At 74.4% G+C, this 227527-nt stretch carries 207 protein-coding genes, 2 tRNA genes and 1 other RNA gene (1 of these 210 running past the window's edge); 102 read left to right on the top strand and 108 right to left on the bottom strand.

Translation table 11 applies throughout. From position 1 onward, the window contains the following. Nucleotides 1-128 precede the first annotated feature (128 nt). Nucleotides 129-425, bottom strand: a complete 297-nt coding sequence (locus G339_RS0112065) for a hypothetical protein (RefSeq protein WP_240489792.1) — start codon at nucleotides 423-425, stop codon at nucleotides 129-131. 366 nt (nucleotides 426-791) lie between these two features. Here G339_RS0112065 and G339_RS0112060 point away from each other — a divergent pair, with 366 nt between their 5' ends. The 5 genes from G339_RS0112060 (at nucleotide 792) to G339_RS0112040 (ending at nucleotide 6527) form a co-directional block, all read left to right on the top strand. After that, a complete protein-coding gene (locus tag G339_RS0112060; RefSeq protein WP_019631338.1) occupies nucleotides 792-2096 on the top strand; it encodes an ABC transporter substrate-binding protein in 1305 nt (434 codons plus the stop codon). A 101-nt stretch (nucleotides 2097-2197) separates the two neighbouring features. Beyond that, nucleotides 2198-3178, top strand: coding sequence for a carbohydrate ABC transporter permease (locus tag G339_RS0112055; protein ID WP_019631337.1), 981 nt, complete (start codon nucleotides 2198-2200; stop codon nucleotides 3176-3178). Then, nucleotides 3175-4047, top strand: a complete 873-nt coding sequence (locus tag G339_RS39805; RefSeq protein WP_019631336.1) for a carbohydrate ABC transporter permease — start codon at nucleotides 3175-3177, stop codon at nucleotides 4045-4047. Before G339_RS0112055 ends, G339_RS39805 begins: the two co-directional genes overlap by 4 nt. Next, entirely contained in the window at nucleotides 4044-5426 is a 1383-nt protein-coding gene (locus G339_RS0112045; protein WP_019631335.1) for a GH1 family beta-glucosidase, read from the top strand. Before G339_RS39805 ends, G339_RS0112045 begins: the two co-directional genes overlap by 4 nt. Nucleotides 5427-5516: 90 nt before the next feature. Continuing rightward, the gene (locus G339_RS0112040; RefSeq protein ID WP_019631334.1) at nucleotides 5517-6527 is read left to right on the top strand and encodes a LacI family DNA-binding transcriptional regulator; all 1011 of its coding nucleotides are present in this window, start codon (nucleotides 5517-5519) and stop codon (nucleotides 6525-6527) included. A 23-nt stretch (nucleotides 6528-6550) separates the two neighbouring features. Here the strand turns inward: G339_RS0112040 and G339_RS38740 are convergent. Next, nucleotides 6551-6623: transfer RNA gene (locus G339_RS38740), tRNA-Met, on the bottom strand. A 448-nt stretch (nucleotides 6624-7071) separates the two neighbouring features. Here G339_RS38740 and G339_RS0112035 point away from each other — a divergent pair. The 8 genes from G339_RS0112035 to G339_RS0112000 all read left to right on the top strand — a co-directional run bounded on the left by G339_RS0112035 (nucleotide 7072) and on the right by G339_RS0112000 (nucleotide 16784). Next, nucleotides 7072-7443: a DurN family substrate-assisted peptide maturase gene (locus G339_RS0112035; RefSeq protein WP_019631333.1), complete on the top strand. Its 372-nt coding sequence runs from the start codon at nucleotides 7072-7074 to the stop codon at nucleotides 7441-7443. Nucleotides 7444-7474: 31 nt separating this feature from the next. Then, nucleotides 7475-7714 carry a cinnamycin family lantibiotic gene (locus G339_RS0112030; RefSeq protein ID WP_019631332.1) on the top strand — a complete coding sequence of 80 codons (240 nt, stop codon included), beginning with the start codon at nucleotides 7475-7477 and terminating at the stop codon, nucleotides 7712-7714. Between the two features lie 141 nt (nucleotides 7715-7855). Then, the gene (locus tag G339_RS0112025; protein ID WP_019631331.1) at nucleotides 7856-11077 is read left to right on the top strand and encodes a type 2 lanthipeptide synthetase LanM family protein; all 3222 of its coding nucleotides are present in this window, start codon (nucleotides 7856-7858) and stop codon (nucleotides 11075-11077) included. A 16-nt stretch (nucleotides 11078-11093) separates the two neighbouring features. Then, nucleotides 11094-12002 carry a Nif11-like leader peptide family natural product precursor gene (locus G339_RS0112020; RefSeq protein ID WP_019631330.1) on the top strand — a complete coding sequence of 303 codons (909 nt, stop codon included), beginning with the start codon at nucleotides 11094-11096 and terminating at the stop codon, nucleotides 12000-12002. After that, entirely contained in the window at nucleotides 11999-13999 is a 2001-nt protein-coding gene (locus G339_RS40375; protein WP_019631329.1) for an ATP-binding cassette domain-containing protein, read from the top strand. The genes G339_RS0112020 and G339_RS40375 overlap by 4 nt, the downstream gene beginning before the upstream one ends. 87 nt (nucleotides 14000-14086) lie before the next feature. Further along, nucleotides 14087-15136 (top strand): glucose 1-dehydrogenase, encoded by a 1050-nt coding sequence (locus G339_RS0112010; protein WP_019631328.1) that lies wholly within the window; start codon nucleotides 14087-14089, stop codon nucleotides 15134-15136. Nucleotides 15137-15472: 336 nt separating this feature from the next. Next, nucleotides 15473-16486, top strand: a complete 1014-nt coding sequence (locus tag G339_RS0112005; RefSeq protein ID WP_026341368.1) for a trypsin-like serine peptidase — start codon at nucleotides 15473-15475, stop codon at nucleotides 16484-16486. Between the two features lie 85 nt (nucleotides 16487-16571). Continuing rightward, nucleotides 16572-16784 carry a hypothetical protein gene (locus G339_RS0112000; RefSeq protein ID WP_019631326.1) on the top strand — a complete coding sequence of 71 codons (213 nt, stop codon included), beginning with the start codon at nucleotides 16572-16574 and terminating at the stop codon, nucleotides 16782-16784. Here G339_RS0112000 and G339_RS40370 read toward each other — a convergent pair. Next, nucleotides 16781-17329 (bottom strand): MmyB family transcriptional regulator, encoded by a 549-nt coding sequence (locus G339_RS40370; RefSeq protein ID WP_019631325.1) that lies wholly within the window; start codon nucleotides 17327-17329, stop codon nucleotides 16781-16783. The genes G339_RS0112000 and G339_RS40370 overlap by 4 nt on opposite strands. Next, entirely contained in the window at nucleotides 17233-17643 is a 411-nt protein-coding gene (locus G339_RS40365) for a helix-turn-helix domain-containing protein (protein ID WP_033322849.1), read from the bottom strand. Before G339_RS40365 ends, G339_RS40370 begins: the two co-directional genes overlap by 97 nt. A gap of 93 nt (nucleotides 17644-17736) precedes the next feature. On the opposite strand from G339_RS40365, the gene G339_RS0111990 reads away from it, so the two are divergent. Further along, nucleotides 17737-18570 (top strand): NAD(P)H-binding protein, encoded by an 834-nt coding sequence (locus tag G339_RS0111990; RefSeq protein ID WP_019631324.1) that lies wholly within the window; start codon nucleotides 17737-17739, stop codon nucleotides 18568-18570. 17 nt (nucleotides 18571-18587) lie between these two features. Here G339_RS0111990 and G339_RS0111985 read toward each other — a convergent pair whose 3' ends face one another. The 6 genes from G339_RS0111985 to G339_RS33370 form a co-directional block, all read right to left on the bottom strand. Continuing rightward, complete coding sequence (locus tag G339_RS0111985) at nucleotides 18588-18929, bottom strand: DUF5713 family protein (protein WP_026341367.1); 342 nt, start codon at nucleotides 18927-18929, stop codon at nucleotides 18588-18590. A 205-nt stretch (nucleotides 18930-19134) separates the two neighbouring features. Next, complete coding sequence (locus G339_RS0111980; protein WP_019631322.1) at nucleotides 19135-19506, bottom strand: DUF4180 domain-containing protein; 372 nt, start codon at nucleotides 19504-19506, stop codon at nucleotides 19135-19137. Beyond that, the gene (locus tag G339_RS0111975) at nucleotides 19499-19927 is read right to left on the bottom strand and encodes a helix-turn-helix domain-containing protein (RefSeq protein ID WP_026341366.1); all 429 of its coding nucleotides are present in this window, start codon (nucleotides 19925-19927) and stop codon (nucleotides 19499-19501) included. The genes G339_RS0111980 and G339_RS0111975 overlap by 8 nt, the downstream gene beginning before the upstream one ends. 191 nt (nucleotides 19928-20118) lie before the next feature. Continuing rightward, nucleotides 20119-20787, bottom strand: coding sequence for an alpha-ketoglutarate-dependent dioxygenase AlkB (locus tag G339_RS0111970; protein WP_205625531.1), 669 nt, complete (start codon nucleotides 20785-20787; stop codon nucleotides 20119-20121). Nucleotides 20788-20872: 85 nt separating this feature from the next. Beyond that, nucleotides 20873-22105, bottom strand: a complete 1233-nt coding sequence (locus G339_RS0111965) for a hypothetical protein (protein ID WP_019631319.1) — start codon at nucleotides 22103-22105, stop codon at nucleotides 20873-20875. A gap of 171 nt (nucleotides 22106-22276) precedes the next feature. After that, entirely contained in the window at nucleotides 22277-22657 is a 381-nt protein-coding gene (locus G339_RS33370) for an SbtR family transcriptional regulator (protein ID WP_019631318.1), read from the bottom strand. Between the two features lie 29 nt (nucleotides 22658-22686). Between G339_RS33370 and G339_RS0111955 the strand changes: the two genes are divergently transcribed. After that, nucleotides 22687-23100, top strand: a complete 414-nt coding sequence (locus tag G339_RS0111955) for an ester cyclase (RefSeq protein ID WP_019631317.1) — start codon at nucleotides 22687-22689, stop codon at nucleotides 23098-23100. Nucleotides 23101-23306: 206 nt separating this feature from the next. Here the strand turns inward: G339_RS0111955 and G339_RS0111950 are convergent, their stop codons facing one another. From G339_RS0111950 to G339_RS0111925, 6 genes are all read right to left on the bottom strand, one after another. Next, on the bottom strand, nucleotides 23307-23990 hold the full coding sequence (locus G339_RS0111950; RefSeq protein ID WP_019631316.1) for a YdcF family protein: 684 nt from the start codon (nucleotides 23988-23990) through the stop codon (nucleotides 23307-23309). Nucleotides 23991-24042: 52 nt separating this feature from the next. After that, on the bottom strand, nucleotides 24043-24891 hold the full coding sequence (locus G339_RS33365) for a GntR family transcriptional regulator (RefSeq protein ID WP_019631315.1): 849 nt from the start codon (nucleotides 24889-24891) through the stop codon (nucleotides 24043-24045). 94 nt (nucleotides 24892-24985) lie between these two features. Continuing rightward, nucleotides 24986-25186: a DUF397 domain-containing protein gene (locus G339_RS33360; protein ID WP_019631314.1), complete on the bottom strand. Its 201-nt coding sequence runs from the start codon at nucleotides 25184-25186 to the stop codon at nucleotides 24986-24988. 117 nt (nucleotides 25187-25303) lie between these two features. Beyond that, nucleotides 25304-25477 (bottom strand): hypothetical protein, encoded by a 174-nt coding sequence (locus tag G339_RS33355; RefSeq protein ID WP_240489791.1) that lies wholly within the window; start codon nucleotides 25475-25477, stop codon nucleotides 25304-25306. A gap of 17 nt (nucleotides 25478-25494) precedes the next feature. Continuing rightward, nucleotides 25495-25965, bottom strand: coding sequence for an NUDIX domain-containing protein (locus G339_RS37665; protein ID WP_084693210.1), 471 nt, complete (start codon nucleotides 25963-25965; stop codon nucleotides 25495-25497). Between the two features lie 20 nt (nucleotides 25966-25985). Beyond that, nucleotides 25986-27206 (bottom strand): helix-turn-helix domain-containing protein, encoded by a 1221-nt coding sequence (locus tag G339_RS0111925; RefSeq protein ID WP_205625530.1) that lies wholly within the window; start codon nucleotides 27204-27206, stop codon nucleotides 25986-25988. Nucleotides 27207-27335: 129 nt separating this feature from the next. On the opposite strand from G339_RS0111925, the gene G339_RS0111920 reads away from it, so the two are divergent. The 5 genes from G339_RS0111920 to G339_RS0111900 all read left to right on the top strand — a co-directional run bounded on the left by G339_RS0111920 (nucleotide 27336) and on the right by G339_RS0111900 (nucleotide 29908). Continuing rightward, nucleotides 27336-27650: a hypothetical protein gene (locus tag G339_RS0111920; protein ID WP_019631310.1), complete on the top strand. Its 315-nt coding sequence runs from the start codon at nucleotides 27336-27338 to the stop codon at nucleotides 27648-27650. A 230-nt stretch (nucleotides 27651-27880) separates the two neighbouring features. Continuing rightward, nucleotides 27881-28156 carry a hypothetical protein gene (locus G339_RS0111915; RefSeq protein ID WP_019631309.1) on the top strand — a complete coding sequence of 92 codons (276 nt, stop codon included), beginning with the start codon at nucleotides 27881-27883 and terminating at the stop codon, nucleotides 28154-28156. After that, complete coding sequence (locus G339_RS40995) at nucleotides 28153-28464, top strand: helix-turn-helix domain-containing protein (protein ID WP_019631308.1); 312 nt, start codon at nucleotides 28153-28155, stop codon at nucleotides 28462-28464. The genes G339_RS0111915 and G339_RS40995 overlap by 4 nt, the downstream gene beginning before the upstream one ends. A 246-nt stretch (nucleotides 28465-28710) precedes the next feature. Next, the gene (locus tag G339_RS0111905; RefSeq protein ID WP_019631307.1) at nucleotides 28711-29565 is read left to right on the top strand and encodes a phosphotransferase family protein; all 855 of its coding nucleotides are present in this window, start codon (nucleotides 28711-28713) and stop codon (nucleotides 29563-29565) included. Between the two features lie 70 nt (nucleotides 29566-29635). Further along, nucleotides 29636-29908: a TFIIB-type zinc ribbon-containing protein gene (locus tag G339_RS0111900; RefSeq protein WP_026341364.1), complete on the top strand. Its 273-nt coding sequence runs from the start codon at nucleotides 29636-29638 to the stop codon at nucleotides 29906-29908. Between the two features lie 45 nt (nucleotides 29909-29953). Here the strand turns inward: G339_RS0111900 and G339_RS0111895 are convergent, their stop codons facing one another. From G339_RS0111895 to G339_RS33345, 3 genes are read right to left on the bottom strand one after another with little or no spacing between them, the layout of a single operon-like run. Then, entirely contained in the window at nucleotides 29954-32494 is a 2541-nt protein-coding gene (locus G339_RS0111895; protein WP_019631305.1) for a polynucleotide kinase-phosphatase, read from the bottom strand. Continuing rightward, nucleotides 32491-34074, bottom strand: coding sequence for a 3' terminal RNA ribose 2'-O-methyltransferase Hen1 (locus tag G339_RS0111890; protein WP_019631304.1), 1584 nt, complete (start codon nucleotides 34072-34074; stop codon nucleotides 32491-32493). The genes G339_RS0111895 and G339_RS0111890 overlap by 4 nt, the downstream gene beginning before the upstream one ends. A 56-nt stretch (nucleotides 34075-34130) precedes the next feature. Then, nucleotides 34131-35144 (bottom strand): DUF3152 domain-containing protein, encoded by a 1014-nt coding sequence (locus tag G339_RS33345; RefSeq protein ID WP_051107817.1) that lies wholly within the window; start codon nucleotides 35142-35144, stop codon nucleotides 34131-34133. 121 nt (nucleotides 35145-35265) lie between these two features. On the opposite strand from G339_RS33345, the gene G339_RS0111880 reads away from it, so the two are divergent. After that, complete coding sequence (locus tag G339_RS0111880) at nucleotides 35266-36099, top strand: TIGR02452 family protein (RefSeq protein ID WP_019631303.1); 834 nt, start codon at nucleotides 35266-35268, stop codon at nucleotides 36097-36099. Here G339_RS0111880 and G339_RS0111875 read toward each other — a convergent pair. Further along, nucleotides 36084-36806: a TetR/AcrR family transcriptional regulator gene (locus G339_RS0111875; protein ID WP_019631302.1), complete on the bottom strand. Its 723-nt coding sequence runs from the start codon at nucleotides 36804-36806 to the stop codon at nucleotides 36084-36086. The two genes, G339_RS0111880 and G339_RS0111875, sit on opposite strands and share 16 nt — an antisense overlap. A 169-nt stretch (nucleotides 36807-36975) precedes the next feature. Here G339_RS0111875 and G339_RS0111870 point away from each other — a divergent pair, with 169 nt between their 5' ends. Beyond that, entirely contained in the window at nucleotides 36976-38721 is a 1746-nt protein-coding gene (locus G339_RS0111870) for an MFS transporter (RefSeq protein WP_019631301.1), read from the top strand. Between the two features lie 45 nt (nucleotides 38722-38766). Here G339_RS0111870 and G339_RS0111865 read toward each other — a convergent pair whose 3' ends face one another. Beyond that, nucleotides 38767-39693, bottom strand: coding sequence for an LLM class F420-dependent oxidoreductase (locus G339_RS0111865; RefSeq protein WP_026341363.1), 927 nt, complete (start codon nucleotides 39691-39693; stop codon nucleotides 38767-38769). A gap of 162 nt (nucleotides 39694-39855) precedes the next feature. On the opposite strand from G339_RS0111865, the gene G339_RS36600 reads away from it, so the two are divergent. The 4 genes from G339_RS36600 to G339_RS0111845 all read left to right on the top strand — a co-directional run bounded on the left by G339_RS36600 (nucleotide 39856) and on the right by G339_RS0111845 (nucleotide 42274). Continuing rightward, nucleotides 39856-40884, top strand: coding sequence for a DUF1906 domain-containing protein (locus G339_RS36600; RefSeq protein ID WP_019631299.1), 1029 nt, complete (start codon nucleotides 39856-39858; stop codon nucleotides 40882-40884). Nucleotides 40885-41034: 150 nt separating this feature from the next. Next, nucleotides 41035-41235: a hypothetical protein gene (locus G339_RS0111855; protein ID WP_157407528.1), complete on the top strand. Its 201-nt coding sequence runs from the start codon at nucleotides 41035-41037 to the stop codon at nucleotides 41233-41235. A gap of 167 nt (nucleotides 41236-41402) precedes the next feature. Next, nucleotides 41403-41558 (top strand): hypothetical protein, encoded by a 156-nt coding sequence (locus G339_RS39385; RefSeq protein WP_019631297.1) that lies wholly within the window; start codon nucleotides 41403-41405, stop codon nucleotides 41556-41558. Continuing rightward, the gene (locus tag G339_RS0111845) at nucleotides 41555-42274 is read left to right on the top strand and encodes a C40 family peptidase (RefSeq protein ID WP_019631296.1); all 720 of its coding nucleotides are present in this window, start codon (nucleotides 41555-41557) and stop codon (nucleotides 42272-42274) included. Before G339_RS39385 ends, G339_RS0111845 begins: the two co-directional genes overlap by 4 nt. Nucleotides 42275-42323: 49 nt before the next feature. Here G339_RS0111845 and G339_RS0111840 read toward each other — a convergent pair whose 3' ends face one another. Continuing rightward, entirely contained in the window at nucleotides 42324-43664 is a 1341-nt protein-coding gene (locus tag G339_RS0111840; RefSeq protein WP_019631295.1) for a class I SAM-dependent RNA methyltransferase, read from the bottom strand. Further along, nucleotides 43657-45705, bottom strand: a complete 2049-nt coding sequence (locus tag G339_RS0111835) for an APC family permease (protein WP_019631294.1) — start codon at nucleotides 45703-45705, stop codon at nucleotides 43657-43659. The genes G339_RS0111840 and G339_RS0111835 overlap by 8 nt, the downstream gene beginning before the upstream one ends. Nucleotides 45706-45884: 179 nt before the next feature. Here G339_RS0111835 and G339_RS0111830 point away from each other — a divergent pair, with 179 nt between their 5' ends. Beyond that, on the top strand, nucleotides 45885-46550 hold the full coding sequence (locus tag G339_RS0111830) for a potassium channel family protein (RefSeq protein WP_026341362.1): 666 nt from the start codon (nucleotides 45885-45887) through the stop codon (nucleotides 46548-46550). After that, entirely contained in the window at nucleotides 46550-47209 is a 660-nt protein-coding gene (locus G339_RS0111825; protein WP_019631292.1) for a potassium channel family protein, read from the top strand. Before G339_RS0111830 ends, G339_RS0111825 begins: the two co-directional genes overlap by 1 nt. Before the next feature lie 357 nt (nucleotides 47210-47566). On the opposite strand, the gene G339_RS38735 is transcribed toward G339_RS0111825, so the two are convergent. The 8 genes from G339_RS38735 to G339_RS0111790 form a co-directional block, all read right to left on the bottom strand. Continuing rightward, the gene (locus G339_RS38735; protein WP_157407526.1) at nucleotides 47567-47743 is read right to left on the bottom strand and encodes a hypothetical protein; all 177 of its coding nucleotides are present in this window, start codon (nucleotides 47741-47743) and stop codon (nucleotides 47567-47569) included. Nucleotides 47744-47984: 241 nt separating this feature from the next. Continuing rightward, nucleotides 47985-48737 carry a DUF3159 domain-containing protein gene (locus G339_RS0111820; protein ID WP_019631291.1) on the bottom strand — a complete coding sequence of 251 codons (753 nt, stop codon included), beginning with the start codon at nucleotides 48735-48737 and terminating at the stop codon, nucleotides 47985-47987. 35 nt (nucleotides 48738-48772) lie between these two features. Continuing rightward, nucleotides 48773-49192, bottom strand: coding sequence for an OB-fold nucleic acid binding domain-containing protein (locus G339_RS0111815; RefSeq protein WP_019631290.1), 420 nt, complete (start codon nucleotides 49190-49192; stop codon nucleotides 48773-48775). A gap of 110 nt (nucleotides 49193-49302) precedes the next feature. Next, nucleotides 49303-50655 carry an ABC transporter permease gene (locus G339_RS0111810; RefSeq protein WP_240489790.1) on the bottom strand — a complete coding sequence of 451 codons (1353 nt, stop codon included), beginning with the start codon at nucleotides 50653-50655 and terminating at the stop codon, nucleotides 49303-49305. Further along, nucleotides 50652-51455, bottom strand: a complete 804-nt coding sequence (locus G339_RS0111805) for an ABC transporter ATP-binding protein (RefSeq protein WP_019631288.1) — start codon at nucleotides 51453-51455, stop codon at nucleotides 50652-50654. Before G339_RS0111805 ends, G339_RS0111810 begins: the two co-directional genes overlap by 4 nt. Nucleotides 51456-51891: 436 nt before the next feature. After that, nucleotides 51892-52710, bottom strand: a complete 819-nt coding sequence (locus G339_RS0111800) for a DUF3710 domain-containing protein (RefSeq protein ID WP_157407524.1) — start codon at nucleotides 52708-52710, stop codon at nucleotides 51892-51894. A 37-nt stretch (nucleotides 52711-52747) separates the two neighbouring features. Further along, nucleotides 52748-53230 carry a dUTP diphosphatase gene (gene dut, locus G339_RS0111795; RefSeq protein ID WP_019631286.1) on the bottom strand — a complete coding sequence of 161 codons (483 nt, stop codon included), beginning with the start codon at nucleotides 53228-53230 and terminating at the stop codon, nucleotides 52748-52750. Between the two features lie 7 nt (nucleotides 53231-53237). Further along, nucleotides 53238-53777, bottom strand: coding sequence for a PaaI family thioesterase (locus G339_RS0111790; RefSeq protein ID WP_019631285.1), 540 nt, complete (start codon nucleotides 53775-53777; stop codon nucleotides 53238-53240). Between the two features lie 127 nt (nucleotides 53778-53904). Between G339_RS0111790 and G339_RS0111785 the strand changes: the two genes are divergently transcribed. Next, nucleotides 53905-55185, top strand: coding sequence for a cytochrome P450 (locus tag G339_RS0111785; protein ID WP_019631284.1), 1281 nt, complete (start codon nucleotides 53905-53907; stop codon nucleotides 55183-55185). A 33-nt stretch (nucleotides 55186-55218) separates the two neighbouring features. Here G339_RS0111785 and G339_RS0111780 read toward each other — a convergent pair whose 3' ends face one another. Both G339_RS0111780 and G339_RS33335 read right to left on the bottom strand, forming a co-directional pair. After that, nucleotides 55219-56124 (bottom strand): metal-dependent hydrolase, encoded by a 906-nt coding sequence (locus tag G339_RS0111780; protein ID WP_019631283.1) that lies wholly within the window; start codon nucleotides 56122-56124, stop codon nucleotides 55219-55221. Then, entirely contained in the window at nucleotides 56121-57074 is a 954-nt protein-coding gene (locus G339_RS33335) for an alpha/beta fold hydrolase (protein WP_019631282.1), read from the bottom strand. The genes G339_RS0111780 and G339_RS33335 overlap by 4 nt, the downstream gene beginning before the upstream one ends. Nucleotides 57075-57149: 75 nt before the next feature. On the opposite strand from G339_RS33335, the gene G339_RS0111770 reads away from it, so the two are divergent. Further along, nucleotides 57150-57815 (top strand): TetR/AcrR family transcriptional regulator, encoded by a 666-nt coding sequence (locus G339_RS0111770; protein WP_019631281.1) that lies wholly within the window; start codon nucleotides 57150-57152, stop codon nucleotides 57813-57815. A gap of 6 nt (nucleotides 57816-57821) precedes the next feature. Here the strand turns inward: G339_RS0111770 and valS are convergent, their stop codons facing one another. Next, nucleotides 57822-60335 (bottom strand): valine--tRNA ligase, encoded by a 2514-nt coding sequence (valS, locus tag G339_RS0111765; RefSeq protein WP_019631280.1) that lies wholly within the window; start codon nucleotides 60333-60335, stop codon nucleotides 57822-57824. A gap of 116 nt (nucleotides 60336-60451) precedes the next feature. Here valS and G339_RS0111760 point away from each other — a divergent pair, with 116 nt between their 5' ends. Together G339_RS0111760 and G339_RS0111755 are read left to right on the top strand one after the other, a co-directional pair. Continuing rightward, the gene (locus G339_RS0111760) at nucleotides 60452-60745 is read left to right on the top strand and encodes a DUF4235 domain-containing protein (RefSeq protein WP_019631279.1); all 294 of its coding nucleotides are present in this window, start codon (nucleotides 60452-60454) and stop codon (nucleotides 60743-60745) included. A gap of 86 nt (nucleotides 60746-60831) precedes the next feature. Beyond that, complete coding sequence (locus G339_RS0111755) at nucleotides 60832-61428, top strand: maleylpyruvate isomerase family mycothiol-dependent enzyme (RefSeq protein ID WP_019631278.1); 597 nt, start codon at nucleotides 60832-60834, stop codon at nucleotides 61426-61428. Nucleotides 61429-61432: 4 nt separating this feature from the next. On the opposite strand, the gene G339_RS33330 is transcribed toward G339_RS0111755, so the two are convergent. Next, on the bottom strand, nucleotides 61433-62359 hold the full coding sequence (locus tag G339_RS33330; RefSeq protein ID WP_019631277.1) for a hypothetical protein: 927 nt from the start codon (nucleotides 62357-62359) through the stop codon (nucleotides 61433-61435). Nucleotides 62360-62371: 12 nt separating this feature from the next. Then, nucleotides 62372-62668, bottom strand: a complete 297-nt coding sequence (locus tag G339_RS0111745) for a DUF4193 domain-containing protein (RefSeq protein WP_019631276.1) — start codon at nucleotides 62666-62668, stop codon at nucleotides 62372-62374. 575 nt (nucleotides 62669-63243) lie between these two features. Between G339_RS0111745 and G339_RS0111735 the strand changes: the two genes are divergently transcribed. Continuing rightward, a complete protein-coding gene (locus G339_RS0111735) occupies nucleotides 63244-64962 on the top strand; it encodes a serine/threonine protein kinase (RefSeq protein WP_019631274.1) in 1719 nt (572 codons plus the stop codon). Between the two features lie 73 nt (nucleotides 64963-65035). Continuing rightward, on the top strand, nucleotides 65036-67843 hold the full coding sequence (locus G339_RS36595; protein ID WP_019631273.1) for an ABC transporter substrate-binding protein: 2808 nt from the start codon (nucleotides 65036-65038) through the stop codon (nucleotides 67841-67843). 9 nt (nucleotides 67844-67852) lie between these two features. Here G339_RS36595 and G339_RS0111720 read toward each other — a convergent pair whose 3' ends face one another. Together G339_RS0111720 and G339_RS0111715 are read right to left on the bottom strand one after the other, a co-directional pair. Beyond that, the gene (locus tag G339_RS0111720) at nucleotides 67853-69133 is read right to left on the bottom strand and encodes a sensor histidine kinase (RefSeq protein WP_019631272.1); all 1281 of its coding nucleotides are present in this window, start codon (nucleotides 69131-69133) and stop codon (nucleotides 67853-67855) included. Next, entirely contained in the window at nucleotides 69130-69783 is a 654-nt protein-coding gene (locus G339_RS0111715) for a response regulator transcription factor (protein WP_019631271.1), read from the bottom strand. The genes G339_RS0111720 and G339_RS0111715 overlap by 4 nt, the downstream gene beginning before the upstream one ends. Nucleotides 69784-69977: 194 nt before the next feature. On the opposite strand from G339_RS0111715, the gene G339_RS39380 reads away from it, so the two are divergent. Next, nucleotides 69978-70139 carry a hypothetical protein gene (locus G339_RS39380; RefSeq protein ID WP_019631270.1) on the top strand — a complete coding sequence of 54 codons (162 nt, stop codon included), beginning with the start codon at nucleotides 69978-69980 and terminating at the stop codon, nucleotides 70137-70139. Between the two features lie 87 nt (nucleotides 70140-70226). Here G339_RS39380 and G339_RS0111705 read toward each other — a convergent pair whose 3' ends face one another. Genes G339_RS0111705 through G339_RS40840 form a run of 3 tightly spaced genes read right to left on the bottom strand, consistent with a single transcriptional unit; the run spans nucleotide 70227 to nucleotide 73268 of the window. Continuing rightward, nucleotides 70227-71036, bottom strand: a complete 810-nt coding sequence (locus tag G339_RS0111705) for an inositol monophosphatase family protein (protein WP_019631269.1) — start codon at nucleotides 71034-71036, stop codon at nucleotides 70227-70229. After that, on the bottom strand, nucleotides 71033-71965 hold the full coding sequence (locus G339_RS0111700; RefSeq protein ID WP_019631268.1) for a ferrochelatase: 933 nt from the start codon (nucleotides 71963-71965) through the stop codon (nucleotides 71033-71035). The genes G339_RS0111705 and G339_RS0111700 overlap by 4 nt, the downstream gene beginning before the upstream one ends. 46 nt (nucleotides 71966-72011) lie before the next feature. Then, complete coding sequence (locus G339_RS40840) at nucleotides 72012-73268, bottom strand: lytic transglycosylase domain-containing protein (RefSeq protein WP_276203764.1); 1257 nt, start codon at nucleotides 73266-73268, stop codon at nucleotides 72012-72014. 159 nt (nucleotides 73269-73427) lie between these two features. Here G339_RS40840 and G339_RS0111690 point away from each other — a divergent pair, with 159 nt between their 5' ends. Further along, entirely contained in the window at nucleotides 73428-74738 is a 1311-nt protein-coding gene (locus tag G339_RS0111690) for a D-arabinono-1,4-lactone oxidase (RefSeq protein ID WP_019631266.1), read from the top strand. Nucleotides 74739-74742: 4 nt separating this feature from the next. On the opposite strand, the gene G339_RS0111685 is transcribed toward G339_RS0111690, so the two are convergent. Then, complete coding sequence (locus G339_RS0111685; RefSeq protein WP_019631265.1) at nucleotides 74743-75669, bottom strand: RodZ family helix-turn-helix domain-containing protein; 927 nt, start codon at nucleotides 75667-75669, stop codon at nucleotides 74743-74745. A gap of 438 nt (nucleotides 75670-76107) precedes the next feature. Between G339_RS0111685 and sepH the strand changes: the two genes are divergently transcribed. Next, on the top strand, nucleotides 76108-77559 hold the full coding sequence (sepH, locus tag G339_RS0111680) for a septation protein SepH (RefSeq protein ID WP_019631264.1): 1452 nt from the start codon (nucleotides 76108-76110) through the stop codon (nucleotides 77557-77559). A gap of 15 nt (nucleotides 77560-77574) precedes the next feature. On the opposite strand, the gene G339_RS0111675 is transcribed toward sepH, so the two are convergent. Then, a complete protein-coding gene (locus tag G339_RS0111675) occupies nucleotides 77575-79074 on the bottom strand; it encodes a PH domain-containing protein (RefSeq protein ID WP_019631263.1) in 1500 nt (499 codons plus the stop codon). Then, nucleotides 79071-79634, bottom strand: coding sequence for a PH domain-containing protein (locus G339_RS0111670; protein ID WP_019631262.1), 564 nt, complete (start codon nucleotides 79632-79634; stop codon nucleotides 79071-79073). The genes G339_RS0111675 and G339_RS0111670 overlap by 4 nt, the downstream gene beginning before the upstream one ends. Before the next feature lie 157 nt (nucleotides 79635-79791). Between G339_RS0111670 and G339_RS33320 the strand changes: the two genes are divergently transcribed. After that, complete coding sequence (locus G339_RS33320) at nucleotides 79792-80769, top strand: daunorubicin resistance protein DrrA family ABC transporter ATP-binding protein (protein WP_019631261.1); 978 nt, start codon at nucleotides 79792-79794, stop codon at nucleotides 80767-80769. Then, complete coding sequence (locus G339_RS0111660; RefSeq protein ID WP_019631260.1) at nucleotides 80766-81605, top strand: ABC transporter permease; 840 nt, start codon at nucleotides 80766-80768, stop codon at nucleotides 81603-81605. Before G339_RS33320 ends, G339_RS0111660 begins: the two co-directional genes overlap by 4 nt. A gap of 8 nt (nucleotides 81606-81613) precedes the next feature. Here G339_RS0111660 and G339_RS33315 read toward each other — a convergent pair whose 3' ends face one another. Together G339_RS33315 and G339_RS0111650 are read right to left on the bottom strand one after the other, a co-directional pair. Beyond that, nucleotides 81614-85078, bottom strand: a complete 3465-nt coding sequence (locus G339_RS33315; RefSeq protein ID WP_019631259.1) for an AfsR/SARP family transcriptional regulator — start codon at nucleotides 85076-85078, stop codon at nucleotides 81614-81616. Nucleotides 85079-85171: 93 nt separating this feature from the next. Beyond that, entirely contained in the window at nucleotides 85172-86533 is a 1362-nt protein-coding gene (locus tag G339_RS0111650) for an NAD(P)/FAD-dependent oxidoreductase (protein WP_026341360.1), read from the bottom strand. Nucleotides 86534-86929: 396 nt separating this feature from the next. On the opposite strand from G339_RS0111650, the gene G339_RS0111645 reads away from it, so the two are divergent. From G339_RS0111645 to G339_RS36120, 3 genes are all read left to right on the top strand, one after another. Next, nucleotides 86930-87511: a YbhB/YbcL family Raf kinase inhibitor-like protein gene (locus G339_RS0111645; protein ID WP_019631257.1), complete on the top strand. Its 582-nt coding sequence runs from the start codon at nucleotides 86930-86932 to the stop codon at nucleotides 87509-87511. A gap of 248 nt (nucleotides 87512-87759) precedes the next feature. After that, nucleotides 87760-89601 carry a hypothetical protein gene (locus G339_RS0111640; RefSeq protein WP_157407520.1) on the top strand — a complete coding sequence of 614 codons (1842 nt, stop codon included), beginning with the start codon at nucleotides 87760-87762 and terminating at the stop codon, nucleotides 89599-89601. A 104-nt stretch (nucleotides 89602-89705) separates the two neighbouring features. Then, nucleotides 89706-90479 carry a carbonic anhydrase gene (locus G339_RS36120; RefSeq protein ID WP_205625528.1) on the top strand — a complete coding sequence of 258 codons (774 nt, stop codon included), beginning with the start codon at nucleotides 89706-89708 and terminating at the stop codon, nucleotides 90477-90479. An 82-nt stretch (nucleotides 90480-90561) separates the two neighbouring features. Here G339_RS36120 and G339_RS0111630 read toward each other — a convergent pair whose 3' ends face one another. The 3 genes from G339_RS0111630 to G339_RS0111620 all read right to left on the bottom strand — a co-directional run bounded on the left by G339_RS0111630 (nucleotide 90562) and on the right by G339_RS0111620 (nucleotide 92147). Then, nucleotides 90562-90774 carry a hypothetical protein gene (locus G339_RS0111630; protein WP_019631255.1) on the bottom strand — a complete coding sequence of 71 codons (213 nt, stop codon included), beginning with the start codon at nucleotides 90772-90774 and terminating at the stop codon, nucleotides 90562-90564. A 173-nt stretch (nucleotides 90775-90947) separates the two neighbouring features. Further along, complete coding sequence (locus G339_RS0111625; protein WP_019631254.1) at nucleotides 90948-91370, bottom strand: hypothetical protein; 423 nt, start codon at nucleotides 91368-91370, stop codon at nucleotides 90948-90950. A 90-nt stretch (nucleotides 91371-91460) separates the two neighbouring features. Next, on the bottom strand, nucleotides 91461-92147 hold the full coding sequence (locus G339_RS0111620; RefSeq protein ID WP_019631253.1) for a carboxymuconolactone decarboxylase family protein: 687 nt from the start codon (nucleotides 92145-92147) through the stop codon (nucleotides 91461-91463). A gap of 74 nt (nucleotides 92148-92221) precedes the next feature. On the opposite strand from G339_RS0111620, the gene G339_RS0111615 reads away from it, so the two are divergent. Beyond that, nucleotides 92222-92842 (top strand): TetR/AcrR family transcriptional regulator, encoded by a 621-nt coding sequence (locus tag G339_RS0111615; protein WP_205625527.1) that lies wholly within the window; start codon nucleotides 92222-92224, stop codon nucleotides 92840-92842. Nucleotides 92843-92848: 6 nt separating this feature from the next. On the opposite strand, the gene rnpB is transcribed toward G339_RS0111615, so the two are convergent. From rnpB to G339_RS0111600, 4 genes are all read right to left on the bottom strand, one after another. Next, nucleotides 92849-93235: RNase P RNA component class A (rnpB, locus tag G339_RS36645), an RNA gene on the bottom strand. A gap of 24 nt (nucleotides 93236-93259) precedes the next feature. Further along, nucleotides 93260-94357, bottom strand: a complete 1098-nt coding sequence (locus tag G339_RS0111610; RefSeq protein ID WP_019631251.1) for a bifunctional RNase H/acid phosphatase — start codon at nucleotides 94355-94357, stop codon at nucleotides 93260-93262. After that, a complete protein-coding gene (locus tag G339_RS0111605) occupies nucleotides 94354-95097 on the bottom strand; it encodes a zinc ribbon domain-containing protein (RefSeq protein ID WP_019631250.1) in 744 nt (247 codons plus the stop codon). Before G339_RS0111605 ends, G339_RS0111610 begins: the two co-directional genes overlap by 4 nt. Further along, nucleotides 95094-95912 (bottom strand): Nif3-like dinuclear metal center hexameric protein, encoded by an 819-nt coding sequence (locus G339_RS0111600; RefSeq protein WP_019631249.1) that lies wholly within the window; start codon nucleotides 95910-95912, stop codon nucleotides 95094-95096. The genes G339_RS0111605 and G339_RS0111600 overlap by 4 nt, the downstream gene beginning before the upstream one ends. 269 nt (nucleotides 95913-96181) lie before the next feature. Here G339_RS0111600 and G339_RS0111595 point away from each other — a divergent pair, with 269 nt between their 5' ends. Beyond that, nucleotides 96182-96535: a DUF6191 domain-containing protein gene (locus G339_RS0111595; RefSeq protein ID WP_019631248.1), complete on the top strand. Its 354-nt coding sequence runs from the start codon at nucleotides 96182-96184 to the stop codon at nucleotides 96533-96535. 43 nt (nucleotides 96536-96578) lie between these two features. Then, the gene (locus G339_RS0111590; RefSeq protein WP_019631247.1) at nucleotides 96579-96959 is read left to right on the top strand and encodes a hypothetical protein; all 381 of its coding nucleotides are present in this window, start codon (nucleotides 96579-96581) and stop codon (nucleotides 96957-96959) included. A gap of 6 nt (nucleotides 96960-96965) precedes the next feature. Here the strand turns inward: G339_RS0111590 and G339_RS36590 are convergent, their stop codons facing one another. The 5 genes from G339_RS36590 to G339_RS33295 form a co-directional block, all read right to left on the bottom strand. Then, complete coding sequence (locus tag G339_RS36590) at nucleotides 96966-97928, bottom strand: hypothetical protein (RefSeq protein ID WP_019631246.1); 963 nt, start codon at nucleotides 97926-97928, stop codon at nucleotides 96966-96968. Continuing rightward, nucleotides 97925-99163, bottom strand: coding sequence for a glycosyltransferase (locus G339_RS0111580; RefSeq protein ID WP_019631245.1), 1239 nt, complete (start codon nucleotides 99161-99163; stop codon nucleotides 97925-97927). The genes G339_RS36590 and G339_RS0111580 overlap by 4 nt, the downstream gene beginning before the upstream one ends. Then, nucleotides 99160-99468 carry a hypothetical protein gene (locus G339_RS33305; protein ID WP_019631244.1) on the bottom strand — a complete coding sequence of 103 codons (309 nt, stop codon included), beginning with the start codon at nucleotides 99466-99468 and terminating at the stop codon, nucleotides 99160-99162. The genes G339_RS0111580 and G339_RS33305 overlap by 4 nt, the downstream gene beginning before the upstream one ends. A 56-nt stretch (nucleotides 99469-99524) precedes the next feature. Next, nucleotides 99525-105713, bottom strand: coding sequence for an SDR family oxidoreductase (locus G339_RS33300; RefSeq protein WP_019631243.1), 6189 nt, complete (start codon nucleotides 105711-105713; stop codon nucleotides 99525-99527). A gap of 513 nt (nucleotides 105714-106226) precedes the next feature. After that, nucleotides 106227-107315: an alpha/beta hydrolase gene (locus tag G339_RS33295; protein WP_019631241.1), complete on the bottom strand. Its 1089-nt coding sequence runs from the start codon at nucleotides 107313-107315 to the stop codon at nucleotides 106227-106229. Nucleotides 107316-107607: 292 nt separating this feature from the next. On the opposite strand from G339_RS33295, the gene G339_RS33290 reads away from it, so the two are divergent. The 3 genes from G339_RS33290 (at nucleotide 107608) to G339_RS0111545 (ending at nucleotide 110933) form a co-directional block, all read left to right on the top strand. After that, complete coding sequence (locus G339_RS33290) at nucleotides 107608-109488, top strand: RelA/SpoT family protein (protein ID WP_084693209.1); 1881 nt, start codon at nucleotides 107608-107610, stop codon at nucleotides 109486-109488. A gap of 56 nt (nucleotides 109489-109544) precedes the next feature. Beyond that, complete coding sequence (locus G339_RS0111550; protein ID WP_019631240.1) at nucleotides 109545-110024, top strand: universal stress protein; 480 nt, start codon at nucleotides 109545-109547, stop codon at nucleotides 110022-110024. Between the two features lie 81 nt (nucleotides 110025-110105). After that, nucleotides 110106-110933 carry a hypothetical protein gene (locus G339_RS0111545; RefSeq protein WP_019631239.1) on the top strand — a complete coding sequence of 276 codons (828 nt, stop codon included), beginning with the start codon at nucleotides 110106-110108 and terminating at the stop codon, nucleotides 110931-110933. An 8-nt stretch (nucleotides 110934-110941) separates the two neighbouring features. On the opposite strand, the gene G339_RS36585 is transcribed toward G339_RS0111545, so the two are convergent. Next, nucleotides 110942-111574: a hypothetical protein gene (locus G339_RS36585; RefSeq protein WP_019631238.1), complete on the bottom strand. Its 633-nt coding sequence runs from the start codon at nucleotides 111572-111574 to the stop codon at nucleotides 110942-110944. A gap of 198 nt (nucleotides 111575-111772) precedes the next feature. Between G339_RS36585 and G339_RS0111535 the strand changes: the two genes are divergently transcribed. Continuing rightward, nucleotides 111773-111961, top strand: coding sequence for a hypothetical protein (locus tag G339_RS0111535; protein ID WP_019631237.1), 189 nt, complete (start codon nucleotides 111773-111775; stop codon nucleotides 111959-111961). Nucleotides 111962-112060: 99 nt separating this feature from the next. On the opposite strand, the gene glnII is transcribed toward G339_RS0111535, so the two are convergent. The 6 genes from glnII to G339_RS33275 all read right to left on the bottom strand — a co-directional run bounded on the left by glnII (nucleotide 112061) and on the right by G339_RS33275 (nucleotide 123327). Then, on the bottom strand, nucleotides 112061-113080 hold the full coding sequence (glnII, locus tag G339_RS0111530; protein WP_019631236.1) for a glutamine synthetase: 1020 nt from the start codon (nucleotides 113078-113080) through the stop codon (nucleotides 112061-112063). Nucleotides 113081-113228: 148 nt separating this feature from the next. Further along, nucleotides 113229-114374: an acyl-CoA dehydrogenase family protein gene (locus G339_RS0111525; protein ID WP_019631235.1), complete on the bottom strand. Its 1146-nt coding sequence runs from the start codon at nucleotides 114372-114374 to the stop codon at nucleotides 113229-113231. A 16-nt stretch (nucleotides 114375-114390) separates the two neighbouring features. Continuing rightward, nucleotides 114391-115170, bottom strand: coding sequence for an ABC transporter permease (locus tag G339_RS33280; RefSeq protein ID WP_019631234.1), 780 nt, complete (start codon nucleotides 115168-115170; stop codon nucleotides 114391-114393). Continuing rightward, nucleotides 115167-116120, bottom strand: a complete 954-nt coding sequence (locus G339_RS0111515; protein ID WP_019631233.1) for an ATP-binding cassette domain-containing protein — start codon at nucleotides 116118-116120, stop codon at nucleotides 115167-115169. Before G339_RS0111515 ends, G339_RS33280 begins: the two co-directional genes overlap by 4 nt. Continuing rightward, on the bottom strand, nucleotides 116117-116320 hold the full coding sequence (locus G339_RS0111510; protein ID WP_019631232.1) for an MbtH family protein: 204 nt from the start codon (nucleotides 116318-116320) through the stop codon (nucleotides 116117-116119). Before G339_RS0111510 ends, G339_RS0111515 begins: the two co-directional genes overlap by 4 nt. A gap of 29 nt (nucleotides 116321-116349) precedes the next feature. Beyond that, nucleotides 116350-123327, bottom strand: coding sequence for an amino acid adenylation domain-containing protein (locus G339_RS33275; RefSeq protein ID WP_019631231.1), 6978 nt, complete (start codon nucleotides 123325-123327; stop codon nucleotides 116350-116352). Between the two features lie 232 nt (nucleotides 123328-123559). Here G339_RS33275 and G339_RS0111500 point away from each other — a divergent pair, with 232 nt between their 5' ends. Continuing rightward, nucleotides 123560-129748 (top strand): non-ribosomal peptide synthetase, encoded by a 6189-nt coding sequence (locus G339_RS0111500; protein WP_019631230.1) that lies wholly within the window; start codon nucleotides 123560-123562, stop codon nucleotides 129746-129748. A 3-nt stretch (nucleotides 129749-129751) separates the two neighbouring features. Here G339_RS0111500 and G339_RS0111495 read toward each other — a convergent pair whose 3' ends face one another. Beyond that, complete coding sequence (locus G339_RS0111495; protein WP_019631229.1) at nucleotides 129752-130399, bottom strand: response regulator transcription factor; 648 nt, start codon at nucleotides 130397-130399, stop codon at nucleotides 129752-129754. Nucleotides 130400-130543: 144 nt separating this feature from the next. Here G339_RS0111495 and G339_RS33270 point away from each other — a divergent pair, with 144 nt between their 5' ends. Both G339_RS33270 and G339_RS0111485 read left to right on the top strand, forming a co-directional pair. Further along, on the top strand, nucleotides 130544-132241 hold the full coding sequence (locus G339_RS33270) for a fatty acyl-AMP ligase (protein ID WP_019631228.1): 1698 nt from the start codon (nucleotides 130544-130546) through the stop codon (nucleotides 132239-132241). 16 nt (nucleotides 132242-132257) lie between these two features. Next, entirely contained in the window at nucleotides 132258-132515 is a 258-nt protein-coding gene (locus G339_RS0111485; RefSeq protein ID WP_019631227.1) for an acyl carrier protein, read from the top strand. Here the strand turns inward: G339_RS0111485 and G339_RS0111480 are convergent. Continuing rightward, complete coding sequence (locus G339_RS0111480; RefSeq protein WP_019631226.1) at nucleotides 132512-133804, bottom strand: sensor histidine kinase; 1293 nt, start codon at nucleotides 133802-133804, stop codon at nucleotides 132512-132514. The genes G339_RS0111485 and G339_RS0111480 overlap by 4 nt on opposite strands. 173 nt (nucleotides 133805-133977) lie before the next feature. Further along, the gene (locus G339_RS0111475; RefSeq protein ID WP_019631225.1) at nucleotides 133978-135186 is read right to left on the bottom strand and encodes an RNA-guided endonuclease InsQ/TnpB family protein; all 1209 of its coding nucleotides are present in this window, start codon (nucleotides 135184-135186) and stop codon (nucleotides 133978-133980) included. Between the two features lie 158 nt (nucleotides 135187-135344). Between G339_RS0111475 and G339_RS0111470 the strand changes: the two genes are divergently transcribed. The 6 genes from G339_RS0111470 (at nucleotide 135345) to G339_RS0111445 (ending at nucleotide 142814) form a co-directional block, all read left to right on the top strand. Then, a complete protein-coding gene (locus G339_RS0111470; protein ID WP_033322836.1) occupies nucleotides 135345-137495 on the top strand; it encodes an MMPL family transporter in 2151 nt (716 codons plus the stop codon). A gap of 199 nt (nucleotides 137496-137694) precedes the next feature. Next, on the top strand, nucleotides 137695-138450 hold the full coding sequence (locus G339_RS0111465) for an AfsR/SARP family transcriptional regulator (RefSeq protein ID WP_019631223.1): 756 nt from the start codon (nucleotides 137695-137697) through the stop codon (nucleotides 138448-138450). 238 nt (nucleotides 138451-138688) lie between these two features. Beyond that, nucleotides 138689-138925: a cell division protein SepF gene (gene sepF, locus G339_RS0111460; protein ID WP_033322944.1), complete on the top strand. Its 237-nt coding sequence runs from the start codon at nucleotides 138689-138691 to the stop codon at nucleotides 138923-138925. 75 nt (nucleotides 138926-139000) lie between these two features. Next, a complete protein-coding gene (locus G339_RS0111455) occupies nucleotides 139001-140230 on the top strand; it encodes an MFS transporter (protein ID WP_019631221.1) in 1230 nt (409 codons plus the stop codon). A 194-nt stretch (nucleotides 140231-140424) separates the two neighbouring features. Continuing rightward, nucleotides 140425-141960, top strand: a complete 1536-nt coding sequence (locus tag G339_RS0111450; protein WP_019631220.1) for a flavin-containing monooxygenase — start codon at nucleotides 140425-140427, stop codon at nucleotides 141958-141960. Beyond that, nucleotides 141957-142814: a metal-dependent hydrolase gene (locus tag G339_RS0111445; protein WP_019631219.1), complete on the top strand. Its 858-nt coding sequence runs from the start codon at nucleotides 141957-141959 to the stop codon at nucleotides 142812-142814. Before G339_RS0111450 ends, G339_RS0111445 begins: the two co-directional genes overlap by 4 nt. A 7-nt stretch (nucleotides 142815-142821) precedes the next feature. On the opposite strand, the gene G339_RS0111440 is transcribed toward G339_RS0111445, so the two are convergent. The 3 genes from G339_RS0111440 to G339_RS0111430 are packed head-to-tail and all read right to left on the bottom strand — an operon-like array spanning nucleotide 142822 to nucleotide 146541. Then, nucleotides 142822-143772 carry a winged helix-turn-helix transcriptional regulator gene (locus G339_RS0111440; RefSeq protein WP_019631218.1) on the bottom strand — a complete coding sequence of 317 codons (951 nt, stop codon included), beginning with the start codon at nucleotides 143770-143772 and terminating at the stop codon, nucleotides 142822-142824. 26 nt (nucleotides 143773-143798) lie between these two features. After that, on the bottom strand, nucleotides 143799-145322 hold the full coding sequence (locus G339_RS0111435; protein ID WP_019631217.1) for a carotenoid oxygenase family protein: 1524 nt from the start codon (nucleotides 145320-145322) through the stop codon (nucleotides 143799-143801). Continuing rightward, entirely contained in the window at nucleotides 145312-146541 is a 1230-nt protein-coding gene (locus G339_RS0111430; protein ID WP_019631216.1) for an acetyl-CoA acetyltransferase, read from the bottom strand. The genes G339_RS0111435 and G339_RS0111430 overlap by 11 nt, the downstream gene beginning before the upstream one ends. 71 nt (nucleotides 146542-146612) lie before the next feature. Here G339_RS0111430 and G339_RS0111425 point away from each other — a divergent pair, with 71 nt between their 5' ends. From G339_RS0111425 to G339_RS0111415, 3 genes are read left to right on the top strand one after another with little or no spacing between them, the layout of a single operon-like run. Next, entirely contained in the window at nucleotides 146613-147800 is a 1188-nt protein-coding gene (locus G339_RS0111425) for an acetyl-CoA C-acyltransferase (protein ID WP_019631215.1), read from the top strand. Between the two features lie 43 nt (nucleotides 147801-147843). Then, nucleotides 147844-148818: an LLM class F420-dependent oxidoreductase gene (locus G339_RS0111420; protein ID WP_019631214.1), complete on the top strand. Its 975-nt coding sequence runs from the start codon at nucleotides 147844-147846 to the stop codon at nucleotides 148816-148818. A 10-nt stretch (nucleotides 148819-148828) separates the two neighbouring features. Beyond that, on the top strand, nucleotides 148829-150496 hold the full coding sequence (locus tag G339_RS0111415; RefSeq protein ID WP_033322833.1) for a class I adenylate-forming enzyme family protein: 1668 nt from the start codon (nucleotides 148829-148831) through the stop codon (nucleotides 150494-150496). A gap of 134 nt (nucleotides 150497-150630) precedes the next feature. Here the strand turns inward: G339_RS0111415 and G339_RS0111410 are convergent, their stop codons facing one another. The 6 genes from G339_RS0111410 to G339_RS0111385 are packed head-to-tail and all read right to left on the bottom strand — an operon-like array spanning nucleotide 150631 to nucleotide 157582. Further along, nucleotides 150631-151515 (bottom strand): alpha/beta fold hydrolase, encoded by an 885-nt coding sequence (locus G339_RS0111410; RefSeq protein WP_019631212.1) that lies wholly within the window; start codon nucleotides 151513-151515, stop codon nucleotides 150631-150633. Beyond that, entirely contained in the window at nucleotides 151512-152231 is a 720-nt protein-coding gene (locus tag G339_RS0111405) for a TetR/AcrR family transcriptional regulator (RefSeq protein WP_019631211.1), read from the bottom strand. Before G339_RS0111405 ends, G339_RS0111410 begins: the two co-directional genes overlap by 4 nt. A gap of 37 nt (nucleotides 152232-152268) precedes the next feature. After that, nucleotides 152269-153990 carry an ABC transporter ATP-binding protein gene (locus tag G339_RS0111400; protein WP_019631210.1) on the bottom strand — a complete coding sequence of 574 codons (1722 nt, stop codon included), beginning with the start codon at nucleotides 153988-153990 and terminating at the stop codon, nucleotides 152269-152271. After that, nucleotides 153987-155732, bottom strand: coding sequence for an ABC transporter ATP-binding protein (locus G339_RS0111395; protein ID WP_019631209.1), 1746 nt, complete (start codon nucleotides 155730-155732; stop codon nucleotides 153987-153989). The genes G339_RS0111400 and G339_RS0111395 overlap by 4 nt, the downstream gene beginning before the upstream one ends. Beyond that, on the bottom strand, nucleotides 155729-156109 hold the full coding sequence (locus tag G339_RS0111390) for a cupin domain-containing protein (protein ID WP_019631208.1): 381 nt from the start codon (nucleotides 156107-156109) through the stop codon (nucleotides 155729-155731). Before G339_RS0111390 ends, G339_RS0111395 begins: the two co-directional genes overlap by 4 nt. A 30-nt stretch (nucleotides 156110-156139) precedes the next feature. Beyond that, nucleotides 156140-157582, bottom strand: a complete 1443-nt coding sequence (locus tag G339_RS0111385) for an MFS transporter (protein ID WP_019631207.1) — start codon at nucleotides 157580-157582, stop codon at nucleotides 156140-156142. Between the two features lie 166 nt (nucleotides 157583-157748). Here G339_RS0111385 and G339_RS0111380 point away from each other — a divergent pair, with 166 nt between their 5' ends. Beyond that, the gene (locus G339_RS0111380; RefSeq protein WP_019631206.1) at nucleotides 157749-158885 is read left to right on the top strand and encodes a sensor histidine kinase; all 1137 of its coding nucleotides are present in this window, start codon (nucleotides 157749-157751) and stop codon (nucleotides 158883-158885) included. Next, complete coding sequence (locus G339_RS0111375) at nucleotides 158882-159541, top strand: response regulator (RefSeq protein ID WP_019631205.1); 660 nt, start codon at nucleotides 158882-158884, stop codon at nucleotides 159539-159541. The genes G339_RS0111380 and G339_RS0111375 overlap by 4 nt, the downstream gene beginning before the upstream one ends. Before the next feature lie 40 nt (nucleotides 159542-159581). Here the strand turns inward: G339_RS0111375 and G339_RS0111370 are convergent, their stop codons facing one another. Together G339_RS0111370 and G339_RS0111365 are read right to left on the bottom strand one after the other, a co-directional pair. Then, nucleotides 159582-161372, bottom strand: a complete 1791-nt coding sequence (locus G339_RS0111370) for a siderophore-interacting protein (protein WP_019631204.1) — start codon at nucleotides 161370-161372, stop codon at nucleotides 159582-159584. Then, nucleotides 161369-162295 (bottom strand): ABC transporter substrate-binding protein, encoded by a 927-nt coding sequence (locus G339_RS0111365; protein ID WP_240489789.1) that lies wholly within the window; start codon nucleotides 162293-162295, stop codon nucleotides 161369-161371. Before G339_RS0111365 ends, G339_RS0111370 begins: the two co-directional genes overlap by 4 nt. 161 nt (nucleotides 162296-162456) lie before the next feature. On the opposite strand from G339_RS0111365, the gene G339_RS0111360 reads away from it, so the two are divergent. The 3 genes from G339_RS0111360 to G339_RS0111350 are packed head-to-tail and all read left to right on the top strand — an operon-like array spanning nucleotide 162457 to nucleotide 165324. Continuing rightward, entirely contained in the window at nucleotides 162457-163473 is a 1017-nt protein-coding gene (locus G339_RS0111360; protein WP_051107816.1) for a FecCD family ABC transporter permease, read from the top strand. Next, nucleotides 163470-164546 (top strand): FecCD family ABC transporter permease, encoded by a 1077-nt coding sequence (locus tag G339_RS0111355; protein WP_019631201.1) that lies wholly within the window; start codon nucleotides 163470-163472, stop codon nucleotides 164544-164546. Before G339_RS0111360 ends, G339_RS0111355 begins: the two co-directional genes overlap by 4 nt. Next, nucleotides 164539-165324 carry an ABC transporter ATP-binding protein gene (locus tag G339_RS0111350; protein ID WP_026341354.1) on the top strand — a complete coding sequence of 262 codons (786 nt, stop codon included), beginning with the start codon at nucleotides 164539-164541 and terminating at the stop codon, nucleotides 165322-165324. The genes G339_RS0111355 and G339_RS0111350 overlap by 8 nt, the downstream gene beginning before the upstream one ends. A 120-nt stretch (nucleotides 165325-165444) precedes the next feature. Here G339_RS0111350 and lepB read toward each other — a convergent pair whose 3' ends face one another. Continuing rightward, entirely contained in the window at nucleotides 165445-166296 is an 852-nt protein-coding gene (gene lepB, locus G339_RS37660) for a signal peptidase I (RefSeq protein WP_084693208.1), read from the bottom strand. Between the two features lie 554 nt (nucleotides 166297-166850). Between lepB and G339_RS0111345 the strand changes: the two genes are divergently transcribed. Beyond that, nucleotides 166851-167417, top strand: a complete 567-nt coding sequence (locus G339_RS0111345; protein ID WP_019631199.1) for a Uma2 family endonuclease — start codon at nucleotides 166851-166853, stop codon at nucleotides 167415-167417. Nucleotides 167418-167569: 152 nt separating this feature from the next. On the opposite strand, the gene G339_RS0111340 is transcribed toward G339_RS0111345, so the two are convergent. The 3 genes from G339_RS0111340 to G339_RS0111330 all read right to left on the bottom strand — a co-directional run bounded on the left by G339_RS0111340 (nucleotide 167570) and on the right by G339_RS0111330 (nucleotide 169053). Further along, entirely contained in the window at nucleotides 167570-168223 is a 654-nt protein-coding gene (locus G339_RS0111340; RefSeq protein ID WP_019631198.1) for an SMI1/KNR4 family protein, read from the bottom strand. A 126-nt stretch (nucleotides 168224-168349) separates the two neighbouring features. Continuing rightward, nucleotides 168350-168422, bottom strand: a tRNA-Val gene (locus G339_RS0111335). A gap of 82 nt (nucleotides 168423-168504) precedes the next feature. Further along, nucleotides 168505-169053 carry a dihydrofolate reductase family protein gene (locus G339_RS0111330; RefSeq protein ID WP_019631197.1) on the bottom strand — a complete coding sequence of 183 codons (549 nt, stop codon included), beginning with the start codon at nucleotides 169051-169053 and terminating at the stop codon, nucleotides 168505-168507. Between the two features lie 222 nt (nucleotides 169054-169275). Here G339_RS0111330 and G339_RS0111325 point away from each other — a divergent pair, with 222 nt between their 5' ends. Beyond that, complete coding sequence (locus G339_RS0111325; protein ID WP_019631196.1) at nucleotides 169276-169800, top strand: TetR/AcrR family transcriptional regulator; 525 nt, start codon at nucleotides 169276-169278, stop codon at nucleotides 169798-169800. Here G339_RS0111325 and G339_RS0111320 read toward each other — a convergent pair. From G339_RS0111320 to G339_RS0111295, 6 genes are all read right to left on the bottom strand, one after another. Then, nucleotides 169778-170329 (bottom strand): carboxymuconolactone decarboxylase family protein, encoded by a 552-nt coding sequence (locus G339_RS0111320; RefSeq protein WP_019631195.1) that lies wholly within the window; start codon nucleotides 170327-170329, stop codon nucleotides 169778-169780. The two genes, G339_RS0111325 and G339_RS0111320, sit on opposite strands and share 23 nt — an antisense overlap. Then, nucleotides 170326-171207 carry an SDR family NAD(P)-dependent oxidoreductase gene (locus G339_RS0111315; RefSeq protein ID WP_019631194.1) on the bottom strand — a complete coding sequence of 294 codons (882 nt, stop codon included), beginning with the start codon at nucleotides 171205-171207 and terminating at the stop codon, nucleotides 170326-170328. The genes G339_RS0111320 and G339_RS0111315 overlap by 4 nt, the downstream gene beginning before the upstream one ends. Nucleotides 171208-171395: 188 nt before the next feature. Beyond that, nucleotides 171396-172295 (bottom strand): proteasome assembly chaperone family protein, encoded by a 900-nt coding sequence (locus G339_RS0111310; protein ID WP_019631193.1) that lies wholly within the window; start codon nucleotides 172293-172295, stop codon nucleotides 171396-171398. A gap of 74 nt (nucleotides 172296-172369) precedes the next feature. Next, a complete protein-coding gene (gene cbbX, locus G339_RS0111305; protein ID WP_019631192.1) occupies nucleotides 172370-173341 on the bottom strand; it encodes a CbbX protein in 972 nt (323 codons plus the stop codon). Then, a complete protein-coding gene (locus tag G339_RS0111300) occupies nucleotides 173338-173760 on the bottom strand; it encodes a ribulose bisphosphate carboxylase small subunit (RefSeq protein ID WP_019631191.1) in 423 nt (140 codons plus the stop codon). Before G339_RS0111300 ends, cbbX begins: the two co-directional genes overlap by 4 nt. Continuing rightward, complete coding sequence (locus G339_RS0111295; protein ID WP_019631190.1) at nucleotides 173760-175193, bottom strand: form I ribulose bisphosphate carboxylase large subunit; 1434 nt, start codon at nucleotides 175191-175193, stop codon at nucleotides 173760-173762. The genes G339_RS0111300 and G339_RS0111295 overlap by 1 nt, the downstream gene beginning before the upstream one ends. A 213-nt stretch (nucleotides 175194-175406) precedes the next feature. On the opposite strand from G339_RS0111295, the gene G339_RS0111290 reads away from it, so the two are divergent. Further along, on the top strand, nucleotides 175407-176273 hold the full coding sequence (locus tag G339_RS0111290; RefSeq protein WP_019631189.1) for a LysR substrate-binding domain-containing protein: 867 nt from the start codon (nucleotides 175407-175409) through the stop codon (nucleotides 176271-176273). Between the two features lie 40 nt (nucleotides 176274-176313). After that, complete coding sequence (locus tag G339_RS0111285) at nucleotides 176314-177489, top strand: saccharopine dehydrogenase family protein (protein WP_019631188.1); 1176 nt, start codon at nucleotides 176314-176316, stop codon at nucleotides 177487-177489. On the opposite strand, the gene G339_RS0111280 is transcribed toward G339_RS0111285, so the two are convergent. Both G339_RS0111280 and G339_RS0111275 read right to left on the bottom strand, forming a co-directional pair. Beyond that, the gene (locus tag G339_RS0111280) at nucleotides 177449-178582 is read right to left on the bottom strand and encodes a sensor histidine kinase (protein ID WP_019631187.1); all 1134 of its coding nucleotides are present in this window, start codon (nucleotides 178580-178582) and stop codon (nucleotides 177449-177451) included. The two genes, G339_RS0111285 and G339_RS0111280, sit on opposite strands and share 41 nt — an antisense overlap. 168 nt (nucleotides 178583-178750) lie before the next feature. Beyond that, nucleotides 178751-179407 carry a response regulator gene (locus G339_RS0111275; RefSeq protein WP_026341351.1) on the bottom strand — a complete coding sequence of 219 codons (657 nt, stop codon included), beginning with the start codon at nucleotides 179405-179407 and terminating at the stop codon, nucleotides 178751-178753. A gap of 181 nt (nucleotides 179408-179588) precedes the next feature. On the opposite strand from G339_RS0111275, the gene G339_RS0111270 reads away from it, so the two are divergent. After that, the gene (locus G339_RS0111270) at nucleotides 179589-180539 is read left to right on the top strand and encodes a phosphoribulokinase (RefSeq protein WP_019631185.1); all 951 of its coding nucleotides are present in this window, start codon (nucleotides 179589-179591) and stop codon (nucleotides 180537-180539) included. A 672-nt stretch (nucleotides 180540-181211) separates the two neighbouring features. Next, nucleotides 181212-182774, top strand: a complete 1563-nt coding sequence (locus tag G339_RS0111265) for a sugar ABC transporter substrate-binding protein (RefSeq protein WP_169514727.1) — start codon at nucleotides 181212-181214, stop codon at nucleotides 182772-182774. Here G339_RS0111265 and G339_RS0111260 read toward each other — a convergent pair. The 4 genes from G339_RS0111260 to G339_RS0111245 form a co-directional block, all read right to left on the bottom strand. Further along, nucleotides 182771-183049, bottom strand: coding sequence for a hypothetical protein (locus G339_RS0111260; protein ID WP_019631183.1), 279 nt, complete (start codon nucleotides 183047-183049; stop codon nucleotides 182771-182773). The two genes, G339_RS0111265 and G339_RS0111260, sit on opposite strands and share 4 nt — an antisense overlap. A gap of 61 nt (nucleotides 183050-183110) precedes the next feature. After that, the gene (locus G339_RS0111255; RefSeq protein WP_019631182.1) at nucleotides 183111-183569 is read right to left on the bottom strand and encodes a peroxiredoxin; all 459 of its coding nucleotides are present in this window, start codon (nucleotides 183567-183569) and stop codon (nucleotides 183111-183113) included. A 299-nt stretch (nucleotides 183570-183868) separates the two neighbouring features. Then, complete coding sequence (locus tag G339_RS0111250) at nucleotides 183869-184294, bottom strand: DUF3052 domain-containing protein (protein ID WP_019631181.1); 426 nt, start codon at nucleotides 184292-184294, stop codon at nucleotides 183869-183871. Between the two features lie 193 nt (nucleotides 184295-184487). Beyond that, the gene (locus G339_RS0111245; protein WP_019631180.1) at nucleotides 184488-184901 is read right to left on the bottom strand and encodes a YjbQ family protein; all 414 of its coding nucleotides are present in this window, start codon (nucleotides 184899-184901) and stop codon (nucleotides 184488-184490) included. 274 nt (nucleotides 184902-185175) lie between these two features. Here G339_RS0111245 and aceE point away from each other — a divergent pair, with 274 nt between their 5' ends. After that, on the top strand, nucleotides 185176-187962 hold the full coding sequence (gene aceE / locus G339_RS0111240) for a pyruvate dehydrogenase (acetyl-transferring), homodimeric type (RefSeq protein WP_026341349.1): 2787 nt from the start codon (nucleotides 185176-185178) through the stop codon (nucleotides 187960-187962). 257 nt (nucleotides 187963-188219) lie between these two features. Here aceE and G339_RS0111235 read toward each other — a convergent pair whose 3' ends face one another. Together G339_RS0111235 and G339_RS0111230 are read right to left on the bottom strand one after the other, a co-directional pair. Next, nucleotides 188220-188597: a VOC family protein gene (locus tag G339_RS0111235; RefSeq protein ID WP_019631178.1), complete on the bottom strand. Its 378-nt coding sequence runs from the start codon at nucleotides 188595-188597 to the stop codon at nucleotides 188220-188222. A 99-nt stretch (nucleotides 188598-188696) separates the two neighbouring features. Further along, nucleotides 188697-189398: a helix-turn-helix transcriptional regulator gene (locus G339_RS0111230; protein WP_019631177.1), complete on the bottom strand. Its 702-nt coding sequence runs from the start codon at nucleotides 189396-189398 to the stop codon at nucleotides 188697-188699. A gap of 122 nt (nucleotides 189399-189520) precedes the next feature. Between G339_RS0111230 and G339_RS0111225 the strand changes: the two genes are divergently transcribed. The 4 genes from G339_RS0111225 to G339_RS0111210 all read left to right on the top strand — a co-directional run bounded on the left by G339_RS0111225 (nucleotide 189521) and on the right by G339_RS0111210 (nucleotide 193783). Continuing rightward, the gene (locus tag G339_RS0111225; protein WP_019631176.1) at nucleotides 189521-190843 is read left to right on the top strand and encodes a sensor histidine kinase; all 1323 of its coding nucleotides are present in this window, start codon (nucleotides 189521-189523) and stop codon (nucleotides 190841-190843) included. Continuing rightward, a complete protein-coding gene (locus tag G339_RS0111220; protein ID WP_019631175.1) occupies nucleotides 190840-191499 on the top strand; it encodes a response regulator in 660 nt (219 codons plus the stop codon). The genes G339_RS0111225 and G339_RS0111220 overlap by 4 nt, the downstream gene beginning before the upstream one ends. A gap of 81 nt (nucleotides 191500-191580) precedes the next feature. Beyond that, nucleotides 191581-192483, top strand: a complete 903-nt coding sequence (locus tag G339_RS33265; RefSeq protein ID WP_205625525.1) for an alpha/beta hydrolase — start codon at nucleotides 191581-191583, stop codon at nucleotides 192481-192483. A 130-nt stretch (nucleotides 192484-192613) separates the two neighbouring features. Continuing rightward, complete coding sequence (locus G339_RS0111210; protein ID WP_019631173.1) at nucleotides 192614-193783, top strand: PucR family transcriptional regulator; 1170 nt, start codon at nucleotides 192614-192616, stop codon at nucleotides 193781-193783. 5 nt (nucleotides 193784-193788) lie between these two features. On the opposite strand, the gene G339_RS0111205 is transcribed toward G339_RS0111210, so the two are convergent. After that, a complete protein-coding gene (locus G339_RS0111205; protein ID WP_026341348.1) occupies nucleotides 193789-194769 on the bottom strand; it encodes a zinc-binding dehydrogenase in 981 nt (326 codons plus the stop codon). Between the two features lie 308 nt (nucleotides 194770-195077). Here G339_RS0111205 and G339_RS0111200 point away from each other — a divergent pair, with 308 nt between their 5' ends. The 14 genes from G339_RS0111200 to G339_RS38715 all read left to right on the top strand — a co-directional run bounded on the left by G339_RS0111200 (nucleotide 195078) and on the right by G339_RS38715 (nucleotide 205253). Then, nucleotides 195078-195944 carry a helix-turn-helix domain-containing protein gene (locus G339_RS0111200; protein WP_019631171.1) on the top strand — a complete coding sequence of 289 codons (867 nt, stop codon included), beginning with the start codon at nucleotides 195078-195080 and terminating at the stop codon, nucleotides 195942-195944. A gap of 13 nt (nucleotides 195945-195957) precedes the next feature. Then, the gene (locus G339_RS0111195; protein WP_019631170.1) at nucleotides 195958-196167 is read left to right on the top strand and encodes a DUF397 domain-containing protein; all 210 of its coding nucleotides are present in this window, start codon (nucleotides 195958-195960) and stop codon (nucleotides 196165-196167) included. Between the two features lie 30 nt (nucleotides 196168-196197). After that, nucleotides 196198-196407 (top strand): DUF397 domain-containing protein, encoded by a 210-nt coding sequence (locus G339_RS0111190; protein WP_019631169.1) that lies wholly within the window; start codon nucleotides 196198-196200, stop codon nucleotides 196405-196407. Nucleotides 196408-196436: 29 nt separating this feature from the next. Then, nucleotides 196437-196646 (top strand): DUF397 domain-containing protein, encoded by a 210-nt coding sequence (locus G339_RS0111185; protein ID WP_019631168.1) that lies wholly within the window; start codon nucleotides 196437-196439, stop codon nucleotides 196644-196646. Between the two features lie 235 nt (nucleotides 196647-196881). Beyond that, nucleotides 196882-197250 carry a hypothetical protein gene (locus G339_RS40345; protein WP_019631167.1) on the top strand — a complete coding sequence of 123 codons (369 nt, stop codon included), beginning with the start codon at nucleotides 196882-196884 and terminating at the stop codon, nucleotides 197248-197250. A gap of 114 nt (nucleotides 197251-197364) precedes the next feature. Beyond that, nucleotides 197365-197793: a hypothetical protein gene (locus G339_RS40340; RefSeq protein WP_026341347.1), complete on the top strand. Its 429-nt coding sequence runs from the start codon at nucleotides 197365-197367 to the stop codon at nucleotides 197791-197793. Then, nucleotides 197790-198206, top strand: a complete 417-nt coding sequence (locus tag G339_RS40335; RefSeq protein ID WP_019631166.1) for an ATP-binding protein — start codon at nucleotides 197790-197792, stop codon at nucleotides 198204-198206. Before G339_RS40340 ends, G339_RS40335 begins: the two co-directional genes overlap by 4 nt. Nucleotides 198207-198298: 92 nt before the next feature. Further along, nucleotides 198299-198727, top strand: a complete 429-nt coding sequence (locus tag G339_RS0111165; RefSeq protein ID WP_019631165.1) for an NUDIX hydrolase — start codon at nucleotides 198299-198301, stop codon at nucleotides 198725-198727. Between the two features lie 306 nt (nucleotides 198728-199033). After that, on the top strand, nucleotides 199034-199969 hold the full coding sequence (locus G339_RS0111160) for an ACP S-malonyltransferase (RefSeq protein ID WP_019631164.1): 936 nt from the start codon (nucleotides 199034-199036) through the stop codon (nucleotides 199967-199969). Then, nucleotides 199966-200931, top strand: a complete 966-nt coding sequence (locus tag G339_RS0111155; protein ID WP_019631163.1) for a beta-ketoacyl-ACP synthase III — start codon at nucleotides 199966-199968, stop codon at nucleotides 200929-200931. The genes G339_RS0111160 and G339_RS0111155 overlap by 4 nt, the downstream gene beginning before the upstream one ends. Nucleotides 200932-200983: 52 nt before the next feature. After that, nucleotides 200984-201247, top strand: coding sequence for an acyl carrier protein (locus tag G339_RS0111150; protein WP_019631162.1), 264 nt, complete (start codon nucleotides 200984-200986; stop codon nucleotides 201245-201247). A gap of 118 nt (nucleotides 201248-201365) precedes the next feature. Continuing rightward, a complete protein-coding gene (locus tag G339_RS0111145; RefSeq protein ID WP_019631161.1) occupies nucleotides 201366-202676 on the top strand; it encodes a beta-ketoacyl-[acyl-carrier-protein] synthase family protein in 1311 nt (436 codons plus the stop codon). A gap of 47 nt (nucleotides 202677-202723) precedes the next feature. Beyond that, on the top strand, nucleotides 202724-204166 hold the full coding sequence (locus G339_RS0111140) for an acyl-CoA carboxylase subunit beta (protein ID WP_019631160.1): 1443 nt from the start codon (nucleotides 202724-202726) through the stop codon (nucleotides 204164-204166). 298 nt (nucleotides 204167-204464) lie between these two features. Continuing rightward, complete coding sequence (locus tag G339_RS38715) at nucleotides 204465-205253, top strand: RICIN domain-containing protein (protein ID WP_169514726.1); 789 nt, start codon at nucleotides 204465-204467, stop codon at nucleotides 205251-205253. On the opposite strand, the gene G339_RS38710 is transcribed toward G339_RS38715, so the two are convergent. Beyond that, entirely contained in the window at nucleotides 205227-205616 is a 390-nt protein-coding gene (locus tag G339_RS38710) for a hypothetical protein (RefSeq protein ID WP_157407510.1), read from the bottom strand. The genes G339_RS38715 and G339_RS38710 overlap by 27 nt on opposite strands. A gap of 375 nt (nucleotides 205617-205991) precedes the next feature. Continuing rightward, the gene (locus G339_RS0111130; RefSeq protein WP_026341345.1) at nucleotides 205992-206486 is read right to left on the bottom strand and encodes a DUF3145 domain-containing protein; all 495 of its coding nucleotides are present in this window, start codon (nucleotides 206484-206486) and stop codon (nucleotides 205992-205994) included. A 419-nt stretch (nucleotides 206487-206905) separates the two neighbouring features. On the opposite strand from G339_RS0111130, the gene G339_RS0111125 reads away from it, so the two are divergent. From G339_RS0111125 to G339_RS0111115, 3 genes are read left to right on the top strand one after another with little or no spacing between them, the layout of a single operon-like run. Beyond that, entirely contained in the window at nucleotides 206906-207466 is a 561-nt protein-coding gene (locus tag G339_RS0111125) for an RNA polymerase sigma factor (protein WP_019631157.1), read from the top strand. Continuing rightward, complete coding sequence (locus G339_RS0111120) at nucleotides 207463-207885, top strand: carboxypeptidase-like regulatory domain-containing protein (protein WP_019631156.1); 423 nt, start codon at nucleotides 207463-207465, stop codon at nucleotides 207883-207885. The genes G339_RS0111125 and G339_RS0111120 overlap by 4 nt, the downstream gene beginning before the upstream one ends. Before the next feature lie 3 nt (nucleotides 207886-207888). Next, nucleotides 207889-210198: a CHAT domain-containing protein gene (locus G339_RS0111115; protein ID WP_019631155.1), complete on the top strand. Its 2310-nt coding sequence runs from the start codon at nucleotides 207889-207891 to the stop codon at nucleotides 210196-210198. A 4-nt stretch (nucleotides 210199-210202) separates the two neighbouring features. Here G339_RS0111115 and G339_RS0111110 read toward each other — a convergent pair whose 3' ends face one another. From G339_RS0111110 to G339_RS0111100, 3 genes are all read right to left on the bottom strand, one after another. Further along, nucleotides 210203-211027, bottom strand: coding sequence for a sulfurtransferase (locus tag G339_RS0111110; RefSeq protein WP_019631154.1), 825 nt, complete (start codon nucleotides 211025-211027; stop codon nucleotides 210203-210205). Nucleotides 211028-211118: 91 nt separating this feature from the next. Then, nucleotides 211119-212249 carry an alkaline phosphatase family protein gene (locus tag G339_RS0111105; RefSeq protein WP_019631153.1) on the bottom strand — a complete coding sequence of 377 codons (1131 nt, stop codon included), beginning with the start codon at nucleotides 212247-212249 and terminating at the stop codon, nucleotides 211119-211121. Then, on the bottom strand, nucleotides 212246-212830 hold the full coding sequence (locus G339_RS0111100; RefSeq protein ID WP_026341344.1) for a DUF5998 family protein: 585 nt from the start codon (nucleotides 212828-212830) through the stop codon (nucleotides 212246-212248). The genes G339_RS0111105 and G339_RS0111100 overlap by 4 nt, the downstream gene beginning before the upstream one ends. A 91-nt stretch (nucleotides 212831-212921) precedes the next feature. On the opposite strand from G339_RS0111100, the gene G339_RS37650 reads away from it, so the two are divergent. Continuing rightward, complete coding sequence (locus G339_RS37650; protein ID WP_084693203.1) at nucleotides 212922-213143, top strand: hypothetical protein; 222 nt, start codon at nucleotides 212922-212924, stop codon at nucleotides 213141-213143. Here G339_RS37650 and G339_RS0111095 read toward each other — a convergent pair. Beyond that, nucleotides 213140-215596, bottom strand: a complete 2457-nt coding sequence (locus G339_RS0111095; RefSeq protein WP_019631151.1) for a bifunctional acetate--CoA ligase family protein/GNAT family N-acetyltransferase — start codon at nucleotides 215594-215596, stop codon at nucleotides 213140-213142. The genes G339_RS37650 and G339_RS0111095 overlap by 4 nt on opposite strands. A 167-nt stretch (nucleotides 215597-215763) precedes the next feature. On the opposite strand from G339_RS0111095, the gene G339_RS0111090 reads away from it, so the two are divergent. Further along, the gene (locus G339_RS0111090; protein ID WP_019631150.1) at nucleotides 215764-216687 is read left to right on the top strand and encodes a carbohydrate kinase family protein; all 924 of its coding nucleotides are present in this window, start codon (nucleotides 215764-215766) and stop codon (nucleotides 216685-216687) included. A 76-nt stretch (nucleotides 216688-216763) separates the two neighbouring features. Here G339_RS0111090 and G339_RS0111085 read toward each other — a convergent pair whose 3' ends face one another. Then, complete coding sequence (locus G339_RS0111085; RefSeq protein ID WP_019631149.1) at nucleotides 216764-218881, bottom strand: RecQ family ATP-dependent DNA helicase; 2118 nt, start codon at nucleotides 218879-218881, stop codon at nucleotides 216764-216766. 146 nt (nucleotides 218882-219027) lie between these two features. On the opposite strand from G339_RS0111085, the gene G339_RS0111080 reads away from it, so the two are divergent. From G339_RS0111080 to G339_RS0111065, 4 genes are all read left to right on the top strand, one after another. Beyond that, a complete protein-coding gene (locus tag G339_RS0111080; RefSeq protein ID WP_019631148.1) occupies nucleotides 219028-220401 on the top strand; it encodes a threonine/serine exporter family protein in 1374 nt (457 codons plus the stop codon). An 86-nt stretch (nucleotides 220402-220487) separates the two neighbouring features. After that, nucleotides 220488-220814: a hypothetical protein gene (locus G339_RS0111075; RefSeq protein WP_019631147.1), complete on the top strand. Its 327-nt coding sequence runs from the start codon at nucleotides 220488-220490 to the stop codon at nucleotides 220812-220814. Continuing rightward, entirely contained in the window at nucleotides 220814-221905 is a 1092-nt protein-coding gene (locus G339_RS0111070; RefSeq protein ID WP_019631146.1) for a DUF6745 domain-containing protein, read from the top strand. Before G339_RS0111075 ends, G339_RS0111070 begins: the two co-directional genes overlap by 1 nt. A gap of 74 nt (nucleotides 221906-221979) precedes the next feature. After that, nucleotides 221980-223092, top strand: coding sequence for an AI-2E family transporter (locus tag G339_RS0111065; protein ID WP_240489788.1), 1113 nt, complete (start codon nucleotides 221980-221982; stop codon nucleotides 223090-223092). Nucleotides 223093-223393: 301 nt separating this feature from the next. Here G339_RS0111065 and G339_RS0111060 read toward each other — a convergent pair whose 3' ends face one another. After that, entirely contained in the window at nucleotides 223394-223810 is a 417-nt protein-coding gene (locus G339_RS0111060) for an ATP-binding protein (RefSeq protein WP_019631144.1), read from the bottom strand. 243 nt (nucleotides 223811-224053) lie between these two features. Here G339_RS0111060 and G339_RS0111055 point away from each other — a divergent pair, with 243 nt between their 5' ends. Continuing rightward, nucleotides 224054-224920 carry a helix-turn-helix domain-containing protein gene (locus G339_RS0111055; protein WP_019631143.1) on the top strand — a complete coding sequence of 289 codons (867 nt, stop codon included), beginning with the start codon at nucleotides 224054-224056 and terminating at the stop codon, nucleotides 224918-224920. Then, on the top strand, nucleotides 224917-225120 hold the full coding sequence (locus G339_RS0111050) for a DUF397 domain-containing protein (RefSeq protein WP_019631142.1): 204 nt from the start codon (nucleotides 224917-224919) through the stop codon (nucleotides 225118-225120). Before G339_RS0111055 ends, G339_RS0111050 begins: the two co-directional genes overlap by 4 nt. A gap of 321 nt (nucleotides 225121-225441) precedes the next feature. On the opposite strand, the gene G339_RS0111040 is transcribed toward G339_RS0111050, so the two are convergent. Next, on the bottom strand, nucleotides 225442-226284 hold the full coding sequence (locus G339_RS0111040) for an STM4011 family radical SAM protein (protein ID WP_019631141.1): 843 nt from the start codon (nucleotides 226282-226284) through the stop codon (nucleotides 225442-225444). Then, nucleotides 226284-227527: the 3' portion of an STM4012 family radical SAM protein gene (locus G339_RS0111035; RefSeq protein ID WP_019631140.1), read on the bottom strand. 31 nt of this gene lie beyond the right edge of the window; the window shows 1244 of its 1275 coding nt (coding positions 32-1275); its start codon lies off the right edge, out of view — the gene reads right to left on this strand; it ends in the stop codon at nucleotides 226284-226286. The genes G339_RS0111040 and G339_RS0111035 overlap by 1 nt, the downstream gene beginning before the upstream one ends.

The raw sequence follows: 227527 nt of genomic DNA, 5'->3' as shown, positions 1-227527 counted from the left end.
GCGCCCAAGACCGCCCGGACCGGCCGACGACCTCACGCACCCCGGTCCGGGCCAGAACCACCCCGGACGCGCGGGGGCCGCGGCGGGGAGAACCCCGCCGCGGCCCCGTGGGACTGCGCGCGGACGCGTCAGTCGGTGTTGGGCAGACCCGGCTTCGGGCCCCACTGCTTGTGGACCTCGTGCCGGTAGATGTGCGCGGACTTCTCGGTCCCGGCCGCGCCGTTGTAGCAGTCGCCCTGCTGGTTCTTGACGGCCAGCAGGTTCGAGATGACCGGGATCAGGTCGCGGCAGAACTGAATGTTGATCAGCTGCTGGTTGGCGGGGTTGTCACCCGCGAGGGCCGGCGTGGCGGTCAGGGCCGTGAGGCCCGCCGTCGCCCCGATGAGACCCGTGACGAACATTCGCTTGAGCACCGATTTCTCCATTCCGCGTATCGTCTCGGGCCGGAGGACCCCCGCCCACCGGCCACTTCGGAGATCGCACCGCATCGTCCCCCACCGGGGCATGCGATTCACGCGGCCTTTTCCCAATCGTTGCCGTCACGCGTCCTCGCCTTTCCTGCTACCGCCCGGAAATCGCCCGACAAATCCACCCAAGAAAGAAATGTCGGCCATTAGGCGGGACGCCGGGAAGTCCATGCGGCGACCACGGGCGTCCGATCCGCCCCGGCCCGTCCGCCCGCGCCGGAGGTAACGGTTGTGTTGCGGCGCATTGACAGTGACGCGCCTCACGGTCTTTCCTTCGTGGGAGCGCTCCCACACCCCCCACCCCCCGAACGAGAGGGGCTCGCGATGCGAGTCAACGGACGGAACGGACCGCGGTTCGCCGCGGCCGCGGCCCTGGCCGCGCTCGTGGCGGCCACCGCGGCCGCCTGCGGCGGCGACGACGGCGGGTCCGACGGCAAGGTCACCCTCACCGTGGACGTCTTCGGCGAGTTCGGCTACGAACAGCTCTACAAGCAGTACGAGGCGTCGCACCCCGGCGTGACGATCAAGCAGCGCAAGGTGTCGGTCCTCGACGACTACAAGCCGCGCCTCCAGCAGTGGATCGCCACCGGCAGCGGCGCGGGCGACGTCGTCGCGCTGGAGGAGGGCATCCTCCCCCTCTACATGCAGCAGCCCGGCAAGTTCGTGAACCTCTTCGACTACAACGGCAGGTCCCTGGAGGGCAACTTCCTGCCGTGGAAGTGGCAGATGGGGGTGACGGCGGACGGCAGGCAGCTCGTCGGCCTCGGCACCGACATCAGCCCGCTCGCGATGTGCTACCGCAAGGACCTGTTCAAGAAGGCCGGGCTGCCGACCGACCGCGCCGAGGTCTCCAAGCTCTGGCCGACGTGGGACGCGTTCCTGCAGACCGGCCAGAAGTTCCAGGGCAAGGTGTCGGGCACCAAGTGGCTGGACGGCCCCACGGCCGTGCTGCGCGCGACCGTCCTCCAGGAGGCGGGCAAGGGCCCCGGCTACAGCTACTTCGACAAGTCCAACAAGCTCGTCTTCGACAGCAACCCCGCGGTGAAGACGGCGTTCGACACCACGCTGAAGTTCGAGCAGAACAAGCTCACCTCGGACTTCCAGGTGTTCACGCCGCCGTGGCAGACGGCGCTCAAGCGCGACACGTTCGCGACCGTCCCGTGCCCCGGCTGGATGCTCGGCGGGCTGGAGGAGTTCTCCGGCGACTACGGCAAGGGCAAGTGGGACATCGCGAGCATCCCGGGCGGCGGCGGCTCGTGGGGCGGCTCCTGGCTGGCCGTGCCGAAGCAGACCAAGCACCCCAAGGAGGCCGCCGAGCTGGCCGAGTTCCTGACCAGCCCGCAGGGCCAGATCGGCGCGTTCAAGGACAAGAACACGTTCCCGTCCTCGCCGCAGGCCGAGCAGGACCCGGCCGTCGCGAACAGCACGAACGCCTACTTCAGCGGCGCGCCCACCGGCCAGATCTTCGGTGACATGGCGGCGGCCGTGAAGCCCGTCTACCTCGGGCCGAAGAACGAGGACGTGCGCGCGGCCGTGGAGAACGTCCTGATCTCCGTCGGCCAGGGCCGCGTCAAGCCCGCCGACGCGTGGGGCAAGGCGATCGAGGCCGCCCAGAAGGCCGCCCGCTAGCCCGTCCGCCCGGCATGGGGGCGCCGGCCGCGCGGCCGGCGCCCCCCGACCCGAAAGGCTCCTGCCATGAGCGACCCGAGCGCGCGGGCGGGGGGCGCGCCGTGAGCCTCCTCTCGCCCGCCGCCGAGCGAACCGCACCGGCCGAGCCGTCCGCCCCCTCCCCCGGCGGCGCGTGGCGCGCCCGGCTCAACCGGTTCGACCTGAAGTTCTCCCCCTACCTGCTCATCTCCCCGTTCTTCCTGATCTTCCTGGTGTTCGGCGCGTTCCCGCTCGTCTACACGCTGTGGGTCGCGCTGCACGACTGGGGGCTGTCGTCGGGGACGCGGGACTGGGCCGGACTCGGCAACTTCGACTACCTGGTCCACGACCCGGACTTCTGGCACGCGGTCGTCAACACGGTCGGCATCTTCGTGCTCTCGACCGTCCCGCAGCTCCTGCTGGCACTCGGCGTCGCGGCGCTGCTGGACCGCCGGATGAAGGCCAGCACGTTCTTCCGCATCGGGATGGTCGCGCCGCTCGTCACCTCGACGGCCGCCGTCGCGATCGTGTTCACCCAGCTCTTCGACCGCGACTTCGGGCTCGTCAACTGGCTGCTCGGCCAGCTCGGCGCGGGCGCGATCGACTGGCAGGTCAGCCGCGGCTGGTCGTGGGCGGCGATCTCCGCGATGGTCGACTGGCGGTGGACGGGCTACAACGCCCTGATCTTCCTCGCCGCGATGCAGGCCATCCCCCGCGACCTGTACGAGGCCGCCGCGATCGACGGCGCGTCCCGCATCCGCCAGTTCTGGCAGATCACCGTGCCGCTGCTGCGGCCGACGATCGTGTTCACCGTCATCATCTCCACGATCGGCGGGCTCCAGCTCTTCACCGAGCCCGTGCTGTTCGGCGTGGGCAGTTCCAACCGGATGGACGGCGGCTCCATGCACCAGTTCCAGACGATCACGATGTATATGTACGACAACGCGTTCGGCCACGACCGGTACGGCTACGGCGCGGCCATCGCGTGGGCGCTGTTCCTGCTGATCATCGTGTTCTCGCTCGTCAACTTCCTGCTGATCCGGCGGGCGGGGGACGCGAAATGACGACGCTCCCCGCGCGGAGGCCGCGCCGCCCCGGCCGGATGCGCACGCTGTGGGACGCGAGCCCGCTCACCTACGTCGCGCTGGTCATCGCGCTGGCGCTGTCGGTCTTCCCGATCTACTGGATGATCGTCGTCGCGACGCGGACGAACGACGTGGTGTCGGACGTCCCGCCGCCGATGATCCCGGGCGGTCACCTCGGCGAGAACGTCAGGCGCCTCTTCGACAACCCCGACGCGTACTTCGCGAAGGGCCTGGTGAACTCCGCGATCGTGTCCGGCTGCGTGACGGTCGCGACGGTGTTCTTCGGCTCGCTCGCCGGGTTCGCGTTCGCCAAGCTCCGCTTCCGGGGCCGCAACGCGCTGCTGCTGACGATCATCGCGACGATGATGGTCCCGGTCCAGATGGGCCTGATCCCGCTCTTCATGATCATGGTGAAGCTGGGGTGGCAGAACCACCTCCAGGCCGTCATCGTCCCGTTCCTGATCACCGGGTTCGGCGTGTTCATGATGCGGCAGTACGCCGACCAGGCCGTCCCGGACGAGCTGATCGAGGCCGCCCGCGTCGACGGCTGCTCCACCTTCGGCATCTACTGGCACGTCGTGCTGCCCGCGCTGCGCCCCGCCGCGGGCGTCCTCGGCCTGCTGACGTTCATGCAGACCTGGAACGACTTCATGTGGCCGCTGGCCGTCCTCAATCCCGACAACCCGACCGTCCAGCTCTCCATCAACAACCTGGCGAACGCGTACTTCAAGGACTACACGCTCATGTTCGCCGGGACCACGGTCGCGGTCCTCCCGCTGCTCGTGGTGTTCGTCCTGTTCGGCCGCCAGATCATCGGCGGCATCATGGAAGGTGCGGTGAAGGCTTGACCTCCGTTTCGTTCCCCGCCGGTTTCCGGTTCGGCGCGGCGACCGCCGCCTACCAGATCGAGGGGGCCGCCGCCGAGGACGGGCGCGGCCCGTCCATCTGGGACGACTTCTGCCGCGTCCCCGGCAAGGTCCTCAACGGCGACACCGGCGACGTGGCCGTCGACCACTACCACCGCTACCGCGAGGACGTCGCGCTGATGCGCGACCTCGGGTTGCACGCGTACCGCTTCTCGGTGTCGTGGCCGCGTGTCCAGCCGACCGGGTCCGGCAAGCCCAACGCGGCCGGGCTCGACTTCTACCGGCGGCTCGCCGACGAGCTGCTGGCGGCGGGCATCGAGCCGTGGCCGACGCTGTACCACTGGGACCTGCCGAGTCCGCTGGAGGACGCGGGCGGCTGGCCGGAGCGCGACACCGCGCTGCGCTTCGCCGAGTACGCGGCCGCCGTCCACGACGCGCTCGGGGACCGCGTCCGGCACTGGACGACGGTGAACGAGCCGTGGTGCGCGGCGTTCCTCGGCTACGCGTCCGGCGAGCACGCGCCGGGCCGCCGCGAGCCCGCCGCCGCGCTCGACGCCGCCCACCACCTGATGCTCGGCCACGGCCTGGCCGTCGCGGCGATGCGGGAGGCGCGGCCGGACAACCGGTTCGGCGCGGCGGTGAACCTGTACGCGGTGTCGGCGGCGACGCCCGACCCGGCCGACCTGGACGCGGCGCGGCGCATCGACGGGATGCAGAACCGGTTCTTCCTGGACCCGCTGCTGCGCGGCCGGTATCCCGACGACGTCCTCGACGACCTCGCCGGGTTCGGGTTCGACCCGGACGCGGAGGACATGGCCGTCATCGCGCAGCCCCTCGACCAGCTCGGCATCAACTACTACACGCGGCACACCGTGTCGGGGCTGCCGGGCGCGGCGACGCAGGCGGCGTCGTCGCCGTTCTCCGCGCACTCGCCGTGGGTGGGCAGCGCGGACGTCCGGTTCGTCCCGGCGGGGCGGCCCGTCACCGACATGGGCTGGGAGATCGACGAGGTCGGGCTGCGCGAGGTGCTGACGCGCGTCCACCGCGACTACCCGGGCGTCCCGCTCTACATCACCGAGAACGGCGCAGGTTACGACGAGGACGCCGGGCCGGACGGGACCGTCCACGACACCGGCCGCGTCCGGTACATCGAGGCGCACCTGCGGGCGTGCCGCGACGCGATCGGCGACGGAGTTCCGCTTGCGGGCTATTTCGTCTGGTCCCTCCTGGATAATTTCGAATGGGCGTGGGGCTACTCCAAGCGCTTCGGGCTCGTCCGCGTCGACTACGCCACCCAGCGGCGCACGCCGAAGGACAGCGCCCGCTGGTACGCCGGCGTGATCGGACGCGGCGGCGTGTGACGCGCGGCGCGGCGCGGACCCGGGGCGGTCCGCGCCGCGCCGGGCGGGCGGTTCCGGGCGGCGGCCCGGCGCGAGGCGAGGGAGGACCGGATGGCGGGCAGGGGCACGCGCCCGACGCTGGAGGAGGTCGCGGCGCGGGCCGGCGTCGGCCGCGGGACGGTGTCGCGGGTCGTCAACGGCTCGCCGCGGGTCAGCGAGCAGGCCCGCGCGGCGGTGCTCAAGGCGATCGAGGAACTGGGCTACGTGCCGAACCGGGCGGCGCGGTCGCTGGTGACGCACCGGACCGACACGGTCGCGCTCGTCGTCGCCGAATCCGACCAGCGGCTGTTCGGCGAGCCCTACTTCGCCGGGATCATCCGGGGCATCAGCACCGCGCTCGGGGACACCGGGCTGCAACTGCTGCTCGCGCTCGCCCGCTCGCCCGGCGAGTACGCGCGGCTCGCGGACTACCTGACCGCGCAGCACGTCGACGGCGTCCTGCTGACGTCGCTGCACGCGGAGGACCCGCTGCCCGCCAAGCTGGAGGCGGGCGGCGTGCCGACCGTCCTCGGCGGGCGGCCGCCCGGCCTGTCGCCGGTCAGCTACGTGGACGTGGACAACCGCAGCGGGGCGCGGCAGGCCGTCGAGCACCTCGTCGCGCACGGCCGCCGCCGGATCGCCACGATCGCCGGGCCGCAGGACATGGGCGTCGGCATCGACCGGCTCGGCGGCTACCGCGACGCGCTCGCGGACGCGGGGCTGCCCGAGCTGATCGCCTACGGGGACTTCAGCGAGGCCAGCGGCATCGCGGCCGCGGAGGAACTCCTCGCGCGCGACCCGGGCCTCGACGCCGTTTTCGCCGCCGACGACCCGATGGCGCTCGGCGCGCTGCGCGTCCTGCGGCGGCTCGGGCGGACCGTCCCCGGCGACGTGGCCGTCGTGGGCTTCGACGACTCGGCCGCAGCGCCCCTCGCGGACCCGCCGCTGACGACCGTCCACCAGTCCCCCGAGGAGATGGGACGGGAGATGGCGCGGCTGCTCGTGGCGCGCATTCGCGGCGAGGACCTGGACGAACCGGTCGTGATACTGCGGCCGCATCTGGTGAAGCGGGAGTCGGCGTAGCCTTCCGCCGTTCCGCCGCCGGGTGACGGGAGCGGGAATCGAACCCGCCTGCAACGGTTTATGAGACCGCCGAACGCACCAGCGTTCCTTCCCGTCGAGAACGCGCCGCCGCCTGCGGTTCCGACTATGCCCGACCTGTCGGCATGTCTCCACTCATTTACGGGCGACCCCGCCCCGGTCGGCCCGACGAAGCGGTGGACGCCCGCGATTCTCGACATGTACGCCATTGCCGACACGTCGCGTTCTGATCATCCGGAATCGCCGGACATACACCAGGCATAAGTTTGTCCGTTATTGCCGAGGACGTAGCAGTTCACGGACGGAAACCAGGCGAAGCAACCCCCAACGCGAAGATCCTTTTTGAATCTGACGCGCTGTTCTTGGTGTCAACTTGACCGATCCTTGGGATTGCGGCCTGCTTCGGCGGATATACCGACAGAGGCCGAGTCGCGGCGCCCCCGCGCGGTCCGGCAGGGCGAAACCGCAGATTCCGAGCGGTCCCGTCAAAACGCACGAGCCTCCTCCCGAAAGGGGACAATTTCGCATGAGGTCCGGCCCCAAACCGCCGAGCGACCTGACGAAGCACCGCAACATCGACACGGTGCGCCAGCTCCAGCACCTGGTTCTGCTCTGCTCGCTCACGCCGCCCGGCACGAAACTCCACGAACTGCTCACGCTCGCGCTGAACACCGATGAGCGCGGCCTTCCCGAACGCGTCAGTCCCGTCCAGGACCTCCACCCCCAGACCACCAAGACGTGGCTCGAGGGGATCTGGAATCCGGAGCTCATCTCGGCCGACGAGATGGAACTGGTCGCGTGGCAGAACAACAAGGCCCACATGGACGTCGCCGTCGACCAGATCCAGCGGATCGAACGGCGGCTGGGAATACGGCTGGCCACGGAGAAGATCTCCTAGCCGGTCATCAGGTAACACACAAGGAGGAAACATGTCCCCGAGCACGATCCTGCGCCAGGCCGCCGCGGACGCCGAGTTCCGGACCGCGCTGCTGACCGACCCGGAGGTCTTCGGCGTCGCCGCGGACGCGGTGCCCGAGTCGGTCGAGCAGCAGGACCAGGAGTCCCTCGGCTTCTGGACGGAGGGCGTCGCCGCCATCGACGCCTACGCCTGCGCGAGCACCTGCAGCGCCGGCCCGTTCACGTTCGTCTGCGACGGCACCACCAAGTGACCGTCCTCTCCTGAGGAGGAGCCAAGGCTCCGGCGTTCCCCCGTGCCCCGGGGCACGGGGGGACGCGCCCACCCGGTGGGCCGGCCCCGCGCCGGCCCGCCGGCCCCCGCCCGCCCCGACCCGCCGCCGAGGAGCCCGCGCGTGAACCAGCTCTACCCCGCGGACATCGCGGCCCGCGCCGCGAACCTGTCCGAGCGGGCGCGGATCGTCGCCGCGCTCGCCCCGCCCCCGGACGCCCCGCACCCCGGCGCCGGGCCGCTCGACCCGTTCGACGCCTGGAAGACCCGGCGGGTCGCCGACCGCCTCGCCGCGCGGTTCCGCGAGGAGGCGCGGCGCGGCGCCGCCCCCGCCCGGCACACCGAGGCCGCGCTGACCGAGACGCTGACCGCCTACCGGCGGCACGAACTGGGCCTGGCCGACCCGGCCGACCCGTTCGGCCGCGCCGTGCGCGACGCGCAGCGCGCGTGGCTGCCCGTCTACACCGCCGCGCTGGACGGGTTCCGGCCCGAGTCGGAGGAGGCGGCGCGCGCGGGCTGGCGGGAGCCGGAGGTGTACTATGGGCGGCTCGCCAAGGCGTGCGAGCCGTTCCTGCTCGAACTCGGCCGCCGTCTGACGGCCGTCCTGGACGCCGCGCCCGGCGCGGGGCCGGTCGTCGACCGCCGCCTCGTCGAGGAGTTCCAGCTCCGCCTGCTCGACCGGTTCGCGCTGGCGCTGGCGTGGGCGGTCGAGGCCGACACGAAGGTGTACTGCCGGCTGCGCGGCATCGACCCGGCGACCGCGACGACCGACGACTACCTGGCCTTCCTGGACAAGACGTTCGCCGACGCCGAGTCCTACCACCGCTTCTACCTGGACTTCCCCGTCCTCGGCCGCTGGCTGGCGCACACCACCGGGCTGCTCGCCGAGCACGGCCGCGACCTGGTCGTCCGGCTGCGCCGCGACGCCGCCGACGTCGGCGCGGCGTTCTTCGGGCAGCCCGTCGCGGCGGTGCGCTCGGCGGGGCTCGGCCGCTCCGACGACCACGCGGGCGCGCGCGGCGTGGTGATGGTCGGCGCGGAGCTGGCCGACGGGACCGAGGCGACGTTCGTCTACAAGCCGCGCTGCGTGCGCGGCGAGGCCGGGCTGCAGCGGCTGCTGGTCCGGCTGCGCGCCGACGGCGTGCTGGACTTCGCCGACCGGGCCGTCCTCCCCCGCGACGGGTACGGCTACGAGGCGCTGATCCCGGCGGGCCGCAACCGGGTCGCGACGCGGGAGGCGGCCCGGCCGGTGTACGCGGAGCTGGGCGGCTACCTGGCGATCTTCTACGTGCTCGGCGGCGGGGACCTGCACTTCGAGAACGTCCTGGTCGCGGACGGGCACGCGTTCGTCTGCGACTGCGAGACCGTCCTCGGCGCGCTGCCCAAGGGGCAGCCGCGCCCGGCCGGGACGCTGATGGACTCGGTGTTCAAGACCGGCCTGATCGAGTGGCCGACCCCGCCGGACGCGGCCGGGGAGATGCGGCTCAGCGGCTACTCCGGCGGCGGCTCGTTCGAGCTGCCGATGCCGGTGCCGCAGCTCGGGGACCGGCGGATGTCGTTCGAGGCGTCGGTCACGCACCGGGCGGGGCTGCGCGTCGACCCGGGCTCGGCGAACCGGGTGTTCGTCGGGGACGGGCTGGCCGCGCCGGAGGAGTACGTCGCGGACGTCAAGGACGGCTTCGACCGGGTGTACCGCTGGTTCCAGGACGATCCGGACGGCACGGCGGCGCAGGTCGCGGAGCTGTTCTCCGGCACGCGCGTCCGGTTCGTCAACTGGAGCACGCAGATCTACACGCAGCTCCTGCTGGCCGCGCGGCACCCCAAGTGCCTGATGGACCCGCTGGAGGTGGACCTGCTGTTCAACACCGTCCGGACGTTCCCCCGCAACTGGGACGTCGAGGGCGTCCTTCCGGCGTGGGAACTGGAGTCGATGTGGCGGCTGGACGTGCCGCTGTTCACGGTCGACGCGGACGGCGACCGGCTCGTCCACGACCACCGCACGCCCGTCCCGGCGACGCTGGAGGCGGGCCCGCTGGAGCACGCGGCGGCGCGCATCCGGGGGCTGACCACGCGCAACCGCGTCCAGCAGGACCAGTACATCGCGGCGGGCCTGGCGGGCGGCGACGTCACCAGCGCGGACTTCGCGGCGACGTGCGTGGAGCAGGCGGCGGCGCTCGGCGAGCGGCTGTGCGCGGCGCTGCGCCCGCAGGACGCGCCCGCGCCGTGGACGTCGTACGTCATCACCGCCGAGGGCCGCACCGAGGTGGACATCGAGGGCGACCTCTACAACGGGTCGGCGGGCATCGCGCTGTTCCTGGCGTACCTGAACGACCTCGACCCGCGCCCGGAGTTCGAGCACGCGGCGCGACGGGCGCTCGACCACGCGCTGGCGTCCCTGGACGGCGAACGCATCGGCGCGTTTCCCGGCACGGGCGGGCTGATCTACACGCTGCTGCACCTGCACGCGCTGTGGGGCGAGTCCGCGCTGCTGGACCGCGCGGTCGCCCTGGCCGACCGGATCGACGGGCTCATCGAGCAAGACCGGCATCTGGACGTCTTCCACGGCGTCGCCGGACTCGTCCCGGTGCTGCTGGCGCTGGCCGACGCGACCGGCGGCCGGGGCGCCCGGCAGGCCCACCGGTGCGCCGCGCGCCTGCTCGCGACCGCGCGCGCCGACGGCGACGTCCTGTCCTGGCCGAACAGCGACCCGGCGGCCTCCCTCGCGGACCTGACCGGCCTGTCGCACGGCAGCGGCGGGATCGGCTGGGCGCTGACCCTGCTCGGGACGCGCGCCGACCGGCCCGAGTACCTGTCGGCGGCGCGGCGCGCGTTCGCCTACGAGGCCCGGCACTTCGACGCCGACGCGCAGGACTGGTACGACCTGCGGACCGTCGCGGGCGGCCCGACGCGCGGCGGCCGCCACTACGCCAACGCGTGGTGCAACGGCGCGTCCGGGATCGGGCTGACGCGGATCGCGAGCTGGTCGCTGCTCGGCGGCGACGACGAGGAGCTGCTGCGCGACGCGACCGTCGCGCTGACCACGACGATGCGCAACTTCCCCCGGCTCGGCAACGACTCGCTGTGCCACGGCCGGACGGGCAACGCCGAGCTGTTCCTGCGCTACGCGCTGCTGCGCGACCAGCCCGCGTTCCGGCTGGAGGCCAACGTGCAGGCGCAGTCCCAGTGGCGCGACCTGGGCGGCGCGCGGCCGGGCCGGGAGGCGGGCTTCTTCCCCGGCCTGATGCTCGGGCTCGCCGGGTTCGGCACGCACTTCCTGCGGCTGGCGCGGCCGGACCGGGTGCCCTCGGTGCTGCTGCTGGACCCGCCGCGGGCGTCCACCAACTGAAGGAGACGGAGTACAGATGTCGGTCGAGTCCTGCGCGGCGTTCCTGCGGGTCGTCAACGACGACGCGCGCCTGCGGCAGCAGTTGAAGGCGCTGACCGGGGTCGCGGAGATGATCCGGCTCGGCGAGGCGCACGGGTTCCGGTTCGACGGCCGGGACCTGGCGACGGCGTCGGCGTCGGTGGTCCCGCCGCCCGCCGCGCCGCCCGCGTCGCGCGCGCCCGAGCCCGAGCCCGAGCCGGCGGCGGAGTTCCTGCACCACGAGTACGACCTGGACGCGCTGGCGGCGGCGCATCCGGGGTTCGCGACGGTGCTCGCGGAGTTCCCCCGGCTGAAGGTCCGCCCGTCCGACGTGGACCTCGCGGCGTTCGACGCGGAGTTCCGCCCCGGCGACCTGCGCTCCACCGAGCTCGCGCCGCGCGGCGAGGAGTACCGGCGGTGGGCGGCGGAGCTGGCGGCGACGGCGCGGCCCGGCGACCGGCGCGACTTCCACCTGGTCAACCTGGACGACCACGTCGGCCACGCCGACTACGACGACTACCTCGACGCCAAGACGCGGGTCGTCGGCGCGCTGGAGGACGTGTTCGGCGCGGAGGTCCGCTTCTCCGGCAGCATGTGGTACCCGCCGTCGTCGTACCGGTTGTGGCACACCAACGAGACGCAGCCGGGCTGGCGGATGTACCTGATCGACCTCGACGACGACTTCGAGGACGCCGAGCACACGTCGTTCTTCCGCTACCAGCACCCGGAGACGGGCGAGCTGGTCACGCTGCGGGAGCGGCGGCGGATGGCCCGGTTCTTCCGGATCGAGCAGCGGCCGGACCGGTTGTTCTGGCACTGCATCGTCAACCCGACGCGGCGGCACCGGTGGAGTTTCGGCTTCGCGGTGCCCGACTCCTGGACGGCCGCGCTGGCGGGGCTCGCGTGACGCTGCCCGCGGACGCTCCTCCGGCGGCCGCCGCGGCGGCGGTCCCGGCGATCCGGGCGGCGGGGCTGCGCAAGCGGTATCCGGGCGTCACGGCGGTGGACGGGGTGGACCTGTGCGTCGCGCCGGGCGAGAGCTTCGGGTTCCTCGGGCCGAACGGGGCGGGCAAGTCCACGACGATCGCGATGCTGACGACGCTGGCCGTGCCCACGGCGGGTCGGGTGGAGATCGCGGGCCACGACACCCGGACCGACCCGGTCGCGGCGCGCCGCAGCATCGGGCTGATCTTCCAGGAGTCGACGCTCGACGGGGAGCTGACCGCCGCCGAGAACCTGCGGTTCCACGCCGACCTGTACGACGTGCCCGTCGAGCGGGTTCCCGCGCGGGTCGCCGAGACGCTGGCGCTCGTCGGGCTGACGGACTGCCGGGACCGGCTCGTCCGGACGCTGTCGGGCGGGATGCGGCGGCGGCTGGAGATCGCGCGGGCGCTGCTGCACCGGCCGCGCGTGCTGTTCATGGACGAGCCGACGATCGGGCTGGACCCGCGCACCCGCGCGGACGTCTGGCGGTACCTGCGGCTGGTCCGCGAGCGCGAGGCCGTCACGCTGTTCCTCACCACGCACTATCTGGACGAGGCCGAGCAGTGCGACCGCGTCGCGATCCTGCACGGCGGCCGCATCGTCGCGCAGGGCAGCCCGGCGGAGCTGAAGTCGGTGCTCGGCGCGGACCGGGTGGAGCTGCGCACCGGCGACGACGCGGCGGCGGCGCGGGTGCTGCGCGAGCGGTTCGGCGCGGCCGTCGCCGAGGGGCCGGGCGGGCTGGCGTTCCGCGCGCCCGACAGCGCGCGGGTGCTGCCGCGCCTGTTCGCGGAGCTGGACGTGCCGGTGTTCGAGGCGCGGGTGACGCCGCCGTCGCTGGACGACGTGTTCCTGCACCACACGGGCCACCGCATCCGCGACGACACCGAGGACGCACCCGCCCCGCCACCGGACACGGGCACGGGCGTCGGCGCGGGCACTGACCTGAGCGCGGGCACCGCCTCACGCGCGGGCGCGGGCGCCGACTCGGGCCCAAGCGCGAACACGGGCACGGGCGCGGACGCTGGCACGGGCGTGCGCACGGGCGCGGACCCGCGCACGGACCCGCGTGCGGGCCTGGGCGCGGACCCGCGTGCGGGTGGTTGCGCGGGGCGGGGCGGGGTTCGGGCGGAGTTGCGGGCGATGCGGATGGTGTGGCGGCGGGAGATGCTGCACTTCGGGCGCGACCGCGCCGGGACGGCGATCTCGCTGCTCCAGCCGCTGCTGTTCCTGTTCATCCTCGGCGTCGGCCTCGCGGGGCTGATGTCGGGCGTCAGCAGCCGCTCGTACCAGCTCTTCCTGTTCTCGGGGGCGCTGGTGACGGCGGCGCAGGGCCCGGCGATCGGCGCGGGCTCGTCGATCCTGTGGGACCGGCAGGCCGGGTTCCTGCGGGAGATGCTGGCCGGTCCCGTCCACCGGGGCACGCTGCTGCTCGGCAAGTGCCTGGGCGGCGCGACGGTCGCGACGTGCCAGGCGGGGGTCCTGCTGGCGGCCGGGTGGCTGATCGGCGTCCCGCACGACGCGGTGCTGACGGTGCTGCTGCTCGGCCAGCTCGCGCTCGCGGCGCTGGCGATGACGGCGCTGTCGATCCTGCTGGCGACGTTCATCCGCCGTCCGCAGACGTTCGGGACGGCGGTGACCGTCCTGGCCGCACCGCTGGTGTTCCTGTCGGGCTCGATGTTCCCGCTCACGGCGATGCCGGGCTGGATGGCGCGCGTCGCGCTGGCGAACCCGCTGACGTACGCGGTGGACGCGATGCGCCGGACGATGGCGGCGCGGCTGCCGGCGACGCCGGCGCCGCTGTTCCACCCGCTGACGTGGGGTTCGTGGCATCCGTCCGTCGTCCTGGAGTGGGCGCTGGTGACGGGTCTGGCGCTGCTCGCGCTGGGGTGGGCGGCGCGCCGCTTCTCCCGCGCCGAGTGACGCCCGGTGTGTGTCGCTGATCACCGAGGGTAGTGACCTGATCGGGGGGATTCGGCCGGTTCCGGCCGTCGGCCTGCGGGAGGGCACGTGAAGGCGATCAGCGTTGTTCCGGGCGATCCGGACTCGGTGGAGGTGCGGGACGTCGCGGAGCCGCGGCCCGGCGCGGACGAGCTGCTGGTCCGGGGCCGCCTGCTCGGCATCTGCGGAACGGACGCCGACATCGTCTCCGGTCCGGGCTACGGCTGGGCCCCGCCGGGCTCGGACCGGCTCGTCATCGGGCACGAGTCGCTGGGCACCGTCCTGCACGCGCCGGACGGCAGCGGGTTCGCGCCGGGCGACCTGGTCGCGGGCGCGGTGCGGCGGCCCGACCCCGAGCCGTGCGTGCCGTGCGCGCACGGCGAGTGGGACTTCTGCAGCAACGGCCGGTACACCGAGCGCGGCATCAAGGAGCTGGACGGGTACGGCGCGCAGTGCTGGACGGTCGAGACCGACTTCGCGGTCAGGCTGGACCCGGCGCTGGGCGACTGCGGCGTCCTGCTGGAGCCGACCTCGGTGGTCGCGAAGGCGTGGGCGCAGGCCGACCGGTTCACCGGCCGCACGTCGGCGCGGCCCCGGACGGCGCTGGTCACGGGCGCGGGCCCGATCGGGCTGCTGGCCGCGCTGCTCGGCGTGCAGCGGGGGCTGGACGTCACCGTCCTGGACGTCAACGACCGGGGCCCGAAGGCCGAGCTGGTCACCGACCTCGGCGCGCGGTTCCACGTCGGGAGCGTCGCGGACCTCGGCCTCTGCCCGGACGTGGTGATCGAATGCACGGGCCACGGCCCGCTGGTCGCGGAGCTGGCGGCGGCGTCGGCGCCGAACGCGGTGATCTGCCTGGCGGGGATCTCGTCGCGGCCGGGTTCGGCCACGGTGGACCTCGACGAGGTCAACAAGGAGATCGTCCTGCGGAACACGCTGCTGTTCGGATCGGTGAGCGCGTCGCCGGGCGACTTCCGGCGGGCCGCCGACGCGCTCGCCCGCGCCGACCGCGACTGGCTGTCGCGGCTCATCACGCGGCGCGTCCCGATGGAGGAGTTCGCGCGCAACGTTCGGAAGGACCCCGACGACGTGAAGGTCGTCGTGGATCTGGAGGCGTGACGCCCGCCGCCGTTCCGCGCGACGAAAACGGAGTCGGGTGCCGCGTTCCACGACGCGGAGACGGGACGAATGGCGGACGCGGCGGTTTTTTCGCTCCAGTAAACACCGGAGTTTATCGAGCGGCCCCGTAGCACGCCACCCCGGAAACGCACAGCGCACCGCCGGGAAATTCTCCGCACAGCGCCCGGCCGCGCACCGTGAAACACGTGCAACCTCGGCTAATGCCACCTGAACCTTACGGTGACCTTATAAGGCCACATAACAGGCATTGCGGTCAGCAACCCGCTCGCGTCTCATTGAGCCCGTCAACGGAGCGTTTCGAGAAGCGAGGTCCGCATGCGGTCCCTACGAACACTCATCGGCGTGACGGCGGCGGCCGCGTTGGTCGCCACGGGAACGGCGACGGCGGCCGGCGCCGCGCCCGCCGCCCCGGCCGCGAAGACGACGGCGGCGACCACCGCCGCCACCCCCAGGCTCACCGGCGGCGCGGCCGTGAACAGCGCGTCCGCCGCCGCGAAGGTCGCCAAGTACTGGACGGCCGCGCGGATGAAGGCCGCCAAGCCGGTGCCCGAGCCGCGCTCCGCGCGCGGGACGCTGTCGGCCAAGGCCGCGCCGACCGGGCCCGCGGGGTCCACGCCGTCCGCCAGGGCCGTCGCGTCGGCGGCGAACAAGCTCGCCGGCGGGAACGCCAAGCTCGCGGCGTCCATCACCGAGTCGGCGGTGGTCGGAAAGGTGTTCTTCCACAAGCCGAGCGGCGGCGACTGGGTGTGCTCGGCGAGCGCGCTCAACAGCGCGTCCAAGCAGCTCGTCATCACCGCGGGCCACTGCGTCCACGAGGGCGCGGGCGGGAACTGGGTGACGAACTGGACGTTCGCCCCGCGTTACCGCAGCGGTTCCCGGCCGTTCGGCACGTTCGCGGCCAAGCAGTTCCGGACGTTCAATTCGTGGATCAGCAGCAGCGACCAGGACCGCGACGTCGCAATGGTGACGACCTGGCCGCTGAATGGCAACAAGGTCGTGAACGTGGTGGGCGGGAACGGCCTCAACTGGAACTGGGGCAAGACCGTCGCGGTGACCATTCTCGGTTACCCGCAGAATGCCAACGGCGGTGAGATCCAGCAGTGGTGCCAGGGCACGACGTACGACGGCGGCGGCAACAAGATCGCCCTCGGCTGCAACTTCAACGGCGGGTCCAGCGGCGGCCCGTGGATCATGAACTTCGACAACAACACGGGCCTCGGCCAGACCGACGGCGTCATGAGCACGATCGACGGGAACGGCGTGAACCGGGCGTCGTACTTCGACGACGCGGTCAAGGCGATGTTCGACGCGCAGGGCAGCGTCACCTGACCGTGCGGTGACCCGCCGCCCGCCGGTCCCGGCCGCCTAGGCTGGACCGGCGGGCTCCCGCCCGTCCGCCGGAAGGGGACCGGACATGAAACGAACCCTCGCCGTCATCGTCGCCGCGGCCGCGGCGGTCGGCTGCGTCGTGGCGGCCCGCGTCGCGCTGGCGTCCGCCGACCGTCCGGGCGGCAAGGAACCCGCGAAGTCGAGCACCAGCCCCGTCCAGCCGCCGAACACCGGCTACTGGACGCCGGAGCGGATGCAGTCCGCGAAACCCGCCCCGATGCCCGACCCGGACGACTAGCCGGTGTTTCCAAGTCCCGGCCCACGGCCCTCGCCTGGCGGCTCCGACCTGACCGGGACTTGGCGAGCGAGGCGGCGCAGCGCCTCGGCGGACGCGGTCCCCGGCTCGGCCGTGTAGATCAGGACGCGGTGCTCCCCGCCGGGCACGGCCAGGATCTCGCAGTCCAGCTCCAGCTCCCCCACGACCGGGTGGACGGTCCGCTTGGTGATGCTGCGCCGCGCCTCGACCTCCCGCCGCTCCCACAGCTCGGCGAACCCGGGGCTGCGGGCGCGCAGCCCGTCCACCAGGTCGCGCAGGCCGGGGTCGGCGGGGTACCGGCCGCTCGCGCGGACGTCCGCGACGACCTGCGCGGCGAGGTCGGGCAGCCGCGCGGCGGCGGGCGACGGGCCGTCGAACAGCAGCCGCAGCCGGTTGCGCCGCGCGGGCGGCAGCTCCGCCGGGTCGCCGATCAGCGCGACGAGCATCGCGTTCCAGGCGACCAGGTCGTAGCGGGCGTCGATGGCGAGGGCGGGGACGTCGTCGAGCCGGTCGAGGAGCCGCCGCACGGTCGCGGGGACGTCGGTCCGGCGGCGGCGCGCTCGGGCGGCGGCGGCGCGCCGAGCCGCAGCAGGTAGTCGCGCTCGTCGGCGGTGAGCCGGAGGGCGCGGCCGAGCGCGGTGAGCACCTGCGCCGACGGGCGGGGGCCCCGGCCCTGTTCGAGCCGGACGTAGTAGTCCACCGAGATCCCGGCGAGCAGCGCGACCTCGGCGCGGCGCAGACCGGGCGTCCGGCGGCGTCCGCCGTCCGCGAAGCCCGCGTCGGCCGGCCGGACGCGCGCGCGGCGGCTCCGCAGGAAACCGCCCAGTTCCGATCCGTCCACGGTTCCATCATGACGCGCGCCGCGGGTGGTACCGGCCGTACCGGTCTCGGCGGTGCCTACCCGGGCGGCGCGGCGGCCCGCGAGGCTCGGCGCATGACGATCCTGATCACCGGGGCGCGCGGCACGGTCGCGCGCTCCCTCGTACGGCAGCTTCACGACGCGGGCCACCGGGTCCGGGCGGGGGGCCGCGTCCCCGCCGAGGTGGACGCCCCCGCCGGGGTGGAGGTCGTCGCGGCGGACCCGACGCGTCCGGGCGACCTCGGGCCGGCGCTGGCGGGCGTCGAGAAGGTCTTCGTGTACGCCGAGCGGTCGGGGCTCGGCGGGTTCCTCGCGGCGGCCGGGGCGGCGGGGGTGCGGCACGTGGTGCTGCTGTCCGCCCTCGGCGCGTCCCCGCACGCCGCCGACGCGATCACGCGCGCGCACGGCGAGGCGGAGCGGGCGGTGCTGGACTCGGGCCTGGAGTGGTCGTTCGTGCGGCCCGGCGGCTTCGCGACGAACCGGCTGATGTGGGCGCCGATGACGAGGGCGGGCGGGCCGGTGCTGGACCCGTTCCCCGAGTCGCAGTCGGCGCTGGTCCACGAGGCGGACGTCGCGGCGGTCGCGCTGGCGGCCCTCACCCTGCCGGGCCAGGCGGGCGCGATCCACAGCGTGACCGGGCCGGAGTCGCAGACGGCGCGGCGGCACGCCGAGCTGATCGGCGAGGCGATCGGCCGCCCGGTCGAGGTCGCGGCGCAGAGCCTGGACGACTACCAGGCGTCGCTGGCGGACCGGCTCCCGCCGGACCTGCTGGAGGCCCGCATCGCGCGCCTCGCGGCGCTCGTCGGCCGCGCGCAGCCGACGACCGACACCGTCCGCACCGTGACGGGCCGCCCCGCGCGGACGTTCGCGCGGTGGGCGGCCGACCACGCGGCCGACTTCACCGGCTGACCGGGGGATCGCCCCGGTCACCAGTCGCGGTCGGCGACGAGTTCCTCCAAATCCGCGTTCGGGAAGCCGTAGGCGGTCGCGACGAACCCGAAGTCGACCGCGATGCAGTCCCGCGCGGCGGTCTCGATCTCGCTGCCCGCCGCCCAGAAGTCCTCCTGGAGTTCGTTGAACTCGGCGGTCGCCGCCGCCGACAGCGCGTAGAGGGCGGGCAGGTCCGCCGGGCGCTCGGCCTCGATGCGCTCGCAGAACCGCAGCAGGATCTGCTTCCCGCGTTCCACGAGGTGGTCCGGGAAATAGGTGTCGCCGAACATCTCCTCAAGGAACCGGTGCTCGGACACCTGCTCGTTCGTGATCGCCACCGCGTGCTCCGTCCTCTCGACGCTCCCGACGCGGCCGATCCTGCACCACCCCGCCGACACTCCGGCGCGGGCGGCGTTCCCATCTCTCAGGGGGCGGTGATGGTCAAGGCGGGGCTGGCGGTGAACGTCGTGTCGACCCGAGGGTCCCGCCGTCGTCGACGAGGCCCTTGCGGGACTTGCCGCCGCTCGGCCTCGGACTCGTCGGTCAGGGCCGCCGCCCCGCCAGGCGCGCGTCGAGCGCGTCCAGGTCCGGGACGAACCAGACGTGGCCGGACCTGTCCGACTCGCGGACGAGCGCGCGCAGCGCCGAACTCGCCGCCAGATGCTCGGAGATGTCGCCGACGACGGCGAGGGTCAGCCGGTAGTTGGCGAACTTCTGCATGATCTCGCCCGCGAAACGGGTGCCGAGCGAGAAGAACCGCTCGTCCAGGCGGGCGGCGGGGACGGCGACGGCCTCGGCGCCCAGGTAGGTCGCGCCGATGAGGTCGAGCGCGTCGTCCATCGTGGCGATCGGCGGGCCGTCCGGGTCGCACACCAGCACGGCGACCCCGGCGCGCGTCTGCACCGCGTCAGCCATCGCGGGCCTCCTCGCCGAACATGGCGTCGATCAGTTGGAGGACGTCGGCCGTCTCGGCGACGCCGCCCAAGATCACGATCTTCATGCGCTGCCTCTCCTCGTCGTGGACGACCTGGACGCGCAGCGGGCGGCCAGGATCGGAGCCGCCGTTGACGGCGGCGAGGACGAGCGTGCTCAGCCGGTCCGCGGTGCGCCGGTCGACGCCGTCGAGCTGCACGATGCTCGACACCTCGGCCGACGCGGCGGTGCTCGCGGGCTCGGGCTTCCCGATCAGCTCGTCCAGATCCGCGCGCGCGATCCGGTACTGCTTCCCGATCCGGACGGCCCTGAGCCGCCCGGACCGGATGTAACCCCGCACCGTGCGCACGTGAAGCCCAAGCAACTCCGCGACGTCCTCAACTGAGTACAGTTTGTTGTCCATCACTCCCTAAGCTACCTGACTCAGGGGTTGATAGGGAATTTTAAGGAACAGGCGTCGCTCGCACGAGCCGCACCACCCGTGGCCGCGCGGACCCCGTCGGCGGCAGACGGGCTCGTGAGGGACGTGTCCGCGTCGGGCCGGGCCGGACTCGCGCGGCCGGCGGCCGGGCGTTCTCGCCGTCAGAACGCGTATCAGACGGGCGGGATCAGGTCGCTTTCGCTGATGGTGTAGGCCAGCGGGGGGTAGACGAAATCTGTTTCGTTGTTCTCGCGGCGCCGGAGTTGGTAGAACTCGCCCTTTTGCTCGTCGTCGGCCAACGTGAGGCGCGCACCCTGCGGAAGGTAAGCGTTTCCGTCGTGGAACTGAACCAGCGTTTTCGACGCCCGGAAGGTCACGCCCAACCATTGGTTGTCCGGCGTCTGGACGGGTGCGTCCAGCACGATCTTGTGCTTGAGCCGCCGGTTCGAGTCAATCGAGAAAGCGACGACGCTGTTGTGGGCGAGGGGAATATCGAACTTCTCGCCGCCGGGTTCTTTCGGCTCGAAGATCAGCTTTCGCGGCGGGTCCGCGTCAGGGTGCCGGTAGCAGGAGAAGACGGCGATGAACGACCCGTCGGCCAGATCGAGGGCCTGGTCGGAGTGGCCGCCCATCTTCCTGTAAGCGTTCGTGTAGCACTCGACCAGGGCGTTGTTGAAGGCGGTCGGAAACGCTGCATGTTCTTGGATCTGGTTCGCCAGCCGTTCGTGTACCGCGCGGAAACGCTGCGCCGGTCTGACGTAACGCGTGGCGGTGCGCACGAGCGGCACGCCGCCCGCGTCATCGACCCTGGCGAGCACGGCACCCTGCCGGCCTTTTCCCACGTCCTCCCATCGAGTGGATGTAAACAGCTCTGCGAAGAGGTTTTCGTCGGTCGGCAGGACGCACGCAAGGATCTCGTCCGAGATCTCAGGGCCTCGGGGCAACGTAGTCCCCCTCGTTCATGCTGAAAAGCAACTCGTCGCCGTAATCAATGAACGACGTGGTCTTGTTCTCCTCGGCGTACAGCCTGCGCAGCCTGTCCATGCCCTCCGGCGTGGGCGGCCCCAGCTTCACCAGGTCGCCGTCCACTTTGAGGAACGTGTCGCCGTGCTTGTGAACGGCCTCGGCACTCGAACAGCGCACCACGTACCCCAAACGGGTCGGGAGCAGTTCGGCATCCAACATCGAGGATCGGATCTCGTGCGTATACAAGCGGTTGGTGGACAGCGGCATGAAGAACACGGAGCCGGGATAAAGGGTCAGCGTGAACTGCGGCGGTAGCGCGACCGCGTCGCGTTCTGCGGTCGGGTCCTTGAGACGGAACCGGAGCTTGGTCAGGCCGCTGACGCCTTTCACACCGTAGTCGAAGGCGTCATCGGCGAGGGGCTGCAGTTTGTCGAGCCGGTCATAGAAGGTGCAGAAGGCCATGATCCCGTTGACCGGCATGTCCTTGGTCTTGTCGGCGTGGGCCGAGATCTTGGCCTTGGCCTGCTTGCGCCCGGTCGTGGCAGGGGTGTTGTGGTAGATCTGCGCAAGGACATGGTTCAGCGGGGCATGGTCGCGGAAGACAAAGGCGGCCTCGCGGTTCAAAGCATCGACGATGCCCGTGTCCGTCGGCCGAAAGCCTTCGGTCGGCCCCGAAAGGTTCGTTGAGCACCGGAGCAGGCGGAAATGCAGTTCGTCACCGTCACGCGCGACGGGCGTCAGATAGATCCCACTGCGATGGGCCGCTCCGGGCTTGGTCGATTCCGTCAGCGACTGGAACGCATGCTCCGCGCGGATGCTCCCGAAGTGATCGGCACCGAGGTCGAAGAAGCGGCGGTAGTAAACCCCGGCGCCGTGGACACGGACGGGAACACGTCCAACATCCACAACAGGCCATGTCCCATCGACGTCTGCACGATAGCCGTCCGACAGTTCCCGGATGATGAACACCCGGGCCGCCCCATGCAGTCGCCGGGCACTGATCTCCGATACATCGCCGCACAGGTAGACGGTCTTCTGAGCAAGGTCGAGCGCCTTGGACTCAAGGGCCTCCGGAGTGACCGCGGACCCGGAGAAGCCACTGATCAACTCATTGTTCTGCAGATCCGCGGGTGCGATCAGAACATTGCTCGCCTCGTCGATGCGGGCTTCCGCCGACGCCGTCCCGTACTTCAAACCGCACCCGCCGTTCACGACGAACGAACCCGCGAGCCCGTCCCCCCATCCATGACCTTCCGGACGATAGAGGACTCAACTCCGGCTCTCCAGCCTTTTGATGCCCGAGTGGCTCGCTGGCGCGACCCGGGGCGCGGGTGCGCGAGGGAGATCGGTGGCGTGCCGACCGCTTCAGCGGTTGCTTACGTCCGGGGTCGCGGGGGTGTCCGTGCCTTGCCTGATCAAAAGGACGAGGCGCTCTGCTTGCGCGGCGCCGGTGGTGGTGAGGGCGATCCCGTTGGCCAGGGCGAGCAGTTCCGATGCGTCGAGGTCGGCGCGGACGGCACCGGCGCTTTGCGCTCGGACCAGCAGCGCGGACGCGGCCGTGCGCATCGAATGGTGCCAGCGGTCGAACAGCGCGGAACGGCGGCCAGTGCGGTCATCGGTGATCGCCAGCGCCAGTTCCCGCTTGGCCGCCACGTGTGCGATGAAATCCCGAAGCCACTCGAAGAGTGCGTCGCCGAGCGGGCCCTCGGCCAGCAGGGACTGGCTCCGGGCGCCGAGCGCGGCCACTTCCTCGGAGTAGACGGCGATGATCTCATATGCCGCAGGGAGCAGAAGGCACCGCTCACCCGGGCCCGGGTGAGGTCCATCGGCGCGTCTTCGAGGGCTATCGAGAGAGCCGATTCGAGGACGCCCTGGAGCTGATCGACCCCGACGTCGTCGACCACCGGGAAGGCGCTCATGTCGATCACCGGGGACGCGACGCCTGGCGACGGAAGTGGGAGCGGGGGCGTGCGGACAGTATGTTCCGGGACGTCTCGTTGACGATCGAGCAGAACGTCGTCTCCGGCGACACCTCCGTCAATCGGTACACGGTGCGGGGCACCCACACCGCATCCGGCCGACGCTACGAGGTTCTCAGCTTGGACATGGTCCGCGTCCGCGACGGCCGGATCATCGAGCACTGGGCCCTGCTCGACACCGACGCGATGCGCGACCAACTCGGCCTGTAAAGCCCGCGTCAACCACCCGGCGGCGGTCAACCGCTCGACCAGCGCCTCAATACGCGCATGACCTCCCCATCAGTCGATCACTTCCCCCGCTTACCATCGCCCTGTCGTCCTTGTTCGGCACGCGGTCGGGGGGCGCTGGAGATCCATCCCCGGCAACGCGGCGAGGCCAGTCCGGCCAACCGGTGCGGGTTCTGTGGTGGGCGGGGTTACCGGCGCGCGTTCAGGGCGGTGGGGAGCAGACGGGTGGTGTAATCGGCGTCGATGAGCCGGTGGTAGGCGGCTTCTACTTGTGCGGGGACTTGTTGGGGAATGGCGTAGCCGAGGGCGGGGTACTCGATGATGCGCTGTAGATCCCCGACGAGCATGTCGATAACCAGGCGGTCATCGCCGATGGATTTCAGGTAGCCGTCGAAGGTCAGAGGTTCGCTCGCGCACAGGGTCTCTACCTCGGACCAGAGTTTGCGAGCTGTGGCGTAGGCGCGGCGTTCCATGTAGGGCTTGGAAATCAGCAGGACAGAGTCCACAGCAACGTTGGCAGCGGCCAGTGCTGTGCGGGAGCGGTCGATGTTCTGGCCGGTGTTGGTGGCGGTGGGTTCGATGATGATGGCGGACTCGGGGACGCCTAGGTCGATCGCGTGTTCGGCGAAGTGGACAGCCTCACCCCTGGGAAAGCGGTCGCGGGTAGTAGGGCTGTTCGCGCCGGTGAAGACCAGGAGAGGGAACAGTCTCTCGTGGTAAAGACGGGCGGCGAACGCGGCGACGCCGAGATCGTGGCTGCCCAGTCCGATACCCGCTGAGACAGGGCGCGCGGTGTGGCCCATCTGGTGGTAGCCCCAGATGAGACGTGCGTCGGCTCGGTGGACGTCGCTGATCGGCGGGCGGCGCGTCACGGGGCTCCTCACAGTGACCGTATTCATTGCTTCGGCGCGAGTTGGCGGGTGGTCAGGTGGGGGGTGGGGCTATTGGGGGGCCGTCTGGGCCGGTTGAGGAATGGGGCCATGCGGCGGTTTTGTCGCGGCGGAGGCGGGAGAGTTCTTCGACGCGGTCGCCGGGGATGACGGTCTGGGTCACGTCCACGGCTTTCTCGTCCAGGGCGCTGTAGCTGGTGCGGACGATTTCCCAGACCGGCAGGTCGGCGGGGATGAGGAGGAGTTTCGTTTCCTGCGGGGTCGGCATGCGGACACGGCGGCGTTCCAGCCATTCGAGCGGGCCGTGGCCGAGCGCCTCGATCGCGTCGATCCATGCGCCGGGACCGGTGCCCTGCGGGTCGCGCACGGCCGGTGCGTCGGCCACGACGCGCGGGTGAATCCACGTCGTGGAGATCTGGAACGCGGGTTCGCCCTCGGGGCCGGTGACGCGGAGTCGGCGGAGGGTCGGCTGGCCCACGGGGACGTTGAGCATGTGCGCGAGGCGTGGATCGTCGATGGGCTGCTCGCTGACGTCCGGCTCGACGTGGTGGGTCCAGCGCTCGTTGCCCATCGCCGCCGGGAAGGAGTAGCCCGCCGCGAACTCCCGGCCGTCGCGGACATGGCGCGTGTTGCGCCGCACGACGTCCGTGCGCATGACGATGCGGCGGTGCTTCGGCCGGACGACGGTCCCGCGTCGCGGCACGGAGACGACGCGCCCCTCCTGGGAGAGCTTGCCGATGGCCCGGGCGACGACGTTGCGGCTGACCTCGTACGCGGCGGCCAGCTTCTCCATCGGCGGAAGCATGTCACCCGCCGTCCACTCACCCTCGTCGATGCGCCGCGAGAGATCGTCGGCGATCGTGCGGTAGCGCGCTGACCCCACGTGCGCAACTCCTCACCGGTTCTGTTGAAGCATGATGGCGTGCCAAGTCAGTCGACGGCGGCTTGCCGGGCGGACGTCGCGGACGGCCACCGGTTTACCGGCGCGCGTCGAGGACGCCGGACTTCGCTTGGGTGAGGAACGCGGGGGCGGCAGCGGCGGGGAAGGCCAGGTGACCCGCGTCCGGGTGCGTGGAGTCGCGGACGCCCAGCGCGCTCGGCAAGGCCGCCGGCTCCGCACAGTCCCCGCCCTTCGTGGCGGTGGAACGGGTTGCCTTCCGCCAGGTCGGACTGGCCATGAAGGATCTCCCTCGCTTGGTCGGGGGTCGGCGCGTGTGAGATCTACCCCGACCAACTCCCGGCAACGCAGCGAGACCCAGTCCGGCCAACCGGTGCGGGTTCTGTGGCGGGCGGGGTTACCGGCGCGCGTTCAGGGCGGTGGGGAGTAGGCGGGTGGTGTAATCGGCGTCGATGAGCCGGTGGTAGGCGGCCTCTACTTCGGCGGGGACTTGTTGGGGGACGGCGTAGCCGAGGGCGGGGTACTCGATGATGCGCTGTAGATCGCCTACGAAGGGCCGGGATTCGCGCACGAGGTTATCGACGTGGATCAATTCATAGGATCACCGTGTTCGAGATAGCGGATGCGGCCGTCCCGCCGCGCCGCGCGTCCGTGAATGACACGGCGAGCGAGGCGTACGATGGTGAGATTTTCAATGTCCTCCACGTCACGGAACTCGTAACTATTGATCTCGGCGGGATCGACCTTGATCGAGGCAACGTGTCCGGGAGAAAGTATTCCACCGTCGAAGACGAAGAGGAGTTTGTCGCCCTCCGCCTGATTAGGGGCCCAGTCCACGACCAGGAGGGGGCCTATGGGAGGCGTGATACCGAGTTCCTCGCGCACCTCGCGGATCGCGGCCTCGGTCGGCGTTTCACCGGTCTCGACGTATCCGCCGGGAATATCTCGATAGTCCTTGTATGATGGGACAACGAGAAGAAGGCGGTCCTGGTCGTCCCAGAAGAGGACGCCAGCCGCAACCCTGGGATGAGAGAATGTTTCAGTTGGGTCAGAGGCCATCCCCCGACTCTAGGAGATGGTCAGAGAATTTTCATCCTTGATGCCAAGGATGCCAACGCGCGGCTCCTCTTACCCGTGGCCGTACCTCTCATCCTCAACACGAGCTGACGGCTCATGACGTGCTGATGGACCTGTTCGGCTGCTTCCCTCTCCGCTCGGAGCAGCATCTCCAGCGCGTCGTCGACTCTGTTGCGGGCGACCTGCGCTCCCGCGACCTCTATCGCATGGCGGACGCGTCGCTCGGGGGGCAGACCCGTCACATCAACCTTCGGGATGAGATCCAGCGCAACCTGAACGTCTCCGAGCGACATCGCCGCAGTAACGCGATGGACATCGACGTTAGTCGGACCAAACGCGGTCCAGAGATGGTTGGCATCACCGCCGAGAGCCCGCGCGGCGGCCCCAGCTTCCGCAAGGTAGGCGTTCGCCGTGGCTCGGTCGCCCGCCCGGGCTGCCGCAACGGCGCCGGGGAGCAGTAGCGTCCCATAGATGGATTGGTCTCGTGCGCTGCCATAGTCGAGAGCGGTCCCGAGAAAGTCTGCAGCGGAGCGTGTCATGGCGGTCGCCTCTGCCGCCCGCCCCTGGGTGTGCAGGGCGTGGATCACCGAACGGAAGAGTGATCCGATGATGGCGGGGTCTCCTGATCTTTCCGCCTGCGCAAGCCCGTACTGAGCCGCGATCCATGCCAGGTCCGCTTCCCCGAGCTTGGTGAGGATCATTGCGCTGGCCTGGTGCGCGAGCGCGGCACATCGCTGGACGGCCCGCTGTTCATCCCCCGTGTGTTCAGATTGCGCCACTCGGCTTTCCGTCAGCAGCGTGGGCAGCTTGCGGAGGACATCGTGATACGCGGACGCCTGATACGCGTTCATCACGTCGGCAACGCTGCGTCGCAGTTGCTCCGCCTGAGGCGGGTGGCCTTCGATCTCGATCGCTGCGAGCAAGGGTGACAGACGTCGGTAGTCCGTCAATGCCGCCCGAATAGTCGCGATCCCTTCCGTCTGGCGATCCGACGAGCCTTGCCGCACCTCGCCAATAAGGTCGAGCGCGGAGACATCGAGCGCGTCCGCCAGCGCACGAATGACCGACAGGCGGTCGAGCGCGGCCCGATCATTCTCGATCTTACTCAACCAGTCCTCGGTGCGGCCCACGAGGCCGGCCAGGACCTCTTGTGACAGCCCGCGCCGGACACGGTGCCATGCGACGCGCTGACCGGGTGTCAACGCATTGATGCCATCGGGCACGATTGCCCCCTTATGCCCTGTTTGATATCCCGGATTATTTTTCCGGGCCGAGCACCCTCGGCAGTTCTAGCCTCCCGTCACACGGGGCGCAACATATCTAGCGCCTGGAACCAAGAAAGGGAACCGAAGATGTCGGACATAGCGGGCATTGAGCGGCCCGTCAATCAGCGGGTCGTCTTCCACGAAGCGCTGGGGATGACGTTGCGGGAGCGGTACTGCGGCGTTTCGACCGAGGTCGCTCGGTTCACGGCTGGGTTGCCGCCGGTCCTGCGCATCCGCTGGCGCGACGTCAGCAAGGATGTCGGGGCCGACCTCACGCATGACGGCTGGACGTTCGTCTGGGGGTTCGATCCGCGCCGCGTCATCGGGCCGGCCGGAGACCCTGTGGGGGCGGCGCGGCTCATCGCCGATGTTCTCGGGGTTCCTGGGCGGGCTGGTCGCTAGTCCCCCATGCGAAGGACGGCCCCGTAGAGAGTTCGTGGCCAGCCAGGTCGCCCGTTGGGATCGCAAGCTTCGCCGCGCCGGGGTCGTTCACCCGAAGGGCTTCTCGTTTTCATTCGGGTCGTTCGCCATTCGAACCAGTACAGGCTGGGACAGGCTGGGACGTCTACTGTCCGAGTTCGCGCCGTGGTGTCTGCGGTGCGCGGCCGTGGATCGTCCGTCGAAGGAGCGTCATGCATGAACCGCCCGTCGTCCGCTGGGTTCCCGAGGGCGATGCCTGGGCGCTGGCCGAGGCCGTGTTCCGTGCGGCGATGCTGCGGCACGGTCTCGCGCCGTTGACCGTGGACGCGGTGCGGGAGCGGGCGCGCCTTCTTTTCCCCACGCTGGCCGCCGCGGCGCGGGATGCCGAACTCCTCCGGGTGGAGCAGGGGCGGGTCCCGCCGCCCGACGACCCGTCCCCCAGGAGGGGACTCCACCCGGAGGCACCTCCCACGACAGGAAGATCATGACGAAGCCACCGGTCGAACCGTTCTACACCACGCAAGAGGTCGCGGGACTGTTCCGCGTCGGACCCAACACCGTCCTGCGCTGGGCCGTGGACGGGCACATCCCCTCGATCCTGCTGCCCGGCGGGCAGCGGCGGTACCGCGTCCGCGACATCGACCCCATGCTCCGGCCACCCGGCGCGCGACGCGACCTTCCGCCCCGGGCACTGGGGGCGCTCGCCGCCGTCGTCCGAACCTACTTCGGCGGCAGCACCGACGCCGCCGCCGAAGCACTCACCCAACTCGCGACACCACCCGACGACCGGCACTGATGCGGGACAGCGCTTCCGGCTGCGCTTCCGACGACGCTTTGGCCCCGCTTCCGGCTGCGCTTCCGGCCGCGCTTCCGACGACGCTTTGGGCCGCGCTTCCGGCCGCGCTTCCGGCGACGCTTCGGGTCGCGCTTTCGGCCACGCTTCGGGCGGCACTTCGGGCGGAACTTCGGGCGGCGCTTCGGGCGGCGCTTCGGGCCGCGCTTCCGGCTGATTCCGCAGTCGGGTTTCCGGAAGAATGGGCGGATGCGGCCGGACGTGGAACAGCTCGCCGAGGTCGGCCGGGCGGCGGGCGGCGGCGGAGAACCCGCCGTCCTGTACGACCGGCACGGGGTGCTCGTCGTGCGCGTCGGGGACGTGGTCGTCAAGTCCCACCAAGAGGACCGGGAGGCCGGGGACGCGCTCGCGCGGCGGCTCGTCGTCGCCGCCGCGCTGCCGGGGATCGCGCTGCCGCCGCTCGCCCCGCCGCGAACGGTCGACGGCACGGCGGTGACCGTGTGGCCGTACGGGGAACCCGTCGCGCCGGAGCGGCCGCCGTGGGCGGACGCCGGTCGGCTGCTCGCCGCGCTGCACCGCGCCGACGTCCCGGACGGCACGCCCCAGCGGGCCAGGCGGGACCGGGTCGAGCGCCTCGTCGCGCGCCTGGGCGACGGCGAGGACGCCGACACGGTCCGCGCCGCGTTCCGCACGCTGAAACCCGAACAGCAGGAAGAGCACACTTCGCTCGTCCACGGCGACTGGCACCTCGGCCAACTCGTCAACCACCAGAACCGGTGGCTGCTCATCGACGTCGAGGACCTGGGCACCGGTGACCCCGCGTGGGATCTGGCGCGCCCGGCCGCGCTGTACCTCGGCGGCGTCCTCGCCCCGGCCGCCTGGAACGAGTTCGTCACCGCCTACCGAGCGGCGGGCGGCCCCGTCGCGGACGGCGACGACGCGACCCTCTGGACGCGTCTGGACGAACCCGCGCGAACCCTGGCGATCCAGATCGCGGCGACATGCGTCCAATCAGCACGGGAGCAACACCGGGAACCGGACACCGCCGAAGCCGCGATGGTCGCCGCCTGCGGCCGCATCGCCGCGATGGCGACGGGCACCTGAAGCGTGCCTTGGTGTTCCGGCTCCCCTAGATTTACCCTCGTTCTGGGGTTATGACGGAAGGACGACACCGATGCACTGTCCCAAGTGCCGTGGTCTGATGCGGACCTACACGCGGAACGGCGTCCACATCGAGCAGTGCGACAACTGCCGGGGGATCTTCCTCGACTACGGGGAGCTGGAGGCGCTGAGCCGGATGGAGGCCGCGCACCACACGCCGCCCCCGCCCGCCGCGCCCGCGTGGGGCGCTCCGGCGCAGGTCCACCACCATCACCACCAGCCGCAGCACTACGGCCACCACGGCCATCACGGCGGCGGCGTGTTCCACATGCTCTTCTCCACCTGAGCCGCGGTCGGCGTCCCGTCGCGCGACGGGACGCCGAGCCGGGCGTCAGAGCCGGGGGTCCACCGGCTCGGACTCCAGCGCCAGCACGCCGAACACGGCCTGGTGCCGCCGCCACAGCGGCTCCCCCTCGGCGAGGCGGCGCAGCGCCTCGACGCCCAGCGCGTGCTCGCGCATCGCCAGCGACCGCTTCCGGCCGAGCGAGCGGCGGCGCAGCACGTCCAAAGTGTCCGGCTCGGTGTAGTCCGGGCCGTAGATGATCCGCAGATACTCGCGGCCCCGGCATTTCAGGCCCGGCTGAACCTTCCGATCCTCGGGGAGCGGGCCGAGCGGCTTGACGACCATGCCCTCTCCCCCGGCCTCGGTCAGCCTCGTCCACCACTGCGTCGCGGCGGCCTCCGACGCGGGGTCCGCGAGGTCCACGACGACGGACTCCGTCCCGGCGATCAGGCCGGACGCGTCGGCGGCGACGAGCCGCGCGGCGATCTCCAGGTGCCAGTCGTGGTCGCGCTCGACGCCGTACGCGACGCCCTCCCCGGCGAGGATCTGGAACGGCGCGAGGCGCACCCCGTCCAGCCCGTCCACCGGTGCGCAGTACCGCGCGTACGCGTCGCGGAACAGGTCCGCGTGGACGGCGCGGCGCGCGGTCCGCTCCGCGAGGCCGCCGACGTCCACGCCGCGCGCGACCGCGCGGGCCAGCAGATCGGCGGCGCGGGGCAGCGCGGCGCGGGCGGCGGCGCCCGTCGCGGCGTACTGGGTGCGGACGAGGTCGAGCGCCTTCGCCGACCACGGCAGCAGCTCGGCGTCCAGGACGAGCCAGGACGTGCCCAGCTCGTCCCACAGCCCGGCCGCGCCGACCGCCGCCCGGACGCGCGCCAGCAGCTCGTCGTTCAGCGCGGCGTCGCGGAAGAACGCGCGGCCGGTGCGGGTGAAGACCGCGCCCGTGCCCCCGTCGTCCACGCCGAAGCGGGCGGCGGCGGACTCGGCGTCGCGGGCGACGACCACGACGGCCCGCGACCCCATGTGCTTCTCCTCGCAGACGACGCGCGCGAGTCCGGCGTCGCGGTAGGCGGCCAGCGCCTCGGCGGGGTGCTCCAGGAAACCGGGCGTCGCGGACGTCTCGGCGGGCGCCATCGTCGGCGGCAGGTACACGAGCCAGCGCGGGTCCACCGCGAAGCGGCTCATCACCTCCAGCGCGGCGAGGGCGTTCTCCTCGCGGACGGTGACGCGGCCCAGCAGGCGGGTCTCGACGCCGTTCACCGACATGACGTCCTCGACGCGGAGGACGCCCGTCTCCCGCTCCGGCCGTGTCGGGGCCAGCGGGCGGACGGGCTCGTACCAGACCTGCCGGGCCGGGCGGTCCACCAGTTCGCGCTCGGGGTAGCGCAGCGCGGTGATCTTCCCGCCGAACACGACACCGGTGTCGAGGCAGATGGTGTTGTTCACCCACTCGGCGGCCGGGACGGGCGTGTGGCCGTACACGACCGTCGCCGCGCCCCGGTACTCGCGCGCCCACGGGTAGCGGACGGGCAGGCCGTACTCGTCGGTCTCGCCCGTCGTGTCGCCGTACAGCGCGAACGAGCGGACGCGGCCGGACGCGCGGCCGTGGTACGCCTCCTTCAGCCCGGCGTGGGCGACGACGAGGCGGCCGCCGTCCAGAACGTAGTGGCTGATCAGGCCGTTCATGAAGGCCAGGGCCGCGGCGCGGAAGTCCTCGTCCTCCCGCGCGAGCTGCTCCAGCGACTCGGCGAGGCCGTGCGTGGCGCGGACCCTGCGGCCGCGCAGCGCCCGGACGAGCTTGGCCTCGTGGTTGCCCGAGACGCACAGGGCGTCCCCGGCGGCGACCATGCCCATGACCAGGCGCAGGACGCCGGGCGTGTCCGGGCCGCGGTCCACCAGGTCGCCGACGAACACGGCGGTGCGGCCGCCCGGGTGGCGCGCGCCGCACGCGCGGCCCGCCGCGTCGCGCTCGATCGCGTAGCCGAGGGCGGTCAGCAGGTCCTCCAGCTCGGCGCGGCAGCCGTGGACGTCCCCGATCACGTCGAACGGGCCGGTCAGCTCGCGGCGGTCGTTCCACGGGCGCTCGCGGACGAGGACGGCGTCGTCGGCCTCCGCGTCGGTGAGGACGTGGACGCGGCGGAACTCCTGGTGCAGCGACCGCAGGCCGCGGCGCAACTCGCGGCGCTGCCTGGGGACGACGTGCGGGCCGAGGTTCCGTTCGGGGCGCGCCTTGTTGCGCTCGACGGCGACGTGCTCGGGGACGTCCAGCACGATCGCGCAGGACAGGACGTCCTGCTCGCGGGCGATCTCCAGCAGCGACGCGCGGCTCCTGGGCTGCACGTTGGTGGCGTCCACGACCGTCAGCAGTCCGCGCCGCAGCCGCGTCCGGACGATGTGGTGCAGCAGGTCGAAGGCGTCGCCGGTCGCGGCCTGGTCGTTCTCGTCGTCGCTGACGGCCGCGCGGCAGAAGTCGGACGAGACGACCTCGGTCGGCTTGAAGTGGCGGCGCGCGAAGTGCGACTTGCCCGAGCCGGACACGCCGACCAGCACGACGAGGCCCGTCGCGGGGATCGTCAGTTCCCTGGTCATCGGGTGAACACTCCCATCTGGGTCGGGGCGCCGACCTCGGGGTCGTCGTCGCCGACGCCGACGTACCGGACGGCGTAGCCGTGCTCGGCCGCGACGCGCCCGCACCACGCGCGGAACTCGGCGCGGGTCCACTCGAAGCGGTGGTCGGCGTGGCGGTGCGCGCCGGGGGCCAGGCCCTCGTAGCGGACGTTGTACTCGGCGTTCGGGGTCGTCACGAGGACGGTCGCGGGGCGGGCGTCGCCGAACACGACGTGCTCGACCGCGCCGAGCCTGGGCGGGTCAATGTGCTCGACGACCTCCATGAGGACGGCGGCGTCGTAGTCGCGGAAGCGCTCGTCGACGTAGGTCAGCGCGCCCTGGAACAGGTCGCGCAGGCGGTGGCTACGGGTGCGGTTCCGGCCGGTGACGCGGCGCCGGGCGATCTCCAGGGCGCGCCACGAGACGTCCGCGCCGCCGACCTCGGTGAAGAAGGGGTCCTTCAGCAGCCTCGCGAGCAGTTGGCCGGAGCCGCAGCCGAGGTCGATGACGCGGCGCGCGTCGGCGCGGCGCAGTTCCTCAAGCACGGCGCGCACCCGCCGCTCCGCGAGCGACGGCGCGGGGCCGTCGGGCTCCCCGCCCGGCGCGCCCGGCGAGGCTTCGGCGGGCACGGGCACGACGGCACGCGCGGGTTCCGCGTCCGGGGCGGGCTCGGCGTTCCCCGCAGCCTCGGCATCCCGCGCGGGCCCGGCGTCGTCGGCCGCGCCGGGCGCGCGCTCGGCGGGGGCGGGGGTCTCCGGGGTTTCCGGGGGATCGTCGGGGAGGTCCGTGCCGTCGAGGACCGCGCCGAGGGCGTCGTCCGGGGCGTCGTCGGCGGCGGCGAGGCGGCCGAGGGCGGCGCGCACCAGGGCGCGGCGGTTCGCCAGGTAGCGACGGGTGATCGCGGCGCGGTCGGGGTGCGCGGCGAGCCAGCCGCCGCCCGCGCGGATCAGCTTGTCCACCTCGTCGGGCGCGAGCCAGTAGTGCTTGGCCTCGTCCAGCACCGGCAGCAGCACGTAGAGCTGGTTGAGCGCGTCCGCGAGGCGGGCCGTGCCCGTCAGCGTCAGCGTGACGTACCGGGAGTCGCCCCACTCGGGGAACCCCGGGTCCAGCGGGATGCGTTCGGCCGACACCGTCCAGCCGAGCGGCGCGAAGTAGCGCTCGGCGCGGTCGGGGCCGCCCCGGCAGGGCAGCGCGGGCAGCGTCAGCTCCAGCGGCAGCGGGACGTCCACCAGGTCGGGCCGCGCGTCGCACCGGCCGCGCATCGCCGTCCGGAACACCCCGGCGAGCGCGGACGCCAGCAGCGAGGACGCCGCGTACGGCCGGTCGTTGACGTACTGGCCGAGGGAGAAGTCGGGCGTGTTCGCGCGGCGCGTCCGGGCCAGCTTCACCGGGTCGACGTCGAGCAGCAGCGCGGCCGTGCAGCGGTCCGGCCCCGCCTCCGGGTAGAAGACGTGCGCGGTGCCGTACGCCTGCGCGAACCGCTGGGCGCGGTCGGGGTGCTTGTGCAGCAGGAACCCGAGGTCGGTCGCGGGCGGCGCGGTCGTCGTGATGGTGAGGAGCACGTCGGCCAGTCTGGCGGACCGCGTTGTCCGTCCAAACCCGTTTTATCCGGACGCCGTCAGGACACCTCGGGGCCGTTCACGAACCGGCCGCGCGCGTCGTACGGCCACGGGTTCGCGCGGCAGCCGTCCAGCCCGAGCACCTGGTCCTGCATGACCGGCGCGGCCCGGCCCTTGCCCGCGCACGTCCGGTGGCCCGCGCCGAGATGGTGGCCGAGCCCGTGGTTGAGCAGGAAGGCGCGGTAGTCGGCGGGCGCGCCCCGGTACGGCGCGGCGGGCGCGAGCCAGCGGCCGAGGTTGACGACGACGAGGCGGCCCGCCGAGCAGTTGACGGACGAGTCCACGGTCAGCCCGTACGCGCCGCACAGCTTCTCGGCGGTCGCCGGGGACGCGAGCCGGACCGCGAAGTCCACGTGCCCGGACGAGACGCGCCGGAACGCGTACTTCCCGCTCGCCGTCCACCCGCGCGGATCGCCGAGGACCCGGTCCACCTCGCGGGCGAACAGCGCCGGGCTGAGGCCCAGCCCGCCCTCGACCTCCACGCGGTAGCGGATGAGCTTGCCGCGCCCGAACGTCGTCCCGGGGACCGCGACGGGCGCGCGCAGGAACTTGCCGGTGCCGCGCCGCGCGTGCGCGACGGGCGCGGACGCCGGGGCGGTGTCGGCGTACCCCGGCACGGACCCGGACGCGGCGGGCGACGCCTTCGGGGCCGCCGACACGGTCCCCTCGACCGGGATGTCGCCGGGCGGCCCGCTGGACATCACGGCCCACGCCACGGCCGCGCCGATGCCGGTCGCGGTGACGAGGGTGAGCGAGCCGACGCCGAGGACCAGGTTGCGGATGCGGCTGCGGCGGGCGACGAGGAACGCCCGGTCCAGGTCGCCGCCCATGCCGAGGGCGCCCTCCACCGCGAACGAGTCCGGCCGCGGGGGCTCGTACTCGGCCTCGTACGGCTCGCCGTCGGGGGGAACGGCGGGCTCGGGCGCCAGGAACGGCTCGAACGGCTCCGGAGCCGACGCGCCGCGCCGGTGCGCGGAGCGCCGCCGGCCGGGGCGGGGGGGATCAGGCTGCATGGCGCTGCCAGCATGCCAGAAACCGTGCGCGGCAATGATCAGATCGCACAACGCGGCATCGGTGGCCGCGGCGGTAAATCCGTGGCTTCGGCGCGCGGCGGCCGGGACAATGCTCGGCACGATGAGCCGACACCCCCGCCGCGCCGTCGCGCGGCAGACCGTGGAAATACTCGACCGCGGCGCGTACGCCGCGCCCTCCGGCCGGACCGTGGACCTCGCCGCGCGCCTCGCGGCGGCGGTGCGCGGGACCGTCCTGTACCGCCCGGCGGACCTGCCCGCGCCGCCCCCGCCGGGCGGCGGCGGGCCGACGCGGATCGAGGTGACCGGCGAGACGACGCTGGCCGCCGCGCACCGCCTGACCGGCGGCTCCGCCGCGCCGCCGCTCGCGCTGAACTTCGCGTCGGCCAAGAACCCGGGCGGCGGGTTCCTCAACGGCGCGCACGCGCAGGAAGAGGGGCTCGCGCGGTCGTCGGGCCTGTACTCGTCGCTGCTCGCCGCGCCGGACTACTACGCGTTCCACCGCGCGCAGGGCGACCTGCTCTACAGCGACCACATGATCTACTCGCCGGACGTGCCGGTGTTCCGCGCCGACGACGGGACGCTGCTGGAGGACCCGTACGACGTCGCGTTCCTCACCTCGGCCGCGCCGAACCGGGGCGCGATCCGTGACGCGGATCACGCCGCGCGCGTCCCGGCGGCGCTGGCCCGCCGCGCGTCGGCCGTCCTCGCGGTCGCGGCGGCGCGCGGACACGGGCGGCTGGTGCTCGGCGCGTGGGGCTGCGGCGTGTTCCGCAACGACCCGGCCGAGGTCGCGGGCGTCTTCGCGGACCTGCTGCGGCCGGGCGGCGCGTTCCACGACCGGTTCGAGCACGTGGTGTTCGCGGTGTGGGACACCGCGGCGGGCGCGCCGCGCCGGGTCGCGTTCGAGCGGGTGTTCGGTCAGGACGGCGCGTAGGAGGCGATGCCGCGCAGGAAGATGTCCAGGCCGAACTCGAACCGCTCGTCGCTGGTGCCGCCGACCAGCTCGTCCACCATGCCGACGAGGGTCGGGTAGCGGTCGGGCGGGAGGGCGTTGAAGTAGGCGCGGATCGGCTCGATCCGGTTCTCGTGGACGGTCCGCTCGGCGTCCGGGCCGGTCGCGCCGCCGCCGAAGATCGCGCCCTCGATGACGTCCGCGTCCACGTACATCGCGAGCGTGTCGACGGCCATCGCCGCGATCCGCTTCGGGATGCCCGCGCCGCGCAGCAGCGCCAGTTGGAACTCCGCGATGCGCAGGACGTTCGGGCCGACCGGGATCGCCCCGAGCGACACCCGGGCCAGGTCGCGGTGCGAGGCCAGGACGCGGCGCGCCTCGAACGCGACCTCGGCGAGCTGCTCGCGCCAGCGCGCCGGGTCGGGCTCGGGGAGCCGGATCTGCGCGGCGGCGCGGTCGTGCATCAGCTCGTACAGCTCGTCCTTGCTGCCGACGTGCGCGTACAGGGAGGCGGGGCCGGTGCCGAGTTCCTGGGCGACGCGGCGCATGGTGACGGCGTCGAGGCCCTCGGCGTCCAAGACGCGCATGCCCGTATCGACGATGACGTCCGCCGACAGCGGGCGGCGCGCGGGCCGGGCGCGGCGCGGGCGATGGCCGGGCGGGGTGGGCATCCCGCTGTCGTCGGACATGGCGACCTCCAATGTCGCGATACATCTTGATTTTCGCGACTCGCGATATATCGTCTTTCTCGGACGCCGCCGCGGGGGCGTCCCCGGACGAACATCGTACTTGACACGAACACCGTTCGTATGTACGAATGATGTTCGCAACTAACGAACACCGTTCCAAGGAGTTCCGATGACCGACGCCGCCGCCGGCGGTCCCCCCGGGTCCGCCGGACTGCCCGAAACGCTCTACCGCTGGCGCTGGGTCGCCCTCATGGTGATCCTCGCGGGCGAGATCATGGACATGCTGGACGCGCTGATCACCACGATCGCGTCGCCGTCCATCCGGTCCGACCTCGGCGGCACCGCCGCCACCATCCAGTGGCTCGCCGCCGGATACACGCTCGCGATGGCCGTGGGCCTGATCACCGGCGGCCGCCTCGGCGACCTGTACGGCCGCAAGCGCATGTTCGTCATCGGCGCGGCCGGGTTCACGGTCGGGTCGCTGCTGTGCGGCGTCGCCGCCTCGCCCGGCATGCTCGTCGGCGCGCGCGTGCTCCAGGGCCTGTTCGGCTCGGTCATGCTGCCGCAGGGCATCGGCATGATCCGCCGGATGTTCGACGAGAAGGAGATGGGCACCGCGTTCGGCCTGTTCGGGCCGATCATGGGGCTGTCCTCGATCGGCGGTCCCGTCCTCGCGGGCTGGCTCGTGGACGCCGACCTGTTCGGCACCGGCTGGCGCATGATCTTCCTGATCAACCTGCCGCTCGGCATCGCCGCCGTCGTCGCGGGGCTGATCTTCCTGCCCGGCGGACGGTCCACCGAGGCCACCCGGCTCGACCTGCTCGGCGCGGTCCTCGCCGGAGGCGGCGCGGCGCTGCTCGTCTACCCGCTCGTCCAGGGCCGCGAACTCGGCTGGCCCGCCTGGACGTTCGCCATGATCGCCGCCGCCGTCGCCGTGTTCGGCGCGTTCGGCTGGTACCAGGCGCGGCGGCAGCGCACCGGCCGCGACCCGCTGATCACGCCCAGCCTGTTCCGCAAGCGCGGGTTCGTCGGCGGGCTCGTCGTCGGGATCGTGTTCTTCTCCGCCATGACGGGCTTCGCGCTGACGATCTCCCTCTACATCCAGATGGGCCTCGGCTACTCGCCGCTCAAGGCGGGCCTCAGCCAGATCCCCTGGTCCCTCGGGATGATCGTCGGGTTCGGCCTCGCGCAGGCCGTCCAGCGCTTCGGGCGGCACGTGCTGCAGGCCGGGACCGTCATCATGGCGGGCGGCGTCGTCGGCGTCGTCGTCACGCTCAAGACCGCCGGGATCGGCGTCACGCCCTGGCAGCTCTCCCCCGCGCTGGTCGTCACCGGCCTCGGCATGGGGCTGCTCATGGCGCCGTTCTTCGGGATCGTCATGGCGAGCGTGGACCAGCACGAGACCGGCTCGGCGGGCGGCACGATGACCGCCGTCCAGCAGCTCGGCAGCTCGCTCGGCGCGGCGGTCCTCGGGACGATCTTCTTCGGGCTGCTCGCCACCGGCGTCGCGACCGCCGCCGCGCACGACTCGGGGAGCGTCAAGGCGCGGCTCGCGGCCGTGTCGGTCGGGTCCGCCGACGCCGGACGCGTGTCCGACGCGCTGCGCGCCTGCGGCCGGGACCGCGCCAGCACCGAGGACGCCGCCGCCGTGCCCGCGTCGTGCGTCCGCCTGGAGCAGGCGACCCGCGCCGCCGCCGGAACCTCGACCGACCCCGCCGCCGTGAGCCGGATCGTCGGGGAGGCGGGCAAGCACTCCGCCGCGCGCGGCTTCTCGGACGCGATGATCACGACGCTGTGGGTCGTCGTCGGGATGCTCGGCCTGACGCTCGTGACGACGTTCCTGCTGCCGATGCACGCGCGGCCCGAGGACGCCGAGGAGGACGCCGCGCCCGCGGCCGTCCCCGCCTCGGCGTGAGCGGAGGGGACCGGTGCGCCGGGCGGGGCGCACCGGTCCGCGCCGCTACAGCCGGTCCAGCACCTCGGTCGCCAGGAGTTCCAGGTGGCCGAGGTCGTCCAGGTCGAGGACCTGGAGGTAGATCGTCTCCGCGCCCGCCTCGGCGAACCTCCCGATCTTGTCGACGAGTTCGGCGGGCGTCCCGGCCAGGCCGTTGACGCGCAGCTCTTCCGGCTCCCGGCCGATCGCGGCGGCGCGGCGGGCGATCTCGGCCTCGTCCCGGCCGCAGCAGACGACCTGGGCGGCGGAGTAGACCATCGGCTTCGTCCGGTCCGCCGCCTCGACGGCCGCGCGGACGCGGCCGAACGCGACCATCGTGTCCTCCAGCGTGTGGAACGGCACGTTGTACTCGTCGGCGTAGGCGGCGGCCAGGCGCGGCGTCCGCTTCGCCCCGAACCCGCCGATCAGGACGGGCGGCCCCGCCGGGCTCGCCGGCTTGGGCAGCGCGGGCGACTCCTCCAGCCGGTAGTGCTTCCCGGCGAAGTCGAACGTCTCGCCCGGCGGCGTCCGCCACAGGCCGGTGCAGATCTGGAGCTGCTCCTCCAGCCGCTCGAACCGCTCGTTCAGGTCGGGGAACGGGATGCCGTAGGCGCGGTGCTCCTGCTCGAACCAGCCGGTGCCGATGCCGAAGTCCACGCGGCCGCCGCTCATCCGGTCCACCTGCGCGACGGCGATGGCGAGCGGTCCCGGGTGGCGGAACGTGGCCGCCGTCATCAGCGTGCCGAGCCGGATGCGGCTGGTCTCGCGGGCGAGCGCGCCGAGCGTCACCCACGCGTCGGACGGTCCGGGGTCGCCGGACACGTCGCCCATCTTCAGATAGTGGTCGGAACGGTAGAAGGCGTCGAAACCCAGGTCCTCGGTCGCCTTGGCGACGGCGAGCAGGGTCTCGTAGCTTGCCCCCTGCTGGGGCTCGGTGAAGATCCGCAGACGCATGATCCACATCCTCGCGGTCCCCGGCGGGGAACGCGAAGCCGATCCTCGGTGACCGGCGAGTCACACAAGCGGGGGTCAAGACTTTACCAACGAAGGGGCTGCGCGACGCTCCGTGACGAGGTTGAATCAGAGCGCAACGGGTCTCCGGCACCGGGAGCAGACATGTCCGTATTCGGCGTGGACTACGCGTGGGGCCGTCCGGGAGTCAAGGCGCTCAAGGACGCCAAGGTCGAGTTCGTCTGCCGCTACCTCTCCCCCGACACGTCCGGCAAGACACTGACCAAGGCCGAGGCCGAGCAGCTCTCCGACGCGGGGTTCTGGCTCGTCGTCGTCTGGGAGAGCACCGCCAGCCGCGCCCTGCAGGGCCGCGACGCGGGCGCGGCCGACGCCAAGGAGGCCGAGCGGCAGGCCGCCGACTGCGGGATGCCGAAGGACCGGCCGATCTACTTCGCCGTCGACTTCGACGCCGGCGCGGGCCAGCAGAAGAAGATCAACGCCTACCTCGACGGCGCCGCGAGCGTCATCGGCCGCGACCGCGTCGGGATCTACGCGGGCTACGGGCCCGTCAAGCGGGCCTTCGACGCCGGGAAGATCGCCTACGGGTGGCAGACGTACGCCTGGTCCGGCGGCAGGTGGGACGGCCGCGCCCAGCTCCAGCAGTACTCCAACGACCACACCATCAACGGCGTCGGCCTCGACTACGACCGCGCCGCCAAGAGCGACTACGGGCAGTGGCGCATCGGCGTCTCACCCGGGAAGGACGACATGCCCGACTACGTCTCGGTCGGCATCACCGCCGCCCAGCAGCTCAAGCCCGGCGCATGGACCACCGTCACCTTCACCAAGGACTACTCCGACGCCGAGCACCAGCACGCCGACGAGGGCGGCCCGAGCATCCTGTGGGGCCCGGCGCGGTACGCGCTGACCGCCGCGTTCACCGTCGAGGGCGTGCCGGAGGGCACCCGCATCCAGGCGCGGGCCATCGAGGTCAAGGCCGACGACACCGACACCTTCGCCGTCGAGGCCACCCACGACTTCGTCTCGACGGGCGAGGAGACGCACCTGGTGTACGCCGCCCCGGCCGACACCGTGGACGACGGGTACCGCGTCCGCCTCCAGCTCAAGCAGTTCGGCGAGCAGGACGCGAAGCTGTCCGCGGCGGGGGCGAAGATCCTGTTCTGGAAGCTTTGACGCGCTCCCGTTGCGTGCGGACCTCTATCCGAGGAGTGACAGTTCCCCGTCCGAAAACGGCCGGGGCGGGGGTTTTCGCGGAACCTGAAAGGGGTCGGGCGGTCGCGGTCGCGGTGGCCGCGGCCGGGCCCGGCCGAAGGGAGGTCCCCCGTGTCCGCTCGGATGGAGAGGAAGGTCAGGGCGGCGTCGCTGGCGACGCTCGCCGCCGCGTTCGCGACCTCGTGGGTCGTCGACAAGGTGCCGGGGCTGTCGGACGTGGCGGTGCCGCTGCAGGCGGTGATCGTCGGCGCGCTGTCGTCGGCGTCCGCCGCCGCCGCGGGCTGGTTCACCAAGCACACGCCCGATCTCTGAGCGCGACCGAATCCGCGCCTGGCCGGCGTCCGGGACGGGCCCGCGCGCCCGGTCGGCCAGGCCGCCGCACCCGTCGCGACGCGACCGCCATCGGCCGGTCAATTGAAGCGGACGCCGCGCACCCCCGAGACTGATCCCGACCGCCCCCCGGGCAGAACGAGGACACGATGACCGACAGCCGAACCGACGAGGCGGAGCTCACCCGCCGCGTCGACCGGAACCCCGAGGCGCACCGCGCCACCGAACCCGACGAGGAGGCCGTGCTCCGCGCCCTCTACGGGCCGCCCGACGAGCGCGGCGTCTACGGGGGTGAGCCGCGGTGAGCGCCGCCGCCATGCTCGCCGAGGCGCGGCGCTGGCTCGGCACCAAGGGCCGCCCGAACGCGCTGACCCGCGCGTACGCCGCGCGCAACGGGGACGAGTACGCCGACACGGCCTGGTGCGACATCGCGATCACCGAGTGGGCGCGCCGCTCCGGGAACGCGTCCGCCGTCCTCCCGGCCGGGGACCGCGCCTACACCGTCTGGCACGCGCAGGACTTCCAGAAGGCCGGGCGCTGGCACACCGGCACCACCGCCGAGGTCGACAAGGCCAAGCCCGGCGACATCGTCTTCTTCGACTGGGGCGCGACGAACTCGATCGACGCCATCGACCACGTCGGGATCGTCGAGAAGAACCTCGGCGGCGGGCGGCTGCAGACCATCGAGGCCAACACCGGCGACGCCTGCCTGCGCCGCGTCCGCGCCTCGTCGGTGATCGCCGGATACGGCCGCCCGAACTACGCGGCGGCCGCCTCGAAGTGGATGGAGGACATGGTGAAGGACCTGCCGCTGCTCAAGAAGGGCGCGACCGGCGAACACGTGCAGACGCTCCGCGCCCTGCTCCTCGCCCGCTCCCACCCCGAGATCGGCCCCGTCGAAGGCAAGTTCGACGACAAGGTCGTGGCCGCCGTCAAGGCCGTCCAGCGCTGGGGCGGCGTCACCGCCGACGGCGAGGTCGGCCCCAAGACCTGGCCCGTACTACTGCGCGTCCACAAGTAAGCAACGCCGAGCGCGGCGACTCGTGGGATGCCATGAGTCGCCGCGTGGGTCAGCCGCGGATCAGGGTGGCCAGGCATTCCACGTGCTGGGTCATGGGGAAGGCGTCGAAGGAGCGGAGGGTTTCGAGGGTCCAGCCGCGGTCGCCGAAGTAGGCCAGGTCGCGGGCGAGGGTCGCCGGGTCGCAGGAGACGTAGGCGATCTTGCGCTTGGCCAGGGCCGCGACCTTCTCGACGACCTCGCGGCCCGCGCCGGAGCGGGGCGGGTCCAGGACGACCAGGTCCGCGCCGCGCACGCGCGCGCCGCCGCGGTGGCCGGTGCCGGACCGCTTGTTCTGCGAGCGGGACGTGCCGTCCGCCCGGCCGAACTCCAGGTCGCCGACGACCTCCTCGACCGCGCCGCGCTCGATCGACACCTGCGGCAGGTCCCGCACGTTGAACCGCGCGTCGCGGGCCGCCTGCGCGTCGGACTCGATGCCGACGACGAGGCCGTCCGCGCCGACGCGCTCGCCGAGGAACGCGGTGAACAGGCCCGCGCCGCAGTACAGGTCCACCACGACGTCGCCCGGCTTGGGCTCCAGCGCGTCCAGGACGGCGTCCGCCAGAAGCTTCGCCGCGCCCGGGTGGACCTGCCAGAACCCGCTGCCCGACACCTGGAACAGCCGGGAGCCGACCTGCTCGCGGACGTACGGGACGGTCGCGCCGGGCTCGGACCGCCCGCGCAGCAGCCGCACGGGCACGTCCAGCCGGGGCACGCGGGCGTTGCGCCGCCCGCGCAGCACGACGAGCCGGTCCCCGGTGCCGGACGAGGCGATGCCCTCGACCGACGCCGCCCCCGGCCACCGCTTGCGCTCGATGCCCATCAGCTCGACGCCGGGGTGCGCGATGAGGCACTCGTCCACCGGCTCGATGTCGTGGGAGCGGCTGCGCCGCAGCCCCACCGCGCCGTCGTCCACGGAGAACTGCACGCGGGTGCGCCAGCCGAGGCCCGGCGGCGGCACGACCTCCGCGTCCTCGGGATAGGGGACCTCCTCGACCACGACGGTCCGGTCGATCCCGGCGACGCGCCGGAGCTGCTCCTCCACCACGGCCGCCTTCAGCGCGCGCTGCGCGGGCAGCGCGGCGTGCTGCCAGTCGCAGCCGCCGCAGCGCCCCGGCCCCGCGAACGGGCAGGGCGGCTCGACGCGGTCGGGCGAGGCGGTCAGGATCTCCTCGGCGTCGGCGCGCAGGAACTTCTTCGTCACGTCCGTGACGCGGGCGCGGACCCGCTCGCCGGGCAGGGCGTGCCGGACGAACACGACGCGGCCCTCGTGCCGGGCCACGCAGAAGCCGCCGTTGGCGACATTGCCCACGTCGAGGTCGAGCAGGTCACCGGGGTGGAGATCGTCAGTCACGGTCCGAAACGATACCGGTGCCGCGGACCGCCCCGTCCCCGTCGCGGGGCGGGCGCGGGGGCCGCCGGGACGCGCCGGGCGCGGCGCCCTCGGCGCGGCCCTTGAGGCGGTCGGACGAGTGGAGCTGCCACGCGACGCTGGTGACCATGACGCCGGGTTGGAACAGCAGCCGCCCCTTGAGCCGCAGTGCGCTCTGGTTGTGCAGGAGCTGCTCCCACCAGTGGCCGACGACGTACTCGGGGATGAACACCGTCACGACGTCGCGGGGGCTGCGCCGCCGCACGCTCTTGACGTACTCCAGGACGGGCCGGGTGACCTCGCGGAACGGGGAGTCGAGGATCTTGAGGGGGACGGAGACGTCCAGCGCGTCCCACTCCTCCTGGAGCCGCCGGGACTCGGCCGCGTCCACCGCGACGGTGACGGCCTCCAGCGTGGACGGCCGGGTGACCTGCGCGTACGCCAGCGCCCGCAGCGTCGGCTTGTGGATCTTGGAGACGAGGACGATCGCGTGGTTGCGCGCGGGCAGCGCCACGTCCTCCCCGGACGGCGCCAGCTCCTGCGCGACCCGGTCGTAGTGGCGGCGGATGCCGCGCATCATCGCGAACAGCACCGGCATCGCGATCACCACGATGTACGCGCCGAGCGCGAACTTGGTGATCAGCACGACGACGAGCACGACACCGGTGAGCGTCGCGCCGAACGCGTTGATGGACCGGGACACGACCATGCGCCGCCGCTGCCGGGCGTCGCTCTCGTCGCGCAGCAGCCGGTTCCAGTGCCGGACCATCCCGATCTGGCTGACGGTGAACGACACGAACACGCCGACGGTGTAGAGCGGGATCAGCTTGCTCACCGACGCGTCGTAGGCGTAGATCAGCAGCCCGGCCGCCGCCGCGAGGATGATGATGCCGTTGCTGAACGCGAGCCGGTCGCCGCGCGTGTGGAGCTGGCGCGGCAGGTACCGGTTCTGCGCGAGGACGGACCCGAGCACCGGGAACCCGTTGAACGCGGTGTTCGCGGCGAGGAACAGGATCAGCGCCGTCATCACGGTGACCAGCGCGAACCCGGGCGTGAAGTTGCTGAAGACGGTGTGCGCGACCTGCGCGATCACCGGATCGGCGTCGGTGATCTCCTTGCCGGTCTTCGGGTCGACCAGTTCGCTCCCGGCGGCCGGGTCGGCGAACTTGGCGCTGGTGGCGTAGGCGAGCGCGGTGACGCCGCCGAACAGCGTCGTGCCGACCGCGCCCAGCATCAGCAGCGTCTTGGCGGCGTTCTCGCCCTTGGGCTTGCGGAACGCGGGGACGCCGTTGCTGATCGACTCGACGCCCGTCAGCGCCGCGCAACCGGACGAGAACGCCCGCAGCAGCAGGAAGATCAGCGCGAACCCGCTGGCGTGCATCTCGTCGCCGTGGACCTGGTAGTGCGCCGTCTCGGCCTCCAGGTCCGCGCCGAACGCGAACCGCGCCGCGCCCCACAGCAGCATCCCCGCGACGGCGAACATGAACAGGTAGGTCGGGACGGCGAACGCCAGGCCCGCCTCTTTCAGCCCGCGCAGATTCGCGATCGTCACCAGGGCCACGATCACGATCGCGACCAGGACCTCGTGCGGCTGCAGGAACTTCAGCAGCGCGCCCAGGTTCTCGACGCCGGACGACACCGACACCGCGACCGTCATCACGTAGTCGACGAGCAGCGCCGACGCGACGATCAGCCCCCAGTTGTCCCCGAGGTTGGTCGTCGCGACCTCGAAGTCGCCGCCGCCGCTCTGGTACGCCCGGACGTTCTGCCGGTACGACGCGACCACGGTGAGCAGGATCACCACCACCGCCGCCGCGATCCACGGCGTGTAGTGGTACATCACCAGCCCGCCCGCCGCGAGCGCCAGCATGATCTCCTGCGGCGCGTACGCCACCGACGACAGCGCGTCGCTCGCGAAGATCGGCAGCGCGATGCGTTTGCGCAGCAACTGCTCGTGCTGGCTGGCGCTGCTCAGCGCCCGGCCCAGCAGGAGTCGCTTCGCGAAGTCCGGAACGGTCGGCACGGAAGGAGACTCTAGCCGCTGACCACGACGATTCCCCGGCGGCCCCGACCCGCCGCCGCACGCCTGTTCCGCCTCCCGGCCGGGTAGTACTCGCCTGGGCTGATGTGTAGCTTGGCAGGCTGCAAGAAATCGGGAACGACGTGCAGCGGCGATCAGCACGTACCGGGGAAGGGATGACCGTGCATATCGTGATCATGGGGTGCGGGCGCGTCGGGTCGACGCTCGCCCACATCCTGGAGGACAAGGGTCATTCGGTGGCCGTCATCGACCAGAATCCCGAGGCGTTCCGCAAGCTGCGCGCCGGGTTCCGGGGCCGCCGGGTCACCGGGTTCGGCTTCGACCGCGACGTCATCGCCGAGGCCGGGATCGAGAAGGCGTCGGCGTTCGTGGCCGTGAGCAGCGGCGACAACTCCAACATCATCTCCGCCCGGGTCGCGCGGGAGACGTTCGGCGTCGACAACGTCGTCGCCCGCATCTACGACCCGCGCCGCGCCGAGGTGTACCAGCGGCTCGGCATCCCCACCGTCGCCACTGTCCGCTGGACGGCCGACCAGATCCTGCGGCGCCTGCTCCCCGAGGGCGCCGAGCCGCTGTGGCGCGACCCGACCGGCGAGGTCGTCCTCGCCGAGGTCGAGACCGGCACCCGGTGGGTCGGCGAGCAGGTCGCCGAGCTGGAGGACGCGGCCGGGACGCGGGTCGCGTTCCTCACCCGGATGGGCGACGCGCTCGTCCCCAAGGGCTCGACGGTCATCCAGGACGGCGACATCGTCCACGTCGTCGCGCACGCCGGCGAGCTGGAACGGATCAACGCGGCCGTCGCCGCGCGGACGGAGGGTGGCGCCTGATGCGCATCGCTATCGCCGGGGCGGGCGCGGTCGGCCGCTCCATCGCGCAGGAGCTGCTGGAGAACGGCCACGAGGTCCTGCTCATCGACAAGAGCCCGAAGGCCATCAAGGTCGAAATGGTGCCGCGCGCCGAATGGCTCCTGGCCGACGCGTGCGAGATCTCCTCGCTGGACGACGCCGCGCTGGAACGCTGCCAGGTGGTCGTCGCGTCCACCGGCGACGACAAGGCGAACCTGGTCGTGTCGCTGCTCGCCAAGACCGAGTACGGCGTCCCGCGCGTCGTCGCGCGCATCAACCACCCGAAGAACGAGTGGCTGTTCAACGAGTCGTGGGGCGTGGACGTCGCCGTCTCCACGCCGCGCCTGCTGTCCGCGCTGGTGGAAGAGGCCGTCAGCGTCGGCGACCTGGTACGGCTCATGACGTTCCGGCAGGGCGAGGCCAACCTCGTCGAACTGACGCTGCCCGACGACGCCCCGCTCGGCGGGGAACGCGTCGGTTCCGTGCGCTGGCCGCGCGACACGGCGCTGGTTGCGATCCTGCGGGAAGGACGGGTGCTCGTCCCCACGCCGGACGACACCCTGGAGGCGGGGGACGAACTGATGTTCGTCGCCAGCCAGGACGTCGAGGACGAGCTGGCTGAGTTGCTGAGCGCTCGTTGAGCGCGCGTCCGGGCCAAGCCGCTCGCCTGGCGGCTCGCGGCTTACCCGGCCTGTGCGAGTGCGGCATCGCTTCGCGATCTGCCGCCCCGGGAGGCTCGCCTTCGGCTTCGCCTCCCGGGGCGGCAGTTAACGCACTCGCGCTGTGGTTGCGGTGCGCTGTGGTGAGGTGCGCTGTGGTTGAAGCGTGTTCTCGTTTCGGCGCGCCCGGTTTCGGTGTGCTCTGGTGCTCGGCGCTCTGGTTTCGGGGCGCTCTGGTCTCGCGGCGCTCTGGTTTCGGAGCGCGCTGGTGCTGGGGTGTTCTGGTTTCGGTGCGCTCTGGGTCGGTGGCGGGCTCGCTGGGGTTGTGCGGTTGCGGGTTCAGGTCGGCGGTAGGGCGCGGGTCGGGCGGGTTCTGCGGCGGAAGCGGCGGAAGCGGCGGGTGGGGCGCGGGGCGGGCTGTTCGGCGGGGCGGGCGGTGCCGCACAGGTCGCAGTAGCCGTCCAGGAGGTCGCCGGTGCAGTCGGGAGCGGGGCAGCGCAGGGCGGAGGTCGTCATCGGACCCGCTTTCGGTGTGGAGGGACGTCGCGCGGGCGACGCGGGGGAAACCGGAGGAACGCCGTCCCTCTTCAGGGCGGGAACCCGCGGCGGGCCCGGCAGGGGAAGACCGCCTGCGCGCGGCGCCTCAGGCCATACCTCATGGGGGCTCCCGGTCGACACGTCCGTCACGACGCCGACCAGGCTTCCCGGCACACCGGAACTGACTGTACCGCGCCGTCGCGGCCGGGGGAAGCGGCGCTCAGGTCGCCGCGTCCTCCTCGGGACCGACCGCGGGCTCGGCGGCGGACCCGGCGGCGGGCTCGGCCGCCGGGGCGGCGAACGGCGTGCGGCCCCGCGCGAGCAGCGCGACCATCAGCGCCAGCGACGCCACCTGCAGCGGCCACCCCATCGCGATCTTGGCGATGCCCAGCGGGCCGCTCTGGTCCCCCGCCGACAGCCAGATCGGGTACTGGACGACCACCCGCAGCAGGCACGGCGCCATGAGCAGCCACGTCAGCCGCGAGCAGAGCCGCACGATGCCAGGATCGGACCGCCAGGCCGTCGGGTCGCCGGTGACGGACCCGATGATGAACCCGACGAGCGGCCACCGTACGACGATGGACAGCAGCATCCCGGCCGCGTAGGCGGCGTTGTAGATGATGCCGGGCAGGAACGCGTCCTCGGCGTTGCCCGAGCGCAGCGCGAAGAACGCGGCGACGGCGATGCCGACCAGGCTGTTCAGCACGAACTGCGGGCTGGACCGCTGGACGAGCCGGAGCGCCAGCAGCAGCACCGACGCGCCGACGCCCACGATGACGGCGGTCTTGACCTCCTTGGTCACCAGGTAGGCGACCGTGAAGCCGATCGTCGGGACGGCGGCCTCGACCATGCCGCGCACCCCGCCGAGCGCCTTGGTGAGCTGCGCGCGGACGGCCGCCTCGACGGTGTCGTGGGCGCGTTCCTCGGCCGCCCGGCCGGACGCCTCCGCCACGCGCACCCGCTCGTCCTCCACGCCGTCTCCCCCGTCGGTGTCGGGCCCCGGCGGGCTCACGAACCGCCGCGCAGCTCGTACCGGGGATTGAACATGACCTTGCGGCCGTCCTGGACGCTGACCAGGCCCTCGGCGCGCAGCCGGCGGCCGGGGTCGATCCCGGCGATCCGGCGGCGGCCCAGCCAGACGAGGCTGATCACGTCGGTGCCGTCGTACAGCTCGGCCTCCAGCGCGGGCGCGCCGCCGCGCGGGCGCAGCGTCACGGTACGCAGCGTACCGGCCACGCAGTGCCGGGAGCGCTCACCGCACGCCGTGATGGGCGTCGCGCCCTCGCGGCCGGTGGTCTCCTGCAGCTCGGCGGCCTCCAGCTCGGCGTCGCTGGAGGCCATCCGGCGCAGGAAGCGGCGGAGTCCGCGCGGGGCCGGGCGCAGTTCGCCCCGCTCCCGGGGCGCGGTCTCGGCCGGTACGTCGTCCATGAAGGGAACTTTAAGGCATCGGGGAGCAAGTGGAACCGTCCGGCGGGCCGCGTTTCCGCACGGCGAACGCCGGGCCGGACCGTCCCCCGTGCGACGGTCCGGCCCGGCCGTCAGGCGGCGGCGGCGCGGACGGCGGGCGTCCGCAGCGCGCGGCGGGCGGCCAGGACGGCGGTGCCGCCGGTGAGCGCCAGGGCGAGCGCGGCGACCGCGACGAAGATCAGCGGGCCGCCGGACGGCGTCGCCGAGTCGATCCGCACGACCGCGTACGGCACCGAGGTGAACAGGGACGCGACGGTCCCGGCGGCGGTGCCGAGCGCCGCGAGCAGCCCGGCCTCCACCGCGACCGCCCCGACGACCTGGCCGGGCGTGGCCCCGGCGAGCCGCTGCCGCCCGAACTCGCCGCGCCGGTCGACGGTCGCGGCGACGAGCGTGTTGACGAGCAGGATCGCCGCGAACAGGACGATCATCGCGATGACCGTGAGGTTCAGCAGTTCGACGGCCTTCTGGTCGGCGTCGGGGACCAGGCCGCGCATGGCGGCGTTCTCGGTGGCCTGGAGGTGCAGCGTCCCGATCGCGATGCCGGTGAACAGCACGATCGGCATGAGGGCGGCCGCGAGCCGCCGCGTCCGCCGCGTCAGGGCCGCCAGGACCAGGTCGCCGGTCGCGCCGAGCCGGCCGAGGGGCCGGGCGAGGAGCCGCGCGGCGCCGCGCAGCAGGGCGGGGCCGAGCAGCGCGAGGGCGAGGGCGGCGAGGATGTCGGCCTGCCCGGATGTCGCCATCGCGTCGAAGCCCTGGTCCTTCATGACGGTGACGGTCGTGACCGCCTCCCCCGCGGCCGCGGCGAGCAGGACGGCGGCGGCGATGATCCGGCCGCGGCCGGTGCGGGCCGGTTCGGCGGAGAACGCCTCGGCGGGCGTGCCGCGCACCGCGCGCCGCGCCGTCACCGCGCCCGCGGCCAGCGCCGACAGCAGCGTGACGCCGAGGCCGATGGACACCGCCCACGGCCCGAACGCGTACCCGAGGTCGCCGGGGACCTGGTGGCCGTGGCGCAGCAGCGCCAGCAGGCCGTAGCCGAGGACGGCGCCGAGCGGGATCGCCGCGACGCCGCCCGCCGCGCAGACCAGCACGCCCTCGGTGACGATCATGCGGGCGAGCTGGCCGGGCGTCGCCCCGGCGCTGCGCAGCAGGGCGGTCTCCTCGGCACGCTGCCGGACCGACAGCGTCAGGGCGGACGCGACGGCGACGACGACCAGCAGCAGGCCCCAGCCGCCGACGACGGACGCCATCGTCGTCAGCGTCGAGCGGGCCTGGCCCGTCGCGTCCCCGGCGGCGGCGACGTCGAGCAGCGACCCGAAGGCCATCAGGACGGCCGCGCCGGACAGCACGGCCAGGAACACGGCGGCGGACGCTCCGGCGCGGCGGCGCAGGGACGCGGCGGCGACGGCGGCCATCGGGGCGCTCACGCGGCGCTCCCCGCGGCCTCGCGGCGGGCGGCGACGACGTCGGCGAGGCGCGTCATCCGCTCCGCGACGGCCTCGGCGGTGGGGGCGCGCAGCTCGCCGGCCAGCGCGCCGTCCGCCAGGAACAGGACGTTGTCGGCGCAGGCCGCGGCGACCGGGTCGTGGGTGACCATGACGACCGTCCGGCCGTGGGCCCGGACGCCCTCCCGCAGCAGCGCCAGCACCTCGCGGGCGCTGCGCAGGTCGAGCGCGCCCGTCGGCTCGTCGGCGAAGACGACGGCGGGCTCGGCCAGCAGCGCGCGGGCGATGGCGGCGCGCTGCCGCTGCCCGCCCGACAGCTCGGCGGGCAGCCGGTGCAGCCGGTCGCCGAGGCCGACGCGGGTCAGCATCCTGGTCGCGGCGGCCGTGTCGACGCGGCGGCGGGCCAGCTTCAGCGGCAGGACCGCGTTCTGCAGCACCGTCAGCGTCGGCAGCAGGTTGAAGTCCTGGAAGACGAAGCCGACGCGGCCGCGCCGGAACCTCGTCAGCTCGGCCTCCGAGCGCCCGGCCAGTTCCGCGCCGCCCACGAACACCCGGCCCTCGGTGGGCCGGTCGAGCCCCGCCGCGCACTGCAGCAGCGTGCTCTTCCCCGAGCCGGACGGCCCCATCACCGCCGCGAACGACCCGGCGGGCAGGACGAGCGACACGCCGCGCAGGGCGCGGACCCGGTTGCCCTCCGTCCCGTACGTCCTGCCGACCGCCTCCAGCCGCAGGGCGTCGGCCCCGCCCTGCGGTCCCGCTTTCCGCGCTTCCCGACCGAACATCGCGTTCCTCCTGGTCCGCCGCGTTCCGTGGACCCGGAACGCTCACGACCACGAAGCTACGGACGGCGAGGGCCGCCCCCGAGGGGACCAGACCGCCTCTGAAGGTAGGGAAAAGCCCCCTAAAACGGTGCGGCTGGTGGCCGCCGCGCGGAGCGCGGCGGCCACCAGCCGCACCGGTAAACAGGCCCGCCCAACGCACGAACCCAGCCAACAGGCGAACGCGCGGGCAACCGGGCCGCACAGCGGCCGCGCGGCCCGGCGAACGGCCGAACGCGCGGCGCCGGGCAGCGCGGCGATGCGGGCGCACCGAGCGGCAGCACGGCCGCTGCGGGCGGTCGAAGGTGCGGGGCGGCCGGGCGGGGCGCGCGGCGGGGGTGGAAGTGGGTGGGGACGGCGACGGCCCGCCGCTTGTCGCGGCGGGCCGTCGGGGGTCGGGTCAGCGGACCTCGGTGATCTCCGGGCCGCGCTCGAACGGGTCGAACGTCTGCTCGGCGCCGTCCCCGCCCTCCTCGTTCGCCTCGCTGAACTCCTGCGGGATGCGCAGTTCGAGCAGGTCGCGGGGCGGCATCGGGGCGTCGCCGCGCGTCACGACGACGCCGCGCAGCACGTCCTCCAGCACCTGCCACTGCTCCTCGTTCTCGATCGCGGCGCCCTGCACCACGGCCTGGAGGAACCAGCGCGGGCCGTCGACGCCGAGGAAGCGGATGACCTGCGGCGCCCAGCCCTGGTCGATGAACTCCTGCGGGATCTGGGAGCGCACCTCCTCGGGCATCTCCGCCAGGACCTCCTCGGTCAGCGCGGCGGGGACCATCGCCAGCAGCTCGGGGCCGAACGGTCCCTCGCCCTCCTGCGTCTGGCCCTGCGCCTGCTCCTGGATGTCGCCCGCGGTTTCGCGCCGCACGTCGTCCCAGATCCCGGAGCGCTTCGGGGCGGCGAAGACCTGGAGTTGCATGGCGCTCTCGCCGTACTGGACCAGCACCGCGACGGGACGGCCGTTGACGGGGTTGCCCTCGTCGTCCACCTCGGTCGCCTCGAAGTTCACCTGGAAACCGAGCCCCTGCGCGACCGGGATCTGCATCGAGCCGAAGTCGAGGCGCTGCATCTCCGGGTAGGAGTCCTCGGAGTCCCACGGCCCGCCCTCGGCGGGCGCGGACTCGGCGGCGGTCTCGTCGACGGCCTCGTCGGCGGGCCGAGCCTGCTCCTCGGCCTCCCCGGTCACCTGCTCGTCGGCCTGCCGGCGACGTCCAAAAGCCACGACTCACGCTCCTTATCGACTATGCCCGCTGCGGGGCTCACTGTGGGCCGGCCGCGCTCTCCCGGGCAAAACCCCCGGTGGAGCCGAAACCGCCCGCCCCCCGGTCGCTGCCGGGCAGGTCGGCGACCTCGTGGAAGACCGCGTGCGCGACGCGCTGCACGACCAGCTGCGCGATCCGGTCGCCGCGCCGCAGTCGGACGGTGTCGCGCAGGTCGGTGTTCAGCAGGGTCACCCTGATCTCACCTCGGTAGCCCGCATCGACGGTACCGGGTGCGTTGACGATGGTCACCCCCAACCGGGCCCCCAAACCCGAACGCGGGTGGACGAACGCGGCGTAGCCGTCGGGCAGGGCGATCGACACGCCCGTGGGGACGCTCGCGCGCTCGCCGGGCGGCAGTTCGACGTCCTCGGCGGCGTACAGGTCCGCGCCCGCGTCGCCCGGATGGGCGTACTCGGGCACGGGCAGGCCCGCGTCCAGGCGCTTGATCAGCACGTCGACCTTCTCGCTCACGGCGTTCACCTCGTCGTCAGGGGTTGACCTCGGGGTCCGGGCCGCCCGCGCCGTCGCCGTGCCGGGCGAAGTGCTCGACCGGGACCTCGACGAACAGCGCGGCGCCGCGCACGGCGACGGGGCCGTCCGCGGCGTCCATCCTGGCCTCGGCCTCCAGGTACGCCTTGCGGCCGACGACGCCGGTGCAGCGGGTGCGCAGGTGGAGCGTGGTGCCCACCGGCACGGGCCGGACGTAGTCGGTCTCCAGGCGGCCGGTGACGTACGGCTTGCGGAGCAGCCAGACGACCATACCGAGCGCCTCGTCGATCGCGGTCGCCAAAACGCCGCCGTGGGCGAGGCCGGGCGCGCCCTGGTGCTCGGGGCCGACGGTGAACTTCGCCTCGACGCTGAGCCCGTCGCGGCTGACGGCCGCCAGGTGCAGGCCGGTCGGGTGGTCGGGTCCGCAGCCGAAGCAGCGCGCGTAGTGCGGGCCGAGGGGTTCGCCGACGGGCGCGTCGGGGTGCGGCGCGGGGACCGGTGCGCCGGGCGGCGGGACGGTGAGGTTGGAACGGTTCACGTGGGGATTTTACCCGGCGGGCCCGGACCGTCAGCCGGGCGTGTCAGGCCGGCGGGCGCGGGACGCGGGGATTGACGGCGGCGGCGGGGCTGGGTTGCATGGGTGCGGGTTGAGGAGGCGGTGCCCGATGGCGGCGACGGTGGACGCCGGGGTTGATCTGTCGGACCTGGAGTTCTGGGCGCGGCCCAGGCGCGAGCGGGAGGCGGCGTTCGCGGCGCTGCGCGAGCGCGATTCGCCCGCGTTCTTCCAGGAGCTGAAGATGCCGTTCGTGAAGACGGGCGCGGGCTACTACGCGCTCGTCCGGCACGCGGACGTCGTGGAGGCCAGCAGGCGGCCGGAGGTCTTCAGCAGCGAGCCGAGCGTCACGGGCGTCGCGGACCTGCCGCGCTACTTCGCCCGCTACTTCGGCTCGATGATCAACATGGACGATCCCCGGCACGCCGAGATCCGCCGGATCGTGTCGCGGGCGTTCACCCCGCGCGTCCTCGCCAAGCTGGAGGAGGACCTGGCGGCCGCCGCGACGGAGATCGTGGACGACCTGCTGCGCGACGGCCCCGGCGACTTCGTGGGCCGTGTCGCCGCCCGCCTCCCGCTCCAGGTCATCTGCGACATGATGGGCATCCCGCCGATGTGGCGGCCCCGCGTGTACGAGGCGACGAACGCGATCCTCGGCATCGGCGACCCGGACTACACGGGCGGCCGCGAGTTCGCGGCCAGCGGCGTGACCCGCACGGGCGTCCTGTTCGGGCTGGCGACGGCGATGGCGGCCGGGTACGAGCTGAACCACATGGCGATGAAGCTCGCCCGGCGGCGGCGCGTGCGGCCCGGCGACGACCTGATCTCCGCGCTCGTCGCCGCCGAGATCGACGGCGAGTCGCTGACGGACCAGGAGATCGGCTCGTTCTTCATCCTGCTCGTCGTCGCGGGCAACGAGACGACCCGCAACGCGATGACCCACGGCCTGCGGCTGCTGACCCGCAACCCGGAGCAGCGCGAGCTGCTGATGGCGGACTTCGACGGGCGGATCGGCGGAGCGGTCGAGGAGATCGTCCGGATCGCGACGCCGGTGATCCAGTTCCGCCGGACCCTGACCCGCGACCACGAGATGAACGGCCACCGATACCGCGCGGGCGACAAGGTGCTGCTGTTCTACAACTCGGCGAACCGCGACGCGGCCGTGTTCGACGACCCGGACGCGTTCGACATCACGCGGTCCCCCAACCCGCACGTCGGGTTCGGCGGGCCGGGGCCGCACTTCTGCCTGGGCGCGAACCTGGCCCGCCGGGAGATCACGGTGATGTTCCGCGAGCTGTTCACCCGCATCCCCGAGATTCGGTCGGACGGCCCGGCGGACTGGCTGTACTCCAACTTCATCAACGGCATCAAGCGCCAGGACTGCGCCTTCTAGCGGTCAGCGGCCCGGACTGGGGACGCGACCGGCTCACTCGTCGCCGGAACGGCCGGGTTCGGCCCGCGCGACCGCCCGCGCCGCCGGAGAGACCGCCAGGTACTCCGCCGCCCGCCGCGTCGAGCACTCCCCCGACGGGTGGAAGTCGCGCCGCAGGTACCGCCGCGCCGCCGCCACCATGAACCGGTTGCTCGGCAGCAGCCCCTTGCGCACGGCCCGCCGGTAGTCGCGCGGACGCGGCCTGACGCCCGCCAGCGTCGGGTCCTTCGCGCACAGGTACGCCGCGCCGAAGTACACCGCGAGCGGCATCGCGATCACCCCGGCGAAGAACGCCACGAACCGCCGCCAGTACGCGCCCGACACGTGCTGGTAGACGTCGAACGCCACCGACCGGTGCTCGACCTCCTCCGCGCCGTGCCAGCGCAGCAGGTCGAGCATGACCGGGTCCGCGCCCGCGTCGTCCAGCGCGCGGGCGTCCAGAATCCACTGGCCGAGGACGGCCGTGTAGTGCTCGATGCCCGCGATGATCCCGATCCGCAGGTTCAGCCACGCGCGCCGGGGCACCACCGGCAGTGGCGGCCGGTCCCCGAGCAGCCGCCGGAACACCCACTCGATCTTCGCGGTGAGCGGCCGCGGGTCGAGCCCCTGGTCGCGCATCTGCCGGTCGAGGACGCCCTGGTGGGAGTAGGCGTGGACGGCCTCCTGCCCCATGAAGCCCTTCACCTCGCCGTGCAGCACCGGGTCGTCCGCGACGAGCGGCAGCGCCTGCTTGTAGACGCGCACGAACCACCGCTCGCCCGCCGGGAGCAGCAGGTGCAGGACGTTGATGAAGTGCGTCGCGACGGGCTCGCCGGGAATCCAGTGCAGCGGCGTCGCCGACCAGTCGAACCGGACGCGGCGCGGCGTGATCACCGGGTGGCGCTCGTCGGGGGCGGTCATCGGGCCACCGCCTCGGTGCGCGTGGGAGAGGGCACCCGCGCGGCGGCGAGCCCGGCCGGTTCCGGCCCGCCCTCGACGTGCCGGACGAACTCCGCCACCCAGTCCGCGACCCGCTCGGGCTCGGCCAGCACCGCGCCCCAGTGGCCCGCGTCCAGCTCGCGCCGCCACAGCCGGTCCGCGTACGGCGCGAGCGCGAGCGACTGGCGCGGGGAGACGAACCGGTCCCGCGTCGGCGCGATGACCTGCACCGGGACGTTCGTCGTACACGTCCAGCCGGGCCGCAGGAACCGCACCGCGTTGGCCTTGTAGAGCTTCACGCCGGACAGCGCGTCCTTGCGGAACCCGGGCCGGTCCGGGCGCGAGACCCCCTCCGTCCGCTCGACCAGAACGGGGAACAGCCGTGTTCCCCCGAGTCGCCAGACGAGTTGCGCGACACCGGGCACCGCCCCGACGATCAGGTACCAGGAACGGGCGAACTGCCCGGCCAGGTCCCGGACGTGGCGCGGCGTGGGCCGCCGCAGCCGGTCGCGCACCCACTGCCCGAAGTGCTCGATGCAGGGCCCGGAGATGGAGGTGAACGAGGCGACGCGCCCCGTCAGCGCGCCGCCGGTCAGCGCGCCCCAGCCCTGCACCGACCCCCAGTCGTGCCCGACGAGGTGGACGGGCCGGTCCGGGGAGACGGCGTCGGCCACGGCGCGCAGGTCCGCGGCCAGGTGCTCCATCGCGTACTCGCGCGTCCGGCGCGGCCGGGTCGAGCCGCCCGCGCCCCGCACGTCGTAGGTGACGACGCGGAACCGCTCCGCGAGCCGGGCCGCGACGGGCGTCCAGACGTCCTGGTCGTCGGGGTAGCCGTGGACGAGGACGATCGTGGGCGCGCCGGGCGCCCCGGCGCCGTCGTACTCACGTATCGCCAGTTTGACGGACTGGTTTTTGATCCTACGCGTCTTCACCCGCGCCTCCCGGCCCAATTAGACTTCAAATCTAATATGAGAACGGCTTGAACGAAAGTCAAGAGAGAGGACCCGATGACGGCCCAGGCGAGCCAGGACGAGACCTCACCCGGACGCGGCGGGCGCGGCGGCCGCGGCGAGGCCCGGCGCTCGGCGATCCTGGAGGCGGCGGCGAGCCTGTTCGCCGACCGCCCCTACGACGTGCTGTCCATCGACGAGATCGCGGACGCCGCCGGAGTCGCCAAGGGCCTGATCTACTACTACTTCGGCAGCAAGCGCGGCCTGTTCCTGGCCGTGATCGAGAACGCCGCGTCCGCGCTGGACGAGCTGGCCGGGGAGTACGACGACCTGTCCCCCACCGAGCGGCTGATGCGCACCCTCGACGGCTACCTGTGGTGGGCCGACGCGCACCGCTCGGCGTTCCAGACGATCCTCAGCGGCGGCATCGGCGTGGACGACGAGGTCAGCGCGTTCTACCGGCGCGTCCGCGCCCGCCTGGCCGCCGCGCTCAGCCAGGGCCTCATCGGCTCCACCGAGCCCCGGCCCGCGCTGCGCGTCGCCATCGACGGGTGGATGTCGTTCGTCGAGGGCGCGACCGTCGCGTGGCTGGAACGCGGCGACATCGAGCGCGACGCCGTCCGCGACCTGTCGGTCCGGGTGCTCGGCGGCGTCCTCCAGGCCGTGGGCGCGACCGACCCCGACTGCGACAAGCCCGCCGGGACCGCCGCCCCGGCGGACTGACGCGGCTCAGGCCAGCTCCACCTCGACCGCGTCCTCACCCGCGGCGTCCAGCACCAGGTCCGCGACACGGCCCGCCGCCGCCAGGTCCGCCGCCGCGACCAGCGCCGCGCGCGGCCCGCGCACCACCGCCCGCGCCACGTCCGCGCGCATCGACGCCCGCGCCTCGGACTTGGCCCGCCGGACCTCGCCCAGCGCCGCGCCCGTCGCGGCCAGCACCGCCGGGTCGCCGCCGCCGGGCAGCTCCGCGGCGGCCGGCCACGGCGCCCGGTGGACCGACCCGGCCCGCCACCACGACCACACCTCCTCGGCCACGAACGGCAGGACGGGCGCGAACAGCCGCAGCAGCACCGACAGCGCCGTCCGCAGCGCGGCCCGCGCCGACTCCGCCGCCGGGCCCTCGCCGTACGCGCGGGCCTTCACCAGCTCCAGGTAGTCGTCGCAGAACTCCCAGAAGAACCGCTCGGTGCGCTCCAGCGCCCGCGCCTGGTCGTAGGCGTCGAACGCGCGCGTGGCGTCCTCGACGACGCCCGCGAGCGCCGCCAGCATCGCCCGGTCCAGCGGCTCGGACACCGCGTCCGGGTCGGCCGCGCCGAACCCCAGCACGAACTTCGACGCGTTGAGGATCTTGATGGCCAGGCGGCGGCCCACCTTGATCTGCCCGGTGTCGAACGCGGTGTCCGCGCCCGGCCGCGCGCTCGCCGCCCAGTACCGGACGGCGTCGGAGCCGTACTCCTTCAGCAGGTCCACGGGCGTGACGACGTTGCCCTTGGACTTGGACATCTTCTTGCGGTCCGGGTCGAGAATCCATCCGGAGATCGCGGTGTCCCGCCACGGGAGCACGCCGTGCTCGGCGTCGGCGCGCACGACCGTCGAGAACAGCCAGGTCCGGATGATCTCGTGGGCCTGCGGGCGCAGGTCGAACGGGAACACGCGGGCGAACAGGTCGGGGTCGCGCTCCCAGCCGCCCGCGATCTGCGGCGTCAGCGACGACGTCGCCCAGGTGTCCATGACGTCCGGGTCGCCGATGAAACCGCCCGGCTTGCCGCGCTGGTCCTCGTCGTACCCGGGCGGCGCGTCCGACGACGGGTCCACCGGCAGCACCGCCTCCGCCGGGACGATCGGCGCGTCGTACCGCGCCTCGCCGCCGCCGTCCAGCGGGTACCAGACCGGCACCGGCACGCCGAAGAACCGCTGCCGCGACACCAGCCAGTCGCCGTTCAGGCCCGCGACCCAGTTCTCGTACCGCGCCCGCATGTACTCCGGATGCCACCGCAGCTCCCGGCCGCGCTCCAGCATCCGGTCGCGCAGCGCCGCGTCCCGGCCGCCGTTGCGCAGGTACCACTGCCGCGTGGTGACGATCTCCAGCGGGCGCGAGCCCTTCTCGTAGAACTTCACCGGGCGGACGACCTTGCGCGGCTCCCCGTCCAGGTCCCCGGACTCGGTCAGCAGCTCCACGATCCGCTGCTTGGCCGAGAAGACGGTCTTGCCCGCCAGCTCCGCGTACGGCCCCGCCGGGACGCCCTGCGGCGGCTCGGCCGCCAGCCGCCCGTCCCAGCCGATGACCGCGCGGGTCGGCAGGTCCAGCTCCCGCCACCACACCACGTCGGTGAGGTCGCCGAACGTGCAGACCATGACGATCCCCGAGCCCTTGTCGGGCTCCGCGAGCCGGTGCGGCAGGACGGGCACCTCGACGTCGAACAGCGGCGTGCGGACCGTCGTGCCGAACAGCTCGGCGTACCGCTCGTCGTCGGGGTGCGCGACGAGCGCGACGCACGCGGGCAGCAGCTCCGGCCGCGTCGTCTCCACGTACACCGGGCGGGACTCGGCGCGGAACCGCAGCCGGTGGAACGCGCCCGGCTCGTCGCGGTCCTCCAGCTCGGCCTGCGCGACGGCCGTGCGGAACGTGACGTCCCACAGCGTCGGGGCCTCGGCCAGGTACGCCTCGCCGCGCGCCAGGTTCCGCAGGAACGCGCGCTGCGACGCCGCCCGCGCGGGCGCGCCGATCGTCGTGTAGAGGTGGTCCCAGTCGACGGACAGGCCGACGCGCCGCCACATCTCCTCGAACGCGCGCTCGTCCACCTCGGTGAGCCGTTCGCACAGCTCGATGAAGTTGCGCCGCGACACCGGGACCTGCCTTTTGGCATCGGGCTTGGCGGGCGGCTCGAACGCGGGGTCGTACGGCAGCGACGGATCGCAGCGCACCCCGAAGTGGTTCTGGACGCGGCGCTCGGTCGGCAGCCCGTTGTCGTCCCAGCCCATCGGGTAGAACACCGCGCGCCCGCGCATCCGGTGGTAGCGCGCGACCGCGTCGGTGTGGGTATAGGAGAACACGTGCCCGACGTGCAGCGACCCGGAGACGGTCGGCGGCGGCGTGTCGACGGAGTAGACCTCCGAGCGCGGGCGCGTCCGGTCGAACCGGTACGTGCCCGCCTCGTCCCAGCCGCGTACCCACTTGTCCTCCAGGCCGTCGAGCGCGGGCTTGGCGGGGACGTTCGGCTGCGGGGTCGTCATGCGGCCCATCGTATTGACCGGGCGCCCGCCGCACGGGGCGGAATGCGGGACACGCCGGGCATCGGGTTCCGGACGGCCCGTTCCGGTAGCGTCGGGACCGAGGCAAGACGACTGGGAGGACGATGATGGCGGACAAGGGCGACATCGGCTGGCGGCTGGTGGCCGGGGCCGCGGCGTTCGCGGGCGGGTTCGTCGCCAAGAAGGCGATCGGCGTCGCCTGGAAGAAGGGCACCGGCAAGGAGCCGCCGGTCAACCCCGAGTCGCCGGACGTGGCGCTGAGCGAGGCCGTCGGCTGGGTCGTGGTCGTCGGCATCGGCGTCGAGGTCGCGCGGCTGCTGGCCACCCGCGCCGCGGCGCGGCAGTGGGCCAAGGGCACCGGCGAGCTGCCGGCGCAGCTCATCGCCGACGCCGCGAGCTGACCCGTATTGGACGGGGGGTCAACCGCCGCCCGTCCGGACGGCGCGCGTATCGTGGTCGCTCCCGCCCCCCGAAGGGATCGACCGCGATGCGCCCGCTGGACAACGTCACGTTCCCGTTCGAGCACGCGCTGCGCGCCGAGCGGCACCGCCTGCTGGAGACGGTCGCGGCGCTGAGCGACGAGGAGTTCGACCACGGCGCGACGCTGTGCGCGGGCTGGTCGCCGCGCGACGTCCTCGGCCACGTCGTCGGGCTCGACTACCTCACCACCTACCTGCCGTACGGCGCGCGGATCAACGCCGCCAACGAGGCGCAGGCCGTCCGCGCCCGGCGGATCTCGCGCGGCCGCCTGCTGGAGTGGGCGCGGCACTGGGCCGAGCGGCCCGCCACCACGAGCCGGATCGGGGCGGCGCTGCTGCTCGGCGACCTCGGCGTCCACCACCAGGACATCCTGCGCGGCCTCGGCCGGACGCGCGCGGTGCCGGGGGACGTGGCGACCGCGATCTTCCGGGAGGGCCTGCAGCTCAGCCTGTGGATGAACCGGCGGGTGCTGCGGCACCGGCTCGTCCCGACGGACGGGCACCGGCCGGTGGGGCGCGGGCCGGAGGTGCGGGGGACGCGGGAGGCGCTGGGCCTGTGGCTCACCGGGCGGGACTCGGTGGCGGGGGAACTGGAGTTCGCCTGAGCGGCTAGCGCTCGTCGGCGGGCGGGAGGCGCAGGACGCGGGCGCCCGTGCCACCACTCGGGCCGTCCTCGGCGGTGGCGACCGGGCCGGGCGCGCGGCGCAGGTCCGCGCGGACGTCGGCGGCGAGCCTGCGGGTGGACGCGCGGTTCAGCGCGGCCCCGGCGGCGGCGCCGGTGAGGAACGGGCCCACGGTCGTCATGCTGCGGCCGAACGTCCCCAGCAGGCGCTTGCGGAGCGCGGCCTTGGCGGCGGTGCCGAGCGCGCCGGTCAGCGAACCGGCCTCCAGCGGGTCGATGCCGCGCCGCCGCGCCCAGGACGTCAGGTAGGACGCGGCCCGGACCGTTCCCGAACCCGCCACGGGGACGCCGTACACCTCGTGCAGCTCCGCGATCATCTTCACCTCGATCGCCGCGACGACCAGCGTCTCGGCGGCGAGCTGCGCGGGCGCGGTCAGCAGCAGCGGGGGCGCGGTGAACTGCACCGCCGCCAGCGCCCCGCCCGCCGCGCCCACGGCGGTCGTGGCGTGCCCGGCGACCCGCGCGACGCTGTCGGCCAGGGCCTCGCCCGCCAGGCCGCGGTGGTGCGCCCGGAGCGTGTCGAGGTCGCGGACGGGGATGTGCGGCCCGGCCGCGACCAGCAGGTCGGTCAGCCAGCGGCCGCGGGCCATGCCGGCGACCCCGGCGCGGCGCGCGCTCTCGCCGACGAGCCGGACCAGGCGCGCCAGCAGCCGGCCGCGGGTCTCGCGGTCCATGCCGTCCGCCTCGACCAGCCGGCCGACGAGTTCGCCGATCTCGGCGGCCTCCGCGAGCTCGGCGGAACCGCCGTCCGCCGGTTCCACCGCGCCGCGCGGGGCCTCAGCGTCCGCCGGGCCGTCCGCGCCGTCCGTGCCCGCCGCGCCTTCCGCGTCGTGCCGCCCTATGTCGTCCGCCATGCGCGTCGCCCGTCAGGCGGCGCACTCGCGGCAGACCAGCCGGCCGTTCTTCTCGCTGGCGAGCTGGCTGCGGTGGTGGACGAGGAAGCACCGCGTGCAGGTGAACTCGTCCGCCTGGCGCGGCACGACCCGGAAGGTCAGCTCCTCGTTGGACAGGTCGGCGCCGGGAAGCTCGGCGACCTCGCCGGCGTCCAGGTCCTCGTCGATGATGCTCGCGGCCTTGTCGGCGCGCCGGGCCTGCAGCTCCTGGAGGCTGTCCTCGTTGATGTCGTCGTCTGTCTTGCGTGGGCTGTCGTAGTCGGTCGCCATTGGCGTCTCCATCCCCCTCGATGCTTTATGCGCCCCGTCGCGCGGATCTAACGCACGAGAGGCCCTTCTTGTGCCCGATCCGGGCGGGAAATTCTGTCACGTGTAGTGAACTGCGACACACGAGGCGCGACCACCTCCACGCGTTGACGTGCATCGTCGGCTACGCCGCCAATCTGTGGTTTACGTCACCTTTGTGCAGGTTGTCACGGTGTGGAACAGGCCGTGACACCCGCCCGGGCAACCCACGGCGGCCGGGATCATATCGGTACCCAGCGCCCGGTGCGCGCCAACCTCGGCGCGCCGCGCCCGCCGTCGCGCGGCCCCGCCGCCCCGCAGGTCGGTCGGCACGTCGGCCGGCGGGTCGGTCCGCACCCCCGCGACCCCCTTCCGGACGGTCCCCGGACGATCGGACCGAACCAAGAGCTTCGGTGAAACGTCCGAACTAACGCGATATCGTGCCCGCCTGAGGTCGAGGACAACCCCCCGGACGAGCCCGGCTGTTCCGGGGCGGCCACGGCCGGGGACCGGCCGCGACCGACGGGCGGGCACATCTCACCGCGTGTGGAGGAACTCAGATGCCGGATGCCGCTCCCCTGGAGCCGGGCGACCCCCGCGCGCTCGGCCAGTACGAGGTCGTCGGGCGGCTGGGCGCGGGCGGCCAGGGCGCCGTCTACCTCGGCCGCGTCCGCGGCGGCGGCGCGTACGTCGCCATCAAGCTGCTGCACGCGCAGATGGCGACCGACCCCGCCGCGCGCGCCCGGTTCACCCGCGAGGTGGCCGCCGCGCAGAAGGTGGAGCCGTTCTGCACCGCGCGCGTGCTGGAGGCCGACGTCCAGGGCGACCAGCCCTACGTCGTCAGCGAGTTCATCGACGGGCCGTCGCTGCACGACGTCATCGCGCGGGGCGGGCCGTTCGGCCGCGCCGAGCTGGAGCGGCTGGCGATCGGCACGGTCACCGCGCTCGCGGCGATCCACGAGGCCGGGATCGTCCACCGCGACTTCAAGCCGAACAACGTCATGCTCGCCGCCGACGGCCCCCGCGTCGTCGACTTCGGCATCGCGCGGACGGTGAACTCGCAGGAGAGCGCGGTCACCGCGACCGGCATGGTCGTCGGCACGCCCGGCTACCTCGCGCCCGAGCAGCTCACCGGCGCGCCGCTCACGCCCGCGGTGGACATCTTCGCCTGGGGCGCGACGATGGTGTTCGCCGCGACCGGGCAGTCGCCGTTCGAGGCCGAGACGCTGCCGGTCATCATCAACAAGATCCTCAACGACGAGCCGGACCTGTCGGCGCTGCCGCCCGGCCACGTCCGCGACCTGGTGGCCCGCTGCCTGTCCAAGGACGCGGGGCTGCGGCCGCCCGCCGCGCAGCTCCTGCTGAACCTCCTCGACGGCGCGGGGGCCGCCCCCGCCGGGCAGCACGCCGACCCCGAGGAGCTGATGAACCAGGGGACGCGGATCGCCTCGCAGCTCCCCGCGCCGCCGCCCGTCCGGCGGCACACGCCGCCGCCGCAGGCGATCACGCCGCCGCCCATGCCGATGCACCAGGCCGGTCCCGGCCAGGCCGGAATGGGACAGGGCGGTATGGGACAGCCCGCAATGGGCGGTCACGGGCAGCAGCAGGTGCCGCCGTCGATCACACCGCCGCCGATGCCGATGTACCAGCCGGGTCCGCCCGGCCCGGCCACGCCGCCGCCGATCGGCCCGGCGACGCCCGGCCCGATGCCCGGCCCGATGACGCCCGGACCCATGACGCCCGGCCCGTACGGGCCGCCGCCCCGGCAGTCGTCGGGGACGAACCCGGGCGTGTTCATCGGGATCGGCTGCGGCGTCGTGGCGATCATCGCGATCATCGTCGTCGTGGTGATCATCATCGTCGCCAGCAACAGCAAGGACGACCCGGACCCGATCATCACCTACTCCCCGCCGACGCCGTCCTCCTCCTCGCTGTTCGGCGGCGGCATCATCGGGACGTACAAGGGCACCGGCCACCAGGGCAGCGACGACTTCACCCCGGCGTTCTACCTGCTCGGCAAGGGCGGCACCGCGACGTACACCTACCCCGACACGCACCCCACCTGCTACACCAAGCTCACCCTCATGCCGGAGGAGAGCAGCAGCACGCGGTACGTGTACCGGGAGACGTCCCTGCTCGCCGACAAGACGCAGTGCGCGGACGGGTACGTCTCGTTCCTGCCGACCTCGTCGTCGCTGTCGGTGATGCGCTGGGAGTGGCGGAACGACACCCCGACCGCGGGCGCCGCGGGGGCGTACGGCACCGTGAGCAAGCAGTAGGCCACGCCGGGGCGGCCGCGCCGCGGCCGCCCGCGCCCGCCCCCCGCCCGCTCTCCCGTCCGGAGGTCCGTCCATGCCGGAGACCGCTCCGCTCCGCCCCGGCGACCCCGAGCGGATCGGTCCCTACCGGCTGACCGGCCTGCTCGGCGAGGGCGGCCAAGGCTCGGTCTTCCTCGCCGAGGACGAGCCCGGCCGCCCGGTCGCGGTCAAGCTCCTGCACGCCCGGTTCAGCGGCGACCCCAAGGCCCGGTCCCGGTTCGCCGCCGAGCTGGCCGTCGCGCGCCGCGTCGCGCCGTTCTGCACGGCGCGCGTCATCGACGCCGACACCGAGGGCGACCGGCCCTACATCGTCAGCGAGTACATCGACGGGCCGTCGCTGCTGGAGGTCCTGCGGATGCGCGGGCCCCGCTCGGGCACCGAGCTGGACCGGCTGGCGATCGGGACGATGACGGCGCTCACCGCGATCCACGAGGCGGGGATCGTCCACCGCGACTTCAAGCCCGGCAACATCCTGCTGGCCCCGGACGGCCCCCGCGTCATCGACTTCGGCATCGCGCGGGCCCTGGACGCGACCGGCACGATGTCCAGCACCGCCGTCGGCACGCCCGCCTACATGGCCCCCGAGCAGATCTCCGGCGCGCCGGTCGGGCCGGAGGCCGACGTCTTCGCGTGGGGCGCGACGATGGTGTACGCGGCGTCGGGACGGCCCGCGTTCGGGCAGGACTCGATCCCGGCCGTCATGCACCGCATCCTCAACCTGCCGCCCGACCTCGGCCTGATGACCGGGCCGCTGCGGGAGATCGCCGCGGACTGCCTGGCCAAGGACCCGGCGCGGCGGCCCGCCGCGCACCAGGTGCTGCTGCGGCTGCTCGGCCTGGCGGGCAGCGCGCCCGCGCCGGGCGGGCGGCCCGCGGACATGCTGGGGCAGGGCGCGGCCGCGGCGGCGACGGGGACGTTCGGGCACGCGCCCGCGGGCGCGCCCGCGCCGCCCGCGCCGCCCGCGCCGCCCGTCCCGCCTTCGACGCAGCCGTCCACGCCGCCGCCGTTCGCGTCGCCGTCCACCCCACCGTCGTCCACGCAGCCGTCCACCCCCCAGCCGTCCACCCCGCAGCCGTTCGCGCCGCCGGGCGGCTCCCCCGGCCGCCCCGGCGACCCGCCCGCGACGCCGCCGCCCTGGAACGCGCCCGCTCCCCCGCCCTGGCCCGGCGCGACGCTGCCCGCCGGCGGACGGCCCCGGCGGCGGCCCACCGCGCTGCTCGTCGGCGGCGGCGTCACGGCCGTCGTCGCGCTCGCCCTCACCGGCGGGCTGCTGGCCGCCCTGAACCTCAAGGACCCCGCCAAGCCGACGCCGACCCCCCAGCGCGTCGGCGGGAACCTGGTGATGGCGGCCGCCGCACCGCTCGACTCCGGCGGCTCGATCGACCCCGCCGCCGACTACGGCGGCAGCACCGAGCGGCTGCTCACCAAGCAGCTCTTCACCGGCCTCACCGAGGTCGGGCCGGACGGGAAGCTCGTGAACCGCCTCGCGACGTCCCTGGTCCCGACGAACGAGTGCCGCCACTGGACGATCACCGTCAGGTCCGGCACGACGTTCAGCAACGGCGAGCCGGTCGACGCCGAGTCGTTCGCGCGCGGCTGGGCGCGCACCGCGTCCAACCGCAACAGCAACGCCCTGTACGTGATGACCGAGATCAAGGGCTACGACCAGGTCTCGTCCGGATCGGCGGCGACGCTGTCGGGCGTCACGGCGAGCGGGTCCACGCTCCAGGTGGACCTCGCGGACCCCGACTGCGACTTCCCGACGCGGCTCGCGCACCCCGCGTTCGTCCCCGCGCCGAAGACCGCCAAGAAGGCGGGCGACGCGACGTACCGGATGAACCCGATCGGCAACGGCCCCTTCAAGATCGGGACGTACGCGCGCGGCTCGACCATCACGCTCGTCCGCAACCCGTCCTGGGCGTTCGGCTCGACGAAGCTGGACACGGTCACGATCAAGCTCAGCGCCGACCCGTCCCCGGCGGGCGTCGCCGGAGTCGCGGCGGGCGAGTTCGGGTTCGCCCCGCTCACCTCGGTGACCGCCGCGCAGGCGCGGACGTCGTCCGGCACCGAGGTCGTGAAGCGGACGGTCCCCGGCGAGCGGCTGCTGCTCCCGATCCTCCGGAGCGGCCCGCTGCGCGACGCCAAGGCGCGGATCGCCGTCTCCTGGGCGCTGGACCGCACCGCCGTCGCGAACAACTACGGCCCCGGCTACACGCCCGCGACCGGCATCGTGCCCGCCGCGCTCCCGGCGTACGCGAGCGCGAACGCGTGCCCGTCCTGCGCCCGGCGCGACGAGGCCACCGCCCGGGACCTCGCGCGCGAGGCGGGCATGAACCCCGGCACGTCCGTCGACCTCTACACGCTGGGCAACACGTCGCAGCTCAAGTTCGCGACCATCCTCCAGAGCTCGCTCCAGCAGGCGCTCGGCTGGAAGGTCAACATCCGCAACTACCCGGACTACAGCAAGCTCCAGGGCGCGGTCCAGGCGAAGAACGCGCAGGGGCTCATCCTCACCGGCTGGTACCCCGACGTCCCGACCGGCGCGAACATGCTCGCGCCGCTCGTCGGCGGCCCGGAGGTCGCGCCGGGCGGCACCGGCATCGGCGACTACGGGAGCTGGCACGACGACCAGGTGGACACCCTGCTCAAGCAGATCGCCGCGACGACGGACGCCGCCAAGCGCGTCGAGTACACCCGGCAGGCCGAGAAGATCGCGCTGGACGACATGGCCGTGATCCCGGTCGTCAACATCGGGACCGCCGCCGTGCGGTCCACCCGCTACACGGGCCTGGACCTCGACCTGGACGGCGACCCGACCCTCGCGACCGCCGCGCCGAAGTAGCCGCGCCGGTCAGGCGGCGGGCTGCGCCAGCGGGAGGCGGATCGTGATGATCAGGCCGCCGCCCGCGCGGGACGTCGCGTACACCGTCCCCCGGTGCGCGAGCACCACCGAGCGGACGATCGACAGCCCGAGGCCCGCGCCCTTCGCCGACTCGACCCGGTCGGCGTTGAGCCGCCGGAACGGCTCGAACAGCCGCTCCACCTCGTACGCCGGGACGGTCGGCCCGGTGTTCTCCACCTGCACGGTCGCGTAGCCGTCCAGGACGCCCGTGCGAATCCAGACCTCGCCGCCGTCGTCGTTGTGCTTGATGCCGTTGTCCACCAGGTTCGACACCAGGTGCTCCAGCAGCACCGGGTCGCCGAGCGCCGTCCCGGACGCCAGCTCGCGGTGCGTCACCACGTCGTTGTCGTGCTCGCGGCGGGCCGCGTTCTCCAGGACGGTCGTGGCGACCTCGGCCAGGTCCACCGGGGTGCGGGTCGTCAGCTCCCGCTCGCTGCGGGCCAGCAGCAGCAGGCCCTCGATCAGGCGCTCGTGGCGGGCGTTGGTCGCCAGCAGGGTCCGGCCGACGGTCCGCAGGTCGTCGGAGACCTCCTCGTCGCCGAGGGCGACCTCCAGCAGCGTCCGGTTGATCGCCAGCGGCGTCCGCAGCTCGTGGGAGGCGTTGGCGACGAACCGGCGCTGGGAGTCGAACGCCTGGCCGAGCCGCTCCAGCATCGCGTCGAAGGTGTCGGCCAGTTCCTTGATCTCGTCGTCGGGGCCCTCCAGCGCGATCCGCTCGTGCAGGGTGCTCTCCGACAGCCGCCGGGCCGTCGCCGTCACCCGCTGGAGCGGGCTGAGCGCCCGGTCCGCGACGAAGTAGCCGAGGATCAGCGCCAGGATGCCGACGCCCGCCAGCGCGATCAGCGACCGGACGACGAGCCGCTGCATCGTCTGCTCCACGAACGCGTGCTGCCACGCCGCCGCCTCGGCGTCGGAGATCCCGAACCCGATCACCTTGATGTTGCCGAGGATGTTGGCGACCAGCACCGACATGACGAACAGCAGCAGCGCGCCCGCCATGAAGAACAGCAGGCCGTACAGGGCCGTCAGCCGCAGCCGCACGCTCAGCCGGCCGGGCAGGTTCCGGACGCCGCCCGCGCGCAGCGTCCCGGTGCTCTGCGCGGGGCGCGGGAACTGCTGCGGGCCGGGGCCGGGCCAGCGGACGGCCCCCGGGACGGGCTGGGAGCCCGTGTGGGAGCCCGGGTCGGTGCGCGTCGTGCCGGGCTCGGCGTGCTCGTTCCCGTCCGTCACAGCCGGTACCCCACGCCCGGGACGGTCTCGATGACCGCCGGTTCCCCCAGCTTCTTGCGCAGCGTCATCATCGTCACCCGCACCACGTTGGTGAACGGGTCGATGTGCTCGTCCCACGCCTTCTCCAGCAGGTGCTCGGAGCTGACGACCGCGCCGTCCGCGCCGAGCAGCACCTCCAGCACCGCGAACTCCTTGCGGGTCAGCTCCACCGGGCGGCCGTCGCGGGCCACCTCGCGGCGCGCCGGGTCCAGCCGGACGCCCGCGCGCTCCAGCACCGGCGGGCGCGGCGCGGCGGCGCGGCGGCCGAGCGCCCGCACCCGCGCGATCAGCTCCTTGAACGCGAACGGCTTGGCCAGGTAGTCGTCGGCGCCGATGGTGAGGCCCTCGACGCGGTCGTCCAGCTCGCCCGCCGCCGTCAGCATGATGATCCGGGCGGGGCTGCGCTCCCCGACGAGGCGGCGGCACACCTCGTCGCCGTGGACCTTGGGCAGGTCGCGGTCGAGCACGATCACGTCGTAGGCGTTGACGGTCGCGCGCTCCAGCGCGGCGGCGCCGTCGTAGGCGACGTCCACCGCCAGCGCGTCCCGGCGCAGCCCCGTGGCGATGGCGTCCGCGAGCACCCGCTCGTCCTCGACGACCAGAACACGCACCTGTCGGTCCCCTTCCCGGCCGCACGGGCCCCTGGCGTACACCCCAGGTATCCCACGGCTCGCGTAAGACGTCCGTAAGCCGTTCACCTGCGGTTCCGGCGGGGTTGCCCCGCGCCGGGCAAAATCACTCCACGAACAGGTTTACCCGAACCAGACCGCTGGGTAGAGAAGGCCGTGATTCCGGGAGGAGGCTTATGGGCGAACTGACTCATGCGATCCAGCAGCGGCTCGACGCCGCCTACGCGTCGTTGCGCACCGCGCGCGCCGACGGCGACGCCTACCTGGCCGACATCCGCCAGGAAGAGATCAACGAACTGCGCCGGATCGCGGCCGCCAACGACATCACCCTCGACTGACGGCGGCGGTGCCCCGTCGCCGCCGCGTCCCCGGCGGTGTCTCTTCGGAGCCCGGTGCGGCGTGCCGCACCGGGCTCCGGCATGTCCTCAGTCGTGCGCGGGGTCCAGGGGCGCGAGCAGGGCGTGCAGGGCCTCGAAGGTGCCCGGACCGGCCGCCATCGCGAACTCCGGGCTGGTCGGCGCGCCGTTCAGGCCCTCGACGCGGCCGCCCGCCTCGGTGACGATCAGCGCGCCCGCCGCGACGTCCCACGCCTGCACGCCGCGCTCGTAGTAGGCGTCCACCCGGCCCGCCGCCAGCGCGCACAGGTCGTTGCAGGCCGAGCCGCCCCGGCGGATGTCGCGGACGTGCGGGACGACGCCGGTGAGCACCCGCGCCTGGTGGGCGCGGCGCGCCGCCGAATAGCCGAACCCCGTCGCGACCAGCGCGGACGCCAGCGGAACGTCGGCGTTGACGTGCAACCGCCGCCGCCCCGCCGCGCTCTCCAGGAACGCGCCGCCGCCGAGCGTCGCGGTGAACAGCTCGCCCCGGCGCGGCAGCACGACCGCGCCCGCGACGGCGGTCCCGTCCCGCTCGGCGGCGATGCTCACCGCCCAGTCCGGCAGGTCGTAGAGGTAGTTGACGGTCCCGTCGATCGGGTCGATCACCCAGCGGACGCCGCTCGCGCCCGCGCTCTCGCCGCCCTCCTCGCCGAGGAACGCGTCGTCGGGCCGCTCGGCGCGAATCCGCTCGATGATCAGCTTCTCGGCGGCGCGGTCCATCTGCGTGACGACGTCGGTCGGGCTGCTCTTGGTCTGGACGACGTCGGGCCCGGCGGCGGGCCGGTCCTCCACGAGCATCCGGCCCGCCGCGCGGGCGGTGCGGACGGCGAGGTCCAGCAGTTCTTCGGGGGTGCTCATCGGGCGTCTCCCGTGATCTCGGCGAGGAGTGTCCGGGGCAGCGCCGCGAACCGGGGGTCGGCGCCGGGCGTCGCCGCCCGGGCCAGGGTGAGGCCGAGCCGCCCGGCGAGCGCGGCGGCCTCGACGTCGAGGTCGTACCTGACCTCCATGTGGTCGGACACGAACCCGATCGGCACGACGACGGCGGCCCGGTGCCCGGCGGCGGCCAGCTTCTCCAGGTGCTCCCCGATGTCGGGTTCGAGCCACGGCTGCGCCGGGGGGCCGCTGCGGCTCTGGTACACCAGCTCCCACGGGCGGCCGGGCGCGGCGCGCTCCGCGACGCGGGCGGACGCGGCGGCGAGTTCGGCGGCGTAGGTCTCCCGGCCCGGCTGGGCCAGCGGGACGCTGTGCGCGGTGAACGCGAGCGGGGCGTCGCCACGGAGGTCGTCGGGCAGTCCGGCGAGCGCCGCGCGGACGCCGTCCGCGATCGGGTCCAGGAAGCCGGGCCGGTCCCAGTAGACGGGCAGCTTGTCGATCTCGGGCGCGCCGGGGACCTGCTCGCGGGCGCGCGCGATGTCCTCCAGGTACTGGTCGCACGCCGAGTAGCCGCTGTAGGCGGACGTGACGAACGCGGCCGCGCGGCGCACCCCGTCGTCCCGCATCCGCCGGACCGCGTCCGCGAGGTAGGGGTCCCAGTTGCGGTTCCCCCAGTACACCGGCAGTTCCGGGCCGTGCGCGGCGAGGTCGGCGGCGACGGCGGCGCGCAGGTCGCGGCAGAACCCGTTGATCGGGCTCACCCCGCCGAACAGCATGTAGTGCTCGCCGACCTCCGCCAGCCGCTCGCGGGGCACGTTGCGGCCCCGCGTGACGTTCTCCAGGAACGGGATCACGTCGCCAGGCCCCTCGGGACCGCCGAACGACACCAGGAGCAGCGCGTCGTATGACGTCATACGCCCATCCAAGCAGCCCCGCGCGCGGGGTCGGGCCGGGGGTTGATCAGGAGTAGCGGGCGGCGTACGCCTGGGCGAGGTTGAGCACCTTCTGTACGTACCAGTCGGCGTGGTTGTAGTGCCAGATCGCGTTGTAGAGGCTCTTGCCGCCGCGTCCCGCGCCGTTGGCGCACAGGTACTTGGCCGCGCCGGGGATGGCGTCGTAGGGGTTCATGATGTCGGCCTTGCCATCGTTGTCGCCGTCGACGCCGTAGACCTTCCACGTGGCGGGCATGAACTGCATCGGGCCGTACGCGCCCGCGCTGGACCGGCCCGCGTTGCGGCCGTGGTCGCTCTCGACCTGGCCGATCGCGGCGAGGACCGTCCAGGACAGGCCGGGGCAGGTCGTCGCGGCGCGCTTGTAGAGGTCGAGGTAGCTGCCGGAGCGCTGCCCGCCGCCGGTCGGCTGGTACTTCTTCTCGTGCAGGTTGACGGCGCTGACGCCGGAGCCGAGCAGCCGCTTCACCGCGCGCGTCAGCTTCGCCGGGTCGACGCCGGGCGCGTTGACGAGCACCGCGACGTTGCGGACGAGCCCCATGTCCTCGCCGGTCTTGCGGCTGACGAGCATGTCGATGCCGGGCAGGCCGAGGTCGCCCGAGCCGCCCATCGTGATGTTGGGGACCGTCCGGCCGACGACCGGGTACGGGAAGCCCTGGCTGAGCCGCAGTTCGCCGGCGGCGGCGGACGACGTCACGAACCGGTTCCCCGCGAGAGCGGTCCAGAGCTGGGTGTTCTGCGCGGTTCCGGGCGGCGTCCAGGAGCGGAACGCCGACGGGTCCACGGCGAACGTGTTGACCGCGCGGCCCTGGAGCTGGATGGCCCCGCCCGCGACGGCGATGACGTCGCCGACCCGCTTGACCTTCCGCAGCGCGTCGATCTTGGCCTGCGGGATGGGGTCGCCGCCGGACACCGCGAGCACGTCCGGCGGGACGACGCGGCGCAGCGGCGCGACCTGGCCGTCGTCGGTGATCGTCGTGACGGGCCGCCCCCCGGCCTGCGGCGGGTCGCTGTGCCCGCCGCCGCCCGCGTCGCCGCCGTCGGCCGACACGGCCGCGTAGACGCCGCCGCCGACGCCCGCGGCCGCCAGCACCGCCACCGCGCCGACGACCCACGCGGGCCGGACGCGGCGGCCGGTCCGCCGCCGGGCGGCGGCGGGCGTGTGGACGCGGACCTTCTTCTCGCCCCGGCGGGGGCGGCGCGGGCCCGCGGGGGCGTCGTCCGGGCTCGGGGCGTCCGGTTCGCGCGGCGGTGAGGAAGAGGACACGACCAAAATCCCAACAGGAGTCGCTGAGGCGAGTGACATGAGAGTAACCGGCGCGATCATCCCTTGTGTCCGGCCGCCCCCGCCGACGCCGGAGACGGGTTCCGAGAAAAAGTAAACATGAACTTTCCTCACGTACATCCGGACGAGTAGCATCGCCCCATGTCCCCCGTGAGCACTCACCAGTGGCAGAACTGGGCGGGTAACCAGCACGCGACCCCGCGCCGCGTCACGACGCCGCGGACCACCGCCGAGGTCGCCGAGGCGGTCCGCGCGGCGGCCGACGACGGCCTCACCGTCCGCATGACCGGCACCGGTCACTCCTTCACCGGCGCGGCCGTCGCCGAGGGCGTGCTGCTGCGGCCCCAGGGGCTGACGGCCGTCCGCTCCGTGGACACCGCCCGCGGCCTGGTCACCGTCGAGGCGGGGCTGCCGCTGCACCGCCTGAACGCCGTCCTCGCCGAACACGGCCTGGCCCTCGCCAACATGGGCGACATCCAGGAGCAGACGGTCGCGGGCGCGCTCCAGACCGCCACGCACGGCACCGGCCGCGACGTCGCCGGGCTGGCCTCGCAGATCCACGCGCTCGAACTCGTCCTCGCGGACGGCACCGTCACGACGTGCTCGCGCGAGGAGCGCCCCGAGCTGTTCGACGCGGCCCGCGCGGGGCTCGGCGCGCTCGGCGTCGTCACGGCGATCACCTGGCGGACCGTCCCGGCGTTCCTGCTGCGCGCCGAGGAGGCGCCGATGCGGTGGGACGAGGTGCTGGGCCGCATCGACGAGTTCGACGCCGCCAACGAGCACTTCGAGTTCTACTGGTTCCCCCACACCGAGGGATGCAGCACCAAGCGCAACAACCGCGCGGACGGCCCCGCCGAGCCGCTGTCGGCCGTCAAGTACTGGCTGGACGACCAGTTCCTGTCCAACACCGTCTTCGGCGCGATCAACCGCGTCACCCACCTCGCGCCCGCCGCGGCGCCGGTGATCAACCGGATCTCCGCGAAGGCGCTCGGCGCGCGGACGTACACCGACACGTCGTACAAGGTGTTCACCAGCCCCCGGACCGTCCGGTTCAAGGAGCAGGAGTACGCGATCCCGCGCGAGCACCTGGTCCCGGCGCTGAAGGAGCTGCGGGCGCTGTTCGACCGGCGGGACTGGCGGATCAGCTTCCCCATCGAGGTCCGGATGCTGCCCGCCGAGGACGCCTGGCTGTCGATGGCCTACGGGCGGCCCACCGCGTTCATCGCCGTCCACGTGTACCACCGCGACCCGCACGACGCGTACTTCCGGGGCGTCGAGGAGCTGCTGACCGCCCTCGGCGGGCGGCCGCACTGGGGCAAGATGCACACCCGCGACGCGGCCTACCTCGGCACCGTCTACCCGAAGTTCGGGGACTTCCTGGCGCTGCGCGACGAGCTGGACCCCGAGCGCCGGTTCGCGAACCCGTACACGCGGCAGGTCTTCGGGGACTGACCGGTCACTCGTCGGGGGTGGCCGCGCCGCCGTCCTGCCGGCCGCCGGTCTCGGCGGGCGAGGACGGCGTCTGGCTCGGCGGGGTGCTGCTCGGCGGCGTCGTCGTCGGGCGCTCGCTCGGTGGGGTCGTCGTCGGCTGCTCGGACGGCGCGGTCGTGCCGGGCGTCGGGGACGCGGGCGGGGTCGTGGACGGGGTCTCGCCCGGCGCGTCGGTCGCGGGCGCGGTCGGGTGCTGGGCGGGCTTGTCGGCCGTCCCGCCGCCGAACACGCGCACGACCGTCGGCCCCTGGCCGCCGCCCCGGCCGATGCCGGCGCCCGCCGCGACCTCGTACAGGCTGATCGCGCCGAGCACCAGGACGAACACGGCGGCGGAGGACGCGGCGAGCTTGCCCCAGTGGCGGCGCGCCCACGCGCCGGTGTCGCCGAGGGCGGTGCGCCAGGACGCGCGGCGCGCGGCGTCGCCCGCCTCGGCGGCGAGGTCGCCCGCGACCGCCGCGGAGCCGTCCAGCCGGGTCGCGCCGGGGTCGCCGCCGAACGGGAGTGGGGTGTCGATCCGGGTCGCGCCCGGGTCCAGGAGCGTGGCGTTCGGGTCCAGGTTGATCGTGTTCGGGTCGTCCGCCCGGCGCGGCGTGTGCGCGGGAGCGCCCGCCCGGACGGGACTCGCGGACGTCGCCTCGGCCGCCGCGCGCTCCACCTCGTCGCGGGAGACCGCCGACGACATCAGGTGCGCCCGCTCCCGGATCTGCTCCTTGCCCTGGTCCAGGTAGTGCTTGGCGACGATGCCGCCCGCGGTGGACGCGACGCTCATGAACGCCGCGCCGCCGATGGTCCCGTAGACGCCGAGGTACGACGCCCCGACCGCGGCCCCCAGCGTGGCCACCCCGCTCGCGATGAGCTGGGTGGTGCTGAGCTCCGGCAGCTTGCGCGGCATGGACGGACTCCCCCATTCTGGTTGACTCACACGACCCCGTCATTTGGAACTAACGGGACGAACGGGCTGTTCCATGCCCGGGCGTGACCTTGACAACCCGGAAGAGCTGGAGTCCGCTCCACGGTTCCGGCAGAGTGGTGGAAAGGTTCCGACAAGAAAGGGGTCGCGCGCCGCCGATGGGGCTCCGGCCCCGGCAAGCTTGGCCGGGCGTCCCCTTCTGCCTGTTGGAAGAGGACTTCGAGAGCGGCGATGTTCGGACATGCCGGGTACGGTGCTGGCAGCAGGCGTGTCCGGAAGTAGAGACTCGGGAATCCGGGGGAAGGGCACGCATGCGCCCTCGGTGGGGGCCGGGCGGTCCGGCCGGTGCGAGCACGGGCTCGCGGCGGCGGGCCCGGCGGGCGCCCTCCGTGCCGTCAGGACAGGGCAGGAAGGACACGCATGCAGGAGCTGCGCCTCGTCGCGGTCAGCGAGGACGGTACGTACCTCGTCCTGGCCACCGCGGGCCGAGGCACCCGGTTCACCCTGCCCGTCGACGACCGTCTGCGCGCGGCGGTCCGGGGGCACTTCTCCCGCCTCGGCCAGTTCGAGATCGAAGTGGAGAGTCCCTTGCGACCCAAGGAGATCCAGGCGCGGATCAGGTCCGGCGAGACCGCCGAGGAGATCGCCGAGTCCGCGGGCATCCCGGTCGAGCGCATCCGCTGGTTCGAGGGGCCGGTCCTGCAGGAGCGCGAGTACATGGCGCAGCAGGCGCAGCGCGTCGCCGTCCGGCGGCCCGGCGACTCCGCGCCCGGCCCGGCGCTCGGCGAGACCGTCGAGGAGCGGCTGGCGCGCGGCGGCGTCGACCTCGACGAGGCCGAGTGGGACTCCTGGAAGTGCGAGGACAGCACCTGGCGCGTCCGGCTGTCGTTCTTCGAGGGCGGGCGGCCGCACGCCGCCGAGTGGGTGTTCGACCCGCGGCGGCGGCACGTGTCGCCGCTGGACGAGGTCGCGGCGCGGCTCACCGCCGTCGAGTGGGACGACGACTCCGGCGACACCGTCACGCCGCTGGTGCCGCGCCGGCCCACGATGACGGTCGTGTCGGACGCGCGGGGGCTGCCGGAGTTCCGCGTCGAGGCCCGTGGCGAGACCCGTGTCGAGACCCGCGGTGAGCCGCGTGTCGAGGCACCGGCCGAGGTGGACGCCGGGGAGGCCGGGGAGTTCATCGTGGACCACGGGCGGATGGTGGACGCGCGGCCCGCGTTCCGCGAGCTGCCCGAGGCGGCCGAGGACGAGGCCGACGCCGAGGCCGACGCCGACGCCGACGAGGCGCCGGACGAGATCAGCGCCGAGGACGCGCCGGAGCCCGAGGCCGCGCCGCCCGTCGAGGACGCGGCGGACGAGGCCGAGGACGCCGAGGAGACGGCCGCCGAGCCCGCCGCCGAGGCGCCCGAGCCCGAGCCCGAGGCCGCGCCCGAGCCCGAACCTGAGCCTGAGCCCGAGGCGGCCGTCGAGCCGGAGCCCGCGCCCGAGGCTGAGGCTGAGGCTGAGGCTGAGGAAGAACCGGAGCCCGAGCCGAAGCCCGCGCCCAAGCCCGCGCCCCGGCGCGCGCCCGCCGCCGGGACCGTGCCCGCCCCGGCACCCGCGCCGGAACCCGTGCGCGCGGAGCCGTCGCTGCCCGAGGAGCCGCCGCGGGTGCCCGCCCCGGCGCGTCCGCAGCACGCCCGGCCCGCGCAGAAGAAGAAGCCGACCACCCGGCCGTCGATGCCCGCCGCGTCCGACAAGCCGGTCGCCGCGGCCGCCGCCGACACCCCGGCGCAGCGCGCCGCGCGGGGCCGCCGCAAGTCCAAGGGCAAGCGCGCGTCCGTCCCGTCCTGGGACGAGATCATGTTCGGCGCGCGCCGCCCCGAGTAGCGGCCCGAGCGACCGTCAGCCCCCGCGCCCGGCGGCGCGGGGCACCGGCTCCAGGAACGGCTCCACCCACGCGGGCGTGATGCCCGCCGCGAACGCGACGGCGTCCGGCGCGGCCATGTCCAGGCCCGCGTAGCCGCCCTCGCCCGCGCCCACCGCGGCGTCCAGCGTGGCCAGGCCGACGCGCCGCTGCAGCAGCGACTGCCGGACCCGCCAGCCGACGACCGCGCCCCGGTCCACGACGACCTGGCGGCGCAGCAGCGACCCCGACCGCAGCGTGAAGCGGTGCGCGTCGGCGGCGTGGCCGAGCTGCCGGTACCGGTCCAGCCCGAGCGGCACCGCGAGGACGGTCAGCACCGCGCACAGCACCGCGACCCGCCCCTGCCCGACCGCCGCCGCGACCGCCCCGACCGCCAGCGGCGGCGCGGCGGCCCGCACGATCCGGCGGACCCGCGCGGCGGGCGGGTGCGGGACGAGCGGCCCCGGCACCGGCCCGACGACCGCCGCCGCGACGGCCGCCGCGTACGCGCGGGGCGCGGCGGGCAGCAGCCGCCCCCGGTGCGCGGCGTCCCCGAGCCCGGTGACCAGGGCCCCGACGCGGGCGACGCGCGCGGCGCGCTCGAACGGGTTGTCGGTCAGCTCGACGCCCCGGACGCGGCGGCGCTCCAGCGCGACGCTGCGGCGCGTGACGAGGCCGCGTTCGGCGACCAGCGACCCGTCCCGCTCGGTGACGGTGAAGTCCCAGTTGAACAGCGTGAAGACGATCACCGACCCGATCGGCATCGCGAGCAGCAGCGCGACCGCGGCGGCGACGACGGCGGCGCTCGGCAGCCCGGCGACGTCGTGGCCGAGCCGGGCGACGCGGTCGCGGGTGACGAGCCCGAGGTCGTCCCCGAGGTTGTAGAGGAACCCCAGGACGCTGCCCGCGAGCGCGAACGGCGTGAACAGGTACGCGCCGCTGAGCGGGGCGTACAGGAACCAGCGGCGGCGCATCCGGGCGAGGACGGCGCGGGCGGGCGGCGCGGCGGCGGCGTCCACGGGCGCGCGCGCCAGCAGGACGCGGCGGAGCCGGTCGGCCTCGCGGCGGGACACGGCGTTCAGCTCGCCCTCGCCGCCGTCCGCGCCCGCGTCGATGCGGACGACGGCCAGCCCGAGCAGCCGGTGCCCGAGCGTCGCGCTGACGTCCACGCCGCGCACCCGGTCGCGCGGGATGCTGGTGACCGTCCGCCCGATCAGCGCGCGCCGCAGCTCGACGCGCTCCTCCCCGACGCTGTAGGTGAACGTCGCCCACGTCGTGACGTGGAAGACCAGCCCGAACGCCAGGCCGACGAGCGTGAAGTAGAACGCCGTGGACAGGCCGCCGACGAGCAGCCCGGCGGCCCCCGCGCCGAGCAGCGCCAGCAGCTCGCGGGTGGCCCCGACGACGAACGTCAGCGGGTGCAGCCGCTGCCGCGCGGGCGGCGGGGCCGCGCCGGGCTCGCGCTCCCCCGGCGGCCGGCCGTCCGCCCGGACCGTCATGTGGCGTCGTCGCGCAGGTCGTGGGCGCGGCGCGCGAGATCCTCGGCGAGCCGGGTGGCGACGCCGACCGGCAGCCCGGTCAGCTCCGAGGACCCGGTGTGGGACGCGGTGTTGATCTCGACGGTCGCCAGCCCGAGCAGCCGTTCGAGCCAGCCCTGCCCGGCGTCGACCGTCTGGATGCGGCCGACCGGGACCAGCAGCCACTCGCGGTCGAACCAGCCGGTGCGCGTGTAGACGACGTCGGCGCTGACCTCCCACCGGTGGACGCGGTACCGCCAGACGGGCGCGACGCCCACCGCGAGGACCCCGGCCGCGCCGACCGCGACCGGCAGCCAGCCCGCGTGCGCGGCCACCGCGCCGGGCGCGCCCGTCCAGCCCGCCGACCCGGCCCACGCCGCGACGCCGAGCGCCAGCCCGAACGCCGGGCCGAAGACCAGCAGGTACTCGATGGCCCAGTGGGCGATGGCGCGGCGGGAGACCCGGTGCGCGGGCGCGCGCAGCCGCGCCGCCGGGCGCGCGTCCCCGCCGTCGCCTGCCGGGGCGCCCCGAACCGCCGTCACGCCGACGAGTCTACGTCGCCCGCCCCCGGACGCCCCGGCGCGCCGCGTCCGTCCTGCCAGCGGGCTGCCAGCGGGCTGCGAGGAGACTGTCAGTGGCGGCGTGGAAACTGATCGCCACGCGCGGCGAAGGGGCCGCGCGGCGATGTGAGGAGGACGGATGCCCTACGCGATCCGGGCCGAGGGCCTGGAGAAGCGCTTCGGCGAGACGCTGGCGCTGGACGGCGTCTCGCTCGCCGCCGAGCCGGGGACGGTGCTCGGCGTCCTCGGCCCCAACGGCGCCGGCAAGACGACGACCACCAGAATCCTCGCGACGCTGACCGCGCCCACGGCGGGCCGCGCGGAGGTCGGCGGGTACGACGTCGTCGCCGAGGCGCACCGGGTGCGGCGGCTCGTCGGGCTGACCGGCCAGTACGCCGGGGTCGACGAGATGCTGACCGGGTTCGAGAACCTGCTGCTGCTCGGCCGGCTCGTCGGGATGCCCCGGCGCGCCGCGCGGGCGCGGGCCGCCGAACTGCTCGACCGGTTCCGGCTCACCGAGGCCGGGGAGCGCGCCGCCAAGACGTACTCGGGCGGGATGCGCCGCCGCCTCGACCTGGCCGCGAGCCTGGTCGCGCGGCCCCGCGTGCTGTTCCTGGACGAGCCCACCACCGGCCTGGACCCGCGCAGCCGCGGCGACCTGTGGGACGTCGTCCGGGAGCTGACCGGCGACGGTGTCACGGTGCTGCTCACCACCCAGTACCTGGAGGAGGCGGACCAGCTCGCGGACGACCTCGTCGTCATCGACCGGGGCCGCGTCATCGCCGACGGGCCGCCCGAGCAGTTGAAGGCGCAGGTCGGCGGCCAGGTGCTGGAGGTCGCGCCGGTGCGCGCGGCCGACCGCGAGGCCGTGGCGCGGATCGTCGGGGAGCTGGCGGGGGCCGCGCCGGAGGTCGGGGAGGCGCTGGTGTCCGCGCCCGTCTCCGACCCGGCCGTGCTGACCGCCGTCGTCCGCCGCCTGGACGACGCGGGGATCACCGTGGGCGAGATGTCGCTGCGCAAGGCCAGCCTGGACGAGGTGTTCCTCGCCCTGACCGGCCACCGCGCCGAGGAGACCGCCGCGACCGACGAGCAGGAGACCGAGGAGGTTCCGGCATGACGACCGCGACCGCACCCGCGCCCGCGACCGCGCCCAACCGGGTCGCGCCCGGCGAGGCGCTGCGCCAGACCATGACGCTGACCTGGCGGAACCTCGTCCAGATCAAGCACAACCCGATGGAGCTGGTCGACCTCAGCATCCAGCCGATCATGTTCGTGCTGCTGTTCGCGTACGTGTTCGGGCCCGCGATGGCGGGCAGCGTCACGGCGTACATGCCGATCCTGATCCCCGGCATCATCGTCCAGAACGCCCTGTTCGCCTCGCTGTCGATCGGGATGGGGCTCAACACCGACGTCGGCAAGGGCGTCTTCGACCGGTTCCGCAGCCTGCCGATCGCGCGGAGCGCGCCGCTGGCCGGGCGGATCATCGCGGACACCGTGAAGCAGGCGTGGTCGATGGCCGTGCTGCTCGCCATCGGGATCGCGCTGGGGTTCCGGGTGGAGACGTCGTGGCTGAACCTCGTCCCCGCGTTCCTGATGCTGCTGGCGTTCGCGGTGCTGTTCTCCTGGGCGTCGGTGTTCATCGGGCTGGCCGTGGACTCGCCGGAGAAGGTGCAGATCTTCGGGTTCACCACGATCTTCCCGGTGACGTTCCTGTCCAACGCGTTCATCCCCGTCTCGGACCGGTACCCGCACTGGCTGCGCGTGGTCATGGACAACAACCCGGTGTCCAAGCTGGTGGACGCGCTGCGCGGGCTGCTCGTCGGCCACCCGCCGGGCGACCCGTCCGGGTCGCTGCCGGTCGGCGGCCCGGCGCTGACCGCGCTGGTGTGGGGGCTGGTCATCGCGGCGGTGTTCGTGCCGCTGTCGCTGCGGATGTTCCGCCGGACCGCGTGACGCCGGGATCAGCCGCGCGGGGCCGCGTCGGGGCGCGGCAGGCCGAACAGGTCCAGGACGTCGGCCAGCGTCCGGGTCGCGCCCCGGGCGCGGGCGGCGGCGAACGCGTCCGGGCCGAGCGCGGCCCGGACCGCCGTCTCCACGGCCGTGACGTCGGCCAGCGCCAGGTCCGGCGCGCCGCGCAGCGCCTCGGCCGCGCCGAGCAGGTCCGCCGCGCGCTCGGGATCGCCGTCGTGCAGCGCCAGCGCGGCCTGCCCGCCGAGGACGTGCGCGATCACCGGGTGGTCCAGCGACGACGCGGCCGCGCGGATCGCGTCGTCGAAGCGGCGGCGTGCCGCGTCGGCCGCGCCCGACGCCAGGTCCAGATGGCCGCGCGTCGTCTGCACCAGCGCGCGGAACTGCGGCGGGCCCGGCAGCTCGCCCGCCAGTTCCTCGGCGCGCGCCAGCCGGGCGCGGGCCTCGTCCGGCCGCCCGAGGCGCAGCGCCAGCTCGCCCAGCCGGTACGTCAGGATCGCGACGCTCTCCGTCGAGCCCTCGCGCTCCGCCCGCCGGTGCGCGGTGCGCAGGACGTCCGCCGCGCGGTCCCGCCGCCCCGACAGGAACAGCGCGTTCGCCAGCTTCGCGCGCGAGTGCGGGTTCCAGCCCTGGCCCTCGCCGAGCGCGTCCTGCAGCGCCAGCGTCTCCTCCAGGACGCGGACGGCGGCGGCGTGCGCGCCCCGGCGGCCCAGCAGCTCCGCGCGGGAGTCGAGCGCGAACGCCAGCCCCCACCGGTCGCCCGACTCGCGGAACGCCCGCTCCGAGCGCGCGAAGTGCTCCTCGAGCGATTCGGTGCGGCCGAAGTTGTGGCCGAGCTGCCCCTCCACGAAGTGCGCGACGCCGCGCACCCACGGATCGGGGTCGTCCTGGAGGGCGCGCAGCGACGCCATCGGCTCGCGCCGGACGTTCAGCGCGGACTCGTCCCACCCGTCCGCGAGCAGGTCGCAGATCACGGCGGCGACCCGCAGCACCGGGTGCGCGGGCCGCCCCGCCGCGTTCCCGGCGGTGATCGCGTGCGCCTCGCGGAGCAGGCCGACGCCCTCCCACGCGTGCTCCCCGTCGATCCGGACGATCGCCGCGTAGGCCAGGGCGCGGGCCGTCGTCTCGTCGCGGGGGACGTCCGGCAGGGCCGTCGCCTGCGCGGTGTGCTCGCGGCTCTCGTCGATCCGGCCGCGCATGAACCAGTACCAGCCGAGCGCGGCGCAGAAGCGCAGGGCGCGCGGGGCGTCCCCGGCGGCGATCGTGCGGCGCAGCGCGGCGTTCAGGTTGTCGTGGTCGGCGCTGAGGCGGTCCAGCCAGACCAGTTGCTCGGCGCGGGTGAGGTGCGGCGCGGCGTCCTCGGCGAGGGCGAGGAAGAAGTCGGCGTGGGCGCGGCGGACGGCGTCGGCCTCGCCGGATTCGGCGAGGCGGTCCAGGCCGTAGGCGCGGATCGTCTCCAGCATGCCGTAGCGGGGTGCGCCGGACGCGGTGTCGACGGTGAGCAGGGACTTGTCGACCAGGGCCGTCAGGACGTCCAGGACGTCCGCGCCGTCCAGTTCGCCGCCCGCGCCGACGTGCTCGGCGGCCTCCGGCGTCGCGCCGCCGTGGAAGACCGCGAGCCGCCGCCACAGCGCGCGCTCCGGGCCGGTCAGCAGGTCCCAGCTCCAGTCCACGACCGCGCGCAGCGTCCGGTGGCGGGGCAGCGCGGTGCGGCTGCCCGCGCGCAGCAGGCGGAACCGGTCGTCGAGGCGGTCCGCGACCTGCGCCGGGGTGAGCGCCCGCAGCCGGGCGGCGGCCAGCTCGATCGCCAGCGGGACGCCGTCCAGCGCCCGGCAGATCCGCCGGACGTCCGCCGCGTTCGCGCTCGTGACGGCGAACCCGGGCGCGACGGCGGCGGCGCGCTCGGCGAGCAGCCGGACCGCCGGGTACGCGAGCGCCGCGCCCGCGCCCGCGCTCGTGTCCGCGTCCGCGCTCGGGTCCGCAGCCACGTCCGCGCCCGGGTCCGTGTTCGCGCCGGGGTTCGCGCCCGGGTTCGCCGGGCCGGGCGGGACGGCCAGCGGGCCGACCGGCCACAGCGCCTCGCCCGTGATGCCCAGCGGTTCCCGGCTCGTCGCGAGGACGCTTACGCCAGGGCACTCGGCCAGGACGCGGTCGGCCAGCCGCGCCGCCGCGTCCAGCAGGTGCTCGCAGTTGTCGAGGACGAGCAGCAGCCGCCGGCCCGCCAGCGCGCGGACGACGCGGTCCAGCGGATCGGCCGCCCCGCCCGGTCCGGCGGCGGGCGGCGCGGGCAGCGGCTCGCGCGCCAGCCCGTGGGAGACGGTCTCGCGCAGCCGCAGCGCGGCGGCGACGGCGGCGGGCACCTCGGCGGCGTCCGCGACGGGCGCGAGCTCCACGCTCCAGACGCCGTGCGGGAACGCCCCGCCCGCCGCCGCCCGCGCGCCCGCCTCCAGCGACAGCCGCGTCTTCCCCGCGCCGCCCGGCCCGGTGAGCGTGACGAGCCGCCCGGCCGCCAGCAGTGCCGCGACCCGCTCCAGATCCACGTCCCGCCCGACGAAACTGGTCAACGGCGCCCGCAGATTCCCCCACCGACCAGCACCGGCGTCCACCGCCCCGCCCGACCCGCCATCGGCGTCCGCCGCCCCGCCCCATGCGGCGCCGCCCTCCCACGGCCCGGGCCGCGCGGTGTGGGTTTCGTTTGGCGGGGTGGGGGCGCTCTGGCCGGAGGCGGCGTTGAGGGTCGGGTCCTGGCGCAGCAGCGCGGCGTGCAGGGACGCCAGCTCCGGGGACGGGTCCACGCCCAGTTCGTCGGCCAGGGTGCGGCGCAGCGCCGCGTACTCGGCCAGCGCCTCGGCCTGGCGGCCCGCGCCGTACAGGGCGCGGATCAGCCGGGCGCGCAGCGGCTCCCGGAGCGGTTCGGCGGCGGCGAGCGCCTGCAGTTCGGGAATCAGCTCGGCGTGCCGGCCGAGGTCGAGGTCGGCGTCCGCGCGCTCGTCCAGCGCGGCCCGGCGCAGGCCCTCCAGCCGCGCGGCGCGAGCGTCGGCGGCGGGACGGCCGAGCGCGTCCGCCAGCGCGGGGCCGCGCCACAGCGCGAGCGCGGCGCGCAGTCCGGCGGCGCGGTCGGCGGCGGACGGGGCGCGGCGCGCGGCGGCGAGCCGGGCCTGGAAGACGTGCGCGTCCACCGCGTCCGGCGGCACCGCGAGCCGGTACCCGGCAGGCCCGGACGGGATGAGATCGCGGCCGATCGCTGCGCGCAGCCGCGAGACGAGGGACTGCAGCGCGGCGGGCGCCGCGGCCGGGACGTCGTCCCCCCACAGCGCGTCCACCAGCGCGGACGCCGCGACGGGCCGTCCGGCGTCCAGCGCGAGCAGCGCCGCGAGCGCCCGCAGCCGCGCCCCGCCGACCGCGACGGGGCGGCCGTCCGCCGTGACCTCCAGCGGCCCCAGGATCGCGATCCGCACCGGTCGATTCTCCCCCATCGCGGACCCCCGGACGCCGGAACGCCCCGGCGGCCGCACGGCCACCGGAGCGTTCCGGTTCTCCAGGAAGGACGGTCAGGCCGCCTTCTCCTTCGGCTTGGCGTCCGCCATCGCCGCCAGCTCGAACTCGGCGCGCGGCTGCTCGATGCTGCCGAGCGACACGGTCTCGCGCTTGAAGAACAGCGCGAGCGTCCAGTCGGCGAGGACGCGGACCTTCCGGTTGAAGGTCGGGACGCGCGACACGTGGTACGTGCGGTGCATGATCCAGGCCGGGAAGCCCTTGACCTTGAACCCGTAGGTGTTCGCGACGCCCTTGTGCAGGCCGAGGCCCGCGACCGAGCCCACGCTGTTGTGGACGTACGGCTTGAGCGACTTGCCGCGCAGCGCCCGGACGAGGTTGTCGGCCAGCACCTTCGACTGCCGGACGGCGTGCTGCGCGTTCGGGGCGCAGAACATGCCGTCCTGGGTGAGGTCGGGCACGGCGGCGTTGTCCCCGGCGGTGAAGGCGCGGACGACGCCCTCGACCGTCAGGTACTCGGTGGCCTTGACCTGGCCGCGCTCGTTGAGCGGCAGGTCGGAGTTCTTCACCACCGGCGACGCCTTGACGCCCGCCGTCCAGACCAGGGTGCCCGCCGGGAAGCTGCTGCCGTCCGAGCACTCGATCACGCCGCCGACGGCCGACTGCAGGAACGTCTTGAGCTTGACGTCGATGCCGCGGCCGCGGAGCTGCTCGGCGGTCCAGCGGCCCATGTCGGGGCCGACCTCGGGCAGGATGCGGTCGGCGGCCTCGACGAGGACGAACCGCAGGTCCTGCGGGGTGACCTTGCGCATGTACTTGACGGCGCCGCGGGCCATGTCCTCCAGCTCGGCGAGCGCCTCGACGCCCGCGAAGCCGCCGCCGACGAACACGAAGGTGAGCGCCTTGCGGCGGATCTCCTCGTCGTCGGTGGACTCGGCGATCTCGAGCTGCGCGAGGACGTGGTTGCGCAGGTGGATGGCCTCGCCGATGGTCTTGAAGCCGATGCCGTTCTCGGCCAGCCCGGGGATCGGGAGGGTGCGGGACACCGACCCGGCGGCCATGACCAGGTAGTCGTAGGAGATCCGCTCCGGAGGCCCGGCGAGCGGCTGCACGATGGCCCATCGCTCGTCGTGGTTCAGCTCGGTCACGCGGGCGTTGCGGACGGTGCAGCGGGGCAGCACGCGGCGCAGCGGCGCGACGACGTGGCGCGGGGAGACGTTCCCCGCGGCGGCCTCGGGGAGGAACGGCTGGTACGTCATGTACGAGTTGGGGTCGACGACCGTGATCGAGACGTCGCCCCGCTTCAGCTCGCGGCGCAGCTTCTTCTGCAGCCGCAGAGCGGTGTACATGCCCACATAGCCGCCACCCACGATGAGGATGTGGGGAGCGCCAGGGGTTCCCTCGGCGGTCCTGGCCATTGCGGCCTCCTATGTCACGGTCGGCTTGTGAAGACATTCACAAGCTAGCCGATGGCACGGACCAAACGCCAACCGGCCGCCACGAAAGAAGCCAAAATCTTTCCGTTCGGTAAAACTGGACCGATGCTGCGCCGTGAACTTCGCCACTCTTTTCCCTAGAACCGGGCATCTGGCAGCAAAACACGCATGATTAACGTCACACGACGAATCCGGGAGGCGGCCGCCGACGCGCGGGCAACTCGCGCGCAAGTCCCGTCCCACCCCGCCGCACACTCTATGGTTGGGGCGGACGAGGAAGGGGGCGGCGCCGGCGCCGTTCCGCCGCCGCGAACGGGCGGCCCGGGCGACCGGGCGGACCGCCCGCCCCGGCGGGCGAACACGCGGGAGCGAAGCACCATGAGCATTGACCGACGCCCGGCCCTGGCCGCGGCGGGCGCGCTCGCGCTCGCCGCCGCGCTGAGCGGCTGCGGGACGATCGGCCGCCCGGAGAACTCCAGCGTCGAGCTGGGCGACGGCTTCACCGTCACCAGCCCCGCGTTCCGCGATGGCGGCGACTTGCCCACGCGCTTCGCCTGCGCGACGTACTCTGGCTCCGACTCCCTCGGCAAGACCCCGCCGCTGCGGTGGTCCGGGGCGCCGACCGGCACCCGCTCGTTCGCCATCGTGATGGACGACCCGGACGCCAGCGACGGCGCGTACGTCCACTGGGTGTACGCGGGCATCGACGGCAACCGGCAGGAACTCGTCGAGGGCACCCATGTCGACAAGACGGTGGAGGGGCTCAACACCGGCAAGAAGGTGGGCTACGCGCCGCCGTGCCCGCCGAAGGGCGAGCGGCACCGGTACCGGTTCACCATCTACGCCCTGAACTCTCCCGCGCCGTTCGCGAACGGGGCGCAGCTCAAGGACTCGCTGCCCGCCATCGCCGAGCACACCATCGCCCGGGGCAGGATCACCGGGAACCTCGGCGGCAGGTAGGCGCGTTCAGATGAGGCCGCCCCGCGCGCGATCCCCTCGGGGGACGGGAGCCGACAGCCAGCGCCGCCCGGCCGCACCGGCCGTGCGGAACACGCCAGATGAGGGTAGATGTGCGCGAAGGGTGTGACAACGGTCATAGCGGTCGGCCAGAATCGTTCTAGGTCCGCGGGAAACCGGCTGCTTGCGACAACGACGGACGCGGCCTCCCGGGCCGTGGCCGGGATTCTCGCCGGACATTGGGTGGTGGCATGACTTCTTACATCGTGGTCTTCGGCCTGATCGTGGTCGTCGTCCTGGTCGTGGTCCTGGTGGCGCTCGGGCTCCGCGCCAGCCGGGCCGGGCAGGACGACGACGACTGGGACGAGGAACCGCAGCAGCAGGGCCGCGGCCGCCGCGGCGCTCCCCCCGCCGCCCACGACCCGCAGCCCGACGACGGCTACGGGTACGAGGACGACTCCTACGGGCCGGGCGCGCCGCAGGCCGACGCCCCCGACCACGACCGCCGCGTCGCGGGCGGCGCGCCGCTGGCCGCCCCGCCGTCCGCCGCGCCGCCGCCCCCGCCGCAGGGCGGGAGCGACGAGATGGCCGACGACGACTACTGGGCGACGATCACCTTCGACAAGCCCAAGTTCCCGTGGCAGCACGGCGACCAGGGCGAGCGGCAGGGCGCCGACCAAGGCGCCGACCCGCTGCACGCGGGCGCGCCGCAGGCCGCCGAGCCGCCCGGTCTGACCCAGCCCGTCACGCCGGACCTGCTCCAGGGCGGCGGGACCGGTCCGCAGCAGAACCCGGCCGCGCCGCAGCCCGGCGCGTTCGCGCCCGCCGCGTTCGGGGCCGACCCGACCGCCACCGCGGGCGACCCGATCCCGGTGGAGCCGCCCGCGCAGCCGTCGTACGAGCCGTCCTCCTACGACCAGCCGTCCTACGACCAGCCGTCCTACGAGCAGCCGTCGTACGAGCAGCCCGCCGCCGCGTTCGACGCGCCCGGCTACGGGCGGTCCGACCAGCCCTCCTATCCGGAGCAGCCGCCGTTCGGCGAGCAGCCGTCGTATCCGGAGCCGCAGCCGTCCTACGGCTCGGCGGACCAGTCCCCCTACGGCGGCGACCCGCTGGGCGGGCTCTCCTCGACGCCGCCCGCGTCCCCCGGCCTGCCGTTCGACCCGCCGCCGGGCGACCCGCGCAAGGGCGACCCGCGCACGTCCGACCCGCTCGGGCTGCCGCTCGGCCGGACCGAGGAGCCCGCGGCCGGGGGCTGGGACTCCGGGCCGCTCGGCACGCCGCCCGTCCCGCCGATGACGCCGCCGCCCGTACCGCCGCCCGTGTCACCACCCGTGTCACCACCCGCGCCGCCCGCGTCCCCGGTGCCGCAGCCCGCCGCGTCGTCGGACGGCGACCTCGGCGGCAAGCTGCCGACCGTGGACGAGCTGCTGCAGCGCATCCAGTCCGACCGGCAGCGGTCCGCGCCGCCCGCCGCGCCCGAGCCGCAGAGCACCTACGGCGGCGGCCTGCCCGACGCGCTGGGCGGCGACCCGCTGAGCACGGGGCCGTCGTACGGCGGCTCGTCGTGGCAGTCGCAGAACCCGGCGCCGTCCTACGAGCCGGAACCGTCGGGGTCGTCCGGCGGGTACGCCTCGTCGGGCTCGTCGGGCTCGTCGGGCGGGTACACGTCGTCGGGCTCCGGCCTCGGCGGTTACGGCGGGTCGAACACCGACGGCTACCCCAGCTCCCCGTACGGCGACCCGCCGCGCTACGACGACCCGCTCGGCGGCGGCTCGTACGGCTCGTCGTCCTACGGGGGCGGGAACCCGGGCTCGACGGGCGAGCAGCCCGCCGAACCGGCCCGCTACGGCGACTACGGCACCGGCGGGCAGAGCGCGCCCGCCTTCGACCCGAACGCCACGCAGGCGTACGGCGGGAACTACTTCGGGACGCCGCCCGCCCAGGAGCAGCGCCCCGACCAGCGGCCGGACCAGCGGCCCGACTACCCGCCCGCGCCGGAGGGCGGCCAGTACGGCTCGTCCTACCCGCCGGGCAAGGACCCGCGCGCGCCGCAGGACGACTGGGAGAACCACCGCGACTACCGGCGCTGACGACCGCGCCCGCAGGGAAGGGTCACCGCACCGCGCGGTGACCCTTCGCCGTCCCGGGAGGGGCCGGTCTCCCGGCGGTTTCCCGCGCTTGGTAAGAAAGAACGGTGACAGGTGATATGTCCACGCCGCGCAAGTCCTCCCCGACCGGCCGCTGGTGGGCGCCGTGGGCCAACCGCAGCCGCGGGCTCCCCGACGACCTCGACGCGCCCGGGGTGTCGCCCAGCGCGCTGCTGCTGAACGGCATCCGCGACTACCACGGCAGCACCGTGCCGCTCGTCCAGCCGATCATGACCGAGCTGGCGTTCGAGCAGAAACCCCAGCACCTCTTCATCACCTGCGTCGACTCCCGCGTCGTGCCGAACATCATCACGTCCAGCGGGCCCGGCGACCTGTTCATCAACCGGAACGTCGGCAACCTCATCCCCCGGTACGGTTCGCGGACGCCGGACGACTCCGTCGCGGCGACCGTCGAGTACGCGACGAACGTCCTCGGCATCCGCACCATCACCGTCTGCGGACACTCCAACTGCGGTGCGATGGCCGCGCTGCTCGCGGGCGGCACGGAGGTCGAGCACCTGACGGCGCTGACGCGCTGGATGCGGCACGCCCACCACAGCCTCGCCCGATTCCTGGACAACGGCCCCGACGACCGGCCGCCGATGACGCGGCTCTGCCAGATCAACGTGCAGCAGCAGCTCGACAACCTGCTCACCTACCCGTGGCTGCGGGAGATGGTGGACGGGGGCGACGTCGAACTCGTCGGGCTCTATCTGGACCTGGAGTCCGCGCAGGTCAGCGTGCTGGACCGGGAGACTCAGCGGTTCTCGGCCGTCGAGAGCGCGCCGCCCGGGACGGCGGAGACGGCCGCCGCCCCCTGACCACCGCAACCTGACCACCGCACCCTGACCACCGGGCCGTGAGCGAACCGGGCGCTCCCTCGCGGAGCGCCCGGCCGCGCGGTCACCGGCGGACGAGCTCCCCGGTGTCGTCGGTGTCGCCGACGCCGCCCCGCACGTACATCCCGGTCAGGCGCCGGGCTCGGCGCGCCTGCGCCGAGGACGCCGGACGGTCCAGCGCGTCGGTCCGGCTGGCGCGGGCGAAGTCCAGCAGCCAGACGGCCAGGGTCATCAGGGTCACCACAGCGAGCACACCCGCCACGATCAGGACGTCCACCGGCGCTCCTCTCCCGCGGGGCCTGCGTCCCGCCGCCGTCGCCGGTCCCCTGCTGCGACCGGTCGTACCACGACGGTAGGCGCGCCCCGGCCAGAAGTTTGTGGCCGATGACCCGTTTCCCGAAGATTTTCCGCGCCGCTTCCGCCCCGTGCCGAATGATCAGCGCCCGGCGATCAGCGACGGCGGCCCAGCCCCTCCATGACGAGCCCGAGCCCGACCCCGAGCAGCCAGGTGTCCTTGGCGATCGGGATGCCCTGCTCGGTCGGCCGCAGGCTGCCCTCCCGCCGCATCCCCGGCGTCTTCAGGTACAGCCCGACGAGCCCGCCCGCGAACGCGGTGAGCGCCGCCCCCGCGACGACGGACGGCACGAACGGCAGCACCAGCGCCGCGCCGAGCGCGATCTCCGCCTGCGACAGCCGCTTGGTGAACTCCTGCGGGTCCATGTCCTTGAGGAACGGGTACGTCCCGGACGCCATGCCGTGGATGCCGCTCGCGGCCTCCTCGGGCGCCTTGGACTTGGTGAGCCCCGAGTTGAGGATGAACGCCCCCGTCGCGAGCCGGACGGGCAGTTGGTGCAGCAGTAGGCGCTTGCCCATGTTCCCCACCTTTCGCTGAAGTTAGCGGCAACGACCGTGATTCCCCACCGCTGCCGCTCCAACCACGCCGTTGACCAGGGCGGACGGGTGTCAGACCCCGACCGCCCGCTCGGCGAGCAGGCCGTCCAGGACGTGCAGCGCCCGCCACGCCCGCGTCATGCCGAACCGCGCCGTGTACCGGACGACCCCGCGCACCTCGTCGGGCGTCGCGCCCGCGCCGAGCGCGCGGGTGACGTGGAGGCTGAAGCTCTCGGCGAGCGTCTGGTAGAGGACGTCCACGGTGATCGTCGCGAACGCGCGCTCGCGGACGCTGAGCTGGCTCATGCCGGCGCGCATCCGCGACTGGAGGTCCATGTAGTCGGCGAACGGCGCGTCGAGCGCGCGGACGCGGGCGCGGGCCGCCTTGGGGATGGGGCTGCCGGCGCCGTCCGCGTTCACTTCGTGGGCGCGGCCGGTCGAGCCGGGCAGGCCGAGGTCGTGTTCGACGGCGGCGAGCCGGTCGAGCGCGGCCAGCGCCGCCGGGTAGCCGCTGTCGTAGGCGATGAAGCGGAGCAGTTCGCGCAGGTCGTCGGCCGTGAGGCCGTGGTCGCGGGCGGCCCCGACGTGCGCGGTGAAGGACGGGCCGAACGTCTGACCGCACACGTCCGCGACGAGGCAGAGCAGCAGCCGCTCGCGGACGGACGGGCCGTGCTCGGCCAGCAGCCGGTCGGTGGCCGCGCTCATCTCGGCGAAGACCGCGTCGCGCTCGCGCGCCGCGGCGGTGAAGGGGGATTCCATGAGGGCATCTCCTTAACTGAACAGCTGTAGCGCTACGAACGTAGCGCAACAGTTGCCCGGCTACAATGGCGATCATGGAGACGTCCCCTCCCCCGACCGGCGGCGCGCGCAGCCGCAACCGGCGCGGCCAGGGCGAACGGCTGCGCGCGGAGATCGTGGACGCCGCGCTCGCGCTGCTCGACGAACTGGCCGACGACCAGGCGCTGTCGATGCGGGCCGTCGCGCGGCACGTGGGGATCGCCGCCACGTCGGTGTACCTGCACTTCGCGGACCGCGACGCGCTCGTCCTCGCCGCGCTCGAACGCTGCCAGCACGACCTGCTGCGCGCCGCCGAGGCCGCCGAGGACGACGCGGGCGACGACCCGGTCGCCCGGCTCCGCGCCCGGACGATGCTCCAGGGCACGTGGGCGTACGAGCACGCGGGCCTCTACAAGGTGCTGCACGAGAGCGCCGTCAACCGGAGCTCGGAGATCCCGTTCCGCCGCAGGCTCGGCGACGGGACGACGCTCGCCGTCCGGCGCTGCATGGACGCGGGCCGCGCGCCCGCCGGGGACGCCGCCGAGGTCGCCCTGGACCTGCGCAGCGCCGTCCACGGCGCGGTCTCGCTGCGGCTGAACATCCCCGACCACCCGTGGCCGCCGCTGGCGGAGCAGGTGGACCGGTTCCTGACGCGCCTCGTCGGCGTGGAGCTCTGAGGGCGGCGGACGAGTCGGCCTGTAAGCCGGGTTCTGTGCCCGCCCCGGAGGGCGGGTGACGGCCATCCATCTCGGACCGCCGTTGCCGGCGGCCTCCAGCGGTCTACCCGCAGGCTCGGGCGGGCCGCCCTCGAACGCCTGCGCGGAGAGTTCGCACTCCCCTTCTTGACCTTGCTCCGGGTGGGGTTTACCGAGCCGCCCACGTCACCGTGGGCGCTGGTGAGCTCTTACCTCACCGTTTCACCCTTACCGCCGGCGGACCGGCGGCGGTCTGTTTTCTGTGGCACTGTCCCGCGGGTCGCCCCGGGTCGGCGTTACCGACCACCCTGCCCTGTGGAGCCCGGACTTTCCTCGACGGGGATCGCTCCCCGACGCGGCCGTCCGGCCGGCTCGTCCGCCGTGCCGCAAGGATAGCGCTCAGCGCAGGTGGTGGGTGTCGTTGAACGCGTGGAGCGACGCCGGTCCGTCGTCGTACCAGCGGACCGACGACAGCGACGCCACGTCCAGGTGCATCCGGTACACCGCCTCGACCGGCGCGCCCAGCGCCCGCCGGACCAGCAGCTTGATCGGCGTCACGTGCGACACGACCAGCACCCGCCGGTGCCGGTACCGCACCATCAGCTTGTCCAGCGCGGTGTCCACGCGCCGGGCGACGTGCGCGAAGCTCTCGCCGCCGGGCGGCGCGACGCCGGGGTCGGCCAGCCACGCGGCGAGCGCGTCGGCGTCCCGCTCCCCGACCTCGCGGAACGTCAGGCCCTCCCACGCGCCGAAGTCGGTCTCGCGGAACCCGTCCTCGACCCGGACGTCCGCGCCCGTCGCGGCGGCGACCGCCTCGGCCGTCGCGCGGCAGCGGGCCAGCGGGGACGTGACGATCGCGTCGATCCGCCGGTCCTTCAGCGCGAGCGCGGCGGCGCGGGCCTGCGCCAGGCCGTTCTCGGTGAGCGGGACGTCGCCCGTCCCGGCGAACCGCTTCTCCACCGACAGCGGCGTCTCGCCGTGCCGCAGCAGCAGCGTCGTCGTGGGCTCGGTCGTGGCGGGCGACCAGCCCGGCGCGGCGGCGGGCGCGGGCTCGCGTTCGGCGCGCTCCCACTCCTCGCCGCGCGCGGCCGCGTCCATCGCCTCGTTGGCGAGCCGGTCGGCGGCGGCGTTGCGGTTCCGCGGAATCCACGAGTACGTCACCGAGCCGAGCGTCCCGGCGATCTCGCGGGCCTCCAGCGCCAGCGGCACCATGTCCGGGTGCTTGATCTTCCAGCGGCCCGACATCTGCTCCACGACGAGCTTGGAGTCCATCCGGACCTCGACGCGCGCCGCCGGGTCCAGCTCGGCGGCGAGCCGCAGCCCCTCGATCAGCCCCCGGTACTCCGCGACGTTGTTGGTCGCGCGGCCGATCGACCGGGCGTGCTCGGCCAGCACCTCGCCGGTGAGCGCGTCGCGGACCAGCGAGCCGTACCCGGCGGGCCCCGGGTTGCCCCGCGACCCGCCGTCCGCCTCGACGACGAGTTTCCGTCCGGTCACAGGCCCGACTCTGCGGTGCGGACGAGGATGCGCCGGCACTCCTCGCAGCGGACGACCTCGTCGTCGGCGGCCGCGCGGATGCGGTTCAGGTCCACGGTGTTCAGCGCCAGGTGGCAGCCCTGGCACGCGCCCCGGTACAGCACCGCCGCGCCGACGCCGCCGAACTGGCCGCGCAGCTTCTCGTAGAGGGCGAGCAGGTCGTCCGGGACGTCCCCGGCGACGCCCGCGCGGGCCGTCGTCGTCATCCCGGCCTCGGCGTCGATCCCCTGCCGGGCCTCGTCGCGGCGGGTCCGCAGCGCGGCCAGCTCCTCCTCGGCCTTGGCCAGGTCGGCGCGGAGCGCGCCGACGCGGCCGTCGGCCTCCTCGCGGCGCTCCATGACCTCCAGCACGACCTCCTCCAGGTCGGACTGGCGGCGGGCCAGCGACTCGATCTCGGTCTGCAGGCCGCTGAGGTCCTTGGCGGACGTCACCTGCCCCGAGTCCAGCCGCTTGCGGTCGCGCTCGGCGCGGGCGCGGACCTGGTCGACGTCCTGCTCGGCCTTGCGCTGCTCGCGGTCCAGGTCGCCGACCTCGGTCTCGGCCGCGACGATCGCGTCGCGCAGCTCGGCGAGCCGCGCCTCCAGCCGCTCGATCTCGGCCAGCTCCGGCAGCGAGCGGCGCCGGTGCGCCAGCCGGTCCAGCGAGCTGTCCAGCTCCTGGAGGTCGATCAAACGCTTCTGCGCGTCCGGTGCGGCTTTCACTTCACTCCTTCGTCGTGGAGGGTCCACGCGTCGGTGACGAGCGTGGACACCCGGGTCTCCAGTGTGCCGGGGCCGAGCAGCGCGCCGAGCCGCCGCGCGGCGTCGGCCAGCCAGGGGTGCTCGGTCGCCCAGTGCGCGGCGTCCACCAGGGCGGGGCCGCCCTGTTCGGCGAACTCGGTCGCGGGGTGGTGGCGCAGGTCGGCGGTGAGGTACACGTCGGCGCCGGACGCGCGGGCGGCCGCCAGCAGCGAGTCGCCCGCGCCGCCGCACACCGCGACGGTGCGGACGGTCCGTTCCGGGTCTCCGGCGGCGCGCACGCCCCACGCCGTGGCGGGCAGGCCGCGCGCGGCGCGGGCGGTGAACTCCGCGAGCGTGACGGGCTCGGGCAGGTCGCCCACCCGGCCGAGGCCGCGCCGGGGGTCGTCGGCGGCCGGGGCGAGCGGCCGCAGGTCGCCGGTGACGCCGACCGCGCGGGCGAGCGCGTCGGACACGCCGGGGTCGGCGACGTCGGCGTTGGTGTGCGCGGTGAACAGCGCGACGCCGTTGCCGATCAGGGTGTGGACGGCCCGGCCCTTCGGCGTGGTCGCCGCGACGCCCGTGACGCCGCGCAGCAGCAGCGGGTGGTGCGCGACGATGAGGTCCGCGTTCCAGGCGACGGCCTCGTCCACGACGGCGGCGAGCGGGTCGACGGCGAACAGCACCCGGCGGACCTCCTGGCCGGGGTCGCCGGTGACGGGGCCGACCGCGTCCCACGGCTCGGCCCAGGCGGGCGGGTACAGCTCGTCGAGGGCCGCGATGACGTCGGAGAGGCGCACGTCGGCAGGCTACCGCCCGCGGGCGGTCCGGCGGGGCCGCCGGGCGCGGACGCCGGTTCCCGGTTCGCACGTGTAGCGACCGGGCCGGGTGGGAACGCTCCTCTTTTGGTGCCGTGACCGTTCTGTCGGACGGTGGCGCGCACCCGGTCCAGGGAGGCGGTACGTGCGACGGCCCCACCGGCTATCGTGTTGGGCTCACGGAGTCCCAGGTGAACGCGCCTTTCCGGCCTACCGGGATCAAACAGCAGGCCCATCGCGTTGGAGTGTGTGTGAAGTCACCCTTTCGCCGCCGCAGGCGCGTCAAGGGACGTGCGACCGTCCGGCGCACGCCGCAGGAGCAGGAGATCGTCGACTGGCCCACCGAGGGCACCGGCCGATCGTCGCTGATGGGCGCGATCCGCGGGGACGGCGAGACCGGCGCCGGGTTCGGCGGCGGGATGTTCGAGGACCTCGCCTCGGCGTTCGAGGGCTCCCGGAAGGTCAAGGTGGAGGAGCAGGAGGCGGCCAAGCTGCGCCGCCACGACGACCTCCAGCAGGCCGGCGGGGGCCGCGACGACCTCGACTCCGGGCGCATCCGCATCCGGCGGGACTCGCCGGGCGACGGGGCCGACGACCGCGCCTGACCCGCACTCGAACACACTTTCGAACAACGGGTATCGTGGCGGGGTGAGCACCTACGTTCCGCCCGGCTGGCCCGACGGGGTCCATCCGCCGGGCTCCGAGCGCTTCGAGGAGACGGCGCTGGCCTGGCTGCAGGACCTCGTCCCGCCGGACTACCGCCGGTACGGGGTGCTGCGCCGCTACCCCGTCGCGCTCGCGCGGATGGCGCGCCAGCACGTCGGCGCGGCCGTCGCGGCGGCCCGCGAGGGGTTCCGCACCGCGCGCGTCGAACTCGGCGGCGCGGTCCCGCCGCACGGCGTGGACGCGGTCCTGGACGCCTACCGGGCGGAGGGGACGCGGCTCGTCGCGCTGCTGGCGGCGGTCGAACTGGTGGAGAGCGCCCTGCGCGACGGCGCGGCGGGCCGCGCGTTCACGCCCCGGCTCTGACGCTGCTCAGGGGCCGCCCACGCCGGACGGCGTCGCCACCCGGAAACCCTCGTCGCCGATGCCCAGCCGGGCCCTGATCGCGGCCTCGACGTCCGGGACGTCCGGCGCGGCGACCAGCGCGACGACGCAGCGGCCCAGCGCCCGGCCGCCCAGCGCGCCGCCGTCGCGGGCGGCGGCCAGCGCCTCGTCGGCGGGCGACGCCCCGGGGACGTGCGCCTCGGTGAGCAGCGGTCCCAGCTCCGCGAGGTTCCCCGTCCGCAGCGTCGCGACGGCCCGGTCCAGCAGGCCCGGCGGCGCGGCCGCGCGGACCGGCGGCGGCGCGCCCGGCCCGAGGTCCGCGACCAGCAGCCGCAGCCCGGCCGTCGCCAGGTCGCACGGCAGATGGCGGACCTCCCCACCCGCGACGAGCACCGCGTGCGCCTCCCGCGCCCGCAGCGACGCCGTGTAGGACGCGCTCGGCGCGGGGGCCGCCCCGGCGGGCGGCCCGAACACGTCCCCGAGCGCGAGCGAGACCGCGCAGCGCACCGCGCCGCCGTCCACCAGGTCCGTCTCCTCCGGCAACTCCCGGTGCAGCACGAGCCGGACGGCGGGCGCGGGCACCGCGTGCCCGACCAGCGCCGCGACCGCCGGGGCCGCCCACGCCGGGACCGGCCCGGCCGCCGCCAGGCCCCACGCCGGGGCGGCGAACGGGTCGGCGGGCCGGTCCGCCGCGCGCACGTCCACCCGGCCGTCGCCGGACGGGCCCGCCGCGACGACGACGCCCCACGGCAGCGCCAGCGCGAGCGCCGTCCCGTCCGCGCCGTCGAACAGGCTGACGCCGCCGTGGACGCGCCGGACCGTGTCGGGCTCGCGCCCGTGGACGCGGCCGAACACCTCGCCGGTCCGCCGGACCTCCGGGGGGACGTCCGCCCGCACCGGTTCCGCGACCGCGGCGGGTTCCGGCAGCGGATCGGGGCCGTCGCCCGTCACGCCAGCTTCTCCAGCCGGTCGGCGGCCGTCGCCGCGCCGCCCGCCGCGCGGAACGACGCCGCGACGCGCTCGGCGGCGGCCCGGTAGGCGTCGTCGGCCAGCACGTCGGCCAGGACGGCGCGCAGCTCGTCCGGCGTCGTCCGGCCGAACCGGACGCGGCGGCCCGCGCCCGCCGCCTCGACCTGCCGCGCGACGACCGGCTGGTCGTCGCGGACCGGCGCGACGACCTGCGGCAGCCCGTGCGCCAGCGCCTCGCAGACGGTGGTGTGGCCGCCGTGCGACACGACGGCCGCGACGCGGTCGAGCAGGGCGCGCTGCGGCACCTCGGGGCGGACGATCACGTTCGGCGGCGGGTCGGGCAGCATCCCGTCCGGGGCGACGAGCACCGCCTGCACGTCCAGGCCCGCGACGGCCTCGGCGGCGGCGCGCAGGAACCGCTCCCCCACCGGCGTCCCCAGCGTGCCGAGGGTGACGAGCACGACGGGCCGCCCGTCCAGCAGGTCCAGCGGGAAGTCGCCGCGCGGCGCCCGGCCGAGGGCCGGGCCGGTGAACGCGACGTGGTCGGGGAAGAACGACACGTCGCCGAGCAGCGCGCCCGTCGAGTAGACGATGACGAGGTGGTCGGAGAACCGCAGGTCGATGAGGTCTTCGATGCCGTTGTCGAGCTGGAACGCGCCGACCTGGTCGCGGACCCACTCCTCGACCAGCGGCAGGCCCGCCAGCGGCCGGGCGAACTCGGCGGACGTCGCCGCCGACGTCGCCCACGGCAGCCCGCGCCGCCGCGCGACGACGGGCGCGGCGAGGATCTGCTGGTCGCTGACGACCACGTCGGGCCGGAACCGGTCCACGGCGTTCTCGACGCCCGGCAGCATCGCGTGGCCCAGCGGGACCAGCAGCCGCTCCCACAGGAACCGCAGCGCGGCCGGGCCGCGCAGCCCGAGGCCCTCGCTGCGCGCGGCGGCGAACCGGCCGGAGAACGCGGGGTCCTCGGCGTGAAAGATCCGCGAGCCGCCCTTCAGCAGCGGCTCCAGCGAGTCCTTGTGGCCCGTCCACGCGACGCGGTGGCCGCGCGCGGCGAGCTCGGCGGCGACGGCCCGCGCGGGCGCGACGTTGCCGGGGACCGGCGGGACGGCGAACAGGAACCGGCGGCGCACCGGCTCCTCCTCCGGCGGCGGGGCGGGCGCGGTGCCCAGCATCTCGCCCAGCGACGGGACCTGGACGCGGCGGCCCCTCACGACGCCGCCCCCCGGCGGGCGTCGACGTCGGCGGCGACGTCGCCGACGGTCAGCGCCAGCAGCCCGTCCAGGTCCTGCTCGGCGAGCAGGCCGGGGAGGTCGGCGGCGGGGCCGAACTCCGCGCGCAGGCGGTCGGCGAACGCGTCGACCTCGGCGTCCTCCAGGTCGAGGTCGCCGTACAGGAGCGTGTCCGGCCGCAGGTCGGCGGGCGGGGCGGCCGGGGCGACGACGGCGGCGAGCAGTGCGGCGACCGCCTCGAACGTTCCGCCGCCCGGCGCGGGCGCCGGTCCGGTGGTGCCGGTCATGTGATGTCCTCCCGTGGTGAGCGGATAGGGGTCGGATGCGGCCGCCCGGCGGCGCGTCAGCGGCCGCGCGCGCCGAACACGACGCGCGGCTCGGCGCCGTGCGCGAGTTCGCGCAGCAGGTCGCGGGCGGCGGCGGCCGGGTCGGGCGGCGTCCCGTCCGGGTGCGGGGCCCACCCGGCGGTGAGGACGCGGCAGCCCAGCGCCTTCGTCCAGACGGGCGCGAACGCGCCGCACGCGTCGTGCGCGGCCGCGCCCGCCGTGCCGCCCGCGCCGCCGAGGACGGCGAAGAACCGCAGTCCCTGCGGGGCCGCCGCCGCGAGCGCCGCCGCGCCGACGGCCTGCGCCCGGTAGGCGCGGTCGAACTCGGCCGGGGACGTGTCGCGGACGGACCGGCCGGCCGCGAGGCCCGCGCCGTGGACGACGCCGTCGAGGCGGCCGTGCCGCGCCCGGACGGCTTCCACCAGCGCGCGGACGGCGGCGGCGTCGGCGACGTCCACCCGGTGGCGGCCCTCGCCCGGCGCCTGGTCGGGGCCGGCGAGTTCCACGCGGCAGCCGGTGGCTGCGACCAGGTCGCGGGCGACGCGGGCGGTGAGGTCGTGCGCCGCGCCGGTCAGCAGGACGACCGAGTCGGCGTCGAGGCCGAGCGGGGCGTGCGGCTCGGCGGGCAGGTCGGCGGGGACGGTGTCGAGGGTGCGGCGGACCGCGCCCGCGTAGGCGACCGCCGCCGGGCCGTCCGCGTCCAGGAGTTCGGCGAGCAGCAGCGCGGCGAGGGCGGCCGGGGACTCCTTGGCGTCGACGTCCACGGCGCGGACGAGCGCGGCGGGGTGCTCGGCGGCCAGCGCGCGGGCGAGGCCGGGCAGGCCCGCGCCGGGCAGCGCGTCGCCGACCGCGCCCGCGAGCAGCACGCGGCGCGCGCCCCCGGCCAGCGCGGCGCGGACGCCGCAGTACGCGGCGGGCAGCACCGGGCCCGCGCCGGGGCGCAGCGCGGCGAGCTGGACGAGCACGTCGCGCGGGATCTTGGCCGCGCCGTCGTCGCGCGCGGAGACGGTGACGCGCGCGCCCCGGCGCTCCAGCAGGTCGGCGAGCGCGAGCGCGATCCCGCCGCCGTCGTCCACGACGACGACGTCCGCGCCCGCGAGCCGGTCGTCGCCCGCCCCGGGCACGGCGGCGGGCGGCACGACGACGGACCGAACGACGTGGCGGACGACCGGCCCGACGACGGGCCGGAAACACCCGTCCACCGCCGACGCCCGCCCGGCGGCCTCCGCGCCCGCCGCACCCGGCTGTCCGGGGACGCACACGCTCTTGGGCTCCACATGCCGCGCCACGGCCGCCTCGGGCGGACACGCGTCCGCTGGCGCGGCGCGCGGCACGGGCTCCGGCCTGGACGCGGGAACACGCGGACCTTCCGGTCCCGCATCGAGCAGCGCACGTTCCACCTGCGGCTCGCACGCGCTCTCCGACGTCGCGGGCTCCGCCTGCGATGCGGCGGCGCGCAGTCCTTCCGTGTCGCACGACGCGGGCCGGGACTCCGCCCGGGGCACAGCGGCGCGCAGTCCTTCCGTGTCGCGCGGCGCGGACTGGGACTCCGCCTGCGGCGCGGCGGCGCGCTGTCCTTCCGCGTCATGCGGCGCGGGCTGGGGCTGGGGCTGTGCCTGCGGCACGGCGGCGCGCGTTTCTTCCGCGTCGTACGACGCGGACCGGGACTCGACCTGCGGTGCGGGAGCGCGCAGTCCTCCGGCGTCATGCGGCGCGGGTCCGGGCTCCGCCTGCGGCACAGCGGCGCGCGGTCCTTCCGCGCCGGGCGGCGCGGACCGGGACTCCACCTGCGGTGCGGGAGCGCGCAGTCCTCCCACGTTATGCGGCGCGGGCCGGGGCTCTCCCTGGGGCACAGCGGCGCGCAGTCCCTCCGCGTCGCACGACGCGGGCGGGGACTCTGCCTGGGGCACAGCAGCGCGCGGTGCTTCCGCGTCGTGCGACGCGGGCCGGGGCTCCGCCTGCGGCACAGCGGCGCGCGGTCCTTCCGCGTCATGCGGCGCGGGCTGGGGCTGTGCGTGCGGTGTGGAGGCGAGAACGCGCGGGGCCGCCGGTTGCGCGTCGGGCGGCGCGGGCCGGAGTTCCGCCTGCGGCGTGGGCGTGGGGACGCGCGGCTCTGCCGGCTCCGCGTCGCGAGGCGCGGGTGCGGGCTGCGACGCTCGCGTGTCTGCCGGGTCTGCGCTGGGCGGTGTGTGCGCGGGTTCTGCTTGTGGCGAGGGCTCGGCTTTCTGTGTGGGTGCGTCTTCCGAGCCTGCGCTGTGTGGTGCGGGTTCGGGGCTTGCGGCGGGGACGTGCGGGGCCGGGGTTCGCGGGTGGGCGGCCAGGAGGCCGAGGATCACGTCGCGTTGGGCGGCGAGGAGTTCGCGGCCGGTGCGGAGGTATTCCAGGACCGCCTGGCCCGTGTCGATGGGCGGGTGGTCGGGTGCGGGCGGGGTCGGGGTGTCGGCCGCCGAGGCGGGGGCAGGGACGGGTGTTTCGTTGGGGGATGTCTCATCGCGGGTGGTGTCGTCGCTCGCTGAGTCATCGTGCGGCGTCTCATCGGGCGCCGTCTCGTCCAGGACGGTCGCGTCGCGGCCCGCGAAGAGGGCGGACGCGTCGACCGGGACGCCCGCCGCCGCGAGCTCGGCGAGGGCGGGCAGGAGCCCCGCGAGGCCGGGTGCATCGGAAGCGTCGCAGGCCACGGCGGTGTGCGGGCGGTCGCCGAGGATCTGGCCGACGTAGCCGGTGAGGTCCCGGCCGGGCCCGGCCTCCACGAAGATCCGCGCGCCCGCCGCGTACATGGCCTCGACCTGCTCCACGAAGCGGACGGGCGCCGCGACCTGCCCGGCGAGCGCCGCCGCCAGCTCGCCCGGGTCGGCGGGGCACGGCGCGGCGGTCGTGTTGGACCAGACGGGGAACGCGGGCGAGCGCAGGTCGCGAGCCCCGAGCGCGCGGCGCAGCGGCATCGCCGCCCCGGCGACCAGCGGGCTGTGCAGCGCGCACGGCGCGGGCAGCCGGTCCACGCGGACGCCCCGCTCGGCGAGCCGGGCCGCCGCGCGGTCCAGCGCGGGCGTCGAACCGGACAGCACGACGCGGCGGGGGGCGTCGTGCCGGGCGACGACGACCTCCGACAGGCCGTCCAGCGCCGCCCGGACGTCCTCCAGCGGCGCGGCGACGGCCGCCATCGCGCCCGGGTCGTCCGTCCCGGGCCCGCCGCGCGCGGCGGCGAGCAGCGCGGCCGACCGCGCCGCGCCGAGCGCGGCGAGGTCGTCGTCCCCGAACACCCCGGCCGCGCACAGCGCCACGAGTTCGCCGTGCCCGTGCCCGGCGGCGAGATCCGGCCGGACGCCCAACTCGGTCAGCAGCCGATGAACGGCCAACCCGGCGACCCCGGGCACCGCGCCCGCGTACTCCTCACCGGACGCGGACCCCCCGCCTCCCCCGTCGGCGGCCACGGAGCCGGACGCGGCGTGCCGTGCGGACGCGGCTCGGCGCTCGGCCGCGACGCTTTGCTCGGACGCGGCGGTCTGCGCGGACGCGGTGTTCGGGGCCGGGGCGGGTGCGCGCAGGAGGCGGCGGAGGCGCGGGAAGGCCAGGAACAGGTCGGTGAGCGGGCGGGCGGGGTTCTCGTCGCCGTCCGGGTAGAGGAACGCGACGTCGCCGCGCGGCGTGTCGGCGGCGGGGAACACGCCGGGCGCGGCGCGTCCGGCGCGCGCGGCGGCGAGCTTGGCGCGCAGGTCGGCGGGGCCGGTGGCGACGAGCGCGCAGCGCAGCGGGCCGGTGTCGGCGGCGCAGGTGCGGGCGAGGTCGCGGAGCCGGACGTCCGGGCGGCGGGCGAGGGCGGCGAGCCGGTCCAGCGCGGCGTCGGCGTCCGCGCCGCGCACGAGGAACAGTTCGGCGGGCCACGCGGCGAGGCCCGACACCGGGTCGGGCGCGCCGTCGTACCCGGTGAGGACGGCCCGGTACCGCGTCCCGGCCCCGGAGGCGGCCGCGCGGGCGGTCCGCTCGCCGGGCGGCGCGAGCCACGGCCGCGCGCCGGACGCGCCGGGCAGCACGCCCGCGTGCAGCGCGAACACGGCCGCGACGAGTCCGCCGAGGCCGTCGAATCCCGAGTGCGCGGGCTCGTCGCCGGATTCCGCCGCGGCGACGAGGGCGTACACGCGGTCGCCGTCGCGTTCGGCGTCCGCGCGGCGCTTGAGGACGAGGCACGCGCCGCCCGGCCCGTCCGCGCCGCCGCAGACGACGAGGTCGGCGGTCCCGGCGGCGAGGTCGCGGCGGGCGGCGGCCAGGGCGGCGAGCGCCGAGGCGTCCCCGGCGGCGACGGACCACGCCGCGCCGCCGAAGCCGAGCGACGCGGCGACCGGCGCGGCGTCGGCGGCGCCGAGCACGACGGCGGCGCGCGAGCGGTCGAAGGGCCGGTCGGCGTATCCGGCGTCCGCCAGCGCGCGGGCCGCGATCTCCGGCAGGCCCGGCGGCGAACCCGGCACGGGCGCGGCCGACGGCGCGACGGTCCGCGCCCAGAACTCCGCCGCGTCCGGCGCGTCCGGGAACGCGCAGCCGACGCCGACGACCGCGACCTCCGGCGGCGCGTCCGGCGGCGCGGCGGCCGGGACGCGGCCGAGGGCGGCGACGCGGTCCGCCAGGAACCGGGCCGCCCCCTCGGTGACATTCCGGTGCAGATCGGCGACGCGTTCGGGGAGCGAGCGGCCGTCGCCGGGCCGGGTGTCCGCCCACGCGGCGTCCACCAGCACGCGCACGTCCGCGCCGCGTTCGGCGAGCGGCCCGGCGAGCGCGGCGACCATCGCGGCGGACCGCTCGTCCGGGACGCCGCCCGCGAACAGCACCGACAGCGGCTCGTCCGGCCGGTCGGCGGCGAACGCCAGCAGCCGCCCGACCTGCGCGTCCCACAGCGGGAGGCACGCCCGGCCGCCGCGCGCGGCGCGCTCGGCGCCCTCGAACGCGAACCGGCGGACGCCCGCCGCGAGGAACCCGTCCAGCAGCGCGGGCTCGGGCGCGTGCAGGTACGCGCGGACGCCCGCGTCCTCCAGCGCCGCCGCCTCCCCGGGCCGCCCGCCGCCGAGCAGCGCGAACGGGGGCCGGACGGCGGCGACGGCGGCCAGGTGCGCGGCGCGCGCCTCCGGCGGGACGGGCCCGGGCAGCTCGACGCCCCAGGGCAGCCCGCCGACCCGCCGGGCGGTCTCGGCGAGGACGGCGTCGTCGCGGACCGTCTCCGGCAGCACGACGAACGGCAGCCCGCCCGCGCGCGCCACGGCCGCCGCGCCGCGCGGGAATCCGAGCGGCACCCGGTACGCGACCCGCGGCGCGGCGTCCGGCGCGGCCGGGACGCGGGCCGCCGCGCGCAGGTGCTCCCCGATCGCGCGCCGGACGGCCTGGACGACGCCGCCCGCCGTCCGGTGCCGGGCCGCGAGCGGCGCGGCCAGGTAGCCGTCCTGCCCGACCGGCAGCGGCGCGACCGCCAGGCCCGCCGGGCCGAGCCGGGCGGTGATCCCGGCGAGGTCCAGGCAGGACAGGTCGACGTCCGGCAGGTCGGGCCGCGCGTAGATCCGGTGGCCCTCGACGACGCGGGTCTCACCGCCGTCCATCGCGGCGAGCGCCGCCGCGACGTCGGCGGGCAGCTCCATCTCGCGGACCAGGGCGAACTGGACGTCCAGGACGACGCCCGCCGCGCCGCCCGCCACGGCCGCGGCCGCCGCGTGCGGGCCCATCCCGCCCGCCGCGAACACCGGGAAGTCGGCGGGGAGTTCGTCGAGGAGCCGCCGCAGCAGGGTGAACGACGTGCGGTCGCCGACGCGGCCGCCCGCCTCCGCGCCGCGCGCGACGAGGCCGTCCACCGCCGGGACGAGCGCCAGCGCGGCCGCCGCCTCGCCCGGGTCGACGACCTCCACGAGCGTCCGGCGGCCCCGCGCGTACCCGGCGACGTCCAGCGGCGCGCCGGGCCGCAGCGCCGCCGCGTCCACCAGGACGGTGCGGACGGCGTCCGGCAGGTCGTCCGGCCGCACCGGGCAGCCCGCCGGGACCCGCACGCCGAACGGCCCGCGCCACCACCGCGCCACCTCGCCGAGCGCCGCGAGCGCGGCCGCCCGGTCCACGCCCAGGTCCAGCACGCCCAGCCCGCCCGCCCGCGCCACCGCGACCGCCACGCGCGGCGCGGGCCGGCCGAACGGGCCGATGCCGATGATCTCGCCGGTGAACTCCGTCTCGGCCGCCATCGCCGCCCCTCCGCCCTCGGCGCCCCCTCACAACGCTGCGCAAGACTACGTTCAGTCACCGAGCGGAAACCGCCCCGACACGCCGTGTCCGACGGCACGGGCGTGAACGCGGCACCACCCGCCCGGTCAGGGCGGACACCACGGGGGGGCATCCCGCGCGCGCCGCCGCGACGTCCCGGCGGCGCACGCGTTGCGCCTCAGCGCCCGGCCGTGAGGAGCAGAAGCGACGTCGACCGCCCCACGCGCAGACCCCACGGCGCGAGGCTGGAGCCGACGCACGACCCGCCCGCGCGCACGACCACCAAGAGGGCGCAAGGCGCAAACCCCAGGTGGCGCACGGCCTGCCCCGCGCGCACGGCCACCAGCAGATCACAGGCGGCGACCCAAAGGCGGCGCACGGCCTGACCGCACACACGGCCAGGAGATCGCGGGACGCGAACCCGCAGACGACGCACGACCCGCCCGCGCGCGGCCGCGAGCCGCCAGGCGAGCGGCCGGGCGCTGGAGGTTCTTTTAGCTCACCGCCCTCGTGCGGTTGCCGTGGCGGAGGGTGCCCTGGTCGAGCCAGCGGTCGAGGTGGGCCCAGGTGGTGCGGCGGGCGGAGCGGCCGGTGAGGACGCCGAGGTGGCCGCCGGAGGCGATGGCGAAGCGGACCTCGGGCGCGTTGACGAGGAGCCGGGTGAGCGGGTGGACGGACGCGACGGGGGCCACCGCGTCGCCGCTGCCCGCGACGGCGAGGACGGGCACGCGCACCCCGTCGAGGGCGACCGCGCGGCCCTGGATTTCGACGCCCTCGCCGGTGAGGGCGTTGTCGCGCAGCAGCCGCCGGTAAATCTGGTCGGCGGTCCGCCCCGGATAGGCCAGCATCGAATTCGTGAAATGGTCGACCGCTTCGACCTGCGCCAAGAACTCGGCGTTGTCAATGTTGGTCAGCATCTTGTAAGGGCGCAGCACGTACTTGTCGATCCCGACGAGCTGGTACGCGCGTTTCACGACCGGCTGGGGGATGCCGCCGAACAGCGCGTTCACGACCCCGGTGGGCGCTCCCCCGGCGATGCGGGCGAGGGGCCGCAGCGGGGGGACGAAGCGGACGGCGGAGGTGTCCACGGGCGTCGCGACGGCGGCGATCGAGGCGATCGGCAGCGACGGGTCGGCGGCGGCCGCCAGGAGCGCGAAGATCCCGCCCAGGCACCAGCCGACGAGTTGGACGGGCTGCCCGCCCGCGTCGGCGCTGACGGTCCGGATCGCGGCGGGCAGCACCTCCCCGACCCACTCGTCGAAGCCCAGGTCGCGGTCGTCGCGGTCGATCGGCCCGTAGTCCAGGAGGTAGCTGAGCCGGCCCGCGCCGACGAGGTGCTCGGCGAGGCTGCAGCCGCGGCGCAGGTCGTAGCAGCGGGCGGGCGCGGCGAGCGGCGGGACGAGGAGCACCGGCGGTCCGGCCGGCACGACCCCCCGGGGCGGCCGGTACCGGTAGACCGATCGTTTCGGCCCGTCGTCGACCAGGGCGGCCGGCATCGGGCGGAGGTCGGCCAGGCGGCCGTAGAGGACCTTGTGGGCGACGTTGGCGGCGGCGGTGCGCAGGGTCCGGGGGGAGTGAATCATTTCGGTATTATCCGTCTCCATTCGGCGACCGGACGCGGGGACGGTTGACCAAACCCGGTCGGCCGGACCCTTGGAACATTCCTACCCTGGTCACGGGGCCCGAGAAATCACCGGCCCGTGAAGGGCGTGTTAATTAGTCTTGACATCGGCGCGCCGGGCCGACCCGCGCGCGCCTCGTCCGCCGACCCGGCGGTCATTCACCCGGACCCCTGCGCCGCGGCGGCCACGTCCCGCATACTGACGGTGACAGTCCGTGGCGACGGTGCCGCGGAGCGGCGGTCAGGCGGGTGCGATGACGATCCTCGATCCGGCGGCGGAACCCGGGCACCGACCAGAACACGACCACGAGTCCCGCCAGGGGCCGCACGGCCGCCCCGCGGGGCGCGGCACCGGACCGGGCCGCGCGCCCGTCCCGCCCCCGGCCCCCGCCCCCGAGACCCCCGACCCCGCCGACCCCGCGCCGCTGCTGGCCGCGCACCGCGCCGCCCGGCCCGGCGCCGACCTGGCCCGACTCGCCCGCGCGCACGCCGTCGCCGAGCGGATGCACCGCGGCCAGCTCCGCCGGTCCGGCGAGCCGTTCATCACCCACCCGCTGGCCGTCGCCGCGATCCTCGCGGACCTCGGCCTGGACACCACCACGCTCGTCGCGGCGCTGCTGCACGACACCGTCGAGGACACCCCGTACACGCTCGCCGAGCTGCGCGACGAGTTCGGCGACGAGGTCGCGGTGCTGGTGGACGGCGTCACCAAGCTCGACGGCCGCCGCTGGGGCGAGCGCGCCGAGGCCGAGACGTACCGCAAGATCGTCCTGGCGGCGGCGGCCGACCTGCGGGTCCTGGTCATCAAGCTCGCCGACCGGCTGCACAACCTGCGCACCCTCGGCCACCAGCCGCCGCACAAGCGCGCCCGGATCGCGCGCGCGTCGCGGGAGCTGTACGTGCCGTTCGCCGAGCGGCTCGGCATCCACGTCTTCCGCCGGGAGATGGACGACCTGGCGTTCGCCGCCGCCGACCCGGCCGCGCACGCCGCGACGGACCGGGCAGTCCGGGCGGCGCTGCGGGACGCGGGCGCGGTGTTCGGCCCGGCGCTGGCGCGCGTCCGGTCGGCGCTGGCCGGGCACGGCGTGCGGGGCCGGGTGACCGTGCGGCACTCGCACCTGTACGCCGTCCACCAGGCGTCGGGCGGCGACCTGGCGGGGCTGCGGCCGTGCCAGGCGGCGCGGCTGCTGCTCGTCGTGGACGGCGGCGTGCCGGACTGCTACATCGCGCTCGGCGCGGTCCACGCGGCGCTGCACCCGATCCCCGGGCAGGTCCGCGACCACATCGCGACGCCGAAGGACAACCTGTACCGGTCGCTGCACAGCCGGGTGATCACCCCGGACGGCGACGCGGTCGAGGTGATCATCCGGAACCGGGCGATGCACCCGGTGGCCGAGCACGGGATCATCGCGCACATCCGCGCCGCGCCCGCCGTCGCGGACGCCGTCGCGGGCCGCCGCGACCTGGAGTGGCTGGGGCGGCTGCTGGCCTGGCAGGCGGGCGTCCCGTCCGAGCGGTTCCTGGAGGGGCTGCGGGCCGGGCTGACGGACGGCAACGTCGCGGTGTTCGCGCCGTGCGGGCAGATCGTGACGCTGCCCGCGGGCGCGACCGTCCTGGACTTCGCGTACGCGCTCGGGCCCGCGACCGGGGACCACTGCATCGGCGCGCTGGTCAACGGCCGCCAGGTGCCGCTGGCGGCGGAGGTCCGGACGGGCCGGGTGGTGCGGGTGCTCACCGACCCGTCCGCCGCGCCGTCGCCGGAGTGGCTGGACTTCGCGGTGACGGCGTCGGCGCGGGTGCGGGCGCGCAGCTTCGCCGAGCGGCGCGGCGGGCCGGAGGCGGCGGGGCGGGGGCTGCTGGCGCGCGCGCTGGCGGCGCGGCCGGGCCGTCCCGCGCGGCGGCGCGAGGCGCGGGCCCCGGCGGCGCGGGCCGACGTCCGGACCGATCCGTACGACGATCCGCGCGCCGACCTGTGGGGCGAGCCGTGGGCGGACCTGGCCGCGCTGGAGGCGCGCGGCGACGCGCTCGCCGTCGCCCGCGCGCTCGGGCACGCCGAGCCGGGGCCGCTGTACCGGGCGCTGGGGGACGGGTCGCTGCCGCTGTCGGCGGTCGTCGAGCGGTTCCCGGCGCGCTGATTCGGAACCGCTCCCCCGCCTTCCGCGTCCGATTCGCCCGGCTCTAGGCTGATCGCATGACCGACGAGCGGCCCGTGCGGGAGCCCGTGCGGGAGCCCGCGCCGCCGCCGCACGACGGGCCTCGCGTGATCGTCGCCGGGGTGGACGGCTCGGACACCTCGCTGCGCGCCGCCGCGTACGCGTGGGGCCTGGCGCGGCGCAGCGACGCGCGGCTGCTGATCGTCCACGTCGTCCCGGTCGCGTCGCTGTCGACGCTGACGGCCGGGGGCGCGGCGGCGATGCACGAGGCCGCCGAGGAGGTCCTCGCCGAACTCCGCGCCGACCTGGACCGCGCCGCGCGCGAGTACTCCACGGTGCGGCACGAGCTGGTGGTGGAGTCGGGCGACGCGTTCACGGTCCTGGCGCGCGTCGCCGACGAGCGGCGCGCCGACGCGGTCGTGGTGGGCGCGTCCACGCAGGCCGGGCACCGCCTCGTCGGGTCGGTGGCGGTGCGGCTGGTCCGGGTCGGGCGCTGGCCCGTCACGGTGGTGCCGTGACGGCCGTCCGGTTCGACCACCGCCTTACCGGGCATTTTGGACAGTGAGGCGGCGCGGGAACCAACGAGACGGGGGCGGCCGGTGCCGAATCCATTCCTCACCCGACTGCGCTGGACCGGGACGGTCCTGCGCCTCGGCGGCACGCTCCCCGGCCCCGCCGCCGGACCGCCGCCGGACGCGGTGGTGCGGCTGTGCGCCCGCGAGGGCGACGAGGAGCACGTGCTGCCCGCCGTCCTGGCGGAGCACGACGGCGTCCTGACGTTCGAGGCGGCCGTCCCGGTGACCGAGGCGGCGGCCGGCGCGCAGCTCCCCGGCGGCCTGTGGGACGTCGACCTGGTCGTCGGCGGCGAGGCGCTGCCGATCGGCCCCGGACACGACCCGGCGCTGGGCCGCTCGCCGCAGCGGACGTTCCTGCCCGACTCCACGACCGTCGTCGCCTACCTCAGCCTCACCGGGCCGCTCGCGCTGGACGTCGGCGGCGCGTCCCGGCCCGCCGGGACCGTGCGCGCCGAGGCGCTGGCCTGGGACACCCGGTCGGCGGAACTCCTGCTCGCCGGGCACGTCGGCGTCGGTCTCGGCGACGGGGACACGCCCGTCTCGGCGACGATGGCGCTGCGCGAGCGCCGCACCGGCCGCGTCTACGCGGTGATCGCGGCGCTGGACGCGGCGGGCGAGCGCCTCGGCTACACCGCGTCGGTGCCGATGACGCGGGCGTTCGTGGACGACCCGCTGCCGCGCGGCGTGTGGGACGCGTTCCTCGTCCTCGGCTTCGCGGGCCTGCACCGCGAGCTGCGCATCGGGGCGCCGGAGGACGCGGTGGCGGTGCGGGTGTGGCGGCGGCTGCGGCCGGTGCGGGTCGCCTCGAACCGCGCGCCGGACCCGCTGTCGATCACGGTGGGCCGGGGCTGACCGGCGCGTCAGCGGCGGCGGCGCCTGCGGCGGCGGGGCCGCGGCTCGGGCCACGGGCGGGACGCGGCGGCGGAGACCGTCAGCAGCGCGACGATCAGCGTGCCGCCCGCGAGGTTGAGCCCGGCCGTGGCGAGCACCGCGTCCAGCGGGCCGCGCAGCGTCAGCGGCAGCAGCGTCACCAGCAGGACGACGATCGCGCCGATCCACGCGAACGACCGCACCGGCCGGTCCGCGGTGCCCGCCAGGACGTGGACGAGCGCGGTCGCCTGGAGCGTCGCCGCGCCCGCGCACACGCCGTAGGTCAGCCCGGCCGCGCCGGGCCCGGCCTCGGGTTCGAGGAACGCCGGGACGCCGACGCCGAGCAGCCCGCGCAGCAGGAACGCCGCCGAGCCCGCCAGCGCGGCGATGCCGACGGCGAGCGCGGCCCCGCACCACCAGACGCGGCGGACGTCCACCTCGGGCTCGTCGGCCAGCTCCCGGTGGAGGGCGACGAAGTCCTCGTAGCGGCGCGTGAGCCGGTCGGGGCCGCGGTCCAGGGCGGTGCGGCAGCGGTAGGAGCGCCGGTAGGACGCGGGCGGGCCGGTCCACGGCGCCGCCCGACGATGGGGGTCCGACGAGGACCCCGGTCCGCCGCTGGCCATGACCCCTCCCCCCGGTCCGGTGCTGGCTGTCGTACCCGGGGCGGGCGGCGGGACGCGTGGCCCGTTCCGCTCTTTGTCGTCATTTGATCGTTACGTCCGCCTGACGTGCGCGGCGGACGGCCGGGTCCGGTGGCGCGGCGGGGGCCGAGCGGGCAAGGTGGAGGGACAACCCCGGCACGACCTGAAAGCGGTACCCCCTTGCCCTCTTCCGCGCCGCCTCCCCCAGATCCCGCCCCCGACCCCGAGGACGACCGGCCCGCGACCGCGCTCGGGCGGTTCCTGCGCTGGCTGACGCCGGCCGGGCCGCGCGACGACTGGCTGGAGCCCGACCTGGACCCCGACGGCGAGGACGGGGAGCCGCGCGGCGCGGCGGCCGCGCCGGGCTGAGCGCGAAACGGCCGAGGGGCCGGACCGAAGCGAGTGCTTCGGCCGGCCCCTCGGCCGTTCGCCGGCCCCCGCGCCGGGGCCGGACCGTTCGTCGCCGGGTCAGACCTGGCCGGCCTTCTCCAGCGCGCCGCAGCAGGTGTTCACCAGCAGGCGCGTGACGTTGTACGGGTCGATGTTGGCGTTCGGGCGGCGGTCCTCGATGTAGCCCTTCTTGTCCACCTCGACCTGCCACGGGATGCGCACCGACGCGCCGCGGTTCGAGACGCCGTAGCTGTAGACGTCGTAGGGCGCGGTCTCGTGCTGCCCGGTGAGGCGGTCCGCGATGCCGTGGCCGTACCCCTCGATGTGCTCCTCGACCTTGCCGGGCGCGCCGAGCGCCTCGCAGGCGGTGATGATCGCGTCGTAGTTCTCGCGCATCGCCTTGGTGGAGAAGTTGGTGTGCGCGCCCGCGCCGTTCCAGTCGCCCTTGACCGGCTTGGGGTCGATGCTGGCGGCGACGTCGAAGTCCTCGGCGATGCGGTAGAGCAGCCACCGGGCGACCCACAGGTGGTCCGCGACCTCCAGCGGGCCCGCCGGGCCGATCTGGAACTCCCACTGGCCGGGCATGACCTCGGCGTTGATGCCGGAGACCTTGATGCCGGCGGTCATGCACGCGTCCAGGTGGGCCTCGACGATGTCGCGGCCGAACACCTCGTCCGCGCCGACGCCGCAGTAGTACGGGCCCTGCGGGGCGGGGAAGCCGGTCTCGGGGAAGCCGAGCGGGCGGCCCGCCTGGAAGAAGGTGTACTCCTGCTCGATGCCGAACCAGGAGTCCTGGTCGGCGTACTTCTCGGCGACCGGGCGCAGCCTGGCGCGGTTGTTGGTCTCGTGCGGGGTGCCGTCGACCAGGTACACCTCGCAGAGCACGAGCTTGTGGTCGCCGCCGCGCAGCGGGTCCGGGCAGGAGAAGACCGGCTTGAGGACGCAGTCGGAGTGGTCGCCGGGGGCCTGGTTGGTGCTGGAACCGTCGAAGCCCCAGTCCGGCAGGTCGGCGCCGTCGGGGAGGACCCTCGTCTTGGAGCGCAGCCGGGCCGTGGGCTCGGTGCCGTCGATCCAGATGTACTCGGCCTTGTAGCTCAACGTCGGTTCCCTTCGTCCTGCCGGCCTGGCGGTAGTGGCCGAGAAGAGACTGACAAGCCGCGATTTCACACCTGTTGCCCATTTGTGAACGACATGTTAATCCGGGCATGACCTGCCCTTTTCGTTGAGACCCGCATCACAGCACGGGTCACAGGCCCAGGTCAGCGCCGATGAGATCTTTCATGACCTCGTTCGCACCGGCCCAGATCTTGGTGACGCGCGCGGCCGTCCAGGCGCGGGCCACCGCGGACTCGGCCATGTAGCCGTAGCCGCCGTGGAGCTGGAGGCAGGCGTCGACGATCCGGTTCTGCGTCTCGGCGGTCCACCACTTGGCCTTGGCGGCGTCGACGGCGGACATCGCGCCGGCGCGGTGCAGCGTGATGCAGTGGTCCACGTAGGCGCGGGCGACGTCCAGACTCGTGGCGAGGTCGGCCAGGACGAACTTGTTGTGCTGCAGCGAGCCGATCGGCTTCCCGAACGCCTCGCGGGCGCGCGCGTGCGCGAGGGTGCCGTCCAGGACGCGGGCGGCGTGCGCGAGGTTGACGACGGCCGAGCCCAGCCGCTCCTGCGGGAGCATCCGCATCAGGTACGGGAAGCCCTTGCCGGGGCGGCCGATCAGGTTCGCGCCCGGCACGCGGGCGTCGGCGAAGAACAGTTCGGCGGTGTCGGACTCGTGCTGGCCGATCTTGTCGAGCGGGGCGCCGCGCTCGAAGCCGGGGGTTCCGGCCTCGACGGCGAAGAGGGAGATGCCGAACGCGCCCGCGGCCGGGTCGGTGCGGGCGGCGACGATGACGAGGTCCGCGGACCGGCCGTTGGTGATGAACGTCTTCGCGCCGTTGAGCACCCAGTCGCCGCCGTCCCGGACCGCCGTGGTGCGCAGGGCCGAGAGGTCGGAGCCGCCGGACGGCTCGGTCATCGCGACGGCCGTCCACAGCTCGCCCGAGCAGACGCCCGGCAGCCACCGGGCGCGCTGCTCGTCGCTGGTGAGGCGGACGAGGTAGGGCGCGCAGACGTCGGCGTGGACGCCCCACGAGGACGCCGCGCCGAGCGACACCGCCGCGAACTCCTCGGCGACGACCGCGTTGAACCGGTAGTCGCCCGCGCCCGCTCCCCCGTACCGCTCGGGGACCTCCAGGCCGAGCAGGCCGAGCCGTCCGGCCTCCCGCCAGACGTCGCGGTCGATGCCGCCCTCGGCGGCGAACCGGTCGAGGCCGGGGGCGAGGACGCGTTCGGCGAACGTCCGGGCCGTCGCGCGCAGCGCCTCGTGGTCGTCCTCGAAGATGGTCCTGGGCACGGCGTCTCCTTCCGGGTCAGCGGCCGCGCAGCGCGCGCAGGCTGAGGACGACGGCGGCGGCCAGCAGGGCGAGCAGGACGGCGGCGGCGGTGGCCCCGGCCGCGCCGGTGCTCTGCCCCGCCGCCGCGTTGCCCCACAGGCGGCGGCAGAGCCCCACGACGGAGCTGACCGGGTTCCATTCGGCGACCGGCCGCAGCCAGCCCGGCAGCGAGGACGCCGCCAGGAACGCGTTCGACAGGAACCCGAACACCACGAGGATCAGCGCGCCGACCGAGTCCAGCGTCTCGGCGTCGCGGACGAGCGTCCCGAGCAGCACGCCCGCCCACGCCATCGCGTAGCAGAACGCGAGCAGCACGGCGAAGCCCGCGGCGGTCGCGGCCGGGCCGTGGTGCGGGCGCCAGCCGAGCAGCGCGCCGAGCCCGGCGACGGCGGCGAGGCTCACCGCGGCGACGGCCAGGTCGCTCAGCGTCCGGCCGAGCAGGACCGCGCCGAGCGGGACCGGCATCGCGCGGAACCGGTCGGTGACGCCGCCGCGCAGGTCGGCGGCGACGCCGATCGCGGTCGGCCCGATCTGGGCGAGGCCGACCTGCGCGCCGACGCCCGCCAGGACGTACTCCTCGTACCGGCCGCCGGGCACGGTGATCGCGTGCCGGAACAGGTAGCCGAGCGCGAGCAGCATGACGAGCGGGTTGAGGGTCATGAGCACGAGCCGTCCGGGCGTCCGGCGCAGGTGCAGCAGGTGGCGGCCCGCGAGGACGCGGGTGTCGGCGAGGTAGCCGACGAGGGCGGCGGTCACGCGGCGGGCTCCGCTTCCCCGGCCCCGGTGAGGGCGAAGAACACGTCGTCGAGCGTCGGCCGGTGCAGGGTGAAGTCGGTGACGGCCACGCCCGCCGCGGACAGGCCGGCGGCGACGCGCGCGAGGTCGTCCAGGCCGCCGGGCAGCGGGACGGCGACGGCGGCGCGGTCCGGGTCGGGGCGCGCCGGGTGGCCGGCGAGCCGGGTCAGCAGCCGCGCCGTCTCGGCGGTCTCGGCGGGCCGGGCCAGCACGACCTCCAGCCGGTCCCGCCCGGCCTTGCGCTTGAGCGCGGCGGGGGTGCCCTCGGCGATGACGCGGCCCGCGTCGACGACCGCGATCCGGTCGGCGAGCGCGTCGGCCTCCTCCAGGTACTGGGTGGTGAGCAGGACGGTGGCGCCGCCGCCGACCAGGTCGCGGACGAGGTCCCACAGGACCGTGCGGCTGACCGGGTCCAGACCCGTCGTGGGCTCGTCCAGGAACAGCACGGCCGGTTCGCCGAGGACGCACGCGGCGAGGTCGAGGCGGCGGCGCAGGCCGCCGGAGAGCGTCGCGGCGGGCAGGTCGGCGGCGGCGGCGAGGCCGAAGCGGTCCAGCAGGGCGTCCACGCGGCGGCGGGTGCCCGCGCGGCCGAGCCGCAGCAGCCGCCCGATCAGGGCGAGGTTCTCGCGGGCGGTGAGCAGGCCGTCGACGGCGGTGGACTGGCCGGTCAGCCCGATCCGGCGGCGGACCTCGCGGCCCCGGGCGGCGACGTCGAACCCGGCGACGCTGGCGCGGCCCGCGTCGGCGGCCAGCAGCGTCGTCAGGATGCGGACGGTCGTCGTCTTGCCCGCGCCGTTGGGGCCGAGGACGCCGAGGACGGTCCCGGCGGGGGCCTCCAGGTCGACGCCCCGCAGCACCGGGCGGCCGCCGAACGCTTTGCGCAGGCCCTCGGCGCGGATCGCGGCGGTCACGGCGCGCCGCGCAGGCCCGCGGGCGTCAGGTCCCGCCAGTGCTCCTCGACGTAGGCGAGCGCGCCGTCGCGCGGCCCCGGCCCGTACACGGGCGTCCACCCGGCGGGGATCGCGGCGAACTCGGGCCACAGGCTGTGCTCGCCCGCGTCGTTGACGAGCACCAGGTACACGCCCGCGTCGTCGTCGAAAGGGTCGGCCACGGTTTGAACCTCCGGTTCGGGTGGGCGGGTCAGCGCAGGGCGCGGGTGACGGCGGCCCCGACGGCGGCGGCCGGGCCGGGCCGCAGCATGTCCTGGTGCTCGCAGTCCACGCGGTGCGCGGTGACGGACGACGCGTGCGCCTCCCACGCCTTGGCGCGGACGGCGCAGGCGGCGTCGTCCAGGCCCGCGGCGGCGGTGAACAGCGTCAGCGCGGCGCGGGTGCGGCCGGGCGTGAACGCGCGGAACAGCCCGACGTGGTTGCGGGTGACGCGCAGCAGCCGCGCCAGCGTCGGCTCGTCGAACCCGGCGAGGACGCCCCCGGACCGCCGCAGCACCGCCGCGACGGCCTCGACGGTCGGTTCGGGGACCTCGGCGGGGTCGTGGCCGGTCTCCTCCAGGATCTCGGCGAGGATCGACCGGTCGTCGGCGGCGGCCCGGTCGGCGAGGCCCGGATGGCTGTCGAGGTTGGCCAGCAGTTCGACGGTCTCGCCCGCCGCCTCCAGCAGGACCGCCATCTCGTGGACGACGGTCCCGCCGAAGGACCAGCCGAGCAGCCGGTACGGGCCGTCCGGCTGGATCTCCCGGACGCGCGCCACGTATTCGGCGGCGATCTCGGAGAGCGATCCGGGCAGGTCGGCGGCCGTGTCGAGGCCGCGCGCCTGGAGCCCGTAGACGGGGATCGACGGATCGACGTGCTCGGCGAGCGCGGCGAACGGCAGCGCGAACCCGAGGCCGCCGTGGACGCAGAACAGCGGGCGGGCGTCCCCGGCCGGGCGGATCGGCAGGACCGGGGCGAACAGGTCCAGGCCGGCGGCCCGTTCGGCGAGCCGCCGGTGGTCGGCGCGCACGGTCCGGCCCGTCGCGGCGAGGGCTTCGGCGGTCTGGCAGCGGAAGACGTCCGCGAGGTCCACCCGCAGGCCCGCCTCGGCGGCCAGGTCGACCGCCCGGACGGCCTTGAGGCTGTCGCCGCCGATCTCGAAGAAGTTCTCGTCCGCGCCGACCGGACCGGTGCCGAGCAGGTCGCCGAAGATCCGGCACAGGAGGCGTTCGTCGGGGGTTTCCGCGGGGCGGCCCGGCGCGGCGGTCGCGGCGTCGGCCGGGGGCAGCGCCGCCGCGTCGAGTTTGCCGTTGGGCGTGAGCGGGAGCGCGTCGAGCATGACGAACGCGGCCGGGACCATGTACGGCGGCAGGGCGGCGCGGGCGTACGCGCGCAGGCCGTCAGCGCCGTCGCGTGTCGGGACGACGTACGCGACGAGCCGCCTGTCGCCGGGCCGGTCCTCCCGGACGACGGCCGCCGCCCGCGCCACGCCGGGATGGGCGGTCAGCGCCTGCTCGATCTCGCCGGGCTCGACGCGGAACCCGCGGATCTTGACCTGGTCGTCGGTGCGCCCGACGTAGACCATGCGGCCCTCGGCGTCCCACCGGCACAGGTCGCCGGTGCGGTACATGCGGCTGCCGGGCGGCCCGTACGGCGAGGCGACGAACCGCTGCGCGGTGAGGTCCGGGCGGGCCGCGTAGCCGTGCGCGAGCCGGGGCCCGCCCAGGTACAGCTCGCCGGTGACGCCGGGCGGCACCGGCCGCAGGCGCGCGTCGAGGATCAGCGCGGCCGTGTCGCCGATCGGGCGGCCGATGGGGACGGTGTGCCGCTCGGTCCCCGCGCACCGGTGCATGACGGCGAACACCGTCGCCTCGGTCGGGCCGTAGCCGTTGTGCAGGGACACGTCCGGCAGCGCCGCGCGGAACCGCCGGACGTGCGCGGGCGACGCGGCCTCGCCGCCGATGACCAGCGCGCGGAGCGGGGCGAGCAGCCGCGGGTCGGTGTCGATCACCAGGTTGGCGAACTGCGTCGTCAGGAACGCGACGGTGACGCGCTCGCGGGCGAGGAACGCCCCGAGCGCGCGCGGCTCGGGCGGGCCGGGCGGGAACACGGCGACGCGCGCGCCGCACATGAGCGGTATCCACAGCTCGAGGGTGGAGGCGTCGAAGGCGACGGGCGCGAAGAACAGGGTGGTGTCGTCGCCGGTGATCGGCGGATCGTCCATGCCGGCGGCCAGCCGGACGACCGCGCGGTGCGGGACGACGGCGCCCTTGGGCCGTCCGGTGGAGCCCGAGGTGTAGATGACGTAGAGCGGGTCGTCGGGGCCGGGCGGTGTGCGGGGCGGGAGCGGCGGGGCGTCGCCGGGGTCGGCGGCGGGCAGCGGCGTGATCCCGTCCGGGAGCAGCCCGGCGAGGCCGTCCCGCACGACGGCGTGCCGGACGCCCGCGTTCGCGAGCATGTACGCGATCCGGTCGCGGGGCTGGGCGGGATCGACGGGCACGTAGGCCGCGCCGAGCCGGGCGGCGGCGACGAAGGCCGCGGCCGCGTCGGGTCCGCGCTCCAGCAGCAGGCCGATCCGGTCGCCGCGGCCGATGCCGCGCGCCGCGAGGGCGCGGGCGAGCCGGTCGGCGCGGCGGTCCAGTTCTGCGTAGGTGAGGTCGCCGCCGGGATGGCTGACGGCGACGGCGTCGGGTTTCCGCGCGACCTGCCGGTCGAACAGCTCGATGACGGTACCGTCCTCGGTCGCGCGCAGGTCGGTGCCGTGGGCGAGGACGGCGTCGCGCTCGGCCGGGGTGAGGACGTCGAGGTCCCCGATCGGCGCGTCCGGGCGGGCGAGCGCGTCGGCCAGCAGCCGCAGGTAGGCCCCGGCGATCCGGCGGACGGTGCCCGCGTCGAACAGGTCGGCGGCGTACTCGACGGCCAGCACCAGCCCGGCGTCGTCGCGCTCCTCGAACAGGAAGCCCAGGTCGACCTTGGCGGTGCCGGTGTCGACGCGTTCGGGCGAGAGCGTCAGCCCGTCCGGCGCGGGCGGCATCGGGACGGGTTCCTCGAACGCGAGCATGACCTGGAACAGCGGGTGCCGGGCCGCCGACCGCTCGGGGTTCAGCGCCTCGACCAGCAGGTCGAACGGCACGTCCTGGTGTTCGTAGGCGGTCAGCGCGACGTCCTTCACGCGGTCGACGAGCGTGCGGAACGCCGGGTCGCCGGAGGTGTCGGCGCGCAGCACGAGCGTGTTGACGAACATGCCGACGAGGTCGGTGAGCGCCTGGTCGGCGCGGCCCGCGACGGGGCTGCCGATCGGCAGGTCCGTCCCCGCGCCGAGCCGGGTCAGCGCGGCGGCGAGCGCGGCGTGGACGATCATGAACGGGGTGGCGCCCCAGGCGGCGGACCGGTCGGCCAGCGCGGCGCGGAGCCCGGCGGGGGCGGCGACGTCCAGGGTGGCGCCGCGGTGCGTGGCGCGTGCCGGGCGGGGCCGGTCGAACGGCAGCGCGAGGTGCGCGGGGGCTCCGGCGAGCACGCGCGTCCAGTGGGCGAGCCCGCGGGCGAGGACGCCGCCGGGGTCGTCGGGCGCGCCGAGGGCGGCGTGCTGCCAGACGGCGTAGTCGGCGTACCGGACGGGCGGCGGCGGCGCGGCGGGCGCGCGGCCCGCGAGCCGGGCGGCGTACGCGGTGAGGACGTCGCGCGCCAGCGGTTCCATCGACCACCGGTCGCCCGCGATGTGGTGGACGGCGAGCAGCAGGACGTGCTCGTCCGGACGGAGCCGGAACAGCCGGGCGCGCACCGGCGGACGCGCCGCGAGGTCGAAGCCGCGGGCGGCCTCGGCGGCGAGCGCCCCGGGCAGGTCCGCCTCCGCGACGTCCTGGACGGGCAGGTCGGCGGGCGTCTCGGCGGGGGCGAGGACGCGCTGCCGGGGTTCGCCGTCCTCGCCCGCCTCGAAGACGGTCCGCAGGGTGTCGTGCCGGACGGCCGCGTCGTGCAGGGCGGCGCGCAGGGCGTCGGCGTCGAGCGCGCCGGTCAGGCGGACCGCGACGGGGATCGTGTAGAGGCCGCCGGGGACGCCGAGGCGTTCGATGAACCACAGCCGCCGCTGCGCGTGCGACAGGGGCGGCCGGTCGCCGCCGCCGCGCGGGACGAGCGGCGGCGCTTCGTCGGCGGCGAGCCGGGTCGCCAGCGCCTCGACCGTCCGGGCCTCCAACAGGTCCCGGACGGACAGCCGGACGCCGAGGTCGGCGCGGACCCGGTTGACGGCGCGGACGGCCGACAGCGAGTGGCCGCCGAGGGCGAAGAAGTCGTCGTCGGCGCCGATCTCCGGCAGGCCGAGCACGTCCGCGACGATCGCGCACAGCCGCCGCTCGCGGTCGTCCCGGGCGGGGCGGCCGGCGCGGCGCGGGCCGGGCTCGGGCAGGGCCGCGCGGTCGATCTTGCCGTTGGGCGTGCGGGGCAGCTCGTCCAGCGGCACGTAGGCGGCGGGCAGCATGGCGGACGGCAGGACGCGGGCGGCCCCGCGGGCGGCGGCGGCCGTGTCCGCCGACGCCGGGACGAGGTACGCGACCAGCCGGTCGTCGCCGTCCGGGCCGGGCCGCGCCGTCACGACGGCCTGCGCCACGCCGGGCTGCGCGGTCAGCACGGCCTCGATCTCGCCGGGCTCGACGCGGTGGCCGCGGATCTTCACCTGCTGGTCGGCGCGCCCGAGGTAGTGCAGGACGCCCGCCGCGTCCCAGCGGGCCAGGTCGCCGGTGCGGTACATGCGGGCGCCGGGCGGGCCGTGGGGGTCCGCGACGAACCGTCCGGCGGTCAGGCCGGGGCGGCCGAGGTAGCCGAGGGCCAGGCCGTCGCCCGCGATGTAGAGCTCGCCGGGGTCGCCGTCCGGCACGGGGCGCAGCGCCCGGTCCAGGACGTGGACGCGCGTGTTGGCGATCGGGCGGCCGATGTCCGGCGTGCCGGTGACGTCGGCGGCGGTGGACCAGACGGTCGTCTCGGTCGGGCCGTAGAGGTTGGTGACGGCCGGGGCGGCGGCGCGCAGCCCGTCCGCCAGCGGCGCGGGCAGCGCCTCGCCGCCGACCAGGACGCGCAGCCCGGCCAGCGCGGCGGGCCGGGCCGCGAGCAGGCCCCGCCACAGGCTCGGCGTGGCCTGCATGAGCGTCGCGCCGGACCGCTCGATCAGCGCGGCCAGCGCGGCGGGGTCGCCGACCGTCTCGCGCGCGGCGACGACGACCCGGGCACCGGCCGCCAGCGGCACGAACAGTTCCAGGTTCGCGATGTCGAACCCGAACGTCGTGACGGCGAGGAACCGGTCGTCCCCGGTGACCGAGAACCGCTCCCGCATGTCCAGCACGAGGTTGGCGAGCGCGCCGTGCGGCACCGCGACGCCCTTGGGGCGGCCCGTCGATCCGGACGTGTAGATGACGTAGGCGGGGTCGGCCGGGTTCGGTTCGGGACCGTCGGGTCCGGCCGGTCCGGCGGCCAGCTCGTCGAGGGTCCGGACGGTCCCGGTCGGCGTCCCGGCCAGGGCCGCCGCGCCCGCCGCGTCCGTGATGGTCGCGACGGGCGCGGCGTCGGCCAGCATGTGCGCGATCCGGTCGGCCGGATAGGCCGGGTCGAGCGGCAGGTAGGCCGCGCCCGAGCGCAGGACCGCGCAGGCGGCGGCGACGAGGTCGGCGGTGCGCGGCAGGGCGATGGCGACGATCGCGCCCGGTCCCGCGCCGGCCCGGCGGAGCCCGGCCGCCGCGCGCCGGGACCGCTCGTCCAGTTCGCCGTAGGTGAGCGCGCCGGTCTCGCCGACGACGGCGGGTTCGTCGGCGCGGCGGGCGGCGGTCGCGGCGAGCAGGGCGGGCAGCGGCGGTTCGCCGAAGTCGCGTCCGGTGCGGTTGCGGTCCACGATGATCCGGTCGCGTTCCTCGGCGGGCAGCGGGTCGATGCGGCCGCACGGCCGGTCGGGGTCGGCGGTCACGGCCTCCACGATCCGGACGAACCGGTCCGCGATGCTTTCGGCCGCCGCCCGGCCGACGCGTCCCGGCGCGTAACTGACCTGGATCTCGAACGGCTCGCCGGGGAACACGGTCAGCGTCACCGGATAGTGCGTGGCCGAGCGGACGCGCGCCGCCGCGACGCCCGGACCCGGCGCCGCGTCCATCGGATAGTTCTGGAACAGGACGACCGTGTCGAACAGCTCGCCGCGCACGCGGGCGGCTCGCGCGATGTCGGCCAGCGCCAGGTGGTCGTGCGGGAGCAGCCGCGTCCGGGACGCGTGCAGCGCCGCGCACAGGTCGGCCGGGGACGCGGCGGAGTCGACGTCCGCGCGCACCGGGACCGTGTTGGCGAACAGGCCGATCATCGCGGCGTTGTCCGCGAACTCCTCCGACCGGCCGGACACGACCGTGCCGAACACGACGTCCCGCCGCCCGGTGGCCCGGCTGAGCAGCAGCGCCCAGCACGCCTGGACGACCGTGCCGACCGTGACGCCCAGGCGGCGGGCCAGCGCGTGCAGCGCGGCGGCGGTCGGCGGCGGCAGCGTCCGGGCGACCGTGTCGGGCAGTTCGGGCGTGCCCTCGGCGGCCGGGACGAGCCGGGTCGGTTCGGCGAGCCCGGCCAGCTCGGCGGCCCACGCCGCCTCGGCGGCGGCCCGGTCGCGCCCGGCGAGCGCCCGCAGGTGCGCGGCGTACGGCGTGCCCGGCGGCGGCGCGGGGCGGCCCGCCGCGAGCGCGAGCAGTTCCCCGGCGCCGTTCACCAGCGACCAGCCGTCCACGAGCAGGTGGTGGATCGTCCAGACCAGCCTGCTGCGGCCGTCGCCGAGGCGGATCAGCGCGAACCGCGTCAGCGGCGGCCGGGCCAGGTCGAACGGGCGGGTGCGCTCCTCGTGGGCGATCCGGTCGGCGGCCGCCTCGCGCTCGGCGTCCGGGAGAGCGGTCAGGTCCTCGTCGCGCCACGGGACCGCGACCGTCGCGGGGATCACCTGGACCGGTTCGCCGTTCTTGCGGGGGCGGAAGCACGCCTTGAGGTTGGGGTGCCGGTCCAGCAGCGTCCCGGCGGCCGCCCGCCACGCGTCCGCGCTCGGGCCGCCGTCCAGGTCCGCGACGGCCTGGAGCGTGTAGACGTCCACGTCGTCGCGGTGCAGATCGGCCAGGAAGAGCAGGCCGCGCTGGAGCGGCGCGAGCGGCAGGACCTCGCTGACCGCGGCCGTCCGTCCCATGCCGCGCCCCCTTTCCCGGGTGATCGGCGTTTCCCGGGGAAAGGGTCGCGGCAACCGCTGACAACTCGCTGACCACCCGCTGACCGGTAACGGTGTCAGTGCTCCATCAGCGGCGCATCAGACGGCCTCGCAATCATGTGGCGACCATTCCCTCTTCCGCCCTGGAGCCATCTGTGCCTGTCATTTCCGGGCCGGCCGGATTTCCGGTCGACGATTTCTCCGTCGACCTCGCGTGACGACCGCCGAGGAAGCGGTGGGCCTGCCGCTCACCCGCGCGCAGGCCGAGGTCTGGTTCGACGAGCAGATCGCCGCCGAGCCGCCCGCCTACAACATGGCCGACTTCACCGACCTGCGCGGCCCGCTGGACGCGGCGGTCCTGCGCCGGGCGCTGCGCCGCGTCGTCGCGGAGGCGGACGCGCTGCGCGTGCGGTTCGCCGAGCGCGACGGCGAGCCGCGCCAGTTCGTCCATCCGTGCCCGGAACCGCCGCTCGCGGAGATCGACGTCAGCGGCGCGGACGACCCGGAGGCCGCCGCCCGCGCGTGGATGGAGCGCGACCTGGCGGACCCGCTGAAGACCACCGACTTCCCGCTGTTCCGCGCGGCCCTGCTGCGGCTGTCCCCGGACCGCCACCTGCTCTACCAGTGCTTCCACCACATCGTCGGGGACGGCTACAGCCGCACGGTCCTGCACCCCCGGCTGGCGGCGGTGTACGGCGCGCTGGTCGCGGGCGAGCCGGAGGAGGACCTGGCCGCCACCGCGCCGCCGCCGCTGCGCGAGCTGGTCGAGGACGAGCTGGCCTACCCCGGCTCCCCCGCCGAGCGGCGCGACCGCGCGTACTGGTCGGAGACGATGCCCGCCGCGCCCGACCTGGTGAGCCTGTCGGGCGCGGACCCGCTCCCCTGCCGGGGCCGCGTCCGCCGGACGGTGTCGCTGCCCCCCGAGCGGGCGCGGGCGCTGGGCCGGACCGCGTGGCGGGCGCGGGCCACCCTGCCCGTCGCGCTGATCGCGGCCGTCGCGGCGTACGTCGGCCGGATGACCGGGACGGACGAGCCGATGCTGACGCTGCCGGTGAGCGCCCGCGTCGGCGCGCGCGCCCGCGCGGTCCCCGGCATGGTCGCCAACTACCTGCCGCTGCGGGTCCAGGCCGGGCCGCGCATGACGCGCCGGGACCTGCTGCGCTCGGCGTACACGGCGGTGTCCGGGGCGCTGGAGCACCAGCGGTACCGGGGCGAGCGCGTCCGCCGCGACGCGGGCCTGCGCGCCGACGACCGGCGGCCGTTCGGGCCGCTGGTCAACGTCCTCGACCAGGACGCCGAGCCGGCCTTCGGGCCGTGCCGGGCGGTGGTGGCGAACCTGTCCACCGGCATCGTCAACGACCTGATCTTCAACCTGCACACCCGCGCGGACGGCGGCGTGGACCTGCACCTGGACGGCAATCCCGACCTCTACGAGCCCGCCGAGCTGGCCGCGCACCTCGACCGGCTGCGCGGCCTGCTCGACGCGCTGCTGGACCTGGACGAGGACGCGCCGATCGGGCGGCTCCCGATCGTCACGCCGGACGAGGCCGCGCGGCTCGCCGCGTGGAACGACACGGCCGCCGGGGGCGGCCCGCCGGGCGTGGTCGAGCGCCTGCGCGAGCACGCCGCGCGCGACGGCGACCGGATCGCCGTCACCGACCCGGACGGGAGCACGTCCTACCGCGACCTGGCCGGATGGACCGCGGACCTGGCCGACCGCCTGCGGGCGCGCGGCGTCGGCCACGGCGACCTGGTGGCGGTGCTGGCCGATCCGGGCGTCCGGTACATCGGCGCGGCGCTGGCCGTCCTGTCGGCGGGGGCGGCGTGGGTGCCGCTGGACGCCGCGTCGCCGCCCGCGCGGCTGGCGGCGCTGCTGGCCGACAGCGGCGCGGCGCTGCTGCTCACCGACCGCGCCGAGCCGGGCGTCGATCCGGGCGGGGTCGGCGTGCTCGTCGCGGACGGCCCGGTCACGGGCGTGCCCGACGACCGGCCCGTCCCGGGGACGCCGGACGACATCGCCTACGTCATGTTCACGTCCGGGTCCACGGGCAAGCCCAAGGGCGCGATGGTCCGGCGGCGCGGGATGGTCAACCACCTCCAGGCCAAGGTCGACGACCTGGGCCTCACCGCCGCCGACACGGTCGTGCAGAACGCGCCGCTGACCTTCGACGTGTCGGTCTGGCAGATGTTCGCGCCGCTGCTGGTGGGCGGCACGGTCCGCGTCACCGGCACCCTGACGGCGGCGGACCCGGTGGAGCTGTTCGGGATCGCCGCCCGCGAGCGGGTGACGGTGCTGGAGCTGGTCCCGTCGCTGCTCAAGGCGACCCTCGCGGACTGGGAGCTGAACGGGCCGGTGGCGCTGCCGGACCTGCGCTGGCTGATGACGACCGGCGAGGCGCTCGCGCCGGAGCTGTGCCCGCGCTGGCACGCGTTCCACCCGCACGTCCCGATCATGAACGCGTACGGCCCGACCGAGTGCTCCGACGACGTCACCCACGGGATCGTCACCGCCGAGGACCCGCCGACGCGCCGCACGCCGATCGGCGCGGCCGTCCGCAACACGCGACTGCACGTCCTCGGGGACGAGCTGCAGCACGTGCCGCCGGGCGTTCCGGGCGAACTGTACGTCGCGGGCACCGGTGTCGGCGGCGGCTACCTGCGCGACCCGGCCAAGACGGCGGCGGCGTTCGTGCCCGACCCGTACGGCCCGCCCGGCACCCGCCTGTACCGGACGGGCGACCGCGTGGTCCGCCGCGCGGACGGGCGGTTGGAGTTCATCGAGCGCCGCGACCACCAGACCAAGATCAACGGCAGGCGGGTCGAGCTGGCCGAGATCGAGACCGCGCTGCGCTCGCTGCCGGGCGTGGCCGACGCCGCGACCCGCGTCGTGCCCGCCGCGTCGGGCGGAACCCGCCTGGTCGCCTATCTGACCGGCCCCGATCCCGACCCCGAGCGGGTGCGCGGCGCGCTGGCCGAGCTGCTGCCCGCGTACATGGTCCCGTCGGTCTGGACGGTGCTGGACGCGCTGCCGCTCACCCCCAACGGCAAGCTGGACCGCAAGGCCCTCCCCGACCCCGCCGCCCCGGCCGCGCCCCGGGAAGCCCCGGCCGGCGACGCCGAGCAGATCCTGTGCGCGCTGTTCACCGAAGTCCTCGGCGCGCCCGCGCAGCCCGGCACCGACTTCTTCGAGCACGGCGGCGACAGCATCCTGGCGATCCAGGTGGTCAGCCGGGCGCGCCGCCGGGGCGTCGCGGTGACGACCCGGGACGTCTTCGCGGCCAAGACGCCCGCCGCGCTCGCCGCGCTGGCCGTCCGCACCGGCCCGGAGCCGGTCGTGGAGGACGACGGCGTCGGCGCGCTCGGGCTGACGCCGATCGCCGCGCAGCTCCGGGAGGACGCCGGGCCGATCGACGGGCCCGTCCGCCGGTACTCGCAGCACGTCGCGGTGCGCGTCCCGGCCGGGATCGGCACGGCGCTGCTCGACACGGCCCTGCGCGCGGTCGTCGCGCACCACGCCGCGCTGCGGATGCGGGTGAGGGACGTGGCCGGGCTGTGGAGCCCCGAAGTACCGGCCGGAACGTCGGACGCCCCGCTGACCGTCCGCATCGGCACCGAGGACCCGGCCGCGCTGGTCGAGCAGCAGGCCGCCGCCGCGCGGGCGCGCCTCGACCCCGCCGCCGGGACGATGCTCCAGGCCGTCCACCTCGACGGCGGCGACCGGCCGGGCCTGCTCGTGCTGGTCGCGCACCACCTCGCGATCGACGGCCTGTCGTGGCGCATCCTGGTCGAGGACCTGGCGGCGGCGGCCGAGGCGCTGCGCGCGGGCCGCGCCGTCCGCCTCGACCCGGTCGGGACGTCCTACCGCCGCTGGTCGCGCGTCCTGGCCGACCAGGCCCGCACCGAGGTGCGCGGCGCGGAACTGCCCGGCTGGCTGGCCCGGACGGCCGACGACCCCCGGCCCTGGCGGTCCGACTCGGACACCTACGCGACGCTGCGGACGCTCCGCCTGGAGTACCCCGCCGAGGCGACGCGCGCGCTGCTCACCGAGGTCCCGGCCGCGTTCCACGCCGAGATCAACGACGTGCTGCTGACGGCGTTCGCGCTGGCCGTCGCGGACCGGCGGCGGCGCGCCCGCCGGACGGAGCACCGCGCCTGCCTCGTGGAACTGGAGGGCCACGGCCGCGAACAGCTCACCGACGACCTGGACCTGGCCCGCACGGTCGGCTGGTTCACCGCCGCGTTCCCCGTCCGCCTCGACCCCGGCGACGTCGACTGGGACGACGTGTGGGCGGCGGGACCGGCCGTCGGCGACGCGCTCAAGCGGATCAAGGAACAGCTCCGCGCGCTGCCCGACCGGGGCGTCGGCCACGGCCTGCTGCGCCACCTCAACCCGCAGGCCGCGCCGGTCCTCGCGGCCCGCCCCCGGCCGCGGCTCGGCTTCAACTACCTGGGGCGCTTCGACGTCCGCGACACCGGCGACTGGACGCTCGCGGCGGGCGGCGGCCCGGTTGTCGGCACCGGGGCGCACCCGGCGACGCCGCTGCCGCACCTGCTGGACGTCACGCCCGTCACCGAGGACCGCGCGGACGGGCCGGTCCTCGTCGCGCACTGGAACTGGGCCGGGCGCGCCGTGCCCGACGCCGCGGCCGAAGATCTGGCCCGCACCTGGTTCCGGGCGCTGGACGCGCTGGCCGCGCACGTGCGGCGGGGCGGCGGCGGGCTCAGCCCGTCCGACGTGCCGCTCGCGGACGTCGGCCAGGACGAGCTGGACGCCTACGCGCGCGAGCCGTCCGGCGCGGCCGACGTCCTGCCCCTGACCCCGCTCCAGCGCGGCCTGCTGTTCCACGCCGGGACCGGCGACCTCGACCCGTACACGCTCCAGGTCACCGCGGACCTCGTCGGCCCGCTCGACCCGGCGGCGCTGCGGGCGGCCGCCGCCGCGCTGACCGCCCGGCATCCCGCGCTGCGGGCGTCCTTCCGGCTCCGCGAGGACGGCGATCCGGTGCAGGTCGTCGCGGAGCGCGTCGAGGTGCCGTGGCGCGAGGCCGACGCGACGGACGAAACAGAACTCGCGGACCTCGCGGCGGCCGAGCGGCTGCGCCCGTTCGACCTGGCCCGGCCGCCCGCGCTGCGGTTCGTCCTCGCGCGCACCGGCCCCGACCGGCACCGGCTGATCTGGACCGTCCACCACATCGCCGTGGACGGGTGGTCGATGCCCGTCCTCGCGGGCGAGCTGCTGGCCCTGCTGCGCGGCGACGACCTGCCCCCGGCCGCGCCGCACCGCCGCTACCTGGAGTGGCTGGCCGCGCGGGACCGCGACGCGGCCGCCGCCGCGTTCCGGGACGCGCTGGGCGACGACCCGGAGCCGACGCTGCTCGTCCCGCCGGACGCCGGGCGGCGGCCGGTGCTCCCCGAGTCGCTGCGCCGCGACCTGCCCGCCGACCTCACGGCGCGGCTCACCGGGTGGGCGCGGTCGCGCGGGCTGACGCTGAACACCGTCGTCCAGGGCTGTTTCGCGATCCTGCTGAGCCGGTTGACCGGGCGGTCGGACGTGACGTTCGGCGTTGTTTCCGCGGGCCGGCCCGCGGAGCTGCCGGACGTCGAGACGGCGGTCGGCATGTTCCTCACCACGATCCCGCTGCGGGTCGCGGTGCCGCCGGACGTCCCGGTCGCGACGCTGCTGCGCGACGTCCAGGACCGTCAGCGCACGCTCGCGCCGCACGAGCATCTGGGCCTCGCCGCGATCCACCGCGCCGTCCGCGCGCGCGGCGACCTGTTCGACACGGCCGTGCTGTTCGAGAACTTCCCGATGGGGTCGCTGGACGGCGACGCGGACCTGCGCGTCGAGAATCCGCAGGTCAACGACGCGCGGCACTATCCGCTGAGCCTGGCCGTCCTGCCGGGCGAACGGCTCGGCCTGCGCCTCGACCACGCGCCCGACCTCATCGACCGGCGCGCGGCCGAGCGGATCTGCGGAAGCCTCGAACGGCTGCTCGCGGACGTCGCGGACGCCGACGACGCCACCGAGACGGCGCGCGTCGGCGAACCCGGCACGGCCCCGCGACGGCCCGTCGTCACCGCCCCGCCCGTCCCGCACGAGCCCGGGGACGCGGCCGTCGAAGGCGTCCTGCGGGACCTGTTCGCCCGCATCCTCGGCGTCGCGGCGGCGGCCGACACCGACTTCTTCCACGCGGGCGGCGACAGCATCCGCGCCATCCGGCTCGTCAGCCACGCCCGCAGCCGGGGCATCGGCCTGTCCAGCCGCGACGTGTTCGCGCTCCGCACCCCGGCGGCGCTGGCCGCCCGCGCCCGCGCGGCCGTCGCCGACGCGGCGGCGGCGGAACCGCTCCTGGAACTGTCCGCCGAGGAACTGTCGGAACTGGGCGCCGGGCTGGCCGACTGACCGTCAGGACGAGCCGTTGAGATAGGCCAGCGTCGCGAGGACCCGGCGGTTCTCGTCCTGCGACTGGCTCAGCCCGAGCTTGGCGAAGATGTTGTTGATGTGCTTGGCGACGGCCTTCTCGGTGACGAACAGCGCGCCCGCCACCCCGGCGTTGGACTTGCCCTCCGCGATCAGCGCCAGCACCTCGGTCTCCCGCTTGGTGAGGTCGCCGAGCGGGGACCGGCGGGCCCCGCCGATCAGCCGGGACACCACCTCGGGGTCCATCACCGTGCCGCCCTCGGCGACCCGCCGGACCGCCTCGACGAACTGCTCCCCGTTGGTCACCCGGTCCTTCAGCATGTAGCCGACCGCCCCGGCCCCGTCCGCGAGCAGTTCGGCGGCGTAGCTCGGCTCGACGTACTGCGACAGCACCAGGACGGGCAGGCCCGGCGCGGCCCGGCGGGCGGTCAGCGCGGCGCGGACGCCCTCGTCGGTGAACGTCGGCGGCAGCCGGACGTCCACCACCGCCGCGTCGGGCCGCGCGGCGGCGACGGCCCGGAGAAAGGCGGGCGCGTTGTCGACCGTTTCCGCGACCTCGATGCCGTGCTCGCCGAGCAATCGGACCAGTCCCTCGCGCAGCAGGAAGTGGTCCTCCGCGATCACGACGCGCATGCGGTCTCCTCAGGAAGGGGCGGCCGGATAAGCGTAACGGAAAGCCGTTGCGCGCGCTGTCAGAGCGCGGTCAGCGCCGCGTCATGAACGGCGTCTAGCGTACCGAGCGGAATTGTGCGGCGCCGGCGAACGGATCGCATCTGCATGGAAACCATTTCGGAACTCCTGTCGTCCCGGGCCGCGGAACGCGGCGACGCGACGGCTTTCACATTTCTGGCCGATGGCGGCCGGGCGCCCGAACGAATTTCACATTCTGGGCTCGACCGGGCGGCGCGGGCCGTCGCCGCGCGGCTGGCCGAGCGGTGCGCGCCCGGCGACCGGGTGCTGATCCTCGCGGTGGACAACGCCCGGTTCGTCCGGGCGTTCCTCGGCTGCCAGCACGCGGGCGTCATCGCGGTGCCGGTGGCGCTGCCGTTCCCGCCCGACTCGCCGCGCCGGCTCGCGACGCTGCGGGCCATCGCCGCCGACAGCGAGCCCGCCGCCGTCCTCAGCGACCTGCCGGGGTGCCCGTGGCCGGACGAGCCGGTCCTGGCGGCCCCGCCCTGGATCGCGATTCCCGACGACCCGGACGGCGCGGACGGCGCGGACGGGTTCACGCCCGTCGCCACGGCCGGGGACGACGTGTCGTTCCTCCAGTACACGTCCGGTTCGACGTCGCTGCCCAAGGGCGTCATGGTCACCCACCGGTCGCTGCTCGCCAACGAGGCGCTGTTCACCGCGTCGAGCGCGATGACGCCGGACGACACGCTGGTGTCGTGGCTGCCGCTGTTCCACGACATGGGCCTGATCGGCAAGGTGCTCCAGACCGTGTACGTCGGCGCGCACGCGGTGCTCATGCCGCCGCTGATGTTCGCCCGCCGCCCCCTCAGGTGGCTCCAGGCGATCACCGAGTACCGGGGCACGTTCACCGGCGCCCCGAACTTCGCGTTCGACCTGTGCGTGGCGCGGATTCCCGAGGCCGACCGGGCGGCGCTCGATCTGGGCAGCCTGCGGATGATCTTCAGCGGGGCCGAGCCCGTCCGCGCCGCCACGCTGGACGCGTTCGCCCGCGCGTTCGCGCCCGCCGGGCTGCACCCCGAGGCGCTGACCGCCGGGTACGGGCTGGCGGAGGTGACGCTGCTGGTGTCGTCCGGGCCCATCGAGCGGGGCGCGCGCGTCCTGGACTTCGACCGGGACGCCCTGCACCGGGGCGTACTCGCGCCGGGCGGCGGCGGGACGATCGTGAGCTGCGGCCGCCCCCGCGACGCCGGACGCGTCACGATCGTCGATCCGGCGACGCGGCGGCCGCTGCCCGACGGCGAGGTCGGGGAGATCTGGCTGCGCGGCCCGGACGTCGCCGCCGGGTACTGGCGCGACCCCGAGGCCACCGCCGAGGTCTTCGGCGCGCACACGGCGGACGGCGCCGGGCCGTACCTGCGCACCGGCGACCTCGGCGCGCTGCACGACGGCGAACTGTACGTCACCGGGCGGCTGAAGGACGTCGTCATCATCGAGGGCCGCAACCACTACCCGCAGGACCTCGAACTGGCCGCCGAGACCGCCGACCCCGCGCTGCGGCGGGGCGGCGCGGCGGCGTTCGGCGTGGACCGCGACGGCCGCGAAGGGCTCGTCGTGGTCGCCGAGATCCGCGACCGCGAACGCGTGGACGCGGTGCGGCGGAGCATCGCGGCCGCGCTGTCCGCCGCGCACGGCGTCCAGGCCGACGAGATCGTGCTCGTCGCGCCCGGCACCGTCCCGAAGACCTCCAGCGGCAAGCTCCAGCGCGGCGCGTGCCGGGTTGCGTACGAACGCGGCGAGCTGGTCCCGGTCGGCGGCCCGCCGCAGGTGTCCCCCATCCCCTGACCCGAAGGACTCCCCCATGCCCGAGAACGTCACCGTCACGAGCATCGTCGCGCTGATCCGCCGCGAGGCGGGCCGGTCGCTGCCGCCCGGCCTCACCCTGCACGCCGACTCGGCGCTGGACGAGCTGGGCCTGTCCAGCCTCCAGATCGCCAACGTCCTGTTCGCCCTCGAAAGCCGGATGGGGCTGGAGTTCGACCCCGCCGACGCGCTGCGCGCCCGCACGATCGGCGGGCTCGTGGAGTTCGCGAACGCCAGCGCGGTCGCGGCCGGTTAGCGCCCGCCCGGCGGCCCGAACGGAAGCGTGATCTCGATCCGCGTCGGGCCGCCGCGCGGGCTGTCGACGCGCAGCGTGCCGTCGAACGCCGCCAGCCGCCGCTCGACCCCGAACAGGCCGGTGCCGCCGACCGGGTCCGCGCCGCCCGCGCCGTCGTCGTCCACGCGGACGGTCAGCGCGCCGTCCGCGTCGCTCAGCTCGACGCTCGCCCGGTCCGCGCCCGAGTGCCGGACCATGTTGGTGAGCAGTTCCGACACCGCGAAGTACACCGCGGACTCGACGGGCGGCTCCAGCGGCCCGGCGAGCCGCGCGGTCACGTCCACCGGGACGGGGCAGTCGCGGGCCAGCGCCTCGACCGCCGCGACCAGGCCCCGGTCGGCGAGAACGGGCGGATGCACGCCCCGGACGAGGTCGCGCAGCTCGGAGAGCGCCTTCAGCGACGACTCGTGCGCCTCGTCCACCAACTCCAGCGCCGCGTCGGTGTCGGCACGCCGCAGCCGACGCCGCGCCGCGTCCAGCGTCATGCCCATCGCGACGAGCCGGGCCTGCGCGCCGTCGTGCAGGTCCCGTTCGATGCGGCGGATCTCGGCGGCGGCGCTGCTGACCGCGCCCGACCGGGTCTCGGCCAGCCGCTCGACGCGGCGGCTGAGGACGACGCTGCGGCGCGGCGCGATGAACACCGCCGCGGCCCGCCCGTAACCGCGCAGGACGCGGGGCGCGAGCCACAGTGCGAAGGGGATCTCCGCGACGCCGAGCAGCGCGGCCAGCCACCCGTCGACCGGGCCGTCCAGCGGGATGACGCCGTACCAGTTGTCGCTGCCCCACGCGTCGGCCATGTAGCTCCAGGTGACGGGCATGGTGAGGCCCCAGACGCCGGTGAGCAGCAGCGTCATCGGCAGGAGCGTCACGAACGGGCCGAGCCAGGAGTCCAGCAGGAGCCACGCGACGTCCCGCCAGGTCTCGACGTCGCTGACGATCCACAGCGCCCGGCGCGGCCAGCCCCGCACGCCCTCGGCGTCGGCAGGCGGCGGCGCGTACGACGGGACGGCGTCCTCGCCCGTCCACCGCGTCACGAACCCGCGCTGCACGTTGATGAGTAAGCGCGCCGACACCAGCAGGACGAGCACCGCCAGCAGCCCGACGCCGAGCAGGATCACCGACGCCGCCGACGTCAGCGCGACCAGCAGCCCGAACCCGCACACCGACAGGCCGGCGAACGCCGTGCAGCGGCACGCGGCGCGCCACCCCTCGGCCGCCGACCGCCAGACCGCACCCAGCCGTTCGGCCATCCGCCGACCACCCCGCCGTCCATTCTCCAGAGCCGTCCGGGCCGCCGACAAGTGGTACTACCACCACCTCCGGAGTGGTCCTTCGACCCGTGCGGGCGCGCGCCCGCGAGACCAGCATGGACGGTGGAACCACTGACGGACGGGAGTGTCCACCGATTGACTTCCTCCCCCGCCTAAAGGCGGGGGATTCCAGCGGTCGCCCGCTGGGTTTCCTGCTTCATCGACGACCGCCCTGTCCGGGAGGACTCCCGTTGAGGTCTTACACCGTCTCCACAGGCAGACGCCGCCAGCCCGGCGGCCAGGATGTTGCGTGCCGCGTTCACGTCGCGGTCGTGGACCGCGCCGCAGTCGCACGTCCACTCCCGGACGTGCAGCGGCATCTTCGCCGCGACCGTTCCGCAGGCCCCGCACAGCTTCGAGCTGGGGAAGAAGCGGTCGATCACGACGAGTTCGCGCCCGTACCAGGCGCACTTGTACTCCAGCATGGAGCGCAGTTCCGTCCACGACGCATCGGAGATGGCACGCGCCAGGCTGTGGTTCTTGACCATGTTGCGGACGGCGAGGTCCTCGATCACGACCGTTTGGTTCTCACGGACGAGCCGAGTGGTCAGCTTGTGCAGGAAGTCCCGGCGGCGGTCGGTGATCCGCGCGTGGGTGCGGGCCGCCTTCCGGCGGGCCTTCTCCCGGTTCGCCGAGCCCTTCTCCTTGCGCGACAGTGCCCGCTGTGCGCGGGTCAGGCGGGCGCGGTCGCGGCGCTCGTGCTTCGGGTTGGTGATCTTCTCCCCGGTGGACAGGGTCACCAGGGAGGTGAGCCCCGCGTCGATGCCGACCGCGTTCGTGGTGGCGGGCGCGGGGGCGATGCCGTCCTCGCACAGCAGGGACACGAACCAGCGTCCCGCGCTGTCGCGGGACACGGTCGCCGTGGTCGGCTCCGCGCCCCCGGGGAGGGGACGGGACCACCGGATGTCCAGCGGCTCCGTCATCTTCGCCAGAGTCAGCTTCCCGTCACGCCACTTGAAGGCGCTGCGGGTGTACTCGGCCGACAGGCGGGACTTCTTCCGCGACTTGAAACGCGGGTACTTCGCGCGCCTGGCGAAGAAGTTCCCGAACGCCGTCTGAAGGTGACGCAGCGCCTGCTGAAGCGGGACCGACGACACCTCGGCCAGGAAGGCGAGCTCCTCGGTCTTCTTCCACTCCGTCAGCGCGGCCGAGGACTGCACGTAGGAGACACGGCGCTGCTCGCCGTACCAGGCGCGCGTACGTTCCTCCAACGCCTTGTTGTAGACGAGGCGGACGCAGCCGAACGTGCGCGACAGCTCCGCTGCCTGCTCGTCCGTGGGATAGAAGCGATACTTGAAAGCCCGCTTGACCTGCTGCGCCATGCCTCACACGCTATCAGTTTCCGTGTGAGCCGCAGGGTTCGGCCGGTCACCGCAGACGCCGAACCGCCCTGGCGGCGATTCGCCTATCCCTGCCCCGCTGCGCGGGAGCTTCGTTTCCTCCCCGGCCTGAAGGCCGGGGTATCCACGAAGGAGACCCGATGAGTCGGGTGACAGCGGGAATCGGCGGCTGGAGCGCGCGCCATCCCTGGTCGGCGATCCTGCTGTGGGTCGTGCTCGTCGCGGGGTGCGTCGCGGCGGGCATGGGCGGCGGCCGGGACGCGACGACCGCGGAGTTGCAGACCGGCCAGTCGGCGACCGCGACCGAGCTGATGGACCGCGCGGGGCTGACCGACCCGGCCGTCGAGAACGTCCTGGTCACGGGCGGGTCCGCCGCCGAGCGCAAGGCCGCCGCGACGGACCTGCGCACGCGCATGGCGGCGCTCGCCCCGGTCGCGACGGTGTCCGACCCGGTGCCGGGCGCGGACGGCGCGGCGCTGCTCGTCCCGGTCGTCATGAAGGGCGACCCCGACACCGCCCACGAGCGGGTCGGCGCGCTGCTGGACACCACGGCGGACGTCCAGCGCGCGCATCCGGCGGTGCGCGTCCAGGAGACCGGCGCGGCGTCCATCAAGTCCGACTTCGACGACTGGCTGGGGAAAGACCTCACCAAGGCCGCCGCGCTGAGCGTCCCGGTGACGCTGGTGATCCTGCTGCTGGCGTTCGGCGCGCTCGTCGCGGCGGGCCTGCCGGTGCTGCTGGCGCTGTCGGCGGTCGCGGGCGCGCTCGGCCTGTGGGCGGCCGCGTCGCACCTGGTGCCCGACCCGGGCATGGTCAGCGACGTCATCGTGCTGATCGGGATGGCGGTCGGCGTCGACTACTCGCTGTTCTACCTGCGCCGGTTCCGGGAGGAGAAGGAGGCCGGGAAGGACGCGCCGGACGCCATCGCCGTCGCCGCGCGGACGTCCGGGCACTCGGTGCTGGTGTCGGGGCTGGCGATCGTCGTGGCGATGACGGGGCTGTTCCTCGCCGACGACGTGGTCTTCGCGTCGATGGCGACGGGCGCGATCCTCGTCGTCGCCGTGACGGTGGTCGCCTCGCTGACGGTCCTGCCCGCGCTGCTCGCCAAGTTCGGCCGGGCCGTGGACCGGCCGCGCGTGCCGCTGCTGTGGCGGCTGTCCCGGCCGGGCCGCGAGCCGCGCCTGTGGCCCGCGCTGCTGCGGCCGTCCGTCCGGCACCCCTTCCTCATGCTGCTGGTCGGCGGGGCCGCGCTGGTCGCGCTGGCGGTGCCCGCGCTCGACATGGCGCCCAAGGCGACGCTGACCGGCGACTTCCCGGACGCGCTGCCGACGATCAAGGTCTACGACCAGGTCGTCCGGGCGTACCCGAGCCAGGACGGGAGCTTCGACGTCGTCGTCCGCGGCGGGTCCGAGAAACTCCCGCAGGTCCGGACGGCGCTGAAGGACCTGGTCGCCCGAACGCAGCGCGACCCGCTCTTCGGCGGGCAGGGCGCGGCGCAGATCCGCGTCTCGGCGGACGGCTCGACCGCCGCGGTGACGGTCCCGACCCCGTACGGCACCGACTCGCCCGACTCCCGCCGCGCGCTGGAGCGGCTGCGCGGCGACTACCTGCCCGCCACCGCCGGGAGGACCGGCGCGCGGTACGCGGTGGGCGGCGACCTGGCCGCCAGCCTCGACTACGCCGACCAGCTCAAGGAGAAGCTGCCGCTGGTGCTCGGCTACGTGCTCGTCCTGACGTCGCTGATGATGGTCCTGGCGTTCCGGGCGCTGCTGCTGGCGCTGGTGACGCTGCTGCTGAACCTGCTGTCGGCGGCGGCGTCGTTCGGAGTCCTGACGCTGGTGTTCCAGCACACGTGGGCCGAGGGGCTGCTGGGCTTCAAGTCGACCGGGCACGTCGTGTCGTGGGTGCCGGTGCTGCTGTTCGTGGTCCTGTCCGGCCTGTCGATGGACTACCACGTGTTCGTCGTCAGCCGCATCCGCGAGGACGCGGCGGGCGGGCTCGGGTTCAAGGACGCGGTCGTCAGCGGCCTGTCGCGCACGGCCGGGGTGGTGAGCAGCGCGGCCGTCGTCATGGTCGCGGTCTTCGCGATCTTCGCCTCGCTCAGCTTCATCGAGCTGAAGCAGATCGGCGTGGGGCTGGCCGTCGCGGTCGCGCTGGACGCGACCGTGGTCCGGGCGGTGCTGCTGCCCGCCGCGCTGTCGGCGCTGGGCCGCTGGACGTGGTGGCCGTCGCTGCGCCCCCGGAAATTGGTCTCGACCGCCGAATACGACGTCCTGGAGCGCCATTACTGAAAATTGCACGGAAGAAGCGGAGGCGGGACCGGGCGACCGGTTCCGTTTCGCGACTCCGCGCGCCGCCCCGGCCCCGAACGTGAATCTCCGACACATTGCGTCAATGACCGGTCCCGGCCAGTCGCGGATTGGTCGGAAAAACGCCCGTGTGCATTAGAGTGCGACCTGCACCCAGTACTCAGGCGAAGGGGCCGCACCCGTGGAGGTCGCAGTACTCGGACCGCTGCTGCTCAGCGACGGCAGACAATCCTTCAATATCCGGGCCGCCAAGCTCCGGACGCTCCTCGCGCTGCTCGCGCTGAACGCCGGACAGGTCGTCACGGCGGACGAGCTCATCGACGAATTATGGGGCGAGAAGCCGCTCAGCGACGCGAAGAACTCGCTCCAGGCGAACATCGCGCGGCTGCGCAGAATCCTCGCCGACCTCCGTCTGGAATCGCCCGAGGACCCCCTGGTCCGCACCGTCGACAACGGCTACATGCTCGCCGTCGCCGACGAGGACGTCGACTCGACGCCGTTCCTGCGCCGGGCCGACCGGGCGATCTCCCTGGTCAACGCCCGGCCCGAGGAGGCCATCGCGCTGCTGCGCGCGGCGCTCGGCCTGTGGCGCGGCTCGGCGCTGCTGAACGTCGTCGAGGGACCGCGCTGCCGCGCGGCGGCCCTCGCGCTCGACGAGCGGCGCAAATCCGCACAGGAGGACCTGATCACCGCGCGGCTCCAGGCCGGAAACGCGCGGGAGGTCGTCCCGGAACTCCGGGAACTGATCAGCCAGCATCCCGAACGGGAGCGGTTCAGCGAGCAGCTCATGCTCGCGCTGTACCGGTGCGGGCGGCAGAGCGAGGCGATCGACGTCTTCCACCGCACCAGGAATTGGCTCGACCGTGAACTGGGCCTGCTGCCCGGCCGGGGGCTGAGCCGGATCTATCAGGCGATCCTCGTCCAGGAACCCTTGTAGCGGTCGGCCCGCGCACATTGCGCGCCCCGCCCGCAAACCCGTGAACGACGATTCCGGACCTCTTCTCCGGCCCAATTCGGCCGCCTGGTCCGACCCCGGTCACGAAACCGCCGCCGACCCGCCCGGACAATTCACCGGACGGCCGGTGAACCGGCGCGGACGCCGTTCCGCCGGGGAGCGCCCCCCGCCCGCGCTGGACACCCTCCGCACGCCCGTTCAGACTGGCCCCGTGAACCTCATGACCTTCGCGCCGCGCCAGTACGACGACATCATCCATGTGGGGCACTTCTTCACCATCGGCCGCCGGGTCGTCATGGACCTCAGCGGGCTCAGCGACGACGAGGCCAAGCCGATGATCGACTTCGCGTCGGGGCTGGTGTTCGGCCGGTGCGGGGCGATGGACCGGATCGCGCCGAAGGTCTTCCTGCTGACGCCGCGCGGCGCGGCGGTCCCGGAGCCGACCGGCAGCGTGTGAGCAGCGTGTGAGCGGCGCGACGCCCGACTGATTCGCCAGACCGTTACGAACGGGACATGCTGGACGTTCGTGACTATGCAAACCGCCATCGAAAGGGACACAGCGGTCCGTCCGCTGGCGTTCGTCGCCTTCGCGTTCGGCGCGGTGATGCTCGGCACGACGCTCCCGACCCCGCTCTACGGCCTCTACCAGCGCGAGTACGGGTTCTCCAGCCTGCTGACGACCGTGATCTACGCGGTCTACGCGGTGGGCGTCCTCGCCGCGCTGCTGCTGTTCGGCCGCGCCTCCGACGTGATCGGGCGGCGGCCGGTCCTGCTGGCCGCGCTCGCCGCGTCGGCCGCGTCCGCCCTGGTCTTCCTCACCGACGCGGGCGTGCCCGTGCTGATCGCCGGCCGCCTGCTGTCCGGGCTGTCGGCGGGCCTGGTGACGGCGGCGGCGACCGTCGCGCTGGTCGAGCTCGCCGCGCCCCGGCACCGCGCCCGCGCGACGATGCTCGCGACGGCCGTCAACATCTTCGGGCTCGGCAGCGGGCCGCTGCTGGCCGGGTTCCTCGCCGAGTACGCGCCGCACCCGCTGGCGCTGCCGTTCCTGACCGACCTCGCGCTGCTCGCCGTCGCGACGGTCGGCGTCGTCCTCTCCCCCGAGACCGTCCGCGACCGCCGCCGGACGCCGCCGCGCCCGCGCCGCCCCGACGTCCCCCCGCCGGTCCGGCCGGTGTTCGTGCCCGCCGCGCTCGCCGTGTTCGCCGCGTTCTCGGTGTTCGGCCTGCTCACGGCGATCGAGCCGGGCTTTCTCGCCACGCTTTTGCACCGCTCCAACAAGGCGCTGGCCGGGGCCGTGGTGTTCGCGATGTTCACCGGGTCCGTCATCGGCCAGACGGCGCTGGCGCGCGTCCGCGTCCACCGGGCGCTGCCGCTCGGCTGCGTCGTCCTCATCGCGGGGCTCGGCTGCGTCGCGGGCGGACTGGCCGCGTCGTCGCTGGCGCTGCTCGTCCTCGGGACGGTCGTCGTCGGCGTCGGGCACGGCGTCAGCTTCCGCGCGGGCATGGCCGCCGTCAGCGGCGCCGCCCCGCCCGAACGCCGCGCCGAGACGGTGTCGAGCTTCTTCGTCGTCGCCTACATCGGCATCTCGATCCCGGTCGTCCTCGTCGGCCTCGCGGCCAACGCCTGGGGCCTGCGCCCGGCGGGCCTGGTCTTCACCGGCGTCGTGGCCGCGCTGACGCTCGGCGCCCTCGCGCTTGTCATTGTGGGGGGACGACCCCCCACACCCCCCGCGGCGCGAAGCGCCGCATCCTCGCTCCGCTAGCGCTCCGCTGCGTGCGACCCTTCGCGCTGCGTCCGCCCGGCCGCTCGCCTGGCGGCTCGCGGCCGTGCGGGCGCGATGACCCCCCGTGGCGGCGCCGGGTTTTCGGGGCGGGGCTCTTGACGCGCGGGGTGGACGCGCCTTTTATTGGACTTTCAATACAACAGGCGCGTTCGCCGCCGCAGACGGGAGGCGTCATGGCCGGACCCGACCACGAGGTCGCCGTCATCGGGGCCGGTCTCAGCGGCATCGGCATGGCCATCGCGCTGCGGCGCGCGGGGATCGACGACCACGTCGTCCTCGAACGCGCCGACGACCTCGGCGGGACCTGGCGCGACAACACCTACCCCGGCGTCGGCGTGGACGTCCCCGCGCAGGCGTACCAGTTCAGCTTCGCCCCGAACCCCCGCTGGAGCCGCGTGTTCGCGCCCGGCTCGGAGGTCATGGCGTACGTCGAGCGCGTCGCCGACGAGTACCGGGTCCGGGACCGCGTCCGGTTCGGCTGCGAGGTCGCCGAACGCGTCTGGGACGAGGACGCCGCGTTCTGGCGGCTGCGGCTCGCGGCGGGCGGCGAGGTCACCGCGCGGTTCGTCGTCAGCGCGATCGGCCCGTTCGTCGACCCGCGCCCGGTCGAGATCCCCGGCGCGGACGACTTCGCGGGCGTCGTGCTGCACACCGCCCGCTGGGACGGCGCGCAGGACCTCGCCGGGCTGCGCGTCGCGGTCGTCGGGACGGGCGCGAGCGCCGTCCAGCTCGTCCCCGAGATCGTCCGCCGCGCCGCGCACCTGGACGTCTACCAGCGCACGCCGATCTGGGTCGCCCCCAAACCGGACTTCACGACGCCGCGCGCGCTGATGCGGCTGTTCGAGCGCGCCCCCCGCGCGCAGGACGCCGTGCGGCGCGCGACGACGCGCGGCGTGGAGTGGATGCTGGTGGACGGCGTCGTCCACCACGGCCGCGCGCCGGGCGTCAACCGGGCGATCACGCGGCTGCTCTCGGCCTGGTACCGGACGCAGGTCCGCGACCCGGCCGTCCGGCGGCGGCTCACCCCCGACTACGGGCTCGGCTGCAAGCGCCCATCCGTGTCGAACACGTACCTGCGGACGTTCAACCGCCGGAACGTCGCGCTGGTCACCGACCCGATCGACCGGATCACCGCGACCGGCGTCCGCACCGCGGACGGGCGGGAGCGCCCGGTGGACGCGATCGTCCTGGCGACCGGGTTCCGGCTGGCCAGCGACCCGGAGAACTTCCGCCGCACGCCCGTCCGGGGCCGCGCCGGGTTCGACCTCGCGACGGCGTACACCGAGAACCGGCTGGAGTCCTACGAGGGCGTCAGCATCCCGGGCCTGCCGAACCACTTCATGATGTTCGGCCCGTACGGGTGGGTCGGCGGGACGTGGCACCAGCTCGTGGAGACGACGTCGGCGCACATCGTCCGCGTCGTCGCCGAGGCGCGCCGCCGGGGCGCGGCGAGCGTCGAGGTCCGGCCGGAGGCGTCCGCCCGCTGGACCGAGGCGATGCGCGACCGGCTCGCCGGGTCGCTGTGGGCGTCCGGCGGCTGCGCCACGGCCCGCAGCTACTACTTCGACCACCACGGCGACACGCCCTACCTGCGGCCGACGAGCGCGGCGCAGGCGTACCGGGCGAGCGCCGCGTTCCCCCTGGACGACTACGCGTTCGCCCCGGCGGACGAGCCGCTCCCCACGGGACCGGCGGAGAGGACCCCATGACCGACCGTCGAAGCGTCCCGGCGCGGGCGGTGAAGCCCCGCCGCGTGAAGTTCGCCTACCCGCGCGGCGCGCTGCGCCGCCACTACGTCGAGGGCGACCTCGTGATGAGCCATGTCGTCGCGGTGCTGTCGGCGACGTTCCCGCCGGGCGAGGAGTTCTTCGTCCGGTCGGTGCGGCACTACGCCGACCGGGTCACCGACCCGGAGCTGGCGGCGCAGGTGCGCGGGTTCATCGGGCAGGAGATCGTCCACGGCCGCGAGCACGACCGGCTGAACGCCGAGCTGGCGCGGATGGGCTACCCGACGCGGCTCATCGACCGGATGACGGACCGGTCCCTGAAGTTCGCCGAGCGGACGCTGCCGCCGCGCGTCCGCCTCGGCTACACCGCCGCGCTGGAGCACTACACCGCGACGATCGCCGAACGGCTGCTGTCCGACGACGGCGCCCGCGCGCTGCTGGGCGACACCGAGGTCCGGTCGGTGCTGCTGTGGCACGCGCTGGAGGAGTCCGAGCACAAGGCCGTCGCGTTCGACGTGTTCCGCGAGACGGGCGGCAGCGAGCGCGTCCGCGTCCGGACGATGCGGGTGATCAGCGCGCTGCTGCTCGCGCACATCGCGTTCGGCACCGTCCTGTCGCTCTGCACGGACCGCGCCGCGCTCAACCCGCTGCGGCTCGGCGCGAGCCTCGCCCGGCTGCGGCACTCGCCGTTCCTCGCCCGCGAGGTGATCACGAAGCTCCGCGCCTACAACCGGCGCGGCTTCCACCCGGACGACGTGGACGCCGCCGAACTCCTGGACCGCTGGCGCGCCGAACTCTTCGGCCCGGCCGGCACCCTCACCGCCAACCTCCGCTGACGCCCGCTCAGCGGCGCGCGGGCTCCGGCGGACCGACCACGACGTCCGCCTCGGCCAGCACGCCGCCGCAGCGGTCGCAGGCCAGCCGCGGCTCGAACGCCGCGCCGCAGCCCCGGTGCGCGGAGACCAGCGCGGGCCCCTCCGGGGCGCGGAACCAGCGCTGCCCCCACGCGATGCCCGTCATGACGACGGGGAAGAACGCGCGGCCCTTGTCGGTGAGCCGGTAGGACGTCCAGTCGGCGCGTTCGGCGCTCGGCTCCTCCGCGAGGACGCCGAGGCCGACGAACGTCCGCAGCCGGTCCGCGACCATCGCCGGCGGCGCGCCCATCATCCGCTCGAACTCGCCGAACCGGTGCGCGCCGAGGAACGCCGCGCCGAGCAGCATCACCGACCAGCGGTTGCCGACGAGCGCCATCGTCTCGGGGAACAGGCCCGCGGCGGCCGCGCCCGTCCCGGACGCCGAGCGCCGCCGGGTGCCCGCGGTCGGCACCGAGCGGCCGTCGCCGCCGGACGGGCCGAGGCGGCTGTCCACGTCCCGCGGCCGCACGGGCGCGCCGCACGCCGCGCAGGTGAGCGCCGGTTCCATCGGCTCCCCGCAGGCGCGGTGCCGCATCCGGGGCAGCGACGCGTCGCGGCCCGCGACCCACCGGTGCTCCCACGCCCAGATGGACACCAGGATCGGCCAGATCTCCCGGCCCATCCGCGTCAGCCGGTACTCGTGGCGGGTCGGGCGCTCCTGGTACGCCTCGCGCCGCAGCAGGCCCATGCGGGTGAGCAGCGCGAGGCGGGCCGCCAGGACCGAGTCGGAGACGGGCAGCCGGGCACGCCAGTCGGCGTACCGGCGGACGCCCTGGTGGGCGTGGCGCAGGACGAGCAGCGCCCACTCGTCCCCGATGAGGCCGAGGGTGACGCCGATCGCGTTCTCGCCGCCGGGCGGCAGCGGCGTCGCCTCGTCCACGGGCGTCCTCTCACTGGTCGAGCGGCTCAGCGGTCGAGCAGCGCCGCCGCCTCCGTCGCGTCGCGGTCCCGCCAGCCCGGCAGCGCCGCGCCGGGCGCCCAGGCGGAGTGCGTGCCGCTGGAGATCCGCTCGGGGAGCCGGAGCCGGACGACGGGTCCGTCGGCGGGCCGGGCCGCGTCGAACACCAGGCATTCGGAGCGGTCGGCGTTCATGTCCGTGGTCAGTGTAATCAGGTAGCCGTCGTCCTCCCCGGCGGAGCCGGTGCGGGGGGCCATCGCGGTCTCGCTGCCGTACACGCCCTCGCCGAACGCGTAGCGCTCCTCGTCCCCGGTGCGCAGGTCGTGCTTGACGACGCCGTCGAACAGGAACCAGCCGGGCCGCTGCGTGGCCGCGTAGACGTACCGGTGCGCGCGGCCGCCGTGCCCGGGGTTGATCATCCCGAACTCGGTGTAGCGCTCGCTCAGCCGCTCCTCCTCGACCTGCCCGGTGGCGAGGTTCAGCCGCCAGCGGTGGAGGCGCGTCTCCATCCGCTCCAGCGCGAGGAACCGGAACATCCGCTGGTAGACGCCCTCGCCGCGCGGGTCGGGCGGTTCGGGGCAGCCCTGGAAGAACCCGTCGATGACGATCTCGTCGCCGTCCTCGTAGGCGTTGGCGAAGTGCAGGACGTACGTGGGGTCGGCCTCGAACCAGCGGAGCTGCGAGGCGTCGCCGCGCCGGGGCATGACGCCGAACCGGCTCGGCAGCTCGGGATGGAACCGGGACGCGTACTTGCCCTGCGCGAGCAGGTCCGGGTCCCAGAACAGCGGGAAGTCGTTGAAGATCGCGTAGTTCTCGGTGAACGCCATGTCGTGCGGGAGGCGCGCGCCGGGCAGCGGGACGTCGGTGAAGTGCGCGAGCCGGTCGTCCGCATCCACGACGCCGTACCGCAGATAGGGGGCCTCGGTGGCGTAGCTGAAGAACAGCAGCTCACCCGTGTGGTCGTCGGTCTTGGTGTGCGCGGAGACTCCCCAGCCGCTCGGGAAGCCGCCGCCCCACGTCGCCTTGCCGACCGTGTCGAGGGTGAGCGGGTCGAGGCGGTACAGGTCGCCGCACTGCCAGAAGCTGCTCAGCGCGACGCCGTTGTGGACGACGATGTCGGTGCTCGACGCGTCCTTCATGCGGGTCCGCGCGCCCCAGCCGTCCGCCCGCCTGGACAGCGCGGGCCGGTCCGCGATGCCCGCCCACAGCGACTCGCCCGCGTCCTGCTCGGCGACGAAGCCGTCCGTGCGGACGAACCGGTTCCGGTAGAACGCGCGGCCGTCGCGGAACCCGACGACGTGGACCATGCCGTCGCCGTCGAACGGGTGGTACAGGCGGATCGCCGGATGGACGGGGTTCTCGGTGTTGCGCAGGTACACGCCGTCGAGGTCGGCGGGGATCTCGCCCTCGACCACCTCCAGGTCGTCCGCGCGCCACTCGGTCGTCTGCGGACGCCACGGCCCGGTGCGGTACGGGTGGTCGTCGTCCGCGGGCAGCGTCGACAGCGCCCGCCCCACGATCTCAACGTCCATCGGACTCTCCCTCCACCACGAGGCTCACCGTGGTCGTCGTGCTGCCGCCGATGTTGAGCGTGCCGAACCGGCGCGCCCCCTCGACCTGGTAGCCGCCCGCGCGGCCGGTGACCTGGAGCGCCGCGTCCAGCAGCATCCGGACGCCGGTCGCGCCGACCGGGTGCCCGCCGCCGATCAGGCCGCCGCTCGGATTGACGGGGATGCGGCCGCCGATCTCCAGATCGCCGTTCTCGACGGCCTTCCAGCTCTCGCCGGGGCCGGTGATGCCGAAGTGGTCGACGGCCATGTACTCCGACATCGAGAAGCAGTCGTGGGTCTCGATGCCGTCGAGGTCGTCCGCGCCGCCGATCCCGGCGCGGCCGAACGCGTCCCGCACGGCCTGCCGGACGTGCGGCAGCGCGTACGGTTCGGCGGCGCTGCGCTCCAGCTTGCGGGCGAGCGGCAGGCCGACCGTCCGGTGGCCCCAGCCCGCGATGCGCGCGAGGGGCCGGTCACGGGCCTCGGGGTGCGCGGCGAGCCAGCGGTCGGAGACGAGCACGACGCCCGCGCCGCCGTCCGTCATCTGGCTGCAGTCCTGGCGGCGGACGCGGCCCTCGACCAGCGGGTTCGCCTCGTCGTCGGCGGTGAAGCCCGCCTCGGCGAACGTCCAGCCGCGCGTCTGCGCGTTCGGGTTGGCGCGGGCGTTGCGGACGTTGAGCTCGGCGATGGCGTGCAGGTGCCGGTCGTCGAGCCCGTAGCGGCGGTCGTACTCGTCGGCGAGGGCGCTGAACATGTACGGCCACATGAACGTCGCGTCCGCGCCCTCGTGCCCGGTCCACGCCGCCGCGCCGAGGTGCCGCGCGCCGACGTCGCCGGGGACGGTCTTCTCCAGCTCCGCGCCGAGCACGAGCGCGCAGTCGTAGCGGCCGGACTCCAGGTCGGCCATCGCCGCGAGCACCGCGATACCGCCGGACGCGCACGCCGCCTCGTGCCGGGACGCGGGCACGCCCCACAGCCGCTCGTCCACGGTCGCGGGCATCCCGCCGAGCTGGCCCTGTCCGGTGAAGAGCTGGCCGAACGCGTTGCCGAGGTGGATCACCCCGACGTCGGCCGCGTCGGCGCGGGCGTCGCGCAGCGTGCCGCCGACCACCTCCGCGACCAGGTCGGAGAACTCCAGCCCGGCGCGGGCCCAGTTCCGCGCGAAGTCGGTCTGGTACCCGCCGAGCACCCACACGTCCATCGAAGCCCCCTCCGGCTCGTCCTGCGGCGATGCTACAACTAACAGAGTCACCCAGCGAGAGGACGGCCCCGATGACCTCCGACGCCTACGTCCTGGACTACGTCCGCACCCCGCGCGGCAAGGGCTCCCCGCGCGGCGCCCTGCACGGCGTCTCCCCCACCGGCCTGGTGGTGGCGCTGCTCGACGCGCTCGGCGAGCGCGGGCTGGACCCGGCGGCCGTCGAGGACGTCGTCCTCGGGATCGCGTCGCAGTCGGGCGAGCAGGGCGCGGACCTCGCCCGGACCGCCGTGCTGCTCGCCGGGTGGGGCGACGGCGTGCCCGGCGCGACGCTGAACCGGTTCTGCGCGTCCGGGATCGACGCCGTCGCGCAGACCGCCGCGCGCGTCAGGGCGGGCGACCTCGGGCTCGCGGTCGCGGGCGGCGTGGAGAGCACGTCGCGGGTGCCGATGTTCAGCGACGGCGGGCCGCTCTTCCGCGACCCGGACGTCGTGCGGCGGATCGGGTCCGTCCACATGGGCGTCGCCGCCGACCTCAACGCGACGCTGGACGGCTGGACGCGCGACGAACTCGACGCGTACGGCGTCGAGACTCAGGAGAAGGCCGCCCGCGCGTGGGCGGCCGGGGCGTTCGCGCGCAGCGTCGTCCCGGTCGCGGGCCTGGACCGCGACGAACTCGTCCGGCCCGGCACGACCGCCGAGGCGCTGGCCGCGCTGGAACCGGCGTTCGCGGGCCTCGGCGCGGACGGCCAGGACGCCCTCGCCCTCGCCGCGCACCCCGAGGCGGGCGAGATCCGGCACCCGCACACGGTCGGCACCTCGCCCGCGCTGGCGGACGGGGCCGCGCTGCTGCTGCTCGGGGACGCGGCGGCGGCCGAGGCGGCGGGGCTGCGGCCGCGCGCCCGGATCGTCGCGTCCGCGACGGCCGCCGCCGATCCGGTGATCATGCTGACGGCGGGCCAGACGGCGGTGGAGCGCGTCCTCGCCCGCGCCGGGCTGACGCCCGCCGACATCGACGTCTTCGAGTTCGCCGAGGCGTTCGCCGCGCTGTGCCTGCGGCTGCGCCGCGACCTGGGCGCCGGGCCGGACCGGCTCAACCCGAACGGCGGCACGATCGCGATGGGCCACGCGTTCGGCGCGACGGGCGCGGTGATGGTCGGCGGCTGCGTGGAGGAGTTGGAGCGGCGCGGCGGGCGCTACGGCGTCGCGGCGGTGAGCGGCGCGGCGGGGCTCGGCGTCGCGGTGCTGGTGGAGCGGCTGTGAGGCGCCCCTGGCCGGATCACTTCGTTTATTGTAGTTTGCCCGCATGATGCCCGATCTGGCCGCCGCGCCCGGCTACTGGCAGGACCGAGTCCCCGGCGAGGCGCTCGCCACCGTCGCCGCCGCCGACCGGCTCGGCTACCGCGAACTGTGGCTGGGCGAGATGGCGACCTACGACGTGTTCGCGCTCGCCGTCGCCGCCGCCGCGCGCACCGAGCGCTGCTCGCTGACGCTCGGGCCGCTCGCCGTCGCCGTCCGCGACCCGATGTCGATCGCGCGCGGCGTCGCGTCCGTCGCGGAGCTGACCGGCCGCCGGGTGGACGTCGCGATCGGCACGTCCAGCCCGGTCGTCGTCGGCGAGTGGCACGGCCGCGACCGGCGGCGGCCCGCCGCCGCGCTGCGCGAGTCCGCGACGGCGCTGCGCGGGTTCCTGGACGGCGCGAAGGTGACGCAGGACGGCGAGGTCGTCCGGACGCGCGGGTACCGGCTGCGACTGCCCGCCCCCAAGTCGTCGCTGACGGTCGCGGCGTTCGGCCCGGCGGCGGTGCGCGCCGCCGCCGCGCACGCCGACCGGATGGTGCTGAACCTGGTCACGCCCGCGTCCGCCGCCGCGCTCGTCCGCGACCTGCGCGCGGCGGCGGCCGACGCCGGACGGCCCGCGCCGCGCGTCGCCGTCTGGGCGACGGCGGCGGTGGACCCGTCCCCGGCGGCGCTGGAGCAGGTCCGGCGCGGGCTCGTCGGGTACCTGGCCGCGCCCGGCTACGGCGAGATGTTCGCCGAGGCCGGGTTCGGGGAGCTCGTGGCGTTCGCGCGCACCCGGCCGCACCCGCGCGACCTGCTCGCGGCGGTCGGGCCGGAGGTCGCGGCGTCGGTGGGGCTGCTCGGCGGCGACGCCGAGGTCCGCGCCCGGCTCGCCGAGTACGCGGCGGCGGGCGCGGACGAGGTGGTCGTCATCCCGGCGAGCACCGACGACGATCCGGGCGGGGAGCGCACGCTCGCCCGCGTCCGGGCACTGGTCTGAGGGAGGCATCGTGGCACCACGGCAGTTGCACCCCGCCGGGCGCGTCGCCGAGTACACGGCGAAGGGCTGGTGGGGGTCGGACACGCTGGACGCGCTGTTCCGCGCGCGCGTCCGCGAGAATCCCGGCCGCGTCGCGGTCGTGGACCCCGCCGACAAGGCGGCGCTCGTCGGCCTCGACCCGCGCCGCCTGACCTGGGACGAGCTGGACGCCGAGGCCGACCGGACGGCGGCGGTCCTGCTCCGCCGGGGCCTCGCGCCGGGCGACGTCGTCGGCGTCCAGCTCCCCAACACCGTCGAGCAGGTGGCGCTGTACCTGGCGTGCTGGCGGATCGGGCTGATCGTGTCGCCGCTGCCGATGCAGTACCGCGAACACGAGACGTCCCAGCTCGCGAAGCTCGCCGGGTTCGCCGCGCACATCACCGTCGCCCGGTTCGGCGACCGGGCCCCGGCCGCCGAGGCGGTGGCGCTCGGGCTGCCGCTCGTCCTGGCGTACGGGGCGGGAGCCCCGGCGGGCGCGGTCCCGATGGACGCGGAACTCGCGCTGCCCGCCGGGCCCGCCGCCGCGCACGACGCCGACCCGAACGACTGCGTGACGATCTGCTGGACGTCCGGCACCGAGAGCACCCCGAAGGGCGTGCCGCGCTGCCACAACGACTGGCTCGCCGTCGCGTCGGTGTGCGCGGAGGCCCCGCGCATGACGCGCGACGACGTGCTGCTCAACCCGTTCCCGATGGTGAACATGGCCGGGTTCGCGGGGCTGTTCCTGCCGTGGCTGCTCGTCGGCGGCGTGCTCGTCCAGCACCATCCGTTCGACCTGCCGACGTTCCTCGCGCAGATCGCCCGCGAACGCGTCACCTACACCGTCGCCGCGCCCGCGCTGCTGACGATGCTGCTGGACCGCGAGGACCTGCTGGCCTCGACCGACCTGTCGTCGCTGACGCGCATCGGTTCCGGCTCGGCCCCGCTGTCGCCCGCGATGGTGCGCGGCTGGCAGGAACGGCACGGCATCGGCGTCATCAACTTCTTCGGCTCCAACGAGGGCGCGGGGATGCTCACCGACCCCTACGACGTGCCCGATCCCGAGCAGCGCGCGCGGTTCTTCCCGCGCTACGGCGTGCCGGGGATCGCCTGGTCCACGCGCGCGTCCACATGGACGCACATGCGCGTCGTGGACCTCGCGACCGGCGAGGACGTCGAGGAGCCCGGCCGCCCCGGCGAGCTGCGGATCAAGGGACCGCAGGTCTTCGCGGGCTACCTCGACGGCGCGGGCCTGGCCAGCCCGTTCGACGAGCGCGGCTACCTGCGCACCGGGGACGTCTTCGAGATCGCCGGGGAGCGCGGCGAGTTCATCCGGTACGTGGACCGCGCGAAGGACCTGGTGATCCGGGGCGGCATGAACATCGCCGCCGCCGAGCTGGAGCACCTGCTCGCCGAGCATCCCGGCGTCGCGGAGGTCGCGATCGTCGGGTACCCGGACGCGGTGCTGGGCGAGCGGATCTGCGCGGTCGTCGTCCCGGCGGACCCGGCCGCGCCGCCGTCGCTGGCGGACGTCACGGCGTTCCTGCGGGACCGCCGCATCGCCTCCTACAAACTGCCCGAACGGCTGGAACTGCGCGAGGCGCTGCCGCGCAACCCCGTCGGAAAGATCCTCAAGCGGGAGCTGCGCGGCGCGCTCTGACCCGGCTGCTCCCGGTGGAGCCGGCCGGGACGGGCGTGCGCGGGATCAGCACGGTGGCGACCAGCGCCGAGGACGACGAAGCCCGCGGCGAGGTACCCGCCGGCCGCCTCGCCCGGCAGGGCCGCGGCTGGACGTCAGGCGCCGGCGGGCGCGCCGAGGACGAGGCGTTCGATCTCGTCCGCGATCAGGCCCGGCTCGGTGACGGGCACGTAGTGGCCGGAGTGCTCGGCGACGACGTGGCGGCCGCGCGGGGACAGCCCGGCGCGGAGCGCGTGGGCGGCGTTGGCCTGGGCGCGGACGTCCTCGGGCATCCCGTCGCCCGCGCGGGCGAGGCCGCCGGAGACGACGGTGACCGGGATGTCGCCGAGGTCGGGCGGCGACGTCCGCCAGGTCTCCAGCTCGTCCAGGAACGTCCGCGCCTGCTCGGTCTGCGTCGCCAGCGCGCCGGGGCCGAACGCCTCCCGGCGCAGATCGGCGCGGACGTCGTCGGCGGGGGCCGCGTCGAGGAGCGAGCGGTAGAGGAACCGGAGCAGACCGAGCCGGGCCAGGACGCGCCCGGCGCGCAGCGCGGTCTGCTCGCGGCGGCGGAACTTCGGGGTGAACATGACGTCGGCGGCCTCGTCGGCCGGGTCCACCAGGACCAGGCCGGCGACCGCGCCGGGCCGCCGCGACGCGGCCAGCCGGACGATCGGGCCGCCCGCGCTGTGCCCGACGAGCACGAACGGCCCGGGGCCGAAGTGGTCGAGCACGTCGGCCAGGTCGTCGGCCAGCCGGTCCAGGGTGCGCCCGGCCGGGTCGGGGGCGGACCGGCCGAGGCCCGAGCGGTCGTAGACGATCGCCCGCGCGAACCCGGCGACGGTCGGCTGCACGCCCGCCCACGAGGACCGGGACGCGCCGCTCCCGGCCTCGAACACCACGGTCGGCGCGGCGCCGCCCGGGCCGGGCAGCGCCATCGCGTACAGGCGGCGGCCGTCGCGGGTGGGCACCCACTCCGGAACGCCCTGGGTGTGCTGGTTCACTGCGGTCCGCCCAGATCGGACTCCGCGTCGGAGGTGAGCGCGGCGACGATCCCGGCGACGGGGCGGCCGGGCGGCGCGGCGGCGAGCAGCCCGCGGATCGACGCGGTCAGCAGCAGCCGGGAGAACTCGCCGAACGACACCTGCGGCAGCCCGGTGTGCGCGGCCCCGAGGTCGGGGTCGGCGGCGATCCGGTCCACCGCGTCCCGCCGCTGCTCGGCGTACCCGGGGCGGCCGAACGCGGCCGCCTCGCGCTCCTCGGCGGCGGCCTGCGCGATGGCGAGCGTCGCGACCGCGCCCGCCAGCACCATCGCCGCGTCCGCCGCGTAGCCGCGCCGCCGCAGCGCCGCGACCTCCGTCGCGAGCAGCCGGTGCCCGGACTCGCCGCGCGGGAACAGCGCCTGAAGATACGAGGCGAGGCCGGGATGCGCGACCGTGTACGACCGGAGCTGCCAGGCGAAGCCGAGCAGGTGGCGCTCCAGGCCGTCCGCCGGGTCCTCGACCAGGTCCAGCCCGCCGAGGACGCTCTCCCCGACGAGCCGTTCCAGTTCCCAGCGCCCCGCGACGTGCCGGTACAGCGCCGCCGGCGACACGCCGAGGCGGGCCGCGACGGCCGCGACCGTCAGGTCCGCGAGGCCGACCTCCCGGCCGGCGCGCACGATCTCCTCGACCGTCACCACCCGGGGCCTGCCGCCGCGCCGTCCGCCGCCCGCCGCCATCCGCGCTCACCCTCCGAACTAAGTTACGGCGCATAACTTAGCTTGCCGGGCTTCCCGCGTCCACCGCCGAGGCGCGCCAGTACTCGGCGTAGCGGCCGTTGCGGCGCAGCAGTTCGTCGTGGTCACCCTCCTCGGCGATCCGGCCGCCGTCCAGGAAGACGATGCGGTCCGCACCCCGGACGGTCCGCAGCCGGTGCGCGACCAGCACGACCGTCCGGCCCGCCATCAGCCGCTCGACGCCCGCGTGGACGGCCGCCTCGTTCACCGGGTCCAGCGCGGACGTCACCTCGTCCAGCAGGACGACCGGCGCGTCCTTCAGCAGCGCCCGCGCGATCGAGACGCGCTGCCGCTCGCCGCCCGACAGCAGCGCGCCGCCCTCCCCGACGCCCGCCGCCCAGCCGCCGGGCAGCCGCGCGACGACCTCGTCCAGCCCGGCCGCCGTCGCCGCCGCGCGGACGGCCGCGTCGTCGGCGCCGGGACGGCCGAGGCGGACGTTCTCCTCGATCGTGCCGTCGAAGAGGTAGACGTCCTGGAACACGACCGCGACCTGCGCCATCAGCACGTCGGTGCTGATGTCGCGGACGTCCGCGCCGCCCATGCGCACCGCGCCGCCGTCCACGTCGTAGAACCGCGCGAGCAGATGCAGCAGCGTCGTCTTTCCCGCGCCGGACGGGCCGACGACGGCCAGCCGCCGCCCTTCCGGCACCGTCAGCGACAGGCCGTCGAGGACCGTCCGGTCGCCGTGCCGGAACGTGACGGACTCGAACGCCAGCCCGTGCCCGCGCGGCCGGACGGGCTCGCGCGGCTCCGGCAGCGGCTCGGCGCTCAGCACCGCGTCGAGCCGCGCCAGCTCCGAGCGCGCGGCGCGCAGCTTGCCGCCCGCCTCCGCCAGCGACAGCAGCGGGTCCGCGCACCGGGCGGCGAGGACGAGCACCGCCAGCAGTTCCGCCGCGCCGACGCGCCCGCCGAGCGCGAGCGCCGCGCCGAGGACGAGCAGCGCGGTGAACACCGCCTGGACGACGGCCGTCAGGCCGAGCACCCCGGGCAGCGCCGCCAGCACGGTTCGGCGGGACGTGCGCTCCAGCCCGCGCAGCGCGTCGTCCAGCAGCCCGAAGCGCTCGCCCGTCCGGCCTCCGGCGCGCAGCACCGGCTGCGCCCGCAGGTACTCGACCACGCGCGCGGCGGCGTCGTGGTCGCGGTCGTGCCGGGCGGCGTCGGCGGCGGCCGTGGCGCGGCCCGTCCAGATCTGCACCGCCGCGACGACCGGTACGGCGGCCAGCGCCGCGAGCCCGAGCTGCCAGTTGAAGACGAGCATCACGCCGACGATCGTCAGCGGCGTCACGCACGCGGACACGAACGGCCCGAGCAGGTGCGCCAGCACGCTCATCGCCTGGAGCACGCCCCGGCTGGCCAGCACCGACACCTCCCCGACGCGGCCCGCGCCGTACCAGCCGACGGGCAGCCGGGCCAGGTGGTCGCCGAGCCGGTGGTACATGCCGCGCAGCAGCACGGTCCCGGCGCGGAACCCCGACAGGTCGCTGAAGTACCGCAGCACCGCGTATCCGGCGAAAGCCGCGCCGAACGCGATGAGCCACGGCCGGGCGTCCGCCGGGTCGTCGCCGAGCAGGGCGCGCAGGACGGGGACCAGCAGCCCGTACGCCAAACCCTCGGCCACGGCCGCCGCCGCCAGCAGCGCCAGCGTGCGGCGGACGGGCCGGGCGTACTCGTCGCCCAGCACGCGCAGCAGCGTCCGGATCATCGGGCGTTCTCCTCTTCTCGCAGGTGGGAGCGCCAGAACGCGGCGAACGCCCCGTCGCGCTCCAGCAGTTCGGCGGGCGCGCCGCGCTCGACCACCGCGCCCTCGTCCAGCAGGACGACGGTGTCGGCCCCGGCGACGGTCTCCAGCCGGTGGGCGATGACGAGGATCGTCCGGTCGCCGCGCAGCGTCTCCAGCGCATTGCGGACGGCCCGCTCGGTCCCGGGGTCGGCGAACGCCGTCGCCTCGTCCAGGACCAGGACGGGCGCGTCGGTGAGCAGCGCGCGGGCCAGCGCGATCCGCTGCGCCTCGCCGCCGGACAGGCCCGACTCCTCCCCGAGGACCGTCTCGTAGCCGCGCGGCAGTTCGAGGACGCGGTCGTGGATGTTCGCCAGCCGCGCCGCGCGCACGACGGCGTCCGGATCGGCGTCCGGCACGGCGAGCGCGATGTTGTCGGTGACGGACGCCCGCAGCAGCCGGACGTCCTGGAACACGAACGACACCATCCGGTAGAGCCGCGCGCTGCCCAGTTCCCGCAGGTCCACGCCGCCGAGGCGGACGGAGCCGCCCGTCGGGTCGAAGAAGCGCGGCAGGAGTTGGACGAGCGTCGACTTCCCGCTGCCGGACGGGCCGACGATCGCCGTGACCGTCCCCGGTTCGAGCACCAGGTCGACGCCGCGCAGCACGTCAGGCCCGTCCTCATAGGCGAACCGGACGTCGCGCAGCTCCACCCGGTGCCCGCGCGGCGCGACGGGCCGCGCGGGCTCGGGCAGCGGCCGCACCGCGAGCACGTCCCGGATGCGGCCGAGCGCGCGCCGGGCTGCCTGCATGTCGTCGAACCCGTGCCCGAGCGCGGCCACCGGGGCGGTCAGCCCGAGGCCGAGCAGCAGGAACGGCAGGAGGTCCGCGGCGGGCATGGACCCGTTCGTGATCAGGACCGCGCCGCCCGTCAGGACGACGAGCAGCACGAACGGCGGCGACAGCGCGAGCTGCATCCCGGCGGCGATCCACGACACGCCGCGCACCCACCGGGTGAACGTCGCGGCGAAGTCGTCGGCGGCCTGCCGGAAGCGCCGGTGCGCGCGGCCGGAGCCGCCGAACGTCTTCACGACCGCGATGCCCTCGACGAACTCGACGGCGGAACTCGCGATGCGCCCCATCGCGTCGTCGAACTCCTGCTGCTCGCGGAGCCGGAACGGCGTCATCATCAGCGGCACCAGCGCCACCGCCAGCACGACGGGGATGAGCGTGATCAGCGTCAGCCGCCAGTCCACGGTGAACAGGTAGACGAGCGACACCAGCGGCACCAGGAACGCGGAGATCAGCTCGCCGGGCGTGTGCGCGATGAACGGGTGGACGGCGCTGACGTCCTCCCCCACCGCCTTGGCCAGCTCGCCCGTCCGCCGCCCCGACAGCCAGCCGATCGGCGCGCGCCCGAGCCGCGCGGCCAGCCGCCGCCGGAACGCGAGCTGCACCCGGCCGTCCAGCAGATGCGCGAGGCCGGACGAGGCGGCGGTGAACACCAGCCGGACCAGCAGCCCGGCCGCGCCCACGGCCACGGCCGTCCATACACGCCCGTGGTCGACCGGCCCGTGGTCGACCGGCCCGGACGCCAGCAGTGCCCGGCCCAGCTCGGCGACGGCCAGCAGCGGCGCGAGCCCCGCCACCGCCCCGACGACCTGCGACCCGACGACGGCGGCGAAGCTCCAGCGGTACGGGCGGAGCAGCCCGGCGTCCCCGGTCATCGCCCCTCCCGGCGGCTGCCGCGCGGGAGCGTGACGGCGATGATGCTGCTCGGCACGTCCAGCTCGATGCGGTGCCAGCGGCCGCACGGCACGATGGCGGCGGTCCCGGCGCGCAGCCGGACGACCTCCTCGGCCTGGCCGGGGCGCTCCGGGCGCAGGTGGAGGCGGATCTTGCCGATGAGGCAGGACACGATCTCGTCGGCCTCGGGGTGGATTTCCCACTGGTCCGCGCGGACGTCGGCGGCGGTCTTGGCGTGCCGCGCCGTCAGCCGCCAGCCGTCGCGCGCGGCGGCGGGCGCGGCCGGTTCGGCGCGCACCCGGCCGTCCGGGCCGAAGCGGATGTCGGACGTGAAGAGGTCGATCGGGGAGACGGCCACGGCGGGCGTCCTCTCTGCGGTTGCGGCGGGTCAGGCGGCGTCGGGGACGGGCGCGGCGCCGGTGCGGGGCAGGACGGCGACCGCGACGAGCGTCCCCGCGACCAGCAGCGCGGCCCCGAGCGTCAGCCCGAGCGCGTACCCGTCGCTCAGGGTCGCGGCCGTCACCAGGTGGCCGGTGCGGTGCTCGGCGGCGGTGCCGAGGGCGGCCAGGCCGAGGGACGCGCCGATCTGCCGCGAGCTGTTGAGCAGGCCGGACGCGGTGCCGGTCTCGCCGGGCGCGACGCCCGTCGTGGCCGTCGCGGCGAGCGGCCCGAGGCAGAGCCCGAACCCGACGCTGGCGAGGATGGACGGGCCGAGGACGTCGACCGCGTAGCTCCCGTCCGGGCTGATCATCCCGAACCAGACGAACCCGGCGGCGGCCATGAACCCGCCGACCACCATCAGCGTCCGGGGCCGGAACCGGTAGCCGAGCTTGATGGCGATCACCGCGCCGACGACCGCGCCGAGCGCGAACGGCAGGAACATGGCCCCGGTCAGCGCCGCGCCCTTCCCGAGGACCTGCTGCAGGTACAGCGACATGAAGTAGAACGACGAGGCCATGGCCGCGCCGACCAGGATGCTGAACCCGTTGGCCCCGGCGACGGAGCGGTTGGCGAACAGGCCGAGCCTGATCAGCGGATCGCGGCGGGTCGTCCGCTCGACCACGACGAACGCGGCCAGCAGGACGGCGGCCGTGCCGAGCGTCGCCAGCGTGACGGGCGACGTCCACGCGTACCGGTCCGTGCGGACGACGCCGAACACCAGCGCCACCATGCCCCCCGTGACCAGGGCCGCGCCGAGGACGTCCGGCCGGCTGTCGCGCGCGGGCGGCGCCGCGACCACCCCGCGCCACGCCATGACCAGCGCCCCGGCGGCCATCGGCGCGCTCACGAACATCACCGCGCGCCAGCTCGTGTACTCGGTGAGCAGGCCGCCGATCAGCACGCCGAACGCGCCCCCGGCGGCGTTCGTCGCGCTCCACACGCCGTAGGCGCGAACCCGCGCCCGGCCCTCGGGGAACGTCGTGGCCAGCAGCGCGAGCGCGGCCGGGGCGAGCGCGGCGGCCCCGACGCCCTGCGCGACGCGGGCGGCGACGAGCTGGCCGGGCTCCTGCGCGAACCCGCCGAGCAGGGACGCCAGCCCGAACAGCCCGAGCCCGGACAGCAGGACGCGCTTGTGCCCGTACCGGTCGGCGGCCTTCCCGCCGAGCAGCAGCAGCCCGCCGAACGTGAGCGCGTAGCCGTGGATCACCCAGGTCAGCCCGGCGGTGCTGAACCCGAGGCCGCGCCCGATCTCCGGCAGCCCGACGTTCACCACCGACAGGTCGAGCGACACCATGAACTGGACGACGGCGACGGCGGCGAGGACGAGTCCCGGCCGGGCCGCGGGTGCGGCGAGGGGGCGGCGGCCGCCCCGGACGTGGGTCGTGTTCATGCCGGACATCGTGGGCTTCGGACCGGTTCGCGGTCGTCGTGCCGGGGATGACTCTTCGGCCCGGCACCGGGGGCGTACGTCCGGCGCTCGTACTACCTGGGGAGTAGCGGTTTCTTACGACCCGGCGACGAGGACTTCCGGCGTCCGACCGCCGTAATCTACGCGAATGAGCATTTCGGACCGGTCGCGGCCGCTCGTCGAGGACGGCCTGCTCGCCCTCGTCATGGCCGCGCTGCTGGCGGTCGTCGTGGCGAACACGCCGGACGCGGGCGCGCTCGACCTCGCGGGAGCGCTCGCGGGCGCGCTGGCGCTCGTCGGCTGGCGGCGCGCGCCGCTGGCCGCGCTGATCGTCAGCACGGCGTGCATGCTCCCGGTCGCGCTGCACGTGCAGCCCGGCCTCACCGCCGCGTTCCCGGTGATGGTGACGGTGTTCGCGGCCGTCCACGCGGGGCACCGGGTGCCCGCCGCGCTGGCGGCGGCCGCCTACCTCGGCGGGGATCTGGCGACGCATCTGCACGGTTCGTCCACGACCGTTCGGGATCTACAGGACACGTCGCTGCTCATGGGCTGGTTCGTCGCGTCCGGCATCGCGGCCGTCGTCACCCGGCACCGCCAGGCGTACCTGGAAGAGGCCGAGCGGCGCGCCGCCGAGGCCGAGCGCACCCGCGACGAGACCGCCCGCCGCCGCGCGGGCGAGGAACGGCTGCGCATCGCGCGCGAGCTGCACGACTCGCTCACGCACAGCATCTCGATCATCAAGGTCCAGGCCGGGGTCGCCGTCCACCTCGCGCGGCGGCGCGGCGAGGACGTGCCGCCCGCGCTGCTGGCCATCCAGGAGGCCAGCTCCGACGCGATGCGCGAGCTGCGCGCCACGCTGGAGGTCCTGCGCGACGACGGCACCGAGGACACGCGGGCCAGCGGCCTCGACCGGCTGGACGACCTGGTGGAACGCGCCCGCTCGACGGGCCTGTCGGCGACCGTCGCGGTGTCCGGCGCGCGCCGCGAACTGCCCGCCGAGGTGGACCGTGCCGCGTACCGGATCGTCCAGGAGGCGCTGACCAACGTGTCCCGGCACTCCGGCGGCGCGGCGGCGGCCGTCCGCATCGACTACGCCGACGCGGCGCTGGTCGTGCGGGTGGACGACGACGGCCGCGCCGACCCGGACGCGCCGCCCGTCCCCGGCACCGGCCTGCTCGGGATGCGCGAGCGCGTCGCCGCGCTCGGCGGGCGGCTGCGCGCCGAGCCCCGCGCCGAGGGCGGCTTCACCGTCCGCGCCGAACTCCCGCTGGGCGGTCCCGCGTGATCCGCGTCCTGCTCGTGGACGACCAGGCGCTCATCCGCGGCGGCTTCCGCGCGCTCCTGGAGATCGAGGATGACATCGAGGTCGTCGCGGAGGCCGCCAACGGCGAGCGGGGCGTCGCGCTCGCCCGCGAGCACCGGCCCGACGTCGCGCTGGTGGACGTCCAGATGCCCGTCATGGACGGCATCGAGGCCACCCGGCTCATCGCCGCCGACGAGCGGCTGTCCGGGGTCCACGTCGTGATCCTCACCAACTACGGGCTGGACGAGTACGTCTTCAACGCGCTGCGCGCCGGGGCCTGCGGATTCATGGTCAAGGACACCGAGCCCGCCGACCTGCTCCAGGGCGTCCGCGTCGCGGCGCGCGGCGACGCGCTGCTGTCCCCGGCGATCACCCGCCGCCTCATCGGGGAGTACGTCGCCCGCCGCCCCTCCCCCGCGCCCGGCGCGCTCGACGTCCTCACCAACCGCGAACGCGAGGTCACCGCCCTCGTCGCCCGCGGCCTGTCCAACGACGAGATCGCCGCCCACATGGTCATCAGCCCGACAACGGCCAAGACCCACGTCAGCCGCGCGATGACCAAACTCCACGCCCGCGACCGCGCCCAACTCGTCGTCCTGGCCTACGAATCCGGCCTGGTCGCCCCCCGCCGCCCCTAACGCGGCCGGCCCCGGTCAGCCGGGGCCGGCCGCGCGGGCGTCAGGCGGCGCGGAGTTCCAGCAGGTGGATCGCGTCGTGCAGCGGGGCGACCGACGCGACGCGCAGCCCGACGCGGGCCGCGAGGGCGTCGTACTCCTCGCGGGTGCGCTCGCCGCTGCCGAACACCGCGTACATCCGCAGGTCGAACACCAGGTCGTGGTCGTGCGGCTCGTCCTCGGGCAGCCGCTCGACCAGCACCACGCGCCCGTCCGGTCCGGCGGCCTCGGCGGCGCGGCGCAGGATCGCCGCGGCCTCCTCGTCCGGCCAGTCGTGCAGGACCTGCGCGAGCAGGTACACGTCGCCCGCGGGCAGCTTCTCGAAGAAGCTCTGCCGGGCGACGGCCGCCCGGTCGCCCAGGCCGAGGCCCGTCAGGTGCGCCTCGGCGCGCGCGGCCGGGGTGGGCAGTTCGACGAGCGTGCCCCGCGTCTCCGGGTACGCGGTGAGGACGCGGCCGAGCAGCGCGCCCGTCCCGCCGCCGACGTCCACGACGTGCTCGGCGGTCAGGCCGAGGGCGGCGACGGCCTGCGGCGCCCACACGTCGGACCATTCGGCCAGCGTCCGGTCGAAGCTCTCGCGCAGGCCCGCCTCGCCGTCCAGTTCGTCCCAGAACGAGTGGCCCCGGGCGTGCTCGAAGCCCGACCGCCCGGTGCGGACGGCGTGCAGCAGCCCCGGCCAGGCGTCGTCGAGCCGCGCGTGCCCGCTGCGGCGGTCGAGCATGGCGCGGACGGTGTCCTCCATCAGGAGGTAGCCCTTCGGGCCGAGCCCGACCGTGCCGTCCGCGGCGAGGGTGAACAGCTTCTCGAACGCCAGCAGCCCGACCAGCCGGCGGATGCCGCCCGGCCGCGCCCCGGCGGCGTCCGCCAGCGCGTCCACCGTGGTGCGCCCGTCCGCGACGTGGTCCGCGAGGCCGAGCGTGACCGCCGCGCGGATCGCGTACGGGACGCCCAGGTCGGCGGCGTGCCGCAGCGCACCGAGGTCGAGGGCGTGCTGGTCCTGGCTGCGGCCCGCGCGCCAGTACCCGGCGACGTCGGTGCAGCCCCTGTCGACCTTGCGGACGTCCTTGAACCAGCGGCGCAGCGGCCGCAGCATCCCGGCCTCGCCCGCCGCCCACGCGTACACCCGCCCGTCGCGCCACGGCGCGTCCCGGACGGCGTCCATGAACGCGTCCGGCCCGGCCGTATCGCGGTGGACCCAGGTGACGTGCAGGTCCGCGGCGTGCTCGAACGCCTGCTCGTCGGCGGCGGACGGCACCGAGACGACGGCCGTGACCGGCGTCCCGGCGGGCAGCTCCTCGACGCGCCGCGCGATGGCGGGCAGCGCCGTCTCGTCCCCGGCGAGGAAATACCAGTCGATGCCGGGCGGCAGCACGGTCGTCCCGCGCGGCCCCGCGACCAGGACGCGGTCGCCCGGCGCGGCGCGCTCGGCCCACTCGGCGGCGAGCCCGCCCCGGTGCCGGACGAAGTCCAGCTCCAGCCGCCGCGCGGCGGCGTCGAAGCGGCGCGGCGTGTAGTCGCGGGAGCGCATCAGCGCCTCCCGCGTCCAGTCGAGCGTGCCGTCCTCCTGGACGGGCGCGGGGACGTCCGTGCCGTCGAGGAAGACGAGCTTGACGTGGTCGTCGGCGTTCTCCGTGCGGAACGGGAAGATGTCGTGCCCGTTCGACCGGAACGCTCCAAGCTGGTCGCCGGTCAGCACGACCCGCCGCATCCCCGGCGTGACGTCGTACGCCTCCAGCACCTCCAGGTCCCGGAGGACGATCGGGAACGGCCGGTGCTCGCGCCCGCCCGCGCTCATCGCCGGACGTCCTTGGCGGACTCGGCCGCCTTCCGGATGTCCGCGACGGCCTTGTCCGCCGCGTCGAACGTGAACACCGTGCCCATCGTCAGCGGGAAGACGTTCCCGGCCTTCACGGCGGGCAGCCGCTTGAACGACGCCGTGTCCAGCAGTTTCTCGGTGCCGGGGCTCGGCTTGCCGTCGATGGTGGCGTCGTAGAAGATCACGTCCGCGTCGCTCAGGTCGGGGAGCTTCTCACTGGGCAGTTCGGCGCGGTAGCGGGCCGGGTTCGCGGTGTACGCGCCGAGGTAGCCGAAGCCCGCCGCGTTCAGGCGCTGGTAGTTCAGCGACTTGCTGGTGTCAACGTAGGTCTTGGCGCTGTTGACGCCCAGCGAGACGGCCTTGAGGCCCGACACCTTCGCGCCGTGCTCGGTCCTGATCGCGGCGAGGGACTTGTCGAGGGCGGCGTTGCGCTGCGACCAGTCGGTGGTCTTGCCGAGGACGTCCGCCAGCTTGGGGTAGTTCGTCCACACGTCCGGCGGCTCGGCGATCTTGAAGATCACCGTGGGGGCGATGTCCTGAAGTTCCTTGTAGTCGATGCTCAGGCCGCCGTTGTCCATGCCGACGATGAGGTCGGGCTTGGCCTTGATGACCTTCTCGATGTCGACGCCCTGGAAGCTGCCGACCGTGGGGACGTCCTTCACCTTCGAGTAGAGCTGCGGGCCCAGCTCGTCCTCCAGGAACTCGCCCTGCAGCGTCGCGACCGGCACGACGCCGAGTTCGGCCAGCTCGGTGCCGGTGCGCCACAGTCCGACGACGCGCTTGGGGTTCTTCGGGACGCCGGTCACGTCCCCGGTGAAGGTGCCGGTGACCGTCCGCGTGCCGCCGGTGTCCTTGCCGCCGTCGCCCTCGGACGATCCGCCGCAGGCGGACAGTGTCGCCACGGCGCACAGCGCCACCGCGGCGATTGCCGCGCGTGCCCCACGTATCATTGTTTGTCTCGTTCCATACTTGGTGGGCGCGCAGGGCGGAATGACCCCGATCGCGCCGTTCATCGGACGGGGTAGTTAGGGAAGCCTAACCTAACTTAGGCTAGTCTTCCCGCATGAGATCACCCGCCCGGCCCCCCGGGAGCGCACTGCCCGCCATCGCCGGGGCGCTCGTCGCGGGGACGGCCCTCGCCGTGCTGTTCAGCCTCGCCTTCGGCAGCAACGCGATCCCGCTCCGGCAGGTGCTCGGCGCGCTGTTCGCGGGCGTCGACTCCGACAACGCGACCGTCATCACCTCCCAGCGGCTGCCGCGCACGCTGCTCGGCCTCGCCGCCGGACTCGCGATCGGCATGGCGGGCGCGCTGATGCAGGGCCACACGCGCAACCCCCTCGCCGACCCCGGGCTGTTCGGCGTCAACGCGGGCGCGGCGTTCGGCGTCGCGTGCCTGGCGTTCGGCCTCGGCGTCGCCTCGCCCGCGCTCACCGTCGTCGCCGCGCTGCTCGGCGCGGGCATCGCCGCCGCGCTCGTCGTGCTGTTCGGGCTGCGCGGCGTCTCCGGCGGCTCGCTCGTACGGCTGGCGATCATGGGCACCGCGCTGGAGGCGCTGCTCAGCGCGCTGACGTCCGCGCTCATCCTGCTCGACAAGGGGACGCTGGACGTCCTGCGGTTCTGGGAGGTCGGCGCGCTGTCCGACCGCGACTACGCCGCGGCCGCGTGGGTCGCGCCCGCCGCGCTCGCCGGGTGCGTCCTCGCGGTGGCCAACGCGTTCTCCCTCAACGCGCTCGGGCTCGGGGACGACGTCGCGCGGTCGCTCGGCACGCGCGTCCGCACCAGCCGCGTCGCGGGGGTCGCGGCGATCACGCTGCTCGCCGGGTCCGCGACCGCGATCTGCGGGCCGATCGCGTTCCTCGGCCTCGTCGCCCCGCACGGCGCGCGCGCCCTCGCCGGGCACGACCAGCGCTGGCTGGTGCCGCTGGCCGGGCTGATCGGGGCGATCGTGCTGCTCGTCGCGGACACCCTCGGCCGGATCATCGCGCGGCCCGGCGAACTGGAGGCGGGCATCGTCATGGCGCTGCTCGGCGCGCCCGTGCTGCTCGCCGTCACCCGCCGACGCCGGTTGGCGGCGCTGTGACGGGCTTCGCGACGGCGCGCGCCGGACGGGGGCGCGGGGTGCTGGTCGGGCCGGTCGGGCTCGTGATGCGGACGCGGTCCGTCGTCGCGGGCGTCGTCGTGGTCCTTCTGCTGGCGGTGCTGCTGGCCGTCTCCGTGCTGACGGGCGACCTGGACATTCCGGTCGGCCGCGCGCTGGCGGCGCTGGCCGGGGACGGCACGCGGATCGAGAACCTCGTCGTCGTCGACCACCGGCTGTCGCGGGCGCTGGCCGCCGTCCTGGTCGGGTTCGCGCTCGGCTGCGCCGGGGCGCTCACCCAGACCATCACCCGCAACCCGATCGCCAGCCCCGACATCATGGGCGTCAGCGCGGGGGCCGGGCTGTTCGCGGTCTTCCTCGTCACCCGTCCCGAGACGGCGAAGGCGTTCGGCGACCACCCGGCCGGGCAGCTCCTCGCGCCCGCCGCGATCGTCGGCGGCCTGCTGACGACCGCCCTGATCCTCGGCCTGTCCTGGCGGGCCGGGTTCGACGGGATGCGGCTGATCCTCGTCGGCCTCGGCGTCAACGCCATCGCGCTGGCCGGGGTGTCGTTCCTGCTCACCCGCGCCGACCTGGAGAACGCGCAGGCCGCGACCCGCTGGCTGACGGGCTCGCTGGCGGGGGCCCGGATGGGCGACGTGCTGTTCCTCGCGCCGCTCGCCCTCATCGGCGCGGCCGTCTGCGCGATACTCGCCCGCGACCTGGCCGCCCTGCGCCTGGGCCGCGACGTCGCACCGACGCTCGGCACACCGCCCGGCCGCACCGAGGCGGTAGCGCTGCTGGTCGCCGTCCTGCTGACGTCCGGGGCGGTAGCGGTCGCCGGACCCATCGCCTTCGTCGCCTTCATCGCCCCGCAGGCGGCACTACGCGCCTTCGGCACCGCAGGCCCGCCGCCACTGGCGGGCGGCCTGGTCGGCGCCCTGCTGGTCCTCGCCGCCGACCTGACCGCCGCCCGCCTGCCCACCGAACTGCCCGTGGGCGTCCCGACCGCCGTGATCGGCGCCCCGAGCCTGCTCTACCTGCTCAACCAGTACCGCCGGAGAACAAGTGCCTGACACCAGCCCTTTGCGCGCCGAGCACATCACCGCGGGCTACTCCCGCACACCCGTCCTGCGCGACGTCTCCCTGGAAATCCCACGCGCCCGAGTCACCACCATCGTCGGCCCCAACGGCTGCGGAAAATCAACGCTCCTGAAAGTCCTGGCCCGACTCCTAACCCCATCAGCCGGAAACGTCTACCTAGACGGCGAACGCCTGGCCGACCTACGCCCCCGCCAAATAGCGACCCGCCTAGCCGTACTCCCCCAGAACCCGGTAGCCCCCGAAGGCATGACCGTCCGAGACCTGGCATCCCGAGGCCGCCAACCCCACCAACCCTGGTACCGGGCCTGGACCCCAGAAGACGCCAAAATAGTAGAAGAAGCCCTACAAGCAACAGGCGTCCAAGCCCTGGCAGACAAGGCCTTGGACGAACTATCCGGCGGCCAACGCCAAAGCGCCTGGATAGCAATGGCCCTGGCCCAACAACCGAACGTCCTCCTACTGGACGAACCAACAACCTACCTGGACCTGGCCCACGCGGTCCAGGTCCTGGACCTGATCCACCGCCTGTGCCGAGAAACCACCAGAACAATAGTCATGGTCCTCCACGACCTGAGCCTGGCCGCCCGCTACAGCGACCACCTGGTAGTAATGAAAGACGGCCAACTCCTAGCCGAAGGCCCACCCGCAGAAGTCATGACCAAAGAAATGCTCCTCAAAGGCTTCAACCTGAAAGCCCACGTCTTCAACGACCCAGAAGACAACCTCCCCACAGTAGTCCCAGCCCGCTGACCCAGAACACGCAAACCCCATCCTCGGACGACCTGAACGCCGCCTCCCTCGAAACCACCCGGTCTCCAAATGATCAGCCTGCTCGGCCAAGCAGGAGAAGGCGCCAGAGCACCTGTTCGATCAATAGCGCCGACTCTCAGGAGCCAGGCCGGCCACGGCCTCCACGTAGCCGGTCGAGGGACTGGCGGGCAGGCCCGGGAGGGCCGCTCCCTCAAGGCCCGACTGTTCGAATGTGGAAGGGACAGGAAGGTTGCCAATACGGCCCACCGGCCATATGACAACGAAGGCCCGGCCGATCACATTGCCGACCGGAATCGTACCCCCTGCGGAATCCCCCTGATGATAACGAGAGTCTGCCGACATGTTCCGGTGGTCACCCATCACCCAAAGCCGACCTGGAGGGACGGTGATATCGAACGACTCATCGGACGGCTTGCTCTGAACATGCGTGACCGGATCTTTGAAAAGATAAGACTGCTCGTTCAATGGAGCGCCATTGACCGTGACGCGCCCTTCGGTATCGCAGCACTTCACGTGGTCGCCACCGATACCGATGACACGTTTGATGAAATCTTTTCCACTAGGCGCGAACCCGATAACACCCCCGATCCAGCGGAATGTTTTCTGCAATGGCCCCTTCGGCGGAGCCATCTGCCCTTCGGAATCCCAGGACGGTGGCCCCTTGAAGACAATGACCTCCCCGCGCCTGACGTCCCGAGTACGGTAAACGATCTTGTTGACGAGAACGCGATCGCCGATATGGAGCGTGTTCTCCATCGAACCCGAAGGGATATAGAACGCTTGTATCGCGAGTACCTTGACGACCAGCGCGAGGATCACCGCTACGAGGATCAGGATGGGCAACTCTTTCCAAAACGGTCTACTTTCCTTGTTGCCCGAACCTTTCTCATCAGAGGTACCGGACACCTCCGGCGAGTAGCCGTCCTGCTGGTCTCCGACATCAGATTGCACGATCCAATCCCTCCGGTCCGCATCGAACGCTTTGCAAGATTAGGCTGCCCAGTCGCCAAAGGATGGTGTCCGGGTCCCGAGTGTAGCCGCAGATCCATACCACGAACCGGAGCCTCGGTAAAGTCACAGCAGAACCGGCCTCGGCCGTTTGCGTTGCGATTCTGAGCGTCATACGCACTACCACTCGACACCAACGTGCGACATCAGCGGCATTTGATTCACAACGATCGCGGCACCGCACGGCCGCCCGTCCCTCTGGACCCCCGGCGAACGGGCCCGCCGCCGGTCGGCGCACCGCCCGCCCGAGCGCGACCGCCCGGGCGGGCACTGCCGCCTGGCGGCGGCAATGGCGCGAACCTGGGCCGAGGCGGACCACCGGCCGGATCACCGGCCCACGCCCGTCGCCCGCCACGTTGGAAGCGCCGAGAACAACACACCTCGACACCCCCGCGGCGCCTTCCGGACGGGCGGTGCGCGCTCACGTCCGAGGCGGGTGTTCCGCCTGGAGAGGCAGTACGCTGGCAGGACCGGACCTGACCTCGGAGGAGGTACGCATGACTGTGGAGATGGTCGCGCCCGCGTGGATGCACACGCAGATCACCGCCGAGCAGTACGACTCCTGGTCCGAGGAGCAGAGCGCCGGCATCGAGATCGTGGACGGGATGGTCGTCGTGAGCCCGAGCGCCTCCAAACGGCACAACCGCCTGGCCCGAATCCTGGCCAACGCTCTCGACGCCGCCGCAGGTCCGGAATGGAACGCCGACACCGACTTCGACATCCGCCTCCAGGACGTACCTCTCACGAACCGGCGTCCCGACGTCACCGTCTACCGGGCGGAGACCATCGATGACGCACCTACCCGTCCGGAGCATGTGCTTCTCGTGGTCGAGATCGTGTCGCCGGGCTCGGAGACCACCGACCGGATCGTGAAAGTCGACCAGTACGCCAAAGCCGGGATCCCCTTCTACTGGCGCATCGAACGGGCCGCCACAGGCATTCCGATCGTCTACACCTACGTCCTCGACCCCGCCAACAGGGTCTATCGGGACGGCGAGATCTTCACCGGCGCGGTGAAGACCGCCGCACCGTTCTCCGTCGCGGTCGATCTCGGAACCTTGTAGAAAAGCCTGTTCGCCCTGTCGGCCGTTTCCCCTGGACCGTCGCCAGTGGCCGCTCGGCGATGTCAGGCTGGATGAACAGCGGATCGATGGCGCGGTTCTCCGGCGGCTTCAGCCTGAGTACCGGCTGCCGGGCCTGCCCCGACCACGCCTGGTCACCGCGGTCCGTCGACCACGACCGCGTCGATCCGCAGATCCCTCGGATCCACCCACGTCAGCCCACCCCGGTACAGCGCGGGCCGATCCCCCACGTTCTCGGTGCCGTCCGGGCGCCGCATCGGGCGTCCCTGCTCGAGCACGGCAGCGATCTCAACCAGCCAGTCCGGCAAGGGCCATCCGCGCGACGGCCACGGGTACGGCTCGTCCGCCTCATCAACCGCCCACCGGCCGAGGTTGCCGTACGAAGCCCCGCCCTTGCGCGCATCGACGTACCAGCCGTACCAGACGTCCCCGGGAGTCCGCGCGAACGGCACAATGCCCGCCGCCCGCTCCCACTCCCGGGTACGCATCTGGTATTCACCGACCACCCTGTCGAGCGGCAGCATCGTCTTGCCCGAAGGAAGGATCCCGGCGATCCTCGCCGCACCCGACGGTGCCCGGTCCTCATCCACTCCGTCATGGATCCGGTACCAGGCCGCCAGCGTCGCGGGAAGCTCGACACCCATCGCGGCCTCCGCCGCGGCGATGTCGGCTTCGCCGGCCGGGGGACGCAGCAGCGCGCCCGACGCCGGGGCGTGCGCCCGCAGCCAGGACTCGATCCGACCCCACGCCGCAACCAGCCGCTCCACACCATCCGCATCAGCACTCATACGCCGACCCTAAAAGCGGACACACCCGAACCCGTTCCCGTCGAGGCGGCCCAGGCGCTGGGAGCGGCGCGGCGGCTGTTCCGGAACACGCCACGTTGACGCAGAGTCCTAGTAAGGACCGCAAGGTGGGGCTGGCCGGACTCGAACCGACGACCTACGAGGTGTAAGCTCGCCGCGCTACCAACTGCGCCACAGCCCCTTGACCGCAAAGACGATACCGCCTCCGGTCCGGTTTGCTGTACTCGGTTGCGGGTGGGGTGGGCGTGGGTGTGCGGGCGGGTTCAGGGTTTCGCGGGGGCGTAGGTGGCGTGCAGGACGCCCGTGCTGAGGGTCGTCTGCCGCAGCAGCTCCAGCGGGTAGGTCGGGGTGTCCTCGAAGAGGCGCGCGCCGTGGCCGACCGCGATCGGGTGGATGAGCAGGTCGAGGCGGTCCAGCAGGTTCTCGGCGAGCAGCCAGCGGACGAGCGTCGCGCTGCCGGACATGCCGATGCCGCCGGGGGTCGTCTCCTTGAGTTCGCGCAGGCGGGCGGCGGCGGTGTCGCCGCGCAGGAGCGTGGTGTTCGTCCAGTCGGCGCTCTCCAGGCTGTCGGAGACGACGTACTTGGGGATCGCGTTGATGAAGGCCCCGAACTCCTGGTCGGCGGACGCGGACGGCCAGTACTGCGACCACTCCCCGTACAGGACGCGGCCCATGAGGAACGCGTCGTAGGTCTCCATGCCCGCGCCGATGACCGCGCCCATCTCGTCGTTGAAGTAAGGGAAGTGCCACTGGTCGGGCCGCTCGACCACGCCGTCGAGCGAGATGAAGAAGTTCGCGGTGATCTGTCCCATGACGGGCTCCAAAGGTGAGCGACGCGGCCGGACCGCCCGGCCGACGCCCACTATGACCGCCGCGTCCGACAGAACTCGTCGCCCCAGGCCAAGGCGGAAGGCGAAACTTGTTCTAGGGTTGGTGGCGTGAGCGTCTCGGTGCATCGTCGGCTACCCCGTGGGCGTCATGCCCTTCCGCCCGAGGAGGTCGCGCGCACGCAGCGCGGCCGCCTCCTGTTGGCGATGGCGCAGGCGATGGCCGAGCGCGGGTTCGTGGACACGTCCGTCGGCGACGTCCTCAAGCTCGCCGGGGTGTCGCGGCAGACGTTCTACCAGTTGTTCAGCTCCAAGCTCGACTGCTTCATGGCGGCGTTCGACGCGGCGGCGACGCTGCTGGAGACGCGGCTGCGGGAGGCCGTCGAGGCGGGCGGCACGCCGATGGAGCAGTTCGAGCGGGCGGTCGGCGCGTACGCCGAGGGCCTGGCGACGCAGCCGGAGTACGCGCGGCTGTTCCTGATCGAGGCGCACGCGGCGGGCCCGGCGGCGATCGAGCGCCGCATGGAGTTCCAGGAGCTGCTGTCGACGACGATCGCGGAGCTGTTCGGCGCGGAGACCGACGACGCGCGGTTCGCGTGCCGCGCGGTGGTCGCGGCGGTCGGCTCGATGGTGGTCGGGCCGCTGGTGCGCGATGACCCGGACGGGGTGCGGCGGATCGCCGCCGACACGGTCCGGCACGTGGCGCGGCTCAGGGACGCCGGCGTCCTGTAGGCGCGTCCGGGACGAGCCGCAGCGCGGTGATGACGGTCGCGAGCATGTCGTAGTGCCCGGCGAGCATCAGGAACTCGACGCACTCGGGCTCGGTGAGGTGCCGGCGCAGCGCCGCCCACGCGGCGTCGTCGAGGTCGCGGCCCTCCTGAAGCCGGTCGACGGCGGTGAGCAGCGCGGCCTCGCGCGGCGTCCAGCCGGGCGCGTCGGGCCCGGCGGCGAGCCGTTCGACGTCGGCGGAGCGGACCCCGGCGCGGCGGCCGAGCCGGACGTGGTGCTCGAACTCGTACCGGCAGTCCCGCAGGTGCGCGACGCGCAGGATGACCAGCTCGCACTCGCGGCGCGGCAGCGACCCGCCGGGCATCAGCGACCCGGCGAACAGCAGCCAGGTGTGGAACAGCCGGGGCCGCCGCCCGAGGGTGAGGAACAGGCTCGGCGGGGCGGTGCGGGCGACGCGGCCCGCCGCGCGCGCGAACAGCCAGGTGAACAGGCCGGTGTCGGCGAGGCGGCCGGGCCGGACGCGGGGCGTCACGCGTCCTCCCCGGCGGGCTGCGCGGTGGTGAGCGGCGCGTCCTCGGTGCGGGCGATCTCCAGGGCGCGGGCGAGGCCGCGCTGGACGAGCAGGTCCATGACGGGCTGCGCGAGCATCCGGACGGGCAGCACCGCGCCGACCCAGCCGGGCGCGACGACGCGGCGGGAGCGCCGCGCGATGCCGCGTTCGAGCGCGTCGATCCCGGCGGACAGCGGCGTGACGCCCGACAGCCCGGACGCCGACCGCCGCTTGCCGATGAGCGCCGCGGCGGCCTGGGTGCCGAAGCCGCGGCTGGTCATGTCGGTGTCGAGTTCGGCGAAGTAGGCGACGCCGACGCGCGCGCCGGTGGGCCGCAGCTCGGCGCGCAGCGTGTTGCCGAGCGCCTCGACGGCGGCCTTGGACGCGCTGTACGCGCCGAGCAGCGGCAGGTTGACGGCGGCGGCGGCCGAGGAGACGGCGAGCGCGTACCCGCGCCGGTGCGCGATGTGCGGTCCGGCGGCGCGCAGTGTGTTGTACGTGCCGGTGGCGTTGACGCGCAGCGTGGCGTCCCAGACGCGCGGGTCGCCGCCGAGGACGGGGAGCTGCGCGGCGACGCCCGCGTTGGCGACGACGACGTCGAGCCCGCCGAGCGCGGCGACGGCGTGGGCGACGGCGGCCTCGACCTGGTCGCGGTCGGCGACGTCGCAGACGCTCCAGGGCGCGTCGCCGCAGCGGGCGGCGACGGCGGCGAGCAGATCGGGTTCGAGCCCGGCGACGGCGACGCGCGCCCCGCGCGCGTGCAGCCGGTCCGCGAGCGCCGCCCCGATCCCGCGCGCCGCGCCGGTGATGAGGACGCGACGCCCGGTGAGCGACGGCGATGACTGGTTCGTGAACTTCATGCGCGGGACCGTACCACGAATGAACATGGGCGTTTTTTTATCACTCGGACACGATCCCAGAATCACGTTCGGTAAACAAGACCCCCACGTCAACAGCGACGACACGCGATCCGCACCTGAGCGAGAACGCGACCGCGCGACGGCCAGAACCCTCACCCGCGAACAGAAACGCGAGGGTCGCCCAGCGGTTACTCGGGCTTGTCCTGCTCCGCCAGGAACTGCTCGAACTGGGCCGCGATCTCGTCCGCCGTGGGCATGTCGCGGTCGTCGGCGAGCAGGCTCTCGCGCTCGGCCGCGCCCGCGAAGGCGTCGTACTGCTCCTCCAGCGCGCGCACGACCTTCTCGACCTCGGCGTTGCCGTTGACCTGCTCGGCGATGTCGGCGTCGGTGCGGGTGGCCGCGTCGCGGAGGCCGTCCGAGGGCAGCACCAGCCCGGTCGCCGCCGCGACGGCCTCCAGCGCGGCGACCGCCGCGGTCGGGTAGGACGCCTGCGCCAGGTAGTGCGGCACGTGGACGGCGTACCCCACCGCGTCGTGGCCCGCCTCGGCCAGCCGGAACTCCAGCAGCGCGGACGCGCTGCCCGGCACCTGCATGGTGTCGAACCAGGCCGCGCGCTTCACCAGGTCGGGACGGGTGCCGTGCGAGGTCATCCCGACCGGGCGCGTGTGCGGCACGCCCATCGGGATGCCGTTGAACCCGACGCAGAGCCGCACGCCGAGCCGTTCGACCAGCGACCGGACGGCGGCGGAGAAGCCCTCCCAGAGCCGGTCCGGCTCGGGGCCCGTCATCATCAGGAACGGCGTGCCGACCTCGTCGCGCAGCAGGTGGACGACCAGTTCGGGCGTGTCGTACGCCGACCAGTGGTCCCGCTCGAACGTCATGAGCGGCCGGCGCGCCCGGTAGTCGATGAGCACGTCCGCGTCGAACCGCGCGACGACCCGGTGGTCGAGCGTGTCGAGCAGGTGCTCGCGGACGAGCTGTCCGGTGGACCCGGCGTCGACGAAGCCGTCGAGGCTGTGGAGGAGGACCGGCCCGTCCAGTTCGGGCAGGTCCCCCTCCAGCTCGTACAGGTCCTCAGGGTTGCGCACCGTACCCCCCATGTCCAACGTCGAATGAAGTCAACATTAGGACATGGCGGTCTTCTTCCCCGGTCCGAATGTGATCACGGTCGCGGGCCGAAGACCCGGCTGCCGAGGAAGTCGTCGGCGGCCAGGGTGGTGAGGGCGGCGAGGTCGACGGCGCCGCCCGCGTCCAGCAGCCGGTTGGCGTGCCGGAGCCGGGCCCGCTCGATCGCGTTGCGCACGGACCGCGCGTTGGCGAACCGGGGCTGCGCGCGCCGCCGCTCGACGTAGTCGCGGAAGACGGGCTCGGCGGCGGGGTCGAGCTTGTAGCCCTCGCGCTCCATCATCATCGTCCCGATCGCCTCGAGTTCGTCGGCGGCGTAGTCGGGGAAGTCGATGTGGTGCGCGATGCGGCTGCTCATGCCGGGGTTGGACGAGAAGAACGAGTCCATCCGGTCCTTGTAGCCGGCGAGGACCACCACGAGGTCGTCGCGCTGGTTCTCCATCACCTGCAGCAGGATCTCGATGGCCTCCTGCCCGTAGTCGCGCTCGTTCTCCGCGCGGTACAGGTAGTACGCCTCGTCGATGAACAGCACGCCGCCCATCGCGCGCTTCAGGACCTCTTTGGTCTTGGGCGCGGTGTGGCCGACGTACTGGCCGACGAGGTCGTCGCGGGTCACCGACACCAGGTGGCCGCGCCGGACGTACCCGAGGCGGTGCAGCAGCTCCGCGAGCCGGACGGCGACGGTCGTCTTGCCGGTGCCGGGGCTGCCGGTGAAGCACATGTGCAGGTTGGGGCGGCCGGAGTCGATCCCGAACCGGGCCCGCATCCGGTCGACCAGCAGCAGCGCCGCGATCTCCCGGATGCGGGTCTTGACCGGGACGAGCCCGACCAGTTCCCGGTCGAGCGCGTCCAGCACCTCGTCCACGTGCGACTCGGCGCGCTCCTCGGCCAGGTCGATGGACGCGTCCGGCGGCAGGGTCTCCACGACGGCGGCCTCCTCCTCGGCCGCCGCCGCGGCCCCGCCCGGGCGCATCCCGAACCCGACGCGCGCGGAACCGGTCTCGGTCATCGCGCGTACCGGTCGCCCTGCGGACGGTCCAGCGCGTACGGGTGCGTCGTGTACTGCACGCGCCGGTCGGACGCCTCGGTGCGCTCCAGCCGGAAGCCGGGCTCCTCGGCGGGCCGCTGCACGATGAACGACAGCGCCGTGGTCTGGCGCCCGTAGCGCGCGTCGTAGGCGTTCAGCCGGATGTAGTGGCCGGGGTACGCCTTGCGGCACTCGTTGACCTCCAGCAGGACGCCCGCCGGGTCCTTGAGGTCGAACATCGGCAGTCCCCACATCTCCCAGTAGGAGTTGCGCGGGTGCGGGTCGTCGGTGAACTCGATCGAGCAGGGCCAGCCCTGGTCGAGCACGTAGGCGACCTGGAGGGCGATCTCCTCGTCGGTCAGCTCGGGCAGGTAGGAGAAGGTTCCTTGGGTGATCCGCATCAGAGGCTCACAGGGGTGTCGACGACGTCGGGGGTGTCGGTGGACTCGTAGTTGAACGTGATGTCGCCCCAGGTGGACAGGGCGACGTCCAGCTCGCGGCTGTGCTTGGCGGCGGCGCGCAGGATGTCGGGGCCCTCCTGGGCGAAGTCGCGGCCCTCGTTGCGGGCCTTGATCATCGCCTCCAGCGCGACGCGGTTGGCGGCGGCGCCGGCCGCGATGCCCATCGGGTGCCCGATCGTCCCGCCGCCGAACTGCAGGATGACGTCCTCGCCGAGCAGGTCGAGGAGCTGGTGCATCTGCCCGGCGTGGATGCCGCCGGACGCGACCGGCATCGTCCCCGGCAGCGACGCCCACTCCTGGTCGAAGTACAGGCCCTTCACCGGGTCCGCCTCGATCCGGTCCAGGCGCAGCGTGTCGTAGAACCCGGCGACGCTGTGCGGGTCGCCCTCCAGCTTCCCGACGACCGTCCCGGCGTGGATGTGGTCGACGCCCGCCAGCCGCATCCACTTGGCGATGACGCGGAAGCTCACGCCGTGGTTCTTCTGCCGCGTGTACGTCGAGTGCCCCGCGCGGTGCAGGTGCAGGATGACGCCGTTGCGCCGCGCCCACTTGGCCATCGACTGGATCGCGGTGTAGCCGATCGTCAGGTCGATCATGACGATGACGCTGCCCAGCTCCTTGGCGAACTCGGCGCGCTCGTACATGTCCTCCATCGTCGCCGCGGTGACGTTGAGGTAGTGGCCCTTGATCTCGCCCGTCGCGGCCTGCGCGCGGTTGACGCCCTCCATGCAGTAGAGGAAGCGGTCGCGCCAGCGCATGAACGGCTGCGAGTTGATGTTCTCGTCGTCCTTGGTGAAGTCCAGGCCGCCGCGCAGGGCCTCGTAGACGACGCGGCCGTAGTTGCGCGCCGACAGGCCGAGCTTCGGCTTGACGGTCGCGCCGAGCAGCGGCCGCCCGAACTTGCCGAGGTACTCGCGCTCCATGACGATCCCGTGCGCGGGGCCCTGGAACGTCTTCACGTAGTGCGTCGGGATGCGCATGTCCTCCAGGCGCAGCGCCTTCAGCGCCTTGAACCCGAACACGTTGCCGATGATCGACGACGTGAGGTTCGCGATCGACCCCTCCTCGAACAGGTCGAGGTCGTAGGCGATGTAGGCGATGAACTGGCCCTCCTGCCCCGGGACGGGCTCCACCCGGTAGCACTTGGCCTGGTAGTTCTCGTAGCTGGTCAGCCGGTCGGTCCACACCACCGTCCAGGTGGCGGTGGACGACTCGCCCGCGACGGCCGCGCCCGCCTCCTCCGGCGGCACGCCCGGCTGCGGCGTGATCCGGAAGGCGGCGAGGATGTCGCTGTCCTTCGGCTGGTAGTCGGGGCGCCAGTAGCCCATCTCCGCGTACGGGATCACGCCCGCCGACCATCGGCCGCCGCTCATCTTCGCTCTCCTTCTCCGCCGTCCGGCGGTGTCGGACCGGAGCGCGGCGCTCCCCCGAGAAAGGACGGCAGGCCCAGGGGTCGATCGGAAGTGCGCCGCGCTCCGGCCACGGTGTCTCGTGGACGGGACGAGCTTCGCCGCCCGATACTTGTGCTGTCCATCAAGTGTTCCGGGCGGTGGATCAAGTGTCCGGTTGAACCAGGAGGTGGTCCCGTGACCGAGGCGCGGTTGCGGACGTTCGTCGCCGTCGCCGAGACGGGCTCGGTCCGGGCGGCGGCGCGGCGGCTGTACGTGACGGAGTCGGCGGTGTCGGCGGCGGTCGCGTCGCTGGCGCGGGAGCTGGGCGTGCCGCTGGTCCGGCGGGTCGGGCGGGGGCTGGCGCTGACGCCGTCCGGCACCGTCTACGCCGGGTACGCGCGGCAGGTCCTCGGCCTGCTGGAGCAGGGCAGGGCGGCGGCGCGCGGCGCGGCCGACCCCGGCCGCGGGCCGCTGCGCCTCGCGGCCGTCACGACCGCCGCCGACGAGCTGGTGCCCGACCTGCTCGCCGGGTTCCGCGCCCGCTGGCCCGAGGTCGGGCTGACGCTCGCGGTCGGGCCGCGCCGCGAGGTGTGGGGGCGGCTCGCCGCGCACGACGCCGACCTCGTCCTCGCGGGCCGCCCGCCCGCCGAACTGGGCGCGACCGTCCTCGCCCGGCACCCCAACGAGCTGGTCGTCGTCGGCTCCCCCGCCCTCGCCGCGACGTTCACGCTGGACGGGACGCCGTGGGTGATGCGCGAGCCCGGCTCCGGGACGGGCGCGACCGCCGAGGCGTACCTGGCCGAGAACGACGCCGACCCGAACCGGCTCGTCCTCGGCTCCAACGGCGCGGTCATCGCCGGCGCGGCGGCCGGGCTCGGCGTCGCGCTGGTGTCGCGGGACGCGGTGACCGCGCACCTGGCCGACGGGCGGCTCGTCGTCCTCGACGCGCCGGGCACGCCGCTCGACCGGCCCTGGCACGCCGTCGCCGCGCCCGACCCGACCGCCACGACGCGGCTGTTCGTCGAACACCTCCTCGACGCGCCCGGCTGGAGCGCCGCCTGACACAATCGCGGTGGTACGTCCCGTCCCCCGAGGAGTCGCGATGCCCGCCGACCGTCCGTACGACATCGTCCTGTTCGGCGCCACCGGGTTCACCGGCGGCGTCGCCGCCGAGTACCTGGCCGCGCACGCCGGGCCGGGCGTCCGCTGGGCGCTCGCCGGACGCGACCGGGGCAGGCTGGAGAAGGTCCGCGCGCGGCTGGCCGCGACCGATCCCGCGCTGGCCGACCTGCCGCTGCTGCACGCCGACACGGCCGACGCCGCGTCGATCGAGGCCGTCGCCGTGTCCGCGCGCGTCGTCGTCACGACGGTCGGGCCGTACGCGGAGCTCGGCGAACCGCTCGTCGCGGCGTGCGCCCGCGCCGGGACCGACTACGTCGACATCACCGGCGAGCCGACGTTCGTGGACGAGATGTACGTGCGCCACCACGAGCAGGCCGTGCGCAGCGGCGCGCGGATCGTCCACGCCTGCGGGTTCGACTCCGTCCCGCACGACCTCGGCGTGTACTACACGGTGAAGCACCTGCCCGAGGGCGTCCCGCTGCGCGTCGAGGGGTTCGTGCGCGTCAAGGGCGACGTCGGCGGCGGCACGCTGCACTCGGCGCTCGGGATCTTCGCGGAGATCCCCCGGATGCTGCGCGCCGAGCGGGCGCGCGCCGCCGTCGAGCCGCGCCCCGCCGGGCGGCGGGTGCGGATCTCCCGGCGGCCGGTGCCGCGCGCGAAGGTGCGCGGGCGGGCGCTGCCGATGCCGACGATCGACCCGGCCGTCGTCGCGCGGTCCGCCGCCGCGCTCGACCGGTACGGGCCGGACTTCTCCTACGGGCACTTCATTGCGCTGCGCCGCACCGCGACGGCCGCCGCGCTCGCCGCCGGGTCGCTCACCGCGATCGCGCTCGCGCAGCTCCCGCCCGCGCGGGCGCTGCTGAAGCGGCTGCGCACGGCGGGCGACGGCCCGTCCCCCGCCGACCGCGCCGGGAACTGGTTCCGGGTGACGTTCGTCGGCGAGGGCGGCGGGCGGCGCGTCGTCACCGAGGTCTCCGGCGGCGACCCCGCCTACGACGAGACCGCCAAGATGCTCGCCGAGGCCGCGCTGTGCCTCGCGCAGGACGACCTGCCCGACACCGCCGGGCAGGTCACCACCGCCGCCGCGATGGGCGACGCGCTGCTGGACCGGCTCGTCAAGGCCGGGGTGTCGTTCCGGGTCCTGTCGGCCGGGTGAGCGCCGGGACCGGCACGACGGCCTCCACCGTCGTGCCGACGCCCGGCCGGCTCGACACCGTCACCCGGCCGCCCAGCAGCTCGGCGCGCTCGGCCATGCCGCGCAGGCCGTAGCAGTCCAGCGCCGTCGCCGCGTCGGGGACGGTGAAGCCGCGGCCGTCGTCGGCGATCCGCAGCCGGACGCGGTCGCGGTCGTTCTCCAGCAGGATGTCCACGGCCGTCCCGGCGGCGTGCCGGAGCGCGTTCGCGACGGCCTCCTGCGCGATGCGGTACAGCGCGGTCTGGACGTGGTCGGGCAGCGCGTCGTCCAGTTCGCCCGCGACGGTGACCGTGACGTCCAGCGACGCGCCCGTCTCGCGCGCGAGGCCCGCGAGCGCCGCCGACAGGCCGAGGTCGTCCAGGACGGGCGGGCGCAGGCCGCCGATCGCCGCGCGGGTCTCCGCGCCCGCCAGGTCGCACTGCGCGCGGGCCAGTCGTAGCTGCTCGGCTGCCTCGGGATGGTGGTCGGGCAGCGCGCGCTCGGCCGCCGACAGGTGGAAGCCGAGGCTCGCCAGGCGCTGCGCGATGCCGTCGTGGATGTCGCGGCTCAGCCGCGTCCGCTCGGCCTCCTGCGCCTCGACGGCCCGCTCCGCGAACCGCTCGGCGGCGAACTCGCGCTCCTGCGCGGTGCGCAGCCGCCGCGCCGAGCACAGCACCGGGGCGAACAGCTCCCCGAGCGCCGTGACCAGCGTCACGTCCGCCGGACGGCACGGGCCCGCCGACCGGATGTCCAGCACCGCGATCGTCGCGCCCGAACTGGTGACGGGGATCGCGACGCCCCGGCCGTCCGCGTGCGCGCGGGCGCGGCCGTGCGCGGCGGCCCAGCCCGCGTCGCCCGCGCCGAGCGGCACCGGCGGGCCGCCCCACTCCAGCCGGCGGCCCTCCTGGTCCAGGACGTACACGTCGCAGAACGCGACCGCCTCCGCCGACCGCACGACCAGACCCGCCAGCTCGTGCGCGATGTCGGGCAGCTCCCGGTCCGAGCAGGCGACCGTGACGATCCGGACCAGCAGATCCCGGCCGCGCCCGGCCAGCAGGTCGAGCGCACCGGTCACTGTGTCTCCCGCTCACTTACGCCGCGCCTTGAGCCGCGCGCTTCCAGCTCGCTCACTGTGTTTCCCGCTCGCCTACGGCGCGCCTTGAGCCGCGCGCTTCCCTCGTCGCTCTGGTCGCAAGCTCCCGCCGCTCCTCAGTCCAGCGCACGGCGCGCGCCTCCAGCTCGCTCAACGGAACAGTCCCTCGCGGAGTGCGACCGCGATGGCGGCGGACCGGTCCGCGACCTCCAGCTTGCGGTACAGCGCGCGCAGGTGGCTCTTGACCGTCTCCTCGCTGAGGACGAGCCGCGCCGCGATGGCCTTGTTCGACAGCCCCCCGACCAGCAGCGACAGCACCTCGCTCTCGCGCTGGGTGAGGCCCCGGTTGGCGCCCGGCCAGAACTCGCCGCGGGTCAGCCGGGCGGCGGTGACGGCCATCCGGCCCGCCAGCGTCGGGTCGACGACGGTCTCGCCCTGCGCGACCTCCTCCAGGCGGCGCACCAGCTCCGGGCCGTCCACGCGCTTGAGCAGGTAGCCGCCCGCCCCGGCGCGCAGCGCCTCGAAGACGTACTGCTCGTCGTCGTAGACCGACAGGAACACCACGCGGGTGCTCGGGGACCGGCCGGTCAGCGCGCGGCACAGGTCCAAGCCGCTCTCCGGGCCGAGGCGGACGTCGAGCAGGACGACGTCGGGCTGCAGCGTGGCGACGAGCCGGGTGGCCTCCGCCGAGTTCGCGGCCTGGCCCACCACCCGCACCCGGCCCGCGAAACCCGCCAGCATCGCCTGGAGACCGGCGAGGATCATCTCGTGATCGTCCACCAGGACGACGCGTACGGGGCTGCTCATCCCGGCACGATAACAACCGCAAGCTACTGACCAGTAGCCCCTGTGCCGCCGAGGCTCCCGGCACTTCACCCCCGCCCTCACCCGTTCGGGGGACGACCGTGAGCCGACCCCCGCCTACCGTGGCCGAGGACACGTTGACCCCCACCACCGAGGAGGCCAGGTGCCCCATCGGATCGTGCACATGCTCAGGGCGCGCGACTCGGGCCGCCGCCCCGTCATGCTCGCCATCGCCGGCGACAGCGCGGCGGGCAAGACCACCCTGACCAAGGGGCTCGTGGAATGCCTCGGTGCGGACCGCATGACCGCGGTCTGCGTGGACGACTACCACCGCTACGACCGCAAGGAACGCGTCGGCAAGCCGTTCACCGCGCTCCACCCCGACTGCAACCACATCGACATCATGGAGCAGCACCTCCAGCTCCTGTCGATGGGCGAACCCATCCTCAAACCCGTCTACGACCACTCCACCGGCGAACTCGTCCGGCCGGAACTCGTGACGCCCAAGGAATTCGTCATCGTCGAGGGCCTCCTGCCCCTCCACACGCGCCTCGCCCGCGCCTGCTTCGACATCACGGTCTACCTCGACCCGCCCGAACCCCTCCGCCACACCTGGAAAGAACAGCGCGACTGCGGCAAACGCGGCTACAACCCCGAGCAGGTCAAAGCCGAACTCGCCCGCCGCGAACCCGAAAGCGCCGCCTACATCCGCCCGCAGCGCCGCTGGGCCGACATCGTCGTGCGGTTCGCGCCCGTCGCCGGACGCGTCGACCCGCCCGGCACCCCGCTGTCCGCCGAACTGCTGCTGCGGCCCACCATCGACCACCCCGACCTCGGCACCGTCCTCGACGAGTCCCGCCCCGCCGGCGCCGAGAACGCCATGCACCTCAGCCTCCACCGCGACGACGACGGCCGGCCGGTCGACGCGCTCCACGTCCACGGCTACGTCCAGCCCCACGAGTCGGAGATCGTGAAGAAGGCCATCTGGGACCGGCTCGGGCCCCGCGCCGGAAACGGCCGCCTCGACCCCGACGCCCTCGGCCGCTTCGGCGAAGGCACCAGCGACCCCCTCGCGATCACCCAGCTCCTCCTGCTCTACCACCTGCTCGACGCGGACCACCGCCAAGCCGCCTGATCCGGCCGGCCCGCCTCGACGGGCCGCCGGACAGGCCGCGCGCCGCGCGGGGAGGCCCCGGGACACCGGGCCGCGCGGCACGCCGGGACCGGGAGGGAGGCCCGACGGGCGCCGGGCTCCCTCTCGGTTTGTTTGTGGGGGGACGACCCCCCACACCCCCCGCGGCGCGAAGCATGCATCCTCACTCCGCTAGCGCTCCGCTCCGGTGCATCCTCCGCGCTGCGCGCGCCCGGCCACTCGCCTGGCGGCTCGCGGCCGTGCGCGCGCGGTTTCGACCCCCCTCGGTGGCTCGCCGTTCGCGGGGGCGCCCTCGCTTGCTTCGCTTCGCTTCGGGGCTCCCCCGCGAGGGGTTTCGGCAGGTGGGGCCTTGGTTTCCGGGTTCCGGTCCCGATCATGGAACGTGCCAAATTCATTGGTTTGGGGTCTGTCTTCCGGGCTGGTTTCGGTTGGGTCGTATTGACGTGTTTTCTTTCGGGGTGGGATCATTTCTGGCCGTGGCGCGGTCGGGGTGTAGTCGCTGGTGAGGGCCGCACTCTCCGGGCCGTGGCGCTTTTCCTGTGTCACTTCTGCCCTTCTTCTAATTGTGGGGAGCGGTTCTCCTTGGCGAGTGCGGCCATTGGGCTCGGGGATGTTCCTGACTGGATTTCTGCGTTCGCCACGCTTGTTGCGCTCTTGTTCGCCGCTGTTGCGGCGGTGGCCGCCCGGCGTACTTATCTGATCGAGTCGGAGCGGGACCGGGTCAACGAGGAGGCCCGGCGGAAGCGGGACGACGAGGCGCGGAAAGCGCAGGCCACGCTCGTGTCGGCGTGGTGGGGGCGGCATCCCCGGCGCGGCTGGGGGGTTTATCTGCGCAATGCCTCGGAAACACCTGTGTACCAGGCTTATATGACCATCCTCGGGCCGGACGGGACGACCGACGGGAACAAGGTCCACTATGCTGTCGTCCCACCGGCGGCAGAGGCGGAATTCTCCGAAGTCCCCGTGGAGGGCCGAGTGCAGGACAATCCGACGAAACGCGCCAAGGTCGGCTTCACCGACGCCGCCGGGGCCCGCTGGCTCCGCGACGAGTACGGCCGCCTCGTCGAACTCCAGCCCCGGCTGCGCGTCCAGACCAGCCCCGGCCGCGCCGCCGCGCTGTCCCGGTTCAACGAGGACTTCAAGGCCGCGTACGGCGTCGAGGTCACGTTCCGCACCGGCGACTGGCACCCCAACCTCGCCTCGGAGCGCTTCGTCACCGAGAACCGCGGCAGCGACGACGTCGTGGACGCGCTGATCTGCCCGCACGACCTCATCGGCAACCTCGTCCGGCAGGGCGTCATCGAGCCGACCGCGCTCGCCGCCGACCAGCGGCAGGCGTTCCCCGCCTGGGCGCTGGACGCGCTCACCTACGAGGGCGACCTGTACGGCGTGCCCTCGACCGTCGACACGGTCGCGCTGATCCGCAACGTCGCGCTCGCCCCCGACGCCCCGGCGACGTTCGAGGACATGGTCGCGGCGGGCCGCGAGCTGTGCGCGGCGGGCCGGGCGCGCGTCCCGTTCGCGGCGCGCGTCGGCCCGAAGGGCAACCCGTTCCACGTCTGGCCGCTGTTCACCAGCGCGGGCGGCGCGCTGTTCGGCCGCGACGCCGCCGGGCACTGGGACCCGTCCCGCGTCCGCCTGGACGCCCCGGAGTCGGTCGCCGCGTTCGACCGGCTCCGCTCCCTCGGCACGGCGGGCGAGGGCCTGCTGACCCCGTCGATGGGCGACGACGAGGCGTTCGAGCTGTTCACGTCGGGTCAGGCGCCGTTCCTGCTGTGCAGCTCGGACGGCCTGCGCCACGCGCGCCGCGCCGGCCTGGCCGTCGCCGTCGACCCGGTCCCGCCGTTCGCCGACGGCGGTCCCGCGACGGGCTTCACGTCCGTCCACGCCCTGGTCATGATCAAGAACGGTCCGAACCGGGAGATCGCGCACGACCTGTTCGCCGAGTACCTGTCCCAGAACCGCGTGATGGCCGCGCTGTCGGCGGAGATCTCCAGCCCGGTCGCCCTCACCGCGACGGTCTCCGACGATCCCGAGATCCGCCGCTTCCAGCGGCTGTGCGCGGCGGCCCCGCCGATGCCGTCCGTCCCCCAGATGGCGGGCGTCTGGACGGCCCTGGGCACCGCCGAGATCGCCGCGCTCACCGGCACGCCCGCCGACGAGGTCGCCCGCACCGCCCAGCGGACGGTCACCGACCTGCTGGCCGAACGGCCCTAGGCCCCGCCGAAACCGAGCCAGTCGCCGGGCAGCGCCCGCCCGCCGTTCCACGCCAGGTCCGCCGGGTAGCCGACGAGGACGGCGCGCGGCGTGCCCGGATCGGCGTGCAGCCACCACTCGATCGCCGCGACCGCCGAGCCCATCATCGCGCGGGCCCCCGGCGCGGCCATCGCGGCGTCCGCGCCCGCGTCGGCCGGCGCCGCCGCCAGCGTCGCCTCGACGGTCCGCGCCAGGACGTCGAACAGGCCGTCCGCGCCGCTCCCGTCCAGTCGCAAGGCGGGGCGCCGCGACGGGACGGAAGGCGGGCGGCCTGGCGCGATGCGGGAGGGGTTCTCTTCAGAGGCTCTGGAGGGCCTTGCGGTAGTCGTCCAGGCTGCGGGCGTCGGGGATGGCGTTCTCGACCTTCCAGCGGACGACGCCCTCGGTGTCGATGATGAAGGTGCCGCGGGTCGCGATCCCCTTGTCCTCGTTGAAGACGCCGTAGCGGCGGGCGGTCTCACCGTGCGGCCAGAAGTCCGAGAGCAGCGGGAACTGGTACTTCTCCTGGTCGGACCAGGCGCGCAGCGCGAACATCGAGTCGACGGAGACGGCGAGGACCTGGACGTCGTCGCCGCCGAGGGTCGGGAGTTCGTCGCGGATCGCGCACAGCTCGCCGGTGCAGACGCCGCTGAACGCGAGCGGGTAGAAGACGAGGACGACGGTCTTGTCGCCCCGGAAACCGGACAGCCTCACCGGGGTTCCGTGCTGGTCGTTCAGCTCGAAGTCCGGTGCGGTGTCGCCGACGTTGACGGTCAAGGCCCCTCCAGCGGTCGTTCCCGCGCGCGGGCGGGTTCGGTCCGCGCCCCGCGGTCGCGGGACGCGCCGCCAGTCTCCCACCGCCCCGACCCCTCGCATCCCCGTGGTCGACGGGGCGCGGGGCGGTGGGCGCGCGGTGGCAGAGCCCGCGGCCCCGAAGGCGGCGGGCCCGGGATGGACGCGCCCGTCGTGGGCGGGGGCGCGCCGGCCGTGGGCGCGGCGGCCCGGGCCGCCGACCGGCCGCGCCGGGGCGCGCCCGCGCGGGGGCTCCGGGGCGCTCGCCCGGACGGCGCCGACCCCTACTTGCGGACCTTGGGCGCGACCAGGCGGGTGCCCGACCATTCCCCGGCAGCGCTGATGCTGCTCGTCTGCGAGAGCCCGGCGGTCTGCGCGGCCTCGCCGATCTCGCTCGGCTCGACGTGGCCGTCGCGGCCCGCCTTGGGGGTCAGCAGCCAGATCTGGCCACCGCCGTCCAACCCGACCATCGCGTCGGTGAGGCCCTCGAACAGGTCGCCGTCGTCCTCGCGCCACCACAGCAGCACGACGTCGACGACGTCGTCGTAGTCCTCGTCGACCAGTTCACCGGTGACGGCCTCGACGGAGCGGCGAAGCGCCTCGTCGACGTCGTCGTCGAAACCGATCTCCTGCACCACCTGACCCGGTTTGAGGCCGAGTCGTTCGGCCAGGCTGCGCTCCGTCTGCGCCTGACCCGCGGTCGCGCTCACGAAAGTCCTCCCCTTGTCGTCAGTCCGCGCCGTTCCCGCCGCTGCTCGCGGGCGGTCGCCGACGCGGCGTTTGCGGGACAGTCCACACAAGGGTGGGGCCGTCGCGCAAGTGTCTTCCCGGCTTTTGGCGGCGACATTGGCCGATCACCGGAAACGCGGTGACCGCCCGCCCACCGAGCGTAACAACCCATGTTCATCCCGCGAGGAACGACAACCTGACGCGGCGGTCGGGGTTGTCGACGTTGAGGTCCACGAGGGCGACCGACTGCCAGGTCCCGAGGGCGGGGCGGCCGCCGAGCACGGGGATCGTCGCGTAGGGCGCGACGAGGGCGGGCAGCACGTGTGACCGACCGTGGCCACGGGAGCCGTGGGCGTGCCGCCACCGGTCGTCGGCGGGCAGCAGGTCGCCGAGGGCGGCCAGCAGGTCGTCGTCGCTGCCCGCGCCGAGTTCGATGAGGGCGACGCCCGCCGTGGCGTGCGGGACGAAGACGTGCAGCAGCCCGTCCCCGCCGCCGGACGCGCTCGCGGCGAACCGGGCGCACTCGGCGGTGATGTCGTGGACGGTCTCGTGCCCGCCCGTGGTCGCCTCGATGACAGTGCTCTCCACGATGTCCGGTCTACCCGATCGGCCCCGCACGACGCACCCCGCGGGCGAACCGGCACGAACCGCCCGTCCACCGCGCGGCCCGGAGGCACCCCGGACGGGGCCGCACCCCCTCCGACCGGGGAGAATGGTTACCGGTTGGTAGAGATGCGTTAGCCGCCACGAACGGCGACGATGGATCACGAACCACTGCGACCAACAGTCGTTCCAGGGCATCAGGCCCCCCATCGGGGGGCAGGAGGCCCACCAGCAGAAACGGTAAGCAAGAGGGGACCCCGTGGCTTCCGGACGTCAACGCTTTTCGATCATCAGCGACGGCCTGCCCACCCAGTTGCCGGACATCAACCCGGACGAGACCCGGGAATGGCTGGAATCGCTGGACACGGTCATCAAGACCGAGGGGCGCAGCAGGGCTCGCTACGTCATGCTCCGCCTCCTGGAGCGGGCGCGCGAGCAGCAGGTCGGCGTGCCCGGCCTGCGCAGCACCGACTTCATCAACACCATCCCGCCGGAAGGGGAGCCCTGGTTCCCCGGCGACGAGCACATCGAGCGCCGCATCCGGGCCTACATCCGGTGGAACGCGGCGATCATGGTCTCGCGGGCCAACCGCCCGAACCTGGGCGTCGGCGGGCACATCGCCACGTACGCGTCGGCCGCGTCGCTGTACGAGGTGGGCTTCAACCACTTCTTCCGCGGCAAGGACCACGGCGAGTCCGGCGACCAGGTGTTCATCCAGGGCCACGCCGCGCCGGGCATCTACGCGCGCGCGTTCCTGGAAGGACGGCTGCCGGAGGAGAAACTGGACGGTTTCCGGCAGGAGATGTCGCATCCGGGCGGCGGCCTGTCGTCGTACCCGCACCCGCGGCTGATGCCGGACTTCTGGGAGTTCCCGACCGTCTCGATGGGGCTCACCGCGATCGACTCGGTGTACCAGGCCCGGTTCAACCGGTACCTCTACAACCGGAAGATCAAGGACACGTCCCGTTCGCACGTGTGGGCGTTCCTCGGCGACGGCGAGATGGGCGAGCCCGAGTCGCTGGGCGCGATCGGCCTGGCCGCCCGCGAGGAGCTGGACAACCTGACCTTCGTGGTCAACTGCAACCTCCAGCAGCTCGACGGGCCGGTGCGCGGCAACGGCAAGATCATCCAGGAGCTGGAGTCGTTCTTCCGCGGCGCGGGCTGGAACGTCATCAAGGTCGTCTGGGGCCGCGACTGGGACCCGCTGCTCGCGCAGGACGCCGACGGCGCGCTCGTCAACAAGATGAACACCACGCCGGACGGCCAGTTCCAGACGTTCACCGTCGAGTCCGGGGCCTACATCCGGGAGAAGTTCTTCGGCGACGACCCGCGGCTGCGCAAGATCGTCCAGCACCTGTCGGACGACGAGCTGCGCAAGCTGTCGCGCGGCGGCCACGACTACCGCAAGGTGTACGCGGCGTTCAAGGCGGCCCGCGAGCACGTCGGCCAGCCGACCGTCATCCTCGCCCACACGATCAAGGGCTGGACGCTCGGCACCGACTTCGAGGCGCGCAACGCCACGCACCAGATGAAGAAGCTCACCAAGGCCGAGCTGAAGGAGTTCCGGGACCGCCTGTACCTGGACATCCCGGACTCGGCGCTGGAGGGCGAGCTGCCGCCGTACTACCACCCCGGCGAGGACTCCGACGAGATCCAGTACATGCGCGAGCGGCGCGCGGCGCTCGGCGGTTTCCTGCCGAAGCGCGTCGTGCGGGCCAAGCCGCCGGCGCTGCCGGGCGACGCCGCGTACGGGGAGCTGAAGAAGGGGTCGGGCAAGCAGAACGTCGCCACCACGATGGCGTTCGTCCGGCTGCTCAAGGACCTGATCAAGGACAAGGAGATCGGCGCCCGGTTCGTCCCGATCGCTCCGGACGAGTACCGGACGTTCGGCATGGACTCGCTGTTCCCCACGTCCAAGATCTACTCGCCGCACGGGCAGACGTACGAGGCCGTGGACCGCAAGCTCCTGCTCTCCTACAAGGAGTCCGAGCAGGGCCAGATGCTCCACGAGGGCATCAGCGAGGCGGGGTCGATGGCCTCGACCATCGCGGCGGGCACCGCGTACGCCACGCACGGCGTCCACATGATCCCGGTCTACATCTTCTACTCGATGTTCGGGTTCCAGCGGACCGGCGACCAGATGTGGGCGCTCGGCGACCAGATGGGCCGCGGGTTCCTGCTCGGCGCGACCGCGGGCCGCACGACGCTGACCGGCGAAGGGCTCCAGCACGCGGACGGGCACTCGCCGCTGCTGGCCGCCACGAACCCGGCGTGCGTCCACTACGACCCGATGTGGGCGTACGAGCTGGCGTACATCACGCAGGACGCCCTGCGCCGCATGTACGGCTCGTCCGAGGAACACCCCGACGGCGAGAACGTCTTCTACTACCTGACGGTCTACAACGAGCCGTACCAGCAGCCGGCCGCGCCGGAGAACCTCGACGTGGACGGGCTGCTCAAGGGCCTGTACCGGTTCGCCGAAGCCCCCGCGATCGGCGGCGACGGCACCGCGCCGCGCGCGCAGATCCTCGCGTCCGGCGTCGCCGGGCGGTGGGCGGCCGAGGCGCAGCGGATGCTCGCCGAGGACTGGGGCGTCCGCGCTGACCTGTGGTCGGCGACGTCGTGGAACGAGCTGGCCCGCGAGGCGCGCGCCTGCGAGGAGTGGAACCTGCTCAACCCCGACGCCGAGCAGCGCGTCCCGTACCTGACGCGGGCGCTGGGCGACGTGCCGGGGCCGGTCGTGGCGGTGTCGGACTTCATGCGGGCCGTCCCCGACCAGATCGCGCCGTGGGTGCCCGGCGACTACAGCTCGCTCGGCACGGACGGGTTCGGGATCTCCGACACTCGCGCGGCGGCGCGGCGGCACTTCCACGTGGACGCGGCGTCGATCGTGCTCGCCGTCCTCAGCAGGCTCGCCCACCAGGGCGACGTCAAGCACGAGGACCTGACGGCGGCGATCGCCAAGTACCGGCTCGACGCGCCGGTCAGCGCGGTCTTCGCGGGCGGCGTCGGCAGCGCCGAGAGCAACACCGGGGGCGACGCCTGACCCGGTAGGAGTCCGGCCGGGGCCGCGCGCCGGGGACGCCGCCAGCCGGGCGGCGCGCCGACGTCGGCGGTGTCCCGCCGGGAGGCACCTCCCGGCAGGCCCCCGCGCCGGGGAGACCGCGAAGGTGTAGGTCGCGGTCTCCGCAGCGGACCGGCCCCCGCCCGTTCGGGCGGGGGCCGGTTCCGTGTTCCGGGCGGGCGCGCAGGCGGACGCGCGCGGCCGTGTGCGGACCCGCGCCGGAGCGGCCGGTCCCGGGCTCAGGCGGCGGGCGGGGTGAAGACGCCGAAGTGGTGGCCGGCGGCGTCGGCGAGGTGCGCGAACACCAGGCCCCGCTCCGTCTCCGTGCGCGGCACGATCACCTTCCCGCCCAGCTCCTCGGCGCGGGCGACGGTCTCCGCGACGTCCCGCACGAGCACGTAGAACACCGCGTAGTCGGGGAACTTGCCGCCGGACGGGAAGATCCCGCCGCTCGGCGCGGTCGCGCCGGGCGCGGTGATCTCCTGGTACGCCAGTTCGCCGTCCTCGCCGACGGCGAACGTCCAGTCGAACAGCTCGCCGAAGAACCGCCGCGTCTCCGCGGGGCGGTCGGTGCCGATCTCGAACCAGGCCACCGAGTTGTAGGCCGGAGCGCTCATCCTTCATCCCTCCACTCGACCGGCGGGCTGCCGGATTCCGTGGGACGAGCTTGCACTGGCGTCGCGACAACCCCCTGTCGGTGTTTCCAGAAGTCGCCGTTACAAGACCAACTCTTGAGCCACCAGGTCCGGGTGGTCCACCTTGAGCTCCTCGAACGTGCGGTTCGGGGCCGTCTCCTCCAGCAGGACCGCGCGGCGGACGCGGTCGATGCGGAACACGCGCGCGGCCCCGCGCAGGCGGCACCAGCCGATGAGGTACCAGGCGCGGGAGCCCGCCGTGAACGCGACGGGCTCGACGTCGCGGTCGGTGACCGTCCCGGCGACGTCGGCGTACGCGAGCCGGACGACGCGCCGCGCGGTCATCGCCTCTTCGAGGACCGCCGGGACGGACGCGGGCCGCGCCGCGTCCGGCCGGGCGAGGAAGTGGATGCGCCCGGCGAGGTCCCGCGCCGCGGCGCCGTCCCCCGCAGACATCGCCGTGACGATCTTCTGCAGCGCCGTCCGCGCGGACCGCGAGTACGGCGAGCCCCCGGCCCGCGCGAGGGTGATCGCGACGGCGACGGCCTCGGCGGGCGTGAAGTTCAGCGGCGGCAGCGTGCGGCTCGGGTCGAGCGTGTACCCGCCGCCGCGCCCGACGTCCGCCCAGATGGGGACGCCCGCCTGCTGGAGCGCGCCGATGTCGCGTTCGATGGTGCGCACGCTCACCTCGTACAGTTCGGCGAGTTCGCGGGCGGCGACGCGGCGCGGGGCGCGGGCGCGCAGTTCTTCGACGAGGGCGTACAACCGGTCCGTGCGGTTCACCCCGCCGACCGTACGCGGCGCCGGTGACATTTCCGGGGCGGCCGACCCCTACCCCGGTATGACGCCGGTGTCGGACCACGGTGGCATTCGGGTCGTGACCTGCGGTCCCTAGCCTGGTCGGCATGAGCGACGACGAGCCGGACGCCGGGCCGCGGCTGCGGTCGGTGATCCTCGGCGGCATCGCGTCGGCCGCGCTGACGGGCCGCGCCGACCCCGCGCCGCTGGACCGCCCGTGGCCGCGCGGGCTGCGCTGGACGCGGGCGGTCGGGATCGGGCGGCTGCCGTTTGGGCTGTTGGTGAACGCGCTGCTGGCGCTGGTCACGCTGCTCATGGTGTCGGCGGCGTACTCGAACCTGTTCGGCGAGCTGCACCGGCCCGTCCGGCCGCCGCACGCGCCGCCGCAGCCGGGGGCGTGGGAGGTGTCGCCGCCGTCCGCGGCGACGCTGCTGCTGATCGCGCTGGCGGTGTGCCTGCCGCTGCTGCTGCTGGACCGGCATCCGCTGGGCGCGTGGCGGTTCAGTTTCGTGTCGATGGCCGTGGTGGACGTCCGGGGCTGGCTGTCGGTCCCGTTCGTCCCGGCCGGGTCGCTGACGATGATCGCCGCGCTGTTCGCCGTGGCGGTCCGCTGCGAGCGGCGGACGACGGCGGGCGTCGCGCTGATCACCGCCGCCGGGGTGTGGATCAAGGGCGGGCCGGACGTCGGGCCGGGCGGCACGGTCCTGGTGCTGCTGCCGCTGCTGGCGGGCTACCTCGTCCGGTCGCGGCGCACGTCCCGGCAGCGGCTCGCCGCCGAGGCCAAGCGGCACCGGGACGCGGAGGCCGTCCTGAAGGAGCGGCAGCGGATCGCCCGCGAACTGCACGACGTCGTCGCGCACCACATGTCGATGATCGCGATCCAGGCGGAGGCGGCCCCCTACCGCGTCGCGGAGCTGCCGGACGAGACGCGCGGCGACCTCGCCGAGATCCGCGCGACGGCGCTGGACGCGCTCACCGAGATGCGCCGCATCCTCGGCGTCCTGCGCTCGGAGGACGGCGCGGACACCGCCCCGCAGCCGGGCCTGGACCGGCTGGACGAGCTGGTCGCGGGCGCGCGCGGCACCGGCCTGACGGTCGAGGCCGAGGTGTCGGACGGCCTGGCCGACCTGCCGCCGGGCGTGCAGCTCACCGCGTACCGGATCGTCCAGGAGGCGCTGAGCAACGCCATGCGGCACGCGCCCGGGTCGCGGGTGGCGCTGAGCGCGGTCCGGGAGCGCGGGATACTGGCGCTGCGCGTCGTCAACGGCCCGCCGGGGCGGCGGCCCACGGGATCGCCGCCCGGTTCGGGGCACGGCATCGTCGGGATGCGGGAGCGGGCCGCGATGCTCGGCGGCGGCCTGGCCGCCGGGGCGACGCCCGAAGGAGGTTTCGCGGTGGAGGCCGACCTGCCCGTCCGGGGCTCGGCATGACGGTGCGCGTGGTCATCGTCGACGACCAGGGCATGGTGCGCTCGGGGTTCGGGGTGCTGCTGAACGCGCAGCCGGACATCGAGGTCGTCGGGGAGGCGCCGGACGGCGCGGCGGGCCTGGCGCGGGTCGCGGAGCTGCGGCCGGACGTGGTGCTGATGGACGTCCGGATGCCGGTGATGGACGGCCTGGAGGCGACGCGGCGGCTGCTGGCCGCCGCCGACGCCCCGAAGGTCCTGATGCTCACCACGTTCGACCTGGACGACTACGTCTACGAGGCGCTGCGCGCGGGCGCGAGCGGCTTCCTGCTGAAGGACGCGTCGGCGGGCGAGCTGGCCGACGCGGTGCGGGTCGTCGCGGCGGGCGACGCGCTGCTGTCGCCGTCGGTCACGCGCAAGCTGATCGCGGAGTTCTCCCGGCTGGGCGCACCGCGCGCGCCGTCCCGCGGGAAGCTGGACGAGCTGACCGAGCGGGAGACCGAGGTCCTGGCGCTGGTCGCGCGGGGCCTGTCGAACGGGGAGATCGCCGAGAGCCTGATCGTCGCGGAGCAGACGGTGAAGACGCACTTCGGCCGCGTCCTCATGAAGCTCGGGCTGCGCGACCGGCCGCAGGCGATCGTGTACGCGTACGAGGTGGGGCTCGTCCGGCCCGGCGACTGACCGGGGTGATACCCCGGTAGTACCGCGAAAGACCCCACCACGGGTTGATCAAAGCGACAACCACAAAAACCTACCTTCCTGGTGCAGACCCCCGTCGACCAGGAAGGACCGCCCCCGATGCGCCTGCTCGCCGCGCCGCTCGCCCTCACCGCCGCGGGCCTCGCCGTCCCCGGCGCGCCCCCCGCCCCCCTCGACACGGCGGTGTCCGCCGCCGGGCTCCCCGCCCGGTACGCGGCCGTCCGCGCGGAGATCGCCGCGACCGGCGACCCGGCGTTCAGCCGGTTCCTGGCGGGCGGCCGGACGTTCCTGGCGTTCGACGCGCGCGGCGGCCGGGCCGTCGAGGTGCTGGGCGACCTGGCCCGCGCCGACCGGATCGCCGTGCTCGTCCCCGGCGCGGACGGGTCTCTCGCGCACTTCGACGGGGCCGTCTGGGTCGGCGGCGGCGCGCGGGCGCTGGCCGCCGAGGCGCGGCGGACCGCCCCCGGCGTCCGGCTCGCCGTGGTGGCGTGGCTGGGATACGACGCGCCGTCCACGCGGAGCCCGGCGGTGCTCACCGCGGGCCGCGCCCGCGACGGGGCGCGGGCGCTGGCGGACCTGGTCGGCGGGCTGCGGCGCGTCAACGCGCGGGCGACCGTCGCGCTGCTGTGCCACAGCTACGGCAGCGTCGTGTGCGGGATCGCCGGGCCGCGCCTCGGCGGGTCCGTCACCGACATCGCGCTGTACGGGAGCCCGGGGACGACGCGCGCGGACGCGGCGGACGTCAGCGCGACGGCGCGCGTCTGGGCGGCGCGGTCGCGCGGCGACTGGACGCGGTACGTCCCGCACGTCCGCGTCGCCGGGCTCGGCTTCGGCCGCGACCCGGTGTCGCCCGCGTTCGGCGCGCGCCCGTTCGACGCGGGCGCGGGCGCGCACGGCGCCTACCTGCGGCCCGGCACGACGGCGCTGCGCTCCCTCACCCGCATCGCGCTCGGGACGGCGTCGTGAGGTCGCGCGTCCTGCGCCTGCTGCGGCGGCTCTGGCGGCGGCGCTGGGAACGCCGCGCCGCACGCGGCCGACCGGCCGCGACCAGGACCTTCAGGTCCCCGCACCACCGGATCGGTGGCACTCTGGACGGGTGGACAACGCCAGCGAAGACCTGATCCGCGCGCGGACGACCGAACGCCTGGAGAAGGCGATGGGCACGTTCGGCACCGCCGCCCTCGCCTCGATGGAGGAGCAGCTTCCCTGGTTCCGGCGCATGCCCGCCGACCAGCGGTCCTGGATCGGGCTCGTCGCGCAGGCCGGGATCGCGGCGTTCGTGGAGTACTTCAAGAACGGCGAGCAGTCCCGGCCCGCCATCGCGGGCGAGGTGTTCGGCACCGCGCCGCGCGAGCTGATGCGGTCGATCAAGCTGCGGCACACCGTCGACATGGTCCGCGTGATCATCGACGTGGTCGAGACACGGCTGGACGACCTCGCCGCGCCCGGCGGCACGGCGCAGCTCCGCGAGGCGATCCTGCGGTACACGCGGGACGTCGCGTTCGGCGCGGCGCAGGTGTACGCGCAGGCCGCCGAGACGCGCGCCGCGTGGGACGCCCGGCTGGAGGCGCTGGTGGTGAACGCCGTCCTGCGCGGCGAGGTCGACCACGGGATGCACTCGTGGGCGGCGGCGCTCGGCTGGACGTCCAAGCCGGTGACGGTCGTCGCGGGGCAGACCCCCGAGGACGAGGAGCCCGAGGTCACCATCGACCAGATGCAGCTCGCCGCGCGCCGCGCCCGCGTGGACGTGCTGGCGGGCGTGCAGGGCCGCCGCGTCGTGGTGATCGTCGGCGGCGCGGAGGACGCGATGAGCGCGGCCCGCGTCATCGCCGCCAAGTGCGGCCCCGGGCCGGTCGTCGTCGGGCCGTCCGTCGCGGACCTGTACGAGTCCACGGTGTCGGCACGCGCGGCGATGGCGGGGCTGCGCGCGGCGGCGGGCTGGCCGGACGCGCCCCGGCCCGTCCACGCGCACGACCTGCTGCCCGAGCGCGCCCTGGACGGGGACGACGCGGCCCGCGAGTACCTGGTCGAGGCGGTGTACCGGCCGATGCTCGCGGCGGGCGCGCCGCTGCTGGACACCCTCACGACGTATCTGGAGCAGGGCTCGTCGCTGGAGGCGACGGCGCGGCTGCTGTTCGTCCACCCGAACACCGTCCGGTACCGGCTGCGGCGCGTCGCGGAGCTGACGGGGCTGGCCCCGGCGGACGGCCGCAACGCGTTCACGCTGCGGATGGCGCTGGTGCTGGGGCGGTTCGCGGAGCGGTAGCCGGGCTAGGCGTCCAGGCGGACGACGAGTTTGCCGGTGGCCCGGTTCCGCTCCATGTCGTCGTGGGCCTGCCGCACCTGGTCGAGCCCGTGGTAGACGCGGTCGACGGGGAAGGCGAGGTCGCCCGCCGCGACCGCGTCGAGGATCTCCTGGAAGGCCGCGCGCGGCAGGTCGGCGGCGTCGCCGAAGTAGCCCGCCAGGCGGACGCCGCGCGGCAGGTACTCGTTCGGGGAGAAGTCGCGCACCGTCCACTGGTTGGAGAGGCTGCCGCCGAAGCAGGCCGTCCCGTGGACGCGCACCGCGCGCAAGGTGTCGGGCAGCGTCGGCGTGCCGACGAGATCAAGCGCGGCGTCCACGCCGTCCGGGTACAGCTCCCGCACGGCACGCGCGACATCACCGTCGTCCAGCACCGGATGATCGACGCCGTGTTCCGCGAGCGCGGCCAACCGATCCTTTCGCCGCGTAGTGGCGAGCACCGTCGCCCCCCGCCACCGAGCCAACGCGGCAGCGGCGAGCCCCACCGAAGAAGTCCCACCCCGAATCAACAACGTCTGCCCGGGCTGGAGATCAAGCCCGACGGTCAACGACCCGTAGGCGGTCTGCACCATCTCCGGCAGAGCACCGAGCACTTCCCAGGGCAGATCGGTCTCCACAGGAATGACCTGCGACAACGGCACCGACGTGTACTCGGCGTACCCGCCGTCGTAGGTACGCCCCATGTCCCCCATCATCGCGACGACCTTCTCCCCGACGACGAGCCCGCTCCCCTCCGGCGCGGCGTCAACGACCCCGGCCGCCTCGATCCCCGGCACCCGAGGAAAACTGACCCCCTCGCTCATCCCGAGCCGAAGCTTCAACTCCGACCGGTTGACCCCGAACGCCTCGACCCGGATGCGCACCCACCCGTCCCGCTCCCCCGGAACCGGCAACGACACCACCCGCAGGTTCTCCACAGGCCCAGGCTCGGACAGCCGAACAGCACGCATCGTCTTCACGGGACGCCTTCCTCCGGGGAGCGAACAGCCGATCAGCGCTGATCAACTACGCCCATCGCGTCCGCATTCCCGCTTCGTCCCGGTTTTGGCGCGTGCCAGGACGGCCGGGGGCTCGACCGGTCGGGCGCGACCCACGAAGATGGACATCGACGCCATACGCGACACCACCCGACACGACCCGGCCGCTTTGTCCCCTGTTTGGGTTACAGGATTTCGACGTTCCGTAGCGCCGCGCTCCGATACGCTGATTGTCAATAGTTCGCGATTGTCCTGTATCACGGGATGACAGGGGGTTCGTCGTGATTAGCCCGTATGTCCGGCGGCTACGGCTCGCCAAAGAGCTTCGCGAGCTGCGGCAGTCGAACAAGGTCACCCACCAGGAGCTGTCGCGCCGGTCCGGCGTCAACCGGCAGACGATCTCCAAGCTGGAGAACGGGCACATCTCCCCGGACCAGGACGACGTCCTGTCGCTGCTCGACGCCCTCGGCGTGGCCGGCCTGCGCTGGACCGAGGTCATCCAGATCGCCAACGAGGCGGCGTCGCGCGGCTGGTGGGAGGGGATCTCCAAGCAGATCGGCGAACGGCAGGCGCTCATCGCCAACCTGGAGGCGGGCGCCGAGACCATCCGCGACTACCCGCAGGCCCTCATTCCGGGCCTGCTCCAGACGCCCGAGTACACCCGCGCGCGGGTCGAGGTCAGCGACGAACGCCCGATGGCCCCGGGCGTGACGCTCGACGGCATCCTTCGCGGCCGCAGCAACCGGCAGCGCCTTCTCCGGCGGCCTGGAGGCGGCGCCCACTACGAAGGCATCATCGACGAGATCGCCATCCGGCGGCTGGCCGTCCCGCCGGACGTTCTCCGCAACCAGCTCCTGCACATCGCCGAGTCAGCGGAAGCGGACGACAGGATCAAGGTGCGCGTACTGCCGGTGGACGCGCAGATCGCGAACTTCGCCATCCCGATCTGCCCGTTCACGATCTTCACCTACGTCAACGGAGACCCGACCGTCGTCGCGATCGAGGCGGCGACGACCGACGTCGTGCTTGTCGATGACTCGGAGACCTCCGCTTACAACACCATCTTCGACGGCCTGCGCGCAGCGTCGCTGTCCGTCGAAGACAGCCACGCTTACCTCATCAAGGCGGCCGAACGGCTGCGAGCCTGAGTAGGAGAAAGCAATGATCTACACCCGCGACCAGTTCCACGGTTGGCGCAAGTCATCGCGCAGCGGCCACGACAAGGACTGCGTCGAGGTCGGCCACGCCCCCGACAGCATCGGCGTCAGCGACACCAAGCAGCAGGGCGTCGGCCCGATCCTCGTTTTCGGCCACGCAGCCTGGAGCGTCTTCCTGAGCCAGACCAAGCAAGGGGGCTATGACCTGCACTAAGGCCGCAAGTCGAAGAAGGAGAATTAGACGGTGATCTACACGCGCGACGAGTTCCACGACTGGCGCAAGTCATCGCGCAGCGGCAACAAGCTCGACTGCGTAGAAGTCGGCCACGCCCCCGGCCGCATCGGCGTCGGCGACACCAAGCAGCAGGGCATCGGCCCAATCCTCGTCCTCGGCCACACAGCCTGGAGCGAGTTCCTGAGCCACGCCAAGCAAGGGCATTACGACCTGCGCTAAGACCGGGCGCCCGAAAGGAGAGCCAGACGATGATCAACATCCGCGACCAGTTCCGCGACTGGCGCAAGTCGTCTCGCAGCGGGAACAACCACGACTGCGTCGAAGTCGGCCACGCCCCCGACAGCATCGGCATCGGTGACACCAAGCAGCAGGGCGTCGGCCCGATCCTCGTTTTCGGCCACGCAGCCTGGAGCGAGTTTCTGAGCGAGGCCAAGCACGGACAACATGATCTGAACTAGGACGAACTGACCGCCCCGAAGGGTCACAGCACCATGCTGTGACCCTTTTTGCATGCCCGAAAATCCGCCCGACCGGGCTGTCCTTGCCCAAAGTCGTTGTCGACTCATGCGATCGTTTCCATACTGAGGATTGTCCGAGCAACGCGGATCATCATCATGGGGAGATTGTCCGACAATGCACCGAATCCAGTCGCTCCCCCGCCGCGTCGCACCCGCAACCCCAGGGGAACCCGCCATGACCACCGCTCCCGCGCCCGAACCGACCGACCGCCCCGCCGCCCGGTTCGCCGCGCGTCCCGGCACCCGTCCCGACGCCCGCGCGGACGCCCGCACCGCCGCGTTGACCGCCCTCCGCGCCGCGCTGGACGAGCGGCCGGGGTTCAAGACGCGGCTCCTGCGGTCCGACGACGCGCACGGCCCGTTCCTGTGCGTCACGGGTGTCGGCGCGCCGTCCGTCGGCAACCTGACCGAGAACATCCGGTGCCGGACCGACGCGGACGGGACCGTCGTCTTCGTCTGGAGCTGGGACGAGGACGTCGCGGGCCGGGGCGACGTCCGCGAGGCCGCGCGCGCGATCGGCCGCGTCCTGCGCGTCCGGATGTGACGCGGCGGCACCCGAACGACCAGCCCTCGAACCACCGGCCCCCGAACCACCGGCCCCGAACGGCACGTCCCGAGCGTCCAGGCCCCGAGCGACCCCCGTGCAAGGAGACGAACGATGCGACCGACCCCGATCACGGGCGCCGCCCCGGGCAAACCGACCCCGATCACGGATACCGCCCCGGGCGGACCGGCCCCGATCGCGGGCACCGCTGCGGGCCGCCCGGCCCCGACGCGCGGTCCCGCCCCCGCGCCCGCCGCGAAACCCGCGTCGGCCGGCGCGGGCGACCTGCTCACGCGGCGGCTCGTGGCACTGGTCCACCTCCAGCGCGAGCTGTGGCTGCTCGGCGTGGGCGGCCGCCTGACGACGGCGGGCGGCACGGAGTCCGTCACGCTGACCGTCCTGCGCCCGGGACTGCGCCCGGCGGACCGGCCCGTCGTCCTCGTCGCCTACGAGTCCGGGGCCTACCGCTATCTGTGGTGCGGCGGCCGAGTCCCCGTCGAGCAGCCCGGCCTGGCCGCGCGCGAACTGCTGGGGGCGCGGTGAGTCCGCGCTGGACGGCGTTCGGGGAGAACCGGTTCTCCCACCCCCGCCTCGTCCGCCGCGCCCGGCGGTGGGCGGTCGCCAGGGTCCGCGCCTCCGCGCCCTGGGTGGACCCCGACGACTTCGCGGTGGTCGTGTCCGAGCTGGTCACGAACGCGCTGCGCCATTCGGCCAGCGGCTACAGCGACGGCGGCGTGGACGTCCGCCTCCTGATGGACGGGACGACCCGGACGATGCGCCTGGTCGTCGTGGACGACGGCCACTCCAAGACCACCCCGAGAATCCCCGCGAGGCACCCCACCGGCGAAACCGTCTCCGGCCACGGCCTCCTCCTGGTGGCGACCCTCGCCCGAGACCTCGGCTACTCCCTGGCCTCGGCCCAGGAACGCTTCTGCCTCGTCTGGGCCGAGATGTAGAAACCCGCCACCAAGAACCGGGGTTCCCGCTCTTGTCCCAAGGAGGGGAGGACAAGACCGGGAACCCCGCCCAACCCAGAAGGACACAAGCAATGAGGCACGCGGTACGCGCCGTCCTACTAACCCCCAGCAGCGACCTGCTCCTGATGAAACGAACCCGCCCCAACACCCCGCCCTACTGGGTCCTCATCGGCGGCGGCGTGGAACCAGATGACCCAACCCCCGAGGACGCCCTACGCCGCGAGATCCGAGAAGAGATCGGCGGCGAAGCAAAGATCGTCAAACACCTACACACGATCCAGACGGCAGACACGATCCAAGACATCTACCTGGCCACGATCACATCGTGGAACTTCAACAACCGCACCGGCCCAGAGTTCACCGACTCGACCCGAGGCAAGTACGAACTGGAACAACACCACCCCGACACCATCAAGACCCTCAACATCAAGCCACCCGCCCTCAAGCCCCTGCTCCACCAAGCACCCACCCAGGCAAGCACCCACGAAAACCCCTCGTAGAAGCCAAACCCAGTCGCGGGGAAGCCCCAAAGCGAAGCGAAGCGAGCGAGGGCGCCCCCGCGAACGAGCAGCAACCGAAGGGGGTCACCGGCGGGCGCACGGCCGCGAGCCGCCAGGCGAGCGGCCGGGCGCCCGCAGCGCGAAGCGCCGCACCGCAGCGGAGCGAGGATGCGGCGCTTCGCGCCGCGGGGGGCGTGGGGGGTCGCCCCCCACAGTGAAACTGTAGGAGTCGTACAAACGGCCGCCGTCAAACTTCGTGCCGTTCGGTATCGGCACGGGTGCGCCGCGAGGGGCAGGCTTGTCGCTGTGATTCTCCTCGCCGCGCCCGGTCAGGGCGCTCAGTCCCCCGGTTTCCTCCGTCCGTGGCTCGATCTGCCCGGTGTCGCCGAGCGGCTGGCGTGGTGGTCGGCGGTGACGGGCCTGGACCTGGTGCGGTACGGCACGGAGGCGGACGCGGAGGAGATCCGCGACACGGCGGTGGCGCAGCCGCTGCTGGTGAGTTCGGCGCTGCTGGCGTACGAGCAGTTGTTCGACGTGGTTCCGGGCGCGGAGGCCCCGGCCCGTCCGGACGCGGTGGCGGGCCACAGCGTGGGCGAGCTGGCGGCGGCGGCGGTCGCGGGGGTGTTGTCGCCGGAGGCGGCGCTGGTGCTGGTGCGCGAGCGCGGCCGGGCGATGGCCGAGGCGGCGGCGGTGACGGAGACGGGCATGACGGCGGTGCTGGGCGGCGACGCCGAGCAGGTGCTGGCGTCGATCGAGAGGCACGGCCTGACGCCCGCGAACGTGAACGGCGCGGGCCAGGTGGTGGCGGCGGGCGAGGTCTCGCGGCTGCAGGCGTTCGCGGAGGACCCGCCGGAGAAGGCCCGGCTGCGGTCGCTGTCGGTGGCGGGCGCGTTCCACACCGCGTTCATGGCCCCGGCGGTGGCGACGCTGCGCGCGCTGACGCCGGGCGCACCGGTCCAGGACCCGTCGGCGGCGCTGCTGTCGAACCGGGACGGCGCGGTGGTCGCGTCGGGCCGGGAGTACGTGACGCGGCTGGCCGAGCAGGTCAGCGCCCCGGTCCGCTGGGATCTGTGCATGGCGACGATGCGCGAGCTGGGCGTCACCGCGATCATCGAGCTGCCCCCGGCGGGCACCCTGGTGGGCCTGGCGAAGCGGGAGCTGAAGGGCGTCGAGCTGCTGGCCCTGAAGACCCCGGACGACCTGGGCCGCGCGCGCGAGCTCGTCAAGGCGCATACCGCATGACGACGATCCGCATCAACGACACGGTCCCCGGTTCGCGAGTCCTCGCGTTCGGCGACTACCGGCCCGCGCGGGTCGTCACCAACGACGACCTGGCCGCGACGGTGGACACCAACGACGAGTGGATCCGCAGCCGCGTCGGGATCGTCGAGCGGCGCGTCGCCGCCGAGGACGAGACGATCGTGGACATGGCCGCGCAGGCCGGCGGCAAGGCGCTCGCCGCCAGCGGCCTGGCCCCGGCCGACATCGACCTGGTGATCGTCGCGACGTGCTCGGCGGAGACGCCGATGCCGAGCCACGCGGCGAGCGTCGCGCACCGGCTCGGGATCGCCGCGCCGGGCGCGTACGACCTGAACGCGGCGTGCGCGGGCTTCTGCTACGCGCTGGCGGCGGCGGACGCGGCCGTCCGGACGGGCTCCGCCCGCAACGCGCTGGTGATCGGCGCGGAGAAGATGTCGCAGTGGATCGACTGGTCCGACCGGTCGACCTGCATCATCTTCGCGGACGGCGCGGGCGCTGCGGTCGTCGGCGCGGCGGCCGAGCCGGGCGTCGGCCCGGTGGCGTGGGGCAGCGACGGCGGCCAGTCCGACCGCATCCGCATCGGGAGCCGCCACGAGTACATCCGGCAGGACGGCCAGGCCGTGTTCCGCTGGGCGACGACGGCGGTCGCGCCGGTGGCGCTGGCGGCGTGCGAGCGGGCGGGCGTGGCCCCGGCCGAGCTGGCGGCGGTCGTCCCGCACCAGGCGAACCTGCGGATCATCGAGGCCATCGCGCGGAAGGTGAAGGCGCACAACGCCGTCGTCGCCGACGACATCGTGCGGTCGGGCAACACCTCGGGCGCGTCCATTCCCATCGCCCTGTCGCGCATGGTCGAGCGCGGCGACGTGCCGTCGGGCGCTCCGGCCCTGCTGGTCGGGTTCGGCGCGGGATTGGCCTACGCTGCCCAAGTCATCCAGATCCCTTAGGCCCTGGTCGCACCGCGTCCGGGCCCTGACCCACACCCATCGAAGGAGAACAATGGCCGCCATCGCCACCGAACAGGACATCCTGAAGGGCCTTGCGGAGATCATCGACGAGATCGTCGGCATCGACAAGTCCGAGGTCACCCCGGAGAAGAACTTCATCGAGGACCTGGACATCGACTCGCTGTCGATGGTAGAGATCGCCGTTGCCGCGCAGGACCAGTTCGGCGTCGAGATCCCCGATGACGAGCTGCGCAACCTGAAGACGGTGCAGGACGTCATCAACTTCGTCCAGAACCTGCAGAAGCCGCAGGGCTGAGCGACGCGGGAGCGCGCCGCCGGGCCTCCCGGCCGGTCGACAGGCCGGTTCCGTCCGGATTCCGGCGGAACCGGCGGCGCGCCGACCCGCACCCCCCAGTTTGCGAGGAGCACTCAAGATGAGCACTAGCCCGACCTCCGTCGTCGTGACCGGCCTCGGCGCGACCACACCGCTCGGCGGGGACGTCCCGTCGACGTGGTCCGCGCTGCTCGCCGGCAGGTCCGGGGTCCGCAAGCTGGACTGGGACAACGTCGACGAGCTGCCGGTCCGCTTCGCCGCGCAGCTCGCCGTGGACCCGGCCGAGAGCATCCCGCGCGCGCAGCTCCGGCGACTGGACCGCAGCCAGGCCATCGCGCTGATAGCCGCGCGCGAGGCGTGGCGGGACGCGGGTTTCGCGCCGCCGGTGCGGCGCGCCAAGAGCGCCAAGCCGGTCGAGGCCGAGCCGGGCGCCGACGAGGGCTTCCGGGTGGACGGGGACCGCCTCGGCGTCGTGGTGTCCAGCGGCATCGGCGGCCTGCACACGGCGCTGAACAGCTACGACGTCTACAAGGAGAAGGGCTGGGCGCGCGTCTCGCCCTTCACCGTCCCGATGCTGATGCCGAACGGCGCGTCCGGGCACGTCGGCATCGAGTTCGGCGCGACGGCGGGGTCGCACGCGCTGGTGAGCGCGTGCGCGTCCAGCGGCGAGGCCGTCGGGTACGCGATCGACATGATCCGCGCGGGCCGCGCGGACGTGGTGATCTGCGGCGGCACCGAGTCGTGCATCCACCCGCTGCAGATGGCGTCGTTCGGTTCGATGCGCGCGATGTCCACGCGCAACGAGGAGCCGGAGCGCGCGTCCCGGCCCTACGACAAGAACCGCGACGGGTTCGTCCTCGGCGAGGGCGCGGCCGTCATGATCCTGGAGTCCGAGGAGCACGCCCGCGCGCGCGGCGCGAAGATCCACGCCATCGCGGCGGGCTGCGGCTACTCCAACGACGCCTACGACATCGTCCTGCCGGACCCGAGCGGCGCGGGCCAGGCCAAGGCCATGCTGCGGGCGCTCGAGGACGGCGGGCTGACGCCCGAGGACATCGTCCACGTCAACGCGCACGCGACCTCGACCCCGGCGGGCGACATCGCCGAGCTGGCGTCGATCCGCGCCGCGCTCGGCGACGTCGCGGACCGGCTGACCGTCACCGGCACCAAGTCGATGACGGGCCACCTGCTCGGCGGCGCGGGCGCGCTGGAGTCGGTGATCACGATCCTGACGCTGCGCGAGGGGCTCGTCCCGCCCACCGCCAACCTGGAGGACATGGACGACGAGGTCGACCTGGACGTCGTGCGCGGCGAGCCGCGCGCGATCCCGGACGGCCCCGCCGCCGCTCTCAACAACTCGTTCGGTTTCGGCGGCCACAACGTGTCGGTCGCCTTCCGTCGCGCCGTCTGACGCGGGCTCCGCTCCGCCGCGGCGCAGGCACCTAAGGAGCAACTGACGTGACCGTTCTCGACAACCGGGTCGTCGGCCCGGCGGACGCGGAGCCCGAGCAGGCCCCCGACCCGCGCCACCCGCGGGTCCGCCTGTCGGTGCTCTTCGACGACGCCACCTTCCGTCCCCTCAGCGACGAGGACGACGGCAGCGGCGCGCTCGCCGGGATCGGCCGGGTCGAGGGCCTGCCGGTCGTGGCGTTCGCGTCGGACCCGCGCGTGCAGGGCGGCGCGATGGGCGCGGCGGGCTGCGCGGCGATCGTCGCGGCCTACGACCACGCCGTCCGGGAGCGGCTGCCGATCATCGGGCTGTGGCACTCGGGCGGCGCGCGGCTCGCCGAGGGCGTCGAGTCGCTGCACGCGGTCGGGCAGGTGTTCGCGGCGATGACGCGGGCGTCGGGGATCGTCCCGCAGATCTCGGTGGTGCTGGGCGCGGCGGCGGGCGGGGCGGCGTACGGCCCGGCGCTGACGGACGTGGTCGTGCTGTCGCAGAGCGGCAAGATCTTCGTGACCGGCCCGGACGTGGTCCGCTCGGTGACCGGCGAGGACATCGACATGGCCTCGCTGGGCGGCCCCGAGCCGCACTCGCGCAAGTCCGGCGTGGTCCACGTCGTGGCCCGCGACGACGACGAGGCGATCGAGCGGGGGCGGCGGCTGGCGGTGCTGCTCGGGCACCAGGGGCGGCTGCGCCTCGACGACGTCGCCGAGCGGGACTTCTCGGGCATCCTGCCGGAGAACCCGCGCCGCGCGTACAGCGTCCACCCGCTGGTGCGCGGCGTCGTGGACGACGACGAGGGCGACTACGTCGAGCTGCACCCCAAGTGGGCGCCGAACGTCGTGACGGCGCTGGGGCGGCTCGGCGGGCGGACGGTCGGCGTCATCGCCAACAACCCGCTGCGGCTGGGCGGCTGCCTGGACTCGACGTCCGCCGAGAAGGCCGCCCGGTTCGTCCGGATGTGCGACGCGTTCGGGGTGCCGCTGGTGGTGCTGGTGGACGTCCCCGGCTATCTGCCGGGCGTCGGCCAGGAGCACGAGGGCGTGGTCCGGCGCGGCGCCAAGCTGCTGCACGCGTTCGCGGCCGCGACGGTCCCGCGCGTCACGCTGGTGACCCGCAAGGCGTACGGCGGCGCGTACATCGCGATGAACTCGCGGTCGCTGGGCGCGACGCGGGTGTTCGCCTGGCCGACGGCGGAGCTGGCGGTCATGGGCGCGGTCGCGGCGGTGCGGGTGCTGCACCGGCGCAAGATCGCTGCCGTCCCGGCGGAGGAGCGCCCGGCGCTGGAGGCCGAGCTGGCGGCCGAGCACGAGAAGATCGCGGGCGGTCTGGAGCGCGCCCGCGCCCTGGGCGTCGTGGACGAGGTCATCACCCCGGACACGACCCGCACGGCCCTGGCCCGCGCCATCGCCGAGGCCATCCCGGCCCGCGGCTCCCACGGCAACATCCCGCTGTAACAACCCGAACGCGCGACGCCCCTCCCCCTTCCGGGAGGGGCGTCGCGCGTTGTGCGCAAGTTCAGCTCTCGAGACAGGTCCCCACCGGCGTATCGCACGAGTGAGCGAGACTCCGTGGGTTCGTCGTACTCCCCGTCAACTGTCGGCGCCTTCCGCGCCCCGACTCGCGTGGATCAGATCAACCCGAAAATACTGGGGGCCGGATGCGGCCATCCCGACTGGGTAGATTGAAATCAACGAAACCATGATGTTGACTTGCATTACACCGAAAGTCACGGTACAGGAAGGCGAGTCCCACATGCGCTTCAGAACGGCCGCCAAGCAGACCTTATATGCTGTCGCTACCATGCTGGCGGTACTGACCCTCCTAGAACCCGGAGCCAGAGCGGGTCAGCCGACCACCCCCGGCCCCCCTTCTCCAGGCTTCCTCGCCCCAAATAGCCCCGATGATCTCAAGAAACCCGGCCCACCCTCACAAAATGGCGGGCCACCCACCGGACATAAAGTCAATATCCCCGCTCCGCCGCCGGGGCCCGGCGTCACGGTGAAGAAAACCTACGGCACCGAAAGTACAAATGCGGCGACAGCCCAGGGGTTCTACGTCGAAGCAGGCAACGAAGACAGCGGCCTGTACATGGACGCGAGCGGAAACAAGCCCAATACCAACGTCATCACGTGGCAGTGGACCGGCGCAGCCAACCAGTACTGGTACGTAGCGGATACTCCGTACTGCCTTTCCGACCAAGACGGTTACCAACGATGCGGGTTCGCGATCTACAACTATCGCCCCGAGAACGCGGGGACAGGCAAGACCGTCTTCTCCTGCCTGAACGTCGATCACGGGGACTACCGCAACAACACCGCCGTCCTGTCCTGGCACTGTGATGACGGAGTCGCCAAGAACGAACTTTGGGAGTTCATGCAACTCGGCAGCAACGTGTACGCGCTCAAGCCAGCATGGACCGGCGGCTTCCCTTACTCCGCAAACGTCGCGGGCGGTCTTTCAGAAAACCGCTATGTCGTTCTCTGGAAGGACAATGGGTCCAATGTCCCGAAGAACTCACGATGGGTCTTCTGGTCGTTCTAGACCCGCCACCTCGCGCAACGCAACGCTGATCCGGGTATGCGCCGCCGCGAGACGCGGCGTTACAAGATAGCCATCGGCAGCGTTCATCGCGGCGAGTGTCGCGTCGACCAAGCCATCCTCCGCCGCCTGGAGCTTGATTTTTTGCAGCGCTTCCTCCAGGCGGCGGTAGGGGGCTTCAAGGGCCTCCGACAATTCTTCCGACTGGTCGCGCCTCCTTGCCACCGCCACAGCGGACGCCGCAGCTACGATCAACGCGATCCACGGATCTTCCGGAACGCGAACGAAATCTTTCGGATTCAGCGCCGGCGGAACGGGAAGTCCACGCTCCGAGTGGCCGTCCCCTTGAGAGGGCTCGTCATTCATGGAGACATGGTAACATTCCACGCCTCAGTCGCCATCGGATCAAGATATTTTCATCGGGACACGATCACGATGGGCCGGTGCCCGTGAACTAGCAAGACTAATGGGCAGTCACCACCCGTCTTCACTCTCCTGCGACCCACGCCTTTCTCCATCGGCGTCCTATGTGAACGGGCCGCAAGCGCTATCTACGCGCCCATCGTCGCAACCTCTCGCTGCAACCCGCGCTCGCAGTGCCCCTCCCGGAGTGGAAGGGGCACTGCGCGTTGCCCGAAGAGCAGGCTGGATCGACGGTCTGACGGGGCAGCCGAAGCCGCGCGGACGCAGGACCGCGGGACGCCGCGTCGTCGCGTGCCGGTGCGGGGACGGCGCGCGGGGTCAGACGGCGGCGTGCAGCCAGCGGACGGGGGCGCCGTCGCCGGCGCGGCGGAACGGCTCCAGCTCGTTGTCCCACGGCGTGCCGAGCAGGCGGTCCAGCTCGATCTCCAGGGTGGTCTTGCCGAGCGCGGCGGTCGCCATGACCGAGCGCAGCCGGTCCTCGGGGATCATGATGTCGCCGTTCGCGCCGATGACCCCGGTGAAGACGCCGAGGGACGGCGTGAAGCTGTAGCGGACCCCGTCGCAGCCGGGGGTGGGGTCCTCCGTGCATTCGAACCGCGCGAGCTTCCAGTTGCGCAGCGCGGAGGTGATCCCGGCGGCGGTGCCCGGCCTGCCCTCCCAGTGCAGTTCGGCGCGCAGCGTCCCGGGCGCGGCGGGCTGGTCGGCCCACTCAAGGGACACGGGCACGCCGAGGACACCTGCGGCCGCCCACTCGATGTGCGGGCTCAGCGCAGGTGGCGCGGAGTGGACGTAGAAAACGCCACGTGCGGTCACCGGACCTCCTGGATCTGTACCGAGGCTCGTCTTCCCCTACGGCCTCGTACGCACCACGGGCGGCGTCCGCGTTGCTCATTCTGCATCATCGGAACGGGACGCACCACTGCGCGAACACTGTTTGCCGAACGCTTGACCGCGCCTTCCGATCCGCGTGGCGGAGTTCTCCCCGGCCAGTGGCCGTGTTCGTAGAAATCCCCATTTCGCGGTGCCGATGACGGTGGAAAACACCAGTCCGGCGACGTAGTCGCCGGAGCCGTCCAGGGGCGTCCGGCGGGGCGGCTACCCGACCGCGCGCGGGTCCAATCATCAGGAGTTGAGCACGGCCCGGCGGCGAGTCGGTAACCATGACGGGCACATCGCGGGCGCGCCGCGCGCACGTCCCGCTACGGTCGGCGACCGTGACACCGGGAGGACGAGTGGGCGAACGGGTGGGCGACGGTGAGCTGCTGCTCCGCGCCCGCGACGGCGACGCGGCGGCGTGGGACGCGCTGGTCGGCCGGTACGGCGGGCTGCTGTGGACGATCGCGCGCGCGTGCCGCCTCGGCGACGCCGACTGCGCCGACGTCGTCCAGATCACCTGGCTGCGGCTGGTGGAGCGGCTGGACGCGCTGCGCGACCCGGACGCCGTCGGCGCGTGGCTCGCCGTCACGGCCCGGCGCGAGGCGCGCCGCACGGCGCACCGCCGGGGCCTCGCACCGCTGTGCGCGGGGGCGGGCGCGGACCCGTACGCGGTGCCGGGCGCGGTGGGTCGCGGCGCAGCCGCCGCGCCGGACGAGCTGGCGGCGGCGCGGGACCGCGTCGCGGAGGTCGGCGCGGCGCTGCGCGGCCTGCCGCGCCGCTGCCAGGACGTGCTGCGGCTGGCGGTGCTCGCACCGGGCCAGGCGGAGCTGGCGGCGGCGCTGGAGCGGCCGGTGGGCAGCGTCGGCCCGCTGCGCGCCCGCTGCGTCGCGGAGCTGCGGCGGAGGCTGGGCCGGTGACCGACGACGTTCCGCGGGACGCGGCCGACGCGCTGCGCGCCCTCGATCCCGTCCCGGACCCGGTCCTCGCGGCGGCCCGCGCCGCGTACGCGCGGCGGCTGCCGGGCGCGCTCCTCGCCGAGCCCGCCGAGGCGTCGCCGCTGCCGGGCGTCCGGGCCGCCGACACCGCGCGGCGGCTCGCGTTCGCCGCCCCGGACGTCGCGATCGAGATCGAGGTCCTGGACCGCGACCTCGCGGGCCGACTGCTGCCCGCCGCCCCGGCCCGCGTCACCGCCCGCCGCGCGGACGGCGCGACGCATCCGGGCCGGACCGACGACGCGGGCCGCTTCGCGTTCACCGACCTGGCGCCCGGCCCGCTGAGCCTGGCCTTCGAGCGCCCGGACGGCTCGACGGTCGTCACGAGCTGGATTCGGATCTAGCCGATGGCCCCGGGCACGTCGTTCATCTCGTACACGGACGCGCTGCGGCGGGTGGACCTGGTGGACGCCCTGGCGGCCCGCGGCGACTCGGCGGCCGCGCTGGCCGAGGCCGAACGGGCGAGACCCGTCCTCGTCGGGACGGACGCCGACCGGCTCGCGGCGGCGGTCGCGCGGGCGCTGGCGGGCGCGGGCCGCCTGCCGGAGGCGCTGGGCACCGCGCGGACGGCGCTGCGGCGGCTCCGGCGCGGCGGCGACCCGGTCGCGCGCGTCGACCTGCTGACGGCGCTCGGCGCGGCGCAGGCGCTCAGCGGTTCGACGGCGTGCGCGCGGGCCGCGCTCGCGGAGGCCGCCGAGGCGGCGGACGGCGCGGGCCTCCCCGCGCTCGCGGCGGTCGCGCGCGCCGAGCTGGCGACCGTCGCGCTGCGCGCCGGGGACCTGCCGCGCGCCCTCGCGCTGTTCGCGTCCGCCGAACCGGACCTGGCCGGGGAGCGCCTGCTGCGCTGCCGCCTCGGCCGCGCCGAGGCGCTGGTCGCCGCCGGACTGCCCGGTGAGGCGCGCGGCCTGCTGTCCCGCGCGGTCGCGGCGGCCGACGACGGCGGGTACGCGGGCGTCGTCGCGGACGGCCTGCTGCTGCTCGGCCACGCGGAGCTGGCGGACGGCGTCCCCGAGGCGGCCGCGCGGTCCGCCGGGCGGGCGCGGGCGGTGTTCGCGGCGCAGGACCGGCCGGGCTGGGTCGCGCCCGCCGAGCACCTGCTGCTGCGCGCCCGGTTCGCGGCGGGCGACCGGTCGCCGCTGCTGCTGGCGACGGCGCGGGCGGTCGCGGCGCGGCTGGACGCGGCCGGGTTCGGTCCGGCCGCCGCCGAGGCGCGGGTGATCGAGGCGCGGATCGCCGTCCGGTACGGGCGGCCCGTTCGGGAACCGGCGCGGGAGCCGGACGGTCCGGCGGCGCTGCGCGCGTCGGCGTGGCATCTGACGGCGCTGGCGCGCTGGTCGCGCGGCGACCGGACGGGCGCGCGCATCGCCGTCCGCGCGGGCCTGCGCATCCTCGCCGAGTACGCCGACGCGCTCGGCGCGCACGAGCCCCGCGTCCGGGCGGCGGGCCTCGGCGCGGACCTGGCGGCGTTCGGCGTCGAGCTGGCGGGCCCGCCCCGCGACCTGCTCGCGCAGGAGGAAGCGCGCCGCGAGCTGGCGCGCCGCCCGGTGCGGGTCCGGCCGCCGCGCGACGAGGCGCGGGCGGCGGCGCTCGCGCAGGTCCGGACGCTCAGCGCCCGCCAGGCCGAGGCGACCGCGCGCGGCGCGGCGTGCCCGGACATGGAGCGGCGGCTGCTGGTGCTGGAGGCGCGGCTGCGCGCGGACGCGCTGCGGCGGCCCGCGACCGACCGCGTCCCGTCCCCGCCGGGCTTCGGCGAACTGGCGGACGCGCTGGCCGGGCGCGTCCTGGTGGAACTGGTGCGGGTCGGCGCGGAGCTGCACGCGGTGACGATCCGGGACGGCCGGGCGCGGCGGCACGTCCTCGGCGGATTCGCGGCGGCCGTCCGCGCCGGCGCGCTGCTGCGGACGGCCGTGGACCTGGCCGCGCGCGGCGACCCGGCCCCGCCGCCCGCGCCCGACCTGCTGGCCCCGCTGCGCCGGGTGATCGGGGACCGCGAGGTCGTCCTCGCGCCCACGGGCGCGCTGCACGCGCTGCCGTGGGGTGTCCTGCCGGGCCTGGCGGGGCGACCGCTGGCGGTGGCTCCCTCGGCGGCGGCGTGGCTGCGGGCGCACCGCCGCCGGGCGCGCGGGCCGGGTCCGGCGGGCCGGGCGCTGCTGGTCGCGGGGCCGGGCCTCGCGCACGCGGACGCGGAGGTCGCCGCGCTGACGGCCGTCCACCCGGACGCGGCGGCGCTGGCGGGCCGCGCCGCGCGGACGGCGGCCGTGCGCGCCGCCCTGGACGGCGCGGCCGTCGCGCACCTGGCCGCGCACGGCGTGTTCCGGCCGGGAAACCCGCTGTTCTGCGGCCTGCGGCTGGCGGACGGGCCGCTGCTCGCGCACGACCTGGAGTCCGTCGAGGCGATCCCGCCGCTGGTGGTGCTGTCGGCGTGCGAGACGGGCCGGTCGGCGGGCGGCGACGCGGTCCTCGGCCTGCCGGGCGTCCTGCTCGGCCTCGGCGCGGCGACGGTGATCGCGCCGGTCGCCCGCATCGCGGACGCCGAGACGCCCGGTTTCATGGCGGTCCTGCACCGCGCGCTCGCGGCGGGCGTCCCACCCGCCCACGCCCTCGCCGACGCCGCCAGGACACCGGGCGCCGCGGGCTTCGTCTGCTTCGGCGCGTGACCGGCTAGCCCGCGGCGGTCGGCCGGGACGGGTCGGTGATCCACTCCGACCACGACCCCACGTACAGCGCCGCCGGAACCCCCGCCAGCGTCAGCGCGAGGATCTGGTGCGCCGCCGTGACGCCCGACCCGCAGTAGCAGCCGACGTCCAGGGCGTCCGTCGCGCCCGCCGCCGCGAACCGCTCGCGGAGCGCCAGCGACGGCAGGAACCGGCCCTCGCCGTCCACGTTGCCGAGCGTCGGGGCGTTCACCGCGCCGGGGATGCGGCCCGCGACCGGGTCGACCGGCTCGGTCTCGCCCCGGTAGCGCTCGGCGGCGCGCGCGTCCAGCAGGACGCCCTCGCGGGCGACGGCCGCCGCGCCCTCGGCGTCCAGCAGCGGCATCCCGCCGGGCCGGGCCGTGAAGTCGCCGGATTCCGGCGCGGGTTCGTCGGCGGTGACCGGACGGCCCGCGCCCGACCAGGCGCGGAACCCGCCGTCCAGCACCCGCACGTCGTCGTGGCCGAAGTAGCGCAGCGTCCACCACAGCCGCGCGGCGGCGGTGGAGTCGGACTCGTCGTAGACGACGACGGTGCGGTCGGCGCGGACCCCCGCGCGGCGCATCGCGTCCTGGAACGCGGCGGGCTCGGGCAGCGGATGCCGCCCGCCCGCGCCCGGCTCCCCCGCGACGTCGCGGTCGAGGTCGACGAACACCGCGCCCGGCAGGTGCCCGCGCCGGTACGCCTCGACGCCCGGCGGCCCGGCGAGGTTCCACCGGACGTCCAGCAGGACGGGCGCCGGTTCGCGGTAGAGCCGGCGGGCCAGCGTGCCGACGTCGATGAGAGGCTGCACGACGTCAGTCTGACCGGCGCGCCGCCCGGACGTGAAGGGTGTGTCCAGATGCGTCACGGTCCGTAGCCTAACCCGGACCAATCGTGATCACCTACGCGGCCCCCGCGCCGGTGACGCTCACCAGCGGAACGAGCTGCTCGGCCGGGACGAGCGAGCCGTGCATCCCGACCATCCCGGCCAGCCACGGCTCCCGCTCGGACGCGACCAGCGCGACGTCGGCGTGCGGGACCGCGACGACGTCCCCGATCCGCTCGGCCATCCCGGGCGCGAGCGGCCCGAACCAGCCCTCGGCGACGGCCTCGTCCCGCGACCGGACCCAGCACGTGCCGCCGAGCCGTTCGCGCCACGCGGCCAGGACGTCGTCGCGCGCGCCGGGCGCGCAGTACGCGTACCGGGAGCGCGCGTCGCCGCCGAGCAGCGCCACGCCCGCCGACAGCTCCGCGTCGGCGTCCAGGTCGATGCGCTCGACCGGGTCGGTCATGCCGTGGTCGGCCGTGACGTGCAGCGCCGCGCCGGGCGGCAGGACGGCGGCGAGCCGTTCGGCGAGCAGGTCCACGAACCGGAGCTGGTCGCGCCAGTCGGCGGACGCGACGCCGAACCGGTGCCCGGTGGAGTCCAGATCGGGGTGGTAGACGGTCGTGTACGAGCGGTCGCCCGCGCGCATCGCCCGCCCGGCCGCCGCGACGAGCTGGCCGAGCGCGTCCGCGCCGACGTAGTCCGCGCCGCGCGCCGTCGCGCGGCTGAGCGCGCTGTTCCGGTACAGCCCGGCGCCGACGTACGTCGCGGTGATCCCGGCGGCCCGCGCCCGCTCGTACGCGGTCGGCGCGGGCTGGAACTCGGCCGGGTCCGTGTCGTCGGCGTTCCAGCGCAGCAGGTTGAGCAGCCGCGTGCCGCCGTCCACGGCGACCTGGAGGCCGAGCAGCCCGTGCCCGCCGGGCGGCAGGCCGGTGCCGAACGAGCCGAGGCTGGCGACGGTCGTCGCGGGGAAGCCCGCGGTGAGCGGACGCCCGCCGAGCGACGTCAGGAACGGCGCGTGCCCGGGATGGGCGCGCAACTGCTCCCAGCCGAGCCCGTCCACCAGCAGCAGGCAGACGCGCCGCGTCTCGGCCAGCCCGAGCGCGTTGGCCGCGCCGGGCACGCCCAGCGACGCCAGCGCCGACTCGGGCAGGTCCGCCAGCGCCGACCGCCCGTACCGGGGGACCGGCGGCGCGCCCCCGCTCATCCCGCCGACGTCGCCGACGACAGCGCCTCGGCGAAGGCCAGGACCTGCGCGACCGCGTCCGCGCCGTCCGCGGCCTCGCTGACGCGCAGCGACAGGTCGTCGGCGGTGACGCTGCCGGTGTAGCCGTGGTCGGCCTCGCAGTTCTCGTCGCCGCAGGTCGCGGGCTCCAGGTCGACGTGGGCGATGGCGCCCCAGCCGATCGTCAGGACGACCTCGGTGGGCTGCGTGCCGGGCACGTACGACGCCGGGTCGGGCACGACGCGGGTGACCGCGACGGACTGGACCCGCTCGATCTTCACCGCCTCGGTGGTGGTGGAGGCGTGCGGCTGCGCGATGCCCTCGCCGGGCGGGTGCTCGTCGGTGTGGCACACCAGCAGCCGCGTCGGCGACAGCACCAGGACGGTCACGTGCCGCCGGACCTCCATCGCGGGGTCGAACGTCGCCTCGTGGTGGATGACGTAGGCGAGCACCCGCTCGTCGCCGATCGCCGACTCGACCGCGTCCGCGACCAGGGCCGGGTAGTAACCGCTGCGCTCGATGGCCGTGCGCAACCCCTCAGACGTCGCTCGGGTTTCCCTCATGGCCCCCATCCTGCCCTGTCGGGGCCGGGGGCGCACATGAGCCCGTACGCGGCGCATGGTCGTTCCGCCCGAGATGGGGTAACAGATCCGCATGAAGCACGACGATCGTGAACCGCTGCCGACGCCGCCGCCGATCCCGCCGCCCGGACCGGACCCCGCGCCGCCCCCGCCGTCGCCCGTCCCGCCGTCGCCGGAGCCCGCTCCCCCACCCCGGCCGCCGATGCCGCCGCCCGGACCGCCGTCGCCCGAGCCCGACCCGATCCCGCCGATCCCGCCGACGCCCAGACCGGGGCCGCCGCCCCCGCCGTCCTAGCGCAGGCGGCGCGGGCCGAGTTCGGGGCGCGGGCCGACGGGACGCGCCAGCCGCAGCTCCACGCCGCGCACCGACGTCCCCGACGTCCGCGCCAGCACCGGCGACAGCGCCAGCCGCGCCACCTCCGGCAGGTCGTCGGCCAGCCGGGAGACGCGCAGCAGCAGCGCCTCCAGCGCCGCGACGTCCACCGGCTCCGCGCCCCGGTGCCCGAGCAGCAGCGGCGCGGTGCGGACCGCGCGGACGATCCCGGCGGCCTCCACGTCGGTGAGCGGGGCCAGCCGGTAGGCGCGGTCGTCCAGCAGCGCGGCGGTCTCGTCGGCGAGGCCGAAGGAGATGACCGCGCCGAACGACGGGTCCTCCAGCGAGACGATCCGCGTCGCGACGCCCGCCGCGTCGTCGGCGCCGTCCGGGCCGCCGACCTCGACGCCGTAGCACGCCAGCAGCTCGGCGGCCTGCGCCGCGCTCGCCTCGACCGGCCCCCCGTCGCCCAGCCACTCCTCGACGAGCGCGCGGGCGCGCCGCCGGTCCGCGCCGACGATCTCCGGGAGCCGCCCCGGTGGGCGCCGCCGCCACTGCGCGTACCGGATGGCGTAGGCCAGCGCGCGCACCGCGTCCTCGGGGGCCGGGTAGGACGGCACCGAACCGGCGGCGGCCGCCCCGTCCGGCCCGGTGACGCGCAGCTCGGCGGGCATGCCCTTGGCGCCCAGGTACGTCGCCACGATCGGCTTGCCCGAGCGCTCGGCCAGCCGCAGGATCTTCTCCGGCACCGACACGTCGTAGCCGCCGATCGTCGGCGGGGTGAACAGCGCGACGACCGCGTCCACCGCCGGGTCGGCCAGCGCCCGCGCCAGCGCCTCCTCGTACTCGGCCGCGCCCGCGACCGGCCCGAGGTCCACCGGCGGACGCACCTGCAACCCGGCCGCGACCGCCGCGTCGTGCGCGAGCAGGCCCAGCGAGTCGGAGTTGTCGATGATCGCGACGCGGTCGCCCCCGGGCAGCGGCTGGTACGCCAGGAGCTGCGCGACGTCGAACAGCTCCGACAGGTCCTCCACCCGGATCACCCCGGCCTGCGCGAACAGCGCGCTGACCGCGTGGTCGGGCAGGCTCAGCGCCGACGCCGCGTGCCCGAGCGGGACGCCCTGCGTGCTGCGTCCGCTCTTCACCGCGACGATCGGCTTGCGCCGCGACAGCCGCCGCGCGAGCCGGGTGAACTTGCGGGGGTTGCCCAGCGACTCCAGGTAGAGCAGGACGGCGCGGGTGCCCTCGTCCTCCTCCCAGTACTGCATGAGGTCGTTGCCGGAGACGTCCGCGCGGTTGCCCGCCGACACGAACGTGGACAGGCCCAGGCCGCGCTCGGCGGTGCGCTGCAGGATCGCGATGCCGAGCGCGCCGGACTGCGAGAAGAACCCGACCGGCCCGCGGCCCGGCATCGTCGGGGCGAGCGTGGCGTTCAGGCCGACGCCGGGGTCGGTGTTGGCGATGCCGAGGCAGTTGGGGCCGACGACGCGCATCCCGTACGCGCGGGCGAGGCGGACGAGTTCCTCCTGCCGGGCGCGGCCGTCCGGGCCCGTCTCGCCGAACCCCGACGACACCACGACCAGCCCGTGGACGCCCTTGCCGGCGCACTGCTCCACGACCTCGTGGACGGACGGGGCGCGCACCGCGACCACCGCGAGGTCCACGTCGTCGGGGATGTCCAGCACCGACCGGTACGCCCGGACGCCCGCGACCGCCGTCGCCGTCGGATGGACCGGGTACACCGGCCCGGTGAAGTCCCCCGCCAGCAGGTTCCGCAGCACCGTGTGCCCGACCGTGTGCTCCGACCGGCTCGCGCCGATCACCGCCACCGACCGGGGCGTCAGCAGCCGCTGGATCGACCGGGACTCCGCGCGGTGCTCGCGGGCCGCCATGACCTCCACCGACGTCTCGGTCGGCTCCAGGTCCAGGACGAGTTCGATCACGCCGTCCTCGAACCGCTGCTCGGCCCGGTAGCCGACCTCCCGGAACACCCGCGTCATCCGCCGGTTGTCGGGCAGGACGCTCGCGACGAACCGGTCCAGCCGCCGCTCCCGCGCCGCCGCCGCGATGTGCTCCAGCAGCACCGCGCCGAGGCCCCGGCCCTGGTGCGCGTCCTCGACGAGGAACGCCACCTCGGCCGTGTTCGGGCGGTCCTTCAACCGCTCGTAGCGGACCACCGCGACCATCCGCCCGCCGATCGTCGCGATCAGCGCGACGCGGTTCACGTGGTCGACGGTCGTGAAGTGAGCGATCTCACGGTCGCTCAGCCGGGGGCGGGGCGAGAAGAACCGGTAGTAGATCGTCTCGGGCGAGAGGCGCGCGTAGAACTCGCGCAGCAGCTCGGCGTCCCCGCTCCGGATGGGGCGCAGATGCGCCGTCCCGCCGTCCGTCAGCAGGACGTCGGCCTCCCAATGGTCCGGATACGCCTCGGTCACGTACCCGAGGGTATGACACCGGCCCGCACGGGCCGCACCGGGGAAAAAGACCGCGTTCCCCGTTTTCGCTGCGCGTTCGAGACCTAATCGAAGCGCCGGAGCTGTTACGGTCGAGCACACGCCCAGTACGCCGCTCACGCGGGCCGTTGATCGAGGTGATGACTCCCATGACGCGCGTGGTCGTGGTTGGCGACTTGATGACTGACACCGTGGCGCGTGCCGCGTTCCCCCTCGCCAAGGGCAGCGACACGCCGGCCGCCGTGACGACCCACGGCGGCGGCTCGGGCGCCAACGTGGCGTCCTGGCTCGCCGTGGACGGCGTGCAGGTCGCGTTCATCGGCCGGTGCGGGTCCGACATCCTCGGCCGCAACCGCGACATGGAGCTGATGGGCTACGGCGTGGACGTCCGCCTCATCCGCGACCCCGAGCGGCCCACCGGCACGTGCGTCGTCATGGTCACCCACAAGGGCGACCGCACCATGCTGTCGGACCCCGGCGCCAACGCCGCGCTGCTGGTCGAGGACGTCGACCGGTCCCGCGAGCTGTTCGCGCAGGGCACCCACCTGCACGTCTCGGGCTACTCGCTGCTGAACGAGGGGTCGCGCAAGGCCGCCGTCCACGCGCTGGAGACCGCCCGCAAGGCCAAGATGTCGATCTCGGTGGACGCCGGGTCGTCCGCGCCGCTCAAGCGGATCGGCGCGGAGCCGTTCCTGGAGTGGACGCAGGGCGCGCGGCTGCTCGTCCTCAACGCCGACGAGGCCGAGGTGCTGACCGGCCGCGACTCCCCCGAGCAGGCCGCCAAGGTGCTCACCGCCTGGTACCCGCAGGTCGTCATCAAGATCGGCGCGGACGGCGCGCTGTGGTACACCAACGGCCGCCCCGAGCCGGTCACCGTCGCCGCCGAGCCGATCGACAAGATCGTGGACGGCACCGGCGCGGGCGACGCGTTCATCGCCGGGTTCCTGCCGCCGTGGCTGGACGGCAAGCCCCCGGCGGAGGCCCTGAACGCGGGCTGCCGCCTGGCCGTCCAGGCGATGAAGCACCTCGGCGCCCGCCCCTCCCTCGACGTTCAGAACAACCCCATCACCTGACCCTTCCCGGCGCCGCCGGGGCTCGTTCGCTCGCGTCGCACGCGGGGCGGACCGTCCGCCCGCCGCGCCGGGCGTTTCAGTTGGGGACGGCCAGGACCAGCGGCAGCACCGCCGGGGCGCCCGCGCGGCGGAGTTCGCGGGACGCGACCGTGAGGGTCCAGCCGGTGTCGGCCTGGTCGTCCACCAGGAGGATCGGGCCGTCCGCGTCGCGGACGGCCGCCGCGACCTCGTCGGGCAGGGACAGGGCGTTCCACACCGAGCGGAGCCGCTGCGCGCTGTTGTGGCGGCGCGGCGCCGGTTCGCCCAGCGGGACGAACTCCCCGAGGAACGGCAGGCGGCCGATCTCGGCGATGCGCCGCGCGAGGCTCCCCACCAGGCGCGGCCGGGTGCGGGAGCCGATTCCGACGACGGCGGCGGGGCGGCGCTCCCAGTCCCACGCGGCGAGGACCTTCACCACGGCGTTCACCATGCCGGCCGGGACGTCGGCGTCGGGCGCGCCGGGCGCGAGCAGGTCGCGCAGCCGGTTGCCCCAGCCGATGTCGGTGAGGCGGCCGAGGGCGCGGCCGGTCTCGGCGAGGTCGCCGGGGGCGAGGCGGCCGGCGACGCCGAGGTCGTCCTTGACTCCGGTCGGCCACATGCGGCGCGGCGCGACGTCCACGCCGGGCCGGTGCAGCCGGTCGCGGGCCGCCGCCGCGCCCGCCGCGCTGACCGAGGCGGTGCGCCGCCGCCCGGTGCAGTTGTCGCAGCGCCCGCACGGCGTGGCGGCGTCGTCGTCGAGGCGGCGGCGCAGGAACTCCTCGCGGCAGCCGTCCGTCGCGATGTACTCCAGCATCGCGCGCTGCTCGCGCTCGCGTTCGGCGCGGACCCGCTCGTAGCGCGCGCGGTCGTACTCCCAGGGCCGCCCGGTGGACTCCCAGCCGCCCTTGACGCGGCGGACCGCGCCGTCCACGTCGAGGACCTTGAGCATCATCTCCAGCCGCGACCGGCTGAGGTCGACGCGCGGTTCGAGCGCGCCGGTGGACAGCGGGCGGCCCGCCGCGTCCAGCGCCTCCAGCGTCGCGCGCACGACGGGTTCCGGGGGGAACGCCAGGCTCGCGAAGTACGCCCAGATCTCCCGGTCCTCCCGGCCGGGGAGCAGGACGACCTCCGCGCGGTCCACGCCGCGCCCCGCGCGCCCGATCTGCTGGTAGTACGCGACCGGGGACTGCGGCGCGCCGACGTGGACGATGAACCCGAGGTCGGGCTTGTCGAAGCCCATGCCGAGCGCGGACGTCGCGACCAGGGCCTTCAGCCGGTTGTCGCGCAGGTCGCGTTCGGCGGCGAGGCGTTCGGCGGGCTCGGTCTGCCCGGAGTAGGCGGCGACGGCGAAGCCCCGGTCGGCCAGGTAGCCCGCGATCTCGTGCGCGGCGGCGACGGTCAGCGTGTAGACGATCCCGGAGCCCGGCAGCGCGTCCAGGTTCTCCCCCAGCCAGGCGACGCGTTCCTCCGCCTCGGGCAGCGCCACGACGGACAGGTGCAGCGAGTCCCGTTCGAGCGGGCCGCGCAGGACGAGCGCGTCGCCGTCGAGCTGCTCGGCGACGTCGGCGGTGACGCGCGCGTTGGCGGTGGCCGTCGTCGCCAGGACGGGCACGCCCGGCGGCAGGTCGGCCAGCAGCGTCCGCAGCCGCCGGTAGTCGGGCCGGAAGTCGTGGCCCCAGTCGGAGATGCAGTGCGCCTCGTCCACCACGACCAGGCCCGCACCCGCCGCGAGCTTGGGCAGGACCAGGTCGCGGAAGTCGGGGTTGTTGAGCCGTTCGGGGCTGACGAGCAGGACGTCCACCGCGCCCGCGGAGACGTCGGCGAACACCGCCTCCCAGTCGTCGGTGTTGGCGGAGTTGACCGTCGCGGCGCGGATGCCCGCGCGCTCGGCCGCCTCGATCTGGTTGCGCATCAGCGCCAGCAGCGGCGACACGATGACGGTCGGGCCCGCGCCGCGCGAGCGCAGCAGCCGCGTCGCGACGAAGTACACCGCCGACTTGCCCCAGCCGGTGCGCTGCACGACGAGCGCGCGGCGGCGTTCGACCACCAGCGCGCGGATCGCCGTCCACTGGTCCTCGCGCAGGCGCGCGCGCTCCCCGGCGAGCGCGCGCAGGCAGCCCTCGGCCTCGTCGCGGAGGGCGTCGGGCGCGGCGGTGGTGTCCTCGTGGGTCGTCACCCGTCCTTGCTACCAGCCCCCGCCGACGCTCCGCACCCGGACGCCGGGCCTGTGGAAAACCCGGAGGGCCGTCCGGGGTAGCGACCGGACACGGCGGGTAGCCTGCGTTCAAGATCGGCATACCGGGATCGGAGGACACGTCGGGAATGGGGCGCGGGACCGAGCGCTTGCTGCGCGGCTGGCGGGCACTGATGGACGCGGCACCGCCCGAGGTCCCCGAGGACGAACCCGGCGACGCCGTCGATCCCCGCGCCATCGACCTCGTCCTGCGCGTCGGCGAACTGCTGCTGGCGTCCGGCGAGTCCACCGAGCGCGTCAACGAGGCCATGCTGAGCCTCGCCGTCGCCTACGAGATCCCGCGCTGCGAAGTGCAGGTCACGTTCACGAGCCTGCTGGTCTCCGCGCACCCCGGCGGCGGCGCGCACCCGGTCACCGGATCGCGCGCCATCCGCCGCCGCACCCCGGCGTACTGGCGGCTCACCCGGCTCCACGACCTCGTCCAGCAGGCGTCGATCGGGATGCTGGACCTGGACGGCGCGCACGCGGAGATCGCGGCGATCAAGCGGGGCCGCGCGCCCTACCCGCCGTGGCTGCTGGTCGTCGGGCTCGGGCTCATCGCCGCGTCGGCGGGCGTGCTGGGCGGCGGCGGGCCGATCGTCGCGGTGACCGCGTTCGTCGCGACGGTCCTCGGCGACCGGACCGCCGCCGCGCTGGCCCGGCGCGGTATCGCGGAGTTCTTCCAGCTCGCGGTCGCCGCGGGGATCGGCGCCTCGGCGGCGGTGATCGTCGTCGCGCTGGGGAGTCCGGGGCGCGCTTCCACGATCGTCACCGGTGCGATTCTGGCGCTGCTGCCCGGACGTCCGCTCGTGGCGAGCATCCAGGACGGGATCACCGGTGACCTCGTCAGCGCCGGGGCGCGGCTGCTGGAAGTCTTCTTCATCATCACGGCGATCGTGGCGGGGCTCGGGGCGGTGGTGTACCTCGCGGTGTACGCGGGGGTGCAGGTCGAGTTGGGGGATCTGCCGTCCTCCCCCGCGCTGCTGGAACCGGTACGGGTAGTCGCGGCGGCCGGGGTCGCCATCACGTTCGCGATCACGCTGGCGGTGCCGCGTGCGGTGCTCGCCCCGGCGGCGGTCGGGGGCGCGCTGATCTGGATGATCTACGTGTCCCTCTTGCATCTCGATCTCGCACCGGTACTCGCGGCTGGCGTTTCGGCCGTCGTCATCGGTCTCGCGGGGAGCTTGTACGCGCGGCGAAGGCAGGCGCCGTCGCTGCCGTACGTCGTCCCGGCGATCTCGCCGCTGCTCCCGGGCACGCTGCTCTACAAGGGCATGGTCGAGCTGAACACCGGTGACGCGGCGGGCGGGGCGCTGAGCCTGGTCGGGGCGCTGTCGGTGGCGCTCGCGCTGGCGGCGGGCGTCAACCTCGGCGGGGAGCTGGTCCGGGCGTTCCAGCGGGTCGGGATGGGCGTGTCCGGGCGGGGCGCGCGCCCCGCCGCCCGCCGGACGCGGGGTTTCTAAGCACGGGGTTTCTAAGCACGGGGCTTCTGACCTGGGCGTTCCCGGCGCGGGGCGGTTCTGTCGGTGGCGGCGGTTACGTTCGCCGCATGTACCGACAGGGAGACATCCTCATCGTTCCCGTCGCGGAGGACGCGGTGCCCGCCTCCGTCCGCGCCCTGCCCCCCACGCCGCGCGACGGCCGGGGCCGGATGGTCCTGGCGCTCGGCGAGGCCACCGGGCACGCGCACGCGCTCACCGCCCCCGGCGAGCTGCGGTGCGACCCCGACCCGCTCACCGCCGACCACCTGTGGCTGCCGTCCGGCGGGCGGCTCGCGCACGAGGAGCACGCCGCGATCTCGCTGCCCAAGGGCTGGTACCGGGTCGTGCGGCAGCGCGAGTACGTGCCCGGCGCGGTGCGGGTGGTGGCGGACTGATGGCCGTTCCCGAGTACGTTCCCCCGGCCGGGCTCGACCGGGCCGCGCTGCTGCTGGAGTGGGAGTCCACCGCGTTCGCGACCGGGCCCGCCGACCGGGCGCGCGCCGAGGCGGGCGTCGCCGCCGCGTACGCGGCCGCCGGGCTGCCCGCGCCCGAGGCGTTCGTCTGGGTGGGCTCGCCGCTGGCCGGGGCGGTCGCCGCCGCCGCGCTCGCCGGGCACGGCGACGAGCTGGCCGCCGCCGGGCTCACCGTCCCCGAGCTGCCCGCGGCGGGCGCGTCCGTCCGCGACGCCGTGCGGACGGCCCCGTGGGAGAAGGCCCGCGCGGACGCCTACGCCGAGTTGGGCGTCGACCGCTGGGCGCAGGCGTGGTCGCTGTCCGCGCGGCTGCTGTTCGGGCCCGCGCAGGACATCGTCTCCCGCGTCCGCGACGCGATCGGCGAACGCGCGCCGGGCCTGGAGCGCACGCTGCGGGCCGTCACGCTGGACGCGGTGTTCGGGCAGTGCGACGCGGGCTGGCTCATCATGTTCGACCTGGTCGGACGGTTGGAGCGGCTGCGCGGCGTCGCGGAGGCGGCGCGGTCGGCGGGCTGGTGGTGGCCGTACGAGAAACTCGTGATCATGTCGGAGCGGCCCGTCGACCTGCACCGCGACGAGAACGGCCGCCTGCACCGGGGCGACGGGCCCGCGCTGGCCTGGCCGGACGGGTTCGCGCTGCACGCCTGGCGCGGCATGCCGATCCCGCCCGACTTCGTCGCCTCGCTGCACGACCTCACGGCGGAGCGGATCGGCGCCGAGCAGAACGCCGAGCTGCGCCGCGTCATGCTGGAGATCTACGGCTACGACCGCTTCCTCGCCGAGGTCGGCGCGGAGCCGAAGCACCGCGACGAGACCGGCGTGCTCTGGCGGATCGAGATGAACGGCGACGAGCCGGTCGTCATGGTCGAGGTCGTGAACTCCACCCCCGAACCGGACGGCACGTACCGCACGTACTACCTGCGCGTCCCGCCCTCGACCCGCACCGCCCGCGAGGGCGTCGCGTGGACGTTCGGCCTGACCGCCGACGAGTACCGCCCGAAGGTCGAGACCTGACCGGCCCCCCGGCCTACCGGTGCGGCGGGGGCGGGCGCGGTTACGGGAGGAGGCGGGGCGGGTAGTCCGTCGATGTGACGGGCGGTGATCATGAAGACGCGCGCGGTGACGTGCCGCGCGGGCTGCGGTCGGCCGCGCTGACCGTCGCGTGCCTGCTCGTGCTCGCCGTCGCGGCGTGGCTGGTGGTGCTGCTGCTGACCCGGCTGGCGTCCCTCACGCTGTCGCTGGTCGCGACGCTGCTGCTGGCGGCGCTGATCATGCCGGTCTCGCGGGGGCTGCGGCGGCTGCGGGCCCCGGCGTGGCTGGCGGCGCTCGGCGGCGTGGTCGCGATCGTCGTGCTCGTCACCGGGCCGCTCGCGCTGATCGGGAACGAGACGTTCCAGCAGTGGCCCGCGCTGCAGCGCGGCCTCGGGCAGGGCCTCGACAAGATCCGCGAGTTCCTGATCAAGGGCCCGGTGCCGGTCGACGCGCACCGCATCGACGTCATCGGGGACGAGATCCGGCGCCGGCTGACGGCGTCCGCGCCCGACCCGGCGGCCAGCGCGACCGCCGCCGCGCAGGGCTTGGCCGCCGCCGCGCTCGCGCTCGTGCTCGTGTTCTTCGTGCTGAAGGACGGCCGCACGATGTGGGAGTGGGCGCTGCGGATGACGCCCGAGCACGTCCGGCCGCGCGCCGACCTGGCCGCCCGCGCGGGCTGGGACTCGCTCGTCGCCTACGTGCGCGGGACCGTCGTCATCGCGGCGGTGGACGCGACCGGGATCGGCATCGGCCTGGTGATCATCGGGGTGCCGCTGGCCGCGCCGCTGGCGCTGCTGACGTTCATCGCGGCGTTCGTGCCGATCGTCGGCGCGGCGGTCGCGGGCGCGGCGGCGGTGATCATCGCGTTCGTCAGCAACGGGATCACCGACGCGCTGCTGGTCATCGCGGTCGTCATCGGCGTGCAGCAGGCCGAGGGCAACCTGCTGCAGCCGCTGATCATGGGCCGCGCGCTGCGGCTGCACCCGGCGGTGATCCTCGTCGCCGTCACGGCGGGCACGCTGCTCGCGGGGATCGCGGGCGCGGTCGTCGCCGTGCCGCTGACGGCGGTCGTCTACCGGATCTACCTCACGCTGCGCGTCGCCGCGCCGGTCCTGGCGGAGGAGGGCGAGCCGCCTCCGCAGCCGCCCGGCGCGACCGAGGTCGTCTGAACACGCGAGCGCGGCGCGCCCCCCTCCCTGGACGCGCCGCGCGGTCAGCGGGTCGGCCGCCGGACCGGACCGGCGGGTCGGTCGCCCGACCTGCAGGTCCGGGGACCGACCCCCGTCACCGGACCACCGCGTCCGACCAGCACGCCCGGTCGGCAGGCCGACCGGCGGCCCGACCGGCAGGCCCGGCCAACAGCCCCGACCGGCAGGCCCGAACCGCAGCCTTGCCCGGCAGGCCCGACCCGCAGCCTCGCCCGGCAGGCTCGATCGGCAGCCTCGCCCGGCAGTCCGCCCGGCGGGGCGGTCAGGCGGCGGGGGCGAAGGTCGCCCAGACGCACTTGCCGCCGTCGTCGGTGGGCCGCCAGCCCCAGCCCGCCGTGAGGGCGCCGACGATGATCAGCCCGCGCCCGTGCGTCGCGCACGGATCGGGCGGCGCCTCGCGCGGCGGGTGCGGGTCGTCGTCGATCACCTCCAGGGTGACCGTCCCGACCCCGCGCGTGAGCACGACGGTCGCCGACCGGGCGTGCCGCAGCGCGTTGGTGACCAGCTCGGACGCGACCAGTTCCGCGTCGCCCGCGAGCCCGTCCAGCCCCCACGCGCGCAGCGCGGAGCCGACGGTCTCGCGGGCGACGCGGATCGCCGGGGCCGCGGGTGTGAAGGTCAGCGTGAACCGTCCGGCGGCGGTGCGGGCCGCGTGGCCCGCGGGCGGTGTCCCGATCATCGCGGTCCCGCCCCGGGCCGGCCGTCCCCCCCGGCCGGCCGGCCCGCCCGCCGCCCCCTGACGGAGCGCTGTGCGCACATCCACGTTCCCCCCGTTCTCCGGCCACGGCGGCCGGAGGAACCTTGCGCGTTCATGTGATCTCTCTCCGTGACCGTGCCAAGCTGAGCCAAGCGTGCCCCCGCCCAGCCAAAAATGCAAGGTATGCAGAAACATTCATTGCATCTCCCCCGAGGAGGGTCGGCCATGACCGCCCGCAAACCCGCTCCTACCGCCCGTTTGCGGCGTTTGGCCGCCGAGCTCCGGCGACTGCGCCGCGAGGCGGGCCTCACCCGCGACGAGGTCGCCGAGCGCACCGGGATCAACGCCGCGACCCTGTACCGGATCGAGACGGCCCGCGTCCGCCCGCAGCCGCGCACCCTGGCGAGCCTGCTGGCCGCCTACGAGGTGGACGAACCGGAACGGAACGGGCTGACGGCGCTGCTCAAGGCGGCCCGGCAGCGGAGCTGGCTGCACACGCTGGCCTCCGAACTGCCCGAACGTTACGCCTCCTACATCGAGTTCGAGAGCGAGGCCACGGAACTGTTCACCTACCAGAGCCTCCACATTCCGGGGCTCCTGCAGACACCGGACTATGCCCGCGCGGTCACCCGCGGGTCGCTGCCGGAGGTCGCCGACGACGACATCGAGCGGCGGATCGAGGCGCGGATCAAGCGCCAGGCCGTCCTCGCCGGGGACCGCCCGCTGCGGCTCTGGGCGATCATCGACGAGGCGGCGCTGCGCCGCCCGGTCGGCGGGCCGGACGTGATGCGGACGCAGCTCGACCATCTCCGCACGACGGCCGAATCGCCGTCCATCACCCTCCAGGTCATTCCGTTCGACGCGGGCGCCCATCCGGGACTTGTCGGTTCTTTCACATTGATGCGCTTTCCTGAACACGTCGGCCCGGAGGCGGTCTACATCGAAAGCCAGGCCGGCGACGTGTTCCTCGAAGAGGAAGAGGACATCGCCAGGTATAGAGTTGTCTTCGAACATTTGCGGGCCGTGGCGCTGAGCCCTGCGGCGAGCATCGCGGCGACGCACCGGCACACTCCGGAAAGAGGAGCACAATGAACGACGTTCAGCACGTGAACCGCCAGTGGCGGACGAGTTCCCACAGCGGCACCACCGAATGCGTGGAGGTCGGCCGGGACGCGGCGGGCGTGGCGATCCGCGACAGCAAGCGGCCCGAGGGCGGCCTGCTCGCGGTCGGCAGCCTGCCGTGGCGGACGCTGGTCTGCGACATCAAGGACGGGCGCCTCGGCTCGGCCTGATCCGGCGGCGGAGCGGCACCGTCCCGCTCCGGCTTCCCTTTCTCGCTCGTTTGCGGCGCGGTCGGATTCCACGGAACCTCCCCTCGGCGAACCGCTTCGCGGAATCACCGCAGAGTTCGACGCTATACAACACCCCGCGCTATTGAAGAATTGGGAAGATTGTCCGGTTGGCTGAGAATTTCAGCGATCCGGACAGCGACCTCCGGTCGGCGGGAACCTTCTTTTCGCGCCGATCCGGAAAAACGTCCGGCAGCGCCGGACGGCTGACGGAGAAGCCGCGGAGTCCGCGCCCCTTTCCGGCACGGATTCCGCGGCCCCGGCTCAGCGCACCGGAATGCGTTCCAGCACTCCCCCGGCGAACACGTCGTAGAGGCCCAGCGGTTCGAGGTGGACATAGCCGATATGGCAGTCGCAGACCTCCAGCGGGCACGGCCGGGGGCGCAGCGCGGCCCGGAACGACCCGTCGTAGAGGTTGCCGAGCACGGCCGGGACGAAGTGGCAGCGGCGCACCGTCCCGTCCCCGTCCACCGAGACGACCGTGTCGCCCGTCCGGCAGGGCAGGCCCCGGCTCGGGTGCGGGCGGCGGCTGTGGTGGAACAGCGGGTCCAGCGCCGTCCAGTCGGCGGCCTCGGCGTCGGTGTAGGTACGGCCCTCGGCGGCGTTGACCCACAGGTAGACCGCGTCCGGCAGGTCGGCGCGCAGCCGCCGCGCGGCGGCCAGGTGCTCGGGCTGCCCGACGATCCCGACGCTGAACCGCACCCCGCGTTCGGCGAGGTCGCGGCATTTGCCCAGGAAGCGGTCGTAGGGCGTCTGGCCCGGGTGGTAGGTGGCCCAGAGCGCGAGGCGGGACGGGTCGGCGTCGGCCGTCCAGTCCACGCGGTGGCTGAGGTTCGTCTGGATCGCGACGCGCTCGACGTGCGGCAGATGGCTCAGCTCCGTCAGCGCGCGCCGGTACCAGGACCGGACGAGCCCCTCGCCCCACGGCGTGAACAGCACCGACACCGGGTGGCCGCAGTCCGCGACCCACGCGGTGAAGCGCTCCAGCGCGGCACGGTCGGCGCGCAACTGCTCGGTGGTGTCGCGGCGCTTGGCGAACGGGCAGTACGGGCAGTCGTAGTCGCAGCTCGCGAGCGGACCGCGGTACAGGATCGTGAGATGGTCCATCAGCGGGCCTCGTAGGCGTCCATGAGGGCGCGGACCCGGCCGGTGAACAGCGCGGGGCCGATCGCGTCGGAGTGGGCCAGGCCCTCCGGGGTCAGCCGGAGGACGTCCGGGGCCTCGTCCAGCCAGCCCCGGTCGGCGAAGGGAGCGAGGTCGGCGTCGTCGGCCGCGTCGGCGCCGAAGCGCTTCCGGTAGGCGGCGCGGTCGAGGCCGTCCGCCTGGAGCAGCGACTGGAGCAGGTGGCGGCGGCGGCGCTCGGCGTCGTCCAGGCGGAAGCCGACGCGGGCGGTGGAGAAGTCGCGGGCGGTCACGTAGTCGTCGATGATCGCGCGGACGTGGCGGGCCTCGACGGCGTACTCGAACGAGTAGTGCAGGTCCTCGGTGTAGGACCGCGCGCCGCTGCCGAGGCCGACCATGCCGTCGGTCTGGCAGCAGTACTCGGTGCCGCCGCCGGTTCCGGGCCGCCGGAACATGCGCATCGAGACCTGCTCGTAGCCGTGTTCGAGCAGGTGGTCGCGGCCGAGGCGGTACAGCTCCAGCCGCTGGTCGTCCCAGTCCCGGCCGAGCCGCCCGAGGCCCGTCAGCGGGCGGACGTACAGCGGGTACAGGTAGATCTCCTCGGGCTGCCACGCGAGCGCGGCGTCGAGGGAGTACCGCCAGGTCGCGGGGGTCTGGCCGTCGATGCCGTAGATGAGGTCGATGTTGAGGACGTCGATCGCGGCGTCCCGGACGCGGCCGAGCGCGGCCTCGACCTCGGCGCGCTTCTGCGGGCGGACGGCGGCGCGCGCCTCGGAGTCCAGGAAGCTCTGCACGCCGATGGACACGCGGGTCGCGCCGTGTTCGGCGAGGACGGCGAGCCGGTCGGCGGTCGCGGTGGCCGGGGACGTCTCGACGCCGAGCGGGACGGCGCGCAGGTCGGCGAACCGGCCCGCGATGCGGCAGAGGCGGTCGAGTTCGCCGGCCGTGAGGTAGGTCGGGGTGCCGCCGCCGAACGCGGCGGTCGCGAACGTCGCGGGGCCGAGGGCCGCGGCGACGGCGTCGGCCTGGCGGTCGAGCGCGTCGAGGTAGGCGCGGGTCAGCTCCTCGGGCGCGCCGGTGCGGGTGAACAGGTTGCAGAATCCGCAGCGCATCTCGCAGAACGGGATGTGCAGGTAGAGGAACAGCGCGTCGCGGTCCTCGGCGGCCCACACGTCGGTGAGCGGCGGGGCCGGGTCGAGCGGCCGGTACGCCGTCTTGTGGGGGTACG

Origin of the sequence: Actinomadura atramentaria DSM 43919 (assembly GCF_000381885.1) — a bacterium.
Classification (GTDB): domain Bacteria; phylum Actinomycetota; class Actinomycetes; order Streptosporangiales; family Streptosporangiaceae; genus Spirillospora; species Spirillospora atramentaria.
The sequence above is the reverse complement of the archived record's forward strand: the minus strand, read 5'-3'. Positions and strand labels throughout refer to the sequence as shown.

What these genes read in the sequence shown, in the direction of transcription:
- G339_RS0112065 (WP_240489792.1), bottom strand. Translation starts at nt 425, where the DNA reads ATGGAGAAATCGGTGCTCAAGCGAATGTTCGTCACGGGTCTCATCGGG.
- G339_RS0112060 (WP_019631338.1), top strand. Translation starts at nt 792, where the DNA reads ATGCGAGTCAACGGACGGAACGGACCGCGGTTCGCCGCGGCCGCGGCC.
- G339_RS39805 (WP_019631336.1), top strand. Translation starts at nt 3,175, where the DNA reads ATGACGACGCTCCCCGCGCGGAGGCCGCGCCGCCCCGGCCGGATGCGC.
- G339_RS0112040 (WP_019631334.1), top strand. Translation starts at nt 5,517, where the DNA reads ATGGCGGGCAGGGGCACGCGCCCGACGCTGGAGGAGGTCGCGGCGCGG.
- G339_RS0112035 (WP_019631333.1), top strand. Translation starts at nt 7,072, where the DNA reads ATGAGGTCCGGCCCCAAACCGCCGAGCGACCTGACGAAGCACCGCAAC.
- G339_RS0112030 (WP_019631332.1), top strand. Translation starts at nt 7,475, where the DNA reads ATGTCCCCGAGCACGATCCTGCGCCAGGCCGCCGCGGACGCCGAGTTC.
- G339_RS0112020 (WP_019631330.1), top strand. Translation starts at nt 11,094, where the DNA reads ATGTCGGTCGAGTCCTGCGCGGCGTTCCTGCGGGTCGTCAACGACGAC.
- G339_RS0112005 (WP_026341368.1), top strand. Translation starts at nt 15,473, where the DNA reads ATGCGGTCCCTACGAACACTCATCGGCGTGACGGCGGCGGCCGCGTTG.
- G339_RS0112000 (WP_019631326.1), top strand. Translation starts at nt 16,572, where the DNA reads ATGAAACGAACCCTCGCCGTCATCGTCGCCGCGGCCGCGGCGGTCGGC.
- G339_RS0111990 (WP_019631324.1), top strand. Translation starts at nt 17,737, where the DNA reads ATGACGATCCTGATCACCGGGGCGCGCGGCACGGTCGCGCGCTCCCTC.
- G339_RS0111980 (WP_019631322.1), bottom strand. Translation starts at nt 19,506, where the DNA reads ATGGCTGACGCGGTGCAGACGCGCGCCGGGGTCGCCGTGCTGGTGTGC.
- G339_RS0111975 (WP_026341366.1), bottom strand. Translation starts at nt 19,927, where the DNA reads ATGGACAACAAACTGTACTCAGTTGAGGACGTCGCGGAGTTGCTTGGG.
- G339_RS0111955 (WP_019631317.1), top strand. Translation starts at nt 22,687, where the DNA reads ATGCCGCAGGGAGCAGAAGGCACCGCTCACCCGGGCCCGGGTGAGGTC.
- G339_RS33360 (WP_019631314.1), bottom strand. Translation starts at nt 25,186, where the DNA reads ATGGCCAGTCCGACCTGGCGGAAGGCAACCCGTTCCACCGCCACGAAG.
- G339_RS37665 (WP_084693210.1), bottom strand. Translation starts at nt 25,965, where the DNA reads ATGGCCTCTGACCCAACTGAAACATTCTCTCATCCCAGGGTTGCGGCT.
- G339_RS0111920 (WP_019631310.1), top strand. Translation starts at nt 27,336, where the DNA reads ATGTCGGACATAGCGGGCATTGAGCGGCCCGTCAATCAGCGGGTCGTC.
- G339_RS0111915 (WP_019631309.1), top strand. Translation starts at nt 27,881, where the DNA reads ATGCATGAACCGCCCGTCGTCCGCTGGGTTCCCGAGGGCGATGCCTGG.
- G339_RS40995 (WP_019631308.1), top strand. Translation starts at nt 28,153, where the DNA reads ATGACGAAGCCACCGGTCGAACCGTTCTACACCACGCAAGAGGTCGCG.
- G339_RS0111905 (WP_019631307.1), top strand. Translation starts at nt 28,711, where the DNA reads ATGCGGCCGGACGTGGAACAGCTCGCCGAGGTCGGCCGGGCGGCGGGC.
- G339_RS0111900 (WP_026341364.1), top strand. Translation starts at nt 29,636, where the DNA reads ATGCACTGTCCCAAGTGCCGTGGTCTGATGCGGACCTACACGCGGAAC.
- G339_RS0111895 (WP_019631305.1), bottom strand. Translation starts at nt 32,494, where the DNA reads ATGACCAGGGAACTGACGATCCCCGCGACGGGCCTCGTCGTGCTGGTC.
- G339_RS33345 (WP_051107817.1), bottom strand. Translation starts at nt 35,144, where the DNA reads ATGCAGCCTGATCCCCCCCGCCCCGGCCGGCGGCGCTCCGCGCACCGG.
- G339_RS0111880 (WP_019631303.1), top strand. Translation starts at nt 35,266, where the DNA reads ATGAGCCGACACCCCCGCCGCGCCGTCGCGCGGCAGACCGTGGAAATA.
- G339_RS0111875 (WP_019631302.1), bottom strand. Translation starts at nt 36,806, where the DNA reads ATGTCCGACGACAGCGGGATGCCCACCCCGCCCGGCCATCGCCCGCGC.
- G339_RS0111870 (WP_019631301.1), top strand. Translation starts at nt 36,976, where the DNA reads ATGACCGACGCCGCCGCCGGCGGTCCCCCCGGGTCCGCCGGACTGCCC.
- G339_RS0111865 (WP_026341363.1), bottom strand. Translation starts at nt 39,693, where the DNA reads ATGCGTCTGCGGATCTTCACCGAGCCCCAGCAGGGGGCAAGCTACGAG.
- G339_RS36600 (WP_019631299.1), top strand. Translation starts at nt 39,856, where the DNA reads ATGTCCGTATTCGGCGTGGACTACGCGTGGGGCCGTCCGGGAGTCAAG.
- G339_RS39385 (WP_019631297.1), top strand. Translation starts at nt 41,403, where the DNA reads ATGACCGACAGCCGAACCGACGAGGCGGAGCTCACCCGCCGCGTCGAC.
- G339_RS0111825 (WP_019631292.1), top strand. Translation starts at nt 46,550, where the DNA reads ATGCGCATCGCTATCGCCGGGGCGGGCGCGGTCGGCCGCTCCATCGCG.
- G339_RS38735 (WP_157407526.1), bottom strand. Translation starts at nt 47,743, where the DNA reads ATGACGACCTCCGCCCTGCGCTGCCCCGCTCCCGACTGCACCGGCGAC.
- G339_RS0111815 (WP_019631290.1), bottom strand. Translation starts at nt 49,192, where the DNA reads ATGGACGACGTACCGGCCGAGACCGCGCCCCGGGAGCGGGGCGAACTG.
- G339_RS0111805 (WP_019631288.1), bottom strand. Translation starts at nt 51,455, where the DNA reads ATGTTCGGTCGGGAAGCGCGGAAAGCGGGACCGCAGGGCGGGGCCGAC.
- G339_RS0111785 (WP_019631284.1), top strand. Translation starts at nt 53,905, where the DNA reads ATGGCGGCGACGGTGGACGCCGGGGTTGATCTGTCGGACCTGGAGTTC.
- G339_RS0111780 (WP_019631283.1), bottom strand. Translation starts at nt 56,124, where the DNA reads ATGACCGCCCCCGACGAGCGCCACCCGGTGATCACGCCGCGCCGCGTC.
- G339_RS0111770 (WP_019631281.1), top strand. Translation starts at nt 57,150, where the DNA reads ATGACGGCCCAGGCGAGCCAGGACGAGACCTCACCCGGACGCGGCGGG.
- valS (WP_019631280.1), bottom strand. Translation starts at nt 60,335, where the DNA reads ATGGGCCGCATGACGACCCCGCAGCCGAACGTCCCCGCCAAGCCCGCG.
- G339_RS0111760 (WP_019631279.1), top strand. Translation starts at nt 60,452, where the DNA reads ATGGCGGACAAGGGCGACATCGGCTGGCGGCTGGTGGCCGGGGCCGCG.
- G339_RS0111755 (WP_019631278.1), top strand. Translation starts at nt 60,832, where the DNA reads ATGCGCCCGCTGGACAACGTCACGTTCCCGTTCGAGCACGCGCTGCGC.
- G339_RS33330 (WP_019631277.1), bottom strand. Translation starts at nt 62,359, where the DNA reads ATGGCGGACGACATAGGGCGGCACGACGCGGAAGGCGCGGCGGGCACG.
- G339_RS0111745 (WP_019631276.1), bottom strand. Translation starts at nt 62,668, where the DNA reads ATGGCGACCGACTACGACAGCCCACGCAAGACAGACGACGACATCAAC.
- G339_RS0111735 (WP_019631274.1), top strand. Translation starts at nt 63,244, where the DNA reads ATGCCGGATGCCGCTCCCCTGGAGCCGGGCGACCCCCGCGCGCTCGGC.
- G339_RS36595 (WP_019631273.1), top strand. Translation starts at nt 65,036, where the DNA reads ATGCCGGAGACCGCTCCGCTCCGCCCCGGCGACCCCGAGCGGATCGGT.
- G339_RS39380 (WP_019631270.1), top strand. Translation starts at nt 69,978, where the DNA reads ATGGGCGAACTGACTCATGCGATCCAGCAGCGGCTCGACGCCGCCTAC.
- G339_RS0111705 (WP_019631269.1), bottom strand. Translation starts at nt 71,036, where the DNA reads ATGAGCACCCCCGAAGAACTGCTGGACCTCGCCGTCCGCACCGCCCGC.
- G339_RS0111700 (WP_019631268.1), bottom strand. Translation starts at nt 71,965, where the DNA reads ATGACGTCATACGACGCGCTGCTCCTGGTGTCGTTCGGCGGTCCCGAG.
- G339_RS0111690 (WP_019631266.1), top strand. Translation starts at nt 73,428, where the DNA reads ATGTCCCCCGTGAGCACTCACCAGTGGCAGAACTGGGCGGGTAACCAG.
- G339_RS0111685 (WP_019631265.1), bottom strand. Translation starts at nt 75,669, where the DNA reads ATGCCGCGCAAGCTGCCGGAGCTCAGCACCACCCAGCTCATCGCGAGC.
- sepH (WP_019631264.1), top strand. Translation starts at nt 76,108, where the DNA reads ATGCAGGAGCTGCGCCTCGTCGCGGTCAGCGAGGACGGTACGTACCTC.
- G339_RS0111675 (WP_019631263.1), bottom strand. Translation starts at nt 79,074, where the DNA reads ATGACGGTCCGGGCGGACGGCCGGCCGCCGGGGGAGCGCGAGCCCGGC.
- G339_RS33320 (WP_019631261.1), top strand. Translation starts at nt 79,792, where the DNA reads ATGCCCTACGCGATCCGGGCCGAGGGCCTGGAGAAGCGCTTCGGCGAG.
- G339_RS0111660 (WP_019631260.1), top strand. Translation starts at nt 80,766, where the DNA reads ATGACGACCGCGACCGCACCCGCGCCCGCGACCGCGCCCAACCGGGTC.
- G339_RS0111650 (WP_026341360.1), bottom strand. Translation starts at nt 86,533, where the DNA reads ATGGCCAGGACCGCCGAGGGAACCCCTGGCGCTCCCCACATCCTCATC.
- G339_RS0111645 (WP_019631257.1), top strand. Translation starts at nt 86,930, where the DNA reads ATGAGCATTGACCGACGCCCGGCCCTGGCCGCGGCGGGCGCGCTCGCG.
- G339_RS0111640 (WP_157407520.1), top strand. Translation starts at nt 87,760, where the DNA reads ATGACTTCTTACATCGTGGTCTTCGGCCTGATCGTGGTCGTCGTCCTG.
- G339_RS0111625 (WP_019631254.1), bottom strand. Translation starts at nt 91,370, where the DNA reads ATGGGCAAGCGCCTACTGCTGCACCAACTGCCCGTCCGGCTCGCGACG.
- G339_RS0111620 (WP_019631253.1), bottom strand. Translation starts at nt 92,147, where the DNA reads ATGGAATCCCCCTTCACCGCCGCGGCGCGCGAGCGCGACGCGGTCTTC.
- G339_RS0111615 (WP_205625527.1), top strand. Translation starts at nt 92,222, where the DNA reads ATGGAGACGTCCCCTCCCCCGACCGGCGGCGCGCGCAGCCGCAACCGG.
- G339_RS33305 (WP_019631244.1), bottom strand. Translation starts at nt 99,468, where the DNA reads ATGACCGGCACCACCGGACCGGCGCCCGCGCCGGGCGGCGGAACGTTC.
- G339_RS33300 (WP_019631243.1), bottom strand. Translation starts at nt 105,713, where the DNA reads ATGGCGGCCGAGACGGAGTTCACCGGCGAGATCATCGGCATCGGCCCG.
- G339_RS33295 (WP_019631241.1), bottom strand. Translation starts at nt 107,315, where the DNA reads ATGATTCACTCCCCCCGGACCCTGCGCACCGCCGCCGCCAACGTCGCC.
- G339_RS33290 (WP_084693209.1), top strand. Translation starts at nt 107,608, where the DNA reads ATGACGATCCTCGATCCGGCGGCGGAACCCGGGCACCGACCAGAACAC.
- G339_RS0111550 (WP_019631240.1), top strand. Translation starts at nt 109,545, where the DNA reads ATGACCGACGAGCGGCCCGTGCGGGAGCCCGTGCGGGAGCCCGCGCCG.
- G339_RS36585 (WP_019631238.1), bottom strand. Translation starts at nt 111,574, where the DNA reads ATGGCCAGCGGCGGACCGGGGTCCTCGTCGGACCCCCATCGTCGGGCG.
- G339_RS33275 (WP_019631231.1), bottom strand. Translation starts at nt 123,327, where the DNA reads ATGGGACGGACGGCCGCGGTCAGCGAGGTCCTGCCGCTCGCGCCGCTC.
- G339_RS0111495 (WP_019631229.1), bottom strand. Translation starts at nt 130,399, where the DNA reads ATGCGCGTCGTGATCGCGGAGGACCACTTCCTGCTGCGCGAGGGACTG.
- G339_RS33270 (WP_019631228.1), top strand. Translation starts at nt 130,544, where the DNA reads ATGGAAACCATTTCGGAACTCCTGTCGTCCCGGGCCGCGGAACGCGGC.
- G339_RS0111485 (WP_019631227.1), top strand. Translation starts at nt 132,258, where the DNA reads ATGCCCGAGAACGTCACCGTCACGAGCATCGTCGCGCTGATCCGCCGC.
- G339_RS0111480 (WP_019631226.1), bottom strand. Translation starts at nt 133,804, where the DNA reads ATGGCCGAACGGCTGGGTGCGGTCTGGCGGTCGGCGGCCGAGGGGTGG.
- G339_RS0111475 (WP_019631225.1), bottom strand. Translation starts at nt 135,186, where the DNA reads ATGGCGCAGCAGGTCAAGCGGGCTTTCAAGTATCGCTTCTATCCCACG.
- G339_RS0111470 (WP_033322836.1), top strand. Translation starts at nt 135,345, where the DNA reads ATGAGTCGGGTGACAGCGGGAATCGGCGGCTGGAGCGCGCGCCATCCC.
- sepF (WP_033322944.1), top strand. Translation starts at nt 138,689, where the DNA reads ATGACCTTCGCGCCGCGCCAGTACGACGACATCATCCATGTGGGGCAC.
- G339_RS0111455 (WP_019631221.1), top strand. Translation starts at nt 139,001, where the DNA reads ATGCAAACCGCCATCGAAAGGGACACAGCGGTCCGTCCGCTGGCGTTC.
- G339_RS0111450 (WP_019631220.1), top strand. Translation starts at nt 140,425, where the DNA reads ATGGCCGGACCCGACCACGAGGTCGCCGTCATCGGGGCCGGTCTCAGC.
- G339_RS0111445 (WP_019631219.1), top strand. Translation starts at nt 141,957, where the DNA reads ATGACCGACCGTCGAAGCGTCCCGGCGCGGGCGGTGAAGCCCCGCCGC.
- G339_RS0111435 (WP_019631217.1), bottom strand. Translation starts at nt 145,322, where the DNA reads ATGGACGTTGAGATCGTGGGGCGGGCGCTGTCGACGCTGCCCGCGGAC.
- G339_RS0111430 (WP_019631216.1), bottom strand. Translation starts at nt 146,541, where the DNA reads ATGGACGTGTGGGTGCTCGGCGGGTACCAGACCGACTTCGCGCGGAAC.
- G339_RS0111425 (WP_019631215.1), top strand. Translation starts at nt 146,613, where the DNA reads ATGACCTCCGACGCCTACGTCCTGGACTACGTCCGCACCCCGCGCGGC.
- G339_RS0111420 (WP_019631214.1), top strand. Translation starts at nt 147,844, where the DNA reads ATGATGCCCGATCTGGCCGCCGCGCCCGGCTACTGGCAGGACCGAGTC.
- G339_RS0111405 (WP_019631211.1), bottom strand. Translation starts at nt 152,231, where the DNA reads ATGGCGGCGGGCGGCGGACGGCGCGGCGGCAGGCCCCGGGTGGTGACG.
- G339_RS0111400 (WP_019631210.1), bottom strand. Translation starts at nt 153,990, where the DNA reads ATGATCCGGACGCTGCTGCGCGTGCTGGGCGACGAGTACGCCCGGCCC.
- G339_RS0111395 (WP_019631209.1), bottom strand. Translation starts at nt 155,732, where the DNA reads ATGACCGGGGACGCCGGGCTGCTCCGCCCGTACCGCTGGAGCTTCGCC.
- G339_RS0111385 (WP_019631207.1), bottom strand. Translation starts at nt 157,582, where the DNA reads ATGAACACGACCCACGTCCGGGGCGGCCGCCGCCCCCTCGCCGCACCC.
- G339_RS0111380 (WP_019631206.1), top strand. Translation starts at nt 157,749, where the DNA reads ATGAGCATTTCGGACCGGTCGCGGCCGCTCGTCGAGGACGGCCTGCTC.
- G339_RS0111370 (WP_019631204.1), bottom strand. Translation starts at nt 161,372, where the DNA reads ATGAGCGCGGGCGGGCGCGAGCACCGGCCGTTCCCGATCGTCCTCCGG.
- G339_RS0111360 (WP_051107816.1), top strand. Translation starts at nt 162,457, where the DNA reads ATGAGATCACCCGCCCGGCCCCCCGGGAGCGCACTGCCCGCCATCGCC.
- G339_RS0111345 (WP_019631199.1), top strand. Translation starts at nt 166,851, where the DNA reads ATGACTGTGGAGATGGTCGCGCCCGCGTGGATGCACACGCAGATCACC.
- G339_RS0111340 (WP_019631198.1), bottom strand. Translation starts at nt 168,223, where the DNA reads ATGAGTGCTGATGCGGATGGTGTGGAGCGGCTGGTTGCGGCGTGGGGT.
- G339_RS0111330 (WP_019631197.1), bottom strand. Translation starts at nt 169,053, where the DNA reads ATGGGACAGATCACCGCGAACTTCTTCATCTCGCTCGACGGCGTGGTC.
- G339_RS0111325 (WP_019631196.1), top strand. Translation starts at nt 169,276, where the DNA reads ATGGCGCAGGCGATGGCCGAGCGCGGGTTCGTGGACACGTCCGTCGGC.
- G339_RS0111315 (WP_019631194.1), bottom strand. Translation starts at nt 171,207, where the DNA reads ATGAAGTTCACGAACCAGTCATCGCCGTCGCTCACCGGGCGTCGCGTC.
- cbbX (WP_019631192.1), bottom strand. Translation starts at nt 173,341, where the DNA reads ATGACCGAGACCGGTTCCGCGCGCGTCGGGTTCGGGATGCGCCCGGGC.
- G339_RS0111300 (WP_019631191.1), bottom strand. Translation starts at nt 173,760, where the DNA reads ATGCGGATCACCCAAGGAACCTTCTCCTACCTGCCCGAGCTGACCGAC.
- G339_RS0111295 (WP_019631190.1), bottom strand. Translation starts at nt 175,193, where the DNA reads ATGAGCGGCGGCCGATGGTCGGCGGGCGTGATCCCGTACGCGGAGATG.
- G339_RS0111285 (WP_019631188.1), top strand. Translation starts at nt 176,314, where the DNA reads ATGCCCGCCGACCGTCCGTACGACATCGTCCTGTTCGGCGCCACCGGG.
- G339_RS0111275 (WP_026341351.1), bottom strand. Translation starts at nt 179,407, where the DNA reads ATGAGCAGCCCCGTACGCGTCGTCCTGGTGGACGATCACGAGATGATC.
- G339_RS0111270 (WP_019631185.1), top strand. Translation starts at nt 179,589, where the DNA reads ATGCTCAGGGCGCGCGACTCGGGCCGCCGCCCCGTCATGCTCGCCATC.
- G339_RS0111235 (WP_019631178.1), bottom strand. Translation starts at nt 188,597, where the DNA reads ATGAGCGCTCCGGCCTACAACTCGGTGGCCTGGTTCGAGATCGGCACC.
- G339_RS0111225 (WP_019631176.1), top strand. Translation starts at nt 189,521, where the DNA reads ATGAGCGACGACGAGCCGGACGCCGGGCCGCGGCTGCGGTCGGTGATC.
- G339_RS0111220 (WP_019631175.1), top strand. Translation starts at nt 190,840, where the DNA reads ATGACGGTGCGCGTGGTCATCGTCGACGACCAGGGCATGGTGCGCTCG.
- G339_RS0111205 (WP_026341348.1), bottom strand. Translation starts at nt 194,769, where the DNA reads ATGCGTGCTGTTCGGCTGTCCGAGCCTGGGCCTGTGGAGAACCTGCGG.
- G339_RS0111195 (WP_019631170.1), top strand. Translation starts at nt 195,958, where the DNA reads ATGATCTACACCCGCGACCAGTTCCACGGTTGGCGCAAGTCATCGCGC.
- G339_RS0111185 (WP_019631168.1), top strand. Translation starts at nt 196,437, where the DNA reads ATGATCAACATCCGCGACCAGTTCCGCGACTGGCGCAAGTCGTCTCGC.
- G339_RS40345 (WP_019631167.1), top strand. Translation starts at nt 196,882, where the DNA reads ATGACCACCGCTCCCGCGCCCGAACCGACCGACCGCCCCGCCGCCCGG.
- G339_RS40340 (WP_026341347.1), top strand. Translation starts at nt 197,365, where the DNA reads ATGCGACCGACCCCGATCACGGGCGCCGCCCCGGGCAAACCGACCCCG.
- G339_RS0111165 (WP_019631165.1), top strand. Translation starts at nt 198,299, where the DNA reads ATGAGGCACGCGGTACGCGCCGTCCTACTAACCCCCAGCAGCGACCTG.
- G339_RS0111155 (WP_019631163.1), top strand. Translation starts at nt 199,966, where the DNA reads ATGACGACGATCCGCATCAACGACACGGTCCCCGGTTCGCGAGTCCTC.
- G339_RS0111150 (WP_019631162.1), top strand. Translation starts at nt 200,984, where the DNA reads ATGGCCGCCATCGCCACCGAACAGGACATCCTGAAGGGCCTTGCGGAG.
- G339_RS0111145 (WP_019631161.1), top strand. Translation starts at nt 201,366, where the DNA reads ATGAGCACTAGCCCGACCTCCGTCGTCGTGACCGGCCTCGGCGCGACC.
- G339_RS38715 (WP_169514726.1), top strand. Translation starts at nt 204,465, where the DNA reads ATGCGCTTCAGAACGGCCGCCAAGCAGACCTTATATGCTGTCGCTACC.
- G339_RS38710 (WP_157407510.1), bottom strand. Translation starts at nt 205,616, where the DNA reads ATGAATGACGAGCCCTCTCAAGGGGACGGCCACTCGGAGCGTGGACTT.
- G339_RS0111115 (WP_019631155.1), top strand. Translation starts at nt 207,889, where the DNA reads ATGGCCCCGGGCACGTCGTTCATCTCGTACACGGACGCGCTGCGGCGG.
- G339_RS0111105 (WP_019631153.1), bottom strand. Translation starts at nt 212,249, where the DNA reads ATGAGCGGGGGCGCGCCGCCGGTCCCCCGGTACGGGCGGTCGGCGCTG.
- G339_RS0111100 (WP_026341344.1), bottom strand. Translation starts at nt 212,830, where the DNA reads ATGAGGGAAACCCGAGCGACGTCTGAGGGGTTGCGCACGGCCATCGAG.
- G339_RS37650 (WP_084693203.1), top strand. Translation starts at nt 212,922, where the DNA reads ATGAAGCACGACGATCGTGAACCGCTGCCGACGCCGCCGCCGATCCCG.
- G339_RS0111090 (WP_019631150.1), top strand. Translation starts at nt 215,764, where the DNA reads ATGACGCGCGTGGTCGTGGTTGGCGACTTGATGACTGACACCGTGGCG.
- G339_RS0111080 (WP_019631148.1), top strand. Translation starts at nt 219,028, where the DNA reads ATGGGGCGCGGGACCGAGCGCTTGCTGCGCGGCTGGCGGGCACTGATG.
- G339_RS0111075 (WP_019631147.1), top strand. Translation starts at nt 220,488, where the DNA reads ATGTACCGACAGGGAGACATCCTCATCGTTCCCGTCGCGGAGGACGCG.
- G339_RS0111070 (WP_019631146.1), top strand. Translation starts at nt 220,814, where the DNA reads ATGGCCGTTCCCGAGTACGTTCCCCCGGCCGGGCTCGACCGGGCCGCG.
- G339_RS0111060 (WP_019631144.1), bottom strand. Translation starts at nt 223,810, where the DNA reads ATGATCGGGACACCGCCCGCGGGCCACGCGGCCCGCACCGCCGCCGGA.
- G339_RS0111055 (WP_019631143.1), top strand. Translation starts at nt 224,054, where the DNA reads ATGACCGCCCGCAAACCCGCTCCTACCGCCCGTTTGCGGCGTTTGGCC.
- G339_RS0111050 (WP_019631142.1), top strand. Translation starts at nt 224,917, where the DNA reads ATGAACGACGTTCAGCACGTGAACCGCCAGTGGCGGACGAGTTCCCAC.
- G339_RS0111040 (WP_019631141.1), bottom strand. Translation starts at nt 226,284, where the DNA reads ATGGACCATCTCACGATCCTGTACCGCGGTCCGCTCGCGAGCTGCGAC.